Genomic DNA, 203,674 nt, shown 5'->3' with positions numbered 1-203,674 from the left:
CGGAGCGAGCCCTTCCAGGACTTGTCCGGCCACATCGGGACGGAGTCCCGGAGGGTGCCGTTTCCGTTCCCCGGATAGCGGGCCAGCGTGCCGTCGCTCCAGACGGACACGAGATCGACCCGACCGTCACCGTCGAAGTCCCCGGCCGTCATCCGCCGAACACCGCTCCAGGTGGTGTCGGNCCACATCCGCACCGGATCCGCGAGCGTCCCGTCGGCGTTCGTCGGATACAGCGCCAGGGTCCCGTCCGGCCAGACCGCGACCATGTCCGCCCGACCGTCACCGGTGAAATCACCCGACGCGACACGCGAAATACCACCCCACGACGCATCCCCCCACATCGCGGCCCCACCGGAAATCCCACCACTCCCGTCCCCGCGATACAAATGCAGCGTCCCATCCCCCCACACCGAGGCGATATCGGCCCGACCGTCACCATCGAAATCCCCGGCCGTCATCTCCCGAACACCCTTCCAGGAATCATCCGGCCACATCCGCACCGGCTCCGACAACCCCCCGTCGGCCCGCCCCGGATACAACGCCAAAGTCCCGTCCCCCCACACCCCCACCATGTCCGCCCGACCATCACCGGTAAAATCGGCCGACGCAGTCAAAATGGCGGAGGGCGGCGGCGGTGTCGTGTCGTCGACGATGTTGACGTTGCGGATCGGCGAGAACGTGCCGTGACCCGAGAAGTAGGGATACGGGATCTTTCGATAGTGCACGCCACTACCGGTGAACTCGTATCCCCAGTACTCGCTCCGCGAGGAGTCCGTCCACTTCTCGAAGAGTGCGATGTGGCCCGAGGATCCGGAGTCGGGGTTGTTCAGCGCGTCGCCGGCCTGGAGTTCGTTCTTGGTGATGCTCCTGGCCGCCCCGGAGGAAACGAAACTCCCGGTCACCTCGCCGGGCTTACCGAGCCCCCAGGCCATGGACGCAAATCCGGAACAGTCTCGGCGATATCCCTGGTAGAACCCATTCTGGTTGTAGACGAGACCGATCCCGACCCAAGTCCTGGCCCGAGCGATCACCTCGTTGCGCGTCATCTGTGGCCCGGCCGCGACCGACATGCGACCTTGCTGCGGGGCCGACTCGGAAGCTGCGGTGCCCTGGCCCGGGCTACCATGGTCCCCGGATGCCTCGGAGGATATCGAATTCAATTCCGAATTCGCGGCCGAGGCGGATCCGGAAGTTGCACTCACCAGCCCTGAAGAAAGGGCTCCGGCAAGCAGGAAAGAAAGCGCGGAGGTACGAAGCCGGGCGGAAATCGGCATGGCCATCCCTCGGTGGGTGAAATCGGATTTCTTCTCGGGCGGCTATTCGCTGCCGCCGAGAAGAGCATGTCCGATCACCAAAGGACATTCCAGGGGTTGCCGCCTGCCTGAAGCGGCCATGACCTGATCAGGCCGGCACGATCGCACACAGACGCTTCGACCCGTCCACTGCGGCACCCCACTCGATCGAGGGACAGGCAGCGCGGGGGAAAGTTGTTCGGCACTCGCGGAGTGGATTCCTCGGCGCTTCGCGGGTGCTCCGTACCGGCGCCTAGAAGGGCTGTACCCGCCCCGGTTGCACCGGCAGCGGGGCCGGTGCGACGGCCCGCTTCTGGTACGTCGGGCGGTCCACCACCTCCAGCCCGATCAGTTCCCACGGCGGCAGCCCCGCGCTCTGCCGATGCTCGCCCCACAGTCGCAACGCGATCGCCGCGGCGTCGTGCAGGTTGGGCGCCTCCTCCCAGTACCGCACCTCGGCGTGATCGGCCGCGTAGCGTCCGGCGAGCAGGAAGGGGTGTTCGTGGGCGAGCCGTTCCAGCGCGCGCCGTACGTCCTCGGGATCACCCGGCTTTCCGGCGAGGGTCAGCGTGATGTGCCACATTCGGCCCGCGTCGTCGTGTTCGACCCGCGCCGTCGTATTCGGCTGTCCCCAGGGTCGGTCCCCACGCTCCGGCACGGCCGGCCTCCCGTCGGCGAGCTACTGATCTTCGGTGGTCGTCGCTCAGCGGCGCAGCAGCACCAGATCGTCGCGGTGGACGACCTCGCGCTCGTAGGCCGGACCCAACTCCCGAGCCAACTCTCGAGTCGATCGCCCGAACAGGCCCGGCAGTTCCTTCGCATCAAAGTTGACCAGTCCGCGGGCCACGATGTGACCGTTTTCGTCAACCAGGTCCACCGGATCGCCGGCGACGAAACGGCCCTGGACACCGGTGATCCCGGCGGGCAACAGCGAGCTGTGCCGCTCGACCACGGCCCGGACCGCGCCGGGATCCAGCGTGAGCCGACCGCGCGCGGTGCTTGCGTGGGCCAGCCACAGGAGTCGGTCGGCCGTGCGAACTCCGGTGCGGTGGAAGAGCGTTCCGGTGTCCTTGCCGGCCAGCGCGTCGGATGCGAAGCGGGCCGCGGTGAGCACCACGGGGACCCCCGCCGAGGTCGCGATGGCCGCCGCCTCGACCTTGGTGACCATGCCGCCGGTACCCAGGCCGGCCTTGCCCGCCTTGCCGATCTCGATGCCTTCGAGATCCTGCGGTCCGGTCACGAACGGGACCCGGGCCGAGGTGGGCTTCGCCGGGTCGCCGTCGTAGAGCCCGTCCACATCGGACAGCAGCACGAGCAGATCGGCGTGCACGACGTGCGCGACCAGCGCGGCGAGTCGGTCGTTGTCGCCGAACCGGATCTCCTCGGTGGCCACCGTGTCGTTCTCGTTGACCACCGGCACCGTGCCCATCGCGAGCAGCTTGTCCAGCGTGTTGTAGGCGTTGCGGTAGTGCGAGCGGCGGGTGACGTCGTCGACGGTCAGCAACACCTGGCCGACCCGCAGGCCGTACCGCGCGAACGACGCGGTGTAGCGGGCCACGAGCAGCCCTTGGCCGACACTCGCGGCGGCCTGCTGGGTGGCCAGATCGCGCGGTCGGCGCGGCAGGCCCAGTGGGGCCAGCCCGGCGGCGATCGCGCCGGAGGAGACCAGCACGACCTGGACTCCCTCGGCCCGCTTGGCCGCTATCACGTCCACGAGGGCGTCGACGCGGTCCGCGTCCAGGCCCCCTTGCGCGGTCGTCAACGAGGACGAACCGACCTTGACCACGATGCGGCGCGCGGAGGTCACGTCCTCGCGCGCCACGCCGGCCCCACTGTGCACCTCAGGCCCCGCCTTCCCTGTTCGAAAAGCATCCGGTGCTCGAAAGCATCCGGACTCACCCAAAAACGTCGGGAATCACCGTCGTCCGCGGAGCGCCCGTCGGTCAGGAGTCCGAGAAGGGGTCGAACTCCTCGTACTGCGACTCGATCGCGTCGCGCTCGCGTCGGCGGTCCACCGCGGGGCGGTGCGTCTGCAGACGGTGGTCCTCGCCGCGTCGACCCAGCATCTCGGCGCCGGCTGCGACGGTGGGCTCCCAGTCGAAGACCACGCCGGTGACGTCGTCGCCGATGACGACCTCGGCACCGGGAACGGCGCCGGCCGACCACAGCGCCTCCTCGACGCCGAGCCGGGCGAGCCGGTCGGCCAGGTAGCCCACCGCCTCGTCGTTGCTGAAGTCGGTCTGGCGCACCCAGCGTTCGGGCTTGGCCCCGCGCACGATGAACGCCTCGTCGCGCCGGGTGACGGTGAAGCCGCTGTCGTCGACGGCGGTCGGCCGCAGCACGATCCGGGTCGCCTCGGGCGCCGGCGCGGCGTCGCGCGCACCCTGCACCTGGGCGGCCATCGCGAAGGACAACTCACGCAGGCCGGCCCGGCTGACCGCGGAGACCGCGAACACCTGGAGCCCGCGCGCCTCCAACTCGGCCTTGACCATGTCGGCCAGGTCGTTGCCGTCGGGCACGTCGATCTTGTTCAGCGCGACCATCCGCGGCCGGTCCTCCAGGCCGCCGTACGCCTTCAGTTCGGCCTCGATCGTGTCCAGGTCGCTGATCGGGTCGCGGCCGGGCTCCAGCGTCGCGCAGTCGAGCACGTGCACGAGCGCCTTGCAGCGCTCGACGTGCCGCAGGAACTCCAGGCCCAGGCCCTTGCCCTCGCTCGCGCCGGGGATCAACCCGGGCACGTCGGCGACGGTGTAGACGACGTCGCCGGCGGTGACCACGCCCAGGTTCGGCACCAGGGTGGTGAACGGGTAGTCGGCGATCTTGGGCCGCGCGGCGCTGAGCGTGGCGATCAGCGAGGACTTCCCGGCGCTCGGGTAACCCACGAGCGCGACGTCCGCGACGGTCTTGAGTTCCAGGACGAAGTCGCCGGCCTCGCCGGGCTCGCCGAGCAGCGCGAAGCCGGGGGCCTTGCGGCGCGGGGAGGCCAGCGCCGCGTTGCCGAGGCCGCCACGACCGCCCTGGGCGATCACGTAGCTGGCGCCGTTGCCGACCAGGTCCTCGACGAATTCCTCGTCGCCGTTGGGGAGCAGTCGCTTGACCACCGTGCCGTCCGGCACCGGGAGGATCACGTCCGCGCCGTTGGGGCCGGTCCGGTTGGCGCCGGCACCGGGCTTGCCGTTGGTGGCCTTGCGGTGCGGATGGTGGTGGTATTCGAGCAGCGTGGTGGTGTTGGCGTCCACGACCAGCGTGACATCGCCGCCCCGGCCGCCGTTGCCACCGTCGGGGCCGCCGAGCGGCTTGAACTTCTCGCGGTGGACGGAGGCCACGCCGTGGCCCCCGTTACCCGCCGCGACATGCAGCACGACGCGGTCGACGAAGGTCGTCACGTGGATTCCTCCTCGGCTCCCCTCGCGGGGAGCGAAACACTGTGGACAAACAACCGAGGGCGGACCGCATGGGGTCCGCCCTCGGATGTCAAAGCGAATGCCGCGGCGTGGTTATTCCGCCGGGACGATGTTCACGACGCGGCGACCGCGCGCGGTGCCGAACTGCACGGCACCGGCCGACAGCGCGAACAGCGTGTCGTCGCCGCCGCGGCCGACGTTGGTGCCGGGGTGGAAGTGCGTGCCGCGCTGGCGGACGATGATCTCGCCGGCGTTGACGACCTGGCCGCCGAAGCGCTTGACGCCGAGGCGCTGAGCGTTCGAGTCACGGCCGTTCCGGGTGGAAGATGCACCCTTCTTGTGTGCCATGTCGCTTCTCCCTACTTCCCGGAGTTGATGCCGGTGATCTTCAGCTGGGTGTGCTGCTGGCGGTGACCCATGCGCTTGCGGTAACCGGTCTTGTTCTTGTACTTCAGAATGTCGATCTTCTTGCCCTTGGTGTGATCGACGACCTCGGCCGTCACCTTCACACCCGCGAGGACCCACGGGTCACTCGTCACGGCTTCACCGTCTACGACGAGGATGGCCTGGAGCTCAACTGCCGAACCGGCCGCACCGCGAATGCGGTCGACCTGGACGACGTCACCGACGGCAACCTTGTGCTGCCTGCCACCGGCGCGAACGATCGCGTACACCGTGGATCTCTCTCTCTGCAGGGTCCGAGCCCCTGAAGCCAGCCACACCGAACAGAAATCGGGGGCCTCCTCCGAAGCTTGCGATCCGGAGGGTGGTTGCTCAGGAGCCTGTGCCTAAGCACACCAAGGGCAAAGGTTACAGGATGCCCGGGGGCGAAGGCCAAACGGGTCCGTCCCGGGGGTTTGAACCCGGGACGGACCCGTCGTGACTCAGGTTCCGCTCGCCGCCGAAACCGGCTCGGCGCCGTCCACGGCGCCCTCCGGCGGACCGGCGGGCCGGGTCGCCCGCCGCGACGTCTTGCGCGGCTTGGCGGCGGCCTTGGCGGGCTTGGCCGGCTCGGCCTCCGCCTCGGCCGGGACCTCGGCGGCGGCCCGGGCCTTGGCCGCGGCCTTGGTGGCCCGGGTCGACTTGGCTGCCTTCGGGGCCGGTTCCGGCGTCGGCTCGGCGGTCGGCTGCTCGGCCGGTGCCTCGGCGGCCGCCGCTGCCTCGGCCGCCTCGGCGGCGACCTTCTTGGCCGACTTGCGCGGCGTCTTGGCGGCGGCGGTCTTCTTCGCCGGCGCGGTCTTGGCCGCGGTCTTCTTGGCGACCGTCTTCTTGGCAGCGGCCTTGCGCACCCGCTTGGCCGGCGCCGGGGCCTCCTCGACGGCCTCGACCGGCTCGCCCTCCTCGACCGGGCCGGCCTCGACCGGCTCAGGCTCGACCGGCTCGGCCTCGATCGGCTCGGCCTCGACCACCGAGGTCTCCTCGACCGGCGCCTCGGCGACCACCTCGGCCTCGACCGGCGGGGCCGGCTCCGGCTCGACGGCGACCTCGACGGTCTCCACGGTCTCGATCGCCTCGGCGACCTCGCCCGGCTCGACCGAGCCGAGGGCGGCGACCTCGGGCAGTTCGGTGTCCACGGTGACGTCGTCGAACTCGGGTCCGGCCGGCTCCACCGATTCGTCGATGTCGACGATCTCGGTGATCGGCCCGCTGCCGTTCTTGTCGGCGTTGCCCTTGTTGCGCTTGCGTCGGCCGGATCCGGCGGGGCTGCCGTTGCCGCCGGCCCCGTGGTTGTGGCCGCCGTTGCCGTGGCCCTTGGTCTCCGGCGCGTCCATGTGCACGATCACACCGCGTCCGTTGCACCGCTCGCAGTTCTCCGAGAAGGCTTCGAGCAGACCCTGGCCGACCCGCTTGCGGGTCATCTGGACCAGGCCCAGCGAGGTGACCTCGGCGACCTGGTGCTTGGTGCGGTCCCGGCCCAGGCATTCCATCAGGCGCCGCAGCACGAGGTCGCGGTTGCCCTCCAGGACCATGTCGATGAAGTCGACGACGATGATCCCGCCGAGGTCGCGCAGCCGGAGCTGGCGGACGATCTCCTCGGCCGCCTCCAGGTTGTTGCGGGTGACGGTCTCCTCGAGGTTGCCGCCCTGACCGGTGAACTTCCCGGTGTTGACGTCGACCACGACCATCGCCTCGGTGCGGTCGATCACCAGCGAGCCGCCGCTGGGCAGCCAGACCTTGCGGTCCAGCGCCTTCATCAGCTGCTCGTCGACGCGGTACGTCGTGAAGACGTCCACCTCGCTGGTCCACCGGGACAGGCGCGGGGCCAGGTCGGGGGCCACGTGGCCGACGTAGTCGTGGATGACGCTCCACGCCTCGTCGCCCGAGACGATCAGCTTCGAGAAGTCCTCGTTGAAGATGTCGCGGATGACCCGAACCGTCATGTCCGGCTCGCCGTACAGCAGCGAGGGCGAACTGGTCGTGATCATCTTGGACTTCTTCTTGATCTCCTCCCACTGGGCCTGCAGCCGCGTCACGTCGCGGGTCAGGTCCTCCTCGGTCGCGCCCTCGGCGGCGGTGCGCACGATGACGCCCGCGTTCTCCGGCACGATCTTCTTGAGGATGGTCTTCAGTCGCGCCCGCTCGGTGTCCGGGAGCTTGCGGCTGATCCCGGTCATGGTGCCCTCGGGCACGTAGACCAGGTAGCGACCGGGCAGCGAGACCTGGCTGGTCAGCCGGGCGCCCTTGTGGCCGATCGGGTCCTTGGTGACCTGCACCAGGACCGACTGACCGGGCTTGAGCACGGCCTCGATCCGGCGCGGGCCGCTGAAGCCCGCCGCCTCGAAGTTGACCTCGCCGGCGTACAGCACCGCGTTGCGGCCCTTGCCGATGTCGACGAAGGCGGCCTCCATCGACGGCAGCACGTTCTGGACCTTGCCCAGGTAGACGTTGCCGACGTACGCGGACTGGTTGTCCTGGCTGCGGCTGACGTAGTGCTCGACGAGCACGTCGTCCTCGAGCACGCCGATCTGGGTGCGCTCGCCGTTCTGGCGCACGACCATCACGCGCTCGACCGCCTCACGGCGGGCCAGGAACTCCGACTCGGTGATGATCGGCACACGCCGACGGCCCTGCTCGCGCCCCTCGCGGCGGCGCTGCTTCTTGGCCTCCAGACGGGTCGAGCCCTTGACGCTCTGCACCTCGTCGGTGGGGCTCTCGGCGAGCGCCTCGCGCTTGCGTGGCTCGCGGACCTTGACCACGGTGCGCTCGGGGTCGTCCTGCGGCTCGGCGGCCGACTCCTCGCCCGCGCCGTCACGACGGCGGCGCCGACGCCGACGCCGACTGCTGGTGGTCGCCCCGGCGTCGCCCGGCTCGTCGGTGTCCTCGTCGTCGTCCGGACCGTCGCCGACGCCTTCGGCCTGGTGCTCGCCGTCCTCGTCCGGGCCGTTGTCCTCGCCGCCGTCGTCACCGCGGCCGCGACGCCGACGGCCACCACGCCGACGACGCCGGGTCGGGCGCTCGCCCTCGGTGTCGTCCTCGTGCGTGTCGGAGCCCTCCGGCTCCTCCACCGGCTCGGGCTGCTCGGTCGCGGCGACCGAGCGGCCCACATGCCGCTCCTGCTCGTCCTGGTAGCGCGAGTCCTGCGGCTCGGCCTCGGCGGCCGTGTGCACCTCGTCCACCGGCAGCGCGCGCCGCCGGCGACGCCGACCGCGCGGCTCGTCGGGCTCGGTCCGGGTCTCCGGCTCGGGCTCGGCGACGGCCGGCGCCGGGGTCGGCTCGGCCGCACGCTGGGGCGCGGCGAAGACGGCCGCCTGCGGAGCCTGGAACAGCGGTTGGAACACCGGCGGCGGCGTCTTGCGACCACCCCTGGCCCGCGGCTCGGGTGCGGCCTCGGGCTCCGGCTCGGGCGCGGCCTCGGCGACCGGCTCGGCCTCGGCGACGGGGGTCTCCTCGATCGCCTCGGCGGCGGGCACCGCGCGCTTGCGGGTACGCCGAGTCCGCCGCGGGGCCTCCTCGGCCGGTTCGGCCGCGGTCTCCGGCTGCGCGATCTCGGTCTGCACCGGCTCGGCCCGCACCGACTCGGGGACCTGCTCGGGCACGACCTCGTCCGGGGTCGCCTCGGGAGCGACCGCCGCCCGCTTGCGGGTGCGCCGGACGCGCCGGGGCGCCTCCTCCGGCTCCGGCTCGGGTTCGGCCGCCACCGGTGCGGGCTCGGCGGCCTCCACCGGTGCGGACGCGACCTCGGCCGTGTCGGTGACCGGCGCGGTGACCCGCTTGCGGGTGCGCCGCGCACGTCGCGGGGCCTCCGGCTCGGGTTCGGGCCGGGGCTCGGGGGTGGTCTCGGCCACTACGGCCTCCTCGGCCTCCGGCTCCTCCTCGTCGGAGGGCGCGGGAACCTCGGGTGTCGCGGCAGCCGGAACCGGCGCGGCCTCGGCAGAGGGCACGCTCGGCGGTCCTGCGGGGCGACTGGCGGCGCGTCGACGGCGGCGGGGGGCCGGCGTCGTGGCCGTGTCGTCCTTCGTGCTGTTGTCGTTGTCGGAAGTACCGGAGTTCACAACCCCGGGTGTACCTGATGTCTCAGGCGTGTCGTTGGGCTCGGTGTCGAGCATGCGGGTCTGTCTCCCGTCACGCTTCCGGGCGCTCCAACGCAGGGCGCCGCGCGGAAGCTTCTCTCTCACTCGCCGGTCCCGACCTTGTGGCCGTGACCGGGCGATAAGTCTGTCGGAAATTCAAGCCTTGGGCCTCGTGTACCCGGTCGTCACCGATTCGAGGCTTCGACGACGGGTTCTGCACCGCCCTGCGGGCCGGTCCGGAGTTCCTCGCCCCCCTGCGAGGTGTGCTCCTCCGCCGATGCTGCGCGGTCGGGCGCGAGCGGGTCGGTCACCGAATCGGTCGCGGTGTCGAGCGGCCCCTGCGCCAGGCGGGTGACCGCGGCGGCGGTGGGCGTAACAAGTTCGGCGACCATGCGAAGACCGGACAGAACGTCGTCGGGTCGAACGGCGGGTGTGGTGTGCCGGACAACCAGTCGCAGTATCGCACAGGGTGCGGTGCTCCCCGCATCGACACCCTGGTGACCTGCGTCGTTCGCGTCGGGGGTGGTGACGGTCAGCGCGATCACCGCCTCACGGGCGTCGAATGTGCGCATTCCGTTCTTGCTCATCCGCTGGACCTCGACGGTCTCGGCGGCCAGGAAAACGCCCACCGCACGCTCGGCCTCCTCGCGGGTTACGCCCGCGAGGACCAGCTCCCAGACCGACGCCTCCAGGCGTTCGGGCAGGTTGCCGCCGTGCGCCTCGACGATCTCGAGCACGTCGAGACCGGTCGGCAGGGACGCGTCGAGCAGGTCTCGCAGACGCGCCGGGTCACAGTGCGTGGCCACGCCGATCTCGAGATACTCCGCCTCGCTGGCGACGCCGGTGGGCGCCGCTCCCGCGTAGGACACCTTGGGGTGGGGGGTGAAACCGGCGGAGTAGGCCATCGGCACTTCGGCCCGACGCAGAGCCCGCTCGAACGCGCGCTGGAAATCCCGGTGGCTGGTGAACCGGAGGCGGCCGCGCTTGGTGTACCGGAGGCGCAGTCGCTGGACCGTCGGCGCGGGCGGCGGTCCCTCGGGCGTACGTCGTGCCAGTTTCGCTCAGTCCTTGGCTCAAGTGGGTGGGCAGCAGTCGGTCCAAGCCTACGGCCATCGGGCGGGTCGGGTCAGCGCCCCCCGATTCCGAAGGCCCGCAGCACCTCCGCGGTCGCCCGACCGATCGGCCGGAGCACGTTGCGGCCGACCCAGCGCAGCGGGGCCACGACCACGACCCGCCACACGGCGCGGATCGCCCTGCCGATCGGCGTGAGCACGTTGCGCCAGGCCCAGGACACCGGCAGCACGACCAAGTGGTGCCAGACCACCGCGATGCCGCGACCGATCGGGGCCAGCACGGCCCGCCAGAGCCAGGAAAGCGGCCGGACGATCAGGAAGTTGAATACGGCGGTGGACACCTCCCACGCGAACCGCAGCGCCTGGAGCGTCGCACGCCCGACCGGGCGCAACACGTACCGCCACAGCAGCACCGCGGGCTTGTACAGAAGGTGTCTGAACAGGAATGCGAGCGGTCGGGCGATCAGGTGGACGACCACCCACGCGATGGCGTCGCCGATCGGCACCAGGATGTGGCGGGCGACGAAGCGCAACACGGGGTACAGGAACCAGTCCCACAACAGGATCTTCAGGCCCTTGAGGATCGGGCGCAGGAACCAGTCCCAGAACAGGAATTTGATCCCCCTGCCGATCAGTCGCAGCAGCTCCCACAGCAGGCGCAGCGGCACCACGACGATCAGCGCGATGATCCGGGCCGGCCAGCGGACCACCGCGTACAGGCAGCCCTCACCCGGTTCGGGGCCGCTGCCGGTGCGTGGTGGGTGCGGAAGTTCGGCGCCCTGCTGCCACCCGGGCGGCTCGGGCGCGCCCGGTGCGCCCGATGGGTTGTTGTGGGTCGATGGCGTCCACGGCACCGGATCCGGTTGGTCCCCGTTTGCATTCACCCGGGAAGATTAGTGGCCCTGCCCTCGCAGAGGGAGTGGGGCCACGAATGCTGCCTTGCGTGATTGTCCGACTACTTGACGACATTCGAACGCGCCCGACCGCAGTCGTCGAACCGCGCCGTACAGGGCCCACCATGCGGGGCGCGCTACCGCGTGTCCGGATGCTCGATAACGTGCAACTCCCGGCAGTGCGGCACCTGTTGATGGGTCGGTTCGGCGGCGTCCGCCACGACGGTGCGCGCGTACCCGCTACCCGCGACCACGTACTGGCCACGCCTGAAACGCACTTCGGTTCTTCCTCGACCATCGCCGACACTCCCTGGACGGCGCTGTTCCGGCTTTGCCGGAGTCGGCGGTTCGCTCTGCGAAATGCCGCGGATCCTCGGCAACCACCGCTGAACGTCACCCGGTTCGAAGTCCGCAGCGGCCTTGACGTGGTGAACGCGTGGAAAGGGCAGCGGGCCCTGCCATCGGCGGGCCCGCTGTCTTTTTCGGTACCTCGAACTGTTCGGCGGCAAAGGGAGTTCCGGGCTTTGCGGGGTGGTGTCCCGCGCCGCCTCAAGACGCCTGGGCCGTGTCAGCCCTGGGTGGCCGGTTGCTTGACCGACAAGGGCAGCAGCTTTTGGCCGGTCGGGCCGATCTGGATCTCGGTGCCCAGCTGCGGGCAGACGCCGCAGTCGAAGCACGGGCTCCAGCGGCAGTCGTCGACCTCGGTTTCGTCGAGGGCGTCCTGCCAGTCCTCCCACAGCCAGTCCTTGTCCAGGCCGGAGTCGAGGTGGTCCCACGGGAGCACCTCGTTCCACTCGCGCTCGCGCGTGGTGTACCAGTCCAGGTCCACCGGCTCGTCGGCCAGCGCCTTGTCCGCGCAGCGCACCCAGCGGTCGTAGCTGAAGTGCTCGCTCCACCCGTCGAAGCGGCCGCCGTCCTCCCACACCGCGCGGATGATCCGACCCACCCGGCGGTCACCGCGAGACAGCAGGCCCTCGATCGCGCCCGGCTTGCCGTCGTGGTAGCGGAAGCCGATGGACTTGCCGTACTGCCGGTCCGCGCGGATCGCGTCGCGCAGCTTGTGCAGTCGCGCGTCGGTGGCCGCCGGGTCCAACTGCGGGGCCCACTGGAACGGGGTGTGCGGCTTGGGCACAAACCCGCCGATCGACACCGTGCAGCGGATGTCGCGGCTCCCGGAGACCTCGCGGCCCTTTTGGATGACCTTCTTGGCCATGTCCGCGATCTGCAGCACGTCCTCGTCGGTCTCGGTGGGCAGGCCGACCATGAAATACAGCTTCACCTGCCGCCAGCCGTTGCCGTACGCGGTGGCGACCGTGCGGATGAGGTCCTCCTCGGACACCATCTTGTTGATCACCTTGCGCAACCGCTCGCTGCCGCCCTCGGGCGCGAAGGTCAGACCCGAGCGGCGACCGTTGCGGGTCAGCTCGTTGGCCAGGTCGATGTTGAACGCGTCCACCCGGGTGGACGGCAGCGACAGGCCGATCTTGTCGTCCGTGTACCGGTCCGCCAGGCCCTTGGCCACCTCGGCGATCTCGGTGTGGTCGGCGGAGGACAACGACAGCAGACCGACCTCCTCGAAGCCGGTCGCCTTCAGGCCCTTGTCCACCATCGCGCCGATGCCCTCGATGCTGCGCTCGCGCACCGGCCGGGTGATCATGCCCGCCTGGCAGAACCGGCAGCCGCGGGTGCAGCCGCGGAAGATCTCCACCGACATGCGCTCGTGCACCGTCTCGGCGAGCGGGACCAGCGGCTGCTTGGGGTAGGGCCACTCGTCGAGGTCCATCACGGTGTGCTTGGACACCCGCCACGGCACGCCCGAGCGGTTCGGCGCGACCCGCTGGATCCGACCGTCGTCGAGGTAGTCCACGTCGTAGAAGCGCGGCACGTAGACGTTGCCGGTGACCGCGAGACGGAAGAGCAGTTCGTCTCGACCGCCCGGCCGGCCCTCGGCCTTCCAGGCCCGGATGATGTCGGTGATCTGGAGCACGGCCTGCTCGCCGTCGCCGACCACGGCGCAGTCGATGAAGTCCGCGATCGGCTCGGGGTTGAACGCGGCGTGTCCGCCGGCGAGCACGATCGGGTGATCCTCGGTGCGATCCTTCGCCTCGATCGGGATACCGGCCAGGTCGAGCGCGTTGAGCATGTTCGTGTAGCCCAGCTCGGTGGAGAAGCTCAGCCCGAACACGTCGAACGCGCCGACGGGCCGGTGTCCGTCCACGGTGAACTGCGGCACCTCGTGCTCGCGCATCAGCTTTTCCAGGTCGCCCCACACCGCGTAGGTGCGCTCCGCGAGCACGTCGGCGACCTCGTTGAGGACCTCGTACAGGATCATCACGCCCTGGTTGGGCAGGCCGACCTCGTAGGCGTCCGGGTACATGAGCGCCCAGCGGACCGCGCACGCGTCCCAGTCCTTGACGGTCGAGTTGAGTTCGCCACCGACGTACTGGATGGGCTTCTGCACCTGGGGCAGAAGCGGCTCCAGACGCGGGAACAGGGACTCGACGGGCATGGCGGTCCTTCCGAGGGGCTGGGGAGGGGGATCGACCTCCCAGCTTAACGCGAAGCGGGCGGGCCCCCTACCGAGATCCTCGGTGGCAGCCCGCCCGCGACGGGTGGTCCGGCGCCGGCGCGACGCGGCCCGCCGGGTCCCATCAGGCGGTTTTGAAGGCGCCCGCATGTCGCATGTGCACCGACTGCAACAGCCCTATCCCCATCCAGATCGCGAACATCGAGGAGCCGCCGTAGGAGACGAACGGCAGCGGCAGGCCGGCCACCGGCATGATGCCCAGGTTCATCCCGATGTTCTCGAACGCCTGGAAGGCGAACCAGGCGACCACGCCGGCCGCGACCACGGTGCCGTACAGGTCGTCGGCGTGCAGCGCGATCCGGATTCCGCGCCACAGCAGGATCCCGAACAGCGCGATGATCACGCAGCAGCCGATGAAGCCGAGTTCCTCGCCGGCCACCGAGAAGACGAAGTCGGTCTGCTGTTCGGGCACGTACTGGCCGCTGGTCTGCTCGCCGTTGAACAGTCCCTTGCCCATGAGCCCGCCCGAGCCGATCGCCAGTCGGGCCATCGCGGTGTTGTAGCCGACACCGCCCGGATCGAAGTCCGGATCGGCGAAGGCCCGGAACCGGTCGATCTGGTACTCGCTGAGCAGCCCGAGCTGCACGACCGCGACCGCGCCGGCGGCGGCCATCACCATCAGCGCGATCATCCAGCGCGCCCGCGCGCCGGACGCGAGCAGCACGCCCAGCACTATCATCGCCAGCACCATGACCGAGCCGAGGTCGGGCATCAGCATGATCACCACCATCGGCACCGCGGCCACCACCAGCGCCCAGAACACGGCCTTGTCGCCCGGCCTGGTCAGATCCCCGGTGTCCACGCGTTCGGCCAGGATCATCCCCATGCACAGGATGATCGCGATCTTGGCCAACTCGGCCGGCTGCACCGAGAAGCCCGCGCCCAACTGGATCCAGGCCCGCTGACCGTTGATCGTGCTGCCCAACGGACTGAGCGCGGCCATCAGACCGAGCACCGCGGCGATCGCGACGAACGGCGCGAAGGCCCTTATCCGGCGATGGCCGATTATCGCCACCCCCGTGGCCAGGACCAGCCCGATGGCCAGGTTGAGCAGATGCCGCTTGAAGAAGAACTGCGGATCCCCGCCGGTGATGCCGCGCCGATTGCGGGTCGCGGACCACACCAGCAGGGAGCCCACCGCGGACAGCGCCAGCGCGGGGCCCAGGAGCATCCAATCCAATCGGCGCACGGGCGCGTCGCGTTGGATGATCTGCCGGGTGATCGACCGGCGTGGCGTGAACATCGGTGCGAGTCGGCCCAGATCCGGTGTACCGAATCCGGCCACCCGCGAGGCGGGTCGCAATCTCAGGCTCATGTCCCTCTCCCCGTCCGGTGGACCTCACGGTCGGGCGGCAGTGCCCCGAGCGCGATCGGCGCGGAAGTGCCGGGAATATCGTTGCCGCCGGGGCGCGGCGGCAACACGTAGGAGGCGGGCACGACCGTGCCGTCCTCCTTGAACTGCGGCAGTTCCGTGGGCGGGGCGGGCAGCAGCGCCTTGGTCGGGTCGATGGCGCCCTGGTCGTCGACACCCAACATCGCCTCGTAGATCTTGCGCACGGACGGACCCGAGGTGCCCGAGCCGGTGCCGCCCTGGCTGACCATCATCACCACGGCGTACTGCGGGCCGTCCTTGGGACCGCCGTAGGTGGCGAACCAGGACGTGCTCTGCTTTCCGTACACCGAACCGGTGCCGGTCTTGGCCGCTATCGGCATCTGTGCGTTCGGCCAGTTGGCGAACACGCCGGACGCGGTGCCGTTCATCTCGACGCCGATCAGCGCCTTCTGCAGGTACTTGAGCGTGGCGTCGCTTATCGGCAGCTTGGCCGCCACCTGTGGCTGGATCTCGCGCACGAGCTTGCCGCTCGGGCTGACCACGGCCTTGCCGAGGGTCGGCTTCCACAGCGTGCCGCCGTTGGCGATCGCCGCGTACGCCCGGGTCATCTGCAACGGGGTGACCGTGGTGTCGCCCTGGCCGATCGCGAAGTTGATCGCGTCACCGGCGCGGAACTGCCAGCCGTCGACGCAGTTCTCCTTGGCGATCTTGTCCGCGTAGTCGTTGCCGGTGTTGCCCTGCTTGCACCACGCGTCCTTGTTCTGCTCCCAGTTGCGCTTCTTCCAGGCCCGGTCGGCGATCCGCCCGCCGGACTCGCCGGGCAGGTCGATGCCGGTGGGGGCGCCCAGGCCGTAGTTCTTGGCCATGGTGACCATCGGGTCCCTGGGGTTCTTGCCGAAGATCCCGCCGTCCCTGAGCCACATGTCGTAGCCGATGCCGTAGAAGACGGTGTTGCAGGAGACCTCCAGGGCGCGCTGGAGCGTGATCGGGCCGTAGCCCCTGGACTCCAGGTTGTTGAAGGTCTGGCCGCCGACCGAGATGCTCGGCGAGCAGTCGTAGTTGGCCTTGGTGGAGTAGCCCGACTCGGCCGCGGCCGAGGTGGAGACCACCTTGAAGATCGAGCCCGGTGCGAACTGACCCTGTATGGCCCGGGACACCAGCGGCACACCGGCCTTCTCGTCGGTGAGCGCCTTGTAGTCCTGCGGCGAGATGCCGCCCACCCAGACCGACGGGTCGTAGTTGGGCGCGCTGGCCATCGCGATCACCCGGCCGGTCTTGACGTCCATGACCACGGCCGCACCCGCGTCGGCGATGAAGTTCTTGTGCGTGTTGCCCGCGTCGAAGGTCGCCCGGGCCCGCTTCATCGCCTCGTCGAGCTGCTGTTCGGTGATCGCCTGGATCCTCGCGTCGATGCTGGTCACCAGGTGGTTCCCGGCCACCGCCGCGGTCTCCGAGACGGTGCCGGTGACCCGACCGAGGTGGTCCACGGACAGCCCGGTGACCCCGGACTTCCCGCGCAGGTCCGCGTCGTAGCTGCGTTCCAGACCGCTGCGACCGACCTCGTCGGCGCGCTGGATGTCCTTCTTGCCCTCCGCCTTCTGCTTGCTCAACTCCTCGTCGGAGACCGGCGAGAGATAGCCCACGATGTGTGCGCCGTTGGCTCCCTCGGGCGCCGGGTACTGGCGCACCGCGGTGGGCTCGGCGGTCACCCCGGGAAAGTCCTCGCGGTGCTCCATGATGGTCAGCGCCTGCTCGGTGGTGGCATTGTCGGTGACCGGAATCGGCTGGTACGGCGAGCCGTTCCAGCACGGCTTGGGCACGTTGCGCTCGCACAGCCGGGTGCGCGCCTTGACCTCGTCGGCGGGCAGTCGCAGCACCTCGGCCAGCTTGGTCAGCACCTGCGCGCCGGAGTCGGGCATTCGCAGCAGTTCGGTGCGGCTGACCGAGACCACGAGCGCGGTGCGGTTGTTGACCAGCGGGCGGCCCCGGTCGTCGAGGATCTGGCCGCGTACCGCCGGAGTCACCACGTCCCGAACCTGGTTCTGCGACGCGGCCGCGGCGTAGTGGTCGCCCTCGCGGATCTGCAGGTACCACAACCGGCCGAAGAGAGTGATTATCAGCGACAGGACCAGGATCTGCAGGATCACCATCCGGGCGCGCACACTGTGTGCGCCGTCTCCCCTGGAGCGGCCGGCGTTGAGCAGGCTCGGCATCCGGTTACGCATCTTGGGCGTTCACCCCCTACCGGGACAGGCCCGAGAGCATCGGTTTCGGATCCACTTTGCGGGCCAGCGCCATCACCCACGGCACCACGAACGGGGCCAGGATCGCGTCGTAGACCACCGCCGTCAGCAGCAGCTTGGTCAGCCCCACCTGGCGCACCGCACCGTCGCCGACCAGCGCACCGACCGCCGCGTACAACACGGTGGTGGCCGCCGCGGCGAACGCGACGACGGCGATCGGCGCGAGCACCGAGCGTCTGGGGCTGCGCGAGACGAACAGGCCGGCGACGTACCCGGTCAGGCACAACACGAACGCGTACCGGCCCGCCGCGTGGTCCGCGGGCGGTGCGAGGTCGGCGCACAGGCCGGCCGCGAAGCCGATCATGCAGCCGGAGGTCGGTCCGTAGGTCAGCGCGAGCCCGACCACCACCAGGAGCAGCAGGTCCGGCACCGCGCCGGGCAGACCGAGCCGGGCGAGCACGCTCACCTGGACGACGAGCGCGACGACGATCAGCAGCGCGGCGAAGAGCACGCGGGAGATCCGCACCGTCTCAGTCCCTTCCGGTCGGTGGGGTCGTGCCCCCGGACGACGGCTTGCGACGGCCGTCGGCGCCGGGGTCGGCCGCGTTCGCGTTGTTGCTGCGGGTACCGCCGGCGGGGGGCTTGGCAGCCGTGGTGCCCTTGGGCGGCTCGGTGGACGCGGGCGGGGCGGGCGGCGCGGGAGGAGCGGCCGGAGCGCTCGGTGGCGCGGCGACCTCCTGGGCGAGCGGCGGCAGCACCGCGTCGCGCGGATCGGTGCGCGGCGGCTCGATCACCACGCCCACCGTGTCCAGCCTGGAGAAGTGCACGTACGACTTCACCTCGACGCTGCGGGTGAGTTCACCCGGGGTGTTGCGTACCTCGGCGACCTCGCCCACCGGCACGCCCGCCACGAACGGCTTGCCGCCCTGCGAGCCGAACGTCACCAGCCGGTCGCCCTTCTTGACGTTGGCCTGGCCGTTGAGCAGCTTGAGGTTCATCGGCTTGTCGCCGCGGCCGGAGGTGATCCCTATCTCCATCGATCCGGCCAGTCGCGAGCCGACCGCGAATCCGGGGTCGCTGGCGAGCAGCACGGTCGCGGTCATCGGACCCACGTGGGTCACCCGACCGACCAGTCCGTCGCCGTTGATCACGGTCATGTCCGGCCTGATGCCGTCGCCCGCGCCCGCGTCGATGGTCACCGTCCAGGAGAAGCCCTGGGCGGGCCCGACGGCGATCACTCGCGCGGGCTTGATCTTGTACTGCCCGGCCGAGGAGACCTTGAGCAGTCTGTCCAATTCGGCCGCGCGGTTGCGGTCGAACTCGATGTTGTCCACCTGTTGACGAAGCTTGGCGTTCTCGTCCTGCAGGCGCTTCTTCTCGCCCTCGTGGGATCCCGCGTCCTTGACCGCGTTCACGGCCCGGCCGACGGGGTCCACGGCGGCGGACACGCCGCGTTCGGCGGGACCGAACACGGCCGAGGCCCAATCGCGGACGTTCGCGATGGGCGAGTTCCGGCCACCGCGGATGTCCACGGTGATGAGGGCGAAAGAGATCGCTAGCAGCAGCACGAGGACCAGCCGACCGTGCCGGGAGTCCCTCACGATGCGCGCCCGCCCCTTTCGTACGTTGCGGCGCTTGTGGGCAGTTGTGGTGTGTGGCCGTGCCGGGCCGAGCACGGTGGGCGGCGATTGCGGCGGCCGCCCCCGCGTCCTCGGTCAGCGGCGCGGTTGGGCGTCCAATACCTGCTGGAGCTTCTCGTATTCCTCGACGCACTTGCCCGCGCCCAGAGCCACCGAGTCCAACGGGTTGTCGGCGATGTGGATCGGCATCCCGGTCTCGGTGCGCAGTCGCTCGTCGAGGCCACGCAGCAGGGCGCCGCCGCCGGTGAGCACGATGCCACGATCCATCACGTCGCCGGCGAGTTCGGGCGGACACTGGTCCAGCGTGCTCTTGACCGCGTCCACGATGGTGTTGACCGGTTCCTCGATCGCCTTGCGGACCTCCGAGGTGGAGATCACGATCGTCTTCGGCAGGCCGCTGACCAGGTCGCGACCACGAATCTCGCTGTGCTCGTCCTCGCCGAGGTCGAAGGCCGAGCCGATCGACATCTTGATTTCCTCGGCACTGCGCTCGCCCAGGAGCAGCGAGTACTCCTTCTTGACGTAGGCGATGATCGCGTTGTCCAACTCGTCGCCGGCCACCCGGATCGACTGGGCGGTGACGATGCCACCGAGCGAGATCACCGCGACCTCGGTGGTGCCGCCGCCGATGTCGACGACCATGTTGCCGGTCGCCTCGTGCACCGGCAGACCGGCGCCGATCGCGGCGGCCATCGGCTCCTCGATGATGTGCACGCTGCGCGCGCCGGCCTGACTGGACGCCTCGACCACGGCGCGGCGTTCGACGCCGGTGATGCCCGAGGGCACGCAGATCACCACGCGCGGACGGGCCAGGTAGCGACGACGGTGCACCTTGAGGATGAAGTAGCGCAACATGCGCTCGGTGATCTCGAAGTCGGCGATCACGCCGTCCTTGAGCGGCCGGATCGCCACGATGTTGCCGGGCGTGCGACCGATCATCTTCTTCGCCTCGGCGCCCACCGCCAGGATGCCCCCGGTGGTGGTGTTCTTGGCGACCACCGACGGCTCGTTCAATACGATGCCGCGGCCTCTGACGTACACCAGCGTGTTGGCCGTACCGAGGTCGACCGCCATGTCACGACCGATGAACGACAAGTTGTTCGCCATATAAAGAACCTAGGGCCTTCCCGAGCTCGTAGCCATGAGGACATGAGCCGGCCGAGGGACGTCGTACCAAGCACGCCGGATCGACCGACCACAATCGTAGGCACGGTGTACCGGCGGCAGAACCGCAACGTACCGGGGCACGGCTGCACCCTTCATCCACCATGACGTGATCACGGGGCGAGGGGTTGCGTGCCACGCGCGGCGAGTGGAGGGATTTCCCTCTAACAGCGCACGGTCGAGGCCCGATAGGGCGCCCCGGCGGGTCGCGCGGAGGGCCGCGCGGTGTGGTCACGAAAAAAAATCGATCCTCCGCGCAGCCCGCGCGCGTCGCGCGGCCCCCGGGAGTCATCGCGGCGCGATCGTCGCGGCGGGGATCACCGGCCGATCCGGCGCGGCGCACCGGGCGCCGCGACCGAATCGTCAGGCGTGTTCGGGAAAGAAGTTCTTGATCTCGCGCTCGGCGGACTCCGGCGAGTCGGAGCCGTGCACGATGTTCTCCCGGGTGATCGTGGCGAAGTCGCCGCGAATGGTGCCCGGCAGGGCCTTGATCGGGTCGGTGACGCCGGCGAGCACGCGGAAGGACTCGATCACCCGCTCGCCCTCGACGATCAGCGCCACGGAGGGGGCCGAGGTCATGAACTCCACGAGCGGGGCGTAGAACGGCTTGCCCTCGTGCTCGGCGTAGTGCCGCTCGATCGTCTCGCGATCCATCACCCGCAGATCGAGCGCGGCCAGGGTGAAGCCCTTGCGCTCGATGCGGCCGATGACCTCGCCGACGAGACCACGCCGGACTCCGTCCGGCTTGACCAGGACGAGCGTGCGCTCGGACACGTTTGGCTCCTTGCTTCCTCGAAGAGGGGGTACGGGTACGAACCTTGCGACCCGACGAACGGTCAACGCCCAGAGCCTATCCGGGGTAACGCATCAACCATTCGGCCGTATGTCGCGACTCAGCCCGCGGTGGCCGTCCGGGCCGCCTTGGCGGCGTCGATGACCCGCCCGACCCGGACGCAGCCGTACCAGATCGCGGCGAACACCACGCCGATCAGGAACATCATCGGGACCACGAAACCGGTCAGGAACAGGCCGAGTTGGAGCACCCAGCCCGCGGTGATCGCCCACGGCCGGCCGAGCTTGGCGCACAGCCAGACGCACACGAGGGCGGACGGTCCGGCGACCGCCCACAACACGCCGGTGGAGATGTCGGTGAGTTGCATCGCCACCAACGCGGCGAGACAGATCACCAGGGCCTGGCCGATCAGATGGGTCGAACACAGCGCGCGCATGCTCAGGCGTTCCTTCCGTTGCGGTTGCCGCCGCCGCTCCCGCCGGCCGGGCCGGTGCCCGGGTCCGCACCCGGTTCGCCGCCCTTGAGGAGCACCCGGGCTTCGCCGACGGTGACCACGGAGCCGGTGATCAGCACGCCCGCGCCGCCGAGGTCACCCTCCTCCTCGGCGAGCGTGACCGCGGCCTCGATCGCGTCCGGCAGGCTCGGCTGCACCTCGACCCGGTCCGCGCCGAACACCTCGACCGCGAGCGCGGCGAGTTCGTCGACCGGCATCGCGCGCGGCTGCGAGTTCTGCGTCACCACGACCTCGGCGAGCACCGGTTCGAGCGCCTCGAGCACGCCTCGCACGTCCTTGTCGCCCATCACGCCGATCACCCCGACCAGGTGCCGGAAGTCGAACGAGTCGGTCATCGCCTGCGCGGCGGCCCGGGCACCGGCCGGGTTGTGCGCGGCGTCGATCAGGACGGTGGGGCTGCGCCGGACGATCTCCAGCCGACCCGGCGAGGTGACCGACGCGAACGCCTCACGAACCAGGTCGGCGTTCAGCGCGCCGCCGCTGGTGAGCCCGGGGCGGTCGGCCACGCCGACGCCCAGGAACGCCTCCACCGCGGCCAGCGCGACCGCGGCGTTGTGCGCCTGGTGGCTGCCGTGCAGCGGCAGGAAGACGTCGTCGTACTCCCCCGCCAGGCCGCGCAGGGTGAGCAACTGGCCGCCGACCGCCAGGTCGCGCCGGACCACGCCGAACTCCATGCCCTCGCGGGCCACCGTCGCGTCCACCTCGACCGCGCGCCGGATCAGCGCCTCGGCCGCGTCCACCGGCTGGTGGGCCAGCACGACCAGGCTGTCCTGCTTGATGATCCCGGCCTTCTCCACCGCGATCTCGCCGGGCGTGCCACCGAGGCGGGCGGCGTGGTCCACCGCGATCGGGGTGACCACGGCGACCGTGCCGTCGACCACGTTGGTCGCGTCCCACGTGCCGCCCATGCCGACCTCGACCACCGCGACGTCCACCGGCGCGTCGGCGAAGGCCGCGTACGCCATCGCGGTGATCACCTCGAAGAAGGACAACCGGTGCGGCTGGGCCGCGTCGACGATGTCGATGTACGGCTCGATGTCGCGGTAGGTCTCGACGAAGCGCTCGGCGTCGATCGGCTCGCCGTCCAGGCTGATCCGCTCGGTCATCGACTCCACGTGCGGGCTGGTGTAGCGGCCGGTGCGCAGTTGGAAGGCCCGCAGCAGCGCCTCGATCATCCGGGCCGTGCTGGTCTTGCCGTTGGTGCCGGTGATGTGGATGACCGGGTACGCCCGCTGAGGTTCGCCGAGCACGTCCATCAGCGCGACCACACGGTCGGTGGAGGGGTCGAGCTTCGTCTCGGGCCAGCGCCCGATCAGCTCGGCCTCGACGGCGCGCTGTGCGGCCAGTGCCTCGGCGGGGTCTGTCACAGGTGTCACCGGTTCTGATCGAGTTCTGCGGGAGCTGGGGTTGCTTGCGGGGTGGCCGCCCGCCCGGCCCGGGAGGGTGTGCCCGGGCCGGGCGGGCGGTCGGGTCAGGCGGTGGGCAGCCGGTCCAGCTGGCCCTTGATGCGTTCGATGTCGGCCTCGGCGCCGGCCAGCTTGTCCCGGACCTTGTCCACCACGTCGGGGGCGGCCTTGGCCAGGAAGCCCGCGTTGCCGAGCTTCTTGGTGTTCACGTCGCGGACCTTCTCCGCCTCGGCCAGGTCCTTGGACAGGCGCTTGCGTTCGGCGGCGAAGTCGATCGCGCCGGACAGGTCCAGCTCGATCACGGCGCCCGCGACCGGGAAGGACGTGGTCGCCGAGAAGCCCTCGCCGGCCGGCGTGCAGCGGGCGAGCTGACGCAGCGCCGCCTCGTGCGCGGCGATCGCGGTGCCCGCGAGCGAGATGTTGGCCGGGACCCGCTGGCCGGGCTTGAGGCCCTGGTCCGAGCGGAATCGGCGGACCTCGGTGACCACCTGCCGGAGCGTGGTGATCTCGGCCTCGGCGGCCGGGTCGGCGAACCCGCTCGGGGTGGGCCACTCGGCCACGACGAGCGACTCGCCGCCGGTGAGCGTGGTCCACAGCTCCTCGGTCACGAACGGCACGATCGGGTGCAGCAGCCGCAGCGTCACGTCCAGGACGTGACCCAGGACTCGCCGGGTGGCCTGTGCGGCGGCCTCGTCCTCGCCGTTCAGCGGCAGCTTGGCCAGCTCGACGTACCAGTCGAAGACCTCGTCCCAGGCGAAGTGGAACAGCGTGTCCGAGAGCTTCGCGAACTGGTAGTCCTCGTAGTACGCGTCCACCTCGGCCACGACCGCGTCCAGCCGGGACAGGATCCAGCGGTCGGTCGCCGAGAGTTGCCCGGCGGCCGGCATCGGGCCCTCCACGGTGGCGCCGTTCATCAGCGCGAACCGGGTGGCGTTCCAGATCTTGTTGCAGAAGTTGCGCGAGCCCTGGACCCAGTCCTCGCCGATCGGCACGTCGGTGCCGGGGTTGGCGCCGCGGGCCAGGGTGAAGCGCAGCGCGTCGGTGCCGTACGCGTCCATCCAGTCGATCGGGTCGACCACGTTGCCGAACGACTTGGACATCTTCTTGCCGAACTGATCGCGGACCAGGCCGGTGAGCGTGATGGTGTGGAACGGCGCCTGCCCGTCCATCGCGTACAGCCCGAACATCATCATCCGGGCGACCCAGAAGAAGATGATGTCGTGCCCGGTCAGCAGCACGTCGGTCGGATAGAACTTGGCCAGATCGGCGGTCTGTTCGGGCCAGCCCAGTGTGGAGAACGGCCACAGCGCGGAGGAGAACCACGTGTCGAGCACGTCGGTGTCCTGCGTCCAGCCCTCGCCGGTGGGCGCCTCGTCGTTCGGGCCCACGCAGACCGTCTCGCCGTTCGGGCCGTACCAGACCGGGATCCGGTGGCCCCACCACAGCTGCCGCGAGATGCACCAGTCGTGCATGTTGTCGACCCAGCCGAAGTAGCGCCCGGCCAGCTCCTGCGGGTGGATGGCCACCCGACCGTCGCGCACCGCGTCGCCGGCGGCCTTGGCCAGCGGCTCGACCCGGACCCACCACTGCATGGACAGCCGCGGCTCGACCGTGGTCTTGCAGCGCGAGCAGTGCCCGACCGCGTGCGTGTACGGGCGCTTCTCGGCGACGATCCGACCCTGCTCGCGCAACGCGGCCACGATCGCGAAACGCGCCTCGTAGCGGTCCAGGCCCTCGAACGGGCCGTGCACCGTGATGATCGCCCGCTCGTTCATCACCGAGGGCATCGGCAGGTTGTGCCGACGGCCGATCTCGAAGTCGTTCGGGTCGTGCGCCGGAGTCACCTTGACCGCGCCGGTGCCGAACTCGGGGTCCACGTGCTCGTCCGCCACGATCGGGATCCGCCGCCCGGTGAGCGGCAGTTCGATCTCGGTGCCGATCAGGTGGGCGTACCGCTCGTCGCTCGGGTGCACCGCGACGGCGGTGTCGCCGAGCATGGTCTCGGCGCGCGTGGTGGCCACCACGATCGCGTCGTCGCCGTCGCCGTAGCGGATGGAGACCAGTTCGCCGTCGTCGTCCTGGTGCTCGACCTCGATGTCGGAGATCGCGGTCAGACAACGCGGACACCAGTTGATGATCCGCTCGGCGCGGTAGATCAACTCGTCGTCGTAGAGCCGCTTGAAGATGGTCTGCACGGCCTGGGACAGGCCCTCGTCCATGGTGAAGCGCTCACGCGACCAGTCCACGCCGTCGCCCAGGCGACGCATCTGGCCGAGGATCCGGCCGCCGTACTCTTCCTTCCACTGCCAGACCCGGTCCACGAACGCCTCGCGGCCCAGGTCGTGCCGCGACTTGCTTTCCTTGGCCAGCTCGCGCTCGACCACGTTCTGGGTGGCGATGCCGGCGTGGTCCATGCCGGGCAGCCACAGCGCCTCGAAGCCCTGCATGCGCTTGCGGCGGGTGAGCGCGTCCATCAACGTGTGCTGGAACGCGTGGCCCAGGTGCAACTGTCCGGTGACGTTCGGCGGCGGAATGACGATCGTGTACGGCGGCTTGTCGCTCTTGGCGTCGGCCTCGAACCAACCCGCGGCTACCCAGCGCTCGTACAGCTTCCCCTCTACCTCGGCGGGGGTGTACTGGGAGGGAAGGGCCTGCGGCTGCTCGGCGGCAGCGGCTGCGGGAGTGGTGTTCTCGGTCACCGCCCCAGTCTACGGAAGGCGCGCGGGCGCCTTCGACGCGCCGGGGGCGGGGCGGGAACAGGGGCGCCGGCGGCAGGTCGGGAGGGGCGCCGGCGCCCCTCGGGGGCGGCCGCGGTCCGCCGGCCTGTCGCCGGTGGCGTCATGCCCTTGTCACCGTGATGTCACCGCGACCCCATCGGGTGTCGATTACCGCTAGTTTGCGCCATGGGCCGCATCCGGGTTCCGACGATGGGGGCATCGGTCGGAGCGCCGGAGCAGGCCCGTATCCGTGAATTCGTGAATTCGTGAATCCGGGGGGATTTTCGTGCGCACTCGCACTCACACTCGTACCGGCACCCGCACCCTGTTCGCCGCCGTCACCGTCTCGGTGCTCGGGGCAACCGCGCTGACGGGTTGTCAGGCCAAGGACGGCAAGGACGACAAGGCCGACAGAAGCGGACCGGCGGTCGCCGCGACGGCCCCGCCGGTCGACCCGGGGTCGACCGCGGCCGTGACCCGGCCGGCGGACGTGCCGACCGGCAAGGCCAAGCCGACCGCGCCGTCGACGTCGGTTCCGTCCGCGCGGCCGTCGACCACGGACGGCCCGCGCAAGCTCCGGCCGTCCGCCCGGGCCGGCGACCTGGCCCGGCTGCTCGACGGCGGGCCCACCGACGTCCCGGTCGACCCGGGCGAGGTGCGCCACCCGGTCAACAACGTGCTGGTCGCGGCGTACGGCGCGACCGGATCCGGCCCGCGCTCGGTGCTGTTCGTCGGCGTGGACGGGATGACCGAGACCGACGGCAAGCGGCTGGAGCACATGATCCGCGGCATGGTCGAGTACGTGAACGGGAGCGGCGGCAGCGTCCCGGACGGGGTGACGATGAAGGACTACGACGCCGGCCCGCTGGGCGGCACGCTGGAGTGCATGCCGGCCTCGGTCGCCCAGCCGGCGGCGATCTGCGGGTGGGCGGACCGGTACACGACGGCCGTGGCGTACTTCGAGCAGTTGTCGGCGGACCGGGCGGCGGTGAAGTTCAAGGCGATGCGCGCGGATCTGGAGCGGTAGCGGCGCGGGCCCGGCGGGGGCGCGGGGGCGGCGGTGGCCGTCGGGCCGGCGGCGGCCGCGGGGTGGCGGTGGTTCGGCGGCGGATGCCGGTTCGTGCGTCGCCTCGCGGCCGTGTCGTCGTTGTACCGGGTACCGATGACGTTCGGCCGGACCACGGGTGGTGGGGGCGATGGGCAACGGATACGGCGGGTGGCAGGGGCCCGGGACGGGCGGGGCGGGGTATCCGACCGGGCCGCCGGGAGCCGCGCCGCCGACGCGGAGCCGCTCGCGGGACCGGGTCGCGATCCTGGTGGGCGTACTGGGCAGCGTGGCGGTGGTGGTCGCCGCGGTGGTGGTCGTGGTCCTGCTGCTCGACTCGGGCGGCGCCGACGCCCCCGAGCCGCGCGGGCTGCCGACCGCGCCGGCGAGCACCCGCGGGGCCGGCCCGCTCGTGATGCCGGCCACGATCGAGGCCCGGGGTCCGGTCGCCCGGACCGCGCTGCCGTCCACGGTCGCCGACCTGGACGCGAAGATGGCCCGTACCTTCGCGGACGTCCGCACCGAGGTCTTCGGCGGTGGGCAGACCAGCGAGACGGTACTGCTGACCTTGGCCGGCCGACGCGACCGGGCGCCCGCCGAGTACGTACGGGACTTCGTGCCGGCCGTCCCGGTGACCGAGAACCCGGCCGTCCCCGGCCCGCCGGGGGCGCTCCGCTGCTGGAGCAACCCCAGTACGGCGATGTGTCTGTGGGGCGACGACCGCGATCTCGTCTACGTCAGCGACGGGGCCGGCGTCGCACACGCCCGACTGGTGATCGCGAACGTGTACGCGGGCACTGCCCGCTGACGCAATCGACGCGCCGCCGGCCGGAATGGGCCGGCGCGCCGCCCGCTCGACTCAGGCGCTCTTGTCGCGCCGCTCGCGCTTGACCACCTCGCGCGGCACGAGCGTGGGGTTGACGTGCTTGAGGACCACCTGGTCGGTGACCACGACGCGGGCCACGTCCTTGCGGGACGGGACCTCGTACATCACCGACTGGAGCACCTCTTCGAGGATCGCCCGCAGACCGCGCGCACCGGTGCCGCGCATGATCGCCTGGTCGGCGATCGCCTCCAGCGCCTCCATCTCGAAGTCCAACTCGACACCGTCGAGTTCGAACAGCCGGCGGTACTGCTTCACCAGCGCGTTCTTGGGCTCGGTCAGGATCTGGATGAGCGCCTCGCGGTCCAGGTTGTGCACCGAGGTGAGCACCGGAAGCCGACCGATGAACTCCGGGATCATGCCGAACTTCAGCAGGTCCTCGGGCATCACGTCGGCGAACGAGTCGGAACTCTCCACATCGCGCTTGGAGCGGATCTGCGCGCCGAAGCCGATGCCCTTGCGGCCGACCCGGCCCTCGATGATCTTCTCCAGCCCGGCGAACGCGCCGCCCACGATGAACAGCACGTTCGTCGTGTCGATCTGGATGAACTCCTGGTGCGGGTGCTTGCGCCCGCCCTGCGGCGGCACACTCGCGGTGGTGCCCTCGATGATCTTCAGCAGCGCCTGCTGGACACCCTCACCGGACACGTCGCGGGTGATCGACGGGTTCTCGCTCTTGCGAGCGATCTTGTCGACCTCGTCGATGTAGATGATCCCGGTTTCGGCCTTCTTGACGTCGTAGTCGGCCGCCTGGATCAGCTTCAGCAGGATGTTCTCGACGTCCTCGCCGACGTAGCCCGCCTCGGTGAGCGCGGTCGCGTCGGCGATGGCGAACGGCACGTTCAGCATCCGGGCCAGGGTCTGCGCCAGGAGCGTCTTGCCGCAGCCGGTCGGCCCGAGCAGCAGGATGTTCGACTTGGCCAGTTCGACGCCGTCGTCGCGGGACGCCTTGGCCGACTCGCCGGCCTGGACCCGCTTGTAGTGGTTGTACACGGCCACCGAGAGCGCCTTCTTGGCGACTTCCTGCCCGACCACGTAGCCGTCGAGGAACTCGTAGATCTCCCGTGGCTTGGGGAGCTCCTCGAACTTCAACTCGGAGGACTCGGAGAGTTCCTCCTCGATGATCTCGTTGCACAGGTCGATGCACTCGTCACAGATGTAGACACCCGGACCGGCAATGAGCTTCTTCACCTGCTTCTGGCTCTTTCCGCAGAACGAGCACTTGAGCAGGTCGCCACCGTCACCGATGCGTGCCACGAGGTGCATCTCCTTCGCCTGGGCCCCGGATGTCCCGGACCTGGTGCCTGGTCTTTCGACGGTACCCCGCCGGAATCTCCGATCCCCCGGTTTTGACCATCAACCGGTCACCGTTGTCCGGTCGGCGGCAAGCCGCCGACCGGGCGGGGACACTAGCCGATGACCTTCCGAGGTGCGGTGATCTCGTCGATGAGGCCGTACGCAAGCGCCTCTTCGGCCGTCAGAATCTTGTCGCGCTCGATGTCGTCGCGAACCTGCTCGATCGGCCTCGTGCTGTGCTGCGCGAGCATGGTTTCCAGCATGGTGCGCATGCGCTGGATCTCACGAGCCTGGATCTCCAGGTCGCTGACTTGCGCGCGCCCGGTTTCACTGTACGGCTGGTGGATGAGAATGCGGGAGTTCGGCAGCGCCATTCGCTTGCCCGGAGTTCCCGCGGCGAGCAGAACGGCGGCGGCCGAGGCCGCCTGGCCCATGCACACCGTCTGGATGTCGGGGCGCACGAACTGCATCGTGTCGTAGATGGCGGTGAGCGCCGTGAAGGAACCGCCGGGCGAGTTGATGTAGATCGAGATGTCCCGATCGGGGTCCATCGACTCGAGCGTCAGGAGCTGCGCCATCACGTCGTTCGCGGACGCGTCGTCGACCTGGACACCCAGGAAGATGATGCGCTCCTCGAACAGCTTGGTGTACGGGTCCTGCTCGCGGAAGCCCTGCGACGTGCGCTCGATGAAGCGCGGCAGGACGTAACGGCTCTCGGCGCTGCGCGAGGCCGACGGTGCCAGGCCCTCGGGCCGGTGGAACAGATTGTCATTCATGGAAATCTCAGCCCTCCGGGACTGCGGACTCGACTCAGTGGCTGGGCGACCGGAAGCTGACCGAGGCTGGTTCAACCGGCGTGTCAGCTGTGTTCGGACGCCGGTGTCAGCTGGTGCTGCCGGTGTTGGGAACCTCGGCCGCACTGCGAACCACGTGGTCCACCAGGCCGTATTCCTTGGCCTCCTCGGCGGAGAACCAGCGGTCGCGGTCCGAGTCGTGCTCGATCTTCTCGGGGGTCTGCCCGGAATGGTGCGCGATCAGGCGAGTCATCTTGCGCTTGGTGCGCAGGAGCTGCTCGGCCTGGATCTTGATGTCCGACGCCGAACCACCGAGACCGGCGGACGGCTGGTGCATCAGGATCTCGGAGTTGGCCAGCGCGATGCGCTTGCCGGGGGCTCCGGCGGTCAACAGGAACTGGCCCATGGAGGCGGCCAGGCCCATCGCGACGGTCGCGACATCGTTGCTGATCCACTGCATCGTGTCGTAGATCGCCATGCCGGCGGTGATGGAGCCGCCGGGCGAGTTGACGTAGAGCCAGATGTCCTTTTCCGGGTCCTCGGCGTTCAGCAACAGGAGCTGGGCGGAGATCGCGTTGGCGATCTGGTCCTCGACCACCGAGCCGAGGAAGATGATCCGCTCGCGCAGCAACCGGTTGTAGACCTGGTCGTCGAGCCCCATCCCACCCGGCTGAGATGCACGCGAAGTGGGCACCGCGAGCCCCGGAGTCACGATCTGCGGATTCGTCACGTATCCACCTGCTCGTTTCCGACGGCAATCCCGAGCCGTCACGAAGTCGACCTTGGGAGGCACCTGCGTTCGTGGCGGGTGACCCCCTTCGTACAGCGACCCTAACGCGCGGATCGTCGCAGGCCATCCCAGACTCAGGACTGTTCGCCCAGAGCGCAGCAAGGCGGTATCCGGGCGGTATCGGGGTAACCGCGCGGACCGAACAAGGCCGCGACAACGCCTGCCCGGGCCTACGGGGCGGGTCGGCGGGCGGTGGTACCGGTGGGGAGGGGTGGCTGCGCGGCGCGTGTGAGGGCGTGTGGGGGTTGGGGGGTGTGGGCGGCGAGGGACACGTCGTGCGGGAGGGCGCCGCCTGGGGGTGGGTGCGCGGGCGGCGCGAGGCGTCCGCGCCATGGGCCGGACGGCCGGGTGGCATGCCAGGCGGCCGGGCGCCATGGGCCGGGCGGCCCCGTACGAGGGGCAGGCTCGCCGCCGGCGAGGGCAGGAACGGCTGCCGCGAGCCGCTGATCCGACAAGCCCGACATCGGAACACCGACCCGACCCGCGCAGAGGCTCCTCCGGCCCGTCAAAGGCATCCCCGCGACCCGCCACGCCCCAGCCGACCGGCACCCCGTGCGAAGCCGGCCCACCGCCGACCACGAGACCGGCCCGGCTCGGCACTGCCCACCCGCGAACGCGCCGCCGCAGCCGACGGTCCCCGAGCGCACCCGTCCGTGGGACTCGACTCCCCCCGGCCTGCTCTTCGTCTCGCGCCGCACTCCGAGCGCGGAAACCGCTCCCCCACCCGCGCGCCCAGGCCCGAAACGCACTCGGGCCCGGTCCCCGCCGAAGCAGGGACCGAGCCCGATGTGTCAGGTCAACGCGTACTGCGCGGGCCGCCGCGAATCACCACGGCCATCGCGAGTCGCGCGGGTGTCGCGCGGGTGGGGATCAGGCCTCGGCCTTGTCCTCCGTGGCCTCGTCCGACGCGGCGACCTCTTCGGTCTCGGCGTGGTCGTGGCCCTCGTGGTTGTCCGCGTCGTCCGCGTGCAGGTCGACACCGAGGCTGACCTCGTTGCCGGACGCGTCCTTGGCCTTGGCGCCCTTGGCGATGACCTCGAGGGCCTTGCCGCGAGCGACCTCGCCGACCAGGACCGGCACGTAGCCGGACTGCATGACCTGCTGCGCGAACTGGTCCGGGCTCATGCCGGACTGCTGCGCGCGCTGGATGAGGTGCTGGGTCAGCTCTTCCTGGTTGACGGAGAGCTGCTCCTTCTTGACGACCTCGTCGAGCACGAACTGGGCGCGCATGCCCTTGCGGACGCTGTCCTGGAGCTCGGTCTCGTACTCCTCGGCGGTCTGGCCCTGGATCTCCAGCCACTTGGCCAGGTCCATGCCCATCATGCCGAGCTGCTGCTCCAGCTGACCGCGACGCTGCTCGATCTCCTCGGTGACGACGCTCTCCGGCAGCGGCACCTCGATCTGCTCGAGAAGGGCTTCCAGAACCTTGTCCCGACCCTCGTTCTGCTGGTCGTGCAGCTTCTGGTGGTCGAGCTTCTCGCGCAGGTCCGCCTTCAGCTCGTCCAGCGTGTCGAACTCGCTCGCCAGCTGCGCGAAGTCGTCGTCGAGCTCGGGGAGCTCCTTGGCCTTGACGGTGGTCACCAGGACCGACACCTCGGCCGTCTGCCCGGCGGCGCTGCCACCCTGGAGCTCGGTCTCGAAGGTCTTGGTCTCACCGGCCGACGCACCGATGACGGCGGCGTCGAGGCCGTCCAGCATCGTGTCGCCGCCGATCTGGTACGACATCGCCTTGGCGACGCCGTCCTCCAGCACCTCGCCGTCGACCTTGGCCTCGATGTCGATGACGACGGTGTCGCCCTCGGCCGCGGCCCGCTCGACGGTGTTCAGCGCACCGAAGCGGTCACGCAGCTCTTCGATCTTCTCGGCGACGTCCTCGTCGGTGACGGTGATGTCATCGACCTCGACCTCGATGCCGGAGTAGTCCGGCAGCTCGATCTCGGGACGGGTGTCGACCTCTGCGGTGAACTTCAGATCGGCGCCGCCGGCCAGCTCGGTCACGTCGGTGACCTCGGTGACCTCGGGCTGGCCCAGGACGCGCAGCTCGTTCTCCTCGACGGCCTTGCCGTACGAGGAGGAGAGGATGTCGTCGAACGCCTCGACGAAGACGGCCTCGCGACCGAAGCGCTGGTCGATGATGCGCGCAGGGATCTTGCCCTTACGGAAGCCCGGGACCGTCACCTGCTTGCCGATCTTCTTGTACGCCGCGTCGAGGCTGGGCTTCAGCTCCTCGGAGGGAACCTCGACGGTGAGCCGAACCCGGGTCGGGTTCAGCGTCTCGACGGCGCTCTTCACGGTAAGGGTCTCCTTGCTGCGGGCTGTTCTTCCGGGCCTGTGCATCTTGCCTGACGGCACACTGAAGGTTCAGAACCGGTGCTACCGATCCATCCTGCAGCGAATTCATGATGTGGTGGTCGGGGCGGGGAGACTCGAACTCCCGATCTCCTGCTCCCAAAGCAGGCGCGCTAGCCACTACGCTACGCCCCGTGGCGCCCGATGAAGTCTAGAGGACGACACGCTAGAGTCTGCACTGGCCGCGCACCAATCCGCTAACCTAGGCGCCACGTGCACGCCACACCAGCTGCGGGTGTAGCTCAATGGTAGAGCCCTAGCCTTCCAAGCTAGTGGTGCGAGTTCGATCCTCGTCACCCGCTCCAAAGGTAAAGGCCCAGGTCAGAGACAGGTTCTCTGAACTGGGCCTTTGTCGTGCCCGGGTGCTTCTCGGTCGTCGTGCCGGATGCGTGCCGGATGGCCGGGACGTTGGTCTCCTGCCGCTGGACCTTGGTCCCGGCTTTTCGGGCTCTCGGGGTGGTGTTCGGTCGCCGGTGTCGTGTGGGCCGCCCGTGAACGAGGCGTCTGGAATGTCGGCTATCTCACGATGCTGGGCGATTGGCGAGCGCTTCGGAGCGGCAGTCGGGTGTCCGGGGGACGTCGGGGTGAGCGGTCTGTGTGCGGTGGAGTTCGCGACTGGTGCGGGTGCGGTGGTGGTCGGGGTCGGAGTGGCCGGGCCGGTCGGGTCACGCCCCGTGGGTTGCGAGGAGGGGCGCTACCGCTTCCAGGGCCGCGCGGTCCGTGTCAGGGGACTGTAGGCGGGTGGAATCGCGGTAGCGCGGGTCGAGGAGGACGTGGTCGATACCGAGGGCGGCGACCGTGGCCAGGTCGGTCTCGATTTGGTCGAGGGTGCCTTCGCCGGGGAGGCGGTCGGCGTCCGGGAGCGGCGTGGTGGTCACTCGGAGCGGGGTGCGCAGGGCGACCGTGGGAGTGGGGCGGGCGGCCTGTTCCGCGGCGGCGCGGAGGGCCGGCAGGCCCTGCTTTTCGAGCCACCGGGTGGTGACGCCCAAGGGGTGCCAGGTGTCGCCGTGGCGGACCGTGCGGCGAATCGCGGCCGGGCTGTTGCCGCCGATCCACACGGGTGGGCGCGGGGACTGGAGTGGGCGCGGGGCCGTGTACACGTCGCGGAAGGAGGTGTACGCGCCCTCGAACGTCGCGACGTCCTCGGCCCACAGCGTGTGCAGGGCCGCGAGGTATTCGTCGGTGATTCGGCCGCGCTCGGCGAATGGGACCTTCAGGGCGCCGAATTCGTCTTCGGCCCAGCCGATGCCGACGCCCAGGACCAGCCGGCCGGCGGTGTAGTGGTCCAGGTTGGCGGTGACGCGCGCGGTGAGCAGCGGGTCGCGGTAGGGCAGGATCAGCACGGTCGTGCCCAGCCGGATGCGCTCGGTACGACCGGCCAGCCAGGCGAGCGCGGTCAGTGGCTCGTAGAACGGCGCCGGGTACTGGGCCGCGACGTCCGGGGTGACCGCGATGTGGTCGGACAACATGGCCAGATCCAGGCCGAGATCCTCGGCATGCCGAACCGAGGCAAGCATCGCGTCGGGGCTCGCGGTCGGCCCGTAGTTGGGGATGTTCACGCCGAATCGCATGTACGCCTCCGGTTGGTCGCTCGGTCGACGGCAACGATTCGACCGTAGGGCCTGACAACCGGATGGGGACCCGAACGCGCGAGATCTACGGGATATTGATCGCCGTGATGCCTGCGAGAACCAACACCGTCGCGGCTATTCGATGTCGGCCGTAGGCTTCGTGGAAGATCAGCGTTCCGATGATCGCGCCGATGACGACCGACGTTTCGCGCAGGGCGGCGATCGTGGCCAGGGTGCCTCGGGTTTGCGCCCAGATGACGAGGGTGTAGGCGGCGAGGGACATGGCGCCGCCGAGTAGGCCCCAGGCGCGTTGCCGGTTGGGCGCGGCGGCGGGGTCGCGGCGGCGGTGCAGGAGCAGGATGGTCGGCGCCGATTGCAGGACGAACAGCCACGCCGCGTAGGACATCGCCGAGCCCGAGGAGCGTGCGCCGACGCCGTCCAGGACGGTGTACAGCGCGATCGCGCAGCCCGTGGCGAGTGCGGCGAGCACCGCGGCGGCCTCGGCGCGGCGCGGGATGCCGCCGGCCAGGGCGAGGACGAGCATGCCGGCCGAGATCACCACCACGCCGACGGTCTGGGTCACGGTCAGGTATTCGTGCAGCAGGGTCACCCCGATCAGCGCGGTGACCCACGGGGAGGTGCCGCGGGCGATCGGATACACCTGGCCGAAGTCGCCCAGCCGATAGGTCTCCAGCAGGAGCAGGTTGTACGCGACGTGCAGGGCCGCCGACCCGAGCAGCCACGGCCAGGCGCCGGCGGCCGGGACGCCCACGAGGGGCAGGCAGGACAGGCCGATACCCAGACTGGCCACCTGGATCATCACCATCGTCCCGAGGCGATCCCTGAGCCCGTGCGCGAGCGCGTTCCAGGACGCGTGCAGCCCGGCCGAGCCGAGTACGGCGGCGGTGACCGCCGGGGTCACGCGCGACCGCGCGGCAGGCGGGTCGACCCGAGGAAGGACGCCCCGGGAGCCGGTCCGCGCGCCGGGGCGGGGCCGAGAGGACGGATGGCCGCCCCGCGCGCCGGGGTCGGGCCCGGATCACGGCCGGCCGTCCCGGGTCGCCGATCGACCGCCGTCGGCACCCGGTCGGCGGTCGGCGGAGCGCCGTGTATGCGCAACTCGACGGTGTGGCCGACCATCTGAGGGGGCGTCATTCGGGACATCCAAGCATGTGAACCGGAATAATGACCGCCCATATGACGCACACCTCTTCCGCCCTCGCCTCGCTGCGCGGCCTCGCGCTCGGCGACGCGCTCGGCGCCCAGTTCTTCGTCCCCGACAACCTCCCGCACCTGGCCGATCGCAGCCTGCCGAAGGGCAGTTGGCCATGGACCGACGACACCGAGATGGCCTGCGTCCTGCATGCCGAGTTGGCCCTGCGCGGCACGGTCGACCAGGACGAGTTGATCAAGTCCTTCGCCCGCCGGCACGACTTCGATCGGGGTTACGGGCCGACCACCAATCGCATGTTGCGGCTGGTACGGCAGGGCGGCGACTGGCGCGCCTTGGCCGCCGCGCCGTTCGACGGCCAGGGATCGTGGGGCAATGGAGCCGCGATGCGGGTCGCCCCGTTGGGCGCGTGGTTCGCCGACGACCTGGACGCGGTGGTGGCGCAGGCCGCGTGGTCCGCCGAGGTGACGCACATGCACCCCGAGGGCATCGCCGGCGCGGTGGCGGTGGCCGTCGCGGCCGCGGGCGCGGTGACCCTGGACCGACCGGGTGCGGGCGACTTCGTGAGCTTCGTGCGCGATCGCACGCCCGCCGGCCTGGTGCGCGAACGGCTGGGCGCCGCATTGGATCTGGTGGGCCGTCAGGACTCGCGCGAGGTCGGCCGGCTGCTCGGCAACGGCCGCGAGGTGAGCGCCCCCGACACGGTCCCGTTCGCGGTGTGGTCCGCGGCCCGGCACCTCGACGACTACGCGGCGGCCTTCTGGTCCACCGCGAGCGCGGGCGGCGACGTGGACACCACGTGCGCGATCGTCGGTGGAATCGTGGGCGTGCGGGCGGAGTTGCCCGTCGAATGGACGGGCCGCGCGGAGGCGCTCCCGACGTGGTGGCGGGAGGCGGCCGTGAACTCCACGCCCATATGAAACGGTGGCCGACGGGAAATCGACGCCGGTACGCCGACCGTCTCCGCGTCGTCGGCGGCGGCCTCGAACGAGGTCGCCGCCCGCTCCCCGGCGCGCGGTTGGCAAAGCAAGCGGAGTCCACGATGATGAAGCCGCTCTCGTTGCCAACGGGTCCACGGAGTAGCCTGCGTTCGGCCGTACGGAACTGCCCTTCGCTGCCCGAAGCGGCGAACTCCACCGCGTCCGGGGTCGAATGCTCCGCGCTCGTGACCGGCCGAGCCGGCGGCCGGGAGGCCGCTGTTCCGCTTCCTGATGGCCCATCGGATCCCGATCGGTCCCGATCGCCCGTTCCCACCCGGCGTTCGAACCGTCTCGAGAACGACCGAGCTTTCCGAAGGAACCCGCGCATGCGCAGAATCGTGATCCGGGTGGGCACGGCGGCGATCGCCGGGACCCTGCTCCTGGCGGCCACCGCGTGCGGCCGTGACGAGGAGGCGTTGGCACGCCAGTACGCGAGCGCGCCGCCGGCCGCGCCCGAGGCAAGCACCGCAGTGTCCCCGGTGCCGCCGGGGAGCGCACCCGCGGGCTCCGCCCCGCCGGCCGCCGTCCCGCCCGCCGCGGCCTCCTCCCCCGGCGAGCCTCCGCCCGCGCTACCACCCACCGACGAGTCACCGGCCCCTTCCACCAACCGGGACACCACCGGAAACGGCTCCGACCCGGCCGCCCAAGCCCGCCTCGACGCCGCCTTGTTGACCGCCGCGGAAATGCCGGCGGGCGCCTACGAGGTCAACCCCGACGGCACCGAGACCCGAGAAACCGTCCGGGACGCCGGCTGCCGGCCCCTCATCGACCTGACGCGCCCCGGCCAGGCCGCCTCGGCGCCCGCCGCGTCCGCCCAGGCATCGGTGACCAGGGGCGATCCGACGCCCACCGGCTTCACCATCGTCGAGTTGTTCTCCTTCGCCGGCACCGGTGCACAGGACCTGTTCGCCAAGGGCCGGGCGGCGCTGCCGAACTGTACGTCGGTCACCTCCACCGACACCGACGGCGTGACGAGCGCCGACACCTACGCCGCGATCCCGCACGCGAGCCTCGGCGACGAGTCACTGGCGATCGGGATGACTCCCCAGGCGGGCGGCGCACTGGGCCTGATCGTGGTCCGGGTCGGCCCGACGATCGTGGTTGTCAGCAACGCGGATCTGTCCGCGACCACGCCCGGCCTGCCCGCCGACGACCTCGTCGCCCGTCAGATCACCAAGCTGCTGGCGAACTCACGGCAGTAGGCACTCCACCCCACCGCGCCCTCGGCCGGCGGAACGTCGACCCACAACCGCGTCCCGCCGCCGATCAGCTCGAGTCCCGCGCCCGCAACGTCGTCTGCCACAGCGTCAGATCGCCCTGGACGGCGCCTTCGCCGGCCGCGACGACGGCCGCCGCCACCGCACTCATCGGCATCAGTTGCTCGAAGGCGACCGAGGTCAACCGGGGACGGACCATCTCGCACAGCGTCAGGTCGTCCGTACCGACCACGGCGATCTGCTCCGGGACCCGGACACCGATGTCGGCCAACGCGCCGAGCAGCAGTGCCGCGTATTCGTCGTTGTAGCCGTACACCGCGTCGGGTCGGCCCTCGGCCCGCCACTCCCGCGCGATCCGCGCCGCCTCGGCGGGATCCTCGGCCATCTCGACCACCCGGATCCTGCCGCCCACGGCCTCCGCCGCGGCCCGAAAGCCCGCGAGCCGCTCCAGGCCCAACGCGGTCAGGCCCGGCTCACGCGGCACCACCACGGCGAAATCCCGTCGGCCCCGAGCGATCAGGTGCTCGGCGGCTCGGCCGCCCGCCGCCACGTGGTCGACCTTGAGGCTGAGCGCGACCGGTGTGGAACTGCTGCCCAGGCCCACCACGGCGATGCCACGCGCGGCCAGGTACTCGACGCCCTCGGCCGACATGCGCTCCGGCAGCACCAGCACCGCCGCCGGATTGAGCGCGCCCCACGCCTTCGCCGCCTCGATGCCGTGCGTGGCGGGATTGCCGTGAATCACCAGGGTGTGTCCCAGGGCGTGCAATTCGCGGGCCAGGCCGTCCAGGAAGCGCTGGATCAGTTGTCCGAAGGGCACCTCGTAGGTCGGCACCAGCACCAGGTCGGTCCGCCCGCGCCGCAGCGATCGGGCGTCCGAACGCGGCTCGTAACCCAGTCCGGCGGCGACCTCGCGGACCCGGCGCCTGGTCTCCTCGGGGATCCGACTGTCCTGGACGTCGTTCATCGCGTACGACACGGTCGCGCGCGAAACGCCTGCGGCACGGGCCACATCGGCCCCGGTCGGGGGGCGTCTCGTTGTGCTCATGGGGCGATTGTCGCCCAGTTCGCGGCCGTGCCCGGCACGTGGGGCGCCTCACGGCCTTCGTGTCGAGGCACTCGCCCCCGTTTGACTGACTACGCGTCAGGCAGGCCCGGCCGCACCGCGACCGGGCCTGCCACGACTACCCGACGAACGTCACCCGATGAAGGTGATCCGGTCCGCCGCCGGCGGCGCGAGCGGCGCGCTCGCCGAGGAGTGGGCCGCGAAGTAGGCCAGCAACGCGTCCAGGTCGGACCCGCCCACGCGCTTGTTCGTACCGGTCTTGAAGGCCGCGAAGCCGTCGCCGCCACCGGCCAGGAACTCGTTCGCGCTGACCTTGTAGGTCGCCGCCGGGTCGATCGGCACGCCGTTCAGCTTGACGCTGCCCGGCACGATCCTGGCCGCGCCGGTCTGCGACCGGTCCACCGTGTAGGTCAGGCCCTTGGAGATCTGCAACACCTTCGGGTTGGCGGCGTTGCCACCCGTGTACTGCTGCGCGAGCAGGTCGAGCACGGCCTGACCCTTGAGATCCAGGGTCTGCATCATGTTGGTGAACGGCTGCACCGTGAACGCCTCGCCGTAGGTGACGACGCCGTCCCCTTCACTGCCGGCCGCCGCGTATTGCAGGTCGGACCGAATCCCGCCCGGGTTCATGAACGCGATCTGCGCGCCGCCCTTGTCGGCCGGTGCGGTCGCCTCCAGTTGCGCGTCGGCGATCACGTCGCCGAGCGGCGACTCGGGCGTGGTCGCGCCGCGGCCGCGGATGTCGCCGCTGATGTACCCGATCGAGCGGTTGGAGACCGGTGCCGCGAGCTTCTGCCAGTCGGCGAGCAACTGCGTCAGGTCCGGAGCCTTCGGGGTGTCCCGGCGAACGACCGTGTTCTGCGCCTTGACCGAGGTACGCACGATGTCGCGCGTGCGCTTGTCGTAGGTGGCATCGATCTTGGTGTACATCTTGCCGAACGAGGACGCGCTGGTGACCATTCGCGGCTGCCCCGCGGGGTCCGGGATGTTGCACGAGTACGCCTGGTGCGTGTGGCCGGTGACGACCATGTCGATCGCCGGGTCCAGGCCCTTGGCGATGTCCACGACCGGGCCGGACAGGCCCGGATTGCCGCCCGCGTTGCAGTCGTAGTTGTACGCGTTGCTCGCGGGCAGGCCGCCCTCGTGCAGCAGCACCACGATCGACTCGACGCCGATCAGGCGCAGCCACGGCACGATGTTGTTGGCGGTCTTGATCTCGTCCTTGAACTTCAGGCCCTTGACGCCCTCGGCCGTGACGATGTCCGGCGTGCCCTCCAGGGTCATGCCGATGAAGCCGACCCGTGCACCGCCGACGTTCTTGACGGTCACCGGGGCCAGGATCGGCAATCCGGTGCGCTCGTCGAGCACGTTCGCGGCCAGGTACTGGAAGTCGGCGCCCTTGAACGTGCGTCCGGGCGTGTAGCACCCCTCGGTCGGGTGGCAGCCGCCCCACTGCATGCGCTGCAGTTCCTTCTTGCCCTCGTCGAACTCGTGGTTGCCCACCGAGGTGACGTCCAGGCCGACCTTGTTCAGCGCCTCGATCGTCGGCTCGTCGTGGAACAGCCCCGACAGGAGCGGGCTCGCGCCGATCATGTCGCCGGCCGCGATGGTCAACGAGTTGGGGTTCTTCGCGCGCTCCGCGCGCAGTTGGGTCGCGAGGTGCTCGATGCCGCCGGCCGGGATCACGACGGGCTTGCCGTCGGGACCGAGTTCGGTGACGGTGCCGGCCGAACCCTGCGGTTCCTCCAGGTTGCCGTGCAGGTCGTTGAGCGCGAGGAATTCGAGGTCCGTCGTGCCGGAGGGCCGGCCGTGATCGGCGCGTGCGTCGGCCATGGCCGGGCCGCTCATCGCAAGCAGGCTCGCGGCGACCAGGCCGGAGAGGGCGAGGCGACCGCGGCGTCGTCTGTTCCCGAGCATGGGATCCCTTCGGATGGCGTGCGCAGTGGTGACGCGCGTAGAAGTGGGGACTGAAGGTGTCTCGCAGCCAGAGATTAGGGGCAGTTCCCCGACCCGCACGAGACCTCGCGCGAAACCGATGTGTGAAACCGCTGTGAACTTATGTGGCCGCTACCGCGCGCAGGGCATGATCAACCACCGTTTCCCACCCCCGAGGGCTGGGCAGCCGTACGGCGTGGCACCTAAAAGGGAGGGATGTCGGCGATGCGCGTCGAATTCGCGACAGAACCGGGTCATCCGGGCAAGCCGAACGAGGATTTCGTCGTAGCGGGACCGACGACGATGGTGCTGCTCGACGGAGTGACATCCGGTTCGGACAACGGCTGCAAGCACGGCGTCCCGTGGTTCGTCCAGCGGTTGGGTACCGCCCTGTTCACACACAGCGGCGCGCGGCCGGACCGGTCCCTGGCCGAGTGCCTGCACGACGCGATCGAGGACACCTCGGCGCTGCACGCCGACGGTTGCGACCTGGGCCGGCCGGACGCGCCGGCGGCAACGGCGGTGGTGGTGCGGGTGGTCGAGGACCGGTTGGAATACCTCGTGTTGTCCGACTCGACGCTGCTGATCGAGCGCGACGAGGATCTGACGGTGGTCACCGACGATCGCCTGGACGTGATCGGGGTGGCGGCGCGGCGACGCCGGGACGCGCACCCCGTCGGCACCCCGGCCTACCTGACGGCGGATCAGGAGTACCTGGACACCCTGCGTGCGGCGCGGAACGTGGCGGGCGGTTACTGGGTCGCGGCGGCCGATCCCACGGCGGCCGGCGAGGCGCTCACGGGTGGTCTGGCACTGGGCGAGGTACACGCGCTGGCCGCGCTGAGCGACGGGGCCAGTCGGCTGGTCGACCGGTACGGACTGAGCGACTGGGATCGGCTGATGACCACGCTGCGGCACTTCGGGCCGGCGGAGCTGTTGGCCCGGGTGCGGGCCGCGGAGACGTCCGACGCGGACGGGTCCAGATGGCCGCGCGCAAAGATCTGCGACGACGCGACCGCCGTGTGGGCGCTGGTGTAGGTCCGCCGCGCGCGATACCGGCTCCGCCGAAGTCCCGCCCGCGCCGGGCCGGCTTCGCGAAGGCCCGCCGCGCGCAGGCCATCCGCTCCCCCGTGAGCCACGAACGCCGGCCGGGCCCCCGACGACCCGACCGACGTTCTACCCACCCACCGAGCTATTTCGGCAGCACACTCTCGATCGCCGCGATCAGGTTCGGGTCGTGCGGGTCGGTCTGCGGGCGGAACCGGCCGACGATCGCGCCGTCGGCGGAGAGCAGGAACTTCTCGAAGTTCCACTGCACGTCACCCGAGCCGCCCTCGGCGTCGGAGGCCGCGGTGAGCACGTCGTAGAGCGGGTGCCGGTCCGGGCCGTTGACGTCGATCTTCTCGGTCAGCGGAAACGTCACACCGTAGGTCGTGGAGCAGAATTCGAGGATTTCCTCGGCGCTGCCCGGCTCCTGGCCCATGAACTGGTTGCACGGCACGCCCACCACGGTGAAGCCGCGTGCGCCCAACTCCTTCTGCAGTTCCTCGAGCCCGGTGTACTGCGGGGTCAGGCCGCACTTGGACGCGACGTTGACGACCAGTGCCACCTTGCCCTCGGTGACGCCGCCCAGGGTCGTGCTCTCCCCCGCCAGCGTGGCGATGGGAGTATCGAGGATGCCCATGATCGTTGTCCTTCCTGCGTGATGCCGCTCGCAGCGACGCGATCCGATGACGTGAAGCGCTTTGAGACGGCGCGAGTAAGACCTGAAGACTCGACGCTATCGAGCACAGCCGTAGGCTGCCCGACCCGGTCAGGCCGAATCACCGCGTCGGGTGGCGTAGACATCCGCCAGCCCGGCGCGCCACCGCACCGCACACGGCCCGGTGATCGCCGCGCGCCTGCCGGTGTCCTGTACCTGTCCGCGCAACGTGCCCGGTTGCTCACGGACCACCACCTCGGCGGGCAGCCCGCTCAGGTCGGCCATGTGCGCCGCCCACTCCTGCACGCTCACCGGCTCGTCGCCACCCCAGTTGACCACGGTCGCGGGGGTCGACGCCGCGTCCAGCAGGGCCGCCGTCTGGCTGTTGATGTCGTCCTGGTGGATCGGGCTGTACATGCACGGATCCCAGCGGGTGACGATCGGCTGCCCGGCCAGCACGGCGTCCAGGTGCATGGTCGGCAGGCCGCCGCGCGGGCCGTAGGAGGCGTTCATCCGGGCGATCACCACCGGCAGGTCGAAGGCGCGGGCGCAGTAGCGCGACACGGCTTCCTCGGCGGTCTTGGAGACCGAGTAGGTCGGTGCGTGCGAGACGTTGGCGTCGCCGAGCGGGTCGCTCTCGTGGAAGACGTGCATCGGGTCCGGGTGCGGCTTGAGTACCGACGCGGTGGACATCACCAGCGCCGCCTTGGCCCGGCGGCAGTGCTGGAGCAGCAGCCCGGTGCCCTCCGCGTTGACCCGCAGCGCCTCGTCGTAGTCGAGTCCGGGGCCCTGGAAGGTGGCCAGGTGCAGGACGTAGGTGAAGTCCTGGGGCAGTTCGTCGAACGTGCCCGCGCCGAGGTCGACGGCGCGGGTGGTCACGCCCAGCGCGTCGACCCGCTTGCGGTCCTCGGCGTTCGAGAAGCGGGCGATGCCCCACACCTCGTTGTCCCGGGCCAGGTACTCGGTCAGTGGGTAGGCGATCTGGCCCGCGGGGCCGGTGATCAGGATCTTCTCGCCGGACAGCATGCGGCTCCTCGGGTGACTCGGGTACGCGATCCGTACGGGATCCGGCTGCGATCCGTACGCGATGTACGACGTCGAGATCGACGGTACATCTGACGTACCGTCATATCCGAGACGGTGCGGGGAGAACAGGGCGTCCGCACGTGTCGCCGGACACCCCGATGGCGCCCTCCGCACGGGGGGCGGAGGACGCCGGGGGTATCGAGGATGGGCCTGCACGCCTCGACGGCGGGCCTCGACGCGTCGTCGAAGCGCGAACTCAGACCTCGATCTCCTCCTCGATACGCTTGAGGCTGTGTCGGGCCAGCGCGAGGTTGGCACGGTCCTTCATCAGCACGAGATACAGGAACAGACCCTTGCCGGCCCGTCCGGTCAACGGACGGATCACGTGGTATTGCTTGCCCAGCGTGATCAGGATGTCCTCGATCTGATCCCCGATGTGCAACATCTCCATCGTGCGCATCTTGGCGCGCATCACGTCGGTGTTTCCGGCGGCGGCCACGTTCAGGTCGAGTTCCTTGCTGCCGCCGAGAATTCCCAACGCCATTCCGCTGGTGTAGTCGACCAGGGCCACACCCACGGCGCCCTCGATCGTCATTGCTTCCTTGAGGGCCGTTTCCATATTGGCCATGATTGCCTCCGGGGCGATCGGCGGTGCGGCTTTCCGGTGGACTCCGACAGGCTCGTCCTCGGGCGGTGCGACGTCCGGGGTCGGCCCGGCGACCGAAACCACCTCGACCGGTTCGGTGTCGCCGGCCGGGTGGGGACCGGCCTCGGTTGCTTCGATGACATCCGCCTCGGTCACAGCGCCCCGCTCGGTGTCGGACCCGGCAGGCGGGTCGCCTGATCTGCGTCGGGACGGCCTCGACCGCCTCGGGGGTTGGGTCATCTCCGGCCGGCTCCTCGCCATCGGGCTCCGCGAAGTCGTGCCCGGCGCGAGCGGCCCTCGCCTGCCCGAATCCGCCCTGGCCCGGTCCGCCCGGGCCCGGTCCGTTCCGGCCCGGGACACCGCGGGATCGGCGCGGCCGAACCCGGGCACCGCGGGCGCCCGTGCGCCGGCACCGACGACCTCGGTCGAATTCCCGCCCCCGCCGCTCAAGTCACGCGCCCCGTCCCCCTCGTGTACGCCCGTATTTGCGCATCGCCCGTAAAACTTCGTGCGTTGCCATGACTTCGTGCACCGCTGTATGGGCCCGGTAATTCGAGTTCGACTGCTTCGAACTCGGCGTCCCGGACTCGATGAACGGCAGCGTAGAAGCAGTCCGAAGCGGACTGCGGGCAATATTCGCTTAATTTCCGGAAACCCGACCCGGACGACGATGGAGCGCTAGGATCCGCGGCTTCGTCGAAGACACGTCCGCGGAGGGCTGTCCTCGGATGTGACTCGCCGGTAGCGTCGGCCGAAGTCCCGCGCGGCCCGAGTCCGAGGAGATTCACATGTCCGGCACCGATGCGCAGCAAGCCCAGGACGAGCAGGCCCGGCAGCCGGCCCCGCCGAAGCCGGTGTCGCCGGCGGACCTGAGCTTCGCGCTGCCGCCCACGTTCGAGACCGTCGAGCAGGAGCGCCGGCACCGCAAGGAACGATTGACCGCGGCCCTGCGGCTGTTCGGCCGATTCGGCTTCGAGGAGGGCGTGGCCGGGCACATCACCGCGCGCGACCCGGAGCTCACCGACCACTTCTGGGTCAACCCGTTCGGGATGTCGTTCAAGCACATCACCGTGGACGACCTGATCCTGGTCAACCACGAGGGGCAGGTCGTCGAAGGCCGATTCCACGTCAACCAGGCCGCGTTCGCGATCCACTCGCAGATCCACGCGGCTCGCCCGGACGTGGTCGCGGCGGCGCACAGCCACTCCGTGCACGGACGCGCGATCTCCGCGCTCGGCATCAGGCTCGAACCGATAACCCAGGACGTGTGCCCCTTCTACGAGGACCACGAGTTGTTCGACGACTACGCGGGCGTCGTGCTCGACGCCGAGGAGGGCCGCCGGATCGCCAAGACGCTCGGCCCCCGCAAGGCGCTGATCCTGCGCAATCACGGCCTGCTCACGGTCGGGCAGTCGGTCGACGCCGCGGCCTGGTGGTTCATCACCATGGAGCGCTCCTGTCAGGTACAACTGCTCGCCCAGGCGGCCGGCGAGCTCAAGCCGATCTCGCCGGAGAACGCGCGGCTGACCCGGGAGCAACTGGGCAACGACACGGTCGCCTGGATCAACTACAAGCCGCTGTACGACGTGATCAGCCGCTCGGAGCCGGACCTGTTCGGGGCGGACGGCCCGATGACGCCCTGACCCCCCGACTCCGGGCGCGCGGCACCACCGGGCCACCGGGCCACCGGGCCACCGGGCCACCGGGCCACCGGGCCACCGGGCCACCGGGCCACCGGGCACATCGTGGCCGCGTCGCCGGGCGACCACCGCGTCATCGGCACGCGCCCTCCGGTCGACTCCGGCGACCGCTCGATCGCCCGCCCGGCGCCCCGGTCGGCCCTCGTGTCCGCCGACCGGGCGCAATCTCGGCGATATCCGGCCGTGCCGGGAGTCAACCCGGCCGGTAGCGGAAAGTACAAGGACATGTACGAACGCGGCCTTCCGCAGCACTTCGCGCGCTCGGCGCGGCCCGCCCGGTCGGGTGCCCGGTTGTGGCTGCCCGATGTCGAGAGCCCGCTCGACTCCTTCGTGGTGTGGCGTCGATGCGGCCAGTTCCTGGTGGACGTGGTCGCCTCCGCGGTGTTGCCCGGGGCCGCGATGTTCCTGTTCGTGCTGCTGCCCACCCACCCCGACGGTTCGATCCGCAGCGGTCCGCTGACCGCGACGATCACCGCCGGCGTGATCGTCGTCGCGGTCGCGATCCTGCTCTGGTACTGGGTGCTGCGACCCGCCGAACACGACGGGCGCACGTGGGGCATGCAGGTGTTCGGCATCCGTGTTGTGGACGTATCCGGCGGACGCGCCGGCCGGCGGCAACTGGGGATCCGCTGGCTGCTGTTGGCCGTCGACGCGTTCGCGCTCGGCGCGATCGGACTGACCGCGATGCTCACCGACGAGCGGCGCCGGCGGGTCGGCGACCGGGTGGCGGGCACCCTGGTGGTCCGCGGCCGCGGACCCGGCCTGGACTGAGTCCGCCGCGAAGCACTCGTCCTCGCCTTCGAGCGCGCCGATGGCCTTCCCGCGTGCCGCCCCGGTGCATCGACCACCTTCCGGAATGCGGCTATTGCTCGACCGCTCCGCCCGCATTTTGTGGTCTTGCGCACGGTTTGCAAATGCCACCTTGTCGCCATGTCCATCCGACCACTAGTGTCGGCTCGCCGTGGTGTTCGGGAAGCCGGTTCGATGCCGGCGCGGCCCTCGCCACTGTGATCGGGAAGTTCTCCTCCATCCCCGCGGACACGTTGATTCGTCGCCTCGGGGAAGCCACTGGGACCGCTTGCGCGGCCCCGGGAAGGCGGAGACGTGAACGTACGACCCGTCAGCCAGGAGACCGGCCACGGCGATCGTCCGTCCACGAGGTGTTGGAGAGGGACCCTTCCTCATGCATATCGCCGAGGGCTATCTGCCCTGGGAACACGCCGCCGCCTGGGGCGTCGCGTCCGCCCCGTTCGTCGTCCACGGCGCCCGCGCGCTCACCCGCGAGGTGCGCGACCGCCCCGAGAACACCCTGTTGTTGGGCGCCTCCGGCGCGTTCTCGTTCGTCCTGTCCGCGCTGAAGATTCCCTCCGTCACCGGGAGTTGCTCGCATCCCACCGGCACCGGACTGGGCGCCATCCTGTTCCGCCCACCGATCATGGCCGTGCTGGGTACGATCACCCTGCTCTTCCAGGCGCTGCTGCTGGCGCACGGCGGGCTGACCACGCTCGGTGCGAACGCGTTCTCGATGGCGATCGTCGGCCCGTGGGCCGGCTACGGCGCGTATCGGCTGGCCCGCTCACTGCTCGATCGACGCGGCGGCACGATGCCGCTGGACGTCGCGGTGTTCCTGGGCGCGTTCGTCGCGGACCTGAGCACGTACTGCGTCACCAGCGTGCAGCTGGCCCTCGCCTTCCCCGACCCCGACAGCGGATTCCCCGGTGCCCTGGCCAAGTTCGGCGGCATCTTCTCGCTCACCCAGATCCCACTGGCGATCAGTGAGGGTCTGCTGACCGTCCTGGTCGTGCGCCTGCTGCGGCAGTCCAGTCGAGGCGACCTGATCCGCCTCGGTGTGGTCACGGACGCGCGGGTCGCGCGCGAGGAGGAGAAGACCAAGTGAAGCGCTCGACGAAGATCAACCTGCTGATCGTGCTGGCTGTGGTGCTGCTCGCGGCGCTGCCCGTGGTGTTGGGGATGGGCGACCACAAGGACGAGCCGTTCGCGGGCGCCGACACCCAGGCCGAGACCGCGATCACCGAGAACGACCCGGACTACGAGCCGTGGTTCAGCCCGCTGTACGAACCGCCGTCCGGCGAGATCGAGTCCGGTCTGTTCGCGTTGCAGGCCGCCCTCGGCGCGGGCGTGGTCGGATACATGTTCGGCGTCAAGCGCACCCGTCGCAGGCTTGCGCCGGAGGCCGCGGACACGCCCGACGAGCCGGTGGGCGCGGCCGCCGGAGCACCGGCAGCCGGCCCGGGTCGCTGATCCGGTGTTGCCGATCGATGCGGCGGCGCACGCGAGTTCGTGGCGGCGCCGCCATCCGGCCGACAAGGCCGTGCTCTCCTTCGGGTTGCTCGGCTGCGCGGTGGCGCTGCCGCCGTGGCCCGGCGCGGTGCTGGTCGCCGCAACCGTCCTGGTCGTCGCGTTCGGGTTCGCGAAGGTGCCCGCCCGGCGGCTGTGGCGGGCCGCCCGCGCCCCAATGGGCTTCGCCGCGACCGGCGCCCTGACGCTGCTGGTGAGCATCGGCGCGGACGGCGTCGCCTGGGCCGAGGACGGGCCGCGTCACGCGGGCGAGTTGCTGGCCCGCTCCGGTGCCGCCGGCCTCGCGATGATGTTGTTCGCGTTCACCACGCCGCTGTCGGACGTGCTGCCCAGGCTGACCCGAGTGGGGGTCCCGGCCGCCGTGGTGGACGTCGCGGCGGTGATGTACCGGATGTTGTTCCTGCTCTACGACACGACCGCGCGGATCAACCAGGCGCAGGCCGGCCGGCTGGGCCATCGCACCCGCCGGGCCCGGTGGCGCTCGGTGGCCGGGCTCGGCTCGGCGGTGTTCGTGCACGCGTTCGCCCGCGCCCAGCGCCTGGAGGCGGGCCTGGCCGGGCGCGGCTACGACGGGCGCCTGCGGGTGCTGGTGGACGAGGTACCGATCTCGCGCGCCTTCGTGGCGGGCTCCCTGTTCGTGGTGGCGGCGGTCGTCGCCACCACCCTTCTCCTGGTATCGGTGGTGCCGTGATTCCGTTGCGGGTACGAGAGATCGGCTACGCCTACGAGGACGGGCCGCCGGTGTTGAGCGGGTTGTCCCTGACCGTTCCGGCCGGGCGCGCGCTGGCCCTGCTCGGGCCCAACGGCAGCGGCAAGACCACGCTGCTGCGGCTGTTGACCGGCGGCCTGACGCCGGACTCGGGACACGTCGAACTGCACGGGGCGCCGATTCGGCACGACCGCAAGGGACTCACCGCGCTGCGCCGGGTCGTGCAGTTGGTCGTCCAGGATCCCGACGACCAGTTGTTCTCCGCGTCGGTGGCCCAGGACGTCTCGTTCGGGCCGCTCAACCTGGGGCTGGACCCGGCCGAGGTGCGCTCGCGGGTGGCCGAGGCACTGGCCGCGCTGGAGATCACCGCGTTGGCGGAGCGGCCGGTGCACCTGCTGTCCTTCGGCCAGCGCAAGCGGGTCGCCATCGCCGGGGCGATCGCGATGCGACCCGAGGTGCTGGTGCTGGACGAGCCGACCGCGGGCCTGGACCCGGCCGGGCAGGAGGCCCTCCTGGACACCCTCGCCGAGCTGCGCGCCGCCGGGACGACGGTGGTGATGGCCACGCACGACGTGGACCTCGCGCTGCGCTGGGCCGACGATGCGGCGGTGCTGGCCGACGGGCGCCTGCACACCGGACCGGCGGAGACGCTGCTCGCGGACACCACGTTGCTGGCCGCGGCGAGCCTGCGGCCGACCTGGGCCCACGCGGCGGCCGCGGTGCTGGCCGCGCACGGGCTGATGCCGGCGGGCGGGCTGCCCCGCACACCGGCCGAGCTGGCCGCCCTGGCGGTCCGGCCGACCACCCTCGAAACCCGGACGAACTGATCCGGCGGGCCCGGCGGGTCACCCGCCGGCCCACCGGGGCCGCTCAGCGCCGGCGCAGCAACACCACCGCCCGGTCGTCCCCGACGTTGCGACCGGCCGCGGCCACGATCCGCCGCGCCGCGTCGCGAAAGTCGTCCTGGACCATGCGCTCGGCCACGCCGAGGAAGCGGTCGATGCCGGTGGCGATGTCCTCGCCGGGCATCTCCACCATGCCGTCGGTGAACAGCAGGAGCGCGTCGCCGGGACCCAACCGACCCTTGACGCCCTCGAAGCCGGCGTCCTCGATCACGCCCAGGAGTGGGCCGACCGCCTCGATCACCCGCCACCGACCGGACCCGGCGATCCAGTGCACCCCCGGCGGGTGGCCCGCCGAGATCAGCTCGTACTCGCCCGACTCCAGGTCGAGCACCACGTGCACCGCCGTCGCGAAGCCCTCCGCCCACTCCTGGCGCAACAGGTAGTCGTTCGCCGCGGGCAGGAAGTCGCGTGGGGGCAGTGACCCGAGCAACCCGCCGAACGCGCCGGAGAGCATCAACGCGCGCGAGCCTGCGGCCAGCCCCTTGCCGGAGACGTCGACGAGCACCACCTCCAGCACCCGCCCGCCGCCGGCGCCTCGGGAGGCGACCAGGAAGTCACCGGAGAACGACTGCCCACCGGCCGGCCGCAGCACCACCTCGGTATGCCACTGCGGCGGCAGCACCGGCATCTCGCCCTGCGCCCGCAACCGATCGCGCAGGTCGAACAACATCGACTCGCCGCGCGTCCACTGCACCCCCAGGCGGGTCCGCATCCGGGCCATCAGCAGCACGATGCCCGCGATCGCCCCGACCACCAGGATGGTGCCGCCGGTGACCTCGTCGCGATCGTGCACCTGGTGCTGGGCCGCCAGGACCCCGGCGGTGGCCGCGTACAGGAGCAGCAGGCTGGGCATCCGCAGGACCAGCCCGCCGATCAGGATGGGCACCGCCGCCATCGTCGCGGGAAACCACGACGCGTCCACGTCCGACAGCAGGCCGCACGCGGTCACCGAGGCCAGCAGTCCGGCCAGGGCGAACCCGTCCGAGGGCAGGATCCGATGCCGCAGCCAGGACACGACACGCCGGCCGGAACGCGCCAGTGCCGCGCGCCTCCCGGTCCTGCCCACCCGGTTTCTACTGCTCGTCGGCGCGGCCACCCCGCGACACTACCGAACGGTCATCAACCGGAGGTTACGCCGACGGCTGACAGGTGGGACACCAGAACAGATTCCGGCCGACCAACTCGGCGGTCTCGACCTGGGTTTCACACACCAAGCAGGGCATGTCGGTGCGCCGGTAGACGTAGACCTCGCCGCCGTGATCGTCCTTGCGCGGCTCGCGACCCATCGCCTCGGGGGTGTGCTCGGGCCGCACGGTGTCGATCCGGCCCAGCCGCACGCCCTCGCGCATCAGCAGCACCAGGTCGGCCCACATCGCGTCCCAGGTCGCCCGCGCGAGCCGGTTGCCGGGCAGCCGCGGGTCGACCCCGAACCGGAACAGCACCTCGGCGCGGTACACGTTGCCCACGCCGGCGAGCACGTCCTGTTCCATCAACAACGCGCCGATCGGCTTGGCGCTGCGCCGGATCCGGCTCCATGCCGCCGCCGGGTCCGCGTCCGCCCGCAGCGGGTCGGGGCCCAGCCGGGCGTGCACCGCGTCCTTCTCGGCCCGGTCCAGGAGTCGGCACGCGGTCGGCCCGCGCAGATCGGCCCAGGCCGCCCCGCCCGGCACCTTCGCGGCCAGCCGCAGTCGAACCTGGCCGACCGGGTCGGGCAGCTTGTCACCCTCGCCGAAGGAGAACTGTCCGTACAGACCCAGGTGCACGTGGATGAAGCGCTCGCCGGAGAACTCCAGGAACAGGTGTTTTCCGTGTGCGTCGGTGGAGACCAGTCGCTCGCCGTCGAGCAGCGCCGCGCTCTCCGCGAAGCGCCCCTGCGGGCTGGTCAGCCGCAGCGGCAATCCCCCGAACCGCTCTTGGTGGGTGGTGGCGAGACGGTGAATGGTGTGGCCCTCGGGCACGCGGCCTCCAACGCAGCGATGACGCTCGGACGGGATGCGGGGTGGTGTGACATCCCAACGCTACCGACCCCCACCGACATGCCGACGCCCCCGATCGGGCGGACCGATCGGGGGCGGAGTGGGTACGGCGTGGACTACGACAGGGTCGGCAGCTCGCCGGTGTTCTCGTACTTGGTGAGCATGTTGATCCGGCGGGTGTGCCGCTCGGCCTCGCTGTACGGGGTGTTCACGAAGACCTCGAGGAACTTCGTGGCGTCCTCGAGCGAATGCATGCGCGCGCCCATGGAGATCACGTTCGCGTTGTTGTGTTCGCGGGCCAGCGACGCCGTCTCCTGGCTCCAGACAAGGGCGCAGCGCACACCCTTGACCTTGTTCGCCGCGATCGCCTCGCCGTTGCCGGAGCCGCCGAGCACGACGCCCAGGCTGCCCGGGTCGGCGGCCACCCGCTCGCCGGCCCGCAGGCAGTACACGGGGTAGTCGTAGGAGTCGGCCTGCACGGCCGGGCCGCAGTCGACGGCCTCGTGGCCGTTGGCGTCGAGCCACGCGATGAGGTGCTGCTTGAGGTCGTAGCCGGCATGGTCGGAGCCGAGGTAAACGCGCATGGGTCGCAGTCTCTCAGGCGCCGTCCCGAACGTCCCGTCAGGGCCGGTATCCACCGGGTGGCGTGTCCGGCGCACCGGTCGGCCGAGGCGGCGCGGAGGGCGGCGGGCCGGCCGGTCGGATGGTGGTGGGGGCGTCGTACGGCGACCGCGGCGCCTGCGGCGGGAGGCCGTAGCCGAGGTTGCCGGGGGCGCCGGGCAGGCCTACCCGGCGGGTTGGCCGTAGAGGTTCGACGGCGGGTAGCCGATCGGGCCGCCCGCCCCGCGCGACCCCGCGTAGCCGGCCGCCGCGGCCAGGCCCACCAGCCATCCGGTGAGCAGACCGAAGTGGGCCCCCGCCTGCATCGCGGTCATCGCGTTGTGGAAGCCCGAGCCCTCGTGCCTGCGCCCGGCCTGGTCGTACGCGACCGCGAATACGGTCAGCGCGTGGAGGGCGCCGCCGAGCACCAGCGCGAACCAGCCGAGTACGAACGCCACGAACCCGCCGGCGCGCTCGTTCAGGCCGCGCGCACCCGCCGCGAGCACGGCCGCGACCACCAGGAACAGCACCGCGATGCCGACGTAGCCCGCGGTGACGTCCCTGGTGGTGAAGTTGAAGCGGAACTCGTCGCCGAGATCGCCCTTGTCCGCGATCCACAGCGGATGGCCGAGGATCCGCAGCAGCTCCATGTACCACTTGCCGCTGTCGCTGGAGGCGCCCCACGCCTCCTTGAACACCCACTGGTTGCCCAGCCCGGCCACGATCAGGAACGCCACGACGGTTCCGCTGACGGCGATGCGCTTGGTTGCCCCCGGTCTCATGAGACGAGACTAGGCGTCCTCGGGTGCCACCCGCCAAAAAAATCGGACCCCGCTTCCCCTGCGCGGGAAATCGGGGTCCGATCGGTGACCGGGCGTCAGCCGCGCCGGCCGACCAGCTTCCAGGCGGCGGGCAGCAGCGCCATCGCCAGGGCGATCTTGACCGCGTCGCCGAAGAGGTAGTTCCGCATGCCGATCTCGTACGCCTGGGACATCGAGATGCCCAGGTCGTGCGCGAGGTAGGTGAGGCCGGCCGCGTAGATCACCGCGTTGCCCAGCACCATCGTGCCGGCGGTGCGCAGCGGGCTGCGGTCGGTGCCGCGCTGGGCCAGGAAGCCGGCCACGGTCGCCGCGAGCACCATGCCGAGCACGTAGCCCAGGGTCGGGAACCCGGTGCCGGAGGTGCCCTCCGCGAACCACGGCATGCCCGCCGCGCCCAGACCCAGGTAGAGCACCATCGCGGCGAGCCCGCGCCACGCGCCGAGCGCGCTGCCGGCGAGCAGCACGGCGAAGGTCTGACCGGTCACCGGGACCGGCGAGCCGGGCACCGGGACGGAGATCTGGGCGGCGAGGCCGACGAACGCGGAGGCGCCGACGACCAGCGCGGCGTCGCGCACGGCGGCGCCCTTGAAGACCTGGGCCGGGACCAGATCGGCCAGGACGGGACGGCGCGCATCGAGAAGGGCAGTGCTCACGGCGGACTCCACACTCTTGGGTTGCGGGACCCGATGAACTTAACCAATCGGACATCGAACGATCACGGGGGTGTCCGACAAGGTACCGATCCGTACTTTGTCGAACACCACCGAAAGCGGCGATCCCGGGTCACGCTTCCCGCGCGTCACAGTTGCAGCGACTTGACCTCCAGGTACTCCTCCAAGCCGAATCGGCCCAGCTCGCGCCCATTGCCCGACTGCTTGTAACCGCCGAACGGGGCAAGCGGGTTGAACGCGCCGCCGTTGATCTCCACCTGGCCGGTACGCAGCCTGCGCGCGAACGCCACCGCGGCCTCCCGGCTCGGTCCCCACACCGCGCCGGACAGGCCGTAGGGGGTGTCGTTGGCGATCCGCTCGGCCTCCTCCTCGGTGTCGTAGGGCAGGATCGACAACACCGGGCCGAAGATCTCCTCGCGCGCGATCGTCATGTCGCCGGTCACGTCCGTAAAGACCGTGGGCCGCACGTGGTAGCCGATCTCCACGCCCTCGGGCAGGTCCGTGCCACCGGTCACCAGGGTCGCGCCCTCCTCGACGCCCTTGGCGATGTAGCCGCGCACCCGCTCGAACTGGGTCGCGTTCACCAGCGGGCCGAGCTTGCCGGTCATCGCCTGCGCGGCCTCCGCCGCGACCTCGACCGCGCGCGGCAGGTCGTCGCGGTGCACCAGCATCCGGGTCAGCGCACTGCATGTCTGACCGCTGTTGCGGTACGCGCCGCCGATGCCCGCGCGCACCGCCTTCTCCAGGTCGGCGCCGGGCAGGATCACGTTGGCGGACTTGCCGCCGAGTTCGAGCGCGACCCGCTTGACCGTGGCGGAGGCGAGCTCGGACACGCGCGTGCCGGCCCGGGTCGAGCCGGTGAACGAGATCATGTCCACGTCCGGGTGCGAGGCGATCGCCTCGCCGACCACCGGGCCGGTGCCGGAGACCAGGTTGACCACGCCCGCCGGGAAGCCCGCGTCGTGCAGGATCTCGAAGAACAGGTGCGCGGCCTGCGGCGCGACCTCGCTGGCCTTGAGCACCACGGTGCAGCCGGCGACCAGGGCCGGCCCCAGCTTGTTGGTGATCTGGTGCAGCGGGAAGTTCCACGGGGTGATCGCCCCGACCACGCCGACCGGTTCGCGCACCACCAGCGAGGAGCCGATGGTCTCCTCCCACTCGAACTCGGCGGCCAGCTCGACGTAGCTGCCCAGCACGACCAGCGGCAGACCCAGGTGCACCCGCTCGACCAGGGCCTCCGGGGCGCCCATGTCCGCGATGATCACCTCGGTCATCTCGGCCGAGCGCTCGGCGAGCAGATCCCGCGCCTTCGCGAGCAGCGCGGCCCGCTCGGCCGGCGGGGTCGCCGCCCACCCGGGAAAGGCGCGCCTGGCGGCGGCCACGGCCAGGTCCACATCGGCGGGCGTGCACTGCGGCACGGTCGCCACCACCCGCTCGGTGTTCGGGTCGACGACGTCGATGGTCTCGGTCGACGAGGGCGCCGTCCACGCGCCGTCGATGTAGATCGTGTCGTAAGCCTTGGTCATGCCGCCGAACTCCTCGCCGCTTGCCACTGGGACATGGCGCCGCGGCCGGCAGCGTTCACCGGTGCTCGGCCGCGGCACCCGCCGAGAGTACGTCGACACGTGTGCAATCCCCAGGGCCGGGCCGCCCCGATTTCGCCACACCGAAACCGCGACCGCACAGGTCACCGTGCGGCGATCGCACGGGTTCAGCCCGCGAGGGCCCGGCTCTCGACGCCGTGCGGCCCGTTCGAGGTCCACACCAGTTCGCCGCTCCGGCCGGTGACCGGGAATTCGCGGGCCAGACCGACCTCGTGCAGGCGCGCGAGCGGCGTGAAGGACACTCCGTACTCACCCGCGCCCTTGTCGAAACCCCAGTCCTTGTACACCTCGACCCGATACACCAACCGCACGTCGGGCAACACCGGCGAGCCCGGGATCGCGGTCCCGCCGGGCAACACCTCGATCCGGCCGGTGATCCGATATTGCAGGCCGCGCATGGCCAGCCACCAGTCGGTGTCGTCCGCGCGCCGAATCAGCACCCCGTGCCAGTGCGTGGTGGTCTCGAAGACGCTCTCGATGCCGCCGCTGTCGTGCCAGCGGATCGCCGCGAGCGCCCACCACTCCTCGAAGTGGGTGAGCGCCGCGCGGCGAAACGGCTTGGCCCGCAGCGGCTGGGTCGGATCGATCACGAACGGCGCGCCGCGCCCGATCAGGTAGTGCCGCAACAAGGCGGCTCCCGTGCGCAGTCCCACACACCGCCACAGCGGCACGACCGCGCACAGCCCGAAGGCGAGCGCGCGATCGCGCAGCCGCGGCATGAGGGAGCCGTAGGGGGCATTGCCGTTGGGCGTGCGTGGGTCCGGCCGCCCGGTACGGGAGGTGTGGATCACGCTGCTCTGGCGTTCCGGAGCCGTCATTTATCCAGATTAATTAGCTTTGCTTTGCTTTGTAGTAGATTCCGAGAGGGAACCGACAGGTTTCATCCGGTCAGTCGAAACCGATCAGTCGAAGATCGGCCCCTGGTCACGGGTGCGCTTGATCTCGAAGAAGCCCGGCGTGCCCGCGACCAGCACCACGCCGTCCCACAGCTTGCCCGCGTCCTCACCCTTGGGCGCCGGCGTCACCACCGGACCGAAGAACGACACACCGTTGACGCTGATCACCGGGGTGCCGACGTCCATGCCCACCCGGTCCATGCCGTCGTGGTGCGACTTGATCAGCGCCTCGTCGTACTCGGTCGAGTCGGCGGCGTCGGCGAGTTCGGTGGGCAGCCCGGCCTCGGTCAGCGCGGCTTCGATCATCTCGCGGGAGAACTCCTCGCCGCCCGGGTGCCGGCGGTTGCCCAGCGCGGTGTAGAGCGGCAGCAGCACCTCGTTGCCGAACCGCTGCTCGGCGGCGATACACACCCGCACCGGGCCCCAGCCGCGCTCCAGCATCTCCTTGTAGGCATCCGGGATGTCGTCCCGACCGCTGTTGAGCACGGACAGGCTCATCACGTGCCACTGCACGTCCACGGGGCGAATCTTCTCCACCTCGAGCATCCAACGCGACGTCATCCACGCCCACGGACACAGCGGGTCGAACCAGAAGTGCGCTATGTCGCGGGCGGATCCGTTGTCCTTGGTGGTCACTGCGGTCCTCTCGATGCTGATGCCTTGGTTTTCGCAATGTCTCTCGCGCCCGGCCGCGCGATGCCTCGCGCCCTCCGCGCTGCATCCGGGGTCGCGCCGCCGCACGGCGGTCCGGCCGTCGATGACTGTGCAACCCCCGACCGCACCGCGCCATTCCTGCGGATCGAGACAATCCTGCCGCCGCGGGCCGGCACCCGACCGGCGACCGGCGCCCCGGCCGGGAAATCGGGCGCGGGATCCGGCCGAGAACCGGGCCGACACAGCCGCCCCCGCCGTGAAAGGATCGCCCGGACCGCAGCCAACCAGGGAGTGATCCAGTGCCCGGCAGGAATCTGACCCGCGAGGAGGCCCGCACGCGGGCCCGGATCCTGAGCGTCGAGGACTACGACGTCAGGCTCGATGTCACCACCGACAGCACGGAGACGTTCCGCTCCGAGACGGTGCTCCGTTTCGGCTGCCGTGAGGCGGGTGCGGCCACGTTCGTGGACCTGCTCGCCCCGGACGTCCACGAGGTCGTGCTCAACGGCCGCGCGCTCGACCCCGCACAGGTCTTCGACGGCACCCGCGTACTGCTCGACGACCTGGTCGAGGGGGCCAACGAACTGCGAGTGGTCGCGTCGTGCGCCTACAGCCGCACCGGCGAGGGCCTGCACCGCTTCGTCGACCCGGTCGACGATCGGGTCTACCTCTACACCCAGTACGAACCGGCCGACTCGCGCCGAGTCTTCGCCAACTTCGAACAGCCGGACCTCAAGGCCGCGTTCCGGTTCTCGGTGACCGCGCCGGCCGACTGGCACGTGGTGTCGAACTCGACCACGCCGGAGCCGGTGCCGGTCCGCGAGGGGGTCGCGCGCTGGGACTTCGCGCCGACGCCGCGCATCTCCACCTACCTGACGGCGGTCGTGGCCGGCCCCTATCACGCGGTCTTCGACACCTACACCGGTCCGAACGGCCTGGTCGTCCCGCTCGGCGGGTTCTGCCGCGCGTCGCTGGCCGAGGCGTTCGACCACGAGGAGATCTTCGAGGTCACCCGGCAGGGCCTGGACCTGTTCCACGACCGGTTCGACTTCCCGTATCCGTTCGGGAAGTACGACCAACTCTTCGTACCCGAGTACAACCTCGGCGCGATGGAGAACCCGGGCGCGGTCACCTTCACCGAGGACTTCATCTTCCGCTCCAAGGTCACCGACTCGGCGTACGAGAACCGCGCCTGCGTGATCCTGCACGAGATGGCGCACATGTGGTTCGGCGACCTGGTCACCCCGCGCTGGTGGGACGACCTGTGGCTGAAGGAGTCCTTCGCGGACTTCATGGGCTCGTACTCGCAGGGCGTGGCGACCCGCTGGACCGACGCCTGGACCAGCTTCGCCGCCCGCCGCAAGGACTGGGCGTACCGCCAGGACCAGTTGCCCACCACCCACCCGATCGTGGCGGTGATCAACGACCTGGAGGACGCCAAGCTCAACTTCGACGGGATCACCTACGCCAAGGGCGCCTCGGTGCTCAAGCAACTGGTCGCCTACGTGGGCGAGGACGAGTTCTTCGCGGGTGCCCGGTCGTACTTCGAGAAGCACGCGTGGGGCAACACCACCCTCGCCGACTTCCTCTCCGCGCTGGAGGAGACCTCCGGCCGCGACCTCAAGTCCTGGTCGGCGGACTGGCTGGAGACCTCCGGCGTGAACACGCTGCGCCCGGCGATCGAGACCGACACGAACGGCGTGATCACCTCGTTCGCGGTGCTCCAGGAGGCCGCGCCCGGATTCCCGACGCTGCGCCCGCACCGGATCGCGATCGGCCTGTACGACGGCGCCGGGCGGGTCGCTCGGGTCGAGGTGGACGTGATCGGCGCCCGTACCGAGGTGCCCGAGCTGGTCGGCCGCGTCCGCACGCCGCTGATCCTGCTCAACGACGACGACCTCACCTACGCGAAGGTGCGCTTCGACCCGCGGTCCTGGCAGGCGGTGCTCGACTCGCTCGGCGAGTTCGACTCCTCGCTCGCCCGCGCGCTCTGCTGGGGCGCGGCGTGGGACATGACCCGGGACGGCGAACTGCCCGCGCGCGACTACCTGGCCCTGGTGCTGCGGCACGCGGGTCGGGAGAGCGACGTGGGCGTGGTGCAAAAGCTCCAGGTACAGGTCAAGACCGGCCTGGACCGCTACACCGACCCGGCCTTCCGAGCCGAGGGCCTGCGACGGCTCGCGGTCGGCTCGCTGACCGAGCTGCGGGCCGCGGACCCGGGCGGCGACCACCAGCTGGCCTGGGCCCGCTGCCTGGCCTCGGCCTCCACCACGCCCGAGGAACTCGCCTTCCTGCGTGACCTGTTGACCGGTGACCAGGAGGTCGCCGGGCTGACCGTGGACACCGAGTTGCGCTGGGCGATGTTGCGCGCGTTGTGCGCGGGCGGTGCCGCCGACGAGCCCGACATCGCGGCCGAACTCGAGCGCGACGGCACCGCGGCGGGTCATCGGCACGCGATCGAATGCCGCGCCGCGCGCCCCACGCCCGAGGCCAAAGCCGAGGCGTGGCGGCTCGTGGTGGAGACCGACGAACTGCCCAACGCGATGCTCAACGCGGTCATCGCGGGCTTCGCGACGCCCGGGCAGGAGGAGCTGACCGACCCGTACACCGATCGCTACTTCGCCGCTATCGCACCGGTGTGGCAGGACCGCTCGATCGAGATCGCCCGCCGAGTCGTGGTCGGCCTGTACCCGTCGGGTCGGATCGACACCGACACGCTGCGGCGCACCGACGACTGGCTGGCCGCGACCGAGCCGGTGCCGGCGCTGCGCCGGTTGGTCCTGGAATGCCGCGACGACGTGTCCCGAGCGCTCGAGGCTCGCAAGAGCGACCAGCGGAACTGAACCACCCTCTCGGACCCCGCCCCCATCCCGAGCGGGTCCGAACCGTCGGCCGCCCTTCCCCGGCGGCGCCCATCCCACAAGGAGCGCAGCGTGCCCGGAACCAACCTGACGCGTGACGAAGCCCGCGAGCGGGCCCGGATCCTGTCCGTCGACTCGTACGACATCACCCTCGACCTGACCGGCACCGGTGCGACGTTCCCGTCCACGACCGTGCTGAAGTTCGGCTGCGGCGAACCGGGCGCGAGCACGTTCGTCGATCTGATCGCCCCCGAGGTGCACGAGATCACCCTCAACGGCAAGGCGCTCGACGTCGCCTCGGTGTACGCGGACAGCCGGATCGCGCTGACCGACCTCGCCGAGAGCAACGAGCTGCGGGTGGTCGCGTCCTGCGCGTACATGAACACCGGCGAGGGCCTGCACCGCTTCGTCGACCCGGTGGACGGCAAGACCTACCTCTACACCCAGTTCGAGGTGGCCGACGCACGTCGGGTCTTCGCCAACTTCGAACAGCCGGACCTCAAGGCCACCTTCGCCTTCACGATCAGCGCGCCGAGCGAGTGGCACGTGGTCTCCTGCTCGCCCACCCCCCAGCCCACGGCCGGTGCCGACGGCACCTCGGTGTGGGCGTTCGAGCCGACGCCCAGGATCTCCACGTACATCACCGCACTGGTGGCCGGTCACTACCACGCGGTACAGGACAGCTACACCGCCGCGGACGGCACGGTCGTCCCGCTCGGCGTCTATTGCCGGTCCTCGCTCGCACCGTTCCTGGACGCGAACAACATCTTCGACGTCACCAAGCAGGGCTTCGACTACTTCCTGAAGCAGTTCGACTTCGCGTACCCGTTCGCCAAGTACGACCAGCTCTTCGTGCCGGAGTACAACGCGGGCGCGATGGAGAACGCGGGCTGCGTGACGATCCTGGAGGACTACGTCTTCCGCTCCAAGGTCACCGACACGTCGTACGAGACGCGTGCGGAGACCATCCTGCACGAGCTCGCCCACATGTGGTTCGGCGACCTGGTCACCATGCAGTGGTGGGACGACCTGTGGCTGAACGAGTCGTTCGCCACCTACGCGTCGGTGCGCTGCCAGGCCGAGGTGACCCGGTGGTCGCACGCCTGGGCCACGTTCGGCAACCGGATGAAGACCTGGGCCTACCGGCAGGACCAACTGCCCTCCACCCACCCGATCTTCGCCGACATCCGGGACCTGGAGGACGTCGAGGTCAACTTCGACGGCATCACCTACGCCAAGGGCGCCTCGGTGCTCAAGCAGCTGGTCGCCTACGTGGGCAGCGAGAACTTCTTCGCGGGCGTACGGACGTACTTCAAGAAGCACGCGTGGGGCAACAGCCGGCTGGCCGACCTGCTCGGCGCACTGGAGGAGACCTCGGGCCGGGACCTGAAGGCGTGGTCGCGCGAGTGGCTGGAGACCGCGGGCGTGAACACCCTGCGGCCCGCGATCGAAACCTCCTCGGACGGCGTGATCACCTCCTTCGCGGTGGTGCAGGAGGCTCCCCAGGCGTGGCCGACGCTGCGCTCGCACCGGATCGCGATCGGCTTCTACGACCGCACCGACGCGGGCCTGGTCCGCACCCACCGACTGGAGCTGGACATCGCCGGAGCCCGGACCGAGGTCGCGGACCTGGTCGGCCGGGCCCGGCCGGACGTGGTGCTGCTCAACGACGACGACCTGACCTACACCAAGATCCGGCTCGACGAGGACTCGCTCGCCTTCGTCACCGATGCGATCGGCGAGTTCGTCGACCCGCTGCCGCGTGCGCTGTGCTGGGCCGCGGCGTGGGACATGACCCGCGACGCGGAGATGGCGGCGAGCGACTACCTCAAGCTCGTGCTGGCCGGCGCCGGCAGCGAAAAGGACATCAACATCGTCCAGTCGCTGCAGCGGCAGGTCACCAGCGCGCTGGAGCTGTACACCGACCCGGCGCACCGCGAGCGTTCGCTGGCCGAACTGGCGGTGGCGGCCGAGCGCTTCCTGCGCGCGGCCGAGCCGGGCAGTGACCACCAGTTGGCCTGGGTGCGCTGTCTGGCGTCGGTGGCGGCCCGCCAGGACCACCTGGCGATCCTGCGCGGTCTGCTCGACGGCACGGAGCAGGTCGAGGGCCTGGCCGTGGACGCGGATCTGCGCTGGGCGCTGCTGCTGCGCCTGTCCGCGACCGGGGTGGCCGGCGACGCCGACGTGGATGCCGAGTTGGAGCGCGACTCCACCGCGGCCGGCCGCCGGCACGCGGCCGCGGCGCGGGCGGCGCGGCCGACGACCGCGGCCAAGGACGAGGCATGGGCGTCGGTCGTCGAATCCGACGCGCTGCCCAACGCGATCCAGGCGGCGGTGATCGGCGGCTTCGTCCAGCCGGCCCAGCGCGACCTGCTCGCGGCCTACACCGAGCGGTACTTCGCCGCGATCGCGGACGTCTGGGCGACCCGCACCAACGAGATCGCCCAGCAGATCGTGATCGGCCTGTACCCGACCCTCCAGGTCGACCGGGACACCTTGGACCGCACCGACGCGTGGCTCGCGGGCGCCGAGCACCCGGCGGGACTGCGGCGCCTGGTGGTGGAGAGCCGCGACGGGGTGGCGCGGGCGCTTCGGGCGCAGGCGCGCGACGCGCGGTAACCCCGCGGCGCGGGATCGGCCGGCCCGCGGCCCGGCTGTCCGCGAACGCCGGACGGGCCGTCGATCGGCCCCTCCGGCGTTCGCGGCCATCGGGTGGTCTCGAAACCACCGGTCGACATCCGGGGCCGCCGGCCGGGAGGCGTTCGCACGGAAGGGTCAACCCGGTGCGTGCGTTCGTCCACCGGCCCGGTAGCGTGGGTTTCGTGGTGAACAGGAATGCACTTCGCGCCGGGGCCGTGTCGGCCGTTGTCACGCTCATGTCGCTGATCTCGGCGCCGGCCTTCGCGAACATCCGCGACGACGGCGACGACCCGGGTCCCGGCATCGGTATCGGCGAGACCCTCGCGGTCTTCGTCGGCATCCCGGTCCTGGCCTTCGTGATCATCGCGGGTCTCGTGATGCTTCCGGACATCATCAAGAAAAAGCACTGACTCTTCCCCGAAGCCGCCGACCGGGTCCCACCCCGCTCGGCGGCTTCGGCGTGTCCCGGCTCCGCCGGAGGCGGCGCTACCGACCGCGGAAGGCCCGGGCCAACGACACCGCGCGCGGGTTGACCGGCAGGTCCTCCAGGTAGACGTGCCGCCCCTGGTCGTCGGCCACCGGCAGCAACCAGTTCGGGTACTGGTCCCAGGTGCCCGGCAGGTTCTGCGGGCGACGATCGCCCACCCCGTCCGGCAGCCATACGCCGAGCAGGCGGCACGGCGTCGCCGCGAGCAGACGGTGCAGCGCCTCGACCGTCTCCCGCTCGCCCGCGCCGGGTCGCAGGTAGCCGCGCAGGCGCAGCAGTTCGAGGTACTGCTCGCGGTCGGCGAGGTCCTCGGCCCGTTCGGTGTCCACGTCCCGCACCAGCAGGTGCAGTCGCTCCCACAGGTCGATGTGCTCGCCCGCGAGCCGGGCCGCGGTGGGCGGCAGGTCGTGCGTGGTCACCGTGGCCAGCGAGCCGGCCCGCCACTGCTCGGGCGGCAGCGGGCAGCCCTTGTCGTCGCGTTCGAACCACAGCACGGACGTGCCCAGGATGCCGCGCTCGGCCAGGTAGGTGCGCACCCACGGTTCCACCGTGCCCAGGTCCTCGCCGATCACCACCGCACCCGCGCGGTGCGCCTCCAGGGCCAGGATGCCGACCATCGCCTCGTGGTCGTAGCGCACGTACGCGCCTTCGGCGGGGCTGTTGCCCTTGGGTACCCACCAGAACCGGAACAGCCCGAGCACGTGGTCCACCCGCACCGCGCCGGCGTGCCGAAACACCGCGCGCAGCAGTTCCCGGTACGGCGCGTAGCCCTGCTCGGCCAGCCGCAGCGGATGCCACGGCGGCTGGTTCCAGTCCTGCCCGATGTGGTTCATCGCGTCCGGCGGCGCGCCGCCGGTGGCGCCGAGCGCGAGCACCCGGCCGCCGCGCTCCGAGCCGAGCACCCACGCGTCCGCGCCGTCGGGATGCACACCGACCGCGAGGTCGTGCACGACGCCCACCGGCATGCCCGCGTGCTTCGCCGCGTCCTGCGCGGCCTGCAACTGGTCGGCCAGCACCCACTGGGTCCACCGGTGGAAGTCGATTGCGCCGGCGAGCCGTTCGCGCTCGGCGGCGACTTCGGCCGAGTCCGGGTCGTGCAGCTCCGCGGGCCAGTTCCGCCAGGACGGGCCGTACTCCTCGACCAGCGCGCACCACGTGGCGAAGTCGGTCAGCCACCGGCCCTCGCGCGCGACGAAGGCGCGGTAGTCGGCGTCCCGGCCCAGACTGCGCGGCACCTTGTGGACGAGCGCGAGCGCCTCCCGCTTGGCCACCCGGACCGCGTCCCGGTCCAGGTGCTCCGCCCCGTCGTGCCCGTCCCCCGCCGCGGCCCGCAACTCCTCGGCGACCGCCCGCTCGACCGGGGTCAGATAGGCGAACTCCGGGATGGCCTCGACCCGGACGTACATCGGGTCCGGGAAGCGCCGGCTGACCGGCAGGTACGGCGATGCCTCCACCGGCGGCACCGGCGAGGCCGCGTGCAGCGGGTTGACCAGCACGAAGCCGGCCCCCTGGGTTCGCGCCGACCACACCGCCAGGTCGGCCAGGTCGGCCAGGTCGCCGATCCCCCACGAACGACGCGAGGGCAGTGAATACAACTGGATCATGTATCCCCACGCGCGCTCCGCGAGCGTGGGCAACACCGCCGGGGTGATCGCGACCGGGCACGAGGCGCGGCTACCCTGATCGGCCGCGCTCGGCACGCCCCCCGAACCCAGCGACTCCTCGGGTTCGGGTGAGCAGCGGGCGTGCAGGGTGTGCCAACCCAGCGGCAGATCGGCGGGGATCCGGTGTGCGCCGACCGGGTCACCGAGCGGCCCGAGGTCGGGTCCCGCGCCGAGGTCGCGGCGGACTCCGCCGTCCTCCAGCTCGATCCACAACTCGACCCGATGTCCGGCGGGCACGTTGACGGTGAAGCCGGCCGCGCGGCCCGAGCGCAGCACCAGCACCGGCGGCAGCAGCCGGGTCCGGCGCAGTTCCTCGTGCGCGGCGAGCGCGGCCCGGGCGGTCTCGGGTGTCGACGCGTCCACGCCGAGCGCCCCGAGCACCGCTGCCACCGTCGCCGGGTCGGCGTGCACGGCCTCGCCGCGCCACCCCTGATACTCCGTGGCCACTCCGAACGCGGAGGCGAGCCGGACCAATTCGGGAGACAACTGCGATACGCGTGGTTCCTCCATGCCCGCGAGCATCGCACCCGAACGGTCTCGATGTCGGCGTGTCCGACCGACACGCGAGCGGGTGTGTCGGATCCGGACGCGGCTTCGGGGAACCCGTCGAAACAAAAACGGCGACGGGCTCCCCGGAGGAATCCGCCGCCTTCTAGGCGCTCGCGACCTGGTCGAAATGGTCGAAGCCCGCCTCCTGTGCACCGTACGGCGCCAGGTATGGCTCCCAGCGCGGATCACGAAAGCCGGTGCCCAGGATCCGCCATGCCAGGCCGGTGGGTTGGGATGGAGGGCGCGGCATTCGCCAGCCCAACTCGGCGATGTACCGGTCGCTCTTGACGTGATTGCAGCGACGACACGCGGAGACCACGTTGTCCCACGTGTGTTGCCCGCCGCGGCTGCGCGGGACGACGTGGTCGACGCTGGTGGCGGCGCTTCCGCAGTAGACACAACGCCCTCCGTCGCGGGCGAACAGCGCACGACGGGTGAGCGGTACTTGGCCCCGAAAGGGGATACGGACGAAACGGGTCAGCCTGATCACACTGGGTACGGGAATCTCGATGGTGGCGCTGTGCAGGATGGTGCCTGTTTCTTCCAGGCACATTGCCTTGTCGTTGAGCACGAGGATCAGTGCGCGGCGAACGGGCACCACGCACAGGGGCTCGTACGACGCGTTGAGGACCAGCGAATGCGGCACGTATGCCTCCCTGTGACGCCGACAGCGCGTGGCTCGCGCCGGGGACGATCGGCCTCCAGTGTCCATGGCGGCATACCCCCCGCGCTACCAGGAATCGACAAGGTCACAGAGCGTTCACCTGCACGGGTGGCCCCGCGTGGCCGAGTGGTGACGGTGCGCACCGATGGGGCCGGGAGTCTAGGGTGCGCCCATGACGCGCTCTGTGCAGCCCGCGGAACACGCCCCCCACGACACCCCGCGCGCCCCCGCCGCCGCCCGTGGCGACACGGTCGACGTGCTGTTCGGCCGCACCGTCCCGGACCCCTATCGGGCCCTGGAGGACTCGGACGCGCCGGCCACCCGCGCCTGGTCCGCCGCCCAGGACGAGTGGTTCCACGCCCATGTGGACCATCTGGCCGGACGCGATCGGCTGCGCGCGCGGCTGGACGAGCTGCTCGCCACCGGCCTGACCGGGCTGCCCTGCTGGCGCGGCGACCGGCACTTCCTGATTCGCCGCGACCCCGGTCGCGAGCACGCGGTGTTGTTCGTGGTCGAGCCGGACGGGACCGAGCGCGCGCTGGTGGATCCGGTCGCGATCGACCCGACCGGCACCACCACGCTGGACCAGTGGACACCCTCGGACGAGGGTGATCGGCTCGCCTGTCTGCTCTCCACCGGCGGCGACGAGGAATCTTGCCTGTACGTGCTCGACGTGCGCACCGGCGATCGCATCGAGGGCCCGATCGAGCGGGTGCGCGACACCTCGATCGCCTGGCTGCCCGGCGGCGACGCGTTCTACCTGGTGCGCCGGCTGCCGCCGGAGGCGGTGCCCGCGGGCGAGGAACAACATCACCGCCGGGTGTACCTGCACCGAGTGGGCGCCGACCCGGCGGCGGACGTCGAGGTGTTCGGCGCGGGCAGCGAACCGGCCACCTACTTCGGCGTCGGAGTCAGCCGGGACGGCCGCTGGCTCACCGTGTCCGCGTCCGCGGGCACCGCGCCGCGCAACGACCTGTGGCTGGCCGACCTGCGAGCGGACGCGCCGGAACGGCCGCGGCTGCGCCCGGTGACGGTGGGCCTGGACGCACTCACCGGCGTGCGGGTGGGTCGGGACGGGCGGCTGTACGTGTTCACCGACCTGGATGCGCCGCGCGGGCGGCTGTGCGTGGCCGACCCGGCGGCGCCGGGGCCCGAGGACTGGCGCGACCTGGTGCCCGAGGATCCGGACGCGGTACTCACCGGGTTCGCGATCCTGGACGGCCCGCAGGCGCCGCGGCCGACGCTGTTGCTCACCCGGACCCGGCACGCGGTGGGCGAGTTGACGGTGTGCGATCTGACCTCCGGGGAGGAACTGGCCCGGCCGGTGACACCCGGCGGCTCGCCCGGTTCGATCGGCGGTCTGGCCGAGCACCCGGAGGGCGGGCACGAGGCGTGGTTCGGCTGGTCGGACTACACCGCGCCGTCGGCGGTGCTGCGCTACGACGCGCGCACCGGCGCGATCGAGACCTGGGCCGGGGCGCCCGGCACCGCGAGGCTGCCGCGCGTGCACGTGCGCCAGGAGCCCTATCGCTCGGTGGACGGCACCACGGTCCGGATGTTCGTGATCGCGCCGACCGCCGCCCCGGACCGGCCCAGGCCCACCGTGCTGTACGGCTACGGCGGCTTCGGCATCGCGCTCGGCCCCGCCTACTCGGCGGGCGTGCTCGCGTGGGTGGAGGCCGGCGGCGTGTACGCGATCGCGAACCTGCGCGGCGGCTCGGAAGAAGGAGAGGAGTGGCATCGTGCGGGCATGCGTGGGCACAAGCAACGCGTGTTCGAGGATTTCCACGCCGCCGCGGAGCACCTGATCGCCCGGGGCTGGAGCACGCCCGACCGGCTGGCCGCGTCCGGCGGCTCCAACGGCGGGCTGCTCGTGGGCGCCGCACTCACCCAGCGGCCGGAGCTGTACACGGCGGTGGCCTGCTCGATGCCGCTCCTGGACATGGTCCGCTACGAGCGGTTCGGGCTGGGCCGGTTGTGGTCCGACGAGTACGGCAGCGCCGAGGTGGCCGAGGAACTGGACTGGCTGCTGGGCTACTCGCCGTATCACCACGTGCGCGCGGGCGTGGCCTATCCGGCGGTGCTGTTCACCGTATTCGACGGCGACAGCCGGGTGGACCCGCTGCACGCGCGCAAGATGTGCGCGGCCCTGCAGGACGCGACGGCGAGCGCACGCCCGGTGCTGCTGCGCGCCGAGGCCGAGGTCGGCCACGCGGCCCGCTCGGTCTCGCGCACCGTGGAGCTGAGCGTGGACACCCTGTCCTTCCTGGCCGACCGGACCGGTCTGGACCTCGACGTACTCGGCCGCGAGGCCGGCGCAGACGGTGAAGGTGGGGATCGGTGAGATAGCGGTGATAGGCGACAAAAGGTACGAACAAGAGGTATCGCACGAGGCCCCGCGGCCTCGTGACTACTGTGGGGAGCCGATCCCCCGTCGCGGGGGGAGGCTCCTCCGCTCGTCGTCCGAAAGGTCTCGTACGTGTCCGCGCCCGTCCCCGGAATCCTGCTGGCACTCGACGTCGCCGAGAGCGACGGCAAGGTGTCGTCCTGGTTCGACCGACACGGCGAGGCCCTCGTGGTGACGCCGATCCGCATCCTCGTGATCATCCTGGTCGCGCTCATCCTGCGCGCGGTGACCAGGAAGCTGATCACCCAATTGGTCGGCCGGATGGCCAACAGCGGCACGGACAGCAGCGGGCGGCCGGTGACCGGCTTCCTGCTGAACGCCGAACGGCGCCGTCAGCGTGCCGAGACGGTCGGTTCGGTGCTGCGCAGCACCGCGTCGTTCGTGATCCTGGGCATCGCCGGACTGATGGTGCTCGGCGAGTTCAAGGTCAACCTCGCACCGCTGCTGGCCAGCGCGGGCATCGCCGGCATCGCGCTGGGCTTCGGCGCGCGCAACCTGGTCACCGACTTCCTGTCCGGGATGTTCATGATCCTGGAGGACCAGTACGGCGTGGGCGACCTGGTCGACGCGGGCGCCGCGACCGGCACGGTGGTCGAGGTGGGCCTGCGGATCACCAAGCTGCGCGATGTGGACGGCACCGTCTGGTACATCCGCAACGGTGAGATCAAGCGGATCGGCAACAAGAGTCAGGGCTGGGGCACCGCCAAGGTGGACGTCCAGGTCGGCTACCACGAGGACGTGGACAAGGTGCGCGCGGTGATCTCCTCGACCGCCGAGGCGCTGGCCGAGGTCGAACCGTGGAACGAGCGGATGTGGGGCTCGGCGACCGTGGTCGGGATGGAATCGGTGACCCCGGACGCGGTCGTCCTCCAGGTGCAGATCAAGACCATGCCGGGCCAGGAGCTGCCGGTGGCACGCGAGCTGCGCGGCCGCCTCAAGCGCGCGTTCGACGACGCGGGCATCCGGATCAGCGAGCCGATCGCGAGCGCGACGGGGCCGGCGAGCGACGAGGGGACCGCACCGGCACCGGCCGAGCCCGCCCCGGTCCCGGTGAACCCGCCGCCGACCCCACCGATGCCGCAGGCACCGGGGGCACCGGGAGCCTCCTGAGCGCCGACCCGGGCGGCGGGCGCCGGGGCGCGGGCGGGGCCCGAGCGGGGTCGGGCCTGTCCCGACCCGGGCTCGGGTGAGGCCGAGCCGCCGTCGGCAGCGCCGTCGTTCGAGGGTCCGCGTCAGGACCGAATGGGTCACCCCCGGGCGCGCCCGCACCGGGTCCGTCCCGTGAGTCGCCGAGACTGGGTCGGGTGGACTCCCCCCTGTGTCTGGTCACCGGCGCCACCGGCTATCTCGGCGGCCGGCTCGTACCCGAACTGCTCGCGGCCGGCTACCGCGTGCGCTGCATGGCCCGGACCCCGGACAAGCTGCGCGACCATCCCTGGGCCGACCGCGTCGAAATCGTCCGCGCCGACGCGCTCGACCCGACCGAGGTCCGCCGCGCCCTCGACGGCGTGGACGTCGCCTACTACCTGATCCACGCACTCGGCAGCGGCCCGCGATTCGCCGACACCGACCGCGAGACGGCACGCACGTTCGCCGCCGCGGCCGAGGACGCGGGCGTCGGCCGGCTGGTCTACCTGGGCGGTCTGGGTCCGGCCGCCGGCTCCGCCGCCCGCGACTCCTCCCCCCACCTGCGCTCCCGCGCCGAGGTCGGCGAGATCCTGCTCGCCTGCCCGGTGCCCACCGCCGTACTGCGCGCCGCGGTGATCATCGGCTCGGGGTCGGCCTCCTTCGAGATGTTGCGCTATCTGACCGAGCGGCTGCCGGTGATGGTCACGCCGCGCTGGGTCTCCTCGCGAATCCAGCCGATCGCGGTCCGGGACGTGCTGCACTACCTGGTGGGCTGCGTCGCACTGCCCCCGGAGGTTGATCGCGCCTTCGACATCGGCGGCCCCGACGTGCTCACGTACGAGCGGATGATGCAGCGCTACGCGGCGGTGGCGGGCCTGCGCAAGCGCCGGCTACTGCCGGTGCCGATGCTCACCCCGTCGTTGTCCAGCCACTGGGTGGGCCTGGTCACCCCCGTCCCCGGCGCTCTGGCCCGACCGCTGGTGGAATCGCTGCGCAGCGAGGTGGTCTGCCACGAGCACGACATCGTGCGCTGGATCCCGGACCCGCCGGACGGCCTCACCGGCTTCGACCGCGCGCTCGAATTGGCCCTCAAGCGCATCCGGGACGCGGACGTGGCCACCCGCTGGTCCTCGGCGGCCCTGCCCGGCGCCCCGAGCGATCCGCTGCCCACCGACCCGGACTGGTCCGGCGGTTCGTTGTACGAGGATGTCCGCGAGGCGGAGCCGGCCGCGTCGCAGGCGGCCGTGTGGCGGGTGATCGAGGGCATCGGCGGCGACAACGGCTGGCACTCGTGGCCGCTGGCCTGGTCGGTACGCGGTGCGCTGGACCGGATCATGGGCGGCGTCGGGCTGCGTCGCGGACGACGTGACCCGCATCATCTGCGGGTCGGCGACTCGCTCGACTTCTGGCGGGTCGAGGAGGTGGTGCCCGGCGAACTGCTCCGGCTGCGTGCGGAGATGCGACTGCCGGGTCTGGCCTGGCTGGAGTTCACCCTCTCGTCCGAGGGCGGGCGAACGCACTACCGCCAGCGTGCGCTGTTCCATCCCCGAGGACTGCTCGGGCACGCCTACTGGTGGGCCGTGTTCCCCTTCCACGGCATCGTCTTCGGCGGCATGCGCAAAGGCATCGCCCGCGCCGCGGAGCAATCGGGCCGAGCCGCTCCCGGGTCGGCGGGCCGGCCGGCACGATAGGGCCGAGCATCCCCGGGTCGGCGGCCCATCTGGGAGGATGGGACGGTGACCGAGATGCGAGAGCCGGAACCGAGTCTCTACGAAGCCGTGGGCGGCGAGGAGACGTTCGTCAAGCTCGTGCACCGCTTCTACCAGGGCGTGCGCGAGGATCCCCTGCTGCGCCCGATGTATCCCGAGGAGGACCTCGCCGGAGCCGAGGACCGCCTGCGGATGTTCCTGGTGCAGTACTGGGGCGGGCCGCGCACCTACAGCGAGCAGCGCGGGCACCCTCGGCTGCGGATGCGGCACTCGCCGTTCGAGGTGACCGAGGAGGCCCGGGACGCGTGGCTGCGGCACATGCGCGCGGCGGTCGACGACATCGCGCTGCCCGCCGAGCAGGAGAACATCCTGTGGGACTACCTGGTCTACGCGGCGCAGTCGATGGTGAACCGACTCGACTGACGCGGCGGCAGCCACATCCGCGATCCGACGGAGGCGGCCGCTGAGACGTGGTTGCCGGCACGAAGCAGTCTTCCACCGGATCCACGTGCGCAGCTTCGCGGACGGCTTCCGGGTCGGCGTCGCGCACGGGTCCGGTCAAGGCACCCGGCCTGCCGGACGGACCGATGGCCCCGTGCCGGTTCCGGTACCGACGGGCGAGCCGCTGCCGGCCTCGGGTCCGGTGGGTCCGCCGGTCCGGTCGCCGGCGATCGGCTCGCCGTGCCGTCGGACCCGGCCGTGTGGTGGTCGAGAGAAGGCCGGGTCAGCGGGTGAAGAGCAGGCTGGGGGCGTCGGGGCGGCGCACCGAGACCGAGCCGTAGCGGGCTTCGAGGCGCAGCCAGGCCCCGGCGGTCAGCACCTCGGCCCGGGCCTCGGGGTCCGGCGGGCCCAAGAAGCCGAAGGATTGGGCAGCGTGTGCGGCGCGTAGCGGGAGTCGGCCGGGCAGCGTTCGGCTCCAGATGCCGGCGGCGATCCGGTCCAACTCGGCGCGCGCTATCCCGGGTTCGGTCCGGGACCGGAACTCGGCGACACCGGCGGCCACTTCGCGGCCCAGGTCGAGCACGGCCGGCTCGGCGACCCGTTCCCAGCCGGCGCGTGGTGGCAGCATGCCGGCCCACCCCGGACCGGTCACCGACACCGGCAGGGTCACCCTCGCGTCGTCCGCGATCGCGTCCAGGAGTTGTCCGGCGGACACGGTCGCGTCCACCGTCGCGGGTTCGGCCAACTCACTGGCCCGCAGCGTGATCACGCCCGACGCGGCCTCCCCGAACGGCGGGTGGCCGAAGGTACCGAGCACCGACCCCTCGGCCCGCACCCGCACCACCGCGCGGCGGTCGTAGCGCAGCAGTCGGGTCAGATAGCCGCCCAGCTCCGCGGCGGCGGCCGAATCGGCGAGTCGCAGCATGGTCATGGCCGGACCGGCCGCCCCGCCGGCTCGTCCTGCGGCTCGACGAAGCGTTCCAGGTAGGCCCGCTCGTCCTCGGTCAATCGCCGGGGCCGCTGCTCGTCGAGCGAATACGGCACCAGCACGGACAGCGCAGTCGCGTACACCTGCTCGTCGTCCTTGATCTCGTAGGCCAGCGTGAACCGGGCGGCACCGATCCGGGTCACCCAGGTCTCCACCCGCACCGGCTCGGCGCGCCACACCAGCGGCCGTTTGTAGTCGATCTCGTGCCGGGCGATCACCACGCCCTCGGAGAGCGTCTTGGCCCCCTCGCGCTGCCCGAGGGTGAACATCATGTCCACGCGCGCCTCCTCCAGGTAGCGGAGGTACTGCACATTGTTGATGTGCCGGTAGGCGTCCATGTCGGACCACCGAAGCGTCGCCTGGTAGATGTGCCTGGCCACGTGCCCAGTCCTCTTCTCTGATTCCCTGTCGATGTTCCCCGGCGCTGCGACCCGCGTGCCGAACGGCCGGGTGATGCCGGTGGCCTGCCGTATGCGGGCATACGACAGGCCACCGGTTGCGCCGTACCGACCGGATCGGTCAGTTGCGCTTGAGCTTCTTGTACGTCGCGCGGTGCGGCCGGGCCGCGTCCGCGCCCAGGCGCTCGATCTTGTTCTTCTCGTACGACTCGAAGTTGCCCTCGAACCAGAACCACTTCGACTCGCCCTCGTAGGCGAGGATGTGCGTGGTCACCCGGTCCAGGAACCAGCGGTCGTGCGAGACGACCACGGCGCAGCCCGGGAACTCCAGGAGCGCGTTCTCCAGGCTGGACAGGGTCTCGACGTCGAGGTCGTTGGTCGGTTCGTCGAGCAGCAGCAGATTGCCGCCCTGCTTGAGCGTCAGCGCCAGGTTCAGGCGGTTGCGCTCACCACCGGAGAGCACCCCGGTCGGCTTCTGCTGGTCCGGACCCTTGAACCCGAACGCGCTGACGTAGGCCCGCGACGGCACCTCGACGTTGCCGACCTTGATGTAGTCCAGGCCGTCGGAGACGACCTCCCACAGGTTCTTCTTCGGGTCCAGGCCGCCACGCGACTGGTCGACGTAGGAGACCTTGACCGTCTCGCCGACCTTGATGTTGCCCGCGTCCGGCGTCTCGGCGTCGATCAGCATCTTGAACAGCGTGGTCTTGCCCGCGCCGTTCGGGCCGATGATGCCCACGATGCCGTTGCGCGGCAGCGTGAAGGACAGGTTGTCGATCAGCAGCTTCTCGTCGAAGCCCTTGGTGAGGTTGTCCACCTCGACCACGACGTTGCCCAGGCGCGGACCCGGCGGGATCTGGATCTCCTCGAAGTCCAGCTTCCGCATCTTGTCCGCCTCGGCGGCCATCTCCTCGTAGCGGGCCAGCCGCGCCTTGCTCTTGACCTGGCGGCCCTTCGCGTTGGAGCGGACCCACTCGAGTTCGTCCTTGAGGCGCTTCTGCCGCTTGGCGTCCTTTTGCCCTTCGACCTTCAGGCGGGTGGCCTTGGTGTCCAGGTAGGTGGAGTAGTTGCCCTCGTAGGGGTGCAGCCGACCGCGGTCGACCTCACAGATCCACTGGGCGACGTTGTTCAGGAAGTACCGGTCGTGGGTGACCGCGACGACGGTGCCGGCGTACTTCTCCAGGTGCTGCTCCAGCCACTGGACGCTCTCCGCGTCGAGGTGGTTGGTCGGCTCGTCCAGCAGGAGCAGGTCGGGCGCTTCGAGAAGCAGCTTGCACAGCGCCACGCGGCGCTTCTCGCCACCGGAGAGGTTCACGATGGGCCAGTCGCCGGGCGGGCAGCCCAGCGCGTCCATGGCCTGTTCGAGCTGCGAGTCGAGCTCCCAGGCGTTGGCGTGGTCGAGCTGGTCCTGCAGCTCGCCCATCTCGGCCATCAGCTCGTCCGTGTAGTTGGTCGCCATCTCCTCGGCGATGGCGTTGAACCGGTCCAGCTTGCCCTTGATCTCCTTGACGCCGTCCTCGACGTTCTCCAGGACGGTCTTGGACTCGTCCAGCGGAGGTTCCTGGAGCAGGATGCCGACGCTGTAGCCGGGGGACAGAAACGCGTCGCCGTTGGACGGCTGCTCCAGCCCGGCCATGATCTTGAGAACGGTCGACTTACCCGCGCCGTTCGGGCCGACGACGCCGATCTTGGCTCCCGGCAGGAAGCTGAGCGTCACGTCGTCGAGGATCACCTTGTCGCCGTGCGCTTTACGCGCCTTGCGCATGGTGTAGATGTACTCAGCCATGCGTCCAAGCCTATGGTCTGGCGAGCAGTGCCCGTGCATGGGTGCCCGGAGGGCGCGCGATTGTCGGGCTGTGGGGCCGGGTGGCTGCCCGGACGGTGCTCGAATGTCGACCCGTTGCCTCTCGGCCCGCCTACGGACCGCTCGTCCTCGAACGCCGGACGGGCCGAAGACGCTCGGTCGGCGGCGTGGATGACGTCGGGCCCCGGCGCGCCTGTACGCGTCGGGGCCCGGCTGTCAGCGTGGTTCGAGCGGTGGTGCCTCTATCAGGCAGCGGCGCCGTTCGAGCCGTTGTTGCGGCGGCGCATGTAGAACACCAGACCGCCACCCGCGAGGAGGAGCGCACCGGCGCCGCCCAGGATCGCGGGGGTGTTGCTGCTGTCGCTACCGGTCGCGGCCAGGTCCGGACCCTTCGGGTTCACCGGAGCCGGGGTGCCACCGGTGCTGCCACCCGAGGTACCACCGGTCACACCTTCGGTGGCGCCGGCGGTCTTGCAGTCGAGCGTGCCGGTGAACTCCTTGGCGGTCTTGCCGTCGGGGCCCACGATGGTGATCTTGTACGCCTGGTCTTCGGCGACCTTGACGACCTGGTCGACCGACTTGCCGGCCGCGACGGTGGTTTCCTTGCCGTCGAGCTTGAACTTGTACGACTCGTCGCCGTTGTTCTTGACGGTGACCTTCACGCCACCGTCGACGCAGTCCTTGGTGGCGTTGATCTCCGGAAGCGGACCCTTGCCGGGGTTGCCCCACTTCGCGGTCGCCCGGTCGGAGGTCTGCACCTTCTGCTTGTCCGCGACGATCAGCAGCTGGCTGGTCGACCCGTCCTTGTTGACGCCCTGGAAGACCCGACCCGCCTGCACGGTCGACTCGCCGGAGACCTCAAAGGTGACTCCACCCTCACGCGTGGCGCCGCCCGGGCTCACATAGAGCTTGTCGCCGTTGCCGACGTTGTTGACCGGCTTGCCGTCGGCATCCACGAGCGCGGGCTTGCCGCCGCCGCTCTCACCCGCGAGCAGCTTCGCGCTGATCGACTTGCCCTCGGCGTTGGTCTTGACCTCGAACGGGCCGATGCCGGGCTTGTCGTTGATCTTGCCGGCCTTCTCGCCCGGGGTCACCGAGAGCGATACGGGCGGCTCGGTGACGTCGCCCTTGTTGGCGTCGCCGACCAGGTACTTGTAGAGCTTGACGACATCGCCGTCGTTCTTGTTGCTCTCGTCCAGGTTCTGACCGTCGGTGAAGTGCCAGATGGCCGCCTGCGTGGCGGCGGCCGCCTCGCCCTCGGTCAGCTCCGGAGCGCCGACCGCCTTGCGAACGCCCGCCAGATCCACGGTCGGGAACGAGTTCAGCAGAACCCACTTGACCTTGGCCTTGTCGGCCTTGGTGCCGAAGGAGGTCTCCTTCCAGCCCGACTCGTCGTACTTCGCCTCGCTACGCACGAGGGTGTGGAAGTCGATGCAGTAGGTGCGCAGGATCTTGCCGTCCACCTGGAGCTTCAGGATCGAGGCGCGCTGCGCGCTGTCCTTACCCTTCAGGAAGATGTCCGCACCGACATCGCCGCCCTGGTAGACGCCCTTGGCGCCCTCCGCGTTGGCCGCACCCGCGAAACCGATCACGCCGGCCGCCGCCAAGCCGCCGGCGATGACCATGGCCGACAAGCGGGTGGCCGTCCGTCCCGGTGTACGGAACATGTGGTGGTCCCCTCGAAAAATGTAAGCCGACTCGCGCGGCGCATGGTTCCCCCGAGCGAGGCGCGAGTAAAGAACCGTTGAATGGTATGAGCAGCCGGCCCACTCCTCGCGACCCGGGGTAGGTATTTGTTTCACGTTCTTTACCTCGGGAGAAGATCCACGTCGAGAACATCAATTCGGATATCGCGAAGTCGACAAGTCTTCGGTGGATATAGCCGCCTATGCGGTACGGCAAGCCGCATAGGTGCTGATCAGGGCGATCTCGCTCACTATTGATTTGTCAAGGTACAAAACCGCTCGAATCGGTCCTTTTATGCGCAATGCCTTGACTTCGGCGCCATTCGCCGCCACGATCCGACCCTTTCCGAACCTCCCATCCCATTGGTTGAGCGACATGCGATGATTGGCCCGATTGAGGCGTATCACTCCGTCCTCGACGTCGTCACAATTCTGTTTCAGATTCGTCCCGGAAACCGACTTGAATTATCACCGGCATCGCCAATGAATGGCTTTCGCGAACATGTGATCAGACGTCGACACAATTCATGCGGCCTCCTCTTCGCCGTTCGATCCGATGTCGGATCCGATCGCGAGAGTGCCCTGTTCGGCCATCGTTCCCACCGCGCCGCCGTCCGCCACGACCGACAGGCGCGCCGGCCGACCCACCCGGCGAAACTCCGCGATCCCCCGAGCGAGGTCGTGTCCCACCGACGACGCGTCGATCTCGGTGACGGTCCACCACCTCCCCTCCCGTTCCCACTCGCGCACCCGCAGCCGTCCGGTCACCACGAGCGGGTCGCCCTTGTCGATCGAACTCGTCACGTTCTCCGCCAACCCCCGAAAACACACGATCGTGTAGAAGGACGCGTCCCCCGAGATCCACGTCCCCGTCTCACGGTCGAAGCGCCTGGGCGACACCGCCATCCGAAATCGCGCCAAGGGCACGCCGGCCTGGGTCATCTGGACCCGGACATCGCTCGCGGCGTTGCCGATCACCGTCACGTACGTGTCCACGTTTGCCTCCGTGTGTCACCGGCGTGCCCCGCAACATCGCCGTCCGTTCTCGACGATCCGGCATCCGGCGGTCGACCGGTGGCGGGCCCGGCGGGCTGTGGACAACTCGGGCCCTGTGCATCACGCAAGGTCGACCAGGTGGGTGACACCAGGGCCGTCCGTCACTCACGTGGGTGACGCCCCGACGAACTCCTCACCCACGTAGGCGACACCCCGGCCCCCCGAGCCCCATCCCTCCCGAGCCCCGCCGTTCTCCCCGGCCGCGGCCGCACCCCCTCACCCCCGCCGCATCGGCTCCCGAGCCGCCACGAAATACGCGTGCGCCTCCCGATACCGCGCCAACTCCGCCTCCGCCGGCCCCACCACCAGACGATCCGCCGCCTCCGCCACCCGCGCCCGCAGCACCGCCGCCACCTCCGCCGTCCGCCGCTCCACGGCCGCCCCCGTCGCCCGCCGCCCGACCCACCCCCCGAGCGTCACCACGACCAGCCCCGCCGCCACCACCCACCACGGCCCCGACACCCCGAGTCGGCGCACCACCGGCACCCCCGTCCAGGCCAACCCGGCACCCATCAACCCGACCACCACGGCGACCACCCCGACCCACTGCGCGCCCACCGCCACCCGCGCCCCGAGCGTCGGCCGGGCGGCCTCCGGCACGACCCCCACCGGTGCCGCGTCCAATTCGTCCGACAACCCCCGCAGCCCCTCGGCCAGCACCCGATGCACCCCGCCCGCCCACTGCGCCGGCAGCCCCCGCGTCAGTCTCGTCCCCGCCCGCCGGATCGCCTGCTCGGCCCGATGCACCTGCACCGGCCCGGGCGGCAGCGCGGGCCGCCGTACCCGACGCCCCGACAGCGGCCCCCGCGGAGTCCGCAGCCCCTCTCCCGCGGACGTCGCGACGACCGCCACCCCGGCCGCCTCGCACAAACCGTCCACCAGTGCGCCGCGGTCCTCGTCGGTGAACGCGTCCACGCCCGGCGCCACTCCACAGAAATAGGGGTCCAGGCGTTCGGTCAACGCGTCCAGATCCGCGGCCAGCCGGGTCACCGACGCCTCGCCGGAGCCGGCCGCGGCGACCACCACCCGGCGCAGTTCGGCAATCCCGAGCCCGGTCTCCGCCGACGTCGCCAACACCCGTACCTCGGCGAGCCCCTCCGTAGCCAGCAGCGCCCGCACATCGGTCAGGCATGCCGCGAGGTCCCCGGCCGGCAACCGGTCCGCGTGGTTGAGCACGACCGTCATGCTGTGGCCGTGATGCCGCAACGGCCGCAGATAACGTTCGTGCACGATCACATCCGCGTACTTCTGCGGATCGAGCACCCACACGATGTGGTCGGCGACCGCCACCACCGAGTCCACCTCCGCCCGGTGCGCGAGGTCGAGCGAATCGTGCTCGGGCAGATCGAGCAGGACCAGACCGGAGGGCATCGCGCCGCCCCGGCGCGCGTCCAGCGTTCCGTGCCGGGCCACCCGGCGCACCGGTTCGATGCCGAGCAGGTCCAGCAACGGCGCCGCGCCCTCGGGGTCCCACGCGCACGCCAGGGTGGCCCGGGTGGTCGGCCGCCGCGCGCCGGTATCCGCCAGCCGCAGCCCGGCGAGCACGTTGAACAACGACGACTTGCCGCCGCCCGTGGCGCCCGCGAGCGCGACCACGGTGTGCCACGTGGCCGTACCCAGCCGGGTCTCGGCGTGCCCGAGCAGATCCTCGATGAAGGCGAGATCGGCGCCGGGCAACCGATCACGGGCCAGCGCGGCGGTTCGATCGAGCGCGGCCAGCCGAGCCATCAGCCGCGCGGACTCCTCGGTCCCACTCGCGTGCCGGGCCCGGCGCACGGCGAACCGATCGACGTACTGCCCACCGGCCGTCACCCGCTCCCCCACGACGAGTCGCATCGGGCACGAAGGCACGCGCCGACTCGCGCACCGAACCGCGCCCCGCCGACCCACTCCCGAGGCCGCACAAGCAGCCGTCCGCCGCCCACCCCGCGCCCTCGCACCCACCCGCCGTGCACCGCGCGCACCGCGTCCTGCGCCCGCGCGCTCACCCGCTCCCCCGCACCGCGTCGAGCGCCTCGATCAACCCGACCTCGGCCCGCGCCGGCAGCACAGACATCGCCGCCACCCGGCGTGCCCGCTCGCCGTCGAGCGCCGCCACGACGACGCCGCGCAGCCCCCGGTGCACGTCCAGGATCGACCGCGCGGCCCGCTCGGGTCCGATCCGGGTACCGAGCCGACCGGCCGCCTGCCGACCGATGCCGGGCCTCGGTTCGATGCCGCCGACCGCCGCGATCAGCGCGAGCGGCTCGNCNCCNCCCGGCCAGGCGAGCGGCTCGGGTGTCGCCTGGCGTACGCAGCCGGGCGACAGGCATCCCGCCGACCGCTCGGCGCCCCGCGCGAACGCGTCCGCCACCAGCGCGTCCAGGCTCTCCCGGACCGCCCGCGCGGCCCCCGCGTCGTCCCCGTCGTACCAGCGTCCCGCCGCCGCGCCGCGCAGCAACGAGCCGTCGTCGAGCGCTCGCAGCGCCCACCCCGAAGTCGCCGCATAGGCCAGATCCACACACGCTCGCGCCCGATCGACCGCCTCGTACTGTTGCCCCGCCGCCTGTGCGAGCGGCGGCACCCGCCGATCCAGGCTGTGCAGCAGCCCGCCGACGGTGCGCCGAACCACCGCGGCTCGCGCGTCTGGATCCGCACCGCGCTCCGCGAGCCAGGTGCGGAGCGGCACCACGTTGCGCTCGGGCAGCCCGGCACCCGGTTCGGTCTCCACGATCGGATACAGCGGCACGTCGGGCAATCCCGCCTGCCGCAACAGCCGCGCCAGGTCGGACCGGACCTCGTCGAGCACCTCCGCCGGCACCCGGTTCAACACGATCGCCAGACGCGTGTCGCGATCGCGCGCGAGCCTGAGCAGATGCCACGGCGCGGCATCCGCGTAGCGCGACGCGGTGGTGACGAAGATCCACAGGTCGGCCGCGCCGAGCAGGCGCACCGCCACCCGCCGGTTGTCGGCGGAGACCGAGTCGATGTCCGGTACGTCGAGCAAGGCCATCCCGGGCGGCACCCGCTCGTCCAACCGATGCTCGATCCCGGCCTCCGCGGCGAACCAGTGCCGATCCCCCGAGCGGCACACCAGGACCGGCACGCGCGTGGTCGGCCGCAGCGGCCCGGTCGACGTGACCTCGCGTCCGATCAACGCGTTCACCAGGGTGGACCGGCCCGCGCCGGTGGACCCGCCGACCACCGCCAGCAGCGGCGCTCGCGGCGCCGCGAGGCGAGGCAGCAGGTAGTCGTCGAGTTGGTCGATCAACTCGCGGCGGGCCAGCCGCGCCTGCACGGCACCGGGCAGGTCGAGCGGGAAGCACGTCGCCACAACCTTGTCCCGCAGGTCGGCGAGGGCTGCGGACAAAGTGTCGCTTCCCATGATCAGCACGGGCGACCAGTGCCCGAATTGTCCGTATTCCCAACGCGCCGTCGCCGCTACAGCGTGACGGTCACTCCGTCGGCGGAGGACCGCTGCGCCGCCTCGATCGTCTCCAGTACGGTCAGCGCCTCATCGAACGACACCGGCGGCGCACCCTCACCGCGCACCGCACGCGCGAACGCGGCGTAGTAGTCCTGATAGGCGCCCGGCTCGGTCTCCACCGGCACGGTGTCGCCGGGCGTACCGAGCACTCCCCACGCCGCCGGCGGCTCGGTCCCCCACCCGGGCGTACCGACGTCGGCCCCGGAGCGCAGCAGTTCCTCCTGCGGGTCCATCCCGAACTTCACGTACGACGCCTTCGACCCGAGCACCCGAAAGCGCGGTCCGAGGTCGGCCGCCGTCGCACTCATCCACAGATGCGAGCGCACGCCACTCGCGTGGGTGAGCGCCACAAAGCTGTCGTCGTCCACCAGCGCCCCAGGCCGGCGGGTGTCCAACTCGGCGTACACACGCGTGGGTCGCCCGAACAGCGCCACCGCCTGATCGATCAGGTGGGTCCCCAGGTCGTACAGGATCCCGCCCAGCGCGGCCGGATCGGCCTGCTCCTTCCACCCCGAGGTCCGCACCTGTGGGCGCCACCGCTCGAACCGCGACTCGAACCGGTACACCTCGCCGAGTCGCCCCTCCTCGACCAGACGCCGCACGGTGCGGAAGTCACCGTCGAAGCGACGGTTCTGATAGACGCCCAGCCCCCGGTGCCGGCGAGTCGCCGTCAGAACCAGCTCCCGGCCCTCGGCGGCGGTCCCCGCGAACGGCTTGTCCACCACCACATGCAGCCCGGCCTCCAACGCGCGGGTGGCCAGTGGGACGTGGAAGCGGTTCGGCACGGTGATCACGACGAGGTCGAAGTCACCCGCGCGAGCGAACATCTCGTCGGTCGTCCCGATCACCTCGGCCTGCGGGTGCCGCTTGCGCACCTGCGCCCCGCGCTCCGGATTCCCGGTCACCACGGCAACCAGTTCCAGCTCGTCCACGGCCTCGATGACCGGTGCGTGGAAGGCCGAGCCCCCTACGCCATAGCCGACAAGTACAGTCCTTGTGGGACCCACTGCGCCTCCCTCTGTCCGTTTCGGCCCTTCTCTGATCACATTCTGGCCGCCAACTGCGTCTGATCAGGTAACGGTGACCGCCGGAACACCGGTGAGGCATGCACACGGCCCTATTCTGTTGTGCCGCGACCGGATCCGGTGCAAGATCCTGATTCGCCCACGCCCTCGTAGCTCAGTGGACAGAGCAGGTGCCTTCTAAGCACTTGGTCGCAGGTTCGAGTCCTGCCGGGGGCACCGCCACGCCGCCGTCCGCCGCCCGCACCCCCGGGCGGCGTCCGCGCAGGTCAGCGTAGGTGCGCACGCGCCGGCAACCGGCCGTACCGGGCCGGTGTCCGGCGCCCGCGAGACCGTCGACAGCCGACCGTCACCGAGCTTGCGCAGGCGGTGACGGCGCACCCTCCACGGCCCGCCCGGGTCGGCGATCCGCCCCCTTCGCCTCGTTTGCGCGACGCGGCGTTCCGGCCGGAAACACACGGTCCCGTCGGCACGAACAGCCGGGCCCGGCCGGCGGCGTTCCGGCCGGTTGCGGGGTACCGGTGGGACCGGGTCACGGCGGTCGTGGAGTTGCACGGCGGGCCTCCTCGGTGACGGTCCGTTCGGGGTGTCGGTGGTCATCGGGCGGCCCTCGGGTCCCGGACGAGGCAGGCGATCCTGCGGTCGTCGAGTGCTGCGCGGATGCCTTCGCTGTCGAGCCATCGGCCGAGGCGGGCGTGCAACTCGGCGACCTGGTCGATGGTGAGCCCGGTCACCGGTGTCGGGACGAGGCAGGACGGCGCGGGGAGAGAGCTCCTCCGCCCCCTGCCGATCCCGCCCCGCGATCGGCCCGGTCCGACCGCGCGGGCAGATGACCGTCGGACCGGGGCTGTGGCCACTCGGCACAGGGCTGTGCGCCGACGCCGAGCGGCGGTCGAACAATCAGGCGTTGTGACGCATGATCGGGCTGTTGCCCCGCTGGATCAGGTGGGCGCCGAGTCGGCGGTACAGGGCCGCGCCCTCGGCGTCGGTGATATCGGGCAACTCGCGGCCGGGGATCCGTATCCGCACCGGCTCGCAGGCGCTCCCGCCGGGTACGACGCGCACAATGTCGTCGAGGGTCGTCTCGTCGCTCGTCTCGCTCCCTGTGTCGTGGTCTCACCAGGATGTCGCACGCACGGCGACGGACCGGGTACACCTCGTCCCCGGTCCGTCGATGCTCGGCAAATCTGCTGCGATCAGACCCCGATACGACGCGCCATGCGCATCACCGGCTCGCGTGAGGCAAGCAGGTTTCGCCGCTTCGCGGTGGTGACCATGTCGCGGACCAGCGGATGCGCGTGCACGTACTCGGGCGCGATCCGGTCCGCGTCCAAGAGCGCGCGCATGCTTGCCTCGTCGTCGGAGTCCTGGGCGTGGGCGCGGCCGATGTCGATGTAACGTCGCGCCTTCCGTTCCTTCGGAAGTCGAGACAGGTCGATACCTCGGGCAGCCTCCAACGACGCGCGGCCGTCGCCCAATTCGAGCCGGGCTGAGACTCCGAGCAGCGCAACGTTTCCGGGGCCGAACGCAGTCTGGAAGTCGTCCCGCTCTCCTGTTCGCGCTGCCGCACGCCGGGCCTCGGCCAAGTGGCTCTCGGCGTCCCGTCGTTCGCACCATTGCGCCGCACCGACCGCCGCAACCAGGTGCAGAGTGCCCCACAGGGACCATGCGGCCATGTCGTCGCCGATCATGCCGTCGAGTTGGTCGAGAGCAGTTCGGATGATGGGTGCTCGCCTCGGATGTGGCGCCTTTGGCCATCATCGCCGCGTCGGCGAGGCCCGCCGAAAGGAACCCCGACGCGGCGAGTCGGTCGTCTCCTTCGAGGCCCGCCGCCGTCGATGCGTCGTCGATCAACGCCGGTAGGGCTATGGAGACGGGCCGCCGCCGGGCATCCGTACGGGTACTCGGGTCGGCGCCTGAGTAGCCACGCACCGCGACGCCACCCCCATCGGTGCCGCGCCCGACGGCGCCACCCCCATCGGCTCCGCCCCCAACGGCGCCGCGCCCGACCGCGCACCGCTTCCGGGTGCAACGAGCGCCTCCGGACCCCGCGCCCGAGCAGCTTCCGATCGAGCCGCGTGGGCCGCGTCCCTGTCGACCCGCCGCCCGCAACGCCTCGGGCGACCGCGCGACCACCATGGCCGCCCGGCCGCCCGGCCGCCCGAGGGGTGTAACCGTGCCCGATGTCGCTCAGGACTCCCGGCGCGCCCCCGCCGACGGCACCGCCTGGAAGAAGCGCGGTGCGGTGAATCCGTGGACCGCGAAGGCCTTCTCGACCGCCTCCTCGACCGCCGCGCACCGGTCCGCGTCGACCAGCGCGATGGCCGAGCCGCCGAAGCCGCCGCCGACCAGCCGGGCGCCCAGCGCACCCGTGGCCAGTGCGGTGTCCACGGCGGTGTCCAGTTCGGCGCAGGAGATCGTGTAGTCGTCGCGCATCGACACGTGCGAGGCGGTCAGCTCGGGCCCGATCGCCCGGACATCGCCCACCCGCAGGGCCTGCACCACGCGCAGCACCCGCGCGTTCTCGGTGAGCACGTGCCGCACCCGACGGCGCAACGGCCCGTCCGGCAGCGCCGCCAGGGCCGCGTCCGGATCGGTCACCTCGCGCAGCGACGGCACCCCGAGCAGTCGTGCCGCCTCTTCGCAGGAGGCCCGGCGCTCCGCGTACCCGCCGTCCACGAGCGCGTGTCGGGCTCGGGTGTCGATCACCAGCAGCCGCAATCCCGCGCCCGCGCAGTCGAACGGGACGTGACTGCCGGTCAGGTCACGACAGTCGAGGAAGAACGCGTGGCCCGCGACGCAGCCGAGCGAGGCCATCTGGTCCAGCATGCCGACCGGCACGCCCACGAAGTCGGTCTCCACGCGCTGCGCGATCCGGGCCAACTCGACGCGATCCAGGCCCAGTTCGTACAGATCATCGAGCGCCAGCGCAACCGCGCAGGACAGGGCCGCCGACGAGGACAAGCCCGCTCCCACCGGCACGTCGCTGTCGATCCTGATGTCGGCGCCGCCGACCTCGTGCCCCGCCGCGCGCAACGCCCACAACACGCCGGCCGGATACGCGGCCCACCCGGTCAGCGCGCCGGGCGCCAGGTCGGCGATCGCCAGGTCGACCGATTCGCTCCCGGCGTGACCGGACGCCAGGCGCAGTCGGCCATCCGTACGCCGCCCGACGGCGGCGCGCGCGGTGTGTGGGATCGCGATCGGCAATACGAACCCGTTGTTGTAGTCGGTGTGTTCACCGATCACGTTGACCCGGCCCGGTGCCGCCCAGATCCCCTCGACGCGGAACTCGCTCACCACCCCGCCTCGCCGTCCCGCAGGAACGACCACGCGTCCGCCACGATGTCCTCCAGCGAGGTCCGGGTGGGACGCCAACCGAGCAGGTCGCGGGCCCGGTCGGCGGCGGCCACCAGTACCGGCGGATCGCCCGCCCGGCGTGGCGCCTCGTGCGCGGGCACCGCGCAGCCGGTCACCGTCCGGACCGCGTCCACCACGTCGCGGACCGAGAAGCCGGTCCCGTTGCCGAGGTTGCAGATCAGGTGCCCGGTCGCGGCGCCGCCCCCGCCGGTCGCGGCGAGGGCGAGCAGGTGCGCGTCGGCCAGGTCGGCGACGTGGATGTAGTCGCGCACGCACGTCCCGTCGGGTGTCGGGTAGTCGGTGCCGTACAGCGCGACCGAGCCGCGAGTGCCGTTGGGCACCTGGAGGGCCAGCGGGATCAGGTGGGTCTCGGTCGCGTGCCGCTCGCCGTACCGGCCGTACGCGCCCGCGACGTTGAAGTAGCGCAGGCTCACCGCCCGCAGGCCGTACGCGGCGCAGTACGAGGTAATCAGGTGATCGACCGTCAACTTCGAGGCGCCGTACGGGTTCGTCGGCGCGCACGGCGCGTCCTCGGTGATCGGCGAGACCTCGGGGGCACCGTAGACGGCCGCGGTGGAGGAGAACACGAAGCGGGTGACGCCGTGCGTACGCAGCGCGTCCAGCAGCGCGAGCGAGCCGCCGACGTTGTTGTGCCAGTACTTGGCCGGGTCGGTGACGGACTCGCCCACCAGGGAGGAGGCGGCGAAGTGCAGGACCGCGTCGAACGACGCGTCCAGGTATCGGGCGGCGTCCTGGACCCGACCCTCGACGAATCCCGCCTTGTCCGGAACCGCGTCGCGATGCCCGGTGGACAGGTCGTCGAGCACCACCACGTCGTGTCCGGCCGCGACCAGGTGGGCGGCGACCACGCTGCCCACGTAGCCCGCACCGCCGGTGACCATGAGCCTCATTCGCCGACCTCCCGCAGTCGTGCCGCCGCGGTCTCCGGCGGTACGTCGCTGATGAACACACCCATCCCGGATTCGCTTCCGGCAAGGTACTTCAGCTTGCCCGGTGCCCGCCGAATCGAGAAAAGCTCCAGGTGGAGCGCGAAGTCGACCCGGCCCGAGCGGACCGGCGCCTGCTGCCAGGCGGCGATGTACGGCGCGGGCTCGCCGTCGAAGAGACGGTCGAAGCGGCCGAGCAGATCCAGGTACATCGGCCCGAATTCGGCGCGCGCGGCCTCCTCCAATGCGAGCAGGTCCGGCACCCGGCGGTTCGGGTACAGGTGCACCTCGTACGGCCAGCGCGCGGCGGCGGGCACGAACGCGGTCCAGTGCTCGCTCTCGGCCACGATCCGCGACCCGTCGGCCCGCTCGGCGGCGAGCACGTCCTCGAACAGGTTGCGGCCGGTGCGGTGCCGGTGTGCGGCCGTGCTCGCGATCATCGTGGCCGTGCGCGGGGTGACGAACGGGTAGGCGTAGATCTGCCCGTGCGAGTGCGGCAGCGTGACGCCGATCTCCCGGCCGCGGTTCTCGAAGCAGTACACCTGCTCGACGCCGGGCAGCGCGGACAACTCGGCGGTGCGGTCGGTCCACGCGTCCAGCACCAGACGCGCGCGCTCGGGGGTGAGGTCCTTGAAGGACGCTTCGTGCTCGGGGGTGAAGCAGACCACCTCGCACCGCCCGCCGGAGGGCCGGCGCGGGAAGGGGTCGCGGTCCCAGCCGGGCTCGGGCCGCCCGACCGGTGCGGACGTGGACGAGCCGGGCATCGAGGGGGCGGACATCGAGGGAAAGCGGTTCTCGAAGACGACGACCTCGTAGTCGGCCTCGGCGACCTCGGTGGCCCGCTCCGGCGTGGACGGGCACAGCGGGCACGCGTCCGCGGCGGGCAGGTGGGTCCGGGTCTGCCGGTGCGAGGCGACCACGACCCACTCGTCGAGCAGTCGGTCGTAGCGCATCTCGGAGCCGCTGACCACGGGGGCGAGGTCGCGCGAGTCGACGGCGGTGCGGACCGCGTCGTCCCGCGTGTCGTAGTAGACGATCTCGCGACCGTCGGCCATGACGGCCTGCGTCTTCTTCATACATTCAATCTTGCGAAGCTTTCCAAAACTTGTCAATGAGAAAGTCCTGAGAAGGCTTTGGTTGGCGAGAGGCTTGTCATTGCCGCCGCTCTCGTCCGCCTCTACCCGGGCCCACCTGCGGTTTGACAAGTTTCGGAAGGTGTCCGCAAGATGCTGCCCATGCCTGACGACGACACCGACGGTCTGCCCGCCGAGGGCCGCCGCGCCCGGATGGCCGCGACGATCGCGGATCGAGGCTTCGCCAAGGTCACCGATCTGGCCGAGGCGTTCGGCATCTCGCGCGTGACGGTGAGGGCCGACCTGGAGGTGTTGGAGCGCCAGGGTCGGCTGCGCCGAGTCCGCGGCGGTGCCATGTTCACCGGCCGCGATCCCCGGGTCGAGCCGTCCTTCGAGGAGGCACTGACCTCGGCGTCTCCCGCGAAGACGCTGATCGGGCAGGCCGCCGCGGCGCTGGTGTCGCCGTCCGAGAGCGTGGTCCTGGACGTGGGCACGACCACCACGTTCGTGGCCCGAGCCCTGGTGGACCGCGACGACCTGCGCGACCTCGTGGTGTTCACCAACGGGCTGACCATCGCACTGGAGTTGGAGCGCGCCATCCCCCGGTTCTCCGTCGTGGTCACCGGCGGCACCCTGCGACCGTTGCAGCACTCCCTGATCAATCCGCTCGGCGACCACATCCTGGAGCGAATCCACGCCGACACGGTCTTCCTCGGCTGCAACGGCGTTCATCCCACGGGTGGCATCACCAACGTGAACCTGCCCGAGGCGGAGGCCAAGCGCGCGATGTTGCGGGCGGCCGGGCGTCGGGTCGTGGTGGCCGACGGCTCGAAGCTGGGCCGGATCGAACTCGCCGAGGTGTGCCCGCTGGCGGACATCGACCTGCTGATCACCAGCGGTCCGGCCGACTCGGACACACTCGACGCGTTGCGCGACGCGGGACTGGAGATCCTGGTCGCCGAGTAGCACACGAGCGGCCGCAGCGCCGAGTCGCTCGCCGAGCGGCGCGCGCACAGCGCAGCCGCGACGCCGCGCCCCACACGGATCGCCGCGTTACGTCGGCGGTCGGACGCCGAAGTGAGTACTTGTACGGATGCCCGCGTCGGACCCGCCGCCTAGCTTGATCCGCATGACCTACACGCCTCCCACCCCGGGCAGCAACGGCGACGGCTTCGCCCGTGCGGCGGCGTTCGTCGTCGGCCTCTTCGCGTTCGTCGTGGTCGCGATGACCGACCTGTTCATCCTGATCGGCTTCGGCGGCGCCACCGAATCCTGCGCCAACCAGGCGTGCCGTGACTGGTACGAAACCCGACTCCCGTGGGTCTTCGGCCTGTTCGCACTCAGCTTCGTGACGGCCCTGGTCGCGCTGGTGCGCCCCGCCCGCCGACCGGGCGGCCGCCGCACCACCGTCACCCTCCCTCTGGTGCTCGCCGCCATCGCCCTCCAGGCCACCGCCTTCGCCCTGAGCCAAAACGGCCCGGCGGCCTGACGGTCGGGCGTCGTCGTCACCGGCGGCTCGGCCGATCCCACCGACCTCTCCGCTGGACCGCGCGTTTCCCACCGATCCCGGAACCCGCCCTCGGGCCGACCGCCGCGGGGCCGGACGCACGCTTTACGCTCCGCGTACCGTTGGCGCCATGAGCAATCTCGATACCCGACCGACCCTGACCACGTGCGGCGGTCGTGCCGATGTGCCCGGCGAACCCGTCCACGAGTTGTTGAAGGCACGCGATGTGCAACTGGGCGAGAGCACCATGGTCCGCCGGTTGTTGCCGAGCCTGGGTCGACGGATGATCGGCGCGTGGTGCTTCGTGGACCACTACGGGCCGGACGACATCGCGGACGAGCCCGGCATGCAGGTGCCGCCGCACCCGCACCTGGGCCTGCAGACGGTGAGTTGGCTGCGCGAGGGCAGTGTGCTGCACCGGGACAGCCTGGGCAGCCTCGCCACCGTACGGCCCGGCGAGCTGGGTCTGATGACCTCGGGCCGGGCCATCTCGCACTCCGAGGAGTCGCCGCGCGAGCACGCCCGGTTGTTGCACGGCGCCCAGTTGTGGGTCGCGCTGCCGGACGCGCATCGGCACGTGGACCCGCAATTCGAGCACCACGCGGAGTTGCCGGTGGTCACCGGCGGCGGCCTGACCGCGACCGTGATCATGGGCACGCTGGACGGCTCCACCTCACCGGGCACCACCTACAGCCCACTCGTCGGCGCGGACCTGACCCTGGCGCCGGGCGCGGATGTCCGGCCGCCGCTGGAGCCCGACTTCGAGTACGCGGTGTTGTCGATGTCGGGCGAGGCCGAGGTGGACGGCGTGCCGCTCACCCCCGGCGGGCTGCTGTATCTGGGCTGCGGGCGGACCTCGCTGTCGATCCGGTCGGCGAACGGGGCCGATCTGATGCTGCTCGGTGGCGAGCCGTTCGCCGAGGAGATCGTGATGTGGTGGAACTTCGTCGCGCGCACGGGCGAGGAGGTCACGGCCGCGCGCGCGGCGTGGGCGGACGGGTCCGACTTCGGCACGGTGACCGGCTACGACGGGCCGCGAATGCACGCGCCGGCATTGCCGTCCGTACCGCTGCGGGCCCGGGGCCGGATTCGCTGAGCCGAGGCCCGGGCGGGAAGTTTCGAGGCCGGGGTCGGAATCGGGCACGCCTTCGATCGCGAATCGTACGGGCCCGAACCCGATCCGAACCCGGCCCGAAGCCGCCCCGGCCCGCTCCCCCGTCCGCGTCAGCCCGTCGGCGTCGCGAACACCCCCGCCGGAAAAGCGCCGTTGGCCAACGCCGTACCGGTCAGCATCGCGGCCAGGTCGGTGAGGCGGGCCGTGTCCGTGTCGCCGAGGTGGTCGAAGGGGGCGCGGCCGAGGCGATCGGTGTGGTCCTCGATGCCGCGCCGCAGTACCCGGCCCGCGTCGGTGAGCGCGCCGGTCGCGTCGACCAGGCCGCGGCCGGCCAACCGGTCGCGGGCCGCCTCCCACTGCTCGACGGTCCAGCCGCGGCTGACCACCGCGAACTCCGGGACGAAGCCGCGCCCGGTCGCGGTGTGCGTGAACAGCGCCTCGACGCCGTCCAGTTCGGCCTCGACCAGGGCCATCAGGTGCCCGTCGCCCCGATACTCGCGAATCAGCGTGGCGGCGTGCCACAGCGCCAGGTGCGGATGTTCCGCCGGGTCGGGCGCGTCGAGTTCGGCGTATGCCGCGTACAGCGCCCGGCCCTCCGGGCCACCCGCCCACGCGCAGGACAGGGCCAACTCGGCCGCCTCGCGCAGTTCCGCCGAGCGGATCACGTCCTCGCCCAGGATCCGGCGCAGCGCCCGGTCGACCACGCGCATCCGGGCCGCGTGCACCGCCTCCGGGGCGGCCAGGGCCCAGGCGGCCGGGATGTGCCTGCGGATCAGGTCCGGGCCGAAGTTGTAGAAGGTGGCCCGCACGGTGGCCGCGCCGACCGCTCCCATCGGCGCGGCTCGGGACGCGAAGTAGCCCATCCGCCCCTTCTTCAGCCCGATCGCGACGAACTCCGGGTCGCCTTCGGGCGCGAAGTAGACCAGCGAATGCAGCGGATTCAGTACGTTGTGGCAGCGCCTGCCGGTGCGAGCGTCCATGCCCCGACCGTAGCCATCAGCGGATGCTCGCGACAGTGCGTTGTGCCGCCGCCACGATCTCGTCCAGGTGGCCACCGTGCGCGCCGTGCCAGTACACCCGGTCGCACGCGCGGCATCGGGCGAACGCGTCCACCTTGTCCAGCGTGCCCGCCTCGACCTCGGACTCGACCTCCTCGCGCGTTGCCACCCGCAGCTCGCCATTGCACGCCGTACAGCGCGTCCAGGGCGCGAGCGGCAGCGCGAAGCGGCGCAGCAGGTCGTCGAGTTGGCCGTCCGCGCGGATCCCGTAGACATACGCGCCGAACCACAGGTTCTTGCGCCGGAGCAGGCCGCGGTCCTGGGTGAGCAGCACCCGGCGTTCGGCGTTGGCCTGGATCACCAGGGTCGGGTCGTCGCAGTCGTTGTGGTAGGCGGTGTCGATCCCGACCAGGCGCATCCGGCGGGCCAGCGCACCCAGGTGCACGTCGAGCAGGAAGCGCGGCGGCGTGTCGGCGTACTCCGGAATGGCCTGCGGACGCCGGATCGGCAGCACGTCCACCACCTCACCACCGACCGGACGGTGCCCCGGGCCGACCTCACGGCCGTTCAGCAAGAGTGCGCCGACCTCGGGCAGCGGCGGTCCGGCCGATTCCACCAGGTGCCCGATCGTCGAATCGCCGTCGGCGGGGATGCTCACCGGCAGCCCGCGCAACCTCGGCGGCAGGAACTGTTGCAACTCGGCGGGGATCTGAAGCAGCACATCCGATCGATTCACCCGGTCAGCATCCCACCGCGGACCCGCGCCGCGCCCCGGGTTTACCGGCCCCACCGGTCGCCTGCGCGATCGGTGGCCGGCGATCGCTCTCCACGAACGACACCAGGAAATCGGCCGGGCGGAAGTCGTGGAATAACCGGGCACCCGGGCGCCTTGAAGCAGCCATCGGGACAGACTTCGAAACTCCGGGAGGCGTGCATGGCTCGCAACGAGCTTCGTCCGATCGTGAAGCTTCGGTCCACGGCCGGGACCGGTTTCACCTATGTGACCAGAAAGAACCGGCGCAACGATCCGGATCGAATGACGCTGCGCAAGTACGACCCGGCCGCCGGGAAGCACGTGCTCTTCCGCGAGGAACGATAAGCCGCGCGGCGAGAACGACAAACCGAGGACGGACGGGCGCCGGGACGGCATCCGACGTGAAACAACGACGGACGTCGGAAGCAACGGGCGTGAAAAGCGGCGCAGGCGATCAGCGGCGTAAGCGATAAGCGACGCGGGCAAAAAGCGACGTAGGCGATGAGCGACACAACCACTGCCGCCCGGACTCTGGGGGCCGCACACCGAAACCGGTGCGCGGCCCCCGGTCGTGTCCGGTTCGCCTCACTACCCGGGTGATCCCCGCTCGCCCAGGTCCGGGCCGCCTTCGAGCAGGTCGTCCCACAGGCCCAGGGTGCGCAGCACCTGCGCACCCCGCGGCCCGGACGCGGCGAGACCGGCGACAATCGACTTGCGCAGTTGATTGCGCTCGAAATCGTCGGCACTGCCGAGCAGCGCGAGCAGTTCCGTACTCAATGTGAGATCCGCGCCCGCGGCCGGCCCGTGGTGGTCCAGGTGGTCCACCACCGCCTTGATCTGATCGGGAAACCGGGTCAGCCAGTATGCGACCAACGCCTGCGGACCCTCCCGAATCAGTGCCCGGTGAAACTCCAACCGCACTCGGGTGAGCCGCTGTTGCTCCCTTTCCAGCGGCACCGCCCAGCGCGCCTCATCCAGCGCCGCGCGGACACTGTCCGGAATCCCCTCGGCGCGCAGGAATGCGCCCACCGGGCGATAACTGAGCCCGTATTCCGCCAAGGCCATCGGGTGGGCCAACGCGGCGTCGAGTTCGTCCTGGAGTCGGCCCTCGTCGGCGTCGTGCACCATGGCCGTCGCCTTGCGAATGCGATTTTCCACGTCGCGGCAGATGAAGGAGACGGCGTCCACGGGGCGACGCAGCGCGACCGTCCTGGCGTCGTGTACCCACCAGTGCAGCTGTACCTGCACGCGAAAGGCGCGCTCCCCGTCCGGTCCGGCCCGCAGTTCGAAGTCGCGGATGTCGGCGAACTCGCGCGCCGCCACCCACCACGCCTCGGGGGCCCTGCGCAGCTCCGCGAAGGTCGGCGCCGGATTCGCGCTGGAGGGCACCACCAGCACGTGATCGGCGTGCAGCCCGAGGCGGTGGCGAAGCCAGGTCAGGCCGCGTGGCCCGGTGGCGGGCGAGACCAGGAAGGTACGGTCGTCGGTCATGCGCTTGCTCCCCCGTTCGTTTGAACCGGCGGCTCCTCGAACGCGTTGATGGCGGGCTCGAGCACCGCGATGTCGATCACGTCGCCGTTGGGCAGGCCCTCGTAGGCCAGCCGGGTCAGGTCGTACGCGAGGCGTTCCAGGCCGTAACCGCGTCCGGGCGTAAACAGCAGCGCGAAGGTCTCCCGCAGGGCCGCGGCGCGCTCCCGGTCACCGCGGATGCCGCCGAGCAGCGTGCCGAACATCCGGGCCACCACGGCGTACCCGTTGCGATCGCGGACCGCGAGCCGGATCACGGCGAGGAAGCGCTCGTCGGTCAGCAGTTCACCGCCGGCGTCCTCGCCGACCAGCGCGGCCGCCACCTCGGCGGCGGCCGCCGCCTCCTCCCAGTCCTCCACCCGCTCCAGCACCGACTCCGCTCGCATGCCGTCCCGGCACAGCGCGACGATGCCCTCCCGAGCCGCCGCCGCCACCGAACGATCCCCGGTCCGGGCAAGGCGAAGCAGGTCGGTCAAGGTACGACCGGGATACACCGACGCCAGCCCCGGGTACGCCCGAGCCGCCATCAACCGCAGCCCCGAGCGGGTGGTGTCCCGGCTCCAACTCGCCAGCAGATGCCGCACCTGGGTGGCCACGACCGCGTCCTGCGCCGCCGCCTTCAACGCCGGCACCACCATCGCCCGCTTGGTGTCGTCCTCCCGGGCCCAGCGCAGCACCGGCGCCAACGGCCGGTGCCCGCGACCGGTGGCGATGAAGTCGCCGGCGGCCCGGGCGGCGACCCGGTAGACGTCCAGTGGATGCCTCGGGGTCGCGGCCAGCCAGTCCACGAGCGGGTCGCGCAGGTCCGGGTACACGTCCCAGACATGCGCCCGCACCGACGCCGCCCAGTGCGGCCGATTGAAGCCGACCACGTCGAGCCGGTAGCGGGCACCGCCCCGGGTCGCGTCCGCGGCGACCGCGGTCGCGTTGATCAGTTCCAGCCGGGCCGCGCGCGCCCGGGGCGGCCAGCCGTCGGCCGGCTCTCCGTCCGCGATCGGCAGGTGCTCGGCCAACGTCTCGCGCAGCGCCGCCGCGCGCTCGGTGACGATGCCGTAGTCCTGTCCCTCGAAGACCGCCGCCGCGATCATCAGCGCCCAGTCCGCGCGCCCGGAGTTGGCCCGCAGCCAACCCTCCACTGCGGCGTGATCGCGGTCGCGCAGCGCGTTCAGCACCTCGGTCCTGGTGAACCTGCCGTCGGCCAGGTCGGCCAGGTCACCGGCGATGGTCGCGGCCCGGTCCGGCCGACCGCCGTCGGCACGCACCAGTTCGGCGATGTCCTCGTCCACCAGGTCCAGGTGCCGGCGCTCCCAGTCCGGGCCCAGGTGATAGGCGAGGTGGCTGTGCAACACCTGGAGCGGGTCCGGCCGTTCGCACGGCACGTGCCAGGGGGCCCAGAGCGCGAGCACCGGCGCGGTGGCGATCGCCGTCACGACCAGCACGCTGTCGCGCTCGGCCAGGCGTCGGCGCAACATTTCGAGGTCGTTGCGGCTGTAGCCGGCCAGCAGGTCCGCGGCGGCGGAGTCGATCACATAGCCCCGGCCGCGCTGGATGCGGCGGGTCATCAGATCCTCTTCGGGGTCGAGCGCGATCACCTTCTCGACGTACTGATCCTGCATCAGATGCAGGGCCAGCGTGCGCTTCCCCGACTCCGCCTCGCCGGTCAGCAGGATCAGATGCCGCGCCATCATGCTGCGGGCCCGCAGGTATCCCTTCGGCGGCACGAACGTTCGGCAGACGAGGTCGCTCTCCTCCTTCCAGATCGGGCCCTCCCGCGCCTGCCGCGGCCGGCTCACGGTGCCGGGTCCGGCCGTGACGCTCATGTCGCCGAACATCCGCGAACCGAAGACGTGATTCCCCGTTGTGCCGTTGAAGTTGACGATCACCGTCGTCGCCGCGTCCAGCGACGCGAACTCCTCGTCCGGCCACCCCTCGTCGACCTGATTCGGATCGAAGATTCGCTCACCGGGCGGGACTTCGTCGGCGTCCTCGCCTGCCGGGCGGACGTCGGCCGCGGCGACCGGGTCGAGCGGCCGCTCGTCGGGGACGGTCATCTCAGACACCCCGCGCCGGACCGCCGAAGCGCGGCTCGTCGTCCGGATCGCGGTAGTGGGCTCGGCCGTCGGTGCCGAAGTTCATGTCCCCGTGGTTGGTACCGCCCACGAGGTTGTTGCCGTGCAGGTTGCCACCGATGTGGAACTGCTGCCCGCCCGGCGCGGGTTCCACGCGGGCCGGGGCGGGCGTACGTCGTGCGGGGGCATCCGCCGGACCCGGCCGGTCGGGTTCGGCCGGCGGCGCCGGGTCCAGGATCGGCGGCAGATCGTTCGCGGGCGCGTGCACCCACGCGAGTTGCCGGGTGTCCTTGACGTGCGACTCCACCCGGCGGAACCACCCCGGTTCGACCGCTTCCGTGTACCCGCCCAACACGGCGGTGCGGTACACGATGTCCGAGACGATCGCGGCGACGTGGCCCTTGGTGGCCCGCAGCGCGGCGCGCACGAACGTGTCGTCGAGGAGCCGACACAGCTCGTTCTTGGCCGTTCCCGAACCGTCGGACACATGGATCGGGCCCACGTGCACGGCGGCTCGCATCCGCAGCGGCGGACCCTCGTGCAGGCGCGCCCGGGTGCGCAGTCGGCGGTCCAACCAGTAGACGGCGTCGACCAGTTGATGTGTTCGGTCGTCGGTCATCGTCAGGATCAGCCCGTCGCCCGTATCGTCGACGTGGGCCACCTGCTTGTCCCAGTCCAGACCGGCCTGCGCGAACGCCTCCGGGACCACCGCGCCGATGGCCTCGCGAACCTTGGGCAGCAGCACGTCCCGGTTGTGCGTGAACTTCTCGGCGTCCACGGCGAACAACGCCCGGATCGACGGCATGTCGGACACGGATTCCCCCTTCGGTGAGCGTGTGACCACGCTGGATTCGACGGGTCCACCGTGCCGCAGCCCCGAGTGCGGCGCCGCGTACTTTTACCCTCCGCTCAGGATTCGCCGGCTCGACCCGCCGCGAGGCGGGCCAACAATTCGGCATCTTCGATGACGAATCGGCGCGCGGCGTCGACGGAGACCGCGCCCATCTCGCGCAGCCGGGCGAACGCCTTGACCGCCGACTCGCGGCCGGCCGCGACCGAGGCCCCGAGTTCGGGCATGGTGACCCGGATCGCCACCCGCCGTCGGCCGTCGCCGACCTCCTCGCCGCACTGTTCGGAGAGCGTGAGCAGGCGCTCGGCCATCCGCTCCAGCACACTCCTGGCCCGGTAGTTCAGCCGCTGTGCGTCGGCCTGCCGCAGCCGACGGGTCATCACCATCAGCAGACTGATCGCCACCCTGGGCCGACGACCGAGGAAGAGCAGAAACTGATCCGTGGTCAACGACCAGGCCGACACGTCACCGATCGCGATCACCGTGGCCGAGTGTGACCCCCGATCCAGCGCGGCGATCTCGCCGAACACCTCGCCGGGTCGGCGATAGGCGAGCACCACCTCCCGACCGTCCTCCGCGGTGCTGACCACCTTGACCCGGCCGGCCGCCAAGAGCAGCGCCTCGGTGGCCGGCTCGCCCTCGCGCATCAGCCGGTCGCCGTCCGCGTACCGCCGAACCCGGCCGATCCGCCGCCACTCGGCCACCTCCGCCGCGTCCAGCCGCTCGTCGTACGTCTGTGCCGCCACGCCCAGTCCCCGTTCGCCGCCGGCCTCCCAGCCTGTCGGAGCGGCTCCCGCCCGGTCCGGCGATTCGTCGGATCCGAGGCCGCGGCACGGCGGACACCCTCGGCGGCGGCCACATCACGACCGGACGACTCCCGATGCGAAAACCGGTGTCGGCGGTGACCGGTGTCGGGAGCACCCCCGGCATTAGGCTCGCGGGCATGGTGATCACCATCGACCCGGGCTCCACCGTCGCGCCGTTCGAGCAGATCCGGGCCCAGTTGGCCGATCAGGCCCGGGCCGGCACGCTGCCTGTCGGCACCCGCTTGCCGACCGTGCGCGGCCTGGCCGGCGAGCTCGGTCTCGCGCCCAACACCGTCGCCCGCGCCTATCGCGAGCTGGAGGCGGACGGCGTGATCGAGACCCGGGGCCGGTCCGGGAGCTTTGTCGCCGCCGTCGGCGACACGGCACAGCGGGCCGCGAGCGAGGCAGCTCTCGAATACGCGCACCGCGCACACCGCCTCGGGCTGGCTCGCGACGAGGCCATCGCGACCGTACTCGCCGCGTTCGACGCGGTCTACGGCGGCTAGGTGCACTGCCCACGGAGGTAGGTGACGCACCACGCGCGCGAGACCCGCCCGCGCCCGCCCCGCGCGGGCGGGCCCCGCGCGCTGGTTCACGCGGGGCCGCGCGAGGTTCGGCACGCCCCGGGTGGCTCTTGGTAGTCGTCCTCGTGATCGGCCCGGGGCACACGCCGGGTGCGGATTCGCGCACCCGGATCGCGTTCGCCCCGCGCGTTGTTCAGGGACGGCCGGCGTCCCCCGAGGACGCCGGCCGGACCTCGCCGTCGGGGCGGCCCCATCCCGGCCGGGCCGGACGAACCGAGTCTCGGCCGGGTCCTCGAACCCCGGTCGCAGCGGAGCGCCCGCCCCGGTGCGGTGACCGGGAACGGTCACCCCGCGTCGCCGGCGGACACCGGCCCGGCCGGGAAACCGCTACCCGAAAACCCCTGTACGGACGGCCCGGGGCACCGGATCATCGAAATCATGTCGATGCCTCGCCAGACGCCCCGCCCACCGGATGGGGCGCCGAGTTCAGCCGGTGACGACCCCTCAACGCTGCTGCCCTTCGTATTCGGGCTCGATGACGCGGACACCCCCTACGACGCCGTGGACGGTCTCGCCCTCGCCGCTTTCCTGACCGGCGCCCAGCCGTGGGCCAGGACCACCCGCCTGGACCGGGTCAAGCCCGGCGCCCGACTCGTGCCCCGCGGCGCCAAGGTGGTGCGGGCCGTCGAGGAGGACGACCGCTCCTCCCAACTGGCCGTGGGCGACGGCTGGACCCTGCGCTCGGTCCGCTGGCGCAGCGGCGGCGGCGAGGTGACCGTGACCGCCGTCGACGAGAAGGTCGGCCGCGCGGTGCTGAAGAAGGCGGTCAAGGGCGCGGCGGCGGATCCGCCGCCCAAGGACGAGGCCGTCGCGATGGGCTTTTGGTACTTCTCCGCCCGGCGCGGCCCGTACCGCACCACCCGGGCGATCACTGCCGCGCCGTGGGAGGACATCCGCCGCAACTACACCGCGCCGACCGCCGGCGCGTTCGATCGGCTGATGAAGGTCACCCCGGACGACGTGTCCGGGCGGCTGATCCTGCTGCACGGCCCGCCCGGTACCGGCAAGACCACGGCGCTGCGCGCGCTGGCCCGCTCGTGGCAGGACTGGTGCCGGATGGACTGCGTCCTCGACCCGGAGGCGCTGTTCGGCGACACCGGCTATCTGATGGACGTCGCGATCGGGCGCGGCGACGAGGACGAGGAGACGCACGACAAGTCCAAGAAGCAGCGGTGGCGGCTGCTGGTCCTGGAGGACTGCGACGAACTGATCCGCGGCGAGGCCAAGCGCTCGGCCGGTCAGGCGTTGTCGCGGTTGCTGAACCTGACCGACGGGCTGCTCGGACAGGGCCGCAACGTGATGGTCGCGATCACCACCAACGAGAATCTCGGCCGGCTGCATCCGGCGGTGGTCCGACCGGGACGGTGCCTGGCCCAGATCGACGTCGGACCGCTGGACTTCACCGAGGCGCGCGACTGGCTCGGCACCGCCGAGGGCATCGGCACCCACGCCACCCTCGCCGAGCTGTACGCGCTGCGCAACGGCGCGGCGCCGGTGGAGGTCGAACGGCCGGCGCACGGCGGGGAGGGGCTGTATCTGTAGCGCGCCCGGCCGTCCGCGCACCCGGCGCTCGGGGCGCGCCCGATGTCGAAGGCACCCGCCCGCGGCGGCGCCCGATCCCGAGGCGCCCGCTCGCGGAGGTGAAGGGCCGGGCCTCGTGGACGTTTGACCTCGCCGGCGAAGCGCCCTCGCCTCCTCTCGGAGCCGATGAGTCGACCAACCGACGAGCCGTCGGCTCCGAGACCGGGGTGTGGCCCGGGCGCTACGCGTCCAGGTCCACCACGACCGGTGCGTGGTCGCTGGTGCCCTTGCCCTTGCGGGCCTCGCGGTCGACGTACGCGTCGGTGACCGAGGCCGCGAACGGCGTGTTGCCGTAGACCAGGTCGATCCGCATGCCCTTGTTCTTCGGGAAGCCCAGTTCGCGGTAGTCCCAGTAGGTGAACGGGACGTCGTACTTGAGCGCTCGGGGCATCACCTCGCGCAGCCCCACGGTCTCCAGCGCGGTGACCGCGTCCCGCTCGGCCTGCGTCACGTGCGTGGAGTTCTCGCCGAACCGCGAGATGTCCCAGACGTCGCGGTCGGTGGGCGCGACGTTGAAGTCGCCGAGCACCGCGAACGGTCGCGGGCCCGCCGCGTCCGCGGCGACCGCGGCGCGCAGCGCGGCCAGCCACTCCAGCTTGTAGGCGTAGTGCGGGTTGTCCACCTCGCGGCCGTTGGGCACGTAGACCGACCACACGCGCACACCTCCGCAGGTCGCGGAGATCGCCCGGGCCTCGTGCGGGCTGTCGACCTCCGGGAAGCCCGGCCCCGCCTCCAGGCCGAGAGTGACATCCGCCAGACCGACCTTGGACAGCACCGCGACGCCGTTCCAGCGCCCGCCGGCGTTGACGGCCGACTCGTAGCCGATCTCCTGAAGCTCCTTGGTCGGGTAAGCCTCGGGCGTGGACTTGAGTTCCTGTAGGCAGACCACGTCGGGCGCGGCCCGCTCCAGCCACTCAAGGAGCTTGGGCAGCCGGGCCCCGATCGAGTTGATGTTCCAGGTGGCGACCCTCATGCGAACCTTCCAGAGCGGACGACGGCGTTCGGGCCCGCCGGATCGACCGGACGCGCCCCGAGCCATTCTCCCCCGCCGGGGTGACACGGCCGGTGCGCCGAGGGCGCGCCGGATGCGGTAGGCATGGGGCATGGACACCACTCCCCCGGCCCGTTCCGACCTCGCCGACCTGACCGCCGCGCTTGTCGTGTTCTCCGCCGAGCGGCACTGGCAGCCCTTCCACACGCCGAAGAATCTGGTGATGGCGCTGAGCGTGGAGGCGGCGGAGCTGGTGGAGATCTTCCAGTGGTTGACCCCGGAGCAGGCCGCCGACGTGATGTCGGACCCGGAGCGCGCCGAGCACGTCCGGGAGGAGATCGCGGACGTGCTGGCCTATCTGCTCGGGCTCGCGGACCGGCTCGGCATCGACCCGGCACAGGCGCTGCGGGACAAGATGGTCAAGAACGCGATCAAGTACCCGCCGGGTGCGCCGGGGCTGTAGGGCCCCGCTACGACCGGCGCAGCCGGATCCAGCGGCGCGCGCGGGTGATCCCGTGCGCGGCTCGCGGCTCGCGCCCGCCCGGGTTCGCGCCGACCGCTGCCACGAGTCGGGTCTGGGTGCGCGGGGCGTCGGGTTCGTACGGCAGGGCGCCGAGGTCGCCGGGCAGGCCGTCGACCGCGGACCGGGCACCTTCGAATGGACTTGATGTGCCGGCTCGCTGCTCCGGGATCCTGCCGACCCCGGCGGTCTCGGTGACGTCGTCGATGTCGACGTGTGGCGTTTCGGTCTCAGGCATCGCGTACTCCCCCCGAACATGCGTCCACGGCGCGGCGGTCCCGTCGCACCTCGGCCGGCGTGCCCTCGGCAACCACGCGGCCGGATTCCAACACGGTGACCCGATCGCACAACGCGTCGACGAAGTCGATCTTGTGGTCCACCACCAGCAGCCCCACGCCGTCCGCCGCGACACCGCGCAGGAGCAGGAGCAGAGCCTCCGTCTCGCGCGCGTTCAACCCGGCGCTCGGCTCGTCCAGGATCAGCACCCGGGGCACCGCCACCATCCCGCGCGCGATGTCCAGCAACCGCCGTTCGCCATAGGTCAGTACGTCCGCGCCGCGCTCGGGCCGACCCCGCGCGCCGGCCCGGTCCGGCGCGACCCGGGCGCCGAATTGCCGCTCCTGCTCGACCCGCGCCATCAGCGGGCGGGCCAGCCAGGCCGCGAGCAGACCTCGATGCCGGATGTCCGAGCCGGCGAGCACGACGTTGTCCGCGCCGGAGAGCGCGCGAACCGGCTGGGGCGTCTGGAACATCCGGACCAGACCGGCCCGGCGCGAACGTTCGGGACTACCCAGGCGGACCGGCAGCCCGGCCACGAACAGGTCGCCGGTGGCCGGCACGACTCCGGTGATCGCGTTCAGCAGGGTGGTCTTGCCGCTCCCGTGCGGTCCGATCACACCGACCGCCTCCCCGCGATCGACGCGCACGGACACCTCGTCGACGGCGCGTACACCGGCGAAGTCCACCCGGATGTCCCGGGCCCGCAGGATGGGTTGGCGGACCTGATCGGACGCGGTGGCCGCAATCGGTTCGGGTCCAAGCGCGTACAGCCGCACCGGGTCAGGCATGGTCGCCCTCCTTCGAATGACCCGACTCGCGCGCGTGCGCGACGGCCGCTCGCGCACGCGTGGCCGGGCCGCTCGAATGCACGGGTACCGCTTCCCCGAGCGGACCCGCGTGCGCCGCGGCGATCGCAGCCGCGGCGAGCCTTGCGTCAGGCCGCCGACCGCGCGGCCGTCCGGGCCCCGAGCCGGGGCGCGCATGCGGGCGCACCCCGGCCTCGGACCCTTCCCCCGGGCGGCGCGCGGGACCGGACGCCGTACCTGACACGGCATCACCCCCCGCCCGCACGCCACCCGTATCGGGGGCCGAACCGGAAGCCGGATCATTGGTCGAACAGGGCTCCCCCGCCCCGTCCGACCACGACCCGGATGTATCCGGGGCGGCCCCCGCGCCCCGGTCGTACGCCGACTCCCCTCCTGACCCGGCGTCACCTCCCGGCCACGACACGTTTTCTGTACCGGTTTGGTTCATCTCGTCCCGCCCGATCCGATGGGTCGGGTCGGGAACGGCTCTTTCGGGCGCACCACGAACACGGGAATCGGGACCGGGCGCGACAGCACCCCCGAGTTGTCACGCAACCGGCGTCCGCTCCAGGGAAGTTCCCCAGGACCGGCGACCGGGCAGCCGATCACCGGGTGGATGACGGCGGCAAGCGGCGCGACGAAGGTGGCCATGGTTCAGGACACGCCGGGTGCGAATGCCGGGAGTTCGGCCGATGCGCCGCCACGAGCGCCGGCTGACGGCGCGGTACGGACGGACAGGGTCGAGCCGCCCGCACGGGGATTGCCCCCGACGGGTCGCCGACGTGTTCGTTCCGCTCTCGTGGTGCATGTCGTGCGCACGGCACGCGCCGTGCGTGTCGTCCAACGAGCCATGGGAGCCTACGCCTTTCGCGTCGTCTCCCCGCCCGGCCATCCCCCACGGAGTCCCGGATGCGGCTCAAGCTAGACCGCAACACCCTTTGCCGGCAAGGGCCTTGACAGCGATTCGGAAACTGGCGTAGAAGGTTCAGCACAATCTAACAAATGTTAGATAGGCAGTCAGGTTCTTCCTTAGGTTCTCCCTGAAGGCAATCCCCCACAGATCAACGGCAACCGCTCCACCTGCGGTTAGGCTGCACAGCACCAACGCAGCCTCATCCACCCGCCGGACCGAGAACGGGCGCTCATGGCACGCAGGAAGACGGAACCCGAAGCACTTCCGCGCCGGGAGGTGATCCTGTCCGAGGCCGCAACGTTGTTCGCCCGCAAGGGCGTTGTCGCGTCGACCGTCCGTGAGATAGCCGACGCGTCGGGAATCCTCGCGGGCAGCATCTACCACTGGTTCGGTTCCAAAGAGGACCTGGTCGACGAGATCCTCACCGCCGCGATGCGCGACCTGTCCACCTGGTACGACGAGGCGTTCGCCGATGCGCGAACGTCGAGCGATCGGCTGCGCGGCCTCGTGCACGCCGCGTTCCGCACCATCGAGCACCACCCCGACGCCGCCACGATGTACGTCCGGGACTACGCGTACCTGGCCACCCTGCCGCGCTTCGCGCATCTGGCGATGGACGGTATGCGCGTCCGCGACCTGTGGCTGAACACCCTCCAGGAGGGGATCGAGTCCGGGGAGTTCCGTGCCGATCTGGACCCGGAGCTGGTCTACCGCTACCTCGCCTATCCGCTGTGGCTGACCGCCGGCTGGAAGTCCGGCGTCGACCGCACCCTGCCCGAACTGGAAGCCCAATTCACGGCGCTCGTACTGGAAGGCGTCACCCCCCGGAACTGACCGGGCGACGGCTGTCGGCCGCGCCGGTGCCGGTGGGGTACCTCGAGCGCTCGCGAAAGGACCACACCATGCACGTCGACGGATTCGTCGCGCCCGGATTCGCGCCCGTACAGGCCGCGTTCGAGGAAAACTTCGCCCTCCGCGGCGAGGTGGGCGCCGCGCTCGCGGTCCACCTGCACGGAGCACCCGTGGTGGACCTGTGGGGCGGACTTGCCGAACCGGACGCGGGCCGCAGCTGGGAGCCGGACACCGTACAGGTGGTCTGGTCGGTCACCAAGGGCCTGGTCGCCACCTGCCTGGCGGTCCTGATCGACCGGGGGCTGCTCGAACCCGCGCTGCCGGTGTGCCGCTACTGGCCCGAATTCGCGGCGGCCGGCAAGCGCGACGTGACGGTATCCCAACTGCTCTCGCACCAGGCCGGGTTGCCGTTCCTGGACGAGCCGATCACGCTCGCCCAGGTGGCCGTCCCGGACGCGCTGGCGGATGCGCTGGCCGCGCAGCGGCCCGTGTGGGAACCCGGCGCGGCGCACGGCTATCACGCGGTGACCTGGGGCTTCTACGCGAGCGAGCTGATCCGGCGGGTGGACGGTCGCACGGTGGGTGCGTTCCTGGCCGAGGAGGTGGCCGGCCCGCTCGGCGTGGACGCGCACATCGGACTGCCGGCGACGGTGGTGCCCAGGCTCGCGCACCTGACCACGCTCACGCCGACGGACCCCGCGTTGCTGGACCTCGACTCCGATCTCGGCCGGGCGATGCTCGCGCTGCCCGAACTCGCCGCTCCCGGCGCGGATCACGACCCGGATGTACTGGCCTGGGAGGTGCCCTCCGGGCTCGGCGTCACCAACGCCCGGGCGCTGGCACGCGTGTACGCGATGCTCGCCGAAGGCGGCACGCTGGACGGGGTGCGACTGCTCTCCCCCGCGACCGTCACGGAGGTGACCCGCACGGTGGTCGAGGGCCCGGACCGCATCCTCGGCGAACACACCGCCTTCAGCCTCGGCTTCATGAAGCCGGAAACCGCCTTCTTCGCCGTCTCCTCCGACCCCGCCGCATTCGGCCACCCGGGCAGCGGCGGCCCCCTGGCCTTCGCCGACCCGGCCTCGGGCCTGGCCTTCGCATACGTGACGAACGGCCGGTCCCCACTACACACGGACGTACGAGCACTCGGCCTGATCGACGCGGTGCGGGGGTGTTTGGGCCGGTAGGTGGCGGGTGCGGACAGGCGGTGGGTCGCGGAGTTGCCGCGTTGCCGCGCGGGCGGGTGAGCGGGTGGGCCGGGCCGGGGCCGGGCGGCGGTTGCGTTGGGTCAGTCGCGGGGCGGGCGACTGCGGCGGGGGCGGCCGCGGCGGCGGGCGGCGTCGAGCATCAGGCCGCCGACGAGCAGTAGCGCGCCGGCCGCCAGGCTCAGCGACAACAGTGGGGTCGAGCCGGTATTCGCGACATGGTCGGTGATGGCTCTGCGGGCAATCACCGCGGGCCCGTCGTGGACCGCCCGTTTGGCGGCGGCGGCACCGCGGCCCTTGGCCGCGTCGTCGCGCGAGCCGGGAGGCTTGGCCCGACGCCGGGGCTTGCCGGGGACTGCCGAGGCGCGTCCGTCCGCCCGGTGTCGATGCGGTCCGACGTCGCCCCGATCGTTGCCGGGCCGGGCTGCGGCGCCGGGTGGCACCCTCGGCGCGACGCCCGGCTCGTCGCCGCGGCCGGCATCCGGCAGGCCGGGGCAGCCCGGCCGGATCGGAGTGGTGCCCAGAGCGCGGGTGCGACCGTGCGGGAGCGAGCCGCCGGCCAGGCCCGCCTCGTCGGGGTCCGCCGCACGGGTCGGCTCGGGGCAGTGCTCCGGGGGGATCGCGTCCGTCTCGGGCAGCGGCGTAGCGGGCCGAAGCGGCCGGCTCGACGGCGCGGGCGGCAACGAGGGCGGAATCGGCCGGCGGAGCAGCACGGCCGAGCTGCGGCCGACCGCCGGCGCAGGTCCGGTGAGCGGCGCCGCAGCCCCGACCGGAACGGCAACCGCGCCGAACACGGCCGCGCCGAGCGCGACCGCCAGCGACGCCGCCAGGCGGTTCCCATGTCTGCTCACCCGATCACGCTAGGTCGCCGGGACCGCCTCCGACGGCCGCCGCGCACACCATTCCCTCGTTCGACCCAGCAGCGGTCACCCACACGAGAGGCGCGGGACGGCCCTGGCGCAAAGCCACCGATCACCCGTTCGGGAAACTCGCTGCGGGGCCGATCGGTCGGCGGCAATCATCCTCGCAGGGGCCGGATTTCGGGCGTCGCGCGGCGCGCATCCCCACCGGGCCCGGGTCGATCGTCGTCCCCGAGGAACGTGCGCACAGGGAGCCACCGTGGTGAAGGTGTCGGCGGGCCGATATCGGCTCGTCGAGGTGTTGGGCCGGGGCGCGATGGGCGTGGCCTGGCGCGCCGTCGACGAGTTACTCGGGCGGTCCGTGGCACCGTCCGGTCGGCACCGCTCACCGCGAAGGCCCGGCGTCCGGCGTCGTGACCGGCGGGCCAAAAAAGACAGACTTCCTTACCTTGTAACGGCGTCACGATTCGAGCGACAATCCCCGGGCGCGGTCCCGGAACAGGACCCGGTTCCGGAGTCGGACGCGGATCCGGACCGGACACGGATCCGGGACCGCGTCCGGACCCGCGTCCGGATTCGTGCCGCTCCGAGGGGGTCTTCGCCATGCGCGTCTTCGACGCCGACAACCACTACTACGAGGCCATCGACGCCTTCACCCGACACCTGGATCCGAGGCTGGGCGAACAGGTCATCCAGTGGTGCGAGATCAACGGTCGCAAGTACCACGTGCTCGGCGGAACGGTGAACCACGCCGTGGTCAATCCGACCTTCGACCCGATCGCCAAGGCCGGCGCGATGGCCGAGTACTTCCGGGGCAACGCCTCCGGGCGCAACCCGCTGGAGTACCTGCGCGAGCGCGAGCCGATCCGCCCGGAATACCGCCGCGCCCTACATCGCACTCGCCGACCCGCGGACCGCGCTCGCCGACCTGGATCGCGCGCTGGAGGGCGGCGCCCGGATCGTGTGCATGCGCCCGGCCGCGCCGAACACCGCGGACGGCCCGTACCCGCCCGGGCACCCGGTCTTCGACCCGTTCTGGGCTCGGGTGAACGAGGCCGGCGTGCCGGTGATCGTGCACGCGGGCGACAGCGGCTACTCGGCCAACGGCTACAGCCGCAAGCAGGGCCTGCGCACCGACTTCAAGGGTGGCGGCGGTCCGTCGGTGACCATGCTGTGGACGATGGAGCGGCCGATCTTCGACTTCCTCGCGTCGCTGATCCTCGACCGCCTCTTCGAGCGCTTCCCGAACGTGCGGGTGGTCTCGGTGGAGAACGGCTCCGAGTTCCTCGGCGACCTGTTCCGCAAGCTGCGCTCGGTCGGCCGCAAGATCCCCGGCCTGTTCCCCGAGGACCCGGTGGAGACCTTCAAGCGGCACGTCTGGATCAACCCGTTCTGGGAGGACGACCTCGCCGAGGTGGTCGACCTGATGGGCTCCGACCGCGTCGTCTTCGGCTCCGACCGGCCACACATCGAGGGCCTCCCCGCCCCGAGGGACTACGAGAGCGAACTCGAGCCCTTCGACGAGCGGACCAAAGCCATGATCATGGGCGGGAACGCAAGGGAACTGAACACCCCCAGGCCCAACTGAGCCCGGCACCGAGGTACGACGGGACGCCCTCCCGGATCGTCACATATCGGGAACCTGATCCATGTGCCTCGGCATGGTGGGCGGTGTTCGTAGTCGTCCGCAGGAGACATCGACATGGGCGAAGCCTCCGATCCACCGGCTCCGGTATCGCTGCCCTCTTCAGACCAGGACGGCCTGGCCGCCCGGGCCCTCCTCGGTGATGTCGAGGACCGTCGGTGGGCGGCGGGTCGCGGGGGCGGGTGGGAGCAGCGGGGCGGGATCGAGGGTGGGGGCCGCGACGGCCCGGCTGCGGAGTTCGGATTGCTCCTCGGTCAGGTCGGCGAGCAGGCCCAACACGTTCAGCAGGTCGATCAGTTCGCTGGTCAGGTCGGTCGACCAGGTGCGCTCGCGGATTCGCTCCAGGCCCTCGCCCGGGGGCTCGGTGCGGGCCGCGATCCACGGTTCGAGGATGCCCAGGTCCCACACCTCGCGCGGGACGGGCCCGATCCGGCCGGTGCCCAACAGGAGCGAACGGCTCTCCTCGTGGTAGGTCGCGCCGGTCGGCCGGGCCGGGACCGGCTCGCGAACGAACGGGCGGCGACCGCCCGGCAGTCGGGGTTTGCCGTCGCCGGGGCGGCCGAACCGCGCGCCGAACGTGTACAGGCCGATCAGTCGGCGGCCGAGCTCGACGCCCGCCGCCCACAACCGCGGGTCGGCGGTCAGCGGCACCCGTGCCGGGTCCACCGTCACCGCCACGATCCAGGCGAACAGGTCCTCGGCCGTGACCGGGACGCCGAGCCGAGCCGCGAGCAGTTCGACCAGTCCGGGGGCCAGGTTGGGCTCTCCGCCCGCCGGGTCCCGGTACAGCGGCGCGACCCGCCCGCCGCGGCCACCGTGGTGGGCCGCATCCGGCAGCAGCGCACTGCACAACAGCGGCCAGGGGTCCCCCGCTTGACGCTCCGTCAGGTAGACCTGCCGGTCTCCGCGCACCCGCCACAGCTCGGGCCGGGCGAAGTCCACCACGCGGTGGTCCGCGATCAGCCACTGCCGATCGAAGGGCCGCCGGGCGACCCGCACCAGCCGAGGCGTCGCACCGACCTCACGCGCCAGCGGCCCGGTCGGCGCGTCACACCCGGGCAGCGGCGCGGGCCGGGACGCCTCGGTCCGCGAACGGGTCGGCTGCAAGAGGGCGTTCCGGTCCTCGGCGGCGGCCAATCGGGCCCAGCGCCGACGCAGCGTCTCCCGTTCGGGTGCGTACACCCACGTCCGTCCCGTGCCGATCCCGGTCGTCCCCCACGGCATCAGATCCGCGAGCGCGGCCACCCCGACCGGGCTCACATCGCGTGGTCCCACACCCGCCGCTCCTCCCGATCCGGATCCCCGACCACCGTCGCCGGCACGTCGAGCAGCATCGTGCGCCGCTCGGTCGGGTCGTACGAGGGCCACGCCGGCAACCCGTCGGCCACCGGCGGCCCGCCCTTGACGAACGCGGTCCACGCCTGCTGGATCCGGCCGGACAACTCCCGTGCGGCGGGCGGCACACCGCCGGTCAACCAGCGGCCGAGCGGCGTGTCCAGGGTGCCGAACACGAACGGGATGTCGATCGCGTGCGGCGACCCGAGTCGTTGCGGATGCGCCTTGGGCGCCCAGCGGAAGCGGTACATGTACGCGGTGCCACCGGCCGCGAGTTGCGCCTCGGCGAGCCGGACGGTCGGTATCCCGTAGGACTCGGCGGTGAGCAGTCGGATCCGCCGCGAGCGCCCGTTCAGCTCCGGATACAGCTCCGCGTACGTGCGCACCAACTCGGTGAGCGCGTCCGGGCGGCGCAGGTTGGCCAGGTCGGCGGGTCCGGGCTCGCGTGCGCCGCCACCCTCCGTGACCACGAACATCTCCTCCTCGTCCTGGTTCGACCCGAGCAGGATCGGCACGTCGCCGCGGATCGCCCGCAGCGGGGTCACCGGCAGCGGCCCGGCGGGATCGACCACCGGCCGGAACACGAACCGCGCCGCGCCGCGCCCGATCGCCTCGGCCTGCGCGTGGAGCAACTCGGCCACGGGCACGTCGATCAGCTCGGCGGCCCGGTCCGGGGTGATCCCGAGCGCGGCCAGCACGTCGGCGGTGGCCTGCTCGGCCTCGGGCACGCTGCGCAGCGTCTGCGCTCCGCCGCTCTGCACGATCGCCCGATGGAAGAGCCCGCGCGCGGCGGGCATCGCGAGCAGGTTGGCGGTGAGCTTCGCGCCGGCCGAGACCCCGCCGAGGGTGACCCGGCCGGGATCCCCACCGAACGCACCGATGTGCTCGCGCACCCAGCGCAGCCCCTGAACCACGTCCAGGAGCGCATTGGCCGAGGAGGCGGCGTACTCGTCGCCCAGCAGGTGCCGCAGGTGCAACAGCCCCAGTACGCCCAGCCGGTAGGCGAGCGTGACCACCAGCACGCCGCGGCGCGCGAACCCGCTGCCGTCGTACACACCCTCGAACGACGCGCCGCTGGTGTATCCGCCGCCGTGCACCCACACGAGCACCGGATGCGGGCCGGGCCCGGCGGGCGCGTAGATGTTCAGATACAGGCAGTCCTCGTCGACGGCCACCGGCGCGGCCCCGTACTGGCCCATCGGCTGCGGCGCCGCGCGGGCGAACTCGCGTGCGTCCCGGTCCCCGCCCCAGGCCGCCGCCGGACCGGCCGCACGAAACCGGGCCGGTCCCAGCGGCGGCGCGGCGAAGGGCACGCCTCGAAAGATCCGGACCCCGTCCGATTCCTCGCCGATCAGGCCACCCAGCGACGTTCGCACATGCACCATGGCACCGAGCATAGGACCCGCCGTCAGAGCAGACCCGCGAGCTTGTAGGCGACCAGGGACCCGGCCACCGCGACGTTGAGACTGGTTCCGGTACCGATCATCGGGATCTCCACCATCTCGTCGAGATACGGCAACGCCTCGAACGGGATGCCGTCGCTCTCGTGGCCGAGCACGGCGATGGTGGGGCAGCGGGCGGGTTTCAGGTCGGCGAGGCGGACCGCGTCGTCGGCGAGTTCGACGCCGACCACCCGGGCGCCGACCTCTCGCCGGCCGGCCAACCAGGTGAGCGGATCGCCGACCCGATGCACGCAGGTCGGCCTGCGCAGCGTGTTGCCCCGGGCCAAAGCCTCGGGGACCCAGGGCAGTCGCGGGACGACGAGGCACGCGCCGACCGCGTCGCACGTGCGCAGGAGGGTGCCGAGGTTGACGCCGTACTTGGGCCACAGCGGCGCGAGGTAGAGGTGGTCCCAGCAGCCGTGCGCCCTGGTACGTCGCTGTCGCTTCAGCTCGGCGCGGGTGTTGACGTGGTACGCGGGGTCGGCGGGGCGGGTCCCGCCGCGCGGGGTCATCGCTCCCGGGAGGAGCGCCTCCCGTCGACGTGCGTGGTGGTCCGATCGATGCGGTCGGACTTGTCGTTACTTGGCATCATTCGCTTCACGAGTGGGGCCACTTCGCGGCGTGACCGGGCCATCATCGGGTGTCGCTACCGCGTCAGGATACGGCGAACGGCGCGGTATTGCGCCCACGGAAGCAGACTCGGATACTCCGCGAGCCGGATGCCGGGGCCCGCGCGGGCGTGACACGCTTCCCGGGAACATCCATTCACCCGGGAGTCCTGCCTTGACCGTTGTCCTGGTGATCGTCGCGGCCGTGGCCGTGCTCGCGCTGCTGGTCGGCGTGCACCTCTACGTGTGGCGGCGACTCGTGCGCGACACCACCCGGTCGGGGCTCGTGCGGCGGATCGGCGCGGGTGTGGTGGTCGCGCTCGGACTGTCGATGGCGGGTGCGTTGGCCCTGCCCAAGGCGTTCGGCCCGCGCGGCACGGAGTGGATCGCGTGGCCGGGCTTCATCTGGATGGCCCTGCTGTTGTACGTGGTGCTCGCACTGGGAGTGCTGGAGGTGCCCCGGGTGCTCGCGCTTCGGGCGCTGCGGCGACGTGGGGCGATCGAGCCGGTGTCGGCGGAGTTGCCGGTCGCGGTGCCCGTCGGCGCCGACGGGCCGGATCCGGACCTCGCGGAGCCCGCCGCCGAGCCGTCGGCCGCCGCCTCGGGCACGCCCCTGGGACCGGATCGCCGCCTGGTGCTGAGTCGGTCGGTCGCGCTGTTGGCGGCGGGCACCTCGCTGGGCACCGTCGGCTACGGAATGACCCAGGCCCTGGGCGCGCCGCGGACCGTGCGGGTGCGGATACCGGTGACGCGGCTGGATCCGCGGCTGGCCGGCTTCCGGATCGCGGTGGTCGGCGACATCCATCTGGGTCCGCTGCTCGGGCGGGCGCACACCACGCGGGTGGTGGAGACGATCAACCGGACCAACCCGGACCTGGTCGCCATCGTCGGCGACCTGGCCGACGGCACGGCCGGGCAACTGGGCGGCGACGCGGCGCCGTTGCGGCGGCTGACCAGCCGATACGGCAGCTTCTTCGTCACCGGCAACCACGACTACATGTCCGGCGCGGCGGATTGGGTCGCCGAACTCGCCGAGCTGAACGTCCACACGCTGGCCAACGACCGGTTAGAGATCGCCCGCGGCGGCGCCGCCTTCGACCTGGCCGGGGTCAACGACATCACCGGCAAGTCCCACCACGACGGCCCCAACTTCGCCAAGGCACTGGGCAATCGCGACCCCTCCCGCCCGGTGGTGCTGCTCGCCCACCAGCCGGTCCAGGTGGACGACGCCGCCAAGTACGACGTCGACGTGCAACTCTCCGGCCACACCCACGGCGGCCAGATGTTCCCGGTCCAACTCCTGGTCAAGCTCGACCAGCCGGCTGTCGCCGGCCTGCACAGGGTCGACGACACGATGCTCTACATCACCAGAGGCGCCGGCTTCTGGGGCCCACCGGTCCGCGTCGGGGCACCCCCGGAGGTCACGATGGTGGAACTCCACCCGAAATAGTCGGACCCCGTCGGCACAAAGCCCTGATCGGCGCCTCCGTCACCGCATCCGCAGCAGTGTGCCCGGGTCGAGAGCGATCGGCGCGAAAGCCGGCAGCGTGGTCACAGTGCCGGGCTCGGCGGAGCCGGAGGCCGCGTAAGGACGCCGTCCGAGAGTTCGATGCGATAGGGCGAGGTCTCCTGGGCGGCGATCACATCGTCGGCTGTCCACTCGTGGCCGAAGGCGGGTTGCACGATCTCTCCCGAACGGCGGTCGTCTCATCCACAGGATCACCACCGGTTTGTCAGAGATTGAGCCGACACCATCCGGTTCCCGAATCACCCGCTCGAACACCGGACCGGGGCGGCATCCCGGTCACCGCCCCGGCCCGGTCGGGCGTCAGACCGTCTCCGTCATGCCTCCGTCCACCATCAGGTGGGTGCCGGTCACGAAGGATGCCTCGTCGCTGAGGAGGAAGCGGACCGCGCCGGCGATTTCCTCCGGGCGGCCCAACCGGCGCAGCGGCGAGCTGTTCTCCATACGCTCGCGCGTGCCGGGGCGGGCGAAGGAGCGGGCCAGCATCGGGGTCTCGATGTAGCCGGGGCAGACCACGTTGCTGCGGATGTGGTACTCGGCGAGCTTGGCGGCGATCGAGCGGTTCAGGCCGAGCATGCCCGACTTGGACGCGCAGTAGGACGGGTTGAGCGCGTTGCCGACGATCGCGTTGAGCGAGGCGATGCCCACGATCGCGGAGCCGGCGTGTTCACGCAGGTGCGGGGTGAGCGCTTGGACCAGCAGCGCGAAGGAGCGCAGGTTGACGTCCAGCACGCGGTCCCAGTTCTCCGCGGTGACCTCGGTGATCGGGGTCGAGTCGACGATGCCCGCCGCGTGCACGAAACCGCCGATCGTGCCCAGCGCCCCGACCGAGGCGTGGATCGCGGTCGGATACGCCTCGGTGTCGGTGACGTCCAGGGCCAGGCCGAGCGCCGGCACCCCGTGCTCGGCCTCGATCTCCTTGGCCGCCTCCTCGACCGGACCCGCCGCGATGTCCCACAGTGCGACGGGTCGGCCGGTCGCCGCCAGCGCCCGCGCGGTGGCCCGCCCGATGCCCGACGCGCCGCCGGTGATCACGACGCCGGTGTCGGGTGATGTCTTGTGCGTACCCATTTCGAACTCCTCCGTGGACGGGCGGACCAAACATCTGACATACCGTCAGAACAAAACCAGTGGTAGCACGCCGACCGAGGTGTTGTGCTGACCGGCATGGCGAAACGACTGATGGACCTGCTCGTGGTGATCGACGTCGAGGCGACCTGCTGGGACGGCCCGACGCCCGAGGGGCAGCGCAACGAGATCATCGAGATCGGCCTCACCACCCTGGACATCGCCACCGGCGAACGCGTCGACCGACACGGCATCCTGGTCCGCCCCACCCACTCCGCCGTCGGCGCGTTCTGCACCGAGCTGACCACGCTGACCCAGGCGGATGTGGCGACCGGCCACACCTTCGCCGACGCATGCGCCCTGCTGCGCGCCGAGTTCAGGACGCACCAACGTGTGTGGGCGAGTTGGGGCGAGTACGACCGGCGGCAGTTCGAGCGCCAGTGCGCCGCCGAGGGCGTCCCGTACCCTTTCGGTACCCGCCACCTCAACGCCAAGTCGCTGTACTCGCTCGCCCACGGCCTGGACCGTGAACTCGGCATGGCCGCCGCCCTGGAGCACGCCGGCCTCCCGCTCGAAGGCACCCACCACCGAGGCGTCGACGACGCGTGGAACATCGCCGCGCTGCTGGGCGGCGTACTGCGTGCTTCGCGCCGGGATCGACCGGGTACCCGATCGGTGGCACCATCCGCCCCGTAGCCCACACCCGCCCCACCGGATCCACGACCGCACCGACCACCGCCGACCCCGCGCACGTCCCGAGGGTTGCGAAGATCCCGAAGTTCCCGCATGACCTCGCAAGTTCCGAAAGTCCCGACAGGAGCAGCGCCACCATGGCCCAGGACATCCCGAGCGCCGACCTGGTCCTGACCGGAACCGTGATCACGGTGGACGAGGCCCGACCCCGCGTCGAGGCCGTGGCGATCGGCGCCGGTCGGATCCTGGCCGTCGGGAGCGCCGCCGACATGCCGGTGGGGCCCACCACCCGCGTGGTCGAACTGGGCGAGCGCTGTGTGCTCCCCGGATTCGTCGAGGCGCACGGGCACGCGGTGGCCGAGGCGCTGCTGTTCGGCAAGGGGTCCGTCGTGGACATCCGGGCCGCTTCGATGGACTCCGCCGAGGCCGTGCTCGCCGCGATCCGGGCGGGCGTCGCGAACGGGCGCGAGCTGATGTACGGCTGGGATCCGCTCTCGTTCCCCGATCTGCCGCTCGCCGGCCAGGACTTCCTGGATCGACTCGCCCCCGATCGCCCGCTGGTGGTGGTGCACCACTCGGGACATCTCGCCTGGTACAACCGCGAATCCGGCCGCCGGCACGGCATCGACCGGCACACCCCCGACCCGCCCGGCGGCCGGTACGGACGAGACGCACACGGCGAGCCGGACGGCGCGGCCTACGGCATCGAGGCGATCACCGAGATCACCTCACCCACCGGACCGCCCGTCGGCCGCCGCGATGCGCTACCGCCCGGCCTGGCCGACACCCTCGCCCGGATGAGCGCCGTCGGCCTGACCATGGCAGGCGAGATGGCCTGCCTGCCGCCGTGGCGCGACGCGCTGCTCGACCCGGCCCGCAGGCCCGCGCCGAGCACCCGGCTGCGCCTGTACGAGCCGGCCTCCGCCGTCCTGCGCAGCACCGGCCGGCCCGACGCCGGCGACGACCTGATCCGGCAGAACGGCATCAAGGTGTGGGTCGACGGCTCACCGTGGGCGGGCACGATCGCGGTGTCCTTCCCGTACCTGGACACGGAGCTGACCCACCGACTCGGCCGCGGCAAACGCCCGCACGCGAGCACCAACTACACGTGGGACCAACTCGCCGAAGTGGTCGAGGCGTACTTCCCGCACGGCTGGCAACTCGCCTGCCACGCACATGGCGACCTCGCCATCGACATGATCCTGGACGTGTACGAGAGCGTGCTCAGCCGCTACCCGCGCCCGGACCACCGGCTGCGGATCGAGCACGTCGGCGCGATGCGCCCGGACCAGTTCCGGCGCGCGGCGGCGCTCGGGGTGACCGCGAGCGTGTTCATGGACCATGTGTACTTCTGGGGCGAGGTGCTCACCGACGAGTTGTTCGGCCCCAAGTACGGCGCCCGCTGGGCGGCGGCCGGCTCCGCGGTGGCCGCCGGCATGCGGATCTCGCTGCACAACGACCCGCCCAGCACGCCGGAGAACCCGCTGCACAACATCACCGTCGCCACCACCAGGCGCTCGCGCCGAGGCAGGGTGCTCGCCCCCGAGGAGCGGCTGACGGTGACTCAGGCCATCCGCGCGCAGACCCTGGACGCGGCCTACCAGCTCCGCGCCGACGACATCACCGGCTCGATATCCCCGGGCAAGTACGCCGACCTGGTGGTGCTGTCCGCCGATCCGTACACGGTCGCGCCGAGCGAGATCACCGACCTCGACGTGCTCGCCACCTTCCTGGCCGGCGAGCAGACGCACGGCGATCCGCTCTGAGTGCCTGTCGCGTACGCCCCGGCGTCAGCCGCCGGCCACCAGCATCGCCGCGCCCACGATGCCCGCGTCGTTGTGCAGCTTCGCGGGCACCAGGTCGGCGCGGACCTTGATGTACGGCAGGAACTTCTCCGGCTTCCTGCTGATCCCGCCGCCGATGATGATCAACGACGGGGAGAAGAGCATCTCCACGTACCGCAGGTAATCCTGCACCCGCTCGGCCCACTTCTCCCAGGACAGGTCGTGCGTCTCCCGGGCCACCGCCGAGGCCCGGTGCTCGGCCTCGTGGCCGTCCAACTCCAGATGGCCCAACTCGGTGTTGGGCACCAGTCTGCCGTCCACGAACAGCGCACTGCCGATGCCGGTGCCGAAGGTCAGCATCAGCACCGTGCCGCCGCGCCCCGCGCCCGCGCCGAAGCGCATCTCGGCCACGCCGGCCGCGTCCGCGTCGTTGACCATCGTGACCGGCCGGCCCAGCGACGCGGTCAACAGCGCGTCGGCGTCCAGGTCGATCCACGACTTGTCCACATTCGCCGCGGTGCGCACGATGCCGTCCCGGACCACGCCCGGGAAGGTGATGCCGACCGGGCCGTCGGTGTCGGCGAACTGCTCCAGCACCTCGCGGACCACGCCGATCACCGCCTGCGGCTCGGACGGTTCGGGCGTGAGCAGCCGCACCCGCTCGTGTATCAGCCGTCCGGCGGCGGCGTCCACCGGCGCGCCCTTGATCCCGGTCCCGCCGATGTCGATGCCCATGACCGGCACGTGAGGCTCCTTCGCCATCGCAAACCATCCACAACCTTGCGCACCGTCCACAACCCGCGCGCCGACCACAAGGCGGCGGGGCGACCGCACTCATCGGCCGTTACCCCGCCGACGCGGCCCGATTCACCGCAGCTCGGGGAGATCTTCCGGATGCAGCGTGCGCAACTCCTCCATGCCCGCGCCCGGAAGTTGCGCCAACCGGGTCGCGTGCCGCTCGATCATCGCCTCGAACGTACGTCGCGCCTCACGCGCGTTGCCGAACGCGGCCCCGCGCGGAAGCCGGCGGAAGTAGCCGAGCAGCGCGTCGCACGCGTCGTCGGTGAGCACGTACTCGTGCTCGCCAACCTGCTTGCGGGTGATCTCGACCAGGTCGTCGGCCGAGTAGTCCTGGAAGGTGATGGTGCGTGAGAACCGGGACCCGAAACCGGGGTTGGCACCCAGGAAGCGTTCCATCTCGTCGGTGTAGCCGGCCACGATCACCACGACGTCGTCGCGGTGGTCCTCCATCATCTTCACCAGCGTGTCGATCGCCTCCCGGCCGAAGTCGCGCGAGGGATCCGGCGGAGCCAGGCTGTACGCCTCGTCGATGAACAACACGCCGCCGCGGGCCCGGTCGAAGACCTCCTTGGTGCGCGGCGCGGTCGAGCCGATGTGTTCGCCGACCAGGTCGACCCGGGAGACCTCGACCAGGTGTCCCATCCGCAACACCCCGAGTGCCTGGGCGATTTCGCCGTACAGCCGGGCCACCGTGGTCTTGCCGGTACCCGGGGAGCCGGTGAAGACCAGGTGTCGGCGCAGCGTGGGCGCCTTGAGCCCGGCCTCCTCGCGCCGCCGGCCGACCGAGATCAGGTCGATCAGATTGCGCACCTCGGCCTTGACGCCGGCCAGTCCGACCAACCCGTCCAACTCGGCGAGCAATTCGTCCACGGTGCGCCCGGACGTCTCGGCCGCGGCTTGGTCGGCGGTTCCGCCGTCGCGCGCGCCGGGGATCGGCAGCGTGGCGGTGAGCCTGGCCACGCCCTGCGGCTGCGCGCCGGCCGCGGCGACCGGGCCGGTCGTACCCAAAATCCCGCCGGCGGCTGGGGTCTCGGCCCCGCTGCTTCCGTCCCCCTGTGATGTGCACTCGACCGCCACCGGGCCCGGGCCGGCGAATTCGAAGCCGCCCTTGGCGTTGTCGCGCGTGGTGCAGCGGGTGAACACCGGGTGGCAGCCCTCGCGCACGTTGACACCGTAGCCGCGCCCGCCGAGCACCTCGCAGTCCTCGAAGTCGCCGCGCCCGCCGCCGGAGATGCGGATGCCCTCGCCGGTCGCCCGGTCCACCCGGACCCGGCGCACGGTGGGACCGGCCACACCGGTGACCGAGACGCCGTCGGTGGTGTCCTCGATCGTGCAGTCGGCGATGATCCCGCCGCAGTCCGACTCCATGAACCACACGCCGGTGGTGGCTTTGCGGACCTTGCAGGACTTGACCGAGACCACCGCGCCCGCGCCGATCCCGATGCCGGTCTCGTCCACGTCGTGGATCTCGCAGTCGTGCATGGACAGGCCGGTGCCGGAGCCGGCCACCTTGACCCCGTCCAGCACGTCGTGGATGCGGCACTCGCCCAGCGCCGCGTCCGCGCCGTCGGCCACCCACACGGCCGGCTTGCCGCCGGTGGAGTCGTGGAACTCGCAGTCGATCGCGGACGCGCGGGCACCGTGGTCGGCGAGCGAGAGGCCGTTGCGGCCGAAGCTGCGGATCGTGCAGCCGCTGAGGGTCACCTCGGAGTGGCCGTGCACGTCCACCCCGTTGCGGCCCATGTCGCGCAGTCGACAGCCGACCAGGGTCAGGTTGGCGCCGCGGTCGACGGAGACGCCGTTGCCCTCGGCGTCGCGGATCGTGCAGTCGTCGAGGGAGAACGTGGCCAGGTCGTCGGCCTGGACGCCGGTGCCCTTGACCGAGGTGATCTCGGTGCGCGAGAGGGATCCGGCGCTGCCCTGGCCGCCGACCGAGATGCCCGCCCAGCCGACCCGCTCGATCCGCGAGTCGGCGATGATCGGCGCGGCGCCGCCCGCGACACAGATGCCGCCGCCGCCCACGTCGTGGATGTGCAGGCCGGTCAGGTGCGGCGATGCCTGGTCGCCGACGAACACCGCGGGCTCCGCGTCGGAGCCGTCGTGGATCTCGCACTCCTGCACGCTGCCGGTGGTCCCCGGGCCGGTGAAGCGCAGCCCGTGCCCGGACGCGTCGCGAACCCTGCCGCGGCGCAGGATCGGCGCGCTGCCCTCGCGCACGTCGAAGCCCTCGCGCCCGGTGTCGCCGATCTCGCAGTCCTCGAAGGTGCCGCGCGAGCGTCCGGTCACCCCGATGCCCACGCCCTGCGGATTGCTCACCCGGCAGCGGCGCACCATCGGGTCGGCCCCCGCGCGCAGTTCGACGCCGACCACCGAGGCGGCCCGGATCACGCACTCCTCCAGTATCGGCGCGCAGCCCTCGATCACGATGGCCGGCGACAACACGCCGGCGCCGCCCTCGACGACCAGGCCGTGTACGGCCGCGTCCGAGGTGATCGTCAGCGCGACGCCGTCGGCGGCGGTCAGCACCACCGTCCCCGGCCCGTCCGAGCCGACCACCGTCACCGGGACGGCGATCGACACGTCCTCGCGGTACGTCCCGGGCGCGACCAGGATCGAGTCGCCCGGCGCCGCGGCACCCACCGCGGCGCCGATCGAGGCGTATTCACCCGCGCGCCGTCGCCAACGAGTGCCCTGCACCACCTGAAGAACCCGACCCGTCATGGCGCCCCTGCCACCAGCCCCTCGGTCCGCACCCAGCACCCTCGCGAGTCCACCGTAAAGCGTCGCGGGCGGCCCCATTACCGGGTCTGCCCCGCGGGCCCGGACGCCGCGTCGTCGGTGGACCCCTGCACCGTACAGTTCAACGACCGGAGGTCACGGGCGGGTGACGGTTAACGTCCCGCAGTGCCCCGATTCGTGCTACCGCGCCGCGGACTTCGGGGTGACCGTCACGGTCGCCGCGGAGCCGGGCGCCGGCGCACCGTCGCGAAGCCGGGTGAACAACCGGCCCGCGTCGGGCTGGCTGAGCGCGACCCGGTTGGGATCCGGCGCGTAGTCGGTCAGCGGCGTGGTGGTGAACTCGATCCGGTCGAGTGGGATGCTGCGCAGGCCGTTGGCGAAGTCGTACAGACTGACCAGCGAGTTGATCCCGGAGTCGGTGGTGATCGCCTTGGTCGCGGCGTCCATCACGTTGTACGCCCTGGCCGGGTTGGTCAGCAGGTTCTCGTCCTGGACCTTCTTGACCAGGGCCCTGAGGAACTCCTGCTGACGGGCGATGCGCTGGATGTCGCTGCCGTCGCCCATGCTCTTGCGCACGCGCACGAATCCGAGGGCCTGCTCGCCGTTGAGGTTGACGTCGCCGGCGGGCAGTCGCAGGCGCGCGGCCTTGTCGTCGATCGGCTGGTCGATGTGCATCGGCACGCCGCCGAGCGCGTCCACGACCTTCTTGAAGCCGGTGAAGTCGATGGTGATCTGATGGTCGATGCGCGCGCCGGTGAGCCGTTCCACGGTGGCCGCCACGCACGGCACGCCGCCGACCTCCATCGCGCTGTTGAACTGGCCGAAGTAGGCGCGCTGAGTGCCGCCCACCGTGGTCCGACAGGCGGGCACGTCGACCATCAGGTCACGCGGGAAGCTGACCGCGATCGCGGCCTTTCGCCCCTCGGGCACGTGCAGCAGGATCGTGGTGTCCGAGCGCTGGGTGCCGCCTTCGTCACGGCCGTACTCGGCGTTGTCGCCGGCGCGCGAGTCGGACCCCACGAGCAGCACGTTCATCCCGCCGGTGGGCGGCGGCCGGTCGGTCAACTGGTCGGCGAAATCCTGGGTGCGGATGTTGCCGTTGAGGTGGTCGTACAACCACCACCCGAAGCCTCCCGCGGCAAGCAGCACGGTGACGAGCCCGCCGGCGGTCCACGCGAGGATGCGACGGCGACGGCGCCGCCGATCCCGGCCCCGCCGTTGTATGCGGGTGGACCCCCCCGGCCTCGGCAGCGCGGCCGACGCCCCCGACACGGCCTCGGCCGCAGGGGGCGTCTCATCCTTGTCCTGCACGTCGTCGTCGCCTTCGTCGGGCCCCCGCGCTCGATGTGCGCTCGGCTCGGTGGCCCCAAGTACGCACAATTACACAATCATAGTTGTTCCGATCGTTACACGCTGAATAGCAGCAAATGGTTCCCGCCCCACACGGCCCAAAACCCCCGAGGGCGGCCCGGGAGGGGGCGCCGGGCGTGCGCCCCGCCGGCAATCCCCGCCCCGGCGGCAACCGAAGCGCGGCCCTCCGGCGCCCCGGCGTCCTACACCGTGCCGCCCGCGGCCTTTGCCGCTCCGCGTTCGCCGAGGACGCCCAGGGCGACGTCGACGATGCGGCCCAGGCGTTCGAGTTCGGTGCGGTGGAAGGCGGGGCCCTCGTGGCGGACCACGTACAGGGTCAGCCACGAGGCGCCGATCGGGGCCGCCGCGCCGTGGCCGCTCGCGTCGCCCTCGTAGGCGAAGGCCAGCGGACGCATCGGGGTGAGCGCGGGGAGCGCCGGCGTCTCCGGGGCCCGCCAGCTCTGGTGCACCAGCTGCCGTCCGCGTCCGCCGCGGGTGGCGACCGCCCAGTCCGCGTGGAAGAGCGTGGGCGCCGCGTCGATCAGCGTGGCCACCGCCCGTCCCGGATCGCGCGCCACCTGTCCCAGTACGTCCAGCTCCGGCGCGGATCCGGGCACCTCGCCGGCCGCCCAGCAGCCCTCGACGCGCACCCCCACCGAGCGCTCCATCGCGGCGACCAGCGCGGCGATGTCCCGGTCACCGCTCCAGGAGAGCGTGAACTCGTCGACCGCACGGCCGCCGAGCTGTTCGAGCACGGTCATCTGCATCACGTCGGCGCCCGCCGCGCCCAGCAGCTGCGTGACCCGCGCGAGCGATCCGGGCCGGTCGGGCAGCGAAACCCTCAGTCGGTACAGCACGCGACACCTCCTCCATCACCTGCCTTGTATCCTGACCTTTCCCCGTTTCGGTCGTGTTGCGTACATATGACGACGCCAAGTGATCACCACGGGCGCGACGTTCCCGACCGGAACCGCGACGGCGGACACCCGCGGACGGCGCCACAGCCACCGCGCGACCCAGGAAGCCGAACGCCGAGTCCGCCGCATCGGCCGCGACGATCGGGCGAACACGCATGTGGGGCGCCGTCGGATGGATCCGCCGGCGCCCCACATGTCGTGACTACTTCTTCTCGTCGGACCTCTCGTCCGACCCCTCGTCCGACTCCTCGTCCGACTCCTCGTCGGGCTTTCGGTCGAGCCGCCCGGCCGGCGGGCTGACATGCGTCGGCTCGTCGTCGGGCGCCACGCTCGACACCCGAGTCACCGCGCTCTCCGGTGCCTCGTCCCGCGCCCGGTTCCACGCGGACGCGCCCTCGCCACCCGGCCGCCCCGAACCGGCCTCCGAGGCCGTCTCCTTGGCCGGGCCGGCCCGCCCGGCCGACCCGGCCGACACTGCCGCGTTCTCCTCGGTGTCCGGGGTGGACCCGGCCACCACCGGGGCGAACGCGGTAACGTCCCCGTCCGGCTCCACGGACGGCGACGGCACGGCGGCCGAGGCTCCGACCGAGACCACCTCGGTAGGTGCGGCCGATGCCGGCGACGCGACCTCGGCCGACGCGACCGGTTCCCCGGCCGGCTCGGGCTGCTTCGCCTTCGCCAGTCGAGCAAGCTTCGGCGCCTTCGGCGGTTTCGCGGCCTTCGGCGGCTTCGGCTCCTTCGCCGGCTTCGGCGGCTTGGGCTCCTTCGCCGGCCGCCCCGCCTGCACCGAACTGTTGCCCACCGCCGTGGCGAACGCGGGCGCCGGGTCGTTGGCCTTGGGCCCGTAGGTCCACCACATCAGCCCGCGTCGAGCGTTCTCGCTGTCCGGGTGTTGCTCGCCGAGCACGCGCGCGCAGTCCGCGACCAACTGGGTCAACAACGTCCGGGCGCCCATCGGGTCGCCGGACTCGCCGGTCCAGTGCGCGTGGTTGTGCCGGATCACCAACGTGTCGTGGTGGTCCGGTCCCAGCACGCGCGTCGCGTCCTCGACGAGCTGCACCAGCGCGTCCCGGGCAATCGAGACGTCGCCTGCCTCACCCGCCCACATCGCCCGGTCGTGCCGAGCCGTCAACGCCGCGGGGTCGTCCGGCTCGTGCACCTCGCCGCGCTCGTCGGCGATCGCCGCCATCAACCGGGCCGCCTGGATCGTCTCGCCGGACCGGCCCACCCAATGCGCGTGCTGGTGTCGGATGGTCAGCGTGTCCGGATGCACCGGTCCGAGCGCGTCGGTCGCCTCCTCCACGATCGGTCGCAACATTCGGGCCGCGCCCGCGGCATCGCCCGCCTCGCCGATCCATCGGGCCCACCCGGCACGCACGTTGAGCGTCTCGGGATCGTCCTGACCGAGCACCAGGACACAGTCGGCCGCGACATCGCGTGCCAGCGACTCGGCGGTGACCGCGTTTCCGGACAACCCCAGGCAATAGGCATGGTTGTGCCGGGCCAGGAGCGTATCGGGATGCTGCGGGCCGAGCACGCGCGCGTAGTCGCCCGCGAGCTCGCCGAACATCCGAGCGGCCTCTGCGGGCCTGCCCTCGTCACCGACCACCCGGGCCCACGCGGCGCGCGCGTCGAGCGAACCGGGGTGCTCGGGCCCGAGTGCCCGAATCCGGGTCTCGGCCTCGGCCCTCAGTTTCTGTATCTCCTGCTCGTTCATCGCCGCTGATTCTCCCTCCTCCACCACAGGTGGCAAACCCGCGGTACCCCCTGATTGTGGGCGACGTGCACGGAGCGGGCGTGGTTGCGCTCCCCGGGTACAACCGTACGGGGGAGCGAATTGACCCATCGGCGTGTGTACTCACAACTCCACTGCCGGTTTCAGCGACGCCATCGTCCACATTCGGCGGTGCCGGACCACGAACACGGTCGCGATCAGCGCCACCACCAGGTAGCCGCCGAGCACCGCGAAGGCGACCGCCAAACGCTCGCCTTCGCCACCCGTGAGAGTGACCCGCAGCCCATTCACCAGGTACGTCATCGGTATCACCGGATGCAGCGCCTGGAACGGCTCGGGCGTCGTGGTGACCGGGTACAGCCCGCCGCACGAGGTGAGCTGGAGCATCAGCAGGACCAGGATCACCACGTCGCCCACCGCGCCGAGGGCGGCCCGCAGGAACTGCGCGATGGCCACGAAGGTGACCGCCGCCAAGGCGATCAACAGCAGGCTCAGTCCGGGGTCGTCGGCGTCCAGACCCAACCCGAGTTGCACCACCGCGTACAGCACGAACGCACCCGCCAGGCCGAGCACGGCGGCGGGCAGCCAACCGGCCAGGGCCACCTTGACCGCACCCGCCCGTCCCGCCAGCGCACGCGGGTTGTACGGCCGCAGGAGCAGGAAGCCGACCAGTCCGAACACCCACAACGCGATGCCGAAGAAGAACGGCGCCAGCCCGCGGCCGTACAGCTCTGCCGAATGCCTGTTCGTCACCTCGATCGCCACTGGCGCACCGAGCACCCGCGCGTCCTCGCCCGCCGCCCGCGCCGGCGGCGGAGCCGGCACCGCGGCATTCAACCGGGTCAGGTCGCCGGCGAGTTGCTCGGCACTCTCCCGGAGCTGATCCGGCGGCGTGGTGCCGATGCCGTCGGCCAACTGCCGCACACCGGCGGCGGATTGGTCCAGCTGTTCCTTGAGCGCCCCGGTCTGCCCGTACAGCTGCTGCACCAGGGTGCTCTGCGTGGTGGCCGAAATCTGTTGCTGAAGCCGGGTCTTGGCCACCTCGGCCATCTTGCCGATGATGAAGCCGTTGGCGTCGTCGAGGGTCATGAACAACGTCGCCTGCCTCGGCTCGGCCGAGGCCGTGGTGGCCAGCGTCGCGCTGAAGTCCGGCGGCACGGTGACCACGAAGTGGTAGTCGCCGTCCTCCAGGCCCGTTCGGGCGTCCTTCGCGTCGGTGACCTTCCATTCGAAGTTCTTGTCCGTGCGAATCACCTCGGTCAACCGGCCGCCCGCGTCGATGTGCTGCCCGCGCACGTCCACCGGCCGGTCCTCGTTCACGAACGCGACCGGGACCTGGTTCAGCCGTCCGTACGGGTCCCAGTTGGACCACAGGTACAGCGCGCCGTACAGGGTCGGCACCAGCATCAGCATGACCGGGACCAAGCGGGGCAACGGGCCCCGGAAGCGCCGTAGTTCGAGCCAGGCCAGGCGCAGCACACCCATCAGGCGATACCGCCTCTCGGGTACAGGTGGTGTCCGGGCAGGTCCACCACCGCGTCGGCACCGCGCGGCGCCTCGGTCGCGGTGGCCACGACGGTGACGCCGGTATCGGCCAGCTCGCGCAGGGCCCGCCACGCACGCAGCAGATCGGCGCCCGCGATGCCGCTGTCCACGTCGTCGACCAGAACCGCGCCCGGATGGCCGGCCGCGGCCAGCGCGACCGAGAACAACAACTGGTCCACCGCGGCCAAGTGCTCGACCAGGACCCGGCCGGGCGGCTCGATCCGCAGCAGGTCGTACATCCGGGCGAGCGCGGTTTCGGTGGGCCGGCCGCCGCCGATGGCCCGGCGCTCGGCGATCGTCTCGGTGACGAACAGGCGGGGTTCCAGGTCCAGGCCGGGTCGGGCGCGCGCGATCGCGGTGTGCGCCCGGGCGGTCGCGGCACTGCGGCTGCCCGCGACGGTCACGCTGCCCTCATCGGTACGGAACCGGCCGCCGAGGGCGAGCAGCAGCGAGGTGCGACCGGCGCCGGCGGGCCCGACGAGTACGGTCAGGCCGCCCGCCGGCGCGCTCAGTCGAACGTCGCGAAAGATTGTGCCGTCCGGACCGGATGCCGCGAGGCCGACCGCGCTGATCTCCACCCCGGAGGTGGTTGTGGACACGGATCTCCCTCATCGGCGGGACGTCCACCCAGGGATAACCGGTACACGGAATGCCAAACGGGCGAAACGGATGACGCCCGTGCGCCCACCCGCCTGACGAAGCGTCAGGCGGGGCGCCGGGCGAGGCCGGGACGAACGCCGAGGCAGGCGTCAGCCGCGCTGCTCCGGCAGCGGCTCGGCGAGCCGGTCCAGGTCGAATTCGCCGTCACGCACCCCGAGCACGAACGCGGTCCACTCGCCCTCGGTGAACCGCAGGATCGGCCCCTCCGGGTGGATCGAGTTCCGCATCGCCATGCCCCCACCGGGCAGTTCGGCGGTCTCCACGATGCCTTCGCCGGTGGTGTCCTCGCCGTAGCCGATCCAGGTGACACCGCTGATGTCCATGGCGTACAGCGCGGCCTTCTCGTCGTCCAACTGCTGCCGCGAAGGCTGCTCGGACTCGCCGGTGCTCATGATCGAAACCCTCCCGATGACGCGTGCGTAACCCTCAGGTGACCGCACGCTACGCCGCGCGCGGCATCGCACACAACGCGAACGGCGACATCGGCGCATCGGGGCGACAACCGGCGCAAAACGAGCGAGGTCCCGAGGCGCCAACGCGCCTCGGGACCTCGTCTGGGGTGAGTGACGGGACTTGAACCCGCGACTTCCTGGACCACAACCAGGTGCTCTACCAGCTGAGCTACACCCACCATCACCGAGGCGTTTCCGTCCCGGCGAGGAAAAGTGTACAGGCTCGCGGAGGCTGCTCGCCGCAGGGTTTCCGGGAGGCCGGTTCCGCCCCCGCGCGACATCGCATCCGGGCCCTTCCCGGCGGACCTCGGCCGGGGCTCGGTCCGGCGGATCTCGGCGGGTCCGCCGGACCGGGCCTAGGGCTGTTCGGCCGGCTTGTGGCCGTACTTGGCTGCGATCGCCTTGGCGGTGTCGCTGTCCGGACCGGGATCCGGGACGAAGATCGCCTCGCGGTAGTAGCGCAGTTCCTCGATGCTCTCGTGGATGTCGGCCAGCGCGCGGTGGTTGCCTGCCTTCGGCGGGCTCTGGAAGTAGACCCTCGGATACCAGCGGCGGGCCAGCTCCTTGATCGACGAGACGTCGATCACCCGATAGTGCAGGAACGCCTCCAGATCGAGCATGTCCCGGGCCAGGAAGCCCCGGTCGGTGCCGATCGAGTTGCCGCACAGCGGTGCCTTGCGGCCGTCCGGGACGTGCTTCTTGATGTAGGCGAGCACCTCGGCCTCGGCCTCGGCGAGGCTGACGCCCGCCTCCAGCTCCTCCAGCAGACCTGAAGCGGTGTGCATCTTGCGCACCACATCGGGCATGCCGGCCAGCGCCTCGGCGGGCGGGCGGATCACAACGTCGACCCCGTCGCCCAGGATGTTCAGCTCGGAGTCGGTGACAAGGGCCGCCACCTCCACCAACGCGTCCCGGGACAGGTCGAGTCCGGTCATCTCACAGTCGATCCAGACCAAGCGGTCGTTCATAGGGTCACCCTACGGCCCGGGCACACACCTCCTCGTCCCCGGTCTCCTCCGGGCTGCGGGTACGGAAGGTCTCCCGGTAGGAGGCCGGTGGAACACCCAGTTGTTTGCGGAAATGGCCGCGCAGTGCGACCGGCGAGCGGAACCCGCAACGGCGGGCGATCTCCTCGACCTGGAGATCGGTGGTCTCCAGCAGCCGCTGGGCCTGGAGCACCCGCTGGGTGAGCAGCCATTGCAGCGGGGCGCTGCCGGTGAGCGTGCGAAAGCGCCGGTCGAAGGTGCGCCGACTCATGTACGCGCGCGTCGCCAACTGCTCGATGTCGAAGCGCTCGGCCAGGTTCTCCAGCGCCCACGAGATGACGGTGGCCAGCGGGTCGCCGCTGATCTCCTCGGGCAGGGTCAGGTCCATGTACTGCGCCTGACCGCCGATCCGGTGGGCCGGTACGACCAGTCGGCGGGCGAGCGCGTTGGCCGCGTCCGGGCCGTGGTCGAGGCGGACCAGGTGCAGGCACAGGTCGATGCCGGCCGCGGTGCCGGCGCTGGTGAGGATGTCACCGTCGTCGACGTACAGCTCACGGGGGTCGACCCGGACCTTCGGGTAGCGCTTGGCCAGCGCGGGCGCGTACATCCAGTGCGTCGTCGCCGGACGGTCGTCCAGCAGGCCGGCCGCGGCGAGCACGAACGCGCCGCCGCACAGGCCGACGATCCGGGCTCCCTCACGGTGGGCCCGGCGCAGCGCCTCCAGCACGGGCGGCGGTGGCATCCGCGACGGCGAGTGCCACGCGGGCACGATCACGGTGCCGGCCCGGGCCAGGGCGTCGAGGCCGTACGGCGCGATCAGTTCGACGCCGCCGGTGGTGCGGAGCGGTCCGGGTTCGGCCGCGCACACCAGTAATCGGTAGTTCGGCACGCCGGCGTCGCGTCGATCCACACCGAACACCGATATCGGGATCGAACTCTCCAGGATCGGCGAGTTCGCGAACAGCAGCACCGCGATCGTGTCCGGGCGACGCCGACCGAGCAGCGGGCGCTCGCGCCCCGGGGCCAGGACGCTCTCGGCGTCGGGGTCGTACTCGCCGTCGAAGTCGATGTCGTCGGTGAGGTCGCCGTCGCCCTGGATCGAGTCGTTCTCCGGCGGGGCCTCGGACAGCACGGTGGACGCCGCGACGATCACCACCGCGTCCTGGTCGCCGACCGGGACGGCGTCGACGCCGTCGATCGCGGTGATCTCGGCCGGATGGTCGGCATCGACCACACGGGCCCGCCCCCGCCGTCGGTCCTTACGGCTGTCGATCCTGCTCATGGCCCCGATCGCCCCCTTCACCCCTCACGCCCCAGTAGGTCACAGGCGTCACTCACGTAACCCAAGATCGGAACTTACTCTCTCTTACCTTGTCTATGCATGGTGTTCTCTACGTGACGTTATGTAGATATGCGTGTTTGTGACGGTGGTCACATCGCGGAACTTATCGACATTTACCCGCGCTGTCATGCCCCGGGGCGCCTGCGGGCCGCGTGCAGCAGGTGCAGGGCCGCCTCGGGCAGCTCCCGGCCACGCGGCCAGACCGCCCGCAGAATGCGGTCCAGTGCGGGCAGATCGGCCATCGGCACGGCCACCAGGCGCCCGTCGGCCAGGTCCTCGCGGACCGCGAGATCGGACAGCACCGCGGGCGCGGACCCGGCGATCGCCGCCGAGCGCAGCGGCGCGGTGGCCCCCAACTCCAGCGCCGGCACGGCCACTCCGTCATAGGCGGCCAGCGCCCGCTCCAGCGTCTCCCGGGTGCCCGACCCGGCCTCGCGCAGCAACAGCGGCGTCGCGGCCAACTCGGCCGCGGCGATCGGGCGCCGCCGCCGGGCCCACGGGTGGGTCGGCGCGACCACCACCACGAGTCGATCCCGGCCCACCTCCGCCGACTGCAGGTCGCGCGGGACCCAGGGCCCCTCGACGAAGCCCAGGTCCGCCTCGCCCGCCCGCAGCGCCTCGATCACATGCAGGCTGTTGGTCACCTGCAGGCCCACGTGCACCCCGGGCACCGCCTCGCGCAGCGCGGTCAGCCACCCGGGCACCAGATGTTCGGCCACGGTCAGGCTCGCCGCGACCCGCAGCCGGTCCTCCTGCCGGGCCTTGAGCGCGGCCGCCCCCTCCACGAGCGCGTGCGCCTGGTCGAGCACACCGCGGGCCCAGTCGGTGATCACCAGGCCGGCCGCGGTGGGCACCGAGCCCGTGGTGCTGCGCTCCAGCAACCGCACCCCCAGCCGCCGCTCCAGCGTGCGCATCCGCGCGCTGGCCGAGGGCTGACTGATGCCGAATCGGCGAGCCGCGCTGCCCAGGCTGCCGCTCTCGGTCACCGCGACGAGCAGTTCGAGCGTGTACAGATCGGGCAGTCGGTCCGAGAGGCGCGCCGGCGAGGTCATAGCCAAACCCTATGACCTACCAGGCAATCGACCGCTACCCGAGCGAGCACGCCGGGCCGAAGGTGGTGGTCGTGACCCTGACCACCGCGCACCGCACCCGCCCCGAGCGACTTTCGGCCACCGCCGAGACGACGAAGCCGCGATTGTGGCCGGGATTGCTCGCGGCGGCGCTCGCGATGGCGGCGAGTTGGGGTGCGCATCGCGTCTGGCCGGGGCTGCCGATGCTCACGGTCGCCGTCGCGTTGGGCATCCTTGCCGCCAACGTGCGCGCGCTGCCCGCCGCGACCGTGCCGGGACTGGGCTTCGCGGGCAAGCGGCTGATGCGCGCCGGCGTGGTGCTGCTCGGCCTCAAGCTCGCCCTCGGCGACATCGTCGGGCTCGGTTTCGCGCCGGTGGCGATGGTGATCGCGGTGGTCGTGCTGACCTTCTTCGGCACCCGGTGGCTGGGTCGCCGGATCGGTCTGCCCGGTGATCAACCGCTGCTGATCGCGACCGGCTTCTCCATCTGTGGCGCCTCCGCCGTGGCGGCGATGAACGGCGTCAGCGACAGCGACGAGGAGGACGTGGCCACCTCCGTCGCGCTGGTCACGCTGTGCGGGAGCCTGGCGATCGTCGCGCTGCCGCTGCTGCGGGCGCCGCTGGGCCTGGACGCGGTGCGGTACGGCGGCTGGGTCGGCGCGAGCGTGCACGACGTCGGCCAGGTGGTCGCCGCCGGCGGCGTGGCCGGGCCGGTCGCGCTGCACATCGCGGTGGTGGTCAAGCTGATGCGGGTGCTGTTGCTCGCGCCGATCGTGGTGGGCACCGGGTACGCGCTGCGCCGTCGGGCCGCGCGGGCCGGCGACACCGGGGCGGCGGGGGCTCGGCGGCCGGCACTGATGCCGCTGTTCGTGGTCGGCTTCCTGGCCATGGTCGCCGTGCGCAGCACCGGTCTGCTGCCGGTCTCGGTGCTGGAGGTCGCGGGCACCGCGCAGGACCTGCTGTTGGCCGCCGCGCTGTTCGGCCTGGGCAGCATGGTCGACCTGAGCCGGCTGGTGCGCACCGGTTGGCGGGCGCTGCTCCTGGGCCTCGCGTCCTGGGTGCTGATCGCCGGCGCCGCCTACGGCGGCGTGCTGCTGACCATGTGAGCTCGCCGGCCGGCCCCGGACGAGCCGAGGCCACCGACAGGCACGCGCGTCCGGAAGTACGTCGAACCCGCCGACGGCCCGGCGCGTGACGGGCCGTCAGACAGGTTCGACGTCGGCGCCGCGGCGCGGGTCGGGTCGGCGTGAGGGAGGGTCGGCGTCCGGCCTGCGGATCGCCGCCCGTTTCGACGCGGTCGCCCGGACGCACGGTGTCGTCGTGACCAACGCTCGGGCGGGGCCCGGGGTAACGCCCGTTCCCTCCTGCGGCGTCAGTGCGCACCCTCGAACGGGCCCGGAAGCCGGCCCGAACGGGCCCTCCACCGGCCCGAACGGGTCCCGGACCGGGCCGCCGACCGCCCTCGGTGAGCGCCGGGAACCGACCGCGACCGGATCGCAATCACCCACACGGGCGCCCGGGTCTCCCCATTCACGGCGTTGTCCGGCTAATGTGCGTGTCTCGCCGAGGCTTTGTCGGGGGCGCCATCCCCGCGCGTGGTCCGGCGGATCGCACCAAGCCCCGGCCGGCACGCGTCGTGGTGTCGTATTTGTCCGGGAGAACCCCGGTTGACACTTCGAATGTGCGGGCCGGCGCAGTAATCTGGTTCCAGGAAGCCCCGAGGCGCCCCTCCACAGCAAAGACGCCCGATTCCCATGGCTGCTTTCGAGTTCAGTGACCTTCCGGACGGCACTCCGTTGCTCCGTCCCGACTCCCCTCATCAGCGCGACCCCGCGTTCCAACACCCTGTCGTCGTCGGCTTCGACGGGTCCGAGTCCAGCGAACGTGCCCTCGCCTACGCGTCCGGTATGGCGCGCAGGCTCGGCGGCGGGCTGGTCATCGTGCATGTGGCCAACCGGATTCCGGCCACCGTGTGGGCCGGCTGCGAGCCGCCGGTCTTCATCGACGTGCCGGACAGCCGCTCCGAGGCTTTGGGCTTGGAGTTGGCCTGCGCGGACCACCTCAGCGACGTGCCGTGGATCCTGGTCGAGCGCGGGGGTGACATCTGCCACGAGATCGAGGACGTCGCGCGCGAGTTCACCGCCGACGCGATCGTGGTCGGCGGATCCACCGGGTTGGCCAGCCGAATCTTCGGTTCGGTCGCGTGCCGCCTGGTCAAGCATGCCAAGCGGCCGGTCGTGGTGATCCCCTGACGGTCGCCGCCCGCCCGATCCGGAGGCCGGCGCGCCCTCGCCGCTCGTTTTCCGTGCCTTCCCGCGCCTTTTCAGCCGCCCCGTGATCGATCCCGGAACACATCCGCATCGAACCTCGAACACATCTGCATTACGTTGGCCGCGGACACGGGGCACGAGGATCGCGAGGCACGAGGTTGGCGGAGTACCGGATCGAGGACCTCGCCCGCGAGGGGGGCACGACCGTTCGTAACATACGGGCGTACCAGGATCGCGGACTGTTGCCGCGGCCGCGGCGACAGGGACGGGTGTCCCTGTACGACGACGGCCATCTGGGCCGGCTCCGGCTGATCGGCCAGTTGTTGGAGCGCGGCTACAGCCTGGTGAGCATCAAGGAACTGCTCGACGCGTGGGACGGCGGCCGCAGTCTCGGCGGAGTACTGGGGCTGGTCGCCGAGGCGAGCGGGCCGTGGAGCGACGAGAGCCCGGAGCGAATGACCCGGGCCGAGCTGATCGCGATGTTCGGCGGCCTGTCCGACCCGGTGGCGCTCGCCGCGGCGGTGCGGTTGGGCCTGCTCGAACCCGAGGACGACTCGCTGACCGTGTTCCGGGTACCCAGCCCGCGCGAGCTGGCGGTGGGCGCCGAGTTGCACGCGGCCGGCGTGCCGGTGGCGGCGGTCACCGAGCAGCTGCGGATGTTGCGGACGGCGATGGAGCACGTGGCCGAGGGGTTCGGCCGGTTGATGGAGTCGCACCTGTTGCCCGCCGACGGCGACGCGGACGAGACGGCGGAGATGATCCGCCGGATGCGACCGCTGGCGCTGCGCGCGGTGGAGGCCGAACTCGCCCGGGCGATGCGCCGCACGGCCGCGCGCCGGCTCGGCGAGGAGCTCGGGAAGGTGCTGCGCGAGGAGCCGGAGCCCACCCGGCGTCGGCCGGAGCCGGTCGGCGACGAGGAGCCCACTCTCGATCGGCACCCGTTCATGTCGGACGCGTGGATCGCGGCGGTGTCCCGGCTCAGCCGACTGATCACGCCGGATCCGGAGAAGCGCACGCCGCATCCGGCGATCGTGGACATCGTGGTGAGCGACGTGCCGGACCGCGACGACCCGGCCGAGCTGCACCTGGACGTCTTCCAGGGCCGGGTACTGGTCCGCCCCGGGTTGTTGCCGGGCCCGGACCTGGTGGTGCACATGGACTACGACACCGCGCGCCGGGTGATCCTGCTCAACGACCGCCACGCGCCGCGCGAGGCACTGGCCACCGGTCGGATGACCGCCCGCGGCGATCTGTTCGGGCTCACCGTCTTCCGCGAGGCGCTGGCCAGCCTGTCCAACTGGGACCTGGGCGCGGTGCTGCGCGAGCTGACCGCGGGCGAGGGCACGAACGCGTAGCCGGCTTCGGGCCGTGCTCGGCTCAGGCCCGGATGCGGCGCAGCAGGTGCTCCACGTAGTCGCGGAACAGCGTTGCCATGTCCACGTGTTCGGGGTCGAGCAGCCATTGCAGCTGCAGGCCGTCCATCATCGCGAAGACCTGCGCCGCGACCGCGGGCGGATCGATGTCCGCGCGCAGTTCGCCGGACGCCCGCCCGGCCTCCAGCGACGCGGTGATGCCCGATCGCAGCATCGCGTAGCGGTCCTGGGCCCAGCCGTGCGCGGGGTGGTCGGTGGTCACCGCCTCGCCGGTGAGCACGGTGAAGAGCTGGACCAGGCCGGGGATGTTGCGGTTGTGCTCGGCCAGTTCGGCGAGTTTGTCCAGGGCCGCCGCGCCGCCGAGCGGAAGCACGCCCAGGTCCAGATGTTCCGTGTCCATCCGGTCGCGCAGGTCGAGCACCGCCACCAGCAGTTCCTGCTTGCTGCGGAAGTGGTGCAGCAGGCCCGCCTGGGTCAGTTCGGCGCGCTCGGCGATCCGGGCCAGCGAGGTGCCGCGGTAGCCGTTCTCGGCGAATTCCTGGAGCGCGATGTTGAGGATGCGGGTGCGCCGGGCGTCGCCGGAGGCGTAACCACGCCCGCGCGGTCTCGCCCGGGCGGTCCGGGTCGGGGTCGACGGGTTGGTGGGGAGGTCCTTCGGTTGCGCGTCCATGGGGTCATCCTGCCGTGTCCCGACGGTGACCCGCCCGGATGTATGTCACGTCGAGATCACAAAGCTACCGTGCAATAGGTTTTGTGGTTACGGTACGAGCGGATCCTCCGGCCGACTCGACCGGCGGGTCGCCCGGACCGCGGGTCGATCGGCAACGCAAGCGGAAGGCAGACGATGGCGTCCCACCCCACACCCACCGGCAACGAGGCCGGCGACGACGAGCTGCGCGACCTGCTGGCGCGGCTGACCCTGGAGGAGAAGCTCTCGCTGATCGTCGGCGAGGACTTCTGGTCGCTTCCCGAGATCCCCGGCATCGGCCTGCGCAAGCTGCGCGTCTCGGACGGCCCGGTCGGCGTCCGCGGCGTCACGTGGGACGAGCGCGAGACCTCGCTGCTGTTCCCCAGCCCCACCGCGCTCGCCGCCGCCTGGGATCCCGAGGTCACCCGCCGGGCCGGCTTCATCATGGGCGCGCAGACCCGGGACAAGGACATCCACGTCCTGCTGGCGCCGACCGTGAACCTGCACCGCAGCCCGCTGGGCGGTCGGCACTTCGAGTGCTACTCCGAGGACCCGCTGCTGACCGCGCGGATCGCGACCGCCTTCATCGAGGGTGTCCAGTCCGCCGGTGTCGGTGCCACGATCAAGCACTTCGTCGGCAACGAGACCGAGGACGACCGGATGTCCTACGACTCGCGGATCGACGAGCGCTCGCTGCGCGAGGTCTACCTGGTGCCGTTCGAGGAGGCCGTGCGCACCGGCCGGGTCCGGCTCGTGATGAGCGCGTACAACCGGGTCAACGGCGAGACCATGACCGAGAACTCGCGCCTGGTCAACGGCGTGCTCAAGGACGAGTGGGGCTTCGACGGGGTGGTGATCTCGGACTGGATGGCGGTGCGCTCCACCGAGGCCGCCGCCGCCGGCGGCACCGACATCGCCATGCCCGGTCCGACCCCGGCGTGGGGCGAACCGTTGCTCGCGGCCGTGCGCGAGGGTCGGGTCGCCGAATCGCTGATCGACGAGCGGGTCGTTCGGATCCTGCGTCTGGCCGCCCGCGTGGGCGTATTGGGCGAGCGCACGCCGGCCACGACCACCACGCCCGCGGACGCCGTCGCCACGCTGCGTGCGATCGCCGCGCAGGCGATGGTGCTGCTCGGCAACGACGGCACGCTCCCGCTCGATCCCGCGGCGCTCTCCCGCGTCGCGCTGATCGGCCCGAACGCGCTGCGGCTGTCCGCGCAGGGCGGCGGCAGCGCGCACGTGAACCCCGCGCACGTGGTCTCGATCCCCGAGGGCCTGCGGGCCGCGCTCGGCGAGGACGTCGAACTGACGCTGACCGAGGGTGCGTTCACCCACCGCGCGCTCGCCGACCTGTCCCTGGACACGGCCGCCGACCCGGAGAGCGGCGAACCGGGCCTGCGCGCCGAGTTCCTCGACGCCGAGGGCACCGTGCTCTCCTCCGAGCACCGGCTGGGCTCCAGCCTGATGTTCTGGCCGGACAACATTCCGGCCGGGGCCGCGGTGATCCGGCTGCGCGCGATCGTCACCCCGACCGTGTCCGGGACCAACATCCTGGACGTGCGCGGCGCGGGCCGGTTCGAGGTGAGCATCGACGACACGACCCGCACGGTGGACATGACCGCCCCCGAGGGCACCGACGTGATCGAGATGATCATGCGCCCCGAGGCCACCCGCATCGAGGTCGAGGCGACAGCCGGCACGCCGATGCGGATCCGGGTCGACTTCACCCAGGGCGAGCGGTTCCTCATGGCCGCGCTCGGTCTGGGCTGGGCGAACCCGCGCCGGTCCGAGGAGGCCGAACTGGAGGCCGCGGTCGAGGCCGCACGTGCCGCCGACGTCGCGGTGGTCGTGGTCGGTACCACCGACGACATCGAGTCCGAGGGCTTCGACCGCAAGGACCTCGCCCTGCCGGGCCGCTCCGACGAGTTGGTCCGCCGGGTCGCGGCGGCCAACCCCAGGACCGTCGTGGTGGTCAACGCGGGTTCGCCCGTGCTGATGCCGTGGCGGGACGAGGTCGCCGCCGTGCTGTGGGCCTGGCTGCCCGGCCAGGAGGGCGGCGCGGCGCTGGGCGACGTGCTCACCGGCGTGGTGGAGCCGGGCGGGCGGCTGCCCACGACCTACCCGGCGGCCGAGGCCGACGTGCCGGTCTACTCCACCGCCCGGGTGAACGACGAGCACCACTACGCGGTGCGGTCCAGCAACATCGGCTACCGCGCCTGGGCGCTGGGCGACGCGGCACCCGCGTACCCGTTCGGGCACGGCCTGGGGTTCACGACCTGGGCGTACGAGCAGGTCGCGGTCGAGGGCGACGCGAGCGGCGTGACCGTCGAGATCACCGTGGCCAACACCGGCGAGCGGGCGGGCCGCGAAGTGGCGCAGGTGTACCTGGAGACCGCCGACGGCACGCTGATGGGTCGGCCGGAGCCGATCCGCCTGGTCGGGTTCGCCGCGATCGACGCCGCGGCGGGCGCGAAGGTCACCGCCACGGTGGAGATCGACGCACGCACCCTGGCCCGCTGGGACGAGCAGGGCGCGGCGTGGACCACCACGCCGGGCACGTACACGCTGCGCGTCGGCCGCTCGGTGACGGACCTGCGGCTGAGCGCGGACCTCGTGCTCTAGGACCGCGGTTTCCGGGCCGAGGTGCCGCCCCCTCGGCCCGGCTCCGCACCGGTGCGGCCGGGACGGCGCGCGCCACCGGAACACGGCCGCATCGGGCCGGGGAGTCACGGCCCCGCCCGATGCGGCCGTTTGCGCGGGTGTGCCCGCGGGCGCCTCGGGGTGAGCCGGATCGGCGCCGCGCGGCCTGCCGGTCGAGCGTCAGCAGCGTTGGCCGAAGGCCGGGTTGACGAAGCCCGGTGCGTCCGCCCCGTTGCCGCAGACGCCGCCCACCGTGTCGATCGGGTCGGCCCGCACGGTGCGCGTATCGCTGCCGGCCGGTGCGGCGATCGCCACGGTCGCGCCGACGACGGGCGTCGCGATGACGGCCGTACTGACCAGAAGGCCGCGGACGATGCGCTGCATGGGAACGGTTCCTTGTCTCGATGCGGACGGTCTCGGATCGCCGAGGATGGCGCGACTCGCCAACGCGGCAGAGCACCCGAAGGACACGAGGATTGCGCCGAATGGAGGGGCCGCAGGGCTCGTCCCGGCGGGTGCGCGGGTGCGCGTCCCACCTTCGGGGGATCGGGTCCGGGCAAAATGCGGTGCCGGGCGCGCCACAGCCTTAGCGTGTCGGCCATGCAGCTCCGCATCGGTACCCGGTCCTCCCCCATGGCCCTCGCCCAGGCTCGGCTCGTCGCCTCCCTGTTGCCGAGACATCCGCACGAACCCGTCGTCGTCCCGATGTCCACCAGCGGCGACCGCTGGGGCGGCAGCCTCGCCGAACTCGGCGGCAAGGGCGCGTTCGTCAAGGAACTCGACCGCGCGCAGCTCGACGGGGAGGTGGACCTGGTCGTGCACTGCCTCAAGGACATGCCCGGCGACGTGCCGCTGCCCGACGGGCTTACCGTGGCCGCCTATCTGCCCCGGGACGACGTGCACGACTGCGTGGTCGGCGCGCGGCTCGCCGATCTGCCGCCGGGCGCCCGGGTGGGCACCAGTTCGGTCCGGCGCGCGGCGCAACTGCGGCGCGGCCACCCTCGACTGACCCCGGTGCCGGTCCGCGGCTCGGCGAACACCCGGCTGGCCAAGCTGGACGCGGGCGAGTACGACGCCCTGATCCTGGCCGTCGCGGGCCTCGAGCGAATCGGTGCGGGGCTGCGCATCACCCAGATCCTGACCACGAGTCAGATGTTGCCCGCGGTCGGCGCGGGCGTGCTGGCCCTACAGTGCCGAAGCGACGACGCGCCCGCCCTGGCCGCCGCGCGGGCCCTGGACGACGCGCGCACCCGGGCCTGCGTCGAGGCCGAGCGTGCCCTGCTGCGCGAGCTGCGCGGCCACTGCCACAGCCCGATCGCCGCCTACTGCACGGGCGGCGAGAGTGGCCTGACCCTGCACGCGGCGGTGTTCTCCCCCGACGGCGCGGACCTGCTGGAGGCCACCGACCGCGGCGCCGAGCCGGAGAAGCTCGGCGTCGCCGTGGCCGGCGAACTGCTCGCCCGCGGCGCCCGGGCGCTGATCGACGCGATCGCGCGCTGAACGCGGGCCGTCCCGCCGGCCGCATCGGTCGCGGCGGCGGGACGGCTGGTGCCGCGCCGGCTCACCCTGGTCGGCCGTGCCCCCGCACGGCCGGACCGTTCTTCGGCGTGCTCAGCGGTTCAGGCACTTCTGCACGGTGGTCTGCAACTCGGACGGCAGCTTGTTGGTCCGCGCGTACTCCTGGTCGAACGCGTTCATCTGGGCCTGGCTGTACTTGCCCTGGAGTTCGGTCAGCGCGCACTGGCAGTACCGCGTGTTGTTGTTGGACGTGCTCAGGCAGCCGTTGAGGAAGTTCGTCGAGTAGAGCGAACTCCAGTCGTTGCCTCCCCCGCCCGCACCGGTCGAGGTCGGCGTGGCCGGCGCCGTGGTGCGCGGGCGCGAGGGGGTCGGGCGGGTGCTGGTGGGCGGCGCCGGCGTGTCGTCATCGGTGGCCCGACTCGTCGGGGTCTTCCCCGTCGGCGTGGCGTCCCCGCTCGCGCCGGTGGTCTTCGGGGCCCCGAGCCCACCGAATCCGCCGTCCCCGTCACTCCCGCAGGCCCCGACGGCGCAGGCCAAAATCACCGCAACCAGGCCAACTTTGATGGTGCGCATGCTTTCCCCCTAAAACGATGTTGGTCGAGACTCTCCTCCCCCGGCTCCGCCGGTCACAAGGGGGTCTTTTCTGCCATTGCGCAACGGTTACGTCGCCGCGACCGTTACGACGCAGAGGGGCATCCCTCCGGCATCGCAAGGGCACCCGGCGTCACCCATCCGGCCGCTGATCGCCGGGTGCGGCCGCCTGGGCCGCGTGGTGCGCCCGACCGTGGGCATCGAACGGGTCTACCGCTCGACAAACACGAACAAACCGGGCACCAACGTGCTGATCATCACATTCCATGGCGTTTATTGAGCGAATCTGTTCACTATGGACGGGTTGCCTCCCGTCGGACGGCAGAAAGGAACGGCACACCATGACCTTGACGCCCGAGCACGTGGCCGCGCTGCGCGGCCTTGCCGCCGATGTCTCGGCCCTCGGCGCCGACGGCGCCCAGCGGCACCCAGCCTTCGCCGGCTCCGCCGGTTCGATCGCCGACCGCGCGGATGCGCTCGCGAGCGAGGCGCCGCCGTTCCACAAGGTCGCCCTGCGCCGCATCGGCGACGCGATGCGGGCGTGCGCCGAGTCCCGCGAGGCGGGTGACCCGACCCGGGTCGCCACCACCCAGCGCACCGCCGCGCACCTGGCCGACCGGCTCGTACACGCGCTCGACCGCTACGCCTCGGCCTCGCCGACCGCGACCCCGGCCACTTGCACCCGCTGCAACGAGCCCTACATCGCCCAGCTGATTCCCACCCAGCGACGCTACCTCTCGCGCATCGACGCACCCGTGTCGGGCCACGTGTTCAACGCGGCCGGCACGACCTACATCGTCGAGCGGCACGTGCTGTGCCCGCTCCAGGACGTGCCCGGCCTGTCCGACCTGTCCGAGTTCGAGAACCTGGACGACCTGGACAACGCCTGAGTCCCGGCGCGCCCGTCCGGGCACGCCGGGCGCACACGACCGAGGCCGGACCCCCGAGGGGGCCCGGCCTCAGTCGTCGCCGTGAGCCTTCTTGTCCTTCTTCAGTCGGCGCAGGTACTCACGTGTCCATCCGGTCACCTTGACCACCTCGGACTGTTTGACCCCTGCGGCGATCGCCCGCACCGCCGCCCGTTTGAGTTCTTGACGCGCCTCTTCGTGCGCCTTCTCGGTCCTCCGATACGCCTTCGCGGCCCTGACCAGGCCCTCTCCGGCGGAATCGGGGTGTCCCCGGTCGACATCCTCGTGATCCACACTGTCAGGATGCCATATGGGCGGCCACCTCCGTAGGCCAACAGAGTTGACATTTCCTCATACAAGAAGGAAACTGGAGACCGAACCGAAGGTGAACGGAAGGTTAACGTCACCAGTCACGGAGGAACGCCATGCTGAAGACCCTCACCGCCCCCGCCATGTGCACCCGTTGTGGCGAGCCGTACGTCGCGGCACTCAGCCCGCGCCCGCTCGTCACCGTGCAGACCCCGGCGTTTCGCACCCCGGAGATCGTCGGCGGCCGGCTGATGACCATCGACGACACCGTCTGCCTGGTCGAGCGGCACGCCCCCTGCACCGGTCTGGGCAACTACCGCTGATCCTCGGCGGCGCCTGCCAGAGCCGCCGCCAGCATCCCCAGCGTCGACCAGTCGACGCGCTCGCACCGCAGCAGTTCGCCGTACGTCGTGATCTCGACGTCAGTGCGTTCCCCGTCCCCGGCCACACCATGTGGGCCGGGGTCGCTGCGTAGTACGGCCAGTTCCGCCTCGGTCAGTTCGGCCGAGTACACGTGCGCGTGATGCGCCGTCAGGGTGCCCGCGAGTTGCCGCGAGCCGTGCGCGCGCAGCCGCTCCGGCGCCAACGCCAGACCCGTCTCCTGGCCGACCTCGGTACATCCGTCCGCCGCCGTGTGCCCGCTCCCGCCCGGCAGTTCGTGCACGAAGCCGTCCCGGGTACGCGCCGCCGAGCGGAACTCGCGCACCAGCACCACGGTGCTCTCCTCGAGCGGCTCGGCGCGCCGGTAGAGCACCACCGCGCTCACGTCCGGCCGGCCGAGCACCACCTCGTCGTCCTTGACCCGACCGCCCTCGGCGGCGATCGCGACCCGCACGTGCGCCGCCCACAACCAGGTGGCCGCGCCCCGGCGCCACACCCACGCGATCCGACCGCCCAGCAGCGTGTTGCCCGCTGTCCGCTGGGCCGCGTACCAATCTTGAAAGGCCCGGGTCAGCCATACGTTCAGCGGGATGTCCCGCTCGCCGTCCGTGCGCGACGCCCCGGCCCCGAGCGCGTCCAGCACGGTGTCGACCGTCGCGGGCAGCGTGTCGCGTACCGGCACGTCGTGGCCGAGCGCATAGGCCCGCTGATAGCGCACCTGCGGTGCGTCCGGCGGGGTGCCCAGCACCGCGCGGCCCGAATCCTTGAGCCAGCCCCACTCGTCGTTGGTGGTCAGTCCGGGCAGATCGCGCAGATCGCGCGGGATCCAGAAGAGCACCCGGTCGCTGCGGTCCAGGTTGCGCAACTCCCAGTCCCGCTGCACCTGATGGGTGGGCCACGACTGTCCATCGCCGGGCTCGGGCACGAACACCACCAGGCGACCCGGCCCGCACCACCGCTCCCGGAGCAGCTTCAGCGCCGCCGGACGCCAGGAGCCCACACGCGCCGCGCGGGGTGTGGGGCCGGCCAGGAAGACACTCGCGTCCCACGTCTTCGGCGGCTCGTCGGGCGAGTTCACAATGACGATCTCGGTCATGGTCTCGACCGTAGCGGCCGTCACCCCGGATGATCGAGGGTCGCCGCCACCCCTTGAGGCCGACCCGATCCGTGTCCGGGTGGTGATGTCGCATACCGTTCCCCGCACGCACGCTGCTACGAAAGAATCACATCCATACGGCGCGTACGGGGAGGCGTTTGCGGTGGCTCAGTTGTGGCTTGGCAGCCGATATCGGCTGGACAAGAGGCTGGGCTCGGGCGGCAACGCGACCGTGTGGCGGGCCTGGGACCAGAAGATGCAACGGTTCGTCGCGGTCAAGGTGCTCAAGGAGTCGTTCGGAGCGTCCAACAACAGCGTGGACCGATTCGGCCGCGAGGCGATCATCGTCGGCGGGCTGTCCTCGCCGAACATCATCGTCGTGCACGACCAGGGCCGGAAGGAGGTCGTGGAGCACCGGACCGGTCCCGGGACGACCGAGCCGGAGCAGTCCGAACCGGAACGGCTCGGTCCCGGGCGACTCGATCCCGCGACCCGGGTGTTCACCCACGAGGCCGAGACGGTGCACGACGCGCAGATCACCTCCGCGCTCGGCCCGGGACCGGGTGACCTGCGCCGGACCGACGGCAAGGTCATGTACCTGGCGATGGAGCTGATCACGGGTCGTTCGCTGGCCCAGCTCGTCGCGGACGGCGCGTGGCTGCCGCTGGGACATGTGGTCGGCTGGGCGATTCAGCTGTGCGACGGCCTGGACGTCGCGCACTCGGGCGGCGTACTGCATCGCGACATCAAGCCCGCGAACGTGATGGTGACCTCGCGCGGGGTGGTCAAGGTGCTCGACTTCGGCATAGCGCGCTACATGGAGAAGGTGTCCTCACGCGCGGGCATCACGATGCCCGGCAGCATGATCGGCACGCCCGCCTACATGTCGCCCGAGCAGATCCTCGGCGGTCGCATCGACGGCCGCGCCGACCTGTACAGCGTGGGCTGCGTGCTGCACGAACTGCTGACCGGTGCGCCGCCGTTCGGCCTGGACCGTCCGCATTCGATGATGACCGCCCATCTGCAACGCCCACCCGAGTCGGTGCGTAATACCCGGCTGGAGGTGCCCGAGGATTTGGCCGCGCTCGTGCTCGCGCTGCTCGCCAAACGACCGGAGAACCGGCCGGCGAGCGCGGCGGAGGTGCGCGATCGACTGTTGGAGTTGTCGGTCGTACCGCCGCGCAACCTCGCGCCGCAGCCGTGGGGGATGTTGGCCTCGGACCCGGTCGCACCGGTGGATGCGCAGCCGACCCAGGACCAGCCGGTCCGGCTGGTGCTGGACACGGCCGAGCCGCGCCCGGCCCGCGCGAGCGATTCGCTCCAGGTGTTGCGGGCCGAACTCGGGCAACGGATGCGCGAGTTCGGCGTGGACCACCCGGATACGCTGCTGCTGCGCGAGCAGTTGGCCGCGCGGCTGGGCAAGGACGGGGATCCGCTCGCGGCGATCACACTGCTGCGCGGGGTGATCTCCGACGGCGGGCGGTTGCGCGGAGCGCTGTCCCCGGACACGCTGCGCGCTCGCCGGGCGCTGGCGCACTGGACCGGGGAGGCGGGCCGGCCGGCCGACGCGGCGCAGTTGCTGAAGAACCTGCTCCCGGACCAGGTCCACGTGCTGGGCACCGACCACCTGGAGACCCTGCGGGTCCGCCGCGAGCGGGCCCGCTGGGACGGCCAGGCGGGCAACTTCGTCGGCGCGGTGCTGCACCTGCGTGCGCTGGTCCCTGACGTGATCCGGGTGCTGGGCCCCAATCACGAGCTGGTCATCGAGGTCTGGGACGACCTCACCTACTGGGAGCACCGCCTGGACGGCTACGGCGTCCGGGACGAGGCGTGAGCCGGCGCGCCCGGTGTCACAGGGCCAGCATGTCCCGCAGTTCGCGCTTGAGCACCTTGCCCACCGCGTTCCGCGGCAGCGCCCGCTCGGTGAACCGCACCAGCGTGGGCACCTTGAACGCCGCGAGCCGGCGCGCCACGTGCCCGCGCAGTTCGGCCGCGGTGGCCGCGCCCGCCACGTGCAGCCGAACCACGGCGGCCACCTCCTCGCCCAGATCGTGGTGCGCCACCCCGACCACCGCGACGTCGGCGATGGCCGGATGCTCGAACAGGACCGCCTCGACCTCGGCCGAGTAGACGTTCTCCCCGCCGCGGATGATCACGTCCTTGAGCCGGTCGACCACGTACAGCAGCCCCTCGGCGTCGGTGTAGCCGAGATCCCCGGTGCGAAACCAGCCGTTTGGGAACGCCTCCTCGCTCTCTCGCGGCCGGTTCCAGTAGCCGCGGACCACCTGCGGGCCGCGGAAGCGGATCTCTCCCGTTTGCCCGGTAGGCAACTCCTCGCCGGTCAGCGGATCGGCCACCCGCAGATCCGCCGTGGGCACCGGCCGGCCGACGCTGTCCGGGTGGGCGTAGTAGTCGTCACCCGAGTTCGCCACCACCACGCACGTGGTCTCGGTCATCCCGTACGCGTTCAACGGCACGATCGGGTTGCCGGACATCGCGCCCACCCGCCCGACCAGGTCCGGCGGCACCGGCGAGCCGCCCGCGCCCAGGCTGGTCAGGCTGGACAGGTCGCGCCTGGCCCGCAGCGGTGATTCGACCAGGCGGCGCAGCAGCGTGGGCACCATGTTGGCGGTGGTGATGCGCTCGGTCTCGATCAACTCCAGCGCCGTGGCGGTGTCCCAGTGGTGCATCAGGCACAGCTTGGCGCCCTGCGCCGCGCCGATGTACAGCCCGGCCAGTCCGGCGATGTGGAAGAACGGGTAGACCTGCAGATTGCTCGGCGCCGGCAGGCCCGCGGTCAGCTCCTCGAAGGCGGCCGGACCCTTGGCCAACTCGGCGGTGGGCAGGCCCAGTCGGGCCATCCCGACGGCCTTGGACAACTGCATCGTGTGCAGGTTGGTGGTGTGGTTGTGGTGCGTGCCGACCGCGCCCTTGGGACGTCCGGTGGTGCCGGACGTGTACAGGATGGTCGCGTCGTCGAACGGCTCCGGTCCCTGCGCCGGCAGCGCGCACTCGCCGGTGAAGGCGCGCAGCAGCGCGGAGAGGTCGGTCTCGCCGGCGGTCGGCGGCGCCTCGGAGCGGACCACCAGGATCCCGGGCGCCGTGCTCGGATCCAGGTGCCCTCGGATCAGCTCGGCCCGTTCGCCGTCGCAGATCAGCACGGTGCTGCCGGAGTCCTCCAGGGCGTACCGGAGCTCGTCGGCGGTCCACCACGCGTTGAGCGGCACCGCGACCGCACCCATGACCTGGGTCGCCCAGAACGCGAGCGGCCATTCGAGGTGGTTGCGCATCGCGATGGCCACCCGGTCGCCGCGCCGCACGCCGCACTCGGTGGCCAGGTGTCGGGCCAGGTGGGCGACCAGTCGATGCTGCTCGGCGTAGTCGATCCGCTCGTCGCCGGCGACCAGTGCGTCCCGGGTCCCGTACGCCGCCAGGTCCTCGAAGACCGCGCGCAGTGTGGGCGGGGCCTTGCTCAGGACCCGCCAGGGGATGCCGTCGTGGACGACCTCCTCGATCGCGTAGGCCGATTCGGGTCCGGTGAGTTCGGCCAGGGCCTGTGTCCGATCCAGCATCCGGTGGGTCCACCTCCTGCACACTGCGAGCGACTGGTACCGGGGTAGGAGCCCATCAAAGCTAGTGCGGAGATCGCATCGCGGGAACCCTGGCAATCGACATGATCACCCGGCAGGGTGGCCGGACGGGTACCACCGGCACGCGTGCGAACCGGGGAGCTTGCGTGGACTACGAGCAGATCTCGACGTCGGTCGAGAACAACGTGCTGACCGTGACACTGGACCGACCGGACCGCCTCAACGCGTACACCTACCGGATGCGGCAGGAGATCTCGCACGCGTTGGACCGGGCGGACGCGGACGATGAGGTGCGCGTGGTGGTGTTCACCGGGAGCGGGCGGGCCTTTTGCGCGGGAGCCGATCTGGAGATGGGCGCCGACTCGTTCGACCCGGGCGCACACGCGCGACGATTCGAGAACGCGGTGGACGACGCGGACGCGTTCCGCGATGACGGCGGTCGCCTGGTGCTGCGGCTGTATCGCTCGAAGAAGCCGCTGATCGCCGCGATCAACGGTCCGGCGGTGGGCGTGGGCGCGACCATGACGCTGCCGATGGACATCCGGATCGCCTCCTCCACCGCCCGGTTCGGCTTCGTCTTCGCCCGGCGCGGGATCACTCCCGACGGTTGTTCGACGTGGTTCCTGCCGCGTGTGGTGGGCTTGGACCGGGCCCTCGAATGGTGCTTCACCGGCCGGGTCTTCGACGCGACGGAGGCCAGGGAGGCCGGCCTGATCCGCGAGTCGGTCCCACCGCGGGACCTGCTCCCGCGCGCGTACGACCTGGCCCGCACGATCGCCGAGAACACCCCGGCGGTGGCCATCGCACTGACCCGGCGGCTGCTGTGGGGCATGCAGACCGTCCCCGACCCGGAAACCGCCCACCTGCACGAGTCCCGCGCCCTGCACTGGACGGGCGGCTCGGCCGACGTCCGAGAGGGCGTCCTGGCCTTCCTGGAAAAACGCCGCCCCAGCTTCGACCTCCGAGTGAGCACGGACCTCCCGGAACTACCCGGGCTCCCTTAGACCGAGGCAAAGACGGGCCCGGCGCCGCTCACGGCCCGGGGTACGGCGGTCCACAGCCCGCCCGAAACGTGGATGCGGGCGGCACCCGGCTCGTCGGCTTCGGCGGAGGTGAGTTTGTCCCGACTTCGGGAGTTTCGGGGAACGGGACTCGGATGGCCCTTACAGCTTGTTGTGTTTTGCAACTGTTTCAGGCACTCTTGGCGCACATTCAGGGCGCATGGTGTTGAGGAGCAAGGCGATGTCGGACAGCGTTGAGCGGCGAGTGGTCCGCGAGGTCGGGGCGGCCACCCGGTTGATTCGGCTGCTGATGGGTCCCCCGTTGCACGCGGCGGGGATCACCCAGGCGGAATACCACCTGCTTGCCCACCTGGAGGAGCGCGGCACCTCCACCGGCAAGGAACTCGCCTGCCGACTCAGCCTGGACAAGACCACGATCAGCCGACAGTTGACCGCGCTCGAAGAGGCCCGGCTGATCACCCGAACCACCGATCCGACCAATCGCCGGTCGCACCTGATCACCCTCACCGACGCCGGCCACCTGCGTCTGGCCGACGCCCGACAGCGCAGCCTCGCGGTGATGACGGAACGGTTCGCCTCCTGGCCCAAGGAGGAACTGGGCGCCCTCGCCGACCACCTGGCCCGGTTCAACGACGTCCTGCGCGGCGAAGCCGGCGAACCCGCCGAGCCGGACCGCCGCGAACAGTCCGAACAGCACCAACAACAACCGCAGCAGTAGCCGAAGGGGCACCCGCCCCGACCCGGGGCCCGCCCTAGTTGTCCGCCACCCTGGGGTGCACGCGCGGACGGGCCCGGTAGACGTCGTAGACGCCTTGCACTCGGCGCAGCGCCCGCAGCAGCTTCGGCAGGGTCGCGAGGTCGGCCAAGCGGATCGTGTAGGTCTGGCGGACCCGCATCTGCTGCGGCGGCGCGATCGAGGCCGAGGTGATGTCGGCGCCTTCCGCGTCGATCGCGGCGGTCACGTCGGCGAGCAGCCGGGGGCGGTCCAGGGCCTCGATCTGCACGGTGACCCGGTAGCCCTGGTCGGCCTGGTGCGGCAGCCACGACGCGGCGACCACATCGCGGCCCGCGCGGCGCATCTGTTGCACGTTGGTGCAGTCGGCCCGATGTACCGCGACGGTGCCGCCTCGGATCACGAAGCCGGCCAGTTCGTCCGGCGGAACCGGGGTGCAGCAGCGGGCCAGCCGGACCGGGGCTCCGGGTGAGCCCGGCACGCTGACCACGGCCTCGCCGGGGTCGGACGGTGGGCGCCGGGTCCGGGCCGGCGCCTGGGCGGCGTCCCCGGGGGGCGCGGCCGGGGCCGGGACGGTGGCCGCTGCGCCGTGGGCGGCCTCGCCGGTGGCGGCCAGATTGCCCAGCGGCGGGGCGAGCAGGGGGTCGATGCGGCCCTCTATGCCCTGCGGGTACTTGGCCAACCACGCCTCGATCGCGACCCGGGCCAGTGGGCTGCGGACGAAGGAGAGCCATTCCTTGGACGGCGCCGCGGCGCCGGGCGGGGCGGTGATGATGGATACGGTCTCGCCGTCCGCCAGCACCGAACTCAGGGCCACCAGGCGGCCGTTGATCTGCGCGCCGATACATCGGTGGCCGGTCTGCTCGTCCATCGCGTAGGCCGCGTCCACACACGTGGACCCGGCGGGCAGGGTGAGCGGGCGGCCACCGGGGGTGAAGACCAGGAGCTCGCGGTCCGCCGACAGGTCGGCGGTCAGCGAGCTCCAGAAGACGTGCGCGTCCGGGATGCCGCCCTGCCACGCGAGCAGCCGGTGCAGCCACGCGAGCTGCTCGGGGGCGTCCGGCCCGGTGTCCGGTTTGCCGGTGTGCGCGACCACGCCGAACTCGGCGAGGCGATGCATGCGTCGGGTGCGGATGAGCACCTCGACCTTGTCGCCCTCGGGCAGCGTGATCGCGGTGTGCAGCGACTGGTACAGGTTGAACTTGGGGGTTGCGATGTAGTCCTTGAACTCGCCCGCGATCGGCGACCAGCAGGTGTGCAGTACGCCGAGCGCGCCGTAGCAGTCGGTGTCCGCGTCCACCACGATCATCAGCCGGGAGAGGTCGAACGGGCCCAGTTCCTCGCGCCCGCGCCGTTTTTGCACCCGGCGCACGGATACGTGGTGCCGCGCGCGCGGCGATACCTCCGCTTCCATCCCGGCGTCGCGCAGCGCGCGTTTGACGGTCGCGCACAGCCTGGACACGGCCTCGTCGGTGGCCGCCTGGCTGGCGCTGACGGTGCGCGCGGTCGCGGCGTGCTCCTCGGGCCGGAGCGTGGCGAAGACGATGTCCTCCAGCTCCGACTTGAGCACGTGGATGCCCAGCCGCTCGGCGAGCGGGATGAACACCTCCTGCGTGGCCTCGGCGGTGCGGATCTGGCTGGCCCGGCGGCGATATCGGATCGTGCGCATGTTGTGCAGCCGGTCGGCCAGCTTGATCACCGTCACCCGCAGGTCCCGGCCGGTGGCCACGATGATCTTGCGCATCGTCTCGGCCTCGGCCCGGTCGCCCAGGTCGACCCGCTCGAGCTTGGTCACGCCGTCGACCAAATGCGTGACGTCGTCGCCGAACGCCGCGCGGACCTCTTCCAGGGTCAGGTCGGTGTCCTCGACGGTGTCGTGCAGCAGCGCCGCGACCAGCGTCGTGGTGTCCGCGCCCAGCTCGGCCAGGATCGTGGCCACCGCGAGCGGGTGCGTGATGTACGGCTCGCCGCTCTTGCGCATTTGCCCGCGATGGGACAACTCCGCGACCGCGTACGCCTCCTGAATGGCCGTCACATCGGCCTTCGGGTGGTGCACACGATGCACCTGGAGCAGCGGTTCGACCGCGTCCGGCGTGCGTCGGCGACTTCCGGTGAGGAAGGTGACCGCGGCCAGACCCAGTCGCTGAATGGGTTGTTGGACAGGCCGGCGGGACAGTCGTCCGACGCGGTCGGACATGCTCCGGCTCGGAACGTCACCCTCGGCTCGCGGTGCACCCTTGGGCACACCCGCACCGGCCGGCGGGTCGAGTCCCCCGATCGTCATGCGGCACCTCCGGCAGCTACCCCCGGAGTCGCCCCCGGTGATTCATGCTACCGACAACAACACGGACCGTGTCCGCGTGATGTCGCCCGTCACACACGATCACCCGCACGGGTCATGGCGCCCGCTCGGATGATGGTGAAGAGGCCAGCCTAACCCCTCGGGATCTTGTCCGGGTGCGCACCCACCGGCCTCGGGGGGCGCACCCGTCGCACGGCAGGCGTGCGGGTTGTGCTGACAGGGGGTCAGTTTCCGTCGGCGCGCTCCCAGTACGTGCCGGCGATCATCGCCTCGATCAGTCCGCGGTGCAGCACCGTCTCGTCCAGGTCGGCCGGCTGCTCACGCTCGCCGAAGTGCCACTGGCGGTGCGCGATCCGGGCCATCACCACGCCGTGGCGCACCGCCGCGTACATCTCGAAGTACCGCATGTCACGTGGCGTGTGCCCGGTGAGCTTCTCGTAGTGCGCGCACACGTCCTCGGTACGCATGAAGTCGGGCAGGCCCGGCAGGCCGTAGCGGGTGGCGATGTCCTGGAAGAACGCGTGGATGAAGATCATCCAGGCGATGTCCAGCTCGCGCGGGCCGACGGCGGCCATCTCCCAGTCCAGTACCGCGGTCGGCTCGAAGTCCACGTACAGGATGTTGCCGATCCGGGCGTCGCCCCAGCTGATCACGTCCGGGCCGACCTCGGTGGGGAAGTTGTCCTCCAGCCACGCGAACGCGCGGTCCAGGAGCGGGACGCGCTGCCCCTCGATGCCCCACTCGTAGAACGCGCGCAGATCGTCCAGGTGCCGGCGCAGCGCGGTCTCCCCGGCGCCCTCGTACTGAAGGAAGGCCAGTTCCTCCGGGCTCGCGTCGATTTCGTGGATCGCGGCGACCACGGCGACCGACTCCTCCTGGAGCCGGCGGCGCTGCTCGGGCGTGGCCGCGAGCATCCAGCCGTCGATCGTGTACGGCATCACGTCCGGCGGCGCGGCGCCCTCGACCCGGCGCATCACGAAGAAGGGGGCACCGAGCGGACCCTCGTCCGGCTCGTTCCACAGCAGCGCGGGCACCGGGATCGAGCAGCGCTCGCCGACCAGGGTCAGCACCGCGTACTGCTTGTCCAGGTCGTAGGTCGGGAAGACCGGCTTGGCGTCCATCGAGGGGCGCATCCGCACCACGCAGCGCTCGGTGCGACGTTCGCCGTCCACGGTCCAGGTCGCGTCGAACAGCAACGTCTCGCTGGACATCCCGTTGCCGGAGGGGGCCTTGAGCTCGGAGATCTCGGGAGCCGCGCCCTCGGGCAGCCGACCGATCAGCCACGCGAGCAGTTGGTCGTGCACCGTCGCCAGGTCCCGCGTGCTCGTCTGCGGACGGGTGACCTCGTCGGGGTCGGCCACGACAACCTCCGGTATCCACGTCGCAAGATGCGACCGGCGCGGCCGGGCGTCCCTGCCGACGCCCGGTCCCCGCCCTGCTGTCGGCGGCTGCCCGCCACAAAAGTGAAACACGTTCTATCATGTGTGACACGTGTCATCAATGGTCGCCAAACCCGGTCCACCCGGGTACCGCGGCGAATGCCGGCCGGATGTCCGGACGCGGTGCCCGGCTCGGCCGGCAGGTGTTGCAGACTGGACGGATGCCCCCAACCCCTGCCACGGCCCGCCGACGCCCGCGCTGGTGGACCGAGTTGCTGCTGATCGCAGTGCTGTACGAGGCGTACTCGCTCAGCCGACTCGTGGTCGCCGGCGACGCGGACGCGGCGCTGCGCAACGCCGAGCGGATACTGCGCGTCGAGTCGCTCGGTCATCTCGATCCCGAGCGGGTGCTCAACCAGGTGGTCACCAACCACGTGTTCATCGGCGTGGTCTGCGATTACGCGTACGCCACGCTGCACTACGCGGTGACCCCGCTGGTGCTGTTCTGGCTGTGGCGCCGGCGCCCCGAGCGCTACCGGGGCGCGCGCACCACGCTGGCGATCGCGACCGTGGTGTCGCTGGCGGGCTTCATGCTCTTCCCGACCGCGCCGCCGCGGATGATCGACGGCTTCACCGACACCATGGCGCACTTCGCGTCCTGGGGCTGGTGGGGCGACGGTGCCAGCGCGCCGCGAGGCATGGAGCACATGACCAACGAGTACGCGGCGATGCCGTCGCTGCACGTGGGCTGGGCCGCCTGGTGCGGGTGGCAGGTGTGGCGGCACGGTCGCGCTCCGCTACCGCGCGTCCTGGGTGTGCTGTATCCGCTCTTCGTGGTCGTGGTGGTGCTGGGCACCGCGAACCACTACCTCGCGGACGTGGTCGCGGGACTCGTGGTGATGGGGCTGGGCGCGCTCGCGTCGCCGTGGGTGCTGCGCGGGGTGGATCGGGTACGCGCCGGGGTGGCGATGCGCCAGGCGGAGTCGAAACAGCCTGTTCGACCGATCGATCTCGATCAGAGAAACGCCGCTTGATTGCGCACAATCGCGACCGATAAACGATTTCGATCAAGATCAGCCGGATACGACCTTCGAACGACGCTTGCCTTGCAGGCAAGCGGTACCTTCTGGGTGGTCCCGCGCCCGACAACGGCAAGGATTCCGTCATCGGGCACACGCCGATCGGACAAGCCGCCGCAACGGCGGACGAACCCGGTCGGGCTCGGCCTGACAGGCCCAGACCCCCGCATGGTGGACGGAGGCACGGCGAACCGGGGACGGGGCCGGCAGGCGACGACAGCGGGGAGCGGTAATGAGGATCAGCGCCGTGGTGTTCGACGTGGGCGAGACCCTCGTCGACGAAACGCGGGAGTACGGCACGTGGGCCGACTGGCTCGGGGTGCCCCGACACACGTTCGCGGCCACCTTCGGGGCGGTGATCGCGCAGGGCCTCGACTACCGCGAGGTGTTCCAGCGCTTTCGGCCCGGCTTCGACCTGACCGCGGAGCGAGTCGCGCGCGCCGCGGCGGGCTTTCCCGAGTGGTTCGGCGAGGAGGACCTCTACACCGACACCCGACCGTGCCTGAAGGCCCTGCGCGACCAGCGCCTGTGGCTGGGCGTGGTCGGCAACCAGACCGTGGCCGCGGGCGTCATCCTGCGCGGCCTGGATCTGGGCGTGGACCTGTTGGCGACCTCCGACGACTGGGGTGTCGGCAAGCCCGAGCCGGCCTTCTTCGAACGGCTCGTGGCCGAGTGCCCGTGCCCGGCCGAGGAGATCCTGTACGTCGGCGACCGCCTCGACAACGACGTCCGCCCGGCCCACCTGGCCGGCCTGCGCACCGCCCACGTACGCCGCGGCCCCTGGGGCTACCTGGTCGCCGACGACCCCGAACTCGTAGCGGTCACCGACCTACGGCTGGAATCCCTCGGCGACCTCCCCGCCGCGGTCGCCCGCATCAACGGCATCACCGAGCCATAGGAAAACCCGACCCGACCGCCGACGAACCCGAGCACGCTCGGCCGGGCGGGTCGAGCGGCCCGGCCGCGTTCGAGGCCGACCAGCCGGACCGGCGCATGAGGCCACCTCGGCCACAGACCGGGCGCGTCGGCCCTCGCGCGCTACGTCGCCCCCCGCAACCGATCGTCGACCTCCCGCACGAACGTCTCCCGCGCCCAAGGCGCCAGCGACGCCCGCACCGTGCGCACCCGATCCACCGCCGTCGCGTACCCCTGCACCCCGACCAGGTCGAGCGCCTCCTCCAACAGCCGACACGCGTCCTGCGGCTCCCGAGCCCCGACCGCCGTCGCGGCCAGTTCGGCCAGTGTCATCGCCCGCTGCTTGTGGCTGTCCGCCGGCAACCCGGCGAGCGTGCGCTCCAGGCTGGCCCGCGCCTGGGCCGAGCGCCCGGCGGCCACCTCCGCGGCGCCGCGGAAGCCCTCCAGACGGGCCGCGGAGAACCAGTCCAGCCAGACCGGCGGCCCGTCCGCCGTCCACGAGCCGGGCGTCTCCGGCGGCGCGTACGTTTCGGCGGCGCGATCCAGCAGCGGAAAGGCCGCGTCCGGCGTGCCGAGCCGGACCTCCGCCTCGGCCGCGATCGCGTCCAGCCACGCCCGCAGCGTCGGCCCGGCGTCGCCGCCGGTGGTGCGCTCGCGCGCCGCGGCCAGGGTGTCCCGGGCCTCCCCGCCCCGCCCGGTCCAGGCCGGCGCGAACGCCATGTGCCCGAGCACGGCGGCGGCCAGCGAGCCGTCCCGGCCCCGGTCCGCCGCGTCCAGCGCGAGGTCCTGCCAGCGCCGCACGTGCGGCCCGCGCAGGCTCAGGTCGAAGAAGGCGATCCTCGACGCGAGCAACGCGGTCTCCGCGATCGCGGAATAGTGCGTCCCCTCCGGTCCCTCGGCCAGCAGCCGGGCGCCGTTGCGGGCGTGTTCGGCCACCACCGGAAGCAGTCGCCCGGGTTCCTCGATCCAGTAGCGGGATCGCAGACGGGCGGTGGTGGCGGTGTAGGCGGCGGGATCGGGAAGAGTGGCTGCCGGCCCCGACGAGGCGTATGCGGCGGAACTCCTGACGGTGAGGCCGGCGACGGCGGCGCCGGCCAGAAAGGTACGTCGTTGCACCGCGTCCTCCCATACGCGTCGTGATGACGGACAGTCGTGGTGACGGACATGACTGCGTGGACCCGATCACGCGATACACCGGGCCCGATCGCTCCCGTGCTGGATCTCGATCGTGACCCCGTCCCACCTGCGGCGTCATGCCTCTAGCCCGTTAGGGCGGCAAGAGTCCTCAGCGCGTCCTACAGGAGTCCCACCGCGGGCCTCGTCACACGGTGTGCCGACCTGGTTGCATCTATGCCAGAAGCGAACGCCCCGAATTCGGACGCTTCGGGCTCGTGCAGGACGAAGAGGACGCTTCGAGGACCTCCCGGCCCCCGAGGACGATTCCGTTTCCACGACGAAACGAGAGGACCGCCTCACCGATGGACGCCGACGTGAACCGGACGACGCTGGCAGCACTGCCGCAGGACGCGCTTCGGAACCCGTACGCCCCTCGCCTGGTCGCAGCCGGCGAGACGTTCGACGTGATCGAGGTGGAGGACCGGCTCGGCCGGGAGGCCCTGGCCACGCTGCACGCGCACCGCGTGCCGGTCGGTCCGGTCATCTTCGACCGCCGCTACCGCCGGATCGGGTTCCTCGTACCGCCGAGCACTGTGATGCCGATGCGGCCGCGCGACCGCCGGCTCGGCCCGCGCCACCACGGGCGGGGTGCGTGGATCACCTTCCCGCCGCCGCCGGAGCAGAACGACGGGCCGCTGGTGTGGCTCGTGCCGCCGACGCCCGACAACCGCCTGACGACGTTGCGGCACGTGCGAGCGGCGATCGCCGAGGCCGCCCGCGCGCTGGCCGAGCGCCACCAGCAGGCGATCTGAGATCGCCCCACAGGACGTACCGGTCGGGGACCTGACATCACGAGCGGCTCCCCCAATACCTGCTCGACCCGGCCGGTACCGGTAAGACGCGATGCGCCCCCTCGCCACTGCGCGCGGGGGCGCATCCGCTTGTCCGGACCCGGCCCGCGAGGTTTACCGGCCGCCGAAACCGCCCGCGCAGCTGGTCGCGCGCCGACGATTCGGGGTTTATCGGTGCGGGTCCCGCGCTGTCGTCCCTCTTTCGGGCAAGGGTCTTTCGGATGGCGTCCGGTTGGCGACAATGGCAAGGGCGCGGGATCTTGCGGGCCGGTTTCGGCCGATCCCGCCGCTCCCCCTGTCCTTATTGGTCGTCAGCACGTCTGCACTGTCGGAAGGAATCCGCGCATGCCGTCCGAGTCGCGCAAGCCCCGTATGCGGCCCGCGCCGCTGTTGTTCGAGCCGGCGGTACCCGAGCCGCCCGACGAACGCTTCTTCGACCTGGACGATCTGACCGATCCCCAGGAGGTGCTGGCCCGCTCGACGGACCTGGCCGAGGCGTTTCGCGCGGCGGCCGACCGGGCGGTGGACTACCAGGCGATGGCCGCGGCGCGGATGGCGGATCCGAATCGCTTCGATCACCTGACGACGGCTCAGGTCGCGGCGCGGGCCGGATGGGGCGAGGAGTACACGGCGAAGATGATCGAGCACGGCCGGAAGCTGCTGCTGGAGCGCGGCGAGTAGCCGAGGCCGTCCGGCGGGCACCGGGCCGCGAACGCCGGTCGGGTCCGACTCGGCCGGCGTTCGCGATCGCTCACCCGGACAGTGCGACCCGGTGCCGGGCGAGTTCGGCCAGCACCGCCTGGTTCGCCTCCCAGCCGTCCGGGAAGCTGACCGGCACGCCGAGGTGGACCGGGTCGGCGGTGGGATGCGCGTCGAGCAGGTCGGGGATGCCGGCCCGGGCGACCACCAGACACGCGTGTCGATGCCGCGAGGCGAGCACGCACAGCCGGCCGGTCTCCAGGTGGAACTCGGTCGCGTCGCGCCGACCGGAGAGCGGATGCAGCACCACGGTCACGTCGAACTCGCGACCCTGGAGCCGGTTCGCGGTGTCCACCACGATCTCCGCCGCGCCCAGGTCGCGCAGTGCCGACTCGACCCGGGCCCGCTGCTCGCGGTGGCTGACCCCGATCGCGATCCGGGACGCGTCCAGCGGCACCCCGTCCGGGGTGCGCTCGCCGATCGTGGTCCCGCCCCGCGCGAGCAGCCGCGCGGCCAGCGTGGCGACCGCGTGCACCGCCTCCTCGTCGGCCGCCGCGGTGAACCGCGCGGGCAACTCCAGCAGGCCCCACCCGGACTTCGCCGCGACGTCCACGGCCGCGTCGTACGCGTCGTGTTCGCGTGCCGCGCCGAAGTGCAACAGCCGCTCGCCCGGACCGGTGCCGGAACGAAACGGGGTGAAGGGGTAGAACGCCTCGGACACCAGCGGCGCCGCGCTCGCGGGCAACCGCCAGGACACCGGGAGTCGATGCACCGGCAGGTCCGGATTGTGCCGGCGCAGCACGACCACCGCGCTCTGCGAGGGGTCGTAGCTCAGGCTGTGCCAGCGCGAGGTGTCCACGGTGGCGAACGGGTCGAGTTGGCCGGGGTCGCCCACGAACAGCGCCCGATCGAACAGCCGGGCCACCAGCAGCAGCGCGTCCGAACGCATCTGGTACGCCTCGTCGACGATCGCCCACGGCCAGCGCCGGTCCTGCACGAGTGCCCACTTGGCGGCGGTGGCCACCACCACCGCACACGCGTCCAGCGCCTCCGCCTTCTCCGCGTTCAGCACCGAGGTGCCCACCAGCGCGGGCGGCAGCCGATACCCGGTGGCGGACAACCGACCCACGGTCAGCGCCGGGTGGTCCTGGACCAGTCGGACCAGCAGGTCGTCGACCTGGTTGTTGGTCTGCGCGACGATCATCAGCCGCTCGCCGGCCTGGGCCAGCTCCCCCGCCGCGCGCACCACCAGCGTCGACTTGCCCGCGCCGGGCGGCGAGTCGACCACGACGCCGCGATGCGCGCCGGAGCCGAGATCGGCGAGCACGGCGTCGGTCGCGGCGGCGGCGAGCGCGGCCGGGTCACCCGCGGCACGACCGGTGGGCACGGTCGTCACGACCACTCCTCCAACGCGTCGTCGTCCGGGTCCGAGGCGACCTCGGGTTCGGGCTCCGGCGGCGGGCCGCCGTGGGTCCAGGGGGTGTCCTCGACGGCGGGCCAGTCCGGGCCGCGCCGGAATTCGGCGATCAGCGAGGTCCAGCACAGGACTTCGCCCACTTCGGGCACGCTGCCCGGCTTGGGCGCCTTGCCCCCGCCCATGCCGCCGCGCAGTTCCAGCACGACCCGGCCGGGCTCGGCCTCCAGGACTCGCGCCTTCGCGTCCGGGCGTTCGACGCACGCGAGGTCGGTACCCGGCCCGAACAGCGGTTCGTCGTCGGTGGCGAAGGTCAACATCGGGCGCGGGCGGGCGGTCTTCTTCCCGGGCTCGGCGACCATACGCTCGGCGTCCACCGCGATCAGCCCGCCGCGGAACGCCTCGCCGGCGAGCCGAACGGCGGCCATCAACAGCGGGTCGTCACGCACCTGTTCGGCATCCAGTCGGGCCTGTGCCCGTTCCCGGGTGGCCAGTTGCGCGGCAGCCGAGACCGCACCGGGCACCCGCGGCTGCGGACGCGACTCGGGGTCGGCCAGATCGGCGGCGAAGAAGCTGTACGAGGCCCGATCGGCCTCCCACCGCCCGGCCACCGACCCGCCCGCGGGCAGCGCGCCGAGCAGTTCCACGCCGCGCCACACCCGGTCCCAGGTCGGCATCAACTCGGCGGCCAGTGCGTCGCGGATCGCCTGCTCCGCGTCCCGACCGCGCGGCCCGAGGTCGGTGCGGGCCTCGGCGCCCGCGGCCTCGGCCCGTTCCGCGGCCACCGCCTCGTCGAACGCGGCGATCAGCGGCACCAGGCGCTCGTCGAACGCCGGATCGGTCGCGGGCCCCGCGGTCGGGCCGCCCTCGACCGCGCGGGCCGCCCGATCCCCGCGCTGCCCGGCCGGCGGGTCGATCCAGGCGAGCAGCGCGGCCAGGTCGCCGTCCTCCAGCGCACTCTGTCCGGTCACCCACGCCTGGGTGAGCAGGTCGGTCATCGCCAACAGCACGCTCGATCCGGGCACGCCGGCCCGGTCCGCGAGCCACGTGCTCCACCGGCCGAGCAGCGGCACCTCCTCGGCCACCGCGAACTCGCCGTCGGTGCGCCGGAATCGGGTAGACCGGCCGAGCAGGCGCAGATACTCGACACCGCCCGCCGTGGGCACCAACACCTGCGGCGCGTCCAAGCTGCGCTCGTACGGGTCGTCGCCGCGCCGCTCGATCGTCTCCGTCTCGGCCGCGAACGCGCCCAGGTAGGGCAGCAACAGCCGGCCCAATTCGGCCGCGTGCGCGAATCGCCGGTCGCGGTCGCGCGGTTGCGGCACGGCGAGCAGGTGCGGCCGGTCCCGGTCGGTGCCGACCAACACCGCCAACGGCGCGAACGCCTCGCCCGCGAGCACATAGGGCACCAGTACCAGCGGCCGGGCGGACAGATGCCGGTGGCGCACGGTCGCGGCCGGTTGGGCCGCCCCGGTCGCGGCGGCGCGCAGCCGGCCGAGCGCGGCGATCGCGCTCACCCGACGCCGCCGGACAGCTCGGCCCGCGACGCCGCGGGCGGTCCCACGGGACGTGGCAGCGCGATTCCCGGCGCCTGGGATCCCGGCATCTCGGCGCCCAGCACCTCGGTTCGCAGCGCCTGGGCCCGGCGGAGCAACCTGGCCACGTCCTCCTCGCCGGGCCGGGCGGCGCGTGTGCCGTCGGCCAGGGCCAGCGCGTCGCCGATGTCCTCGATCCCGCCGAGCGCACCGCGCACCGAGGTGCCCAACGTGCCCACGCTGCCGCCGCCCGGACCACAGCCCCGGGCCTCGTCCCGGCAGAACAGCGCGAGTTCGCACGCGGACAGACAGTCCGGCACGTACGCGGCGGGCACCCGCGCGACGGCCTCGCCGGCCAGGTCGCCGTCGACGTCGAAGGTCAGCGTGTCCGGCAGTTCGCCGAGCAGTTCCTCCACCCCCGACAGGCGCTCCAACCGGCGTCGGGTGGTGGCCAGTTCGCGCCGCACGTCGAGCACGACGGCGACCGGGCGGTTGGAGAAGTCCTGGGCGCACACCAGCACGATGTCGGTGGCCACGACGTCCGGGTCCAGGCCCAGTTCGGCGGCCAGCCGGCGCAGCGCGTGCACGTAGACCGCGGCCTGGCGGGTGGCCGAGGCGAGTTTGCCCGGATCGGCGGACCCGTCGATGATCGCGAAGGACTTGATCTCCACCACGTACAGCCGGCCGGCCACTCGGCAGGCCATCGCGTCCGGCTCCAGGTAGGCCCGCCGGCCGGCCACGTCCAGCGGCAGCAGCGGGTGATCCAGGATCGCGCACGCGTCCGGTTCGCCGCGGGCGGCCCGGGCCAGGGCGTCGCGGGTACGGGCCACCCGTTCCTCGCGGCTCGGTCGGCCGGCGCTCTCGTGCTCCACGTCGACCAGCGCGCCGGCGTCCGGGTTCGCGCCCAACGTCTCGGCGAGCAGTCGGCGCAACTCGGTGCCACCGTCCGCCTTGACCCGGGCCTCGAACACGTTGCCGCGCCCGATCGCGAACGGCGAGCGACCGCCGTAGCGGGCCGGGAAGCCGAGTCGGTCGGCGAGCACGGTCTTCTCGATGCCGGCCGCGTCCAGCACGCCCCGGCGGGCGCAGCCCGGATTGGCCGCGAGGGCCGCGACCGTGCGGGCGTTGTGATTGCGGGTGGGCAGTGTGCCGCGCAACTGCTCCAGCCTGCCGGCGATCGCGCCGGTGGTACCCGTCGTGCGCATGTCTCGTGTACGGCTTTCGTCGTCGAACCGTCCGGTCCCGGGTCAGTGTGGACCATGTCACCGACACGGGGAATTCAGCTCTGTTCGTCCGCTCCCGGCAGCGCCACGAATCCGGTCTCGTCGGTGGGCGCGAGTTCGCTGAACGACTCCAGCACTTCGTCGAGTTGGCGGACCGCGACCGAGTTCTTGTAGGGCTCCAACTGCCTGCGGGTGATCCGGACCCGGTCCATCGCCATCGAATACCAGTGCACCCGCAGCATGTCGACGGCCTGGAACAGCCGGCCGCACGCCTCGTCCACCCGGCCCGCCTGGAAGGCCGCCTCGGCCAGGTCGGCGTACATCACCGCGCGCTGCTTGTCGCCGTTGGGCGGCAGGTTCTGCAGTGCGTCGTTGAGCGAGTCCTGGGCCTGGTCCATCCGGCGCGCGGTGAGTTCGGTCTTGCCCCGAAAGCCCCACAACCGGGAGGCGTCGAAGAAGTCCAGCCACGGTGGCGTGGGTGTGTTGTCCGGGTGGCACAGCAGGTCCTCGGCCCGGTCGAGCAGGTGCAGCCCGCGCTCGGGGGTGCCGCGCAGCGACTCGAACTCGGACTGCACCGCGTCGAACCACGCGAGCATCACCATCGGCGCACCGCGCGTAGCCGTCTTGCGGGCGAAGTCGAGGATGTCCTCGGCGGCGGAGGGCGCCGCGTCGAAGGCGGGGATGAACGCGGTGTGGGTGAGCACGGCGGCGGCGAGCAGGGTGTCCCCGGCCTCCTTGGCGGCGCGATAGGCGACCAGGTAGTGGTCCTGCGCGTCGTGCGGGCGGGCGAGGTCGAAGAAGGCCATCCGGCCCGCCAGCATCGCGGTCTCGGCGAGCGACGCGCCCAGGATCCTGCGGGCCCGGGCGGGGCCGGGGGCATTGAGCAGTTGGGTGCCCAGGCGCACGTGGGCGATCACCGACGGGTAGGCGATGGCGGCGGGGGCGACCCAGTACATCTGTCGGTAGGTGCGGGTGAGCATCGCGTACTGGTCCGCGCCGACCACGGTCAGCTGACCGGCCCGCGAGTGCATCGGCACCGCGAGGGGGCCCGGGTCGGGGGTATCCCGGAGCAGTTGGCGCAGCACCGCGGGGGTGGCGATCTCCAGGGTGGCGGCCGGCGGCTCGGCGGCCGGCGCACCGATGGCACGCAGCGGCGGGCGCACCGGCAGGCCGGGCGGGCCGTCGCCTTCCAGCCGTCGGCCGCCGACCACGGTGGGGCCGGTCTCCAGGGGCGTTCGGGGGGGCACGATCGCGGGTCCGGGCGGCGGCACCGGGCCGGGTGGCGCGGCGGATCGCGGAGGCGGCGGGGGGCCCGGCGGGGGTACCGGGCCGGAGCGCGCCGGCGGCGCCTGGCGGCCGGTCGCGGGTGCCGGGTGGGTGGGCACGACCATCGCCCCGCCGACCGGACCACCGACGGGCGGCGGCTGCCGGCGGACCCGGGCCTCGCCGAAGGCCTGCTCCCCGCGATCGGGCGCCCGCCCGATTTCCCGGGCGGGCGCGGGGAACGCCGAGGGAGTCGGCGGTTGCTCGGCGGTGGGATGCGCGTCGGTGAAGTCCTCGCCGTACTCGGCCAGCTCCGCCTGCCAGGGCGGGGTGAACCCGAGGTCGGTCAGCGGCCGCTCGAACAAAGCCTGCAGAACCTGCTGATAATCGGGGGTCGGCCAGGGCGGATCGGCGCTTTCCCAGCGCCGCACCTGCCGCACGCTGACGCCGAGACGAAGTCCGCATTCGAGCGCCTTCTTCTCGAAGGCATCGGCCAATTGTTGCTGGGAAACCCAGCCATGCGAGTGCCGTAGGGCCTTGAGCCGGACATTCCCGGACGAAGGACCGGCCCCCTGCCGCATGGCCATCGGCCCTCCCGGTTACGACGTGCGGTGTGCTGTGCAGGCTGTGATGCCGACGGTACCCGCCGTAAGAGGGGCCGGGGGACCTCTTTGCGGATGTCCGGAAAAGGGCGTCCTCCCCGTGTCCTCGAAGAAGTCCTACGGGGGACCTTGCGCGCCCTCGATACGCTCCGCGCGCGCCCCCGACCGCCGGTCGAGCGTGTCCAAGGGTGTCGATTTTCGATCACCGCCGACCCCTGCTAATGTTTCCCACGCAACGCAAGCGCCGCTAGCTCAGTTGGTTAGAGCAGCTGACTCTTAATCAGCGGGTCCGGGGTTCGAGTCCCTGGCGGCGCACCTCGCAAAGCGGCGATGGGGCCCTCGGTTCACCGAGGGCCCCATCGCCGTTTTGCCATTTCCACGCGTCGGCCCGCGCATCCGGATGTCGGCCTCTCCATGTTTCGGCCCGCTTTTCGGCCGTTGTCACGGGAACACGTGTTCGCATCGGTGAATGGCTCGGTGAATACGCCACCGCATGGACGGGGGTGGACCCCGGGTGTCGTCGTCCATAGCCTGGACGGGTTGGTTGATGATCTTCGATTGCGTTGTGGGACAAGGGGATTCGATGACCACTCTGGGTGCGCCGGACATACTTTCGCCCGAGTTCGCGGCCGATCCGTATCCGCTCTACCGGAACATGCGCGACGAACACCCGTTGTTGTGGCACGAAGGCATGCAAAGTTGGATCATCTCGCGCTACGCGGACCTGGAACGGGCTTTCAAGGAGCCGGTGTTCACCACCGACAACTACGACTGGCAGTTGGAGCCCGTGCACGGGCGGACCATCCTGCAGATGAGCGGGCGCGAACACTCGGTGCGGCGCGCGCTGGTGGCACCGGCCTTTCGCGGCAACACCCTTCAGGAAACGTTCATGCCGGTGATCGAGCGCAATGCCCGGCGGCTCGTGGACACCTTCCGCGAGCGCGGATCGGTGGACCTGGTCCCGGAGTTCGCGCAGCGCTTCCCGGTCGATGTGATCGCGGACATGCTCGGCCTGGACCAGGCCGACCACGAGCGCTTCCGGGGCTGGTACACGTCGGTCATCGCGTTCCTGGGCAACCTGAGCCAGGACCCCGACGTGGCCGCGGCCGGGCTGCGCACGCGCGAGGAGTTCGCCGCGTACCTGCTGCCGCTGATCGCCGAGCGGCGCGCGAACCCGGGGACCGACCTGCTGTCCACGCTGTGCCTGGCCGAGATCGACGGCACCCGGATGAGCGACGAGGACATCAAGGCGTTCTGCAGCCTGCTCCTGGCCGCCGGCGGCGAGACGACCGACAAGGCGATCGCGAGCCTGTTCAAGAACCTGCTCGAACACCCCGAGCAACTCGCCGCGGTACGCGCGGACCGGTCGCTGATCCCGCGGGCCTTCGCGGAGACGCTGCGCTTTTCGCCGCCGGTGCACATGATCATGCGCCAGCCCGCCGAGGACGTCGAACTCAGCGGCGGCGTGGTGCCCGCCGGCAGCACGCTCACGTGCCTGATCGGGGCGGCCAACCGCGACGACCGGCGCTTCGCGCACCCCGACCGGTTCGACATCTTCCGCGAGGACCTGACCGCCAAGACGGCGTTCTCCGCGGCGGCCGACCACCTGTCCTTCGCGCTCGGCCGGCACTTTTGCGTCGGCGCGCTGCTCGCGGTCGCCGAGGTCGAGGTCGGCACCAACCAACTCCTCGACGCGATGCCCGACCTGGCCTTCGCGCCGGGGTTCGCGCCCGCGGAGAAGGGCGTGTTCACCCGCGGTCCGGTCGCGCTGCCGGTGACCTTCACGCCGGTGGCCTGAGTCCGGTTCGGGGCGGGCGCCTCGCCCGCCCCGAACCGGCCCGGGATCAGCCCACGTACGCGGGGGTGAACTCGACCGGGAGGTTCTCCAGGCCGCGCATCCACACCGAGTCGCGCCAGACCAGTTCCCGGGTGGGCACCGAGAGGTTGACGTCCGGCAACCGGTCGAGCAGCACCTCGATCGCGGCGCGCGCGATCACCTCGGCCAACTCCGGGGCCGGGTAGGGGCAGCGGTGCTCGCCGTGGCTGAAGGACATGTGCGCGTTGTTGCCCGCGGCGCCGACGTAGGAGTCCGGGCGCACCTGCGGGTCGGTGTTGGCCGCCGACAGACCGAGCACGAGCAGGTCGCCCGCCTTGATCTTCTGCCCACCGAGCACCGTCGCGCGCACCGCCCAACGGCCGATGAAGTTCTGCGTGGGCGTGTCCTCCCACAACACCTCGTTCAGCGCCTGACCGACGCTGCGCCGGCCGCCGAACAGGGTCAGCGCGAAGCGGTCGTCGGTCAACATCAGCCGCAGCGTGTTGCCGATCCAGTTCGCGGTGGGCTGTTGGGCGGCGGCCATCACCACGAGCATGTCCTGGATCAGTTCCTCCTCGGCCAACCCGGCCGGGTGCGCCAGCAGCCGCGAGGGCACGTCGGCGCCCGGGCGTTCCCGCTTGCGCTCCAGCAGCCGGGCCATCGTGGCCCGTACCCGCAGGTACGCCTCGACCGCGCCGTCGCCGCCGTCCAGCGAGCCGGCCAGGTCCTGCACCAGCGCCGGGGTCTCCTGCTCGGGCAGCCCGAACAGCCCGGCCACCACGAGCGAGGGCAGCCGGTGCGCGTAGTCGGCCATCAACTCGGCCTCGCCGACCCCGGCGAACTCGTCGACCAGGTGGTCCGCGATCCGCTCCGCCTGGGCGCGCAGCTCGAACTGATCCACCGCCGCGAGCGCGTCGCTGATCGCCCCGGAGCGGCGCCGGTGTTCGGGCCCCTCGGTGAACATCACCGACGGCTGGTAGCCGACGAACGGCATCAGCGGCCAGTCCGGCGCGATCTTGTCCCACGCGTGCCAGCGCCGCGAGTCGCGGGCGAACAGCTGGTCGTTCGCGGTCACATGGTGCACCTCGCGGTAACCGAGCACGAACCACGCGGGGATGTCGCCGTCGAGCAGGATCGGCGCCACCGAGCCGTGCTCCTGCCGCAGCTTGCGATACATCCGATGCGGGTCCTGCCACAGACCCGGGCCGGACAACCGCTCGGCCTGCGCGTGCGAGGCATCCAGCGACCCGCCGCCCGCATGCGCCGGGCAACCCTGGGGCGGCGCGGGGGCGTTCGGGTCGTTGAGGTCCGAAGGCGTGGTCACAGGGCGCGCTCCCGGGCGGCAGACAACGTGTAGAGGTGGTTCACCAACGCGATCAACACGGCCTTGCTGGACTCCCGACTGCGCGCGTCGCAGTCGACCATCGGTATCTGTGCGGGCAGCGACAACGCCTCGCGCACCTCGTCCAGCGTGTACTCGGGCGGGCCGAAGTTGTTGCGGGCGAGCACGAACGGCGTGCCGTGGTGCTCCAGCCGGTCGATCGCGTACCAGGAGTCCTCCAGACGCCTGGGATCCACCAGTACGACCGCGCCGAGCGTGCCCGAGAACAGCCGGTCCCACAGGAACCAGAAGCGCTCCTGGCCGGGCGCGCCGAACAGGTAGAGCACCATCTCGTCGTTGAGCGAGATCCGGCCGAAGTCGAAGGCGACCGTGGTCGTGGTCTTGCCGTCCGCGCTGCGCGCGTCGTCGATGCCCACGCCCGCCCGGGTCATCGTCTCCTCGGTGTTGAGCGGACGGATCTCGCTCACCGAGCGCACCATCGTCGTCTTGCCGACGCCGAACCCGCCCACGATGGCGATCTTGAGCCCGTCGCGCGCGGTGCTCGCCAAGGGGGTACGAACGGCCGGCTCGGACGTGGCGAGCTCAGAGGTTGTGGAGTCCAACGAGCACCTGCTTCAGGATCTCGGTATCGGGTAGTTGCGCCCGGCGCGGGGAGGTGCGCGGGTGCCGCGCGGTGATCCGCCCCGTGTCGAGCAGGTCGCACAGCAGGATCTTCACCACGCCCACGGGCAGGCCCAGTTCGGCGGCGATCTCCACGACGGCGGTGGGGCGATCGCACATCCGCAGGATCCGGACGTGCTCGGACTGCATGCCCGGGCTCGGTTCGCACTCGCTGACGATCAGCGTGACCAGGTCGAACGCGTCCTCGTTGGCGCGTGTCCGGCCGTTGGTGACCGTGTACAGCCGGTCCGGGTCCCCGCTGTCGACTGGCCGCCGGATCATGCCGATCGGCCGCCTTCGTCGAACTCCCGGGCCGGCGTGCTCAGGTACTCGCCGATCTGTTCGACCAGTTCGTTCATGTTGTGGCCGACCACGCCGGCGTCCGCGTCGTCGTCCGCGATCACCGCGAGGTGGGCGCCCTCGCCCGCCTCGACGATGAACAGGATGCCGCCGTGGAACTCGGTCATCGACTGCCGGACGCCGCCGCTGCCGTCGCCGAACTCGATCGAGGCGCCGTGCGACAGGCTCTGGATGCCGGACGCTATGGCCGCGAGTTGGTCCGCCTGATCCACCGTCAGTTCGGCGGTACGGCACAACTTGAGGCCGTCCTTGGACAACACCAGCGAGTGCCGGGTGCCCGGGGTGCGCTCGATCAGGTTCTCCAGCAGCCAGTCGAGGTCACGCTCGGGCTGCCGCTGGGTGCCGATCCGCTGTGCGTCGGTGCCGTGTGCTGTTGCGCTCATAGGGCTTCCGAGGTGGACATCCGGTTCGGATGGCCGACCCCCGCCTCCGTTCTCTCGTTGCGTACGACCCGGCGATGGGGTGATCAGGAATTGTCGTCGGGGGACGCCGTCACGTCCCGACCCGGCCGTTCGCCCTGGACCGCCTGGCGGAACGCGCCGAAGCGGGCGCCGGGGGCGGGACGTGGCTTGGCCGCTCGCGGGGCGGCGTCGGAGCGCGACTCGCCCCGCTCCGCCGCCTTGGCCGCGGCGGCCAGGGTCTGCCCGGGACGGCGCTTGGCCAGCCCGGAGAGCCTGGGTGCGGGCGCCGACTCGGACACGGCGGGGGTCGGCTCGACCACCGATTCGAAGACCGAGGGCGCCGCGGCCGCCGGTGCCGGCTCGACCGGCTTCGCCTCGACGGGGCGCGCCTGGGCCGCACGTGCGTCGGGTACGGCCCGCTTGCGCGGCTCGGGGCGAACCTCGCCGACCAGTTGCCTCGGGATCATCATCACGACGCCGGTGCCACCGCGCGAGGAGGGGCGGAAGGACACGGTCAACCCGTGCTTGCGGGCCAGACAACCGACCACGGCCAGACCCAATCGGGTCCCGGACAGCGTGGTCAGGTCCAACGACTGAGCCGCGACCGCCTGTTCCGCCCGACGCAGGGCGAACTCGCCCATCACCAGGCCGCCGTCCTCGACGGTGACCACGACGCCCGCGGGCACGTCCTCGACGTAGACGTGCACCTGCTCGGAGGGCGGCGAGAACTTGGTCGCGTTGTCCATCAGTTCGGCGAGCGCGTGCATGACGCCCTCGGCCGCGTAGCCGGCCACCGCCGCCTCGCTGGTCGAGTGCACCCGCACCCGCTGGTACGCGCTGATCCGACCGACCGCACCGCGCAGGATGCTCTCCATCACGATCGGCTTGGTCCACCGGCGGCCCGAACGCGCGCCGGTGAGCACCGCGATGCTGTCCGCGAGCCGACCCGCCTGAGCGGTGCTGTGGTCCAACCGCAGGAGGTCGCCGAACACCTCCTCGCCGTGTCGGCCCTCCATCTCGCGCAGGTCCGCCAGCATGCTGGTGGACAGGGCCTGCACCCGGCCTGCGGCGTTCGCACACGCGGACATCGCCGCGGCGCGCATGCGCTCGCCCTGACCGACCTCGCGGGCGACGGTGGCCAGCGTGCGCTGCAATGCCTCGTGCCGCGGAGCGGGTACGCCGGCGAGCGCGGTGTCCACCGACGCGCCGCCGCGCAGCAGCGCCACCAGCGCGGGCAGCGTCTCGTCGGCGAGTTGGGCGGCCTCGGCCTCGTACGCGGACATCCGGTCCCGGTTGTCGTCGTTCCAGCGGGCCGCGTCGTTGTCCATGTCGGCGATCCGGGCGCGCAGCAGGTCCGCGGTGCCGATCGCGTACACGGTGGCCGCGACCGCGATGGCCAGTGCGAGCGCGACCGCCACGCCGCCCACCGCGACCGCCGTGCGGTGGTTCGAGCCGACGGCGGTCACCGCCCACACGACCGCGCCTGCGGTGATGATCGACACGGCCGCGAAGGCGAGCAGTGTCCGCCCCATGGGCGGTCGTTCGGACCGGGCGCGAGGGGGCATGTGTGCAGCTGACATCAAGCGGATCCTCGTTGCCGGGGGCTGGTCGGGCGTGAGCCTACCGGGCCCGATCCGGACGTGCCCAACACCGACCTTCCGGACGCAGGCGTAGCCTGACGTGTGGTCAACCGACCTGATATGTCCGCGACTTACCCATCTCTGCACAAGCCGGATCGGGTCGCCGAAACCGCCTCCGGCAGCCGACTCCGGTCGCGCCGCGGCGGCTCGCCGTCCGATGGCGCCGGCTCGACCGGGAGCCTGCGGCCGACCGGGGGCCACGCCGCGGGGCGGGCCGTCGAACGGGCCGAATTCCCGTCGCACGACCGCCCCACCAGCACACCGACCGGCCGGGCGGTCTCCACGGACCCGGGAACCCGGGATCGACGATCGGCCCACCCGGGGGTCGCCGCCGGCGCCCCGGGCCGGCCGTCGCGGGGTTGGTTCGGCCGCCGATCGCGCGAGGCCGCGCGCTCCGGTCGCAGCGGGCGTCTCGAGCCTCTCAAGCAATGGATCCCCCGGGCGCGAGCCCGAACGGTGATCAGTCTCACGTCGTCGAAGGCCCCGGGGGGTTCGGCAAAGGCGCGTGAAGCCGGACAGGAGTGCCCGTCGCGGGGCTCGCGCCGAGTCGCCCCCGGGACCGGACCGGGTCACTCGAACCCGACTCCGACTACGATCGGCCCGATTTCACCGGCCGGCACCGGTTTGCGGCACTGTGTCGCATATCCTGGCATTCCGCTTCCGCGGCGGCACGGCGCCGCTATACCTTTGCGAACGCTGCCCGCGCAAGCCGGGCGCCGGGGCCGCCTCGACGACCGGAGCGCTCGCCGCCAGGCGCCCGCGTGATGGGCACGAACCCGGGCATTTACCGTCGTATCGACCTCCGATCGGCATCCGAGGCACCCGCGACCCGGCTGCGACCTCGGCTCGAAGTCGGGTTCCCGCACTCGATACGAGACGTACATCACATCCCTCGGAGAGCAACCTGAGGGGCCTTACGACAGTCAATGATGCGGAGACTCGCATCGCGCGGCCTCCATTTCCTCGATCCGCTTGAAGGGAACCCCGAAACGTGGCAGGTAAAGCGATGCGACGGCGCACCGTTCCGGCCGTCCTGGTCGCCGGCGCGATCCTGTTCACGGGGGCCTGCGGGCTGCTGGGCGGCGACGACAAGGGCGACAAGACGAGCAATGCGGGCAGCGGGTCCACGGTGACACCCGGAGCGACCGGCGGTGCCGCGGGCGGCGCCGAGTCGGGCAAGCCCCAGGAGTCGGCCAAGGGCGCCGCGCCCCAGGTGACCACGAGCCCCGAGGACGGCGCGACCGGTGTCGACCTCGGCGACCCGCTGGCGTTCGCGGTCGAGGGCGGAAAGATCACCGCGGTCAAGGTGGTCAACGCGAAGGGCGAGCCGGTCGACGGCACCCTCGCCGCGGACGGCAAGTCCTGGAAGCCGAAGGTCCCGTTCACGCCCGGCGGTCAGTACACGGTGAGCACGACCGCCACCAACGCGGACAACACCCCGACGACGGTGTCCACCAAGTTCACCACGCAGACGCTGGGCAAGGAGGTGACCGCGTCGATCTTCCCCGACGGCGGGACGGTCGGGGTCGGCCAGCCGGTGTCGGTGCGCTTCGACCGGCCGATCACCAACAAGGCCGAGGCGGAGAAGGCGATGAAGGTCACCGCCACTCCGGCGGTTGCCGGCGCGTGGCACTGGTTCGGCAACACGCGCGTGGAGTGGCGGCCGAAGGACTACTGGAAGGCCGGCACGAAGGTCAAGGTCGACCTCAATCTGCGCGGCGTGGACCTGGGCGGCGGCGCGGGCTCCAAGCAGTACAAGAGCTTCAACTTCGGGATCGGCAATATCGCCCGGATCTCCACCGTCGACGTGGCCGCCAAGACGATGACCACGACCGAGAACGGCAAGGTGGTCAAGACCACCAAGGTCACCACGGGTGAGTCTCCCAAGTACGACACCTGGGGCGGCGTGATGGTGGTGATGGAGAAGTACACCCAGACCCGGATGAACTCGGCAACCGTGGGCCTGGGCAAGGAGTACGACATCGCGGACGTCCCGTCGGCGGTCCGGATCACCACCTCCGGCACCTTCGTGCACGGCAACTACTGGTACGACAAAGCGAATCCGCCATTCGGTCGGGCCAACACCAGCCACGGCTGCGTGAGCATGACGCCCGAGGACGCCAAGTGGTTCTACGACCACGCGGATCGCGGTGACGTGGTCAAGGTGATCAACTCCAAGGAGCGCACCGTAGCGGCCGACAACGGCTACGGCGCGTGGAACCTGAGCTGGTCGCAGTGGCTGGCCACGAGCGCGACCAAGCAGTGACCCGCGGGTGACCTCCGGGGGCGCGCCGCGGTCGCCCCCGGCACCCCGATCGAGCGACCCGCTCCGACCGAACACCCGTCAATTGAGACCGCGATCACAGGGTCCCCCGCGCAACGGCGGCAGCACCGCCGGCGTCCCTTTGGTGAATCCACCAGACGGCCGATCACGGGGGACCCTTTTCATGCCTCGCACCACCCACCGCTTGGGAGTCGCCGCGATCGTGGCGGCGTCGCTGCTGCTGACCGGAGCCTGTAGCAAGGACGACGCGAAGAAGAAGACACCGGATCCGGCGAAGGCGGCCGGCGAGAACCGCACCGGCCCGGTGGACCCCGCCGCCGTCACCCTGACCCCCGCGGACAAGGCCACCGGTGTCGATCCCGGGACGCCGATCACCATCGCGGTCGGCGGCGGCAAGATCGCCGACGTCAAGGTGACCAACGCGAGCGGCGAGTCGGTGGACGGCGCGCTGGCGGGCAACGCGTGGAAGCCCAAGGTGCCGTTCATGTACGGCGGCAAGTACACGGTGACCGCGACCGCCAACAACGCGGAGAACAAGCCGACCACCGCGACCGCGGCGTTCACCGTGCTCAACCCCACCCAGGCGGCCACCGCGACGTTCATGCCGGACGCCGATTCCACGGTCGGTGTCGGTCAGCCGGTCTCGATCACGTTCGACGAGCCGGTGAAGAACCACAAGGCGGTTCAGGAAGCGATCAAGGTCACCGCCACCCCGGCGGTGGACGGCGCGTGGCACTGGTTCGGCAACTCGCGGGTGGAGTGGCGGCCGAAGGACTACTGGCAGGTCGGCACGCAGGTCAAGGTCGACCTGAACCTGCGCGGTGTGGACCTCGGCGGCGGCGTGATGTCGAAGCAGTTCAAGAGCTTCTCGTTCAAGATCTCGGACACCAAGCGGATCGCCGTCGTGGACGCCAACGCGCACACGATGACCGTCTCCGAGAACGACCAGGTGGTCAAGACGATCCCGATCACGGCGGGCGAGGACCCCAAGTACACGACCTGGAACGGGATCATGGTGATGGAGGAGCGCTACCCCACGCTCGACATGAACTCGCAGACGGTGGGCCTGGGCAACGAGTACGACCAAAAGGCCGTGCCGTTCGCGATGCGGATCACCGAGTCGGGCACGTTCCTGCACGCGAACACGTGGAATCCCAACAATCCGTTCGGCCGAGCCAACACCAGCCACGGCTGCGTCAGCATGACCCTGGAGAACGCCAAGTGGTTCTACGAGCGTTCGATCCGCGGTGACATCGTCCAGGTCAAGGGCAACGAGGAGAAGCCGGTCGCGGCCGACAACGGCTACGGCGCGTGGAACCTGACCTGGGAGCAGTGGACCGCGGGCAACTGACCCACCGGCCGCCGGCCGGCTCGCACACGCTGTCTAATCTGTCCGGATGACCGCCCCTCAGGACCCGCCGCTGCTGGACGACGCGACGTTGACCCGCTCGCCGATCGTGGCGAACAACGCGATGAACCGCGAGCGGGGCCTGCGCGGAGTGAACAGCTACGCGCGCGCGTTGGGCTTCGACCCGCTGTCCCGGTTGGGCCCCGGGACGGCGTGGCTCGACCTGTGTTGCGGGTCCGGTCGGGCGCTGTTCGAGGCGGCCGGTGATCCGCGCGCCGAGGGCGTGCGGATCACCGGAGTCGACCTGGTCGACTTCTTCCTTCCCGCCGCCCGGCCGGCCGGGCTCGACCTGATCGCGGCCGACGCGACCGGGTGGACCGCGCCTGGGCGCTACGACCTGATCACCTGCGTACACGGGCTGCACTATGTGGGCGATCGACTCGGGTTGCTCGCCCGGATCGCGTCCTGGCTGACGCCCACCGGCCTGTTCGTCGCCGACTTCGACCCGGCCGGACTCGCGCTCGCCGCCGACCTGCCGGGCGAGTTGCGCCGCCAGGGCTTCGAGTACGACGCGCGCCGCCGGCGGCTGACGCTGCGTGGGGCGCGGGAGGTGGAGTTCCCCTACGCCTACCTGGGCGCGGACGATACGGCCGGGCCCAACTACACGGGCCAACCGGCGGTACGTGCTCACTACACCGGAACGTGACCGAGGCCACGGTGGTGACTGCGCCCGAATGAGCGTATGAACTGTTGAATACATCAACCATGGGTACGCCTGCCACGGAACAACCGTTGCCGCAGCCGTCCCGACAACCCTTCCGAAGGTCCTCCCGACAACCCTCCCCTGGCGAGACGAGGCAGCCGTGTGTTGGAGCGCCGAAGCCGATCTCGTGATGGGCAGCGCCATCACGGCCATAGGCATAGCAAGCGTCGCGTCGGTACGGCGGATCAACGATCTGCCGATGGCGATGCTGCCCGTACTCCTCGGCGCCCACCAACTGGTCGAGGCGGTGGTGTGGAAGGGCGAGCGGGGCGCGGTGTCCGCCGGCACCGCCGAGATCGCACGCGAGACGTGGGCCTTCATCGCCTTCCCGCTGCTGCCCGCCTTCGTCCCACTCGCCGCGGTGGCCGCGCAATGGCCGTTGCGGCGCGGCCGGGAGCGGGTCCGGGCGAGGTTCTTCGTACTGCTCGGCCTGGTGGTCGCCGGTGCGCTCGGACACGCGCTGGCATCGCGCCCGGTGAACGCGGAGATCTGCGGAAACACCGTGCGCTACTCGGTCGGCATTCCCGGCGCCCCCTGGGTGATCGCCGGCTATCTGGTGGCGACCCTGGGGTCGCTACTGCTGGCCAGGGACCGATTGTTGCGCTTCTTGGGCCTGGTCTGCGCCGTCGGCGCGGCCGTCACGATGCGTTTGTGGTTCCACTCCTTCGCCTCGACCTGGTGCGCCGTGGCGGCCGTCGCGAGTGTGATCGTGCTGTGGTGGGTGCGCTCCCGACGCGATCTGCCGGCGGGAGCGTGGAGACACCGATCCGGGCCGGTCTCCGAACTCGCGCGCTGAGTCGGCCCGTCGGCGCGGCTGCGCAACCGGTGCGGGTGGCGGGGCAGGATCGCGTGCGCGGCGCCGGACTCAGGGCAACAGCAGTGAGCTGTCGCCGAACTCGTGCCACAGGTAGCCCTCGGCGAGTGCTTCGTCGTACGCCCGACGCACCACCGCAGGACCCACCACCGCCTCCAAAAGCAGCAGGTGGGTCGCCTCCGGCGCGTGCAGGCCGCTGATGATGCCGTCCACCACCCGGGCCGGTCGGTCCGGGCCGAGCAGCAGGTCGGTCCAGCCGCGCGCGGCCGTGATCTCGCCGTCGGGTCGGACCGCCGACTCCAGCGCCCGGGTCACCGTCGTGCCCACCGCGATCACCCGACGGGCCTGACGGACCAGGCTCGCGGTGTGCTCCGGGACGTTGAACCATTCGCGCAGCGGCGGCTCGCCCATGTCCTGGGAGGACACCCCGGTGTGCAGCACGATCGGCGCGACGGTGACGCCGCGGGTGATCAGATCGACGACGAGTTCGTTGGTGAACGGGCGTCCCGCGCTGGGCATCTCGGCGCTGCCCTCGTCGCGCGCGAAGACCGTCTGATATGCCGTCAGCGGCCATCGTTCGCGCAGGTAGGCGTAGGTGATCGGACGACCGCGATCGGCCAGGAAGGTCTCCACCCGGGCGTGCGGCACGGTGATCCGGGCCTTCCACAGCCGCTGCGGGGTGTGCTTCGCCGGATACGGGTCCAGCAGCAGTGCCATCCCGCATCCGGTGCCGGGAAAGCGCACCGCCTCGAACCGGCGCACGTCGTCCACCGGCCCGGGCGTGCCGTCGGTGTGCCGCAGTTCGAGCACCCAGGTCTCGGCGTCGATCCGGGTGGCGAAGTGCGCGGTCACCGGCGAGCCGTCGGCGCGGTAGCCGTCCACCGCGGCGGGCAGCGTCGCGGAGGTGTTCACCACCAGCAGGTCGCCCGGGCCCAGGTGCCGGCCCAGGTCGCGGAACACGGTGTGCTCGACCCGCCCCTCGGCGTGCACGAGCAGTCGGATCCCGTCCCGGGTCAGTCCGCGCGCCTCGGCGGGTTCGGTCGCCGCCTGGGCGACCGGGGTGCTCACGAGGTCACCACCGAGGCGAACTCGGCGACGGTGTACCGGCCGCTCGCGGGGCGCTCGTCGAGCAGCCGCAGCAGCGCCGGCGCCACCGTCTCGGCGGCCGGCCGATCGGAGACGTCCTCGCCGGGGAACGCCTGCCGGTGCAGGTCGGTGTTCATGTCACCCGGATCGAACGCGTAGACGTCCAGGTCGGGTTGCTCGGCGGCCAGCGTCGCGGTGACGTGGTCGAGCGCGGCCTTGGTGGAGCCGTAGCCGCCCCAGCCGGGATAGGCGTTGACGGCGGCGTCCGAGCTGATGTTCACGACGGCGCCGCGCTCGGGGCGGCCGAGCAGCAGGGGCAGGGTCAGTTGGGCGAGCGCGAGTGGCGCGAACACGTTCACGTCGTACGCCCGGGCCAACTCGGCGAGCGGGTAGCCGGCGAGCGGCGGCATCGGGCTCGGGCCGAGCACGCTCGCGTTGTTGACGAGCAGGTCGAGCCGACCGGACTCGCGGACCACGTCGCGCAGTTCGCGGCGGTGCGCGGGATCGGTCACGTCGCCGGCGACGGCGATGACGTCGGTGTCGCCGCGCAGTTCGTCGGCGGCACGGGCCAGGTCGGCGGCTCCGCGAGCGTCCAGGACCAGCGTCCAGGAGCGGGCGGCGAGCGCGTGGGCCAGGGCCAGGCCGAGCCCCCGCGAAGCGCCGGTGATGAGTGCGACAGGCATGGTGTTCTCCAGGGGAATTCCACACCCCACCCGGTGATGGGCTGCCCCTCTACACTGCAAGTTCAAGTGCACTTCAGGTCAAGCGGACGAAACCGCAATCGACCGGACTTCAGGAGGCGGCGTGCTCACCGGGACGGACTTGTTGACGGTCGGCCAGATGACCGCGCGCAGCGGATTCGCGGCATCCGCCCTGCGCTACTACGAGGCGGAGGGGTTGATCAGCGCGAGCCGCACGTCGGGTGGGCAGCGCCGCTACGAGCGGCACATCCTGCGCCGATTGGCGTTCATCCGCGCGGCGCAGAACATCGGCCTCTCCCTGGAGGAGATCAAGGAGGCGCTCGGCAAGCTTCCGGAGGGCCGAACGCCCACGCCGGCCGACTGGGCGAAGATCAGTCGGGCCTGGCGCGGGCGGCTGGAGGAGGAGATCGAGGCGCTGGTACGGCTGCGGGACGGTCTGGAGCAGTGCATCGGCTGCGGCTGCCTGTCGATGAAGCGCTGCCGCATCTCCAACCCCGACGACGTGGCCGGCCGCTACGGCTCCGGCGCCGTAACCCTCCCCGAACTCCTCCGTGAAGACCGCCGCACACACGGCTGACCCGCACACGGCCGACGCCGCCGGAGATCCGGCCGCCGGCCCGGGTCAGTAGCGGTCCCGCACGACCGCGGCCCCGCCGGAAGCCACCGTCGAAATCGCGGGCGCGAGGAGCGCGGGAGGCTCGGGGGAAGCCGAGAGTGTCGACCAGTCCGGCGTCGCGCCGATGTCGTACGTCCGCAACTTCGCAAGCACCGCCGGGTCCTGTACGTCGAGCCAGTCCACCAGGTCGTGGAAGCTCACACACTTGGTCTCCGGTCGCACACACACGGTCCGCATGGTGCGCTCGACGGCCTTCATGTAGATGCCGCCGTTCCATCCCTCGAAGTGGTTGCCGATCATGAGCGGCGCCCGGTTCCCGGTGTACGCGCGGTCGAAGCCGGCCATGTAGCTCGCGTACGCCTGGTCCTCCCACGCCTGAAACTTGGCCGGGTCGCCCTTGACCGTGCGCGACTGGTTGAACATCACGTTGTAGTCCATCGACAGGACTTCGAACCTGCGTCCCGGCAGCGGGATTTGCTGCAACGGCAGGTCCCACGTCCCGTTCACCTTGTCCGGCCACACCTGGCGCCCACCGGACGAACTCGCGTCATAGCGAAAGCCCATCGACGGCGCGGCTTCGAGCAGCGCCTTCTGGCCCTCCAGGCACGGCGCCCGGCCGCCGATCAGTTCCTTGTCGTAGTCGAACGGAAGCGCCGGCAGGTCGGCCCAGCCGGTGTTGGTCCGCCAGGTCTTGACGAGCGCCCTGGCCTGCTCGACCTCGCTGCGCCAGTCGTCGGCCGACCACGAACCGCCGCCGGTCCGCCCGCAGAAGTGGCCGTTGAAGTGCGTGCCGATCTCGTGGCCCTCGTTCCACGCGGCGCCGATCTGTTCCAGCGTCATCCGCAGGTGGGCGTCGTCGAGGTAGCCGATGTCCGAGGCACCGATCGGCTTGTGCGGCGGTCGATACCTGGCCCGCGCGGCCTCCGGCAGCACGTACACCCCGGACAGGAACAGCGTCATCTTGGCGTTGCTCTCCTTGGCCACCTGGCGAAAGCGGGAGAACAAATGCTTTTCGTCCTCAGCGGCCCCGTCCCAGGAGAACACCACGAACTGCGGCACGACCCGGCCCGGCGCGAGCTTCTCCGGCTTGACCCGGCCCGGCTGCTCCCCGGTGTCCGACGTGGAACCGTCGCCGATCAGGGTGACCGGCTTTTGGGCGGGCACTTCCTGGGCTCCCTGGGCTCCCCGAGTCGGCGCCGCGGCCTTCCGCTTCGGGCCGTCGTCGTGCCCACCGGCGAAGACGACGAAGCCGATGGCAGCAACCACCGCCACCACCAGAGCGATTACGGCCGTGCCACGGGATGCTCGCACGAATGCCCCAAATGCTCGGAAATGTAGGGAATCAGCAGCAGGCTAGAACGCCCGTTGCCACGGTTGGGAACACGCCGAGCCGCGCGCAGGAGCATGATCACCACATGGGATGAACCGATACACCCACTCGGCGGCCGCGCAACCGTGCTCACCAACCGACCGAGGTGTCCGCGCGCACCGAACGGGCTATGGATAGCCGGGTCGGTCCTCGAGGCCAAGCAACCCGGCCGGCGTTCGAGGCCGACCACAGCACGGCCGATCCGATGGGAGCCTCGATGCACGAAACGCTTCGGGACGCGAAGAACACCCTCCTGCCACCCCGCGAGGACCCGCACGGCCCGCTCCCGCCGCTCCTGATCGTGCTCACCGTGGTGACCGGCCTGGTGGACGCCCTGAGCTACCTCGAACTGGGCCGCGTGTTCGTCGCGAACATGACCGGCAACGTGGTCTTCACCGGCTTCGCCCTGGCCGGCACCCCGGGTCTGTCCGTGGCCGCCTCGATGGCCGCCCTGGCCGCGTTCCTGGTCGGCGCCGCCGCCGGAGGCCGACTCGGCGCCGCGTTCGGTAACCGGCGGCTGCGCCTGCTCGCGATCGGCTGCGCCCTCCAGGCCGTGCTCGTCGCGGCGGCCCTGGTGGTGGCCGCGGTGGTGAGCGGGCCGGCCACCCGCGAGCGGTACCCGCTGATCGTGCTCCTCGGCCTGGCCATGGGACTCCAGAACGCGGTGGCCCGGCGGTTGGCCGTACCGGACCTGACCACCACGGTGTTGTCCCAGACGCTCACCGGACTCGCCGCGGACATCCGCCGGTTCGGCGGGCCCGGCTCGCGCGCGGGCCGCCGGCTGCTCTCCGCGTGCGCGATGGCGCTCGGCGCGTTCTCCGGCGCGACGCTGGTGCTGCACGTACACGTCCTGATCGCCTTCGCCGTGCCGCTCGTACTGCTGGTCGGCACGGCCGCGTTCGCGTATCGCCTGGATCGCCCGGCCGGCTGGGCCGAAGTCCGGGACGAGGCTGCCCCCGACGCCCGCGCGGACGCCGATCCACAGCGGGGCGCGCCGCCGGACGAAAAAACCGTTTGAGATCCGCGGCAACCGGGGGTTAGCCTGTAGCGGTCACATTGTCGTCCGTCTGGATGGTCCGTTGCGCATCTGAGGTCCGGACATCGCGCCGCTCGAGCCCTGTGTGCTCGCGGTCGCGTTCTCGACCTCGGTGTGGCCGTCCCGGACGACTTCTTCATGTCCGGCCCCCTCCCGATCCCGCCGCGCGGTGTCCCACGCGATCCGTTCACCACGCGTCTCCGGGAGCCACCCCATGTCTTTTCCGACCGCACCCGCGATCGTTTGTTCCGACCTGTCCTTCGCCTGGCCCGACGGCACCCCGGTCTGCACCGGCCTGGACCTGGCCATCGGCAACGGCCGAACCGGCCTGGTCGGGGTCAACGGCGCGGGCAAGTCGACCCTGCTCAAGCTGATCGCCGGCATCCTGCGACCCACCTCCGGGTCGATCACCGTCGGCAGCGACCTCGGCTACCTGCCGCAGCACCTCCCGCTCGACGCGGCCCGTCGCGTCGACGACGTACTGGGCATCGCCCGAACGCGCGCCGCGCTGTTGGCGATCGAGGGCGGCGACGCGGATGTACGGCACTTCGACGCGGTCGGCGACGACTGGGACGTCGAGGAACGCGCCCGGGCCCAACTGGACCGACTCGGGCTGCCGCACGTCGATCTCGACCGCACGGTCGGCACCCTGTCCGGTGGCGAGTCGGTACTGCTCGGACTCGCCGCGCTGCTGCTGCGTCGTCCCGACGTACTGCTCCTGGACGAGCCGACCAACAACCTCGACGCGTCCGCGCGCGAGCGGCTGTACGACGCGGTGCAGGGGTATCCGGGCGTGCTCCTGGTGGTCAGCCACGACCGGGTCCTGCTCGACCTGGTGGACCGGATCGTCGAATTGCTCCCGGACCGGGCCCGCGCCTACGGCGGAAATCTCAGCGCGTATCTGGAGGTCCTGGAGCAGGAGCGCGCGACCGCCGAGCGGCTGGTCCGCACCGCACAGACCGACCTGCGCAAGCAGAAGCGGGAACTGGCCGAGGCCCAGGTACGACTGGCCCGCCGGGTCCGAACCGGCCGCAAGGCCCAGTTGGAGGGCGGCCTGCCCAAGATCGTCGCGGGCAACCTCAAACGGGCCGCCGAGGTCTCCGCGGGCAAGCTCAAGGGCACCCACGAGGGCCGGCTCGACGACGCCCGCACGCGGTTGTCCGAGGCCAAGGACGCGGTCCGCGAGGACAAGGAGATCCGGATCGAGTTGCCCGAGACCGAGGTGCCCGCCGGGCGCACGGTGCTCGTGGCCGAGGGCCTGAACACCGCGGATGGGCTGTACGGGCCGAACGGCCTGGATCTGATCGTCCGCGGCCCCGAACGCATCGCGCTGATCGGAGACAACGGCTCGGGCAAGACCTCGCTGCTTCGGCTGCTCACCGGTGCGGAACAACCGGCCGAGGGCACCGTGCGAATCGGCGTCGAGGGCGTGCGCCATCTGCCCCAGCGGCTGGACGTACTGGACGAGGACGCGAGCGTCCTGGCCAACGTGCGCCGCTTCGCGCCTTCGGCGACGGACGCGGAACTGCGCGGCCGACTCGCCCGCTTCCTCTTCAAGGGCAACCGCCCCGAACAACGGGTGGGCACCCTCTCCGGCGGCGAGCGTTTCCGCGCGGTCCTGGCCGCGCTCCTGTCCGCCGACCCGCCGCCGCACCTACTGATCCTCGACGAGCCCACCAACAACCTGGACCTGGCCTCGGTCCACCAACTCGAACAGGCCCTCAACGCCTACCGAGGAGCCCTCCTGGTGGCGAGTCACGACCGCCCCTTCCTCACCAACATCGCCATCACCCGAGAACTCACCCTCCACCGAGGCCACGGCCTCAATCCCCCCGGCACACCCCCCGAGGACGAACCCACCGCAACCCCCGTCGACCCGACCTGAGCCCTGACCGCCCCAACCCCAACCGAGCCTCGAGCGCCCGCCGTACCCACTTCGGTCCGGCCGGCGCTCGAGGCCGACCGGCCTGCCCGGCTTCAGGCCACCCTCGGCCTCAGCCCTCCTCGCGCGCAGGGGCGGAGTCGTTCCCCCGCCGAATCGTGCGCACGGGGCCACCCGGCCGCCAGACCCGAATCACGATCTCCTCCCCCTCGACCCCGATCCGACTCACCTCGTCCAACTCCACCCGAAACAGATGGAACGGCTCCGGCGCCATCGTCTCGGCCGCATACCGACCCTTGACCGCGTCGTCGACGACCTCGATCGCCCGCCCGCTCACCCGCACGTCGCCGTGCGTCATCTCGGCGCCCTCCCCCGGGTTCGCGAAGATCGAGAATCGTGGGTCGCGCAGCAGATCCCGCGCCTTCATCGAACCCGGCATCATGCCGAGCCACATCTGCTCGAACCGAAAATCCGCCTCCAGCCCGCTCAGCCGAGGCGCCCCGTCCCGCCGGACCGTGCCCAGCACGTGGTGCTTGTACATCCCGAAGCGCTCACGCACCGTCGCCGCGAACTGCGGCTCGACCTTCTCGAACTCCGCCCAACTCGTCATATCCGAATCCTGCGCCGTCATCCCTGACAACAGTTGGCAAGGATTCCGAGCTAGTTTCGTGTCATGCGATCCGGCCGACTGGTGGCGCTGCTGCTCCACCTGCAGAACCGACCCGGCGGGGCGACCGCCGCCGAGCTGGCCACCGAGTTGGAGGTGTCGGTCCGTACCGTCTACCGCGACGTCGCCGCGCTCCAGGCATCCGGCGTACCGCTGTGGACCGAGACCGGGCCGCACGGCGGGATCCGGCTGGTCGAGGGCTGGCGGACCAGGCTGGACGGGCTCACCGGAGACGAGGCGGCCGCGCTGTTCCTGTCCGGCGCGCCGCACGCCGCCGACGCGCTGGGCCTGGCCACCGTGCTCGTCGCGGCGCAGACCAAGGTGATGGCCACGTTGCCCGCCGACCTGCGTACCCGCGCGGGTCGGGTCCGGCAGCGCTTCCACCTGGACGCGCCGGGCTGGTTCCAGCACGACGAGGACGTCCCGTGCCTGACCGAGATCGCGAGTGCGGCGTGGACCGGTCGCCGACTCGACCTGCGCTACGCGCGCCGCGACCGCGAGGTGGCCCGCCGACTGGACCCGCTCGGCCTGGTCCTCAAGGCGGGCGTCTGGTATCTGGTCGCCCGCCACCGCACCGACATCCGCAGCTACCGGGTGGCCCGGGTGGTGGCCGCAAGCACCCGACCCGAGCGCTGCGAGCGTCCCGACGGCTTCGACCTAGGCGCGTGGTGGGCCCACAACAACGACGACTTCGCCCGCTCGCTGATGCGGTCGGCCTGCGTGATCCGGGTCTCACCGTACGGCTTGCGCCAACTGCCCCGCGTCTTCGGCCCGGTGGTCGCCGCGGACGCGCTCGCCTCGGCCGGACCACCGGACCCGGCCGGTTGGCGTGAGCTGCGACTGCACACCGAGTCCGAGGAAATCGCGGTGGACCAACTGACCGCGCTGGGCGCGCATGTGGAGGCCGTGTCCCCGCCGAGCCTGCGCCGCGCCATGGCCGAAGTCGGCGCGGCGATCATGGCCAACCACCGGCCCACGGAAGATCCCTCGCAAGGCTGACGGCACCCTCCTCTCGGGGCGCGCCGACACCGGCCGCGACATTTCGGGAACCCGGGGGCGGATACGGATCGTTGGTACGGGCGAGGTGTACGGAGCGTGACGAGTCGTCGACTCCGCTACGAGACATACCTCACCGGTACGGGGCTCCCCTAGGGGGAAGGGTCGTTCGGCGTACCCGGGGTCCTCCCTGCGTAGGACGACCGGATCTGTCCTTCGAGAGGATTCGCCAACCCCTCATCACCCCTACGGTGAACCTGTGCACTGCAAAACGCGGAGCGCAACCATCACCACCTCGACTGGGGGACAGACTCGTGACCACGGCCACGGCTGCCATGACCGACGCGGACTCCAGGGGCACGATCGCCGCCCGCGCGCAGCAGCTCACCAAGGCGTACGGCGAAGGCGAGACCCGAGTCGTCGCTCTCGACAGCGTGGACGTCCAGATCGGTCGTGGTCAGTTCACCGCGATCATGGGCCCCTCCGGCTCCGGCAAGTCGACCCTGATGCACTGCCTCGCCGGCCTCGACTCGGTGAGCAGCGGCAAGAGTTGGATCGGCGACACCGAGATCACCGGTCTCAAGGACAAGGCGCTCACCAAGCTTCGTCGCGACAACATCGGTTTCATCTTCCAGGCGTTCAACCTGCTCCCCACGCTGACCGCGCTGGAGAACATCACGCTGCCGATGGACATCGCGGGCCGCAAGCCGGACAAGGCGTGGCTGGACACCGTGATCGAGACCGTCGGCCTGCGCGACCGGCTCAAGCACCGCCCGAGCGAGCTCTCCGGTGGTCAGCAGCAGCGCGTCGCGTGCGCCCGCGCGCTGGCCAGCCGGCCCGAGATCATCTTCGGTGACGAGCCGACCGGCAACCTCGACTCGCGCTCCGGCGCCGAGGTGCTGGCCTTCCTGCGGCGCAGTGTCAACGAGCTCGGTCAGACCATCGTGATGGTCACCCACGACCCGAACGCGGCGTCCTACGCGGACCGGGTCCTGTTCCTGGCAGACGGTCGAATCGTCGACGAAATGCTGCGTCCCACGTCCGACGCCGTGCTGGAGCGCATGAAGCGCTTCGACGGCGCCCGGACCAGCTGAAACAGGCGGAGAGTCCCCCACCATGTTGAAAGCCACGTTCCGCAGCTTCCTCGCCCACAAGGGGCGAATGGTGCTGTCCGCCCTGGCAGTGCTGCTGTCGGTCGCGTTCGTCTCCGGCACCCTGGTATTCACCGACACGATCACCAAGACGTTCGACGACCTGTTCAAGTCCACCGCGTCGGACGTCTCGGTCAAGCCCAAGTCCGAGTTCGACAAGAACGACCTCGCGGTCACCGGCGAGACGCCCACCCTCCAGCGATCGCTGATCGAAAAGATCGCCAAGGTGGACGGCGTCAAGGAGGCGCACGGCAACGTCAACCTCGAGTCGCTGACCGTGGTCGACAAGCACAACAAGTCGGTCGGCCCGTCCTCGGGCGCGCCGACGATCGCCACGAACTGGTTCGAGACCGACCGCACCCCGGTCAAGATCACCAGTGGTGCCGCGCCCAAGGGCCCGGCCGAGGTGATGATCGACTCGGACACGGCGAAGAAGAAGCACGTCAAGATCGGTGACGAGCTGCGGGTGATCGCGCCGAACGGCGAGTTCCCGGTCAAGGTCAGCGGCATCGTGACCTTCACCACCACCAACCCCGGCGCGGCCCTGCTCTCGTTCGACAACGCGAGCGCCTCGCAGCGACTGCTCGGCGACCCGAACCTGGTCACCTCGGTGTCGGTGACCGCCGCGGACGGGGTCGGCGACAAGGAACTCAAGCAGCGCGTACAGCAGCTGCTCAACGACCCGAAGAACCTCGAGGTCCAGACGGCCGCGGAGTCCGCCAAGGACGCCAACGACCAGCTGAGCGGCTTCCTGAACGTGATGAAGTACGCGATGCTCGGCTTCGCCGGTGTCGCCGTGCTGGTCGGCATCTTCCTGATCTTCAACACCTTCTCGATGCTGGTCGCCCAGCGCACCCGTGAGTTGGGCCTGATGCGGGCGATCGGCGCGAGCCGGGCGGACGTGAACCGCTCGGTGCTGCTCGAGGCGGTCCTGCTGGGCGTGGTCGGCTCGACGCTCGGCCTGCTGGCCGGCCTCGGCCTGGCCGTCGGACTCAAGGCACTGATCAGCGCGGTCGGGATCAACCTCAAGGGCACGTCCCTGGTGATCAAGACCTCCACCCCGATCGTGGCCTACCTGGTCGGTGTGATCGTCACCGTCATCGCCGCGTACGTGCCGGCCCGCCGCGCCGGCAAGGTCGCCCCGATGGCGGCCCTGCGCGAGGCCGGTGCGCCGCCGCAGAAGTCGATCAAGACCCGCTCGATCATCGGCGCGGTGCTGTTCGGCCTGGGGGCGCTCGCGCTGGTCGCGGGGGCCACCGCGGAGAACGGCGGACAGGGCGGCGGATTCCTCGGTCTGGGCGTGCTGTTCACACTGCTCGGCTTCATCGTGTTGGCGCCGCTCCTGGCCCGCACGGTGGTCCCGGCCCTGGCCTCCTGGTACCCGAAGCTGTTCGGCTCGATGGGCCGGCTCAGCCGGGAGAACGCGCTGCGCAACCCGCGCCGTACCGGTGCCACCGCGTCGGCGATCATGATCGGCGTCGCCCTGGTCAGCGGCATGGCGGTCGCGGCCTCGTCGATGTCGGCCTCGTTCGACAAGCAGATCGACAAGTCCCTGGGTGCCGACTACACCGTCCAGTCGCTGACCGGGACCTTCCCCGAGCCCATCGTCCAGGCGGTGCGCAAGACACCCGGCGTCGGCGACGTCGTTGCCACGACCCTGAGCAACGCGACGATCACCGCGGACGGCAAGTCCAAGAAGGACTTCATCCTCGGCTCGGACCCGGGCATGGACGGCACGATCAAGACCACCTACCTCCAGGGCAGCGGCGACGCGGCCATCGCGGCGGGCAAGGCGGCCATCGGCGAGGACTTCGCCAAGGATCACCACCTCGGCATCGGCGGCAAGATCGAGATCGCCTTCCCGAACCTGCAGAAGACCACGGTCGAGGTCGGCGCGATCCGCAAGAAGTCCGACGATGTCATCGGTGTGGGCGAAACGCTCGTGATCCCGAACACGATCATGAAGAAGTTCGTCCCCAACGTGCAGTACCAGAGCGTGAGTATCAACGCGGCCAATGGTCAGGACGCGAAGAAGGTCGGCGCCGCGCTCAAGTCGTCGCTCGATCCCTTCCCGCAGGTCCAGGCCCGCGACCAGAGCGACTACAAGGAACTGATCGGCAAGCAGATCGACACGTTCCTCTACCTGATCTACGGCCTGCTCGGCCTGGCGATCATCATCTCGATCCTGGGTGTGATCAACACGCTGGCGCTGTCGGTGGTCGAGCGCACCAGGGAGATCGGCCTGATGCGGGCGATCGGCGCCTCGCGCCGGCAGATCCGCCGGATGATCCGCCTGGAGTCCATGGTCATCGCGGTGTTCGGCGCCCTGGTCGGGCTCGCGCTCGGCATGGCGTGGGGCATCGGGGCTCAGCGTCTGCTGGCCAAGCAGGGCCTGGACGTCCTGGAGATCCCGTGGGGCACCGTGATCGGGATCGTGATCGCCGCGGCGGTGGTCGGCCTGCTGGCCGCCGTGATGCCGGCCTTCCGGGCGGCGCGGATGAACGTCCTGCGAGCGATCGCGACGGACTGATCCGCACCGGGTGATCCACCCTTGAAGCAGCCGGCTCTCCATCCTCCCCCCTTGGGGAGCCGGTGACCGAAGAGCCCCCGAACCGCCTTGCGCAGGTGGTTCGGGGGCTCTTTCGCGCGCTGGAGAGACGGGCTGCGGAGTCCGCCCGGACAGGGGGCGGGTCGGGCGACGGGAGTCCGGCGGCGCGAGTCGGGTGGGCTACGGCCGATTCGGCTTCCCGGTGGGGCTCGGTGGCTACGGCCGATTGGTTTCCCGGTGGGTCTTCAGGGCCTGACGGCAGGTCTGGTCGGCCTGGCGGGTGGTTTCCGGGAGGCGGTAGCGCGAGGTGAGGGCAAGCACGTGCGCACAGGCCGTGTCCAGATCGACGCCGTGGCCGATCGACACGAACACCGGCTTGATCGCATCGCGGGTACGCAGCGCGCGCCCGACCACGTCACCTTCGTACACGAGGTCGGCCGCCTCACCCCGCTTCTCCCCCGGCGTCTCGTACACGCCGACGAAGGACGTCTTCCCGACCCCGACGGCCGGCAGCCCGGTCAGCACGCCGAGGTGGCAGGCCAGCCCGAACCGGCGCGGATGGGCCAGGCCCTGACCGTCACAGACGAGCAGGTCCGGCGTGGTGTCGAGCTGTTCGAGCGCGGCCAACAGCGCCGGTACCTCACGGAAGGCGAACAGGCCGGGCACGTACGGAAAGGTCGCCACGCCATGCACGACGGACCGCTCCACCACGGCGTGCGTGCGAGCGTCCAACACCACCACGGCCGCGGCCAGTTCGTCGGAGTCCTCGGCGTAGGCCACATCCAACCCGGCCACGAATCGCACATCCGTCGGCCCCGGCCCGGGCCCAACGGTGTCCACCGACGGGCGCAACCGATCCTGCACGGCCAACGCCTCGGCAGTGGTCCGAGGCCAGGGCGCGGCTGAGGCGGTTGCGGCGGTTGCCTCGATCGCCTCGGCCGCGCCCGTCGTGTCGGCCGCGCCGGTCGCGGAAGAGGTGCTCATCCCGAAACGCTACCCCGGGCGTTCCGCGCCACCGCTCGATATCGGCGATCGGCGCCGCCCGGGTGACCCGCCCGACGACCGGGCGGCGGCCGGGACGGGCCGCCTCGTCATCCCGGCAGGGGCACCCGGGCGTGGGCGCCGGTGCGGCCGGTGCCGAATACGGCGGTGGCGCCCAGGTAGGTGCGGGCCTGATCGCGGGTCAGGCCGTGTCCGGCGACCAGCAGTTCCTCGCCCTGGGCGGCGCACTGGCGCAGCGCGAGGGCCGGGTCGGCGGCGATGCCCAGCGGGATCAGCGCGTCCGCCGTGGTCGCGAACGGGCGGCGGGGGTTGCCGAATCGTATGCGGACCACCTCGTACGGAATGACCTCGACGCGCAGGGTGACCCGTAGCGGTCCCTCCAGCGCCGCGCCGTGGCCGTGCGCCAGGCGCGGGCCTCCGAGGTGGAGCAGGGCGCCGGCGGTCTGCACCGGCAGGTGGAGGGTGGTGCCGGCGCCCAGGATCGGCAGGTCGAGGTTGCCGCCGTGCGAACCCACCCGGGTGGACAGGCGGCGCAGGCCGTCGGGGGTCGCCACCCCGAGTACCGCCAGGCTCGGCCGCAGCCGCAGCCGCAGGTCACCGGCCGCGGTGGGGACCCGGGCGAAGCCGTCCCGGATCGGGCACACGGTGACCGGCGGGGTGCCGCGACCCCGGCCGTGCCGCTCGGTCAGCACGCCGTAGGAGGTCCGCGGGGCCAGGTCGAGCAGGTGCACCGCGAGTACGTCACCCGGCCGCGCGCCGGCCACCGCGATCGGGCCGGTGATCACATGGGGGCCGTCCACGACCGGGTCGTGCGCGACGTCGGACGCGGCCAACTCGCGGTGGTCCGCCGGCACGCGGTCGGCCGGGATGTGGTGCCGGCCGAAGAAGGCCACCGGGTCCCGGCCCTGTTCGCCGAGCAGGCCCTCGTGCGACACCGTGTCCACGGTCAGCGTCTCGCCCGAGTCGGCGAGCAGCACGGGACGGTCCCGGGCTCCGGGCAGCCAACCCCACAAAACGGTGCCGGGCCGGGACGGCAGGTGCTGCCGGCGCCGCCTGGGGCCCGGTACGGCGACGGGGGGCGCCTCGGTGATGGTCATGGGGACGGTTGTACGGGTGCGCCGTTGCCGGTCGGCGTCGGTCGCGTTACGTAGCCGTTTCACCCGCGAAGGGTGGTCCGTAACGACGCCGAAACGCCCGCGCAACAGCGCCCGGCCACAGTGGGGCGNGGCGAGGCGGCGATGCGGTACCAGGACCGCGACGGCCGGCCCCGACACGCGCGGATTCGAGTCCCAGGGGGTAGCGATGAACGACAGGATCACCTTGTTCGGCGCCACGCTGCCGGATGGACGTGCGCGCGACGTGGTGCTGCGCAACGGTCGGATCAGCATGCTGCGCGAGCCGGGTCGGCTGTGCCGAGAGACCTGCGCCGGCCTGGACCTGACCGGCTACCTGCTGCTGCCGGCACCTGCCGAGCCGCACGTACACCTCGATCGCGCGTTGACCTGGGAGCCGGTGGGCTCGGATCCGGACGGACGCGACGGCGCGTGGCGATCCTGGCTGGTCCGGCCCGCGCCCTACCATCCCGGCGACCTGCGGCGGCGCTCGCGTGCGGCGTTGCGCACGCTGGCCGGGCACGGGGTGACCGCTGTGCGAACGCACCTGGACATCGGCGCGGGCCGTACGCCGCTGCGCGCGGTCGAGGTGATGGCCGAACTGCGCGCCGAGTTCGATCGTGTGCTCGACCTGCAGATCGTCGCGGTCCCGGTGCCGGGGACGAGTGACCGCACCATCGTGGACGCGGTGAGTGCGGGCGCGCGGGTGATCGGTGGGCGGCCGAGGTTCGCGTCGGACTGTCGGCAGGAGATCCGACGGCTGTTGCGGCTCGCCGACCGGGCCGAGGTGGCGTTGGACCTGCATCTGGACGACGGCTTCGACCCGCGGCTGCTCGCGGTCGGCGACCTGGCCCGGCTGTTGCGCGCGTCGGGCTTCGACCGGCCGGTGACGGCCAGTCATCTGGCCGGCCTGAACCGGCTCGCACCGTCCGCACTCGGGCGGGTCGGCGAGACGATCGCCGCCTCCGGCATGCGGGTCGTGGCGTTGCCCTCGGAGCGTGGTTGCGGACTGCCGATCCGCGAACTCGTCGCGGCGGGCGTCACCGTCGCCGCCGGCGGTGACCACCTGCGCACCGCGGGGCATCCGATGGGCCTGGCCGACCCACTGGCCACGGCCGCCGCCACCGGACTGCCCGCCGCCCAGGCCTGGGCCGCGGTGGCCGGGCACGCCCGAAACGTATTGGGCCTGGATCCCGGTGGCCTCGAACCGGGCGCCGCAGCCGACCTGTTCGCGGTCCGCGCAGGATCCCTCGCGGAGGCACTGCAAACCCGCCCACAGGACCGCATCGTGCTCCGCGGCGGCCGCGTGGTCGCCCGCAGCGGCCGGCTTGCCCCCATCGACCGGAGCACATCCCTTGCCCAGGACGCGCAGGTGAGCCGAGGCCGCGTTCCTGCTGCCGCATAGGCTCAGCCGACCGGGTCGGGGAAGACCCGCACGGCTTCGCGTACACCCCGACCTCCCGCACCAGCCGAACGCCCGTCGCCCCGACCCGAACGGCCGCGAAGCGGACGGGCCGCCCGCCCCGGAATCGGCGGCCGGCCCAAGCGAAGCCACCTCCGCCGACGCCCCACCGGCCCGGCCCATGCATATGACGGCCCAGCAGGGGTGCCTGATGCACGTCCGCTCCGCAGCCGCGGTCCGCCACTCGCTCCGCGATGGGTTGCCGTCCGCTACGCGGTCGCTCATCAAGCCCGGCCCACACGCGCTCGCAAACCCGGCCGGCCCCGGTACACCCGTGTACTCGCCCACTCGGCAAGCAGCCCCGGCCCGGTGAAGGCCGACGCGGATTCGGGCGCAGTCCCGGATTCGGAACCAAGCCAACGCGGTCCGCCACACCGCCACACCGCCCGCCGCCCGCCGCCCGCCGCCCGTTGCTCGCAACAGCGCACACGTCCGCCCCGCGTCCGGCGCCCCACGTGCGGGACGCCGGACGCAGCGAGGCGCCCCCTTCTTCCCGTAGTCGGGGTAAGGGATGCGCTCGGATCGGTGCCTCGAACGCCAAGAGCGCGTCAACAGGTCGGCCGTGCGGCCTGGTTCGGAGTGAGGCTTGGAGGCGGTCGAAAGGAGGCCGCCATGTTCGCCGCAATTCGTCGGGTCACCGGAATCCGCCGCACCGCCTCGATCCACCGGGCCGACGCGCGCCGGGTCGAGGGCGGTCCACAGGCCGTCGTGGTGCCGATCGTCCGGATGGACGCCGCCGCCATCGCCGCGCTGTCCGCCGCCCGGACGATGGCCGGTCGGGCGATCGCCGTGCACGTCACGCGGGCCGGCGAACAGGCCGCGCGGGACGCGCTGGTGGCCGCGTGGGATGCGTCCGGCGTGGATGCGCCGCTGAGCGTGGTCCACGACGAGCGCGATCGGCTCGTCGAGGCACTGGCGACCTTCGTCCGCGGACTGCCCGAGCAGCGGGTGGCCGTGCTGCTCCCGGCCGCCGACGCCGACCCGGCCCGTAGGCGCAGCCGGCGGCACGACGTCCTGGTCGACGCGCTGCGCGTGGAGGGCTGTGCGGTCCGGGTGGACCGCGCCGCCGCACCGGCCGAGCACACTCCGGCCGAGAGTGCTCCGGCCGACGGTTCTCGGAAACCGCTGGTCACCGCGGCTTGACGCCGGTTCGGACCGGCGTGCGCACCGGCTCGGGGGTGGACGTCCGCGGGTGGTCGCGCACCATCGCCAACGCCGCCGCCAACGCCGCGGCGCCCGCGCAACCCGCCGCCACGGCGAAGGCGACCGCATACCCATGGGCGAGATGCGCCGGTGTCGGCCGCGACCCGGTGGCCTCGGCCGCGATCGTGCTGAGTACGGCGAGCCCGACCGCGCCACTCACCTGCCGGGTGGTGTTGAGCAGACCCGAGGCGAGTCCGGCACGCTCGCGCGGCACGCCGGCCGTGGCCGATTGCGCGATCGGCGTGAAGCAGGCCCCGATACCGAGTCCGAACAGCGCGCCCGGCAGGCCCACCGACGGCACGTAGGAACCGTGTTCGCCCAGCCCCAGGGCCAGCCACAGGAAGCCCACTGCGGCGATCGCCGCCCCGCCGACGGTGATCCGCCGGGTGCCGTGCCCGGCCATCAGCGCGCCGGCTCCACGTGCGCCGATCATCAGCGTGCCGGCGATCGGCAGGAAGGCCAGCCCCGCCTCGAGCGGCGAGTACGCGTGCACGCCTTGGAGGTAGAGCGACAGCAGCACCGGGCTGGCGAAGAAGCCGAGGCCCATCAGGAACATCACGACATTGGCGCCGGACACCGAGCGGGCCCGGAAGATGTCCAACGGGACCAGCGGCTCCCGGGCCCAACGCCCCTGGTGGACCAGGAAGACAGCGAACAGCGTGAGACCGCCGGCGACCGAGCCCCAGACCGCCGGCGCGGTCCAGCCCTTCGGCACCGACTCCATCGTCCCGTAGACCGCCAGGGTCAACCCGCCGGTCGCGAGCAGCGCACCGACCACGTCGATCCGCCCGCGCCGCCCGGCCCGCGCCGAGACCGGCAGCACCCGCCACGCGACCAGCAGCGCGAGCACGCCCAGCGGCACGTTGACCAGGAACACCCAGCGCCAGTTCAGGAAATCGGTGAGCACCCCGCCGAGCACGGTGCCCGCGCCGCTGCCCACCGCGCCGACCATGCTCCACACCATCAGCGCCCTGGTCCGCCGCGGCCCGTCCGGGAAGGTGTGCTGGAGCAGCGTCAGCGTGGTCGGCATCAGCAGCGCGCCGCCCAGACCCTGTACGGCGCGTGCCGCAAGCAGCGTCCCCGGCGCGTCCACGAGGCCGCAGGCAAGGCTGGCCAGGGTGAACAACACGAGGCCGGCCGGCATCATCCGCCGCGTGCCGAAGAAGTCCGCACACCGACCGCCGATCAGCAGGAAGCCGGAGAAGGCGAGCGTGTACGCGTTTACCACCCACGGCAGCGCCGAGCCGGAGAAGTCCAGGTCGTCCCGGATGTCGGGGAGTGCGACGGCCACGATCGTGGCGTCCAGGATCACGATGAACACGGCCAGGCAGGACAGGCCGAGCAGGACCCTCTCGGGTGGTGTGCGCATGGTGCTCCTTCGCCCGGAGGCGGATCGAGGGCAGTCGGAAGACCGCCGATGGATCAGAAGATTAGGCTGCCCTAAGTTGTTTGTGAAGCTCTTTCACTAAAGCAGTCCGAGCAGTGTGGATTCGGTGACCGCGGCCTCCCGAGCGCACGGCCGCCGCCTCCCGAGGACCCGGCCGCCACCTCCCCTGCCGCACGGCCGCCGGCTAGGCTGGACCGCATGTCACAGGCCCCGCGACCCGCGCTCCGCACGCCCCGACTCGGCCGGCCGGCCCGCCTGGACCTGGACCGGATCGTGGCCGCCGCGTCGACCATGGACCTGGACACGCTCACCATGCAGGCGCTCGCCGAGCGGCTCGGCGTGGCCACCTCGGCGCTGTACCGGTGGGTGGACGGCCGCGAGGGACTGCTCGATCTGGTCAGCAGCCGGATGGCGGAGCGGGTCGTACCCGCCGTGCCGCCGACCGCCGAGACCTGGCAGGTGTGGCTGCTCGACCTGGCCCGGTCGGTGCGCCGCGAGTTCGCCGCCGTCCCGGGCTTCGCGACGCGGATGCTCACCGGATCGCACCGGGTCGCGGGACACCTGCGGATCGAGGAGGGCGCGGTCGCCGCGTTCATGCTCGGCGGCGCGGATCGTGAGCACGCCCGGCAGTACTGGTACGTGTTCGCCGCCGCCGTGCTCGGCTGGACCTCGATCGAGGAGGGCGGGCGCTTTCCGGCCGACCCGCCGATGGACTTCGAGGTGCTGCTCGACGTACTGATGCGCGGCTACCGGGCCTGAGCGTGCCGATGCGCGGGGTATCGAATCCGAGCCCGAATCCGCGCCCGCCACGCCGGATGCACACCGGCGCCGCGGGCCGGCGGAACCGGCGTCGCCGATCCCGGAACATGACCGTTTAGGCTGCCGGGGCGTTGTGCCCATCCACCGGAGGCCGAAGTGACCGAAAGCAGAGCAGGCGGACCGCCCGCGCGGCGTGGCCCCGGCGAGTTGGAGTCGGAGATTCTGTCGCTGCTGTGGACGTCGCCGACGGCGATGGGCGCGGGCGCGGTCCAGGAGCAGTTGTCCGGTGAGCTGGCCTACACGACGGTGGTGACCATCCTGTCCCGCCTGCACGACAAGGGCGTGCTCCAGCGCACCCGGTCGGGCCGCTCGTACGTGTACGCGCCGGTGTACGACGAGGCCGGCCTCGCCGCGCGGCGGATGCGACAGGTGCTGGACAAGGAGGGCGACCGGCAGGCGGTACTCGCGCGGTTCGTCTCGGATCTGTCCACCGACGACGAGGCGCTGCTGCGCCGGCTGTTGGAAGAGGGCGGGTCGTAGTCGCGTGCGTTGGATCGTCTACCTGCCGCTGCTGCTGCCGATAACCGCGGTCCCCGTGGCCCGGCTCGCCGCCGACCACCTCGCGCCGCGCCGCGTGGTGGGTCTGCTCACCGCGCTGACCTCGGTACTGGCGCTGTGCGCGACCATCAGCCTGGGCCTGCTCACCGTGGTGGGCACGGCGCAACTCCCGGGCGTACCGCTGCCCGACCACTGGTCGGACCCGCAGGTGCGGGCCTCGATTCCCAACGTGCAGGTGATCGGCTCGCTGGCGAGCGCGGCGCTGACCTCGGCCCTGGTGTGCGTGTCGGTCGTGCTGTGGCGTCGGCGACGTGCGCTCGCGGTGCTGCGCGCGGGGGTCGCGGCGGCGGGCGACACGGAGTTGACCGTGCTGCCCATCGGACCGCCGACCGCGTTCGCGTTGCCCGGGCGTCGGCCCCGGATCGTGGTCTCGGCGTCGATGCTGGCACGGCTGGACGCGGACGAGCGACGGGCACTGTTGGCCCACGAGCGGGCGCATCTGAGCGGCCGGCACGATCGGGTGCTGCTGGTGGCGACGCTGGCGATGTGCGCTCATCCGCTGCTGCGGCCGATGCGCACGGCGATCGGGTACGCGCTGGAGCGCTGCGCGGACGAGGCCGCCGCGCGCGTGGTGGGCGACCGTCGGGTGGTGGCGCGCGCGGTGGGCAAGGCCGCGCTGGCGGGCCCCGTCACGCCGCACGGTGCGATGGCCGCGACCGGCGGCCCGGTCCCGCGCCGGGTGGCCGCCCTGCTCGCCCCGACCCCGGCCGACCGCTGGCCCACCCCGTGGAGCCGCCCCGGCGCGGCCACCCTGGTCGCCCTCGGCGGCGCCGCACTGTCCACGTGGGCCACCTGGGACGCGGCCATCGACCTGCACGCCATCCTGCTGACGGCCGACCACATGTTGTGACGCGTGCCGGACGCGGGTCAGTACGTGGGAAAGTCCGCCGTCGCGATCGAGAAACCGAACCCCGGTAGCGGTACGTCCCGGCCGAACGCGTAGGCCGCCCGCGCGGTGTATCGGCCGCCCTTCGGCTCGGAATAGACCGTGATCGTGCCCTGGCGCGGATCGATGATCAGGTAGACCGGGATTCCCATGCGCGGGTAGTCACGCAGCTTGGCCTCCCAGTCGTTCTCCGGATTCGACCGGGCCACGACCTCGGCGGCAAGCCGCAAGTCGGCGGCGGGAACGTGGTTCTCGACGGTGAGCAGATCGTCCTCCGGGAAGACGCACACGTCGGGGTTGCGCCTTATCAGGTTGGCGTCGTCGAGGACATCCATCCCGCCGTGCACCGCCATCCCCGCCCACTCGTCGCGCCCGGCGATCCCGTGCTCGATACGCATGCGCAGGCGACGCGCGATGAACTCGTGGATGCCGGACGGGCCGGTCATCATCACCAGCGTGCCGTCGCTGATCTCGACCTTGTAGTTGGCCGGCGTCCGCACACTGTCGGCGATGGCGGTCAGCCGGTCGAACTCCTCGCGGTCCATTTCACCCATGGTAGGTCGCGGATTCCGGGATCCCGGCCGGTCCGCATGTCGGTATGCGGTTGACCCGCGTCGGCGTCTGTGGCCAGAATCCATCCCGTGGGGATCACGGGGACTACGCGCACGGCCGGCATCGCCGGTCATGTCGTCGCGTGCGTGATGCGTCGGCACCGGATCACCCACCTCCCCGTCCCGCCCGGCACGAGCTGTCGCTAGGGCGTACGCCGGCCCCGGTTCGTCGCCTCCGCCACACCTCGGTCGACGGACCGTCACAACGCTCGACCGCCGATGTGCTCGGCGGTCCGCGCCCGCGTGCGCCCGCTTCGGATGACGTCTTCCTCCATCTGAAGGTCGAAAGGGACACCCACCCATGACTGCCACCACCATTGCCGTATCGCCCGTCTCGGCCCGAATAGGGGCCGTGGTCGAGGGAGTTCGCCTCGGCGGCGACCTCGACGCGATCACCGTGGACACCATCCGCGGCGCACTGCACCGGCACAAGGTGATCTTCTTCCGCGGCCAGGACCACCTGGACGACGCCGGTCAGCTCGCGTTCGGCCGGCTGCTCGGGGACCCGATCGGGCATCCGACCGCGTCCGCCGAGGGCGACCTGATCGTGCCGATCGACAGCGACCACGGCGTGGTCGCCGACCGCTGGCACACCGACGTCACGTTCGTGCCCGCGTATCCCCTCGCCTCCATCCTGCGCGCGGTGCACCTGCCCGACGTCGGCGGCGACACGCTGTGGGCCAACACCGCCGCCGCGTACGAGGATCTGCCCGCGCCACTGAAGGCGTTCGCCGACTCGCTGCGGGCGGTGCACAGCAACCGCTACGACTACGCGGCGGCCGACCCGGACAAGTTTTCCGCGGCGCAGAAGGACTACCGCGAGCTGTTCGAGTCGACCGCGTACGAAACCGAGCACCCGCTCGTGCGCGTGCACCCGGTCACCGGCGAACGCACGTTGCTCGCCGGGGCGTTCGTGCGTCGGCTGGTCGGCTTCGACGCCGAGGACTCGACGGCGCTGATCGAGCTGTTCCAGAACCACATCACCCGGGTCGAGAACACCGTGCGGTGGCAGTGGCGCGCGGGCGACGTGGCGATCTGGGACAACCGGGCGACCCAGCACCGGGTGATCGGCGACTTCGTCGGTACGCGGCGGCTGTTGCACCGGGTCACCATCAACGGTGACGTGCCGGTGGGTGTGGACGGCAGCAGCAGCCGAGTGCTGAAGCCGTCGGCGGCGTAGGTCTGGGCGATGCTCGGCTTACCGTCCTCGAGCGCCGGACGGGCCCCATTCAGCCCGTCCGGCGTTTGAGGACGAGCCCGTCCGGCGATCGAGGACGGTCACCCCGTTTTCCGGGCCGCCGCCAGGCGCTTGCTCGCCCCGTCCAGGAGTCGGCGCAGGTCCGCCTCGCGTGGTAGCGCCACCGGTAGGCGTTCGCCGTACGGCAGGTGCGTGCGGGCCTTGCGCCACAAGCGGTCCGGGAGGGTCTTCGGGTCCTGGTGGTAGCGGACCTTGGTGAGCAGTTGGCGAGCCTCGGCGTCGGCCGGGTTCAGGGCGAGGGTGACCGCCAGGTGTTCGGCGGCGGTGTTCCAGCGGCGGCCGCGTGCCGATCGGACCGCGTCGTTGAAGTGCCGGTCGGCCAACTCGACGAGGCCCGCGAGCGCGCCCAGGTCGCCGCCGCATGCCGGGCAGCGCTCGGTCAGGTCGGCGATCCGGCGCCGGCACAGGGGGCAGGTGATCGCGAACGCCATGTCACTTCTCCAGGGAGCTCTTCGGGAGCCGCAGCCCGATGTGCGGGGAGCCCTCCCGGATCTGTTCCATCCAGCGGTCGGCCCGGGCCCGCAGCGGCATGATCCGACCTCGATAGATCTCCACCAGCCGGCGATTGCCCGCCGCCTCGTCACGTACATCCACCTCGGCGGCGTCCTCGGCGATGGTGTCCAGTTCGCGCAGGTAGCCGTCCGCGTCGGCCCGATGCCGGCCCGCGGATGCCTGGTCCATCTCCTGGATCGAACGGCGCAGGTACTCGACCTCCTGAAGCACCGCGACCTGGAACTCGGCGGCGGTGAACTGCTGCGGGGAACGGCCGCCGTGCAGCATGCGCTCCGCCGCGTTGATCCGGTCCCGCACCGCCTCGTTGGCCAGGTGCCAGTCCATCTTGTTGCCCGCCGCGTAGGCGGCCCGACCGGTCGCCCGCAGGCCCGGGATCGCGCCGCGAAAACGCTCCGCCTCGGCCGGGTCGTGGTCCACCAGCCGGTCGGCCAGCCGGGCCAGGAAGGCCAGGTTGTCCTCGAACTCGCCGATCGCCGGGTTCAGCGCGCTGCCCGCCGTGGTGGCCACCCGCAGGCCCTGGACCAGCGTCTCCGCCTCCAGGATCTTGTGGTGCGTCTTGCCCGCGTCGACCCGGTCCCGGACCAGTTCGGCGATCTCGGCGAGCAGCCGATCCAGCGCCGGCCCGACCCGGATCGCGTCGGCCGCCGGGATCGCGTCCCGCTTCTCCGCCCAGCCGGTCAGCACCTGGCGGTGTCGCTCGGCCAGTTCCGGCCAGCCCGGGATCTCCCGACGCGGGATGTCGATCACCGCACTGCCCTCGGCGCCGACCTGCGGCAGCCGCGCCTCGGCCCGAATACTCCAGCCCGCCTCGAATTCGAGCGTCACCTCGACGGTCGAGCCGACCGGCACGTCCGTGGGCAGGTCCCGGATCGAGACCTCGCCGATCGGCACCAGGCCCTCGACCAGGCCGACCCGCAGGCTGGACCCCTGCGACGCGGTCTCCAGCCGGAAATCGGTGCGGTAGGGCACCATCGTCCCGGCCCGGACCACCACGTGCAGGCCGTCCACCAACTCGACCGAGAAGTCGTGCGCCAGCACGTCGCCGGTCGCGTCCGAACGCGGCTTGCCGTCGGATTCGATCAGCAGCTGCCGGGCCTCGATCTCCCGCCCGTTCACCACGACCTGCACCGTGAAGCCGTTCTCGCCATCGCGCAACGGCACGTCGGCGAACAGGAATCGACCCTCGGCGTCGGCCGTCTCGGCCAACCGCACCCGTCCGTCGTGCGAGCCGAGCAGGACCTGAGCGCCCGCCGGCGAGGCCAGTCCGGGACCGGCCAACACCCGGCCGCCGATGTCGGTCTCCGGCGGCAGCGCCTCGGGCCGGTCCAGCTCCAGATGTCCGCTGCGGCTGGGCACGTTCGCGGCCTTGAGCGCGGCGCCCAGCGCGACGCACAGGTCGGGGTTGAGCAACCGGGGCCCGCGCCCGAAGTGTTCGGTGAGCATCGTGGCCACCAGCGGGATCCGGGACGAGCCGCCGACCATGACGATCTCGTCCAGGTCGGCGGCGCTCATCCCGGCCCGCAGCAGCGCCCGGTCGCAGTCCTCCAGCGTGCCCCGGATCCGGTCCGCGATCATCTCCTCGAACTCCTCGCGGCGGATCGGCAGTCCGATGTTCATCGGGGTGCCGCGCCGGTCCTCGCAGTACTGGCTGACGATCTCGGTCTCCGGGTAGCGGGACAGGTCGTGCTTGGCCCCCTCGGCGACCGAGAGCAGTTGCGCCTCGACCTTCCCGTCGTCGGGGTTCTCGGTGTCGATCGCCAGGTCGTACTCGGGCAGTTGGGCCGCGATCCAGGACACGATCCGGCGGTCGAAATCGAACCCGCCCAGGTAGCGGTCGCCGCTGAACGAACGGTTCTCGAAGCCCACCTCGGGATCCCAGGTGACCACGGAGGTGTCGAACGTGCCGCCGCCGAGGTCGTAGACCAGGAACGTCTGCGGCTCGGTCAGCTCGCGGGCCCGCTCATGGGTGTAGGCAAGGGCCGCGGCCACCGGCTCGATCAGCGTCTCGACCACCTCCAGGCCGGCCGCCTGTCCCGCCCGCGTGGTCTCGTTCTTGGCCCGGGTCTCGAAGAACGCCGGCACGGTCACGATGGCGCGCTCGACCGGCACACCCAGGGTCTCCTCGGCCACCTGCTTGAGGTGGCGCAGGATGTGCGTGGACGCCTCCAGCGGGCTCAGCCGCGCGTGTCCGGCGGTGACCACCTGGTCGGTGCCCATGTTCCGCTTGAAGAACATCGCGGGCGGCGCACCCGGCAGCCGGGCCTTGTTCTTGGCCAACTGGCCGACGATCGCCCTGCCGCTCGGATCGATCCACACCGCCGAGGGCGTGGTCGGCGAGCGGTCCGGATTGGCCACGATCAGCGAGTCGCCGACCGGCCGCAACCGACGGGCCGCGATCAGCTCCTCCTTCCCGGGGATCTCCGCGTCGGCCGGTATGGCGATGCACGAGTTGGTCGTGCCCAGGTCGATGCCGACCACGATGCTCATCTGGTGGTACCGCCTTCGTCGTTCGCGTCGTTCACATCGTCCGAGGGGTCGGGATGTGGTGGGGCCGGCTCGGCTGCCGCCGCGTCGGGTGCGTCGGCCGAGTGCTCCACCCCGACCGGCGATCCCGGTGCGGTCGACGATCCCGGCTCGGTCGGCTGCTCCCCGGCGAGGTCCCGCTCGCCGCGCGCGTGCGCCGCTCCCTCGCGCTGAGCCGGGGTGGGTACGAAACCCAGGACGACCTGGGCGCGCCGGATCACCTCGCCGTCGTCCAGGAGTACGCCCGGCCGCAGGGTCTTGGTCACGATCATCGCGCCCTCGTCACCGCTGTCGGGCGCGTGCGCGACGTCCACCCGACGGCCCACCGCCGCGTAGACCTCGCCCACCGGATCGTCGAACCGCACGCCGGCCCGGTCCAGGGCGGTGGCGAACCGCCGGGCGATCGAGGCGAGTACGGCCGGCACCGGCTCGCCCTCCAGGCTGCCGCGCAGCTCGTGCAACGCGACCGCGGCATCCGCCGCCAGTCCGGTGTACCGCTCGTGCGTCGACTCCAGCCGCTTGCGCATCTCCTCGCGGCCCGCCTCACGTTCGCGCGCCGCGCGCCGCACCACGTCGTACACGAGCGCGAACGGCGGGTCGAGCGGGCGCTCGGGGACCGGCCGTTCGGTCTCGGTGATCGCCATCGGGTCCGCCATGGGATCCGCCGGTGGGTCCGCCACGAGGGGGCCCCGCTCGGGTGTCGCTGCCATCAGTGCGCCCCTTCTTCCGTCCACAACGGTACGAACTCGCGCGGCGCGGGCGCCGGCACCAGGCCCGCGAGCACGCGTCGATCGATGCCGATCCTGGCCGGACCGATCGACTCCGGCGGGTCGGTCTCGGCGAACTCCTCGGCCAGCTCGGCCGGATCCGGTCCGGGCCGCTCGGGCCGATGGGTGAGCAGTTCGGCGAGCAGCCGCCCGGCCGGGTCGGCCAGCGTCTCCTCCGCCGCGTTGACCTCGGCCGCGCCGAGCACCCGCCCGTGCACCGGGAAGCGGTCCGCGCTGCGGGCGATCCGCTGTCTGCGCTTGCGCACCCGGGCCTTGATCGCCGCCCGGCCGGCCAGGTCCGGATCCAGGTCCAGGATCTGAAAGGCCGTGCCGCGGTACGGGTTTCGACCCGCCTGCCAGGCCCAGGGGTTCTCCCGGGCGTTCTCGTCAGCGCTGCCGCCCATCGGCGCTCAACTCCATTCGGACCCGCGCGCCGACGCCAGGGACAGCACGACCCCGCGGAGCGCGTTGACGATGTCGGGATGATTCGCCTCCGGATCGGCGGCCACCTCGTCCGCGAGCCGGCGGGCGGTGGCCAGGTCGTCCGGCAGCACGGTATGCATGTTGATCAGCACCCGCGCCATGAACAGCCGACCCCACGGCCCCGGCGCGGACATCGCCAGCGCCCGACGCAGCGCGTCCCGGACGTGGCCGTCCGGCAGGCCCTGGCGCTGTCGGGCGGTGGCGGCCAGGGCCCATTCCTCGGCGGCGAGCTGTTCCACGTCGCGGTACATGTTCTTGACCGCGAGGTCGCGGTCGAGTTCGAGCGCGCGCAACAGGTGCCGGCCCGAGCGCAGGGTGGCCTGTTCCAGCGCGGCGGGTTCGCTCGCCGGGCCGGATTCCAGCTCGCGCACCACGATCCCGCGCCAGTATTCGTGCCTGGCCAGCTCGACCGCGAACGAGCCCTCGGGGGTGCCGATCTCGTCCCAGGCCGGGAGCACCAGCCGGGCCACCCGCTCGACCAGCGGCTCGATCTTTCGGGCCCAGCCCGCTGCGGCGACCACGATCTCGATATGTCGCCGGGCCGCGTACAGCAGGGCTCGGGCCAGCCCGGGGTTGCCCGGGTCCACCGCGAGCCACGAGGCGAGCAGGTCGATCACCTCGTCGAAGCGGCCCTCCTCCACGTCGCGGGACGCCTCGGCCAGCACCTCGCGCACCAGGTCGGCCCGGGCGCCCAGGATCGCCGAGCGCGGAAAGCCGGACTCGCGGACCAGGTCCACGTGCGAGCGGGCGCGCAGCGGGTCGTGGACGCGGTGCTCGGCGGCCAGGGTCAGGTGCGGCGCGAGCAGGTCGCGGGGCAACCGCTCACGCACCTCCTGCACGGTCGCCGCCGACACCTCGGTCCCGCCGACCGCCTCCAGGTGCTCGTGCATCCGGTCCCAGAACGCGCTGTCGTGGTAGAGCTCGGCCCAGTGCGCCAACGCCCCTTTCCAGTAGGGGAACGCGGCCTCGGCATCACCGGCCGTCTCCAGGTCGTAGGCGCGCGCGTGCAGCGCCACCGCGAGATGGTGGGTGCGCCACGAACCGCCGCCGCTCGCCCACAACTCCTCGGCCCGCGCGCTCCACGGCTGCGCGTCGCCGCCGCTGCCCAGACTCGCGTAGGCGTCGCCGTCCACCGCGTCCTCGCCGACCCCGTGGGCGCGCAGCCGGGCGGCGAACGCGCGCAGCGTCGCCCGGTCAGTCATCGGCACTCCCCACCACGAGCGTGTCCGCCGCGACCCGGACCCGGACCGAGGTGACCACCCGACCGGCCGCGTCGCCCTCGTCGAGCAGCCGCAGGATGCTCGGCACGACGGCGTTGACACAGCGGTTGACCCCGCGCGCGGCCTCCTCGGGCCGGCCGCGCCAGGCCACGGTGGCGATGTGGGCGGCGGCCTCGTCGGTCCAGCCCAGTTCGACGCCGATCTGCTCGCGCAGCCGCGCGGCGAGCCGGATCAGGCCGTTCTCGGCGATTCCGCGCAGTTCGGTGGGGCCGAACGGCGAGTACAGGATCACCTCGTCCACGCGGTTGAGGAACTCGGGTCGGAAGAACCCCTCCATGGTCCGGCGCAGTCGCGCGCTCGCGGCGGTGTTGCCGGTGGAGCCCTCGGCCAGGATCGAGCCGATCAGGTTCTCCACGCTGTCCACGTCGTCCTCGACCGCCTCGGCCGCCGAGTGCGTCGCACCCAGGTTGGTGGTCAGGATCACCACCGCGTCGTGCGCCTCGCGGACCGGGCCGGCCGGATCGCTGATCCGGCCCTCGTCCAGCAGCCGCAGCAGCGCGTCGAGCACCCGCGCGTCGGCCTTCTCCACCTCGTCGAACAGGAAGACCCGGCGCGGGTTGTCCCGCAGTCCGTTGGTCAACTTGCCCTCGCCGAAGCCGACATAGCCCGGCGGCGCGCCGATGAAGTTGTTGATCGACTCACGCGCGCTGAACTGCCCCATCTCGAAGACCAGGACATCCTCCTCCGAGCCGTAGACGACCTGGGCCAGCAGCCGCGCGGTCATCGTCTTGCCCGACCCGCTGGGTCCGCACAGCAGCAGTGCCGCACGCGGCCGGTCGTCCGGTCGGAAACCGCGGGTCAGCGAGCGCTTGATCAGCTCGATGTGGAAGGCCAGTCGCTCGACCACGCTCTCCTGGCCGATCAGCCGGGACCGGACCCAGCGCACCGCCTCCTCGGGGGAGAGCGGTTCGACGGCTCGGGTCGGCTCGGGCGCGGCGGGTTCGCGGTAGTAGGTGTCGGCGAAGCGGCGCAGCCGGTCCAGATCCAGGCCGATGTCGCGAAAGAAGCCGGCCGCCAGCCCGCTGGGGGTGTCCAGCAGCGCGGCGAGCAGGTCCCGTTCGGTGATCGGGCCGGCCGCGTCCGGGTCGGCACCCGGATCGGCTCGGGTCGCGGCGAAGGCCGCCGCCCGGCGCAGGGTCGACCGCAGCGACTCGTCCGGCCCGGCCGGGCCGGTGCCCGGCGCGGTACGGCCCCGGGTGCCGGTGAGCGCGATGGTCTGCTCGCGCAGCGCCCGAACGTCGCGGCGCAGAAACAGGAACGCCTGTTCGAGCAGGCCACCCGGGGTGGTGGCCAGCGCGTGCAGCAGCAGCGCGATGCCGCACCGTTCGTGGCCCAGACCGGCCGCTTCGGTGGCCATCATCGCCAGCACCCGGCGGGCTCCCGGGCCGAACGCCGCGGGATCGATCGACCCGTCGGACCGCAGCACCTCGACCGCCGGGCGCGGTGTGGCCACCTCCGCCTGCCAGGCGGCCAGGTCGACCCGGCCGTAGCCGACGAGCAGGTCCACCGCGCCCACTTCCAGGCGTGGCAACAACTCGGCGAGCAGCGCGCGTTCGTCGACGTATCCGGTGTCGGCCGCGGCCGTGAAGGCGATCCGCAGGTCGGCGGTGACGGGCAGGCCGCCCAGCAGGCCGGCGGCCGACCGACCGTTGGAATGCGGCTCCGATCCGGCTCGCCCGGCGGACCCGGCGGACCCGGCGCCGAGTCCGCCGCCGCCGAGCAGGCCGGCCGCGAGCACGTCGGGCGGAATGCCCTGGCGGTCGAACAGCCCCGCAGCGCGCCCGCCGTCGATCCGGGCCAGCGCGATCAGCGCGTGGGCGACCTCGACGGTGTCCGCGCCGAGTTCGCGCGCCACCGCGGCGGCGCCGGCGAAGCGGCGGGTCGCCGCGAGCAGCGCGCTGTCGAACACCTGCTCCGGCACCCCCAGGATGTCCGTGTCCACGTCGTCTCCCCCGCCTCGCTCGCCCGGCTCGCCGTCCACGTCGCGCCGTTCACGCCTCGTCGCCGTCGAGCAGTCGCTCGGCCAGGTCCGCCCGGGCCCGGGCCACCTCCGGCCTGCCCGCGCCCAGGGCGCGCACGCCCGAGGCCAGTATTCGGTACGCGGCGGCCGTCGAGACGGCTTGGCCGAGCCGCCCGGCGCGCAGGTCCGGCGGCAACGACTCCACCAGCGCGGCGGCCAGTTCGGGATCGACCCGGGCGACCCGATGCAGCACCAGGCCGGGGCCGAGCGGGGTACTGCGGGACCAGGCCGTGCCGTACCGCTCGAACAGGTCGCGCGCGGCGTCCGCCACCATCGCGTCGTGGTCCTCCAACGCACCCAGCAACAACCGCACGGGCCACGTGTCCGGATGCGGCCCGCCGGCGTCGCCGTCCCCGGCCTCGCGCAGACCGCGCCGCAACAGCCGGACCGCACCCATGTCGTCGCCGCGCTCCAGCAGGTCCGCCGCCTCCAGTACCAGCGCCGCCGGCGAGCCGGGCCGGGTGCCGGCGGCCGGCCGGCCGTCCCGGGCCGCGACGGCGGCCCGGTGCAGCTCGCCGTACTCCGCGTGGTCCGGGTCCAGCATCGCCGCTTCGTACAGGAACCGGACCGCCCGGCCCGGGTCGCCGCCGACCAGCTCCCGATGTCCCTCGACGGCGAGCCGATGGGCCAACCGCGGGGCCGCCGCGGCGCACCCCTGCTCGAAGGCGAGGCGGTAGCACGTACGGGCCTCGGTCTCCTCGCCGCGCGCCGCCGCCCGATCGCCCAGCACACACGCCCAGTCGCCGCGCCCGGTCGGCGCACCCGGCGGCGCGACCACCGGCAGCAGCCGCCACAGGTCGTGGTCGAGGTGTCGGGACGGCTGCTCGAAGCGCTCCTCCAGGCGTTCCAGCACGCGCGTGGTGGCGGCCACCCGCCAGTGCCGGACCGGCGCGCGGGGGTCCAGGGCGCCGAGTACCTCCAGGAGCGCGCGCTCCAGCGGGCGCGGCCCGTTCGCCAGCGCCTGGTCCAGGATGCCCCAGGTTTCGGCGAAGCCGTCGCCCGGCTGCACCACCCACCAGCGCAGCACCGCGTCCACCGCGCGTGGGTACCGACCCTGCGGGTCGCGCGCGAGCACGTCCGCGAGCATCCGCGCGGCGGTCTCCGGCTGCTGGGCGGCGACCGCCTCGACCTGACTCTCGATCAGCCCCCGGTTGCGGGCCACCTCGGCATCGGAGGCGTTGGCCAGAAAGTCCCGCATCGCGACGAGTCGAGGCTCCACCTCGCCCTCCCGATGCGTGGCCATCCGGAACGCCCGCACCGCCCCGGCATCCGACATGGCGTCTCCCCCGCGAACACGACCGGCGCGACGGCACCGGCCGCGACGACGTACAAGCAGCACGGTACTCGGCCACACCAACACCAGGGAGCGCACCCGGTGAACCCGTCCCCGTAACGTGATCGTCACCGATGGTGAGACCGCTCGCGGCGGAAAACCCGGGTGAGAGCGGCCCCGAACATCGGGTAGTATTTCTCTCGCAGCAAGCGCCGCTAGCTCAGTTGGTTAGAGCAGCTGACTCTTAATCAGCGGGTCCGGGGTTCGAGTCCCTGGCGGCGCACAGTGGCAACAAGCAGAAAGGCCCACCGGTTTCCGGTGGGCCTTTCTTGTTGGGCGACTTCGTCGCCGGCTCGCGAGGCACCACCTTTTTCTCTCCCCC

174 protein-coding genes, 6 tRNA genes, 2 pseudogenes and 1 riboswitch are annotated in these 203,674 nt (G+C 71.5%); of the genes and pseudogenes, 67 read left to right on the top strand and 115 right to left on the bottom strand.

Annotated elements, in window-relative coordinates; genetic code table 11:
- The 20 genes and pseudogenes from A3IC_RS73500 to A3IC_RS0114280 form a co-directional block, all read right to left on the bottom strand.
- Nucleotides 1–572, bottom strand: a 572-nt coding sequence (locus tag A3IC_RS73500) for an FG-GAP repeat domain-containing protein (protein WP_425387331.1), incomplete at its 3' end; no start/stop codon positions are given.
- A 973-nt stretch (nucleotides 573–1,545) separates the two neighbouring features.
- Nucleotides 1,546–1,950 (bottom strand): hypothetical protein, encoded by a 405-nt coding sequence (locus A3IC_RS0114370; protein WP_245599291.1) that lies wholly within the window; start codon nucleotides 1,948–1,950, stop codon nucleotides 1,546–1,548.
- A gap of 45 nt (nucleotides 1,951–1,995) precedes the next feature.
- On the bottom strand, nucleotides 1,996–3,099 hold the full coding sequence (gene proB, locus A3IC_RS0114365; RefSeq protein ID WP_040876622.1) for a glutamate 5-kinase: 1,104 nt from the start codon (nucleotides 3,097–3,099) through the stop codon (nucleotides 1,996–1,998).
- 136 nt (nucleotides 3,100–3,235) lie between these two features.
- The gene (obgE, locus tag A3IC_RS0114360; RefSeq protein WP_020550745.1) at nucleotides 3,236–4,678 is read right to left on the bottom strand and encodes a GTPase ObgE; all 1,443 of its coding nucleotides are present in this window, start codon (nucleotides 4,676–4,678) and stop codon (nucleotides 3,236–3,238) included.
- Nucleotides 4,679–4,789: 111 nt separating this feature from the next.
- Nucleotides 4,790–5,044, bottom strand: a complete 255-nt coding sequence (gene rpmA / locus A3IC_RS0114355; RefSeq protein WP_020550744.1) for a 50S ribosomal protein L27 — start codon at nucleotides 5,042–5,044, stop codon at nucleotides 4,790–4,792.
- An 11-nt stretch (nucleotides 5,045–5,055) separates the two neighbouring features.
- Entirely contained in the window at nucleotides 5,056–5,370 is a 315-nt protein-coding gene (gene rplU, locus A3IC_RS0114350) for a 50S ribosomal protein L21 (protein WP_026218258.1), read from the bottom strand.
- A 210-nt stretch (nucleotides 5,371–5,580) separates the two neighbouring features.
- Nucleotides 5,581–9,243 carry an Rne/Rng family ribonuclease gene (locus A3IC_RS54405; protein WP_052173473.1) on the bottom strand — a complete coding sequence of 1,221 codons (3,663 nt, stop codon included), beginning with the start codon at nucleotides 9,241–9,243 and terminating at the stop codon, nucleotides 5,581–5,583.
- 149 nt (nucleotides 9,244–9,392) lie between these two features.
- On the bottom strand, nucleotides 9,393–10,262 hold the full coding sequence (locus A3IC_RS0114340) for a TIGR03936 family radical SAM-associated protein (protein WP_052173471.1): 870 nt from the start codon (nucleotides 10,260–10,262) through the stop codon (nucleotides 9,393–9,395).
- A 71-nt stretch (nucleotides 10,263–10,333) separates the two neighbouring features.
- Nucleotides 10,334–11,164 (bottom strand): hypothetical protein, encoded by an 831-nt coding sequence (locus A3IC_RS54400; RefSeq protein WP_205353991.1) that lies wholly within the window; start codon nucleotides 11,162–11,164, stop codon nucleotides 10,334–10,336.
- Nucleotides 11,165–11,310: 146 nt separating this feature from the next.
- Nucleotides 11,311–11,451, bottom strand: coding sequence for a hypothetical protein (locus A3IC_RS68665; protein ID WP_020550738.1), 141 nt, complete (start codon nucleotides 11,449–11,451; stop codon nucleotides 11,311–11,313).
- 290 nt (nucleotides 11,452–11,741) lie between these two features.
- Entirely contained in the window at nucleotides 11,742–13,682 is a 1,941-nt protein-coding gene (locus A3IC_RS0114325; protein ID WP_020550737.1) for a TIGR03960 family B12-binding radical SAM protein, read from the bottom strand.
- A gap of 142 nt (nucleotides 13,683–13,824) precedes the next feature.
- Entirely contained in the window at nucleotides 13,825–15,003 is a 1,179-nt protein-coding gene (gene rodA / locus A3IC_RS0114320; protein WP_020550736.1) for a rod shape-determining protein RodA, read from the bottom strand.
- A 68-nt stretch (nucleotides 15,004–15,071) separates the two neighbouring features.
- On the bottom strand, nucleotides 15,072–17,318 hold the full coding sequence (gene mrdA, locus A3IC_RS0114315) for a penicillin-binding protein 2 (protein ID WP_245599290.1): 2,247 nt from the start codon (nucleotides 17,316–17,318) through the stop codon (nucleotides 15,072–15,074).
- 37 nt (nucleotides 17,319–17,355) lie between these two features.
- Nucleotides 17,356–17,862, bottom strand: a pseudogene (mreD, locus tag A3IC_RS54395) (rod shape-determining protein MreD); the annotation flags it as partial.
- Between the two features lie 4 nt (nucleotides 17,863–17,866).
- On the bottom strand, nucleotides 17,867–18,937 hold the full coding sequence (gene mreC, locus A3IC_RS0114305; protein ID WP_020550733.1) for a rod shape-determining protein MreC: 1,071 nt from the start codon (nucleotides 18,935–18,937) through the stop codon (nucleotides 17,867–17,869).
- A gap of 114 nt (nucleotides 18,938–19,051) precedes the next feature.
- A complete protein-coding gene (locus tag A3IC_RS0114300) occupies nucleotides 19,052–20,071 on the bottom strand; it encodes a rod shape-determining protein (protein ID WP_026218256.1) in 1,020 nt (339 codons plus the stop codon).
- Nucleotides 20,072–20,503: 432 nt separating this feature from the next.
- Entirely contained in the window at nucleotides 20,504–20,914 is a 411-nt protein-coding gene (gene ndk, locus A3IC_RS0114295) for a nucleoside-diphosphate kinase (RefSeq protein ID WP_020550731.1), read from the bottom strand.
- Nucleotides 20,915–21,033: 119 nt separating this feature from the next.
- Nucleotides 21,034–21,369, bottom strand: coding sequence for a DUF4233 domain-containing protein (locus A3IC_RS0114290; RefSeq protein WP_020550730.1), 336 nt, complete (start codon nucleotides 21,367–21,369; stop codon nucleotides 21,034–21,036).
- Nucleotides 21,370–21,371: 2 nt separating this feature from the next.
- Nucleotides 21,372–22,814 (bottom strand): bifunctional tetrahydrofolate synthase/dihydrofolate synthase, encoded by a 1,443-nt coding sequence (gene folC, locus A3IC_RS54390; RefSeq protein ID WP_020550729.1) that lies wholly within the window; start codon nucleotides 22,812–22,814, stop codon nucleotides 21,372–21,374.
- Nucleotides 22,815–22,918: 104 nt separating this feature from the next.
- Nucleotides 22,919–25,552 carry a valine--tRNA ligase gene (locus A3IC_RS0114280; RefSeq protein ID WP_020550728.1) on the bottom strand — a complete coding sequence of 878 codons (2,634 nt, stop codon included), beginning with the start codon at nucleotides 25,550–25,552 and terminating at the stop codon, nucleotides 22,919–22,921.
- A 304-nt stretch (nucleotides 25,553–25,856) separates the two neighbouring features.
- Here A3IC_RS0114280 and A3IC_RS62275 point away from each other — a divergent pair, with 304 nt between their 5' ends.
- The gene (locus A3IC_RS62275; RefSeq protein WP_020550727.1) at nucleotides 25,857–26,597 is read left to right on the top strand and encodes a hypothetical protein; all 741 of its coding nucleotides are present in this window, start codon (nucleotides 25,857–25,859) and stop codon (nucleotides 26,595–26,597) included.
- 169 nt (nucleotides 26,598–26,766) lie between these two features.
- Nucleotides 26,767–27,423: a hypothetical protein gene (locus tag A3IC_RS0114270; RefSeq protein ID WP_026218255.1), complete on the top strand. Its 657-nt coding sequence runs from the start codon at nucleotides 26,767–26,769 to the stop codon at nucleotides 27,421–27,423.
- Between the two features lie 51 nt (nucleotides 27,424–27,474).
- Here A3IC_RS0114270 and clpX read toward each other — a convergent pair whose 3' ends face one another.
- From clpX to A3IC_RS0114245, 5 genes are all read right to left on the bottom strand, one after another.
- Nucleotides 27,475–28,755 carry an ATP-dependent Clp protease ATP-binding subunit ClpX gene (clpX, locus tag A3IC_RS0114265; protein WP_026218254.1) on the bottom strand — a complete coding sequence of 427 codons (1,281 nt, stop codon included), beginning with the start codon at nucleotides 28,753–28,755 and terminating at the stop codon, nucleotides 27,475–27,477.
- A gap of 152 nt (nucleotides 28,756–28,907) precedes the next feature.
- Complete coding sequence (locus A3IC_RS0114260) at nucleotides 28,908–29,570, bottom strand: ATP-dependent Clp protease proteolytic subunit (protein WP_020550725.1); 663 nt, start codon at nucleotides 29,568–29,570, stop codon at nucleotides 28,908–28,910.
- Between the two features lie 106 nt (nucleotides 29,571–29,676).
- Nucleotides 29,677–30,318, bottom strand: coding sequence for an ATP-dependent Clp protease proteolytic subunit (locus A3IC_RS70965; protein WP_371863129.1), 642 nt, complete (start codon nucleotides 30,316–30,318; stop codon nucleotides 29,677–29,679).
- Nucleotides 30,319–31,248: 930 nt separating this feature from the next.
- A complete protein-coding gene (tig, locus tag A3IC_RS0114250) occupies nucleotides 31,249–32,670 on the bottom strand; it encodes a trigger factor (protein WP_020550723.1) in 1,422 nt (473 codons plus the stop codon).
- A 116-nt stretch (nucleotides 32,671–32,786) separates the two neighbouring features.
- Nucleotides 32,787–32,862, bottom strand: a tRNA-Pro gene (locus A3IC_RS0114245).
- A gap of 96 nt (nucleotides 32,863–32,958) precedes the next feature.
- Here A3IC_RS0114245 and A3IC_RS0114240 point away from each other — a divergent pair.
- Nucleotides 32,959–33,032, top strand: a tRNA-Gly gene (locus A3IC_RS0114240).
- Nucleotides 33,033–33,392: 360 nt separating this feature from the next.
- Here the strand turns inward: A3IC_RS0114240 and A3IC_RS0114235 are convergent.
- On the bottom strand, nucleotides 33,393–34,298 hold the full coding sequence (locus A3IC_RS0114235; protein WP_020550722.1) for a TIGR03619 family F420-dependent LLM class oxidoreductase: 906 nt from the start codon (nucleotides 34,296–34,298) through the stop codon (nucleotides 33,393–33,395).
- 85 nt (nucleotides 34,299–34,383) lie between these two features.
- Nucleotides 34,384–35,220, bottom strand: a complete 837-nt coding sequence (locus A3IC_RS0114230; RefSeq protein WP_020550721.1) for a DMT family transporter — start codon at nucleotides 35,218–35,220, stop codon at nucleotides 34,384–34,386.
- Nucleotides 35,221–35,495: 275 nt separating this feature from the next.
- Here A3IC_RS0114230 and A3IC_RS0114220 point away from each other — a divergent pair, with 275 nt between their 5' ends.
- Both A3IC_RS0114220 and A3IC_RS0114215 read left to right on the top strand, forming a co-directional pair.
- Nucleotides 35,496–36,389: an ADP-ribosylglycohydrolase family protein gene (locus tag A3IC_RS0114220; protein ID WP_020550719.1), complete on the top strand. Its 894-nt coding sequence runs from the start codon at nucleotides 35,496–35,498 to the stop codon at nucleotides 36,387–36,389.
- Nucleotides 36,390–36,775: 386 nt separating this feature from the next.
- Nucleotides 36,776–37,651 carry a hypothetical protein gene (locus A3IC_RS0114215; RefSeq protein WP_026218252.1) on the top strand — a complete coding sequence of 292 codons (876 nt, stop codon included), beginning with the start codon at nucleotides 36,776–36,778 and terminating at the stop codon, nucleotides 37,649–37,651.
- Between the two features lie 64 nt (nucleotides 37,652–37,715).
- Here A3IC_RS0114215 and A3IC_RS54380 read toward each other — a convergent pair whose 3' ends face one another.
- Both A3IC_RS54380 and A3IC_RS0114205 read right to left on the bottom strand, forming a co-directional pair.
- Nucleotides 37,716–38,714, bottom strand: a complete 999-nt coding sequence (locus A3IC_RS54380; protein WP_040876579.1) for a LacI family DNA-binding transcriptional regulator — start codon at nucleotides 38,712–38,714, stop codon at nucleotides 37,716–37,718.
- Nucleotides 38,715–38,864: 150 nt separating this feature from the next.
- On the bottom strand, nucleotides 38,865–40,649 hold the full coding sequence (locus tag A3IC_RS0114205) for a bifunctional metallophosphatase/5'-nucleotidase (RefSeq protein ID WP_020550717.1): 1,785 nt from the start codon (nucleotides 40,647–40,649) through the stop codon (nucleotides 38,865–38,867).
- A gap of 243 nt (nucleotides 40,650–40,892) precedes the next feature.
- Between A3IC_RS0114205 and A3IC_RS0114200 the strand changes: the two genes are divergently transcribed.
- Complete coding sequence (locus A3IC_RS0114200; RefSeq protein WP_026218251.1) at nucleotides 40,893–41,705, top strand: protein phosphatase 2C domain-containing protein; 813 nt, start codon at nucleotides 40,893–40,895, stop codon at nucleotides 41,703–41,705.
- 154 nt (nucleotides 41,706–41,859) lie between these two features.
- Here the strand turns inward: A3IC_RS0114200 and A3IC_RS0114195 are convergent, their stop codons facing one another.
- The 3 genes from A3IC_RS0114195 to A3IC_RS0114185 form a co-directional block, all read right to left on the bottom strand.
- Nucleotides 41,860–42,351, bottom strand: coding sequence for a glutathione peroxidase (locus A3IC_RS0114195; RefSeq protein WP_020550715.1), 492 nt, complete (start codon nucleotides 42,349–42,351; stop codon nucleotides 41,860–41,862).
- Between the two features lie 129 nt (nucleotides 42,352–42,480).
- Nucleotides 42,481–43,395: an NAD-dependent epimerase/dehydratase family protein gene (locus A3IC_RS54375; RefSeq protein WP_020550714.1), complete on the bottom strand. Its 915-nt coding sequence runs from the start codon at nucleotides 43,393–43,395 to the stop codon at nucleotides 42,481–42,483.
- Between the two features lie 256 nt (nucleotides 43,396–43,651).
- Entirely contained in the window at nucleotides 43,652–44,023 is a 372-nt protein-coding gene (locus A3IC_RS0114185) for a roadblock/LC7 domain-containing protein (RefSeq protein WP_026218250.1), read from the bottom strand.
- 806 nt (nucleotides 44,024–44,829) lie between these two features.
- Here A3IC_RS0114185 and A3IC_RS0114180 point away from each other — a divergent pair.
- The 6 genes from A3IC_RS0114180 to A3IC_RS0114155 all read left to right on the top strand — a co-directional run bounded on the left by A3IC_RS0114180 (nucleotide 44,830) and on the right by A3IC_RS0114155 (nucleotide 49,596).
- Nucleotides 44,830–45,684 carry a class II aldolase/adducin family protein gene (locus A3IC_RS0114180; protein ID WP_020550712.1) on the top strand — a complete coding sequence of 285 codons (855 nt, stop codon included), beginning with the start codon at nucleotides 44,830–44,832 and terminating at the stop codon, nucleotides 45,682–45,684.
- A gap of 282 nt (nucleotides 45,685–45,966) precedes the next feature.
- Complete coding sequence (locus A3IC_RS62270; RefSeq protein ID WP_158695953.1) at nucleotides 45,967–46,512, top strand: RDD family protein; 546 nt, start codon at nucleotides 45,967–45,969, stop codon at nucleotides 46,510–46,512.
- Nucleotides 46,513–46,686: 174 nt separating this feature from the next.
- Nucleotides 46,687–46,896, top strand: a riboswitch (cobalamin riboswitch).
- A gap of 28 nt (nucleotides 46,897–46,924) precedes the next feature.
- A complete protein-coding gene (locus tag A3IC_RS0114170) occupies nucleotides 46,925–47,638 on the top strand; it encodes an energy-coupling factor ABC transporter permease (protein ID WP_020550710.1) in 714 nt (237 codons plus the stop codon).
- A complete protein-coding gene (locus A3IC_RS0114165) occupies nucleotides 47,635–48,003 on the top strand; it encodes an energy-coupling factor ABC transporter substrate-binding protein (protein WP_020550709.1) in 369 nt (122 codons plus the stop codon). Before A3IC_RS0114170 ends, A3IC_RS0114165 begins: the two co-directional genes overlap by 4 nt.
- A 4-nt stretch (nucleotides 48,004–48,007) precedes the next feature.
- Complete coding sequence (gene cbiQ / locus A3IC_RS0114160) at nucleotides 48,008–48,751, top strand: cobalt ECF transporter T component CbiQ (protein ID WP_020550708.1); 744 nt, start codon at nucleotides 48,008–48,010, stop codon at nucleotides 48,749–48,751.
- A complete protein-coding gene (locus A3IC_RS0114155) occupies nucleotides 48,748–49,596 on the top strand; it encodes an energy-coupling factor ABC transporter ATP-binding protein (protein WP_020550707.1) in 849 nt (282 codons plus the stop codon). The genes cbiQ and A3IC_RS0114155 overlap by 4 nt, the downstream gene beginning before the upstream one ends.
- A gap of 43 nt (nucleotides 49,597–49,639) precedes the next feature.
- On the opposite strand, the gene A3IC_RS0114150 is transcribed toward A3IC_RS0114155, so the two are convergent.
- From A3IC_RS0114150 to A3IC_RS0114115, 8 genes are all read right to left on the bottom strand, one after another.
- On the bottom strand, nucleotides 49,640–50,770 hold the full coding sequence (locus A3IC_RS0114150; RefSeq protein ID WP_245599289.1) for a PP2C family protein-serine/threonine phosphatase: 1,131 nt from the start codon (nucleotides 50,768–50,770) through the stop codon (nucleotides 49,640–49,642).
- A 34-nt stretch (nucleotides 50,771–50,804) separates the two neighbouring features.
- A complete protein-coding gene (locus A3IC_RS0114145) occupies nucleotides 50,805–51,632 on the bottom strand; it encodes an Fpg/Nei family DNA glycosylase (RefSeq protein ID WP_020550705.1) in 828 nt (275 codons plus the stop codon).
- A 134-nt stretch (nucleotides 51,633–51,766) separates the two neighbouring features.
- The gene (locus A3IC_RS0114140; RefSeq protein ID WP_020550704.1) at nucleotides 51,767–52,234 is read right to left on the bottom strand and encodes a ribose-5-phosphate isomerase; all 468 of its coding nucleotides are present in this window, start codon (nucleotides 52,232–52,234) and stop codon (nucleotides 51,767–51,769) included.
- Between the two features lie 201 nt (nucleotides 52,235–52,435).
- On the bottom strand, nucleotides 52,436–53,032 hold the full coding sequence (locus A3IC_RS0114135) for a hypothetical protein (RefSeq protein ID WP_020550703.1): 597 nt from the start codon (nucleotides 53,030–53,032) through the stop codon (nucleotides 52,436–52,438).
- Nucleotides 53,033–53,127: 95 nt separating this feature from the next.
- Nucleotides 53,128–53,724, bottom strand: coding sequence for a biotin transporter BioY (locus A3IC_RS0114130; protein ID WP_026218248.1), 597 nt, complete (start codon nucleotides 53,722–53,724; stop codon nucleotides 53,128–53,130).
- Between the two features lie 146 nt (nucleotides 53,725–53,870).
- The gene (locus A3IC_RS0114125) at nucleotides 53,871–55,268 is read right to left on the bottom strand and encodes an aldehyde dehydrogenase family protein (RefSeq protein ID WP_040876578.1); all 1,398 of its coding nucleotides are present in this window, start codon (nucleotides 55,266–55,268) and stop codon (nucleotides 53,871–53,873) included.
- Nucleotides 55,269–55,453: 185 nt separating this feature from the next.
- Nucleotides 55,454–56,164: a hypothetical protein gene (locus A3IC_RS0114120; protein WP_026218247.1), complete on the bottom strand. Its 711-nt coding sequence runs from the start codon at nucleotides 56,162–56,164 to the stop codon at nucleotides 55,454–55,456.
- A gap of 84 nt (nucleotides 56,165–56,248) precedes the next feature.
- Nucleotides 56,249–56,878 (bottom strand): mycothiol-dependent nitroreductase Rv2466c family protein, encoded by a 630-nt coding sequence (locus tag A3IC_RS0114115; RefSeq protein ID WP_020550699.1) that lies wholly within the window; start codon nucleotides 56,876–56,878, stop codon nucleotides 56,249–56,251.
- A 317-nt stretch (nucleotides 56,879–57,195) separates the two neighbouring features.
- On the opposite strand from A3IC_RS0114115, the gene pepN (A3IC_RS0114110) reads away from it, so the two are divergent.
- From pepN (A3IC_RS0114110) to A3IC_RS0114100, 3 genes are all read left to right on the top strand, one after another.
- Nucleotides 57,196–59,739: an aminopeptidase N gene (pepN, locus tag A3IC_RS0114110; RefSeq protein ID WP_020550698.1), complete on the top strand. Its 2,544-nt coding sequence runs from the start codon at nucleotides 57,196–57,198 to the stop codon at nucleotides 59,737–59,739.
- 90 nt (nucleotides 59,740–59,829) lie between these two features.
- Complete coding sequence (pepN, locus tag A3IC_RS0114105) at nucleotides 59,830–62,376, top strand: aminopeptidase N (RefSeq protein WP_020550697.1); 2,547 nt, start codon at nucleotides 59,830–59,832, stop codon at nucleotides 62,374–62,376.
- Between the two features lie 203 nt (nucleotides 62,377–62,579).
- Nucleotides 62,580–62,807 carry a hypothetical protein gene (locus A3IC_RS0114100; protein ID WP_052173481.1) on the top strand — a complete coding sequence of 76 codons (228 nt, stop codon included), beginning with the start codon at nucleotides 62,580–62,582 and terminating at the stop codon, nucleotides 62,805–62,807.
- Nucleotides 62,808–62,883: 76 nt separating this feature from the next.
- On the opposite strand, the gene malQ is transcribed toward A3IC_RS0114100, so the two are convergent.
- Together malQ and A3IC_RS0114090 are read right to left on the bottom strand one after the other, a co-directional pair.
- Nucleotides 62,884–65,058 (bottom strand): 4-alpha-glucanotransferase, encoded by a 2,175-nt coding sequence (gene malQ, locus A3IC_RS0114095; protein WP_040876614.1) that lies wholly within the window; start codon nucleotides 65,056–65,058, stop codon nucleotides 62,884–62,886.
- Nucleotides 65,059–65,200: 142 nt separating this feature from the next.
- Complete coding sequence (locus A3IC_RS0114090; protein WP_020550694.1) at nucleotides 65,201–65,743, bottom strand: HNH endonuclease; 543 nt, start codon at nucleotides 65,741–65,743, stop codon at nucleotides 65,201–65,203.
- Nucleotides 65,744–65,933: 190 nt separating this feature from the next.
- Between A3IC_RS0114090 and A3IC_RS0114085 the strand changes: the two genes are divergently transcribed.
- From A3IC_RS0114085 to A3IC_RS0114070, 4 genes are all read left to right on the top strand, one after another.
- Nucleotides 65,934–68,105 carry a prolyl oligopeptidase family serine peptidase gene (locus tag A3IC_RS0114085; RefSeq protein WP_020550693.1) on the top strand — a complete coding sequence of 724 codons (2,172 nt, stop codon included), beginning with the start codon at nucleotides 65,934–65,936 and terminating at the stop codon, nucleotides 68,103–68,105.
- 135 nt (nucleotides 68,106–68,240) lie between these two features.
- Nucleotides 68,241–69,278 carry a mechanosensitive ion channel family protein gene (locus A3IC_RS0114080; protein ID WP_020550692.1) on the top strand — a complete coding sequence of 346 codons (1,038 nt, stop codon included), beginning with the start codon at nucleotides 68,241–68,243 and terminating at the stop codon, nucleotides 69,276–69,278.
- A 194-nt stretch (nucleotides 69,279–69,472) separates the two neighbouring features.
- Complete coding sequence (locus A3IC_RS0114075; protein WP_020550691.1) at nucleotides 69,473–70,987, top strand: SDR family oxidoreductase; 1,515 nt, start codon at nucleotides 69,473–69,475, stop codon at nucleotides 70,985–70,987.
- A 54-nt stretch (nucleotides 70,988–71,041) separates the two neighbouring features.
- Nucleotides 71,042–71,428, top strand: a complete 387-nt coding sequence (locus A3IC_RS0114070) for a globin (protein ID WP_040876612.1) — start codon at nucleotides 71,042–71,044, stop codon at nucleotides 71,426–71,428.
- Nucleotides 71,429–71,729: 301 nt separating this feature from the next.
- Here the strand turns inward: A3IC_RS0114070 and A3IC_RS0114065 are convergent, their stop codons facing one another.
- The 8 genes from A3IC_RS0114065 to A3IC_RS0114030 form a co-directional block, all read right to left on the bottom strand.
- The gene (locus tag A3IC_RS0114065) at nucleotides 71,730–72,377 is read right to left on the bottom strand and encodes a DUF8185 domain-containing protein (protein WP_020550689.1); all 648 of its coding nucleotides are present in this window, start codon (nucleotides 72,375–72,377) and stop codon (nucleotides 71,730–71,732) included.
- A complete protein-coding gene (locus A3IC_RS0114060; protein ID WP_020550688.1) occupies nucleotides 72,374–72,814 on the bottom strand; it encodes an acyl-CoA thioesterase in 441 nt (146 codons plus the stop codon). The genes A3IC_RS0114065 and A3IC_RS0114060 overlap by 4 nt, the downstream gene beginning before the upstream one ends.
- A 139-nt stretch (nucleotides 72,815–72,953) precedes the next feature.
- The gene (ettA, locus tag A3IC_RS0114055) at nucleotides 72,954–74,618 is read right to left on the bottom strand and encodes an energy-dependent translational throttle protein EttA (protein WP_020550687.1); all 1,665 of its coding nucleotides are present in this window, start codon (nucleotides 74,616–74,618) and stop codon (nucleotides 72,954–72,956) included.
- A gap of 263 nt (nucleotides 74,619–74,881) precedes the next feature.
- A complete protein-coding gene (locus A3IC_RS0114050; protein ID WP_020550686.1) occupies nucleotides 74,882–76,303 on the bottom strand; it encodes a thioester domain-containing protein in 1,422 nt (473 codons plus the stop codon).
- Between the two features lie 543 nt (nucleotides 76,304–76,846).
- A complete protein-coding gene (locus tag A3IC_RS54365; RefSeq protein WP_020550685.1) occupies nucleotides 76,847–77,317 on the bottom strand; it encodes a single-stranded DNA-binding protein in 471 nt (156 codons plus the stop codon).
- Between the two features lie 276 nt (nucleotides 77,318–77,593).
- Nucleotides 77,594–79,213: a GTPase gene (locus tag A3IC_RS72525; protein WP_020550684.1), complete on the bottom strand. Its 1,620-nt coding sequence runs from the start codon at nucleotides 79,211–79,213 to the stop codon at nucleotides 77,594–77,596.
- A gap of 148 nt (nucleotides 79,214–79,361) precedes the next feature.
- Entirely contained in the window at nucleotides 79,362–80,741 is a 1,380-nt protein-coding gene (locus A3IC_RS73020; RefSeq protein ID WP_158695952.1) for a GTPase, read from the bottom strand.
- Between the two features lie 56 nt (nucleotides 80,742–80,797).
- On the bottom strand, nucleotides 80,798–81,850 hold the full coding sequence (locus A3IC_RS0114030; RefSeq protein ID WP_026218246.1) for a Gfo/Idh/MocA family oxidoreductase: 1,053 nt from the start codon (nucleotides 81,848–81,850) through the stop codon (nucleotides 80,798–80,800).
- A 161-nt stretch (nucleotides 81,851–82,011) separates the two neighbouring features.
- Here A3IC_RS0114030 and A3IC_RS0114025 point away from each other — a divergent pair.
- Nucleotides 82,012–82,084: transfer RNA gene (locus tag A3IC_RS0114025), tRNA-Arg, on the top strand.
- Between the two features lie 681 nt (nucleotides 82,085–82,765).
- Here the strand turns inward: A3IC_RS0114025 and A3IC_RS68660 are convergent.
- The 5 genes from A3IC_RS68660 to galT form a co-directional block, all read right to left on the bottom strand.
- Complete coding sequence (locus A3IC_RS68660; protein WP_020550680.1) at nucleotides 82,766–82,930, bottom strand: hypothetical protein; 165 nt, start codon at nucleotides 82,928–82,930, stop codon at nucleotides 82,766–82,768.
- 131 nt (nucleotides 82,931–83,061) lie between these two features.
- Nucleotides 83,062–83,556 (bottom strand): hypothetical protein, encoded by a 495-nt coding sequence (locus A3IC_RS54350; RefSeq protein ID WP_020550679.1) that lies wholly within the window; start codon nucleotides 83,554–83,556, stop codon nucleotides 83,062–83,064.
- A gap of 499 nt (nucleotides 83,557–84,055) precedes the next feature.
- A complete protein-coding gene (galK, locus tag A3IC_RS0114005; protein WP_020550678.1) occupies nucleotides 84,056–85,168 on the bottom strand; it encodes a galactokinase in 1,113 nt (370 codons plus the stop codon).
- Nucleotides 85,162–86,127, bottom strand: a complete 966-nt coding sequence (galE, locus tag A3IC_RS0114000; protein WP_020550677.1) for a UDP-glucose 4-epimerase GalE — start codon at nucleotides 86,125–86,127, stop codon at nucleotides 85,162–85,164. Before galE ends, galK begins: the two co-directional genes overlap by 7 nt.
- 5 nt (nucleotides 86,128–86,132) lie before the next feature.
- On the bottom strand, nucleotides 86,133–87,248 hold the full coding sequence (galT, locus tag A3IC_RS0113995; RefSeq protein ID WP_020550676.1) for a galactose-1-phosphate uridylyltransferase: 1,116 nt from the start codon (nucleotides 87,246–87,248) through the stop codon (nucleotides 86,133–86,135).
- A gap of 159 nt (nucleotides 87,249–87,407) precedes the next feature.
- Here galT and A3IC_RS0113990 point away from each other — a divergent pair, with 159 nt between their 5' ends.
- The 3 genes from A3IC_RS0113990 (at nucleotide 87,408) to A3IC_RS0113980 (ending at nucleotide 89,848) form a co-directional block, all read left to right on the top strand.
- Nucleotides 87,408–88,211, top strand: coding sequence for a DeoR/GlpR family DNA-binding transcription regulator (locus tag A3IC_RS0113990; protein WP_106668890.1), 804 nt, complete (start codon nucleotides 87,408–87,410; stop codon nucleotides 88,209–88,211).
- 163 nt (nucleotides 88,212–88,374) lie between these two features.
- Nucleotides 88,375–88,734, top strand: coding sequence for a hypothetical protein (locus A3IC_RS0113985; RefSeq protein WP_020550674.1), 360 nt, complete (start codon nucleotides 88,375–88,377; stop codon nucleotides 88,732–88,734).
- A gap of 148 nt (nucleotides 88,735–88,882) precedes the next feature.
- Nucleotides 88,883–89,848 carry a pirin family protein gene (locus A3IC_RS0113980; protein ID WP_020550673.1) on the top strand — a complete coding sequence of 322 codons (966 nt, stop codon included), beginning with the start codon at nucleotides 88,883–88,885 and terminating at the stop codon, nucleotides 89,846–89,848.
- A gap of 128 nt (nucleotides 89,849–89,976) precedes the next feature.
- On the opposite strand, the gene A3IC_RS0113975 is transcribed toward A3IC_RS0113980, so the two are convergent.
- Both A3IC_RS0113975 and A3IC_RS0113970 read right to left on the bottom strand, forming a co-directional pair.
- Nucleotides 89,977–90,846 (bottom strand): SCO6745 family protein, encoded by an 870-nt coding sequence (locus A3IC_RS0113975; RefSeq protein WP_020550672.1) that lies wholly within the window; start codon nucleotides 90,844–90,846, stop codon nucleotides 89,977–89,979.
- Nucleotides 90,847–90,862: 16 nt separating this feature from the next.
- Nucleotides 90,863–91,600: a Mut7-C RNAse domain-containing protein gene (locus tag A3IC_RS0113970; RefSeq protein ID WP_026218245.1), complete on the bottom strand. Its 738-nt coding sequence runs from the start codon at nucleotides 91,598–91,600 to the stop codon at nucleotides 90,863–90,865.
- A 198-nt stretch (nucleotides 91,601–91,798) separates the two neighbouring features.
- Here A3IC_RS0113970 and rpmG point away from each other — a divergent pair, with 198 nt between their 5' ends.
- Nucleotides 91,799–91,963: a 50S ribosomal protein L33 gene (rpmG, locus tag A3IC_RS0113965; protein ID WP_020550670.1), complete on the top strand. Its 165-nt coding sequence runs from the start codon at nucleotides 91,799–91,801 to the stop codon at nucleotides 91,961–91,963.
- A gap of 243 nt (nucleotides 91,964–92,206) precedes the next feature.
- Here the strand turns inward: rpmG and A3IC_RS0113960 are convergent, their stop codons facing one another.
- The 4 genes from A3IC_RS0113960 to A3IC_RS54340 all read right to left on the bottom strand — a co-directional run bounded on the left by A3IC_RS0113960 (nucleotide 92,207) and on the right by A3IC_RS54340 (nucleotide 96,810).
- Entirely contained in the window at nucleotides 92,207–93,109 is a 903-nt protein-coding gene (locus tag A3IC_RS0113960; RefSeq protein WP_020550669.1) for a hypothetical protein, read from the bottom strand.
- Nucleotides 93,106–95,196 (bottom strand): hypothetical protein, encoded by a 2,091-nt coding sequence (locus tag A3IC_RS0113955; RefSeq protein WP_020550668.1) that lies wholly within the window; start codon nucleotides 95,194–95,196, stop codon nucleotides 93,106–93,108. The genes A3IC_RS0113960 and A3IC_RS0113955 overlap by 4 nt, the downstream gene beginning before the upstream one ends.
- 1 nt (nucleotide 95,197) lies before the next feature.
- Nucleotides 95,198–96,028 (bottom strand): hypothetical protein, encoded by an 831-nt coding sequence (locus A3IC_RS62260; RefSeq protein WP_026218244.1) that lies wholly within the window; start codon nucleotides 96,026–96,028, stop codon nucleotides 95,198–95,200.
- Between the two features lie 95 nt (nucleotides 96,029–96,123).
- Nucleotides 96,124–96,810, bottom strand: coding sequence for a Crp/Fnr family transcriptional regulator (locus A3IC_RS54340; RefSeq protein WP_020550666.1), 687 nt, complete (start codon nucleotides 96,808–96,810; stop codon nucleotides 96,124–96,126).
- A gap of 197 nt (nucleotides 96,811–97,007) precedes the next feature.
- Between A3IC_RS54340 and A3IC_RS0113940 the strand changes: the two genes are divergently transcribed.
- Nucleotides 97,008–97,376: a GntR family transcriptional regulator gene (locus A3IC_RS0113940; RefSeq protein WP_020550665.1), complete on the top strand. Its 369-nt coding sequence runs from the start codon at nucleotides 97,008–97,010 to the stop codon at nucleotides 97,374–97,376.
- A gap of 462 nt (nucleotides 97,377–97,838) precedes the next feature.
- Nucleotides 97,839–98,996 carry a DUF5925 domain-containing protein gene (locus A3IC_RS0113935; RefSeq protein ID WP_211232286.1) on the top strand — a complete coding sequence of 386 codons (1,158 nt, stop codon included), beginning with the start codon at nucleotides 97,839–97,841 and terminating at the stop codon, nucleotides 98,994–98,996.
- A 220-nt stretch (nucleotides 98,997–99,216) separates the two neighbouring features.
- On the opposite strand, the gene A3IC_RS0113930 is transcribed toward A3IC_RS0113935, so the two are convergent.
- A complete protein-coding gene (locus A3IC_RS0113930) occupies nucleotides 99,217–100,008 on the bottom strand; it encodes an exodeoxyribonuclease III (protein WP_020550663.1) in 792 nt (263 codons plus the stop codon).
- Between the two features lie 130 nt (nucleotides 100,009–100,138).
- Between A3IC_RS0113930 and A3IC_RS0113925 the strand changes: the two genes are divergently transcribed.
- Nucleotides 100,139–100,489: a nucleotide pyrophosphohydrolase gene (locus A3IC_RS0113925; RefSeq protein ID WP_020550662.1), complete on the top strand. Its 351-nt coding sequence runs from the start codon at nucleotides 100,139–100,141 to the stop codon at nucleotides 100,487–100,489.
- 7 nt (nucleotides 100,490–100,496) lie between these two features.
- Here A3IC_RS0113925 and A3IC_RS0113920 read toward each other — a convergent pair whose 3' ends face one another.
- Both A3IC_RS0113920 and A3IC_RS54335 read right to left on the bottom strand, forming a co-directional pair.
- The gene (locus A3IC_RS0113920; RefSeq protein WP_020550661.1) at nucleotides 100,497–100,784 is read right to left on the bottom strand and encodes a hypothetical protein; all 288 of its coding nucleotides are present in this window, start codon (nucleotides 100,782–100,784) and stop codon (nucleotides 100,497–100,499) included.
- Complete coding sequence (locus A3IC_RS54335) at nucleotides 100,777–101,613, bottom strand: ABC transporter ATP-binding protein (RefSeq protein WP_158695951.1); 837 nt, start codon at nucleotides 101,611–101,613, stop codon at nucleotides 100,777–100,779. The genes A3IC_RS0113920 and A3IC_RS54335 overlap by 8 nt, the downstream gene beginning before the upstream one ends.
- A 1,162-nt stretch (nucleotides 101,614–102,775) precedes the next feature.
- Here A3IC_RS54335 and A3IC_RS0113905 point away from each other — a divergent pair.
- Nucleotides 102,776–103,378 (top strand): TetR/AcrR family transcriptional regulator, encoded by a 603-nt coding sequence (locus A3IC_RS0113905; RefSeq protein WP_020550659.1) that lies wholly within the window; start codon nucleotides 102,776–102,778, stop codon nucleotides 103,376–103,378.
- A gap of 68 nt (nucleotides 103,379–103,446) precedes the next feature.
- Complete coding sequence (locus tag A3IC_RS0113900) at nucleotides 103,447–104,583, top strand: serine hydrolase domain-containing protein (protein WP_026218241.1); 1,137 nt, start codon at nucleotides 103,447–103,449, stop codon at nucleotides 104,581–104,583.
- Nucleotides 104,584–104,684: 101 nt separating this feature from the next.
- Here A3IC_RS0113900 and A3IC_RS62255 read toward each other — a convergent pair whose 3' ends face one another.
- Nucleotides 104,685–105,452: a hypothetical protein gene (locus A3IC_RS62255; protein WP_026218240.1), complete on the bottom strand. Its 768-nt coding sequence runs from the start codon at nucleotides 105,450–105,452 to the stop codon at nucleotides 104,685–104,687.
- A gap of 769 nt (nucleotides 105,453–106,221) precedes the next feature.
- Here A3IC_RS62255 and A3IC_RS64800 point away from each other — a divergent pair.
- Nucleotides 106,222–107,049, top strand: coding sequence for an amidohydrolase family protein (locus A3IC_RS64800; RefSeq protein WP_211232285.1), 828 nt, complete (start codon nucleotides 106,222–106,224; stop codon nucleotides 107,047–107,049).
- 159 nt (nucleotides 107,050–107,208) lie between these two features.
- Here A3IC_RS64800 and A3IC_RS0113880 read toward each other — a convergent pair whose 3' ends face one another.
- The 3 genes from A3IC_RS0113880 to A3IC_RS54325 are packed head-to-tail and all read right to left on the bottom strand — an operon-like array spanning nucleotide 107,209 to nucleotide 110,395.
- Nucleotides 107,209–108,381 (bottom strand): type ISP restriction/modification enzyme, encoded by a 1,173-nt coding sequence (locus tag A3IC_RS0113880; protein WP_245599287.1) that lies wholly within the window; start codon nucleotides 108,379–108,381, stop codon nucleotides 107,209–107,211.
- Entirely contained in the window at nucleotides 108,363–109,826 is a 1,464-nt protein-coding gene (locus A3IC_RS0113875) for a carboxylesterase/lipase family protein (RefSeq protein WP_020550654.1), read from the bottom strand. Before A3IC_RS0113875 ends, A3IC_RS0113880 begins: the two co-directional genes overlap by 19 nt.
- A 23-nt stretch (nucleotides 109,827–109,849) precedes the next feature.
- Nucleotides 109,850–110,395, bottom strand: a complete 546-nt coding sequence (locus A3IC_RS54325) for a TrmH family RNA methyltransferase (RefSeq protein WP_020550653.1) — start codon at nucleotides 110,393–110,395, stop codon at nucleotides 109,850–109,852.
- A 271-nt stretch (nucleotides 110,396–110,666) separates the two neighbouring features.
- Here A3IC_RS54325 and A3IC_RS0113865 point away from each other — a divergent pair, with 271 nt between their 5' ends.
- A complete protein-coding gene (locus A3IC_RS0113865) occupies nucleotides 110,667–111,941 on the top strand; it encodes a metallophosphoesterase (RefSeq protein WP_020550652.1) in 1,275 nt (424 codons plus the stop codon).
- Nucleotides 111,942–112,042: 101 nt separating this feature from the next.
- Here the strand turns inward: A3IC_RS0113865 and A3IC_RS72520 are convergent, their stop codons facing one another.
- Both A3IC_RS72520 and A3IC_RS0113855 read right to left on the bottom strand, forming a co-directional pair.
- Nucleotides 112,043–112,174 (bottom strand): hypothetical protein, encoded by a 132-nt coding sequence (locus tag A3IC_RS72520; RefSeq protein WP_281174481.1) that lies wholly within the window; start codon nucleotides 112,172–112,174, stop codon nucleotides 112,043–112,045.
- Between the two features lie 145 nt (nucleotides 112,175–112,319).
- Nucleotides 112,320–113,087: an SDR family NAD(P)-dependent oxidoreductase gene (locus A3IC_RS0113855; RefSeq protein WP_020550651.1), complete on the bottom strand. Its 768-nt coding sequence runs from the start codon at nucleotides 113,085–113,087 to the stop codon at nucleotides 112,320–112,322.
- 96 nt (nucleotides 113,088–113,183) lie between these two features.
- Between A3IC_RS0113855 and A3IC_RS0113850 the strand changes: the two genes are divergently transcribed.
- Entirely contained in the window at nucleotides 113,184–113,780 is a 597-nt protein-coding gene (locus A3IC_RS0113850; protein WP_040876604.1) for a 3'-5' exonuclease, read from the top strand.
- A gap of 134 nt (nucleotides 113,781–113,914) precedes the next feature.
- The gene (locus A3IC_RS0113845; protein ID WP_020550649.1) at nucleotides 113,915–115,543 is read left to right on the top strand and encodes an amidohydrolase; all 1,629 of its coding nucleotides are present in this window, start codon (nucleotides 113,915–113,917) and stop codon (nucleotides 115,541–115,543) included.
- 24 nt (nucleotides 115,544–115,567) lie between these two features.
- Here A3IC_RS0113845 and ppgK read toward each other — a convergent pair whose 3' ends face one another.
- The 12 genes from ppgK to A3IC_RS0113780 form a co-directional block, all read right to left on the bottom strand.
- Nucleotides 115,568–116,305, bottom strand: a complete 738-nt coding sequence (gene ppgK, locus A3IC_RS0113840) for a polyphosphate--glucose phosphotransferase (RefSeq protein ID WP_026218235.1) — start codon at nucleotides 116,303–116,305, stop codon at nucleotides 115,568–115,570.
- A gap of 123 nt (nucleotides 116,306–116,428) precedes the next feature.
- Complete coding sequence (locus A3IC_RS0113835) at nucleotides 116,429–119,083, bottom strand: right-handed parallel beta-helix repeat-containing protein (RefSeq protein ID WP_020550647.1); 2,655 nt, start codon at nucleotides 119,081–119,083, stop codon at nucleotides 116,429–116,431.
- Nucleotides 119,084–119,281: 198 nt separating this feature from the next.
- A complete protein-coding gene (locus A3IC_RS54320) occupies nucleotides 119,282–120,412 on the bottom strand; it encodes an LCP family protein (protein ID WP_020550646.1) in 1,131 nt (376 codons plus the stop codon).
- Between the two features lie 242 nt (nucleotides 120,413–120,654).
- Nucleotides 120,655–121,308, bottom strand: coding sequence for an ACT domain-containing protein (locus A3IC_RS54315; RefSeq protein ID WP_020550645.1), 654 nt, complete (start codon nucleotides 121,306–121,308; stop codon nucleotides 120,655–120,657).
- Nucleotides 121,309–121,570: 262 nt separating this feature from the next.
- Nucleotides 121,571–123,085 (bottom strand): tetratricopeptide repeat protein, encoded by a 1,515-nt coding sequence (locus A3IC_RS62250; RefSeq protein WP_052173469.1) that lies wholly within the window; start codon nucleotides 123,083–123,085, stop codon nucleotides 121,571–121,573.
- Between the two features lie 141 nt (nucleotides 123,086–123,226).
- Nucleotides 123,227–124,588 carry a YhgE/Pip domain-containing protein gene (locus A3IC_RS0113810; RefSeq protein ID WP_020550642.1) on the bottom strand — a complete coding sequence of 454 codons (1,362 nt, stop codon included), beginning with the start codon at nucleotides 124,586–124,588 and terminating at the stop codon, nucleotides 123,227–123,229.
- The gene (locus A3IC_RS54305) at nucleotides 124,588–125,247 is read right to left on the bottom strand and encodes an ATP-binding cassette domain-containing protein (protein ID WP_063744834.1); all 660 of its coding nucleotides are present in this window, start codon (nucleotides 125,245–125,247) and stop codon (nucleotides 124,588–124,590) included. The genes A3IC_RS0113810 and A3IC_RS54305 overlap by 1 nt, the downstream gene beginning before the upstream one ends.
- A gap of 150 nt (nucleotides 125,248–125,397) precedes the next feature.
- The gene (locus tag A3IC_RS54300) at nucleotides 125,398–125,700 is read right to left on the bottom strand and encodes a DUF397 domain-containing protein (RefSeq protein ID WP_020550640.1); all 303 of its coding nucleotides are present in this window, start codon (nucleotides 125,698–125,700) and stop codon (nucleotides 125,398–125,400) included.
- 163 nt (nucleotides 125,701–125,863) lie between these two features.
- Nucleotides 125,864–125,939, bottom strand: a tRNA-His gene (locus A3IC_RS0113795).
- 177 nt (nucleotides 125,940–126,116) lie between these two features.
- The gene (gene orn, locus A3IC_RS0113790) at nucleotides 126,117–126,728 is read right to left on the bottom strand and encodes an oligoribonuclease (protein ID WP_020550639.1); all 612 of its coding nucleotides are present in this window, start codon (nucleotides 126,726–126,728) and stop codon (nucleotides 126,117–126,119) included.
- Nucleotides 126,729–126,732: 4 nt separating this feature from the next.
- Nucleotides 126,733–128,028, bottom strand: coding sequence for a GlxA family transcriptional regulator (locus A3IC_RS0113785; protein WP_079026439.1), 1,296 nt, complete (start codon nucleotides 128,026–128,028; stop codon nucleotides 126,733–126,735).
- A gap of 185 nt (nucleotides 128,029–128,213) precedes the next feature.
- Nucleotides 128,214–129,140 carry a LysR substrate-binding domain-containing protein gene (locus A3IC_RS0113780; protein ID WP_020550637.1) on the bottom strand — a complete coding sequence of 309 codons (927 nt, stop codon included), beginning with the start codon at nucleotides 129,138–129,140 and terminating at the stop codon, nucleotides 128,214–128,216.
- An 11-nt stretch (nucleotides 129,141–129,151) separates the two neighbouring features.
- Between A3IC_RS0113780 and A3IC_RS0113775 the strand changes: the two genes are divergently transcribed.
- The 3 genes from A3IC_RS0113775 to A3IC_RS73015 all read left to right on the top strand — a co-directional run bounded on the left by A3IC_RS0113775 (nucleotide 129,152) and on the right by A3IC_RS73015 (nucleotide 132,783).
- Nucleotides 129,152–130,264, top strand: coding sequence for a YeiH family protein (locus A3IC_RS0113775; RefSeq protein ID WP_020550636.1), 1,113 nt, complete (start codon nucleotides 129,152–129,154; stop codon nucleotides 130,262–130,264).
- Nucleotides 130,265–130,912: 648 nt separating this feature from the next.
- Nucleotides 130,913–131,410 carry a universal stress protein gene (locus A3IC_RS0113770; protein ID WP_020550635.1) on the top strand — a complete coding sequence of 166 codons (498 nt, stop codon included), beginning with the start codon at nucleotides 130,913–130,915 and terminating at the stop codon, nucleotides 131,408–131,410.
- A gap of 176 nt (nucleotides 131,411–131,586) precedes the next feature.
- Nucleotides 131,587–132,783 carry a MerR family transcriptional regulator gene (locus A3IC_RS73015; RefSeq protein ID WP_020550634.1) on the top strand — a complete coding sequence of 399 codons (1,197 nt, stop codon included), beginning with the start codon at nucleotides 131,587–131,589 and terminating at the stop codon, nucleotides 132,781–132,783.
- A gap of 22 nt (nucleotides 132,784–132,805) precedes the next feature.
- Here A3IC_RS73015 and A3IC_RS0113760 read toward each other — a convergent pair whose 3' ends face one another.
- A complete protein-coding gene (locus A3IC_RS0113760) occupies nucleotides 132,806–133,471 on the bottom strand; it encodes a TetR/AcrR family transcriptional regulator (protein ID WP_020550633.1) in 666 nt (221 codons plus the stop codon).
- Between the two features lie 174 nt (nucleotides 133,472–133,645).
- Between A3IC_RS0113760 and A3IC_RS0113755 the strand changes: the two genes are divergently transcribed.
- The gene (locus A3IC_RS0113755) at nucleotides 133,646–136,111 is read left to right on the top strand and encodes a beta-glucosidase family protein (RefSeq protein WP_020550632.1); all 2,466 of its coding nucleotides are present in this window, start codon (nucleotides 133,646–133,648) and stop codon (nucleotides 136,109–136,111) included.
- A gap of 198 nt (nucleotides 136,112–136,309) precedes the next feature.
- On the opposite strand, the gene A3IC_RS54290 is transcribed toward A3IC_RS0113755, so the two are convergent.
- Nucleotides 136,310–136,513: a hypothetical protein gene (locus A3IC_RS54290; protein WP_020550631.1), complete on the bottom strand. Its 204-nt coding sequence runs from the start codon at nucleotides 136,511–136,513 to the stop codon at nucleotides 136,310–136,312.
- Between the two features lie 216 nt (nucleotides 136,514–136,729).
- Here A3IC_RS54290 and hemC point away from each other — a divergent pair, with 216 nt between their 5' ends.
- On the top strand, nucleotides 136,730–137,629 hold the full coding sequence (gene hemC / locus A3IC_RS0113745) for a hydroxymethylbilane synthase (protein WP_079026438.1): 900 nt from the start codon (nucleotides 136,730–136,732) through the stop codon (nucleotides 137,627–137,629).
- A gap of 111 nt (nucleotides 137,630–137,740) precedes the next feature.
- Here the strand turns inward: hemC and A3IC_RS68650 are convergent, their stop codons facing one another.
- A complete protein-coding gene (locus tag A3IC_RS68650; protein ID WP_026218234.1) occupies nucleotides 137,741–138,220 on the bottom strand; it encodes a hypothetical protein in 480 nt (159 codons plus the stop codon).
- 76 nt (nucleotides 138,221–138,296) lie between these two features.
- Between A3IC_RS68650 and A3IC_RS68645 the strand changes: the two genes are divergently transcribed.
- On the top strand, nucleotides 138,297–138,518 hold the full coding sequence (locus A3IC_RS68645; protein ID WP_158695950.1) for a hypothetical protein: 222 nt from the start codon (nucleotides 138,297–138,299) through the stop codon (nucleotides 138,516–138,518).
- Nucleotides 138,519–138,579: 61 nt separating this feature from the next.
- The gene (locus A3IC_RS0113735; RefSeq protein WP_020550628.1) at nucleotides 138,580–139,128 is read left to right on the top strand and encodes a hypothetical protein; all 549 of its coding nucleotides are present in this window, start codon (nucleotides 138,580–138,582) and stop codon (nucleotides 139,126–139,128) included.
- A gap of 69 nt (nucleotides 139,129–139,197) precedes the next feature.
- Here the strand turns inward: A3IC_RS0113735 and A3IC_RS54285 are convergent, their stop codons facing one another.
- Complete coding sequence (locus A3IC_RS54285; protein WP_020550627.1) at nucleotides 139,198–139,440, bottom strand: hypothetical protein; 243 nt, start codon at nucleotides 139,438–139,440, stop codon at nucleotides 139,198–139,200.
- 131 nt (nucleotides 139,441–139,571) lie between these two features.
- On the opposite strand from A3IC_RS54285, the gene A3IC_RS0113725 reads away from it, so the two are divergent.
- Nucleotides 139,572–139,778: a hypothetical protein gene (locus A3IC_RS0113725; protein WP_020550626.1), complete on the top strand. Its 207-nt coding sequence runs from the start codon at nucleotides 139,572–139,574 to the stop codon at nucleotides 139,776–139,778.
- On the opposite strand, the gene A3IC_RS54280 is transcribed toward A3IC_RS0113725, so the two are convergent.
- Nucleotides 139,769–140,932, bottom strand: a complete 1,164-nt coding sequence (locus A3IC_RS54280; protein WP_020550625.1) for a nucleoside 2-deoxyribosyltransferase domain-containing protein — start codon at nucleotides 140,930–140,932, stop codon at nucleotides 139,769–139,771. The genes A3IC_RS0113725 and A3IC_RS54280 overlap by 10 nt on opposite strands.
- Before the next feature lie 163 nt (nucleotides 140,933–141,095).
- Here A3IC_RS54280 and A3IC_RS72515 point away from each other — a divergent pair, with 163 nt between their 5' ends.
- The gene (locus tag A3IC_RS72515) at nucleotides 141,096–142,766 is read left to right on the top strand and encodes a serine/threonine-protein kinase (RefSeq protein WP_020550624.1); all 1,671 of its coding nucleotides are present in this window, start codon (nucleotides 141,096–141,098) and stop codon (nucleotides 142,764–142,766) included.
- A gap of 16 nt (nucleotides 142,767–142,782) precedes the next feature.
- Here A3IC_RS72515 and A3IC_RS0113710 read toward each other — a convergent pair whose 3' ends face one another.
- Nucleotides 142,783–144,504: a class I adenylate-forming enzyme family protein gene (locus tag A3IC_RS0113710; RefSeq protein WP_020550623.1), complete on the bottom strand. Its 1,722-nt coding sequence runs from the start codon at nucleotides 144,502–144,504 to the stop codon at nucleotides 142,783–142,785.
- A 164-nt stretch (nucleotides 144,505–144,668) separates the two neighbouring features.
- On the opposite strand from A3IC_RS0113710, the gene A3IC_RS0113705 reads away from it, so the two are divergent.
- Complete coding sequence (locus A3IC_RS0113705; protein ID WP_040876596.1) at nucleotides 144,669–145,526, top strand: enoyl-CoA hydratase-related protein; 858 nt, start codon at nucleotides 144,669–144,671, stop codon at nucleotides 145,524–145,526.
- A gap of 238 nt (nucleotides 145,527–145,764) precedes the next feature.
- Nucleotides 145,765–146,262, top strand: coding sequence for a MarR family winged helix-turn-helix transcriptional regulator (locus A3IC_RS54275; protein WP_158695949.1), 498 nt, complete (start codon nucleotides 145,765–145,767; stop codon nucleotides 146,260–146,262).
- Between the two features lie 34 nt (nucleotides 146,263–146,296).
- Here the strand turns inward: A3IC_RS54275 and A3IC_RS0113695 are convergent, their stop codons facing one another.
- Entirely contained in the window at nucleotides 146,297–148,561 is a 2,265-nt protein-coding gene (locus A3IC_RS0113695) for a RelA/SpoT family protein (RefSeq protein ID WP_020550620.1), read from the bottom strand.
- A gap of 242 nt (nucleotides 148,562–148,803) precedes the next feature.
- On the bottom strand, nucleotides 148,804–149,940 hold the full coding sequence (locus A3IC_RS0113690; protein WP_020550619.1) for a phosphotransferase family protein: 1,137 nt from the start codon (nucleotides 149,938–149,940) through the stop codon (nucleotides 148,804–148,806).
- A 239-nt stretch (nucleotides 149,941–150,179) separates the two neighbouring features.
- Between A3IC_RS0113690 and A3IC_RS0113685 the strand changes: the two genes are divergently transcribed.
- The gene (locus A3IC_RS0113685; RefSeq protein ID WP_158695948.1) at nucleotides 150,180–150,992 is read left to right on the top strand and encodes a phosphatase PAP2 family protein; all 813 of its coding nucleotides are present in this window, start codon (nucleotides 150,180–150,182) and stop codon (nucleotides 150,990–150,992) included.
- A 277-nt stretch (nucleotides 150,993–151,269) separates the two neighbouring features.
- Nucleotides 151,270–151,935, top strand: coding sequence for an HAD family hydrolase (locus tag A3IC_RS0113680; RefSeq protein ID WP_020550617.1), 666 nt, complete (start codon nucleotides 151,270–151,272; stop codon nucleotides 151,933–151,935).
- 140 nt (nucleotides 151,936–152,075) lie between these two features.
- Here the strand turns inward: A3IC_RS0113680 and A3IC_RS72510 are convergent.
- Nucleotides 152,076–153,086: pseudogene (locus tag A3IC_RS72510) on the bottom strand (NsdA family TPR-like regulatory protein); the annotation flags it as partial.
- Between the two features lie 344 nt (nucleotides 153,087–153,430).
- Here A3IC_RS72510 and A3IC_RS54265 point away from each other — a divergent pair.
- Nucleotides 153,431–153,880, top strand: coding sequence for a hypothetical protein (locus A3IC_RS54265; protein ID WP_020550615.1), 450 nt, complete (start codon nucleotides 153,431–153,433; stop codon nucleotides 153,878–153,880).
- A 384-nt stretch (nucleotides 153,881–154,264) separates the two neighbouring features.
- Complete coding sequence (locus tag A3IC_RS0113665; protein WP_026218229.1) at nucleotides 154,265–154,600, top strand: hypothetical protein; 336 nt, start codon at nucleotides 154,265–154,267, stop codon at nucleotides 154,598–154,600.
- Between the two features lie 70 nt (nucleotides 154,601–154,670).
- Here A3IC_RS0113665 and A3IC_RS0113660 read toward each other — a convergent pair whose 3' ends face one another.
- The 4 genes from A3IC_RS0113660 to A3IC_RS62240 all read right to left on the bottom strand — a co-directional run bounded on the left by A3IC_RS0113660 (nucleotide 154,671) and on the right by A3IC_RS62240 (nucleotide 160,640).
- Entirely contained in the window at nucleotides 154,671–156,020 is a 1,350-nt protein-coding gene (locus A3IC_RS0113660) for an AAA family ATPase (RefSeq protein ID WP_020550613.1), read from the bottom strand.
- Nucleotides 156,011–157,549 carry a serine/threonine-protein kinase gene (locus tag A3IC_RS0113655; protein ID WP_020550612.1) on the bottom strand — a complete coding sequence of 513 codons (1,539 nt, stop codon included), beginning with the start codon at nucleotides 157,547–157,549 and terminating at the stop codon, nucleotides 156,011–156,013. The genes A3IC_RS0113660 and A3IC_RS0113655 overlap by 10 nt, the downstream gene beginning before the upstream one ends.
- Nucleotides 157,546–158,772 carry a hypothetical protein gene (locus A3IC_RS0113650; RefSeq protein WP_020550611.1) on the bottom strand — a complete coding sequence of 409 codons (1,227 nt, stop codon included), beginning with the start codon at nucleotides 158,770–158,772 and terminating at the stop codon, nucleotides 157,546–157,548. The genes A3IC_RS0113655 and A3IC_RS0113650 overlap by 4 nt, the downstream gene beginning before the upstream one ends.
- 74 nt (nucleotides 158,773–158,846) lie before the next feature.
- Nucleotides 158,847–160,640 (bottom strand): helix-turn-helix domain-containing protein, encoded by a 1,794-nt coding sequence (locus tag A3IC_RS62240; RefSeq protein ID WP_158695947.1) that lies wholly within the window; start codon nucleotides 160,638–160,640, stop codon nucleotides 158,847–158,849.
- A gap of 256 nt (nucleotides 160,641–160,896) precedes the next feature.
- Between A3IC_RS62240 and A3IC_RS0113640 the strand changes: the two genes are divergently transcribed.
- Both A3IC_RS0113640 and A3IC_RS0113635 read left to right on the top strand, forming a co-directional pair.
- Nucleotides 160,897–160,970 (top strand) — tRNA-Lys (locus A3IC_RS0113640).
- Nucleotides 160,971–161,238: 268 nt separating this feature from the next.
- Complete coding sequence (locus tag A3IC_RS0113635; RefSeq protein ID WP_020550609.1) at nucleotides 161,239–162,453, top strand: cytochrome P450; 1,215 nt, start codon at nucleotides 161,239–161,241, stop codon at nucleotides 162,451–162,453.
- Nucleotides 162,454–162,499: 46 nt separating this feature from the next.
- On the opposite strand, the gene A3IC_RS0113630 is transcribed toward A3IC_RS0113635, so the two are convergent.
- From A3IC_RS0113630 to A3IC_RS0113610, 5 genes are all read right to left on the bottom strand, one after another.
- On the bottom strand, nucleotides 162,500–163,795 hold the full coding sequence (locus tag A3IC_RS0113630; protein WP_020550608.1) for a cytochrome P450: 1,296 nt from the start codon (nucleotides 163,793–163,795) through the stop codon (nucleotides 162,500–162,502).
- The gene (locus A3IC_RS0113625; RefSeq protein ID WP_026218227.1) at nucleotides 163,792–164,415 is read right to left on the bottom strand and encodes a GTP-binding protein; all 624 of its coding nucleotides are present in this window, start codon (nucleotides 164,413–164,415) and stop codon (nucleotides 163,792–163,794) included. The genes A3IC_RS0113630 and A3IC_RS0113625 overlap by 4 nt, the downstream gene beginning before the upstream one ends.
- Nucleotides 164,396–164,755, bottom strand: coding sequence for a DUF742 domain-containing protein (locus A3IC_RS0113620; protein ID WP_020550606.1), 360 nt, complete (start codon nucleotides 164,753–164,755; stop codon nucleotides 164,396–164,398). The genes A3IC_RS0113625 and A3IC_RS0113620 overlap by 20 nt, the downstream gene beginning before the upstream one ends.
- Nucleotides 164,752–165,216: a roadblock/LC7 domain-containing protein gene (locus A3IC_RS0113615; RefSeq protein ID WP_020550605.1), complete on the bottom strand. Its 465-nt coding sequence runs from the start codon at nucleotides 165,214–165,216 to the stop codon at nucleotides 164,752–164,754. Before A3IC_RS0113615 ends, A3IC_RS0113620 begins: the two co-directional genes overlap by 4 nt.
- An 83-nt stretch (nucleotides 165,217–165,299) precedes the next feature.
- Nucleotides 165,300–166,766: a sensor histidine kinase gene (locus tag A3IC_RS0113610; protein WP_020550604.1), complete on the bottom strand. Its 1,467-nt coding sequence runs from the start codon at nucleotides 166,764–166,766 to the stop codon at nucleotides 165,300–165,302.
- 1,114 nt (nucleotides 166,767–167,880) lie between these two features.
- Between A3IC_RS0113610 and A3IC_RS54255 the strand changes: the two genes are divergently transcribed.
- The 4 genes from A3IC_RS54255 to A3IC_RS0113590 all read left to right on the top strand — a co-directional run bounded on the left by A3IC_RS54255 (nucleotide 167,881) and on the right by A3IC_RS0113590 (nucleotide 172,065).
- Nucleotides 167,881–169,140, top strand: a complete 1,260-nt coding sequence (locus A3IC_RS54255) for a L,D-transpeptidase (RefSeq protein WP_020550603.1) — start codon at nucleotides 167,881–167,883, stop codon at nucleotides 169,138–169,140.
- Between the two features lie 181 nt (nucleotides 169,141–169,321).
- Nucleotides 169,322–170,509: a L,D-transpeptidase gene (locus tag A3IC_RS0113600; RefSeq protein WP_020550602.1), complete on the top strand. Its 1,188-nt coding sequence runs from the start codon at nucleotides 169,322–169,324 to the stop codon at nucleotides 170,507–170,509.
- 46 nt (nucleotides 170,510–170,555) lie between these two features.
- The gene (locus A3IC_RS0113595; RefSeq protein ID WP_020550601.1) at nucleotides 170,556–171,212 is read left to right on the top strand and encodes a class I SAM-dependent methyltransferase; all 657 of its coding nucleotides are present in this window, start codon (nucleotides 170,556–170,558) and stop codon (nucleotides 171,210–171,212) included.
- Between the two features lie 187 nt (nucleotides 171,213–171,399).
- Nucleotides 171,400–172,065: a DUF6629 family protein gene (locus tag A3IC_RS0113590; RefSeq protein WP_020550600.1), complete on the top strand. Its 666-nt coding sequence runs from the start codon at nucleotides 171,400–171,402 to the stop codon at nucleotides 172,063–172,065.
- A 69-nt stretch (nucleotides 172,066–172,134) separates the two neighbouring features.
- Here the strand turns inward: A3IC_RS0113590 and A3IC_RS0113585 are convergent, their stop codons facing one another.
- Together A3IC_RS0113585 and A3IC_RS0113580 are read right to left on the bottom strand one after the other, a co-directional pair.
- A complete protein-coding gene (locus A3IC_RS0113585) occupies nucleotides 172,135–173,151 on the bottom strand; it encodes an S-adenosylmethionine:tRNA ribosyltransferase-isomerase (RefSeq protein WP_020550599.1) in 1,017 nt (338 codons plus the stop codon).
- A complete protein-coding gene (locus A3IC_RS0113580; RefSeq protein ID WP_020550598.1) occupies nucleotides 173,148–173,852 on the bottom strand; it encodes an SDR family NAD(P)-dependent oxidoreductase in 705 nt (234 codons plus the stop codon). The genes A3IC_RS0113585 and A3IC_RS0113580 overlap by 4 nt, the downstream gene beginning before the upstream one ends.
- A 121-nt stretch (nucleotides 173,853–173,973) precedes the next feature.
- Between A3IC_RS0113580 and soxR the strand changes: the two genes are divergently transcribed.
- Nucleotides 173,974–174,447, top strand: a complete 474-nt coding sequence (gene soxR / locus A3IC_RS0113575) for a redox-sensitive transcriptional activator SoxR (RefSeq protein WP_020550597.1) — start codon at nucleotides 173,974–173,976, stop codon at nucleotides 174,445–174,447.
- Nucleotides 174,448–174,492: 45 nt separating this feature from the next.
- Here soxR and A3IC_RS54250 read toward each other — a convergent pair whose 3' ends face one another.
- Entirely contained in the window at nucleotides 174,493–175,761 is a 1,269-nt protein-coding gene (locus A3IC_RS54250; protein WP_020550596.1) for a polysaccharide deacetylase family protein, read from the bottom strand.
- Between the two features lie 311 nt (nucleotides 175,762–176,072).
- Here A3IC_RS54250 and A3IC_RS0113565 point away from each other — a divergent pair, with 311 nt between their 5' ends.
- Both A3IC_RS0113565 and A3IC_RS0113560 read left to right on the top strand, forming a co-directional pair.
- Nucleotides 176,073–176,873 carry a YoaK family protein gene (locus A3IC_RS0113565; protein WP_079026442.1) on the top strand — a complete coding sequence of 267 codons (801 nt, stop codon included), beginning with the start codon at nucleotides 176,073–176,075 and terminating at the stop codon, nucleotides 176,871–176,873.
- A gap of 232 nt (nucleotides 176,874–177,105) precedes the next feature.
- Complete coding sequence (locus tag A3IC_RS0113560) at nucleotides 177,106–178,776, top strand: ABC-F family ATP-binding cassette domain-containing protein (protein ID WP_020550594.1); 1,671 nt, start codon at nucleotides 177,106–177,108, stop codon at nucleotides 178,774–178,776.
- Nucleotides 178,777–178,885: 109 nt separating this feature from the next.
- On the opposite strand, the gene A3IC_RS0113555 is transcribed toward A3IC_RS0113560, so the two are convergent.
- Entirely contained in the window at nucleotides 178,886–179,383 is a 498-nt protein-coding gene (locus A3IC_RS0113555) for a pyridoxamine 5'-phosphate oxidase family protein (protein WP_020550593.1), read from the bottom strand.
- Nucleotides 179,384–179,446: 63 nt separating this feature from the next.
- On the opposite strand from A3IC_RS0113555, the gene A3IC_RS0113550 reads away from it, so the two are divergent.
- From A3IC_RS0113550 to A3IC_RS0113540, 3 genes are all read left to right on the top strand, one after another.
- On the top strand, nucleotides 179,447–180,439 hold the full coding sequence (locus tag A3IC_RS0113550; protein ID WP_020550592.1) for a helix-turn-helix transcriptional regulator: 993 nt from the start codon (nucleotides 179,447–179,449) through the stop codon (nucleotides 180,437–180,439).
- A 332-nt stretch (nucleotides 180,440–180,771) separates the two neighbouring features.
- The gene (locus A3IC_RS0113545; protein WP_026218223.1) at nucleotides 180,772–181,530 is read left to right on the top strand and encodes an ABC transporter ATP-binding protein; all 759 of its coding nucleotides are present in this window, start codon (nucleotides 180,772–180,774) and stop codon (nucleotides 181,528–181,530) included.
- A gap of 22 nt (nucleotides 181,531–181,552) precedes the next feature.
- Nucleotides 181,553–184,117, top strand: coding sequence for an ABC transporter permease (locus A3IC_RS0113540; protein ID WP_020550590.1), 2,565 nt, complete (start codon nucleotides 181,553–181,555; stop codon nucleotides 184,115–184,117).
- 234 nt (nucleotides 184,118–184,351) lie between these two features.
- Here A3IC_RS0113540 and nfi read toward each other — a convergent pair whose 3' ends face one another.
- Together nfi and A3IC_RS54245 are read right to left on the bottom strand one after the other, a co-directional pair.
- Nucleotides 184,352–185,119 (bottom strand): deoxyribonuclease V, encoded by a 768-nt coding sequence (gene nfi / locus A3IC_RS0113535; protein ID WP_020550589.1) that lies wholly within the window; start codon nucleotides 185,117–185,119, stop codon nucleotides 184,352–184,354.
- Between the two features lie 107 nt (nucleotides 185,120–185,226).
- Nucleotides 185,227–186,234 carry an acetamidase/formamidase family protein gene (locus tag A3IC_RS54245; protein ID WP_020550588.1) on the bottom strand — a complete coding sequence of 336 codons (1,008 nt, stop codon included), beginning with the start codon at nucleotides 186,232–186,234 and terminating at the stop codon, nucleotides 185,227–185,229.
- A gap of 205 nt (nucleotides 186,235–186,439) precedes the next feature.
- Between A3IC_RS54245 and A3IC_RS54240 the strand changes: the two genes are divergently transcribed.
- Nucleotides 186,440–187,654: an amidohydrolase family protein gene (locus A3IC_RS54240; RefSeq protein ID WP_020550587.1), complete on the top strand. Its 1,215-nt coding sequence runs from the start codon at nucleotides 186,440–186,442 to the stop codon at nucleotides 187,652–187,654.
- Between the two features lie 669 nt (nucleotides 187,655–188,323).
- Nucleotides 188,324–188,854, top strand: coding sequence for a hypothetical protein (locus A3IC_RS0113520; protein ID WP_020550586.1), 531 nt, complete (start codon nucleotides 188,324–188,326; stop codon nucleotides 188,852–188,854).
- On the opposite strand, the gene A3IC_RS54235 is transcribed toward A3IC_RS0113520, so the two are convergent.
- Entirely contained in the window at nucleotides 188,841–190,283 is a 1,443-nt protein-coding gene (locus A3IC_RS54235) for an MFS transporter (protein ID WP_020550585.1), read from the bottom strand. The two genes, A3IC_RS0113520 and A3IC_RS54235, sit on opposite strands and share 14 nt — an antisense overlap.
- 216 nt (nucleotides 190,284–190,499) lie before the next feature.
- Here A3IC_RS54235 and A3IC_RS0113510 point away from each other — a divergent pair, with 216 nt between their 5' ends.
- The 3 genes from A3IC_RS0113510 (at nucleotide 190,500) to A3IC_RS0113500 (ending at nucleotide 192,528) form a co-directional block, all read left to right on the top strand.
- Nucleotides 190,500–191,060, top strand: a complete 561-nt coding sequence (locus tag A3IC_RS0113510) for a TetR family transcriptional regulator (protein ID WP_020550584.1) — start codon at nucleotides 190,500–190,502, stop codon at nucleotides 191,058–191,060.
- A 156-nt stretch (nucleotides 191,061–191,216) separates the two neighbouring features.
- The gene (locus A3IC_RS0113505) at nucleotides 191,217–191,600 is read left to right on the top strand and encodes a BlaI/MecI/CopY family transcriptional regulator (protein ID WP_026218222.1); all 384 of its coding nucleotides are present in this window, start codon (nucleotides 191,217–191,219) and stop codon (nucleotides 191,598–191,600) included.
- Between the two features lie 4 nt (nucleotides 191,601–191,604).
- Nucleotides 191,605–192,528, top strand: a complete 924-nt coding sequence (locus tag A3IC_RS0113500; protein ID WP_020550582.1) for a M56 family metallopeptidase — start codon at nucleotides 191,605–191,607, stop codon at nucleotides 192,526–192,528.
- 17 nt (nucleotides 192,529–192,545) lie between these two features.
- Here A3IC_RS0113500 and A3IC_RS66735 read toward each other — a convergent pair whose 3' ends face one another.
- Entirely contained in the window at nucleotides 192,546–193,109 is a 564-nt protein-coding gene (locus A3IC_RS66735; RefSeq protein ID WP_020550581.1) for a Uma2 family endonuclease, read from the bottom strand.
- Nucleotides 193,110–193,476: 367 nt separating this feature from the next.
- On the opposite strand from A3IC_RS66735, the gene A3IC_RS0113490 reads away from it, so the two are divergent.
- Nucleotides 193,477–194,355 (top strand): TauD/TfdA dioxygenase family protein, encoded by an 879-nt coding sequence (locus A3IC_RS0113490; protein ID WP_026218220.1) that lies wholly within the window; start codon nucleotides 193,477–193,479, stop codon nucleotides 194,353–194,355.
- A 98-nt stretch (nucleotides 194,356–194,453) separates the two neighbouring features.
- Here the strand turns inward: A3IC_RS0113490 and A3IC_RS0113485 are convergent, their stop codons facing one another.
- From A3IC_RS0113485 to A3IC_RS68635, 7 genes are read right to left on the bottom strand one after another with little or no spacing between them, the layout of a single operon-like run.
- Nucleotides 194,454–194,864, bottom strand: coding sequence for a hypothetical protein (locus tag A3IC_RS0113485; RefSeq protein WP_020550579.1), 411 nt, complete (start codon nucleotides 194,862–194,864; stop codon nucleotides 194,454–194,456).
- A 1-nt stretch (nucleotide 194,865) separates the two neighbouring features.
- Nucleotides 194,866–197,433: an Hsp70 family protein gene (locus A3IC_RS62235; protein WP_020550578.1), complete on the bottom strand. Its 2,568-nt coding sequence runs from the start codon at nucleotides 197,431–197,433 to the stop codon at nucleotides 194,866–194,868.
- Nucleotides 197,430–198,179 (bottom strand): hypothetical protein, encoded by a 750-nt coding sequence (locus tag A3IC_RS0113475; RefSeq protein WP_020550577.1) that lies wholly within the window; start codon nucleotides 198,177–198,179, stop codon nucleotides 197,430–197,432. Before A3IC_RS0113475 ends, A3IC_RS62235 begins: the two co-directional genes overlap by 4 nt.
- Complete coding sequence (locus tag A3IC_RS0113470) at nucleotides 198,179–198,640, bottom strand: hypothetical protein (protein ID WP_020550576.1); 462 nt, start codon at nucleotides 198,638–198,640, stop codon at nucleotides 198,179–198,181. The genes A3IC_RS0113475 and A3IC_RS0113470 overlap by 1 nt, the downstream gene beginning before the upstream one ends.
- Nucleotides 198,641–198,646: 6 nt before the next feature.
- Nucleotides 198,647–199,921 (bottom strand): hypothetical protein, encoded by a 1,275-nt coding sequence (locus tag A3IC_RS0113465; protein ID WP_158695946.1) that lies wholly within the window; start codon nucleotides 199,919–199,921, stop codon nucleotides 198,647–198,649.
- Nucleotides 199,914–201,941, bottom strand: coding sequence for an ATP-dependent Clp protease ATP-binding subunit (locus tag A3IC_RS0113460; RefSeq protein WP_158695945.1), 2,028 nt, complete (start codon nucleotides 201,939–201,941; stop codon nucleotides 199,914–199,916). The genes A3IC_RS0113465 and A3IC_RS0113460 overlap by 8 nt, the downstream gene beginning before the upstream one ends.
- Before the next feature lie 49 nt (nucleotides 201,942–201,990).
- On the bottom strand, nucleotides 201,991–203,295 hold the full coding sequence (locus A3IC_RS68635) for a hypothetical protein (RefSeq protein ID WP_020550573.1): 1,305 nt from the start codon (nucleotides 203,293–203,295) through the stop codon (nucleotides 201,991–201,993).
- A 206-nt stretch (nucleotides 203,296–203,501) separates the two neighbouring features.
- Between A3IC_RS68635 and A3IC_RS0113450 the strand changes: the two genes are divergently transcribed.
- Nucleotides 203,502–203,575, top strand: a tRNA-Lys gene (locus tag A3IC_RS0113450).
- Nucleotides 203,576–203,674: the final 99 nt, after the last annotated feature.

It is taken from the genome of Embleya scabrispora DSM 41855 (assembly GCF_000372745.1).
GTDB classification, from domain to species: domain Bacteria; phylum Actinomycetota; class Actinomycetes; order Streptomycetales; family Streptomycetaceae; genus Embleya; species Embleya scabrispora.
This window is presented reverse-complemented; position numbering and strand designations above follow the sequence as displayed.

Bases quoted from the DNA above. Each gene is read 5' to 3' on its own strand.
- A3IC_RS0113650 (WP_020550611.1), bottom strand. From the start codon at position 158,772: ATGCGCACGACGGGTACCACCGGCGCGATCGCCGGCAGGCTGGAGCAG.
- A3IC_RS54290 (WP_020550631.1), bottom strand. From the start codon at position 136,513: ATGCAGCGCATCGTCCGCGGCCTTCTGGTCAGTACGGCCGTCATCGCG.
- A3IC_RS0113470 (WP_020550576.1), bottom strand. From the start codon at position 198,640: ATGGGCGGCAGCGCTGACGAGAACGCCCGGGAGAACCCCTGGGCCTGG.
- malQ (WP_040876614.1), bottom strand. From the start codon at position 65,058: ATGGAGGAACCACGCGTATCGCAGTTGTCTCCCGAATTGGTCCGGCTC.
- nfi (WP_020550589.1), bottom strand. From the start codon at position 185,119: ATGAGCACCTCTTCCGCGACCGGCGCGGCCGACACGACGGGCGCGGCC.
- A3IC_RS0113545 (WP_026218223.1), top strand. From the start codon at position 180,772: ATGACCGACGCGGACTCCAGGGGCACGATCGCCGCCCGCGCGCAGCAG.
- A3IC_RS0113755 (WP_020550632.1), top strand. From the start codon at position 133,646: ATGGCGTCCCACCCCACACCCACCGGCAACGAGGCCGGCGACGACGAG.
- A3IC_RS0113485 (WP_020550579.1), bottom strand. From the start codon at position 194,864: ATGGCGTTCGCGATCACCTGCCCCCTGTGCCGGCGCCGGATCGCCGAC.
- A3IC_RS54275 (WP_158695949.1), top strand. From the start codon at position 145,765: ATGTCGGACAGCGTTGAGCGGCGAGTGGTCCGCGAGGTCGGGGCGGCC.
- galE (WP_020550677.1), bottom strand. From the start codon at position 86,127: ATGGTCACCGGCGGTGCGGGCTACGTGGGCAGCGTGGTCGCCGCCCAC.
- A3IC_RS0113735 (WP_020550628.1), top strand. From the start codon at position 138,580: ATGACCTTGACGCCCGAGCACGTGGCCGCGCTGCGCGGCCTTGCCGCC.
- A3IC_RS0113940 (WP_020550665.1), top strand. From the start codon at position 97,008: ATGGTGATCACCATCGACCCGGGCTCCACCGTCGCGCCGTTCGAGCAG.
- A3IC_RS0113550 (WP_020550592.1), top strand. From the start codon at position 179,447: ATGCGATCCGGCCGACTGGTGGCGCTGCTGCTCCACCTGCAGAACCGA.
- A3IC_RS0114180 (WP_020550712.1), top strand. From the start codon at position 44,830: ATGTCCGGCACCGATGCGCAGCAAGCCCAGGACGAGCAGGCCCGGCAG.
- A3IC_RS68635 (WP_020550573.1), bottom strand. From the start codon at position 203,295: ATGTCGGATGCCGGGGCGGTGCGGGCGTTCCGGATGGCCACGCATCGG.
- A3IC_RS54375 (WP_020550714.1), bottom strand. From the start codon at position 43,395: ATGCTGTCCGGCGAGAAGATCCTGATCACCGGCCCCGCGGGCCAGATC.
- A3IC_RS0113590 (WP_020550600.1), top strand. From the start codon at position 171,400: ATGGGCAGCGCCATCACGGCCATAGGCATAGCAAGCGTCGCGTCGGTA.
- A3IC_RS0113875 (WP_020550654.1), bottom strand. From the start codon at position 109,826: ATGGTGCATGTGCGAACGTCGCTGGGTGGCCTGATCGGCGAGGAATCG.
- A3IC_RS0113855 (WP_020550651.1), bottom strand. From the start codon at position 113,087: ATGGGTACGCACAAGACATCACCCGACACCGGCGTCGTGATCACCGGC.
- A3IC_RS0113565 (WP_079026442.1), top strand. From the start codon at position 176,073: ATGCACGAAACGCTTCGGGACGCGAAGAACACCCTCCTGCCACCCCGC.
- galT (WP_020550676.1), bottom strand. From the start codon at position 87,248: ATGAAGAAGACGCAGGCCGTCATGGCCGACGGTCGCGAGATCGTCTAC.
- orn (WP_020550639.1), bottom strand. From the start codon at position 126,728: ATGAACGACCGCTTGGTCTGGATCGACTGTGAGATGACCGGACTCGAC.
- A3IC_RS0113780 (WP_020550637.1), bottom strand. From the start codon at position 129,140: ATGACCTCGCCGGCGCGCCTCTCGGACCGACTGCCCGATCTGTACACG.
- A3IC_RS0113985 (WP_020550674.1), top strand. From the start codon at position 88,375: ATGACCTACACGCCTCCCACCCCGGGCAGCAACGGCGACGGCTTCGCC.
- A3IC_RS54380 (WP_040876579.1), bottom strand. From the start codon at position 38,714: ATGAGCACAACGAGACGCCCCCCGACCGGGGCCGATGTGGCCCGTGCC.
- A3IC_RS0113475 (WP_020550577.1), bottom strand. From the start codon at position 198,179: ATGGCAGCGACACCCGAGCGGGGCCCCCTCGTGGCGGACCCACCGGCG.
- A3IC_RS0114135 (WP_020550703.1), bottom strand. From the start codon at position 53,032: ATGAGACCGGGGGCAACCAAGCGCATCGCCGTCAGCGGAACCGTCGTG.
- A3IC_RS0114185 (WP_026218250.1), bottom strand. From the start codon at position 44,023: ATGGCCAATATGGAAACGGCCCTCAAGGAAGCAATGACGATCGAGGGC.
- A3IC_RS0113595 (WP_020550601.1), top strand. From the start codon at position 170,556: ATGACCGCCCCTCAGGACCCGCCGCTGCTGGACGACGCGACGTTGACC.
- A3IC_RS54335 (WP_158695951.1), bottom strand. From the start codon at position 101,613: ATGCCTGACCCGGTGCGGCTGTACGCGCTTGGACCCGAACCGATTGCG.
- A3IC_RS0113540 (WP_020550590.1), top strand. From the start codon at position 181,553: ATGTTGAAAGCCACGTTCCGCAGCTTCCTCGCCCACAAGGGGCGAATG.
- A3IC_RS0113850 (WP_040876604.1), top strand. From the start codon at position 113,184: ATGGCGAAACGACTGATGGACCTGCTCGTGGTGATCGACGTCGAGGCG.
- A3IC_RS0114195 (WP_020550715.1), bottom strand. From the start codon at position 42,351: ATGGGCATCCTCGATACTCCCATCGCCACGCTGGCGGGGGAGAGCACG.
- A3IC_RS0114235 (WP_020550722.1), bottom strand. From the start codon at position 34,298: ATGCGATTCGGCGTGAACATCCCCAACTACGGGCCGACCGCGAGCCCC.
- A3IC_RS0113990 (WP_106668890.1), top strand. From the start codon at position 87,408: ATGCCTGACGACGACACCGACGGTCTGCCCGCCGAGGGCCGCCGCGCC.
- hemC (WP_079026438.1), top strand. From the start codon at position 136,730: ATGCAGCTCCGCATCGGTACCCGGTCCTCCCCCATGGCCCTCGCCCAG.
- A3IC_RS0113665 (WP_026218229.1), top strand. From the start codon at position 154,265: ATGCCGTCCGAGTCGCGCAAGCCCCGTATGCGGCCCGCGCCGCTGTTG.
- A3IC_RS0114170 (WP_020550710.1), top strand. From the start codon at position 46,925: ATGCATATCGCCGAGGGCTATCTGCCCTGGGAACACGCCGCCGCCTGG.
- A3IC_RS0113975 (WP_020550672.1), bottom strand. From the start codon at position 90,846: ATGGACGCTCGCACCGGCAGGCGCTGCCACAACGTACTGAATCCGCTG.
- A3IC_RS0113900 (WP_026218241.1), top strand. From the start codon at position 103,447: ATGCACGTCGACGGATTCGTCGCGCCCGGATTCGCGCCCGTACAGGCC.
- A3IC_RS0114200 (WP_026218251.1), top strand. From the start codon at position 40,893: ATGCGCGTCGAATTCGCGACAGAACCGGGTCATCCGGGCAAGCCGAAC.
- rodA (WP_020550736.1), bottom strand. From the start codon at position 15,003: ATGTTCACGCCACGCCGGTCGATCACCCGGCAGATCATCCAACGCGAC.
- A3IC_RS0113685 (WP_158695948.1), top strand. From the start codon at position 150,180: ATGCCCCCAACCCCTGCCACGGCCCGCCGACGCCCGCGCTGGTGGACC.
- A3IC_RS54240 (WP_020550587.1), top strand. From the start codon at position 186,440: ATGAACGACAGGATCACCTTGTTCGGCGCCACGCTGCCGGATGGACGT.
- A3IC_RS0114215 (WP_026218252.1), top strand. From the start codon at position 36,776: ATGCGCAGAATCGTGATCCGGGTGGGCACGGCGGCGATCGCCGGGACC.
- A3IC_RS0113835 (WP_020550647.1), bottom strand. From the start codon at position 119,083: ATGACGGGTCGGGTTCTTCAGGTGGTGCAGGGCACTCGTTGGCGACGG.
- A3IC_RS0113810 (WP_020550642.1), bottom strand. From the start codon at position 124,588: ATGGGTGTGCTGCGCCTGGCCTGGCTCGAACTACGGCGCTTCCGGGGC.
- A3IC_RS0113490 (WP_026218220.1), top strand. From the start codon at position 193,477: ATGACTGCCACCACCATTGCCGTATCGCCCGTCTCGGCCCGAATAGGG.
- A3IC_RS0114220 (WP_020550719.1), top strand. From the start codon at position 35,496: ATGACGCACACCTCTTCCGCCCTCGCCTCGCTGCGCGGCCTCGCGCTC.
- mrdA (WP_245599290.1), bottom strand. From the start codon at position 17,318: ATGCGTAACCGGATGCCGAGCCTGCTCAACGCCGGCCGCTCCAGGGGA.
- A3IC_RS0113725 (WP_020550626.1), top strand. From the start codon at position 139,572: ATGCTGAAGACCCTCACCGCCCCCGCCATGTGCACCCGTTGTGGCGAG.
- A3IC_RS54300 (WP_020550640.1), bottom strand. From the start codon at position 125,700: ATGAGCACCGGCGAGTCCGAGCAGCCTTCGCGGCAGCAGTTGGACGAC.
- A3IC_RS0113600 (WP_020550602.1), top strand. From the start codon at position 169,322: ATGCCTCGCACCACCCACCGCTTGGGAGTCGCCGCGATCGTGGCGGCG.
- A3IC_RS0114260 (WP_020550725.1), bottom strand. From the start codon at position 29,570: ATGAATGACAATCTGTTCCACCGGCCCGAGGGCCTGGCACCGTCGGCC.
- A3IC_RS0113615 (WP_020550605.1), bottom strand. From the start codon at position 165,216: ATGAGCGCAACAGCACACGGCACCGACGCACAGCGGATCGGCACCCAG.
- A3IC_RS0113760 (WP_020550633.1), bottom strand. From the start codon at position 133,471: ATGGACGCGCAACCGAAGGACCTCCCCACCAACCCGTCGACCCCGACC.
- A3IC_RS0114325 (WP_020550737.1), bottom strand. From the start codon at position 13,682: ATGCCCGTCGAGTCCCTGTTCCCGCGTCTGGAGCCGCTTCTGCCCCAG.
- ettA (WP_020550687.1), bottom strand. From the start codon at position 74,618: ATGGCTGAGTACATCTACACCATGCGCAAGGCGCGTAAAGCGCACGGC.
- A3IC_RS0113695 (WP_020550620.1), bottom strand. From the start codon at position 148,561: ATGACGATCGGGGGACTCGACCCGCCGGCCGGTGCGGGTGTGCCCAAG.
- A3IC_RS54255 (WP_020550603.1), top strand. From the start codon at position 167,881: ATGCGACGGCGCACCGTTCCGGCCGTCCTGGTCGCCGGCGCGATCCTG.
- A3IC_RS0114270 (WP_026218255.1), top strand. From the start codon at position 26,767: ATGGGCAACGGATACGGCGGGTGGCAGGGGCCCGGGACGGGCGGGGCG.
- A3IC_RS0114120 (WP_026218247.1), bottom strand. From the start codon at position 56,164: ATGACGGCTCCGGAACGCCAGAGCAGCGTGATCCACACCTCCCGTACC.
- A3IC_RS62235 (WP_020550578.1), bottom strand. From the start codon at position 197,433: ATGAGCATCGTGGTCGGCATCGACCTGGGCACGACCAACTCGTGCATC.
- A3IC_RS62240 (WP_158695947.1), bottom strand. From the start codon at position 160,640: ATGGCCATGCGGCAGGGGGCCGGTCCTTCGTCCGGGAATGTCCGGCTC.
- rpmG (WP_020550670.1), top strand. From the start codon at position 91,799: ATGGCTCGCAACGAGCTTCGTCCGATCGTGAAGCTTCGGTCCACGGCC.
- A3IC_RS0113955 (WP_020550668.1), bottom strand. From the start codon at position 95,196: ATGACCGTCCCCGACGAGCGGCCGCTCGACCCGGTCGCCGCGGCCGAC.
- A3IC_RS0113935 (WP_211232286.1), top strand. From the start codon at position 97,839: ATGCCTCGCCAGACGCCCCGCCCACCGGATGGGGCGCCGAGTTCAGCC.
- A3IC_RS0114125 (WP_040876578.1), bottom strand. From the start codon at position 55,268: ATGACCAAGGCTTACGACACGATCTACATCGACGGCGCGTGGACGGCG.
- A3IC_RS0114065 (WP_020550689.1), bottom strand. From the start codon at position 72,377: ATGACCATGCTGCGACTCGCCGATTCGGCCGCCGCCGCGGAGCTGGGC.
- A3IC_RS0113510 (WP_020550584.1), top strand. From the start codon at position 190,500: ATGTCACAGGCCCCGCGACCCGCGCTCCGCACGCCCCGACTCGGCCGG.
- A3IC_RS0114140 (WP_020550704.1), bottom strand. From the start codon at position 52,234: ATGCGCGTTTACCTCGGCTCCGACCATGCCGGCTACGACCTCAAGCAG.
- A3IC_RS0113520 (WP_020550586.1), top strand. From the start codon at position 188,324: ATGTTCGCCGCAATTCGTCGGGTCACCGGAATCCGCCGCACCGCCTCG.
- A3IC_RS54325 (WP_020550653.1), bottom strand. From the start codon at position 110,395: ATGACCCCGCGCGGCGGGACCCGCCCCGCCGACCCCGCGTACCACGTC.
- A3IC_RS54405 (WP_052173473.1), bottom strand. From the start codon at position 9,243: ATGCTCGACACCGAGCCCAACGACACGCCTGAGACATCAGGTACACCC.
- A3IC_RS0113785 (WP_079026439.1), bottom strand. From the start codon at position 128,028: ATGAGCAGGATCGACAGCCGTAAGGACCGACGGCGGGGGCGGGCCCGT.
- A3IC_RS54280 (WP_020550625.1), bottom strand. From the start codon at position 140,932: ATGACCGAGATCGTCATTGTGAACTCGCCCGACGAGCCGCCGAAGACG.
- A3IC_RS0113560 (WP_020550594.1), top strand. From the start codon at position 177,106: ATGTCTTTTCCGACCGCACCCGCGATCGTTTGTTCCGACCTGTCCTTC.
- A3IC_RS54265 (WP_020550615.1), top strand. From the start codon at position 153,431: ATGGACGCCGACGTGAACCGGACGACGCTGGCAGCACTGCCGCAGGAC.
- A3IC_RS54245 (WP_020550588.1), bottom strand. From the start codon at position 186,234: ATGACCATCACCGAGGCGCCCCCCGTCGCCGTACCGGGCCCCAGGCGG.
- A3IC_RS0114070 (WP_040876612.1), top strand. From the start codon at position 71,042: ATGCGAGAGCCGGAACCGAGTCTCTACGAAGCCGTGGGCGGCGAGGAG.
- A3IC_RS72525 (WP_020550684.1), bottom strand. From the start codon at position 79,213: ATGCGACTCGTCGTGGGGGAGCGGGTGACGGCCGGTGGGCAGTACGTC.
- A3IC_RS62250 (WP_052173469.1), bottom strand. From the start codon at position 123,085: ATGAACGAGCAGGAGATACAGAAACTGAGGGCCGAGGCCGAGACCCGG.
- A3IC_RS68650 (WP_026218234.1), bottom strand. From the start codon at position 138,220: ATGCGCACCATCAAAGTTGGCCTGGTTGCGGTGATTTTGGCCTGCGCC.
- A3IC_RS0113980 (WP_020550673.1), top strand. From the start codon at position 88,883: ATGAGCAATCTCGATACCCGACCGACCCTGACCACGTGCGGCGGTCGT.
- A3IC_RS0113775 (WP_020550636.1), top strand. From the start codon at position 129,152: ATGACCTACCAGGCAATCGACCGCTACCCGAGCGAGCACGCCGGGCCG.
- A3IC_RS0113920 (WP_020550661.1), bottom strand. From the start codon at position 100,784: ATGCCTGAGACCGAAACGCCACACGTCGACATCGACGACGTCACCGAG.
- A3IC_RS0113770 (WP_020550635.1), top strand. From the start codon at position 130,913: ATGGCTGCTTTCGAGTTCAGTGACCTTCCGGACGGCACTCCGTTGCTC.
- A3IC_RS0113610 (WP_020550604.1), bottom strand. From the start codon at position 166,766: ATGGGGCGGACACTGCTCGCCTTCGCGGCCGTGTCGATCATCACCGCA.
- A3IC_RS0114085 (WP_020550693.1), top strand. From the start codon at position 65,934: ATGACGCGCTCTGTGCAGCCCGCGGAACACGCCCCCCACGACACCCCG.
- A3IC_RS62270 (WP_158695953.1), top strand. From the start codon at position 45,967: ATGTACGAACGCGGCCTTCCGCAGCACTTCGCGCGCTCGGCGCGGCCC.
- A3IC_RS0113905 (WP_020550659.1), top strand. From the start codon at position 102,776: ATGGCACGCAGGAAGACGGAACCCGAAGCACTTCCGCGCCGGGAGGTG.
- A3IC_RS0113465 (WP_158695946.1), bottom strand. From the start codon at position 199,921: ATGACTGACCGGGCGACGCTGCGCGCGTTCGCCGCCCGGCTGCGCGCC.
- A3IC_RS0113620 (WP_020550606.1), bottom strand. From the start codon at position 164,755: ATGATCCGGCGGCCAGTCGACAGCGGGGACCCGGACCGGCTGTACACG.
- A3IC_RS0113925 (WP_020550662.1), top strand. From the start codon at position 100,139: ATGGACACCACTCCCCCGGCCCGTTCCGACCTCGCCGACCTGACCGCC.
- A3IC_RS0113710 (WP_020550623.1), bottom strand. From the start codon at position 144,504: ATGCTGGATCGGACACAGGCCCTGGCCGAACTCACCGGACCCGAATCG.
- rpmA (WP_020550744.1), bottom strand. From the start codon at position 5,044: ATGGCACACAAGAAGGGTGCATCTTCCACCCGGAACGGCCGTGACTCG.
- A3IC_RS0113680 (WP_020550617.1), top strand. From the start codon at position 151,270: ATGAGGATCAGCGCCGTGGTGTTCGACGTGGGCGAGACCCTCGTCGAC.
- A3IC_RS0113555 (WP_020550593.1), bottom strand. From the start codon at position 179,383: ATGACGAGTTGGGCGGAGTTCGAGAAGGTCGAGCCGCAGTTCGCGGCG.
- A3IC_RS0113635 (WP_020550609.1), top strand. From the start codon at position 161,239: ATGACCACTCTGGGTGCGCCGGACATACTTTCGCCCGAGTTCGCGGCC.
- A3IC_RS0113580 (WP_020550598.1), bottom strand. From the start codon at position 173,852: ATGCCTGTCGCACTCATCACCGGCGCTTCGCGGGGGCTCGGCCTGGCC.
- A3IC_RS0113845 (WP_020550649.1), top strand. From the start codon at position 113,915: ATGGCCCAGGACATCCCGAGCGCCGACCTGGTCCTGACCGGAACCGTG.
- A3IC_RS0114050 (WP_020550686.1), bottom strand. From the start codon at position 76,303: ATGTTCCGTACACCGGGACGGACGGCCACCCGCTTGTCGGCCATGGTC.
- A3IC_RS0114205 (WP_020550717.1), bottom strand. From the start codon at position 40,649: ATGCTCGGGAACAGACGACGCCGCGGTCGCCTCGCCCTCTCCGGCCTG.
- A3IC_RS54350 (WP_020550679.1), bottom strand. From the start codon at position 83,556: ATGATCGGCGACGACATGGCCGCATGGTCCCTGTGGGGCACTCTGCAC.
- A3IC_RS54235 (WP_020550585.1), bottom strand. From the start codon at position 190,283: ATGCGCACACCACCCGAGAGGGTCCTGCTCGGCCTGTCCTGCCTGGCC.
- A3IC_RS0113930 (WP_020550663.1), bottom strand. From the start codon at position 100,008: ATGAGGGTCGCCACCTGGAACATCAACTCGATCGGGGCCCGGCTGCCC.
- A3IC_RS0113960 (WP_020550669.1), bottom strand. From the start codon at position 93,109: ATGACCGACGACCGTACCTTCCTGGTCTCGCCCGCCACCGGGCCACGC.
- A3IC_RS0114290 (WP_020550730.1), bottom strand. From the start codon at position 21,369: ATGCGCGCGCTGTGTTCGACCCATCTGATCGGCCAGGCCCTGGTGATC.
- A3IC_RS66735 (WP_020550581.1), bottom strand. From the start codon at position 193,109: ATGGACCGCGAGGAGTTCGACCGGCTGACCGCCATCGCCGACAGTGTG.